Annotated in this window: 207 protein-coding genes, 2 tRNA genes and 1 riboswitch (2 of these 210 only partly in view); of the genes, 123 read left to right on the top strand and 86 right to left on the bottom strand. The window is 41.4% G+C overall.

The features are described from left to right. Positions 1–159, top strand: partial view of an alpha-ketoacid dehydrogenase subunit alpha/beta gene (locus tag BMW98_RS06945; protein WP_090257780.1) — the 3' portion only. The gene continues 1,821 nt to the left of window position 1, outside the view; 159 of the gene's 1,980 nt are visible here — the last part of the coding sequence; the start codon falls outside the window, past its left edge; it ends in the stop codon at positions 157–159. A 1-nt stretch (position 160) separates the two neighbouring features. Further along, complete coding sequence (gene ytxJ, locus BMW98_RS06940; RefSeq protein WP_090257779.1) at positions 161–541, top strand: bacillithiol system redox-active protein YtxJ; 381 nt, start codon at positions 161–163, stop codon at positions 539–541. 32 nt (positions 542–573) lie between these two features. Here the strand turns inward: ytxJ and BMW98_RS06935 are convergent, their stop codons facing one another. After that, positions 574–1,092: a YXWGXW repeat-containing protein gene (locus tag BMW98_RS06935; protein ID WP_121505237.1), complete on the bottom strand. Its 519-nt coding sequence runs from the start codon at positions 1,090–1,092 to the stop codon at positions 574–576. A gap of 233 nt (positions 1,093–1,325) precedes the next feature. Here BMW98_RS06935 and BMW98_RS06930 point away from each other — a divergent pair, with 233 nt between their 5' ends. Then, on the top strand, positions 1,326–3,029 hold the full coding sequence (locus BMW98_RS06930) for a hypothetical protein (RefSeq protein ID WP_090257777.1): 1,704 nt from the start codon (positions 1,326–1,328) through the stop codon (positions 3,027–3,029). A 5-nt stretch (positions 3,030–3,034) separates the two neighbouring features. On the opposite strand, the gene BMW98_RS06925 is transcribed toward BMW98_RS06930, so the two are convergent. After that, positions 3,035–3,769 (bottom strand): hypothetical protein, encoded by a 735-nt coding sequence (locus tag BMW98_RS06925; protein WP_090257776.1) that lies wholly within the window; start codon positions 3,767–3,769, stop codon positions 3,035–3,037. Positions 3,770–3,956: 187 nt separating this feature from the next. On the opposite strand from BMW98_RS06925, the gene rpsT reads away from it, so the two are divergent. From rpsT to BMW98_RS20645, 14 genes are all read left to right on the top strand, one after another. Continuing rightward, the gene (gene rpsT / locus BMW98_RS06920) at positions 3,957–4,208 is read left to right on the top strand and encodes a 30S ribosomal protein S20 (protein ID WP_090257775.1); all 252 of its coding nucleotides are present in this window, start codon (positions 3,957–3,959) and stop codon (positions 4,206–4,208) included. 113 nt (positions 4,209–4,321) lie between these two features. Then, positions 4,322–5,011, top strand: a complete 690-nt coding sequence (gene radC, locus BMW98_RS06915; protein ID WP_090257774.1) for a RadC family protein — start codon at positions 4,322–4,324, stop codon at positions 5,009–5,011. 82 nt (positions 5,012–5,093) lie between these two features. Beyond that, positions 5,094–5,714 (top strand): DUF1684 domain-containing protein, encoded by a 621-nt coding sequence (locus BMW98_RS06910; RefSeq protein WP_090257773.1) that lies wholly within the window; start codon positions 5,094–5,096, stop codon positions 5,712–5,714. A 139-nt stretch (positions 5,715–5,853) separates the two neighbouring features. After that, positions 5,854–8,265 (top strand): phenylalanine--tRNA ligase subunit beta, encoded by a 2,412-nt coding sequence (gene pheT, locus BMW98_RS06905; protein WP_090257772.1) that lies wholly within the window; start codon positions 5,854–5,856, stop codon positions 8,263–8,265. Further along, on the top strand, positions 8,265–8,558 hold the full coding sequence (locus BMW98_RS06900; RefSeq protein WP_245733505.1) for a hypothetical protein: 294 nt from the start codon (positions 8,265–8,267) through the stop codon (positions 8,556–8,558). Before pheT ends, BMW98_RS06900 begins: the two co-directional genes overlap by 1 nt. A 12-nt stretch (positions 8,559–8,570) precedes the next feature. After that, complete coding sequence (locus BMW98_RS06895) at positions 8,571–8,858, top strand: cell division protein ZapA (protein ID WP_090257771.1); 288 nt, start codon at positions 8,571–8,573, stop codon at positions 8,856–8,858. A gap of 54 nt (positions 8,859–8,912) precedes the next feature. Then, complete coding sequence (rny, locus tag BMW98_RS06890; protein WP_090257770.1) at positions 8,913–10,478, top strand: ribonuclease Y; 1,566 nt, start codon at positions 8,913–8,915, stop codon at positions 10,476–10,478. Positions 10,479–10,605: 127 nt separating this feature from the next. Continuing rightward, a complete protein-coding gene (locus BMW98_RS06885; protein WP_090257769.1) occupies positions 10,606–12,378 on the top strand; it encodes a LytTR family transcriptional regulator in 1,773 nt (590 codons plus the stop codon). 33 nt (positions 12,379–12,411) lie between these two features. Further along, positions 12,412–14,106, top strand: a complete 1,695-nt coding sequence (locus BMW98_RS06880) for a tetratricopeptide repeat protein (RefSeq protein WP_090257768.1) — start codon at positions 12,412–12,414, stop codon at positions 14,104–14,106. Between the two features lie 182 nt (positions 14,107–14,288). Next, positions 14,289–14,525, top strand: a complete 237-nt coding sequence (locus tag BMW98_RS06875; RefSeq protein WP_090257767.1) for a response regulator transcription factor — start codon at positions 14,289–14,291, stop codon at positions 14,523–14,525. Between the two features lie 196 nt (positions 14,526–14,721). Further along, entirely contained in the window at positions 14,722–17,457 is a 2,736-nt protein-coding gene (locus BMW98_RS06870) for a tail fiber domain-containing protein (RefSeq protein ID WP_090257766.1), read from the top strand. A gap of 5 nt (positions 17,458–17,462) precedes the next feature. Then, positions 17,463–22,277: a tandem-95 repeat protein gene (locus tag BMW98_RS06865; RefSeq protein ID WP_090257765.1), complete on the top strand. Its 4,815-nt coding sequence runs from the start codon at positions 17,463–17,465 to the stop codon at positions 22,275–22,277. Further along, a complete protein-coding gene (locus BMW98_RS06860; protein WP_090257764.1) occupies positions 22,277–22,744 on the top strand; it encodes a hypothetical protein in 468 nt (155 codons plus the stop codon). Before BMW98_RS06865 ends, BMW98_RS06860 begins: the two co-directional genes overlap by 1 nt. Before the next feature lie 136 nt (positions 22,745–22,880). Then, positions 22,881–23,009 carry a hypothetical protein gene (locus BMW98_RS20645; RefSeq protein WP_262501586.1) on the top strand — a complete coding sequence of 43 codons (129 nt, stop codon included), beginning with the start codon at positions 22,881–22,883 and terminating at the stop codon, positions 23,007–23,009. Between the two features lie 157 nt (positions 23,010–23,166). Here BMW98_RS20645 and sucD read toward each other — a convergent pair whose 3' ends face one another. Continuing rightward, on the bottom strand, positions 23,167–24,042 hold the full coding sequence (gene sucD / locus BMW98_RS06855) for a succinate--CoA ligase subunit alpha (protein ID WP_090257763.1): 876 nt from the start codon (positions 24,040–24,042) through the stop codon (positions 23,167–23,169). A gap of 530 nt (positions 24,043–24,572) precedes the next feature. Here sucD and BMW98_RS06850 point away from each other — a divergent pair. Together BMW98_RS06850 and BMW98_RS06845 are read left to right on the top strand one after the other, a co-directional pair. After that, a complete protein-coding gene (locus BMW98_RS06850) occupies positions 24,573–26,021 on the top strand; it encodes an SLC13 family permease (RefSeq protein WP_090257762.1) in 1,449 nt (482 codons plus the stop codon). A 1-nt stretch (position 26,022) separates the two neighbouring features. Then, positions 26,023–26,751: a nitroreductase family protein gene (locus tag BMW98_RS06845; RefSeq protein WP_090257761.1), complete on the top strand. Its 729-nt coding sequence runs from the start codon at positions 26,023–26,025 to the stop codon at positions 26,749–26,751. A gap of 713 nt (positions 26,752–27,464) precedes the next feature. On the opposite strand, the gene BMW98_RS06835 is transcribed toward BMW98_RS06845, so the two are convergent. Continuing rightward, complete coding sequence (locus BMW98_RS06835) at positions 27,465–27,776, bottom strand: hypothetical protein (protein WP_090257759.1); 312 nt, start codon at positions 27,774–27,776, stop codon at positions 27,465–27,467. Between the two features lie 13 nt (positions 27,777–27,789). Further along, positions 27,790–29,442 carry a M28 family metallopeptidase gene (locus BMW98_RS06830; RefSeq protein ID WP_090257758.1) on the bottom strand — a complete coding sequence of 551 codons (1,653 nt, stop codon included), beginning with the start codon at positions 29,440–29,442 and terminating at the stop codon, positions 27,790–27,792. Positions 29,443–29,526: 84 nt separating this feature from the next. Between BMW98_RS06830 and BMW98_RS06825 the strand changes: the two genes are divergently transcribed. Next, positions 29,527–30,294 carry a hypothetical protein gene (locus BMW98_RS06825; RefSeq protein ID WP_139177440.1) on the top strand — a complete coding sequence of 256 codons (768 nt, stop codon included), beginning with the start codon at positions 29,527–29,529 and terminating at the stop codon, positions 30,292–30,294. A 486-nt stretch (positions 30,295–30,780) separates the two neighbouring features. Here BMW98_RS06825 and BMW98_RS06815 read toward each other — a convergent pair whose 3' ends face one another. Further along, on the bottom strand, positions 30,781–32,040 hold the full coding sequence (locus BMW98_RS06815; protein ID WP_090257755.1) for a replication-associated recombination protein A: 1,260 nt from the start codon (positions 32,038–32,040) through the stop codon (positions 30,781–30,783). Between the two features lie 192 nt (positions 32,041–32,232). Here BMW98_RS06815 and BMW98_RS06810 point away from each other — a divergent pair, with 192 nt between their 5' ends. Next, positions 32,233–33,609 (top strand): cytochrome ubiquinol oxidase subunit I, encoded by a 1,377-nt coding sequence (locus BMW98_RS06810; protein WP_090257754.1) that lies wholly within the window; start codon positions 32,233–32,235, stop codon positions 33,607–33,609. A 2-nt stretch (positions 33,610–33,611) separates the two neighbouring features. Beyond that, positions 33,612–34,646 (top strand): cytochrome d ubiquinol oxidase subunit II, encoded by a 1,035-nt coding sequence (gene cydB / locus BMW98_RS06805; protein WP_090257753.1) that lies wholly within the window; start codon positions 33,612–33,614, stop codon positions 34,644–34,646. Between the two features lie 54 nt (positions 34,647–34,700). On the opposite strand, the gene BMW98_RS06800 is transcribed toward cydB, so the two are convergent. The 3 genes from BMW98_RS06800 to BMW98_RS06790 form a co-directional block, all read right to left on the bottom strand. Further along, complete coding sequence (locus BMW98_RS06800) at positions 34,701–35,276, bottom strand: hypothetical protein (RefSeq protein WP_222843606.1); 576 nt, start codon at positions 35,274–35,276, stop codon at positions 34,701–34,703. A gap of 222 nt (positions 35,277–35,498) precedes the next feature. Further along, a complete protein-coding gene (gene ggt, locus BMW98_RS06795; RefSeq protein ID WP_090257752.1) occupies positions 35,499–37,184 on the bottom strand; it encodes a gamma-glutamyltransferase in 1,686 nt (561 codons plus the stop codon). 5 nt (positions 37,185–37,189) lie between these two features. Next, the gene (locus BMW98_RS06790) at positions 37,190–37,876 is read right to left on the bottom strand and encodes a LiaI-LiaF-like domain-containing protein (protein WP_090257751.1); all 687 of its coding nucleotides are present in this window, start codon (positions 37,874–37,876) and stop codon (positions 37,190–37,192) included. Between the two features lie 127 nt (positions 37,877–38,003). Between BMW98_RS06790 and BMW98_RS06785 the strand changes: the two genes are divergently transcribed. The 3 genes from BMW98_RS06785 to BMW98_RS20420 all read left to right on the top strand — a co-directional run bounded on the left by BMW98_RS06785 (position 38,004) and on the right by BMW98_RS20420 (position 38,786). After that, positions 38,004–38,087: transfer RNA gene (locus tag BMW98_RS06785), tRNA-Leu, on the top strand. Positions 38,088–38,128: 41 nt separating this feature from the next. Then, positions 38,129–38,362, top strand: a complete 234-nt coding sequence (locus BMW98_RS06780; RefSeq protein ID WP_090257750.1) for a GIY-YIG nuclease family protein — start codon at positions 38,129–38,131, stop codon at positions 38,360–38,362. A 265-nt stretch (positions 38,363–38,627) separates the two neighbouring features. Further along, on the top strand, positions 38,628–38,786 hold the full coding sequence (locus BMW98_RS20420) for a hypothetical protein (protein WP_162844698.1): 159 nt from the start codon (positions 38,628–38,630) through the stop codon (positions 38,784–38,786). 91 nt (positions 38,787–38,877) lie between these two features. Here the strand turns inward: BMW98_RS20420 and BMW98_RS06775 are convergent, their stop codons facing one another. The 6 genes from BMW98_RS06775 to BMW98_RS06750 form a co-directional block, all read right to left on the bottom strand. Next, complete coding sequence (locus BMW98_RS06775; RefSeq protein ID WP_090257749.1) at positions 38,878–39,339, bottom strand: nuclear transport factor 2 family protein; 462 nt, start codon at positions 39,337–39,339, stop codon at positions 38,878–38,880. Positions 39,340–39,404: 65 nt separating this feature from the next. Then, a complete protein-coding gene (locus BMW98_RS06770; protein ID WP_090257748.1) occupies positions 39,405–40,094 on the bottom strand; it encodes a head GIN domain-containing protein in 690 nt (229 codons plus the stop codon). 101 nt (positions 40,095–40,195) lie between these two features. Continuing rightward, positions 40,196–40,879, bottom strand: a complete 684-nt coding sequence (locus BMW98_RS06765) for a Crp/Fnr family transcriptional regulator (protein WP_090257747.1) — start codon at positions 40,877–40,879, stop codon at positions 40,196–40,198. Positions 40,880–40,882: 3 nt separating this feature from the next. After that, positions 40,883–41,509 carry a LysE family translocator gene (locus tag BMW98_RS06760; protein ID WP_162844697.1) on the bottom strand — a complete coding sequence of 209 codons (627 nt, stop codon included), beginning with the start codon at positions 41,507–41,509 and terminating at the stop codon, positions 40,883–40,885. Further along, complete coding sequence (locus BMW98_RS06755; RefSeq protein WP_121505236.1) at positions 41,506–42,588, bottom strand: hypothetical protein; 1,083 nt, start codon at positions 42,586–42,588, stop codon at positions 41,506–41,508. The genes BMW98_RS06760 and BMW98_RS06755 overlap by 4 nt, the downstream gene beginning before the upstream one ends. A gap of 343 nt (positions 42,589–42,931) precedes the next feature. After that, the gene (locus BMW98_RS06750; RefSeq protein ID WP_090257745.1) at positions 42,932–44,797 is read right to left on the bottom strand and encodes a sigma 54-interacting transcriptional regulator; all 1,866 of its coding nucleotides are present in this window, start codon (positions 44,795–44,797) and stop codon (positions 42,932–42,934) included. A 140-nt stretch (positions 44,798–44,937) separates the two neighbouring features. On the opposite strand from BMW98_RS06750, the gene BMW98_RS06745 reads away from it, so the two are divergent. The 3 genes from BMW98_RS06745 (at position 44,938) to BMW98_RS06735 (ending at position 46,655) form a co-directional block, all read left to right on the top strand. Beyond that, entirely contained in the window at positions 44,938–45,387 is a 450-nt protein-coding gene (locus BMW98_RS06745) for a YHS domain-containing (seleno)protein (protein WP_090257744.1), read from the top strand. Positions 45,388–45,456: 69 nt separating this feature from the next. After that, positions 45,457–45,969 carry a hypothetical protein gene (locus BMW98_RS06740; RefSeq protein WP_090257743.1) on the top strand — a complete coding sequence of 171 codons (513 nt, stop codon included), beginning with the start codon at positions 45,457–45,459 and terminating at the stop codon, positions 45,967–45,969. Beyond that, on the top strand, positions 45,957–46,655 hold the full coding sequence (locus tag BMW98_RS06735) for an NRDE family protein (RefSeq protein WP_090257742.1): 699 nt from the start codon (positions 45,957–45,959) through the stop codon (positions 46,653–46,655). The genes BMW98_RS06740 and BMW98_RS06735 overlap by 13 nt, the downstream gene beginning before the upstream one ends. Before the next feature lie 95 nt (positions 46,656–46,750). Here BMW98_RS06735 and amaB read toward each other — a convergent pair whose 3' ends face one another. From amaB to BMW98_RS06720, 3 genes are all read right to left on the bottom strand, one after another. After that, positions 46,751–48,301, bottom strand: a complete 1,551-nt coding sequence (gene amaB / locus BMW98_RS06730) for an L-piperidine-6-carboxylate dehydrogenase (RefSeq protein ID WP_090257741.1) — start codon at positions 48,299–48,301, stop codon at positions 46,751–46,753. 120 nt (positions 48,302–48,421) lie between these two features. Continuing rightward, on the bottom strand, positions 48,422–49,864 hold the full coding sequence (locus BMW98_RS06725; protein WP_245733504.1) for a trypsin-like peptidase domain-containing protein: 1,443 nt from the start codon (positions 49,862–49,864) through the stop codon (positions 48,422–48,424). Between the two features lie 250 nt (positions 49,865–50,114). Continuing rightward, a complete protein-coding gene (locus BMW98_RS06720; RefSeq protein ID WP_090258237.1) occupies positions 50,115–50,540 on the bottom strand; it encodes an Hsp20/alpha crystallin family protein in 426 nt (141 codons plus the stop codon). Positions 50,541–50,746: 206 nt separating this feature from the next. Here BMW98_RS06720 and BMW98_RS06715 point away from each other — a divergent pair, with 206 nt between their 5' ends. From BMW98_RS06715 to BMW98_RS06705, 3 genes are all read left to right on the top strand, one after another. Further along, on the top strand, positions 50,747–51,994 hold the full coding sequence (locus BMW98_RS06715) for an NRAMP family divalent metal transporter (RefSeq protein WP_090257740.1): 1,248 nt from the start codon (positions 50,747–50,749) through the stop codon (positions 51,992–51,994). 95 nt (positions 51,995–52,089) lie between these two features. After that, positions 52,090–52,163 (top strand) — tRNA-Asn (locus BMW98_RS06710). Positions 52,164–52,243: 80 nt separating this feature from the next. After that, positions 52,244–53,077, top strand: a complete 834-nt coding sequence (locus BMW98_RS06705) for a toxin-antitoxin system YwqK family antitoxin (RefSeq protein ID WP_090257739.1) — start codon at positions 52,244–52,246, stop codon at positions 53,075–53,077. Here BMW98_RS06705 and BMW98_RS06700 read toward each other — a convergent pair. After that, positions 53,071–53,415: a YraN family protein gene (locus BMW98_RS06700; RefSeq protein ID WP_090257738.1), complete on the bottom strand. Its 345-nt coding sequence runs from the start codon at positions 53,413–53,415 to the stop codon at positions 53,071–53,073. The genes BMW98_RS06705 and BMW98_RS06700 overlap by 7 nt on opposite strands. Before the next feature lie 70 nt (positions 53,416–53,485). Between BMW98_RS06700 and pgi the strand changes: the two genes are divergently transcribed. The 11 genes from pgi (at position 53,486) to BMW98_RS06640 (ending at position 66,116) form a co-directional block, all read left to right on the top strand. Continuing rightward, positions 53,486–55,141 (top strand): glucose-6-phosphate isomerase, encoded by a 1,656-nt coding sequence (gene pgi, locus BMW98_RS06695; protein WP_090257737.1) that lies wholly within the window; start codon positions 53,486–53,488, stop codon positions 55,139–55,141. Then, entirely contained in the window at positions 55,138–56,124 is a 987-nt protein-coding gene (locus tag BMW98_RS06690) for a type I phosphomannose isomerase catalytic subunit (protein WP_090257736.1), read from the top strand. The genes pgi and BMW98_RS06690 overlap by 4 nt, the downstream gene beginning before the upstream one ends. A 236-nt stretch (positions 56,125–56,360) precedes the next feature. Then, positions 56,361–57,110, top strand: coding sequence for a lipoyl(octanoyl) transferase LipB (gene lipB / locus BMW98_RS06680; protein ID WP_090257734.1), 750 nt, complete (start codon positions 56,361–56,363; stop codon positions 57,108–57,110). Beyond that, entirely contained in the window at positions 57,082–58,197 is a 1,116-nt protein-coding gene (locus BMW98_RS06675; RefSeq protein WP_245733502.1) for a glycoside hydrolase family 113, read from the top strand. The genes lipB and BMW98_RS06675 overlap by 29 nt, the downstream gene beginning before the upstream one ends. Before the next feature lie 13 nt (positions 58,198–58,210). Beyond that, positions 58,211–58,609, top strand: coding sequence for a hypothetical protein (locus BMW98_RS06670; RefSeq protein ID WP_090257733.1), 399 nt, complete (start codon positions 58,211–58,213; stop codon positions 58,607–58,609). A gap of 33 nt (positions 58,610–58,642) precedes the next feature. Continuing rightward, entirely contained in the window at positions 58,643–59,359 is a 717-nt protein-coding gene (locus tag BMW98_RS06665) for a 3'-5' exonuclease (RefSeq protein ID WP_090257732.1), read from the top strand. Positions 59,360–59,427: 68 nt separating this feature from the next. After that, on the top strand, positions 59,428–61,599 hold the full coding sequence (gene rnr / locus BMW98_RS06660) for a ribonuclease R (RefSeq protein WP_090257731.1): 2,172 nt from the start codon (positions 59,428–59,430) through the stop codon (positions 61,597–61,599). Then, the gene (locus BMW98_RS06655; protein WP_090257730.1) at positions 61,583–62,557 is read left to right on the top strand and encodes a polyprenyl synthetase family protein; all 975 of its coding nucleotides are present in this window, start codon (positions 61,583–61,585) and stop codon (positions 62,555–62,557) included. The genes rnr and BMW98_RS06655 overlap by 17 nt, the downstream gene beginning before the upstream one ends. Beyond that, positions 62,558–63,163, top strand: coding sequence for a rhomboid family intramembrane serine protease (locus tag BMW98_RS06650; RefSeq protein WP_245733500.1), 606 nt, complete (start codon positions 62,558–62,560; stop codon positions 63,161–63,163). Between the two features lie 23 nt (positions 63,164–63,186). Then, entirely contained in the window at positions 63,187–64,581 is a 1,395-nt protein-coding gene (locus BMW98_RS06645) for a hypothetical protein (protein ID WP_090257729.1), read from the top strand. Between the two features lie 23 nt (positions 64,582–64,604). Continuing rightward, the gene (locus BMW98_RS06640; protein ID WP_090257728.1) at positions 64,605–66,116 is read left to right on the top strand and encodes a hypothetical protein; all 1,512 of its coding nucleotides are present in this window, start codon (positions 64,605–64,607) and stop codon (positions 66,114–66,116) included. A 66-nt stretch (positions 66,117–66,182) separates the two neighbouring features. On the opposite strand, the gene rpmA is transcribed toward BMW98_RS06640, so the two are convergent. Together rpmA and rplU are read right to left on the bottom strand one after the other, a co-directional pair. Then, on the bottom strand, positions 66,183–66,455 hold the full coding sequence (rpmA, locus tag BMW98_RS06635; protein ID WP_090257727.1) for a 50S ribosomal protein L27: 273 nt from the start codon (positions 66,453–66,455) through the stop codon (positions 66,183–66,185). Between the two features lie 9 nt (positions 66,456–66,464). Further along, the gene (gene rplU / locus BMW98_RS06630; RefSeq protein ID WP_090258234.1) at positions 66,465–66,776 is read right to left on the bottom strand and encodes a 50S ribosomal protein L21; all 312 of its coding nucleotides are present in this window, start codon (positions 66,774–66,776) and stop codon (positions 66,465–66,467) included. 477 nt (positions 66,777–67,253) lie between these two features. Between rplU and BMW98_RS06625 the strand changes: the two genes are divergently transcribed. The 11 genes from BMW98_RS06625 (at position 67,254) to BMW98_RS06575 (ending at position 79,884) form a co-directional block, all read left to right on the top strand. Next, positions 67,254–68,252: a ribonucleotide-diphosphate reductase subunit beta gene (locus BMW98_RS06625; RefSeq protein ID WP_090257726.1), complete on the top strand. Its 999-nt coding sequence runs from the start codon at positions 67,254–67,256 to the stop codon at positions 68,250–68,252. Between the two features lie 40 nt (positions 68,253–68,292). Continuing rightward, on the top strand, positions 68,293–70,662 hold the full coding sequence (locus tag BMW98_RS06620) for a ribonucleoside-diphosphate reductase subunit alpha (protein ID WP_090257725.1): 2,370 nt from the start codon (positions 68,293–68,295) through the stop codon (positions 70,660–70,662). A gap of 148 nt (positions 70,663–70,810) precedes the next feature. Next, positions 70,811–71,191, top strand: a complete 381-nt coding sequence (locus BMW98_RS06615; protein ID WP_162844696.1) for a MerC domain-containing protein — start codon at positions 70,811–70,813, stop codon at positions 71,189–71,191. After that, complete coding sequence (locus BMW98_RS06610; RefSeq protein ID WP_090257723.1) at positions 71,188–71,604, top strand: hypothetical protein; 417 nt, start codon at positions 71,188–71,190, stop codon at positions 71,602–71,604. The genes BMW98_RS06615 and BMW98_RS06610 overlap by 4 nt, the downstream gene beginning before the upstream one ends. Position 71,605: 1 nt before the next feature. Then, positions 71,606–71,974 (top strand): hypothetical protein, encoded by a 369-nt coding sequence (locus BMW98_RS06605; protein ID WP_090257722.1) that lies wholly within the window; start codon positions 71,606–71,608, stop codon positions 71,972–71,974. Further along, positions 71,971–73,170 carry a GTP-binding protein gene (locus tag BMW98_RS06600; RefSeq protein ID WP_090257721.1) on the top strand — a complete coding sequence of 400 codons (1,200 nt, stop codon included), beginning with the start codon at positions 71,971–71,973 and terminating at the stop codon, positions 73,168–73,170. The genes BMW98_RS06605 and BMW98_RS06600 overlap by 4 nt, the downstream gene beginning before the upstream one ends. A 1-nt stretch (position 73,171) precedes the next feature. Next, complete coding sequence (locus tag BMW98_RS06595) at positions 73,172–74,053, top strand: hypothetical protein (protein ID WP_090257720.1); 882 nt, start codon at positions 73,172–73,174, stop codon at positions 74,051–74,053. Positions 74,054–74,159: 106 nt separating this feature from the next. Then, positions 74,160–74,861: an ABC transporter ATP-binding protein gene (locus BMW98_RS06590; protein WP_090257719.1), complete on the top strand. Its 702-nt coding sequence runs from the start codon at positions 74,160–74,162 to the stop codon at positions 74,859–74,861. A gap of 3 nt (positions 74,862–74,864) precedes the next feature. Further along, complete coding sequence (locus tag BMW98_RS06585; protein WP_090257718.1) at positions 74,865–76,265, top strand: ABC transporter permease; 1,401 nt, start codon at positions 74,865–74,867, stop codon at positions 76,263–76,265. A gap of 1 nt (position 76,266) precedes the next feature. After that, positions 76,267–77,676, top strand: a complete 1,410-nt coding sequence (locus BMW98_RS06580; RefSeq protein ID WP_090257717.1) for a DUF3526 domain-containing protein — start codon at positions 76,267–76,269, stop codon at positions 77,674–77,676. Further along, positions 77,677–79,884, top strand: a complete 2,208-nt coding sequence (locus BMW98_RS06575) for a DUF5916 domain-containing protein (protein WP_090257716.1) — start codon at positions 77,677–77,679, stop codon at positions 79,882–79,884. On the opposite strand, the gene BMW98_RS06570 is transcribed toward BMW98_RS06575, so the two are convergent. Further along, the gene (locus BMW98_RS06570; protein ID WP_090257715.1) at positions 79,885–80,778 is read right to left on the bottom strand and encodes a cation diffusion facilitator family transporter; all 894 of its coding nucleotides are present in this window, start codon (positions 80,776–80,778) and stop codon (positions 79,885–79,887) included. 137 nt (positions 80,779–80,915) lie between these two features. Here BMW98_RS06570 and BMW98_RS06565 point away from each other — a divergent pair, with 137 nt between their 5' ends. The 12 genes from BMW98_RS06565 to BMW98_RS06510 all read left to right on the top strand — a co-directional run bounded on the left by BMW98_RS06565 (position 80,916) and on the right by BMW98_RS06510 (position 93,985). Then, entirely contained in the window at positions 80,916–81,380 is a 465-nt protein-coding gene (locus BMW98_RS06565; RefSeq protein ID WP_090257714.1) for a hypothetical protein, read from the top strand. 698 nt (positions 81,381–82,078) lie between these two features. Beyond that, positions 82,079–83,014 (top strand): hypothetical protein, encoded by a 936-nt coding sequence (locus tag BMW98_RS06560; protein ID WP_090257713.1) that lies wholly within the window; start codon positions 82,079–82,081, stop codon positions 83,012–83,014. Continuing rightward, positions 83,007–84,467, top strand: a complete 1,461-nt coding sequence (locus BMW98_RS06555) for a B12-binding domain-containing radical SAM protein (protein WP_090257712.1) — start codon at positions 83,007–83,009, stop codon at positions 84,465–84,467. Before BMW98_RS06560 ends, BMW98_RS06555 begins: the two co-directional genes overlap by 8 nt. Beyond that, positions 84,464–85,261: a class I SAM-dependent methyltransferase gene (locus BMW98_RS06550; protein WP_090257711.1), complete on the top strand. Its 798-nt coding sequence runs from the start codon at positions 84,464–84,466 to the stop codon at positions 85,259–85,261. Before BMW98_RS06555 ends, BMW98_RS06550 begins: the two co-directional genes overlap by 4 nt. Continuing rightward, complete coding sequence (locus BMW98_RS06545; protein WP_090257710.1) at positions 85,258–86,658, top strand: B12-binding domain-containing radical SAM protein; 1,401 nt, start codon at positions 85,258–85,260, stop codon at positions 86,656–86,658. The genes BMW98_RS06550 and BMW98_RS06545 overlap by 4 nt, the downstream gene beginning before the upstream one ends. A 14-nt stretch (positions 86,659–86,672) precedes the next feature. Beyond that, entirely contained in the window at positions 86,673–87,797 is a 1,125-nt protein-coding gene (locus BMW98_RS06540; RefSeq protein WP_090257709.1) for an SGNH/GDSL hydrolase family protein, read from the top strand. 11 nt (positions 87,798–87,808) lie between these two features. Then, entirely contained in the window at positions 87,809–88,597 is a 789-nt protein-coding gene (locus BMW98_RS06535; protein ID WP_090257708.1) for a class I SAM-dependent methyltransferase, read from the top strand. Continuing rightward, positions 88,598–89,350 (top strand): glycosyltransferase family 2 protein, encoded by a 753-nt coding sequence (locus BMW98_RS06530; RefSeq protein WP_090257707.1) that lies wholly within the window; start codon positions 88,598–88,600, stop codon positions 89,348–89,350. It begins immediately after the preceding gene. Continuing rightward, positions 89,316–90,758 (top strand): ArnT family glycosyltransferase, encoded by a 1,443-nt coding sequence (locus BMW98_RS06525; protein WP_090257706.1) that lies wholly within the window; start codon positions 89,316–89,318, stop codon positions 90,756–90,758. The genes BMW98_RS06530 and BMW98_RS06525 overlap by 35 nt, the downstream gene beginning before the upstream one ends. Positions 90,759–90,768: 10 nt before the next feature. Beyond that, on the top strand, positions 90,769–91,734 hold the full coding sequence (locus tag BMW98_RS20695) for an acyltransferase family protein (protein ID WP_090257705.1): 966 nt from the start codon (positions 90,769–90,771) through the stop codon (positions 91,732–91,734). A gap of 47 nt (positions 91,735–91,781) precedes the next feature. Beyond that, positions 91,782–92,831: a glycosyltransferase gene (locus BMW98_RS06515; protein ID WP_090257704.1), complete on the top strand. Its 1,050-nt coding sequence runs from the start codon at positions 91,782–91,784 to the stop codon at positions 92,829–92,831. Beyond that, a complete protein-coding gene (locus BMW98_RS06510; protein ID WP_090257703.1) occupies positions 92,828–93,985 on the top strand; it encodes an MATE family efflux transporter in 1,158 nt (385 codons plus the stop codon). Before BMW98_RS06515 ends, BMW98_RS06510 begins: the two co-directional genes overlap by 4 nt. On the opposite strand, the gene BMW98_RS06505 is transcribed toward BMW98_RS06510, so the two are convergent. Beyond that, positions 93,986–95,086 carry an SGNH/GDSL hydrolase family protein gene (locus tag BMW98_RS06505; RefSeq protein ID WP_090257702.1) on the bottom strand — a complete coding sequence of 367 codons (1,101 nt, stop codon included), beginning with the start codon at positions 95,084–95,086 and terminating at the stop codon, positions 93,986–93,988. Between the two features lie 153 nt (positions 95,087–95,239). Here BMW98_RS06505 and BMW98_RS06500 point away from each other — a divergent pair, with 153 nt between their 5' ends. From BMW98_RS06500 to BMW98_RS06475, 6 genes are all read left to right on the top strand, one after another. Continuing rightward, positions 95,240–96,331 carry a radical SAM protein gene (locus BMW98_RS06500; RefSeq protein WP_090257701.1) on the top strand — a complete coding sequence of 364 codons (1,092 nt, stop codon included), beginning with the start codon at positions 95,240–95,242 and terminating at the stop codon, positions 96,329–96,331. 15 nt (positions 96,332–96,346) lie between these two features. Then, the gene (locus tag BMW98_RS06495) at positions 96,347–97,498 is read left to right on the top strand and encodes an SGNH/GDSL hydrolase family protein (RefSeq protein ID WP_090257700.1); all 1,152 of its coding nucleotides are present in this window, start codon (positions 96,347–96,349) and stop codon (positions 97,496–97,498) included. Positions 97,499–97,800: 302 nt separating this feature from the next. After that, positions 97,801–99,093 carry a B12-binding domain-containing radical SAM protein gene (locus BMW98_RS06490; protein WP_338060834.1) on the top strand — a complete coding sequence of 431 codons (1,293 nt, stop codon included), beginning with the start codon at positions 97,801–97,803 and terminating at the stop codon, positions 99,091–99,093. 1 nt (position 99,094) lies between these two features. Beyond that, the gene (locus BMW98_RS06485) at positions 99,095–100,507 is read left to right on the top strand and encodes a B12-binding domain-containing radical SAM protein (RefSeq protein WP_090257698.1); all 1,413 of its coding nucleotides are present in this window, start codon (positions 99,095–99,097) and stop codon (positions 100,505–100,507) included. Beyond that, positions 100,494–101,192 carry a methyltransferase gene (locus BMW98_RS06480; RefSeq protein WP_162844695.1) on the top strand — a complete coding sequence of 233 codons (699 nt, stop codon included), beginning with the start codon at positions 100,494–100,496 and terminating at the stop codon, positions 101,190–101,192. The genes BMW98_RS06485 and BMW98_RS06480 overlap by 14 nt, the downstream gene beginning before the upstream one ends. Positions 101,193–101,250: 58 nt before the next feature. Then, complete coding sequence (locus BMW98_RS06475) at positions 101,251–101,853, top strand: class I SAM-dependent methyltransferase (RefSeq protein WP_139177438.1); 603 nt, start codon at positions 101,251–101,253, stop codon at positions 101,851–101,853. Here the strand turns inward: BMW98_RS06475 and BMW98_RS06470 are convergent. The 11 genes from BMW98_RS06470 to BMW98_RS06425 all read right to left on the bottom strand — a co-directional run bounded on the left by BMW98_RS06470 (position 101,824) and on the right by BMW98_RS06425 (position 112,782). Continuing rightward, a complete protein-coding gene (locus BMW98_RS06470) occupies positions 101,824–102,681 on the bottom strand; it encodes a 2OG-Fe(II) oxygenase (RefSeq protein ID WP_090257695.1) in 858 nt (285 codons plus the stop codon). The two genes, BMW98_RS06475 and BMW98_RS06470, sit on opposite strands and share 30 nt — an antisense overlap. After that, the gene (locus BMW98_RS06465) at positions 102,674–104,305 is read right to left on the bottom strand and encodes a glycosyltransferase family 39 protein (RefSeq protein ID WP_090257694.1); all 1,632 of its coding nucleotides are present in this window, start codon (positions 104,303–104,305) and stop codon (positions 102,674–102,676) included. The genes BMW98_RS06470 and BMW98_RS06465 overlap by 8 nt, the downstream gene beginning before the upstream one ends. A 107-nt stretch (positions 104,306–104,412) precedes the next feature. Beyond that, positions 104,413–105,531, bottom strand: coding sequence for an SGNH/GDSL hydrolase family protein (locus BMW98_RS06460; RefSeq protein WP_090257693.1), 1,119 nt, complete (start codon positions 105,529–105,531; stop codon positions 104,413–104,415). A gap of 42 nt (positions 105,532–105,573) precedes the next feature. Further along, positions 105,574–106,497 (bottom strand): GNAT family N-acetyltransferase, encoded by a 924-nt coding sequence (locus tag BMW98_RS06455; RefSeq protein ID WP_090257692.1) that lies wholly within the window; start codon positions 106,495–106,497, stop codon positions 105,574–105,576. Between the two features lie 85 nt (positions 106,498–106,582). Further along, positions 106,583–107,566 (bottom strand): polysaccharide deacetylase family protein, encoded by a 984-nt coding sequence (locus tag BMW98_RS06450; protein ID WP_090257691.1) that lies wholly within the window; start codon positions 107,564–107,566, stop codon positions 106,583–106,585. Further along, positions 107,547–108,509 (bottom strand): hypothetical protein, encoded by a 963-nt coding sequence (locus tag BMW98_RS06445; RefSeq protein ID WP_139177436.1) that lies wholly within the window; start codon positions 108,507–108,509, stop codon positions 107,547–107,549. The genes BMW98_RS06450 and BMW98_RS06445 overlap by 20 nt, the downstream gene beginning before the upstream one ends. Positions 108,510–108,561: 52 nt before the next feature. Beyond that, entirely contained in the window at positions 108,562–108,942 is a 381-nt protein-coding gene (locus BMW98_RS06440) for a hypothetical protein (protein ID WP_090257689.1), read from the bottom strand. A gap of 1 nt (position 108,943) precedes the next feature. Beyond that, on the bottom strand, positions 108,944–109,036 hold the full coding sequence (locus BMW98_RS20595; RefSeq protein ID WP_245733529.1) for a DUF5989 family protein: 93 nt from the start codon (positions 109,034–109,036) through the stop codon (positions 108,944–108,946). A gap of 31 nt (positions 109,037–109,067) precedes the next feature. Beyond that, positions 109,068–110,894 (bottom strand): carbamoyltransferase family protein, encoded by a 1,827-nt coding sequence (locus BMW98_RS06435; RefSeq protein ID WP_090257688.1) that lies wholly within the window; start codon positions 110,892–110,894, stop codon positions 109,068–109,070. A 41-nt stretch (positions 110,895–110,935) separates the two neighbouring features. After that, on the bottom strand, positions 110,936–111,685 hold the full coding sequence (locus BMW98_RS06430; protein ID WP_090257687.1) for a ZIP family metal transporter: 750 nt from the start codon (positions 111,683–111,685) through the stop codon (positions 110,936–110,938). Positions 111,686–111,756: 71 nt separating this feature from the next. Next, the gene (locus BMW98_RS06425) at positions 111,757–112,782 is read right to left on the bottom strand and encodes an FAD:protein FMN transferase (protein ID WP_090257686.1); all 1,026 of its coding nucleotides are present in this window, start codon (positions 112,780–112,782) and stop codon (positions 111,757–111,759) included. Positions 112,783–112,883: 101 nt separating this feature from the next. Between BMW98_RS06425 and ruvB the strand changes: the two genes are divergently transcribed. Then, on the top strand, positions 112,884–113,912 hold the full coding sequence (ruvB, locus tag BMW98_RS06420; RefSeq protein WP_090257685.1) for a Holliday junction branch migration DNA helicase RuvB: 1,029 nt from the start codon (positions 112,884–112,886) through the stop codon (positions 113,910–113,912). 1 nt (position 113,913) lies between these two features. Here the strand turns inward: ruvB and hemA are convergent, their stop codons facing one another. From hemA to BMW98_RS06405, 3 genes are read right to left on the bottom strand one after another with little or no spacing between them, the layout of a single operon-like run. Next, on the bottom strand, positions 113,914–115,170 hold the full coding sequence (hemA, locus tag BMW98_RS06415; RefSeq protein WP_090257684.1) for a glutamyl-tRNA reductase: 1,257 nt from the start codon (positions 115,168–115,170) through the stop codon (positions 113,914–113,916). A 57-nt stretch (positions 115,171–115,227) separates the two neighbouring features. Beyond that, entirely contained in the window at positions 115,228–116,256 is a 1,029-nt protein-coding gene (locus BMW98_RS06410; RefSeq protein WP_245733498.1) for a globin family protein, read from the bottom strand. Positions 116,257–116,278: 22 nt separating this feature from the next. After that, a complete protein-coding gene (locus BMW98_RS06405; RefSeq protein ID WP_139177434.1) occupies positions 116,279–116,713 on the bottom strand; it encodes a hypothetical protein in 435 nt (144 codons plus the stop codon). 203 nt (positions 116,714–116,916) lie between these two features. Between BMW98_RS06405 and queG the strand changes: the two genes are divergently transcribed. Further along, positions 116,917–117,852 (top strand): tRNA epoxyqueuosine(34) reductase QueG, encoded by a 936-nt coding sequence (queG, locus tag BMW98_RS06400; RefSeq protein WP_420820075.1) that lies wholly within the window; start codon positions 116,917–116,919, stop codon positions 117,850–117,852. 42 nt (positions 117,853–117,894) lie between these two features. On the opposite strand, the gene BMW98_RS06395 is transcribed toward queG, so the two are convergent. Then, the gene (locus BMW98_RS06395; protein WP_090257681.1) at positions 117,895–118,080 is read right to left on the bottom strand and encodes a hypothetical protein; all 186 of its coding nucleotides are present in this window, start codon (positions 118,078–118,080) and stop codon (positions 117,895–117,897) included. Positions 118,081–118,228: 148 nt separating this feature from the next. On the opposite strand from BMW98_RS06395, the gene BMW98_RS06390 reads away from it, so the two are divergent. The 5 genes from BMW98_RS06390 (at position 118,229) to pfkA (ending at position 123,980) form a co-directional block, all read left to right on the top strand. Continuing rightward, positions 118,229–119,689: a BatD family protein gene (locus BMW98_RS06390; protein ID WP_090257680.1), complete on the top strand. Its 1,461-nt coding sequence runs from the start codon at positions 118,229–118,231 to the stop codon at positions 119,687–119,689. Beyond that, on the top strand, positions 119,690–120,766 hold the full coding sequence (gene aroC / locus BMW98_RS06385; RefSeq protein WP_090257679.1) for a chorismate synthase: 1,077 nt from the start codon (positions 119,690–119,692) through the stop codon (positions 120,764–120,766). It abuts the gene before it with no gap. Positions 120,767–120,816: 50 nt separating this feature from the next. Next, positions 120,817–122,184, top strand: a complete 1,368-nt coding sequence (locus tag BMW98_RS06380) for a dicarboxylate/amino acid:cation symporter (RefSeq protein ID WP_245733496.1) — start codon at positions 120,817–120,819, stop codon at positions 122,182–122,184. A gap of 51 nt (positions 122,185–122,235) precedes the next feature. Next, complete coding sequence (locus BMW98_RS06375) at positions 122,236–122,805, top strand: NifU family protein (protein WP_090257677.1); 570 nt, start codon at positions 122,236–122,238, stop codon at positions 122,803–122,805. A gap of 191 nt (positions 122,806–122,996) precedes the next feature. After that, complete coding sequence (pfkA, locus tag BMW98_RS06370) at positions 122,997–123,980, top strand: 6-phosphofructokinase (RefSeq protein WP_090258232.1); 984 nt, start codon at positions 122,997–122,999, stop codon at positions 123,978–123,980. Between the two features lie 68 nt (positions 123,981–124,048). Here the strand turns inward: pfkA and fbaA are convergent, their stop codons facing one another. After that, complete coding sequence (gene fbaA / locus BMW98_RS06365) at positions 124,049–125,113, bottom strand: class II fructose-bisphosphate aldolase (protein WP_090257676.1); 1,065 nt, start codon at positions 125,111–125,113, stop codon at positions 124,049–124,051. Between the two features lie 420 nt (positions 125,114–125,533). On the opposite strand from fbaA, the gene BMW98_RS06355 reads away from it, so the two are divergent. The 4 genes from BMW98_RS06355 to BMW98_RS06340 all read left to right on the top strand — a co-directional run bounded on the left by BMW98_RS06355 (position 125,534) and on the right by BMW98_RS06340 (position 131,858). Continuing rightward, positions 125,534–126,565, top strand: coding sequence for a LacI family DNA-binding transcriptional regulator (locus BMW98_RS06355; protein WP_090257674.1), 1,032 nt, complete (start codon positions 125,534–125,536; stop codon positions 126,563–126,565). A 164-nt stretch (positions 126,566–126,729) separates the two neighbouring features. Beyond that, positions 126,730–129,135 carry a glycoside hydrolase family 31 protein gene (locus tag BMW98_RS06350; protein WP_090257673.1) on the top strand — a complete coding sequence of 802 codons (2,406 nt, stop codon included), beginning with the start codon at positions 126,730–126,732 and terminating at the stop codon, positions 129,133–129,135. After that, positions 129,132–130,502, top strand: a complete 1,371-nt coding sequence (locus BMW98_RS06345) for an alpha-amylase family glycosyl hydrolase (RefSeq protein ID WP_090257672.1) — start codon at positions 129,132–129,134, stop codon at positions 130,500–130,502. Before BMW98_RS06350 ends, BMW98_RS06345 begins: the two co-directional genes overlap by 4 nt. Before the next feature lie 6 nt (positions 130,503–130,508). After that, positions 130,509–131,858, top strand: a complete 1,350-nt coding sequence (locus tag BMW98_RS06340) for an MFS transporter (RefSeq protein WP_090257671.1) — start codon at positions 130,509–130,511, stop codon at positions 131,856–131,858. 49 nt (positions 131,859–131,907) lie between these two features. Here BMW98_RS06340 and BMW98_RS06335 read toward each other — a convergent pair whose 3' ends face one another. After that, positions 131,908–140,178, bottom strand: a complete 8,271-nt coding sequence (locus BMW98_RS06335) for a choice-of-anchor D domain-containing protein (RefSeq protein WP_090257670.1) — start codon at positions 140,176–140,178, stop codon at positions 131,908–131,910. Positions 140,179–140,299: 121 nt separating this feature from the next. Here BMW98_RS06335 and BMW98_RS06330 point away from each other — a divergent pair, with 121 nt between their 5' ends. Genes BMW98_RS06330 through BMW98_RS06320 form a run of 3 tightly spaced genes read left to right on the top strand, consistent with a single transcriptional unit; the run spans position 140,300 to position 144,074 of the window. Further along, positions 140,300–141,769, top strand: coding sequence for a M28 family peptidase (locus BMW98_RS06330; protein ID WP_090257669.1), 1,470 nt, complete (start codon positions 140,300–140,302; stop codon positions 141,767–141,769). A gap of 3 nt (positions 141,770–141,772) precedes the next feature. After that, positions 141,773–143,314, top strand: coding sequence for an N-acyl-D-amino-acid deacylase family protein (locus BMW98_RS06325; protein ID WP_090257668.1), 1,542 nt, complete (start codon positions 141,773–141,775; stop codon positions 143,312–143,314). Between the two features lie 19 nt (positions 143,315–143,333). Further along, positions 143,334–144,074 carry a sulfite exporter TauE/SafE family protein gene (locus BMW98_RS06320; protein WP_090257667.1) on the top strand — a complete coding sequence of 247 codons (741 nt, stop codon included), beginning with the start codon at positions 143,334–143,336 and terminating at the stop codon, positions 144,072–144,074. On the opposite strand, the gene BMW98_RS06315 is transcribed toward BMW98_RS06320, so the two are convergent. Beyond that, positions 144,060–144,254 carry a hypothetical protein gene (locus BMW98_RS06315; RefSeq protein WP_090257666.1) on the bottom strand — a complete coding sequence of 65 codons (195 nt, stop codon included), beginning with the start codon at positions 144,252–144,254 and terminating at the stop codon, positions 144,060–144,062. The genes BMW98_RS06320 and BMW98_RS06315 overlap by 15 nt on opposite strands. A gap of 43 nt (positions 144,255–144,297) precedes the next feature. On the opposite strand from BMW98_RS06315, the gene BMW98_RS06310 reads away from it, so the two are divergent. From BMW98_RS06310 to BMW98_RS20415, 4 genes are read left to right on the top strand one after another with little or no spacing between them, the layout of a single operon-like run. After that, positions 144,298–144,879, top strand: a complete 582-nt coding sequence (locus BMW98_RS06310) for a Crp/Fnr family transcriptional regulator (RefSeq protein ID WP_090257665.1) — start codon at positions 144,298–144,300, stop codon at positions 144,877–144,879. A gap of 55 nt (positions 144,880–144,934) precedes the next feature. Next, on the top strand, positions 144,935–145,498 hold the full coding sequence (locus BMW98_RS06305) for a DinB family protein (RefSeq protein ID WP_090257664.1): 564 nt from the start codon (positions 144,935–144,937) through the stop codon (positions 145,496–145,498). Between the two features lie 29 nt (positions 145,499–145,527). Further along, positions 145,528–145,983 carry a YybH family protein gene (locus tag BMW98_RS06300; protein WP_162844694.1) on the top strand — a complete coding sequence of 152 codons (456 nt, stop codon included), beginning with the start codon at positions 145,528–145,530 and terminating at the stop codon, positions 145,981–145,983. A 2-nt stretch (positions 145,984–145,985) separates the two neighbouring features. Then, the gene (locus BMW98_RS20415) at positions 145,986–146,159 is read left to right on the top strand and encodes a glycine zipper domain-containing protein (protein WP_162844693.1); all 174 of its coding nucleotides are present in this window, start codon (positions 145,986–145,988) and stop codon (positions 146,157–146,159) included. 49 nt (positions 146,160–146,208) lie between these two features. On the opposite strand, the gene BMW98_RS06295 is transcribed toward BMW98_RS20415, so the two are convergent. Then, positions 146,209–148,611: an ABC transporter permease gene (locus BMW98_RS06295; protein WP_090257662.1), complete on the bottom strand. Its 2,403-nt coding sequence runs from the start codon at positions 148,609–148,611 to the stop codon at positions 146,209–146,211. Positions 148,612–148,764: 153 nt separating this feature from the next. Between BMW98_RS06295 and BMW98_RS06290 the strand changes: the two genes are divergently transcribed. Continuing rightward, positions 148,765–149,616, top strand: coding sequence for an endonuclease/exonuclease/phosphatase family protein (locus BMW98_RS06290; RefSeq protein WP_090257661.1), 852 nt, complete (start codon positions 148,765–148,767; stop codon positions 149,614–149,616). On the opposite strand, the gene BMW98_RS06285 is transcribed toward BMW98_RS06290, so the two are convergent. Both BMW98_RS06285 and dusB read right to left on the bottom strand, forming a co-directional pair. After that, entirely contained in the window at positions 149,588–150,508 is a 921-nt protein-coding gene (locus BMW98_RS06285; protein WP_090257660.1) for a DMT family transporter, read from the bottom strand. The two genes, BMW98_RS06290 and BMW98_RS06285, sit on opposite strands and share 29 nt — an antisense overlap. A 52-nt stretch (positions 150,509–150,560) precedes the next feature. After that, positions 150,561–151,556: a tRNA dihydrouridine synthase DusB gene (gene dusB, locus BMW98_RS06280; RefSeq protein WP_090258231.1), complete on the bottom strand. Its 996-nt coding sequence runs from the start codon at positions 151,554–151,556 to the stop codon at positions 150,561–150,563. Positions 151,557–151,591: 35 nt separating this feature from the next. Between dusB and BMW98_RS06275 the strand changes: the two genes are divergently transcribed. The 5 genes from BMW98_RS06275 to BMW98_RS06255 all read left to right on the top strand — a co-directional run bounded on the left by BMW98_RS06275 (position 151,592) and on the right by BMW98_RS06255 (position 155,650). Next, positions 151,592–152,599, top strand: a complete 1,008-nt coding sequence (locus BMW98_RS06275) for a CPBP family intramembrane glutamic endopeptidase (RefSeq protein ID WP_090257659.1) — start codon at positions 151,592–151,594, stop codon at positions 152,597–152,599. Next, complete coding sequence (locus tag BMW98_RS06270) at positions 152,596–152,808, top strand: hypothetical protein (RefSeq protein WP_090257658.1); 213 nt, start codon at positions 152,596–152,598, stop codon at positions 152,806–152,808. Before BMW98_RS06275 ends, BMW98_RS06270 begins: the two co-directional genes overlap by 4 nt. After that, entirely contained in the window at positions 152,801–153,613 is an 813-nt protein-coding gene (locus tag BMW98_RS06265; protein ID WP_090257657.1) for a phosphatidate cytidylyltransferase, read from the top strand. The genes BMW98_RS06270 and BMW98_RS06265 overlap by 8 nt, the downstream gene beginning before the upstream one ends. A gap of 85 nt (positions 153,614–153,698) precedes the next feature. Further along, complete coding sequence (locus BMW98_RS06260; RefSeq protein ID WP_090257656.1) at positions 153,699–154,976, top strand: Glu/Leu/Phe/Val family dehydrogenase; 1,278 nt, start codon at positions 153,699–153,701, stop codon at positions 154,974–154,976. Between the two features lie 14 nt (positions 154,977–154,990). Next, positions 154,991–155,650, top strand: coding sequence for a phosphatidylserine decarboxylase family protein (locus tag BMW98_RS06255; protein ID WP_090257655.1), 660 nt, complete (start codon positions 154,991–154,993; stop codon positions 155,648–155,650). Between the two features lie 91 nt (positions 155,651–155,741). Here the strand turns inward: BMW98_RS06255 and BMW98_RS06250 are convergent, their stop codons facing one another. Beyond that, complete coding sequence (locus tag BMW98_RS06250) at positions 155,742–156,224, bottom strand: GAF domain-containing protein (protein ID WP_090258230.1); 483 nt, start codon at positions 156,222–156,224, stop codon at positions 155,742–155,744. Positions 156,225–156,274: 50 nt separating this feature from the next. After that, entirely contained in the window at positions 156,275–157,315 is a 1,041-nt protein-coding gene (gene ribD / locus BMW98_RS06245; protein ID WP_090258229.1) for a bifunctional diaminohydroxyphosphoribosylaminopyrimidine deaminase/5-amino-6-(5-phosphoribosylamino)uracil reductase RibD, read from the bottom strand. A 133-nt stretch (positions 157,316–157,448) separates the two neighbouring features. Here ribD and prmC point away from each other — a divergent pair, with 133 nt between their 5' ends. The 4 genes from prmC (at position 157,449) to BMW98_RS06225 (ending at position 162,357) form a co-directional block, all read left to right on the top strand. Further along, positions 157,449–158,300, top strand: coding sequence for a peptide chain release factor N(5)-glutamine methyltransferase (prmC, locus tag BMW98_RS06240; RefSeq protein ID WP_090257654.1), 852 nt, complete (start codon positions 157,449–157,451; stop codon positions 158,298–158,300). A 237-nt stretch (positions 158,301–158,537) separates the two neighbouring features. Next, positions 158,538–158,906, top strand: coding sequence for a BlaI/MecI/CopY family transcriptional regulator (locus tag BMW98_RS06235; RefSeq protein ID WP_090257653.1), 369 nt, complete (start codon positions 158,538–158,540; stop codon positions 158,904–158,906). Further along, positions 158,906–160,654 carry a M56 family metallopeptidase gene (locus BMW98_RS06230; protein ID WP_090257652.1) on the top strand — a complete coding sequence of 583 codons (1,749 nt, stop codon included), beginning with the start codon at positions 158,906–158,908 and terminating at the stop codon, positions 160,652–160,654. Before BMW98_RS06235 ends, BMW98_RS06230 begins: the two co-directional genes overlap by 1 nt. After that, on the top strand, positions 160,651–162,357 hold the full coding sequence (locus tag BMW98_RS06225) for a M56 family metallopeptidase (RefSeq protein ID WP_090257651.1): 1,707 nt from the start codon (positions 160,651–160,653) through the stop codon (positions 162,355–162,357). The genes BMW98_RS06230 and BMW98_RS06225 overlap by 4 nt, the downstream gene beginning before the upstream one ends. A gap of 70 nt (positions 162,358–162,427) precedes the next feature. Here the strand turns inward: BMW98_RS06225 and BMW98_RS06220 are convergent, their stop codons facing one another. The 5 genes from BMW98_RS06220 to pnuC all read right to left on the bottom strand — a co-directional run bounded on the left by BMW98_RS06220 (position 162,428) and on the right by pnuC (position 168,280). Then, positions 162,428–163,075 carry a hypothetical protein gene (locus BMW98_RS06220; protein ID WP_090257650.1) on the bottom strand — a complete coding sequence of 216 codons (648 nt, stop codon included), beginning with the start codon at positions 163,073–163,075 and terminating at the stop codon, positions 162,428–162,430. Between the two features lie 163 nt (positions 163,076–163,238). Continuing rightward, positions 163,239–164,237, bottom strand: coding sequence for an ROK family protein (locus tag BMW98_RS06215; protein ID WP_090257649.1), 999 nt, complete (start codon positions 164,235–164,237; stop codon positions 163,239–163,241). A gap of 241 nt (positions 164,238–164,478) precedes the next feature. Further along, a complete protein-coding gene (locus BMW98_RS06210) occupies positions 164,479–166,935 on the bottom strand; it encodes a TonB-dependent receptor (RefSeq protein WP_090257648.1) in 2,457 nt (818 codons plus the stop codon). A gap of 54 nt (positions 166,936–166,989) precedes the next feature. Further along, positions 166,990–167,103, bottom strand: a riboswitch (TPP riboswitch). Between the two features lie 41 nt (positions 167,104–167,144). Then, complete coding sequence (locus BMW98_RS06205) at positions 167,145–167,654, bottom strand: AAA family ATPase (RefSeq protein WP_090257647.1); 510 nt, start codon at positions 167,652–167,654, stop codon at positions 167,145–167,147. After that, the gene (pnuC, locus tag BMW98_RS06200) at positions 167,651–168,280 is read right to left on the bottom strand and encodes a nicotinamide riboside transporter PnuC (protein WP_090257646.1); all 630 of its coding nucleotides are present in this window, start codon (positions 168,278–168,280) and stop codon (positions 167,651–167,653) included. Before pnuC ends, BMW98_RS06205 begins: the two co-directional genes overlap by 4 nt. 51 nt (positions 168,281–168,331) lie before the next feature. Between pnuC and BMW98_RS06195 the strand changes: the two genes are divergently transcribed. From BMW98_RS06195 to guaB, 3 genes are all read left to right on the top strand, one after another. Further along, positions 168,332–168,859 (top strand): thioredoxin family protein, encoded by a 528-nt coding sequence (locus BMW98_RS06195; RefSeq protein WP_090257645.1) that lies wholly within the window; start codon positions 168,332–168,334, stop codon positions 168,857–168,859. Position 168,860: 1 nt separating this feature from the next. After that, complete coding sequence (locus tag BMW98_RS06190) at positions 168,861–170,021, top strand: aminotransferase class V-fold PLP-dependent enzyme (RefSeq protein WP_090257644.1); 1,161 nt, start codon at positions 168,861–168,863, stop codon at positions 170,019–170,021. Positions 170,022–170,104: 83 nt separating this feature from the next. Next, complete coding sequence (gene guaB, locus BMW98_RS06185) at positions 170,105–171,574, top strand: IMP dehydrogenase (protein WP_090257643.1); 1,470 nt, start codon at positions 170,105–170,107, stop codon at positions 171,572–171,574. Between the two features lie 100 nt (positions 171,575–171,674). On the opposite strand, the gene BMW98_RS06180 is transcribed toward guaB, so the two are convergent. The 8 genes from BMW98_RS06180 to BMW98_RS06145 form a co-directional block, all read right to left on the bottom strand. Continuing rightward, positions 171,675–172,307, bottom strand: coding sequence for an HNH endonuclease signature motif containing protein (locus BMW98_RS06180; RefSeq protein WP_090257642.1), 633 nt, complete (start codon positions 172,305–172,307; stop codon positions 171,675–171,677). A gap of 180 nt (positions 172,308–172,487) precedes the next feature. Beyond that, positions 172,488–175,499, bottom strand: coding sequence for a protein translocase subunit SecDF (gene secDF / locus BMW98_RS06175; protein WP_090257641.1), 3,012 nt, complete (start codon positions 175,497–175,499; stop codon positions 172,488–172,490). Between the two features lie 91 nt (positions 175,500–175,590). Then, positions 175,591–175,959, bottom strand: a complete 369-nt coding sequence (locus BMW98_RS06170; protein ID WP_090257640.1) for a hypothetical protein — start codon at positions 175,957–175,959, stop codon at positions 175,591–175,593. A gap of 48 nt (positions 175,960–176,007) precedes the next feature. After that, positions 176,008–176,622 (bottom strand): uridine kinase, encoded by a 615-nt coding sequence (udk, locus tag BMW98_RS06165; protein WP_090257639.1) that lies wholly within the window; start codon positions 176,620–176,622, stop codon positions 176,008–176,010. A gap of 76 nt (positions 176,623–176,698) precedes the next feature. Next, complete coding sequence (rdgB, locus tag BMW98_RS06160; RefSeq protein ID WP_090257638.1) at positions 176,699–177,277, bottom strand: RdgB/HAM1 family non-canonical purine NTP pyrophosphatase; 579 nt, start codon at positions 177,275–177,277, stop codon at positions 176,699–176,701. Between the two features lie 34 nt (positions 177,278–177,311). Further along, positions 177,312–177,803 carry an FKBP-type peptidyl-prolyl cis-trans isomerase gene (locus BMW98_RS06155; protein ID WP_090257637.1) on the bottom strand — a complete coding sequence of 164 codons (492 nt, stop codon included), beginning with the start codon at positions 177,801–177,803 and terminating at the stop codon, positions 177,312–177,314. Continuing rightward, entirely contained in the window at positions 177,804–178,700 is an 897-nt protein-coding gene (locus BMW98_RS06150; protein WP_090257636.1) for an FKBP-type peptidyl-prolyl cis-trans isomerase, read from the bottom strand. Then, positions 178,697–179,716, bottom strand: a complete 1,020-nt coding sequence (locus BMW98_RS06145; RefSeq protein WP_090257635.1) for a DHH family phosphoesterase — start codon at positions 179,714–179,716, stop codon at positions 178,697–178,699. The genes BMW98_RS06150 and BMW98_RS06145 overlap by 4 nt, the downstream gene beginning before the upstream one ends. Positions 179,717–179,910: 194 nt before the next feature. Here BMW98_RS06145 and BMW98_RS06140 point away from each other — a divergent pair, with 194 nt between their 5' ends. Next, complete coding sequence (locus BMW98_RS06140) at positions 179,911–180,330, top strand: nucleoside-diphosphate kinase (protein WP_090257634.1); 420 nt, start codon at positions 179,911–179,913, stop codon at positions 180,328–180,330. Positions 180,331–180,387: 57 nt separating this feature from the next. On the opposite strand, the gene BMW98_RS06135 is transcribed toward BMW98_RS06140, so the two are convergent. Together BMW98_RS06135 and BMW98_RS06130 are read right to left on the bottom strand one after the other, a co-directional pair. Then, positions 180,388–181,419: a lysylphosphatidylglycerol synthase transmembrane domain-containing protein gene (locus tag BMW98_RS06135; RefSeq protein WP_090257633.1), complete on the bottom strand. Its 1,032-nt coding sequence runs from the start codon at positions 181,417–181,419 to the stop codon at positions 180,388–180,390. Between the two features lies 1 nt (position 181,420). Next, entirely contained in the window at positions 181,421–182,179 is a 759-nt protein-coding gene (locus BMW98_RS06130; protein WP_090257632.1) for a segregation and condensation protein A, read from the bottom strand. 149 nt (positions 182,180–182,328) lie between these two features. On the opposite strand from BMW98_RS06130, the gene dxs reads away from it, so the two are divergent. Both dxs and BMW98_RS06120 read left to right on the top strand, forming a co-directional pair. After that, positions 182,329–184,263: a 1-deoxy-D-xylulose-5-phosphate synthase gene (dxs, locus tag BMW98_RS06125; RefSeq protein ID WP_090257631.1), complete on the top strand. Its 1,935-nt coding sequence runs from the start codon at positions 182,329–182,331 to the stop codon at positions 184,261–184,263. Continuing rightward, positions 184,250–185,020 (top strand): alpha/beta fold hydrolase, encoded by a 771-nt coding sequence (locus BMW98_RS06120; RefSeq protein ID WP_090257630.1) that lies wholly within the window; start codon positions 184,250–184,252, stop codon positions 185,018–185,020. Before dxs ends, BMW98_RS06120 begins: the two co-directional genes overlap by 14 nt. Position 185,021: 1 nt before the next feature. Here the strand turns inward: BMW98_RS06120 and trxA are convergent, their stop codons facing one another. The 5 genes from trxA to BMW98_RS06095 all read right to left on the bottom strand — a co-directional run bounded on the left by trxA (position 185,022) and on the right by BMW98_RS06095 (position 190,965). Further along, positions 185,022–185,321 carry a thioredoxin gene (trxA, locus tag BMW98_RS06115; RefSeq protein ID WP_090257629.1) on the bottom strand — a complete coding sequence of 100 codons (300 nt, stop codon included), beginning with the start codon at positions 185,319–185,321 and terminating at the stop codon, positions 185,022–185,024. A 64-nt stretch (positions 185,322–185,385) separates the two neighbouring features. Then, the gene (locus BMW98_RS06110) at positions 185,386–187,791 is read right to left on the bottom strand and encodes an ABC transporter permease (RefSeq protein ID WP_090257628.1); all 2,406 of its coding nucleotides are present in this window, start codon (positions 187,789–187,791) and stop codon (positions 185,386–185,388) included. A 451-nt stretch (positions 187,792–188,242) separates the two neighbouring features. Further along, entirely contained in the window at positions 188,243–189,685 is a 1,443-nt protein-coding gene (locus tag BMW98_RS06105; protein ID WP_090257627.1) for an aldehyde dehydrogenase, read from the bottom strand. Positions 189,686–189,688: 3 nt separating this feature from the next. After that, complete coding sequence (locus tag BMW98_RS06100) at positions 189,689–190,180, bottom strand: hypothetical protein (RefSeq protein ID WP_090257626.1); 492 nt, start codon at positions 190,178–190,180, stop codon at positions 189,689–189,691. Further along, positions 190,177–190,965: an SDR family oxidoreductase gene (locus BMW98_RS06095; protein ID WP_090257625.1), complete on the bottom strand. Its 789-nt coding sequence runs from the start codon at positions 190,963–190,965 to the stop codon at positions 190,177–190,179. Before BMW98_RS06095 ends, BMW98_RS06100 begins: the two co-directional genes overlap by 4 nt. Positions 190,966–191,052: 87 nt before the next feature. Here BMW98_RS06095 and BMW98_RS06090 point away from each other — a divergent pair, with 87 nt between their 5' ends. The 6 genes from BMW98_RS06090 to BMW98_RS06065 all read left to right on the top strand — a co-directional run bounded on the left by BMW98_RS06090 (position 191,053) and on the right by BMW98_RS06065 (position 196,182). Continuing rightward, positions 191,053–191,586: a 3-hydroxyanthranilate 3,4-dioxygenase gene (locus tag BMW98_RS06090; protein ID WP_090257624.1), complete on the top strand. Its 534-nt coding sequence runs from the start codon at positions 191,053–191,055 to the stop codon at positions 191,584–191,586. A gap of 66 nt (positions 191,587–191,652) precedes the next feature. Then, the gene (locus tag BMW98_RS06085) at positions 191,653–192,039 is read left to right on the top strand and encodes a four helix bundle protein (protein ID WP_090257623.1); all 387 of its coding nucleotides are present in this window, start codon (positions 191,653–191,655) and stop codon (positions 192,037–192,039) included. Positions 192,040–192,062: 23 nt separating this feature from the next. Then, complete coding sequence (locus tag BMW98_RS06080; RefSeq protein WP_245733495.1) at positions 192,063–193,079, top strand: amidohydrolase family protein; 1,017 nt, start codon at positions 192,063–192,065, stop codon at positions 193,077–193,079. Beyond that, positions 193,079–193,576 carry a methylated-DNA--[protein]-cysteine S-methyltransferase gene (locus tag BMW98_RS06075; protein WP_090257622.1) on the top strand — a complete coding sequence of 166 codons (498 nt, stop codon included), beginning with the start codon at positions 193,079–193,081 and terminating at the stop codon, positions 193,574–193,576. Before BMW98_RS06080 ends, BMW98_RS06075 begins: the two co-directional genes overlap by 1 nt. Then, positions 193,573–194,850, top strand: coding sequence for a kynureninase (gene kynU, locus BMW98_RS06070; RefSeq protein ID WP_090257621.1), 1,278 nt, complete (start codon positions 193,573–193,575; stop codon positions 194,848–194,850). Before BMW98_RS06075 ends, kynU begins: the two co-directional genes overlap by 4 nt. Before the next feature lie 3 nt (positions 194,851–194,853). Further along, on the top strand, positions 194,854–196,182 hold the full coding sequence (locus tag BMW98_RS06065; protein ID WP_090257620.1) for an FAD-dependent oxidoreductase: 1,329 nt from the start codon (positions 194,854–194,856) through the stop codon (positions 196,180–196,182). A gap of 181 nt (positions 196,183–196,363) precedes the next feature. On the opposite strand, the gene BMW98_RS06060 is transcribed toward BMW98_RS06065, so the two are convergent. Further along, positions 196,364–197,227 carry an AraC family transcriptional regulator gene (locus BMW98_RS06060; protein ID WP_090257619.1) on the bottom strand — a complete coding sequence of 288 codons (864 nt, stop codon included), beginning with the start codon at positions 197,225–197,227 and terminating at the stop codon, positions 196,364–196,366. A gap of 125 nt (positions 197,228–197,352) precedes the next feature. Here BMW98_RS06060 and BMW98_RS06055 point away from each other — a divergent pair, with 125 nt between their 5' ends. The 5 genes from BMW98_RS06055 to crtD all read left to right on the top strand — a co-directional run bounded on the left by BMW98_RS06055 (position 197,353) and on the right by crtD (position 203,707). Next, a complete protein-coding gene (locus tag BMW98_RS06055; protein ID WP_090257618.1) occupies positions 197,353–198,267 on the top strand; it encodes a dihydrodipicolinate synthase family protein in 915 nt (304 codons plus the stop codon). Between the two features lies 1 nt (position 198,268). Beyond that, positions 198,269–199,849: an aldehyde dehydrogenase (NADP(+)) gene (locus tag BMW98_RS06050; protein WP_090257617.1), complete on the top strand. Its 1,581-nt coding sequence runs from the start codon at positions 198,269–198,271 to the stop codon at positions 199,847–199,849. Positions 199,850–199,884: 35 nt separating this feature from the next. Next, on the top strand, positions 199,885–200,886 hold the full coding sequence (locus BMW98_RS06045) for a 4-hydroxyproline epimerase (protein ID WP_090257616.1): 1,002 nt from the start codon (positions 199,885–199,887) through the stop codon (positions 200,884–200,886). A 2-nt stretch (positions 200,887–200,888) separates the two neighbouring features. Beyond that, positions 200,889–202,142, top strand: coding sequence for an NAD(P)/FAD-dependent oxidoreductase (locus BMW98_RS06040; RefSeq protein ID WP_090257615.1), 1,254 nt, complete (start codon positions 200,889–200,891; stop codon positions 202,140–202,142). 101 nt (positions 202,143–202,243) lie between these two features. After that, positions 202,244–203,707, top strand: a complete 1,464-nt coding sequence (gene crtD / locus BMW98_RS06035) for a 1-hydroxycarotenoid 3,4-desaturase CrtD (protein ID WP_090257614.1) — start codon at positions 202,244–202,246, stop codon at positions 203,705–203,707. Here the strand turns inward: crtD and BMW98_RS06030 are convergent. The 4 genes from BMW98_RS06030 to BMW98_RS06015 all read right to left on the bottom strand — a co-directional run bounded on the left by BMW98_RS06030 (position 203,704) and on the right by BMW98_RS06015 (position 209,923). Next, a complete protein-coding gene (locus tag BMW98_RS06030; RefSeq protein WP_162844692.1) occupies positions 203,704–205,257 on the bottom strand; it encodes an MltF family protein in 1,554 nt (517 codons plus the stop codon). The genes crtD and BMW98_RS06030 overlap by 4 nt on opposite strands. 55 nt (positions 205,258–205,312) lie before the next feature. Next, a complete protein-coding gene (locus BMW98_RS06025) occupies positions 205,313–206,098 on the bottom strand; it encodes an alpha/beta fold hydrolase (RefSeq protein WP_090257612.1) in 786 nt (261 codons plus the stop codon). Positions 206,099–206,202: 104 nt separating this feature from the next. Next, positions 206,203–207,366, bottom strand: coding sequence for a hypothetical protein (locus tag BMW98_RS06020; protein ID WP_090257611.1), 1,164 nt, complete (start codon positions 207,364–207,366; stop codon positions 206,203–206,205). 19 nt (positions 207,367–207,385) lie between these two features. After that, complete coding sequence (locus BMW98_RS06015; RefSeq protein ID WP_222843604.1) at positions 207,386–209,923, bottom strand: TonB-dependent receptor; 2,538 nt, start codon at positions 209,921–209,923, stop codon at positions 207,386–207,388. A 405-nt stretch (positions 209,924–210,328) separates the two neighbouring features. On the opposite strand from BMW98_RS06015, the gene BMW98_RS06010 reads away from it, so the two are divergent. After that, entirely contained in the window at positions 210,329–212,887 is a 2,559-nt protein-coding gene (locus tag BMW98_RS06010) for a M14 family zinc carboxypeptidase (protein WP_090257609.1), read from the top strand. A gap of 262 nt (positions 212,888–213,149) precedes the next feature. Further along, positions 213,150–213,662 carry a hypothetical protein gene (locus tag BMW98_RS06005; RefSeq protein WP_090257608.1) on the top strand — a complete coding sequence of 171 codons (513 nt, stop codon included), beginning with the start codon at positions 213,150–213,152 and terminating at the stop codon, positions 213,660–213,662. On the opposite strand, the gene BMW98_RS06000 is transcribed toward BMW98_RS06005, so the two are convergent. Genes BMW98_RS06000 through BMW98_RS05985 form a run of 4 tightly spaced genes read right to left on the bottom strand, consistent with a single transcriptional unit; the run spans position 213,652 to position 216,897 of the window. Further along, positions 213,652–213,921, bottom strand: a complete 270-nt coding sequence (locus BMW98_RS06000; protein ID WP_090257607.1) for an acylphosphatase — start codon at positions 213,919–213,921, stop codon at positions 213,652–213,654. The genes BMW98_RS06005 and BMW98_RS06000 overlap by 11 nt on opposite strands. After that, positions 213,908–214,567: a deoxyribose-phosphate aldolase gene (deoC, locus tag BMW98_RS05995; RefSeq protein ID WP_090257606.1), complete on the bottom strand. Its 660-nt coding sequence runs from the start codon at positions 214,565–214,567 to the stop codon at positions 213,908–213,910. The genes BMW98_RS06000 and deoC overlap by 14 nt, the downstream gene beginning before the upstream one ends. Continuing rightward, on the bottom strand, positions 214,557–215,762 hold the full coding sequence (locus BMW98_RS05990) for an NAD(P)-dependent oxidoreductase (RefSeq protein ID WP_338060833.1): 1,206 nt from the start codon (positions 215,760–215,762) through the stop codon (positions 214,557–214,559). The genes deoC and BMW98_RS05990 overlap by 11 nt, the downstream gene beginning before the upstream one ends. Positions 215,763–215,799: 37 nt before the next feature. Further along, on the bottom strand, positions 215,800–216,897 hold the full coding sequence (locus BMW98_RS05985) for a glycerate kinase (protein ID WP_090257604.1): 1,098 nt from the start codon (positions 216,895–216,897) through the stop codon (positions 215,800–215,802). A 47-nt stretch (positions 216,898–216,944) separates the two neighbouring features. On the opposite strand from BMW98_RS05985, the gene BMW98_RS05980 reads away from it, so the two are divergent. Continuing rightward, positions 216,945–218,420, top strand: a complete 1,476-nt coding sequence (locus tag BMW98_RS05980) for a hypothetical protein (protein WP_139177430.1) — start codon at positions 216,945–216,947, stop codon at positions 218,418–218,420. A gap of 56 nt (positions 218,421–218,476) precedes the next feature. Here BMW98_RS05980 and BMW98_RS05975 read toward each other — a convergent pair whose 3' ends face one another. The 5 genes from BMW98_RS05975 to BMW98_RS05955 all read right to left on the bottom strand — a co-directional run bounded on the left by BMW98_RS05975 (position 218,477) and on the right by BMW98_RS05955 (position 222,699). Further along, positions 218,477–219,820, bottom strand: coding sequence for an MGH1-like glycoside hydrolase domain-containing protein (locus BMW98_RS05975; RefSeq protein ID WP_090257602.1), 1,344 nt, complete (start codon positions 219,818–219,820; stop codon positions 218,477–218,479). A gap of 101 nt (positions 219,821–219,921) precedes the next feature. Beyond that, a complete protein-coding gene (locus BMW98_RS05970) occupies positions 219,922–220,458 on the bottom strand; it encodes a dihydrofolate reductase family protein (protein WP_090257601.1) in 537 nt (178 codons plus the stop codon). Further along, a complete protein-coding gene (locus tag BMW98_RS05965; RefSeq protein ID WP_090257600.1) occupies positions 220,455–221,063 on the bottom strand; it encodes a GyrI-like domain-containing protein in 609 nt (202 codons plus the stop codon). The genes BMW98_RS05970 and BMW98_RS05965 overlap by 4 nt, the downstream gene beginning before the upstream one ends. Before the next feature lie 123 nt (positions 221,064–221,186). Further along, on the bottom strand, positions 221,187–221,762 hold the full coding sequence (locus tag BMW98_RS05960; RefSeq protein WP_090257599.1) for a hypothetical protein: 576 nt from the start codon (positions 221,760–221,762) through the stop codon (positions 221,187–221,189). Beyond that, positions 221,752–222,699, bottom strand: a complete 948-nt coding sequence (locus BMW98_RS05955) for a helix-turn-helix transcriptional regulator (protein WP_090257598.1) — start codon at positions 222,697–222,699, stop codon at positions 221,752–221,754. Before BMW98_RS05955 ends, BMW98_RS05960 begins: the two co-directional genes overlap by 11 nt. Here BMW98_RS05955 and BMW98_RS05950 point away from each other — a divergent pair. Further along, positions 222,699–223,316, top strand: a complete 618-nt coding sequence (locus BMW98_RS05950; protein WP_139177428.1) for a methyltransferase family protein — start codon at positions 222,699–222,701, stop codon at positions 223,314–223,316. The genes BMW98_RS05955 and BMW98_RS05950 overlap by 1 nt on opposite strands. A gap of 1 nt (position 223,317) precedes the next feature. Further along, the gene (locus BMW98_RS05945; protein ID WP_090257596.1) at positions 223,318–223,509 is read left to right on the top strand and encodes a hypothetical protein; all 192 of its coding nucleotides are present in this window, start codon (positions 223,318–223,320) and stop codon (positions 223,507–223,509) included. A 2-nt stretch (positions 223,510–223,511) separates the two neighbouring features. On the opposite strand, the gene BMW98_RS05940 is transcribed toward BMW98_RS05945, so the two are convergent. The 3 genes from BMW98_RS05940 to BMW98_RS05930 all read right to left on the bottom strand — a co-directional run bounded on the left by BMW98_RS05940 (position 223,512) and on the right by BMW98_RS05930 (position 225,706). Next, positions 223,512–223,730, bottom strand: a complete 219-nt coding sequence (locus BMW98_RS05940) for a hypothetical protein (RefSeq protein WP_090257595.1) — start codon at positions 223,728–223,730, stop codon at positions 223,512–223,514. A gap of 2 nt (positions 223,731–223,732) precedes the next feature. After that, positions 223,733–225,244 (bottom strand): glutamate--tRNA ligase, encoded by a 1,512-nt coding sequence (gene gltX / locus BMW98_RS05935; RefSeq protein ID WP_090257594.1) that lies wholly within the window; start codon positions 225,242–225,244, stop codon positions 223,733–223,735. A gap of 81 nt (positions 225,245–225,325) precedes the next feature. Continuing rightward, positions 225,326–225,706 carry a RidA family protein gene (locus BMW98_RS05930; RefSeq protein WP_090257593.1) on the bottom strand — a complete coding sequence of 127 codons (381 nt, stop codon included), beginning with the start codon at positions 225,704–225,706 and terminating at the stop codon, positions 225,326–225,328. A gap of 48 nt (positions 225,707–225,754) precedes the next feature. Between BMW98_RS05930 and BMW98_RS05925 the strand changes: the two genes are divergently transcribed. Next, positions 225,755–226,423: a 3-hydroxyacyl-CoA dehydrogenase family protein gene (locus BMW98_RS05925; RefSeq protein ID WP_090257592.1), complete on the top strand. Its 669-nt coding sequence runs from the start codon at positions 225,755–225,757 to the stop codon at positions 226,421–226,423. Here the strand turns inward: BMW98_RS05925 and glmS are convergent, their stop codons facing one another. Genes glmS through BMW98_RS05910 form a run of 3 tightly spaced genes read right to left on the bottom strand, consistent with a single transcriptional unit; the run spans position 226,424 to position 230,403 of the window. Further along, entirely contained in the window at positions 226,424–228,259 is a 1,836-nt protein-coding gene (gene glmS / locus BMW98_RS05920; protein WP_090257591.1) for a glutamine--fructose-6-phosphate transaminase (isomerizing), read from the bottom strand. A gap of 40 nt (positions 228,260–228,299) precedes the next feature. Further along, a complete protein-coding gene (locus tag BMW98_RS05915; protein WP_162844691.1) occupies positions 228,300–229,598 on the bottom strand; it encodes a DUF4270 family protein in 1,299 nt (432 codons plus the stop codon). Then, positions 229,591–230,403 (bottom strand): glycogen/starch synthase, encoded by an 813-nt coding sequence (locus tag BMW98_RS05910; protein ID WP_090257589.1) that lies wholly within the window; start codon positions 230,401–230,403, stop codon positions 229,591–229,593. Before BMW98_RS05910 ends, BMW98_RS05915 begins: the two co-directional genes overlap by 8 nt. Positions 230,404–230,540: 137 nt before the next feature. On the opposite strand from BMW98_RS05910, the gene panC reads away from it, so the two are divergent. After that, on the top strand, positions 230,541–230,686 hold the 5' end (the start) of the coding sequence (gene panC / locus BMW98_RS05905; protein ID WP_090258227.1) for a pantoate--beta-alanine ligase. It continues 703 nt past the right edge of the window; only the first 146 of its 849 coding nucleotides appear in the window; the start codon lies at positions 230,541–230,543; its stop codon lies off the right edge, out of view.

Genomic DNA, 230,686 nt, shown 5'->3' with positions numbered 1-230,686 from the left:
GCCGCTTGGATATCGGAAAATTGTTTCGAAGTGTTGGATGCCCCGGTAATGCGTGAGGCAAGTTTGGACACTCCGGTACCTTTTACAAAAACGCTGGAAGAAAACTTTCTACCTCAAAAAAGGCTTCTTGAAAAATTGAAATCACTAAGCGAATACTAGTATGTTCGGATGGAAGAAAAAGCAAGCTGAAAAAGCCGAAACAGCTTCGGTTGAATGGAAGCGACTCACAGCAATTGAGCAACTCGAAGCGCTAAAGCAAGAAAGTCATGAAAAACCAGTGCTTATTTATAAGCACAGCACTCGTTGTGGCATTTCCGGAATGACTTTGAGCCGCTTAGAGCGCAGCTGGACAGCTGACATGGGGCATATTAGCTCCTACTACCTAGACCTAATTGCATACAGAGATGTATCGAACGCTATTGTTCAGGAGTTTGGCGTGCTTCATGAGTCGCCACAAGTAATACTGCTAAAAAATGGGCGAGCGATATACGACAACTCTCACATGGGCATTTCGGCTGAAGCCATAAAACAACAGGCATAAAAAAACTCCGGCTAGCCGGAGTTTTTATTGATTCAGTACACTCGGGTCCAACAACCTTCTACCCAAATATTCGCACCGCCTAATACAGCGTAGTGAGCGGGTACCCAGCGGTGGTAGCTCCTCTGTAGCGACCAATGACCTCCAATCCACACATCTCTTCTCAACCTGCGGTCGTAGCGCCAGTGTCCGGAAACCCAAATGTGACGACCAGAAGGTCTTACCCCTCTTCGAACTACAATTCTTTTCCCTCTTCGGAAGTCGTAATCGTAGTATCTTCGAGCACTTACTGTAGTTGATCTACCGTAGTTCTTCCAACCTCTTCTTCTATCATCACGACCACGGTAAACCCTATCATTTCGGTGCCCTCTATCGTTTCTCACAGGAGTAAACTTGCCCTTCTTGCCTTTATGATCGTCTCTACGGTCTCCTCTTCTCACATCTTCCCTTCTATCCCTTCCGCGATCATCATCTCTCTTTCCTCTTTGGGCCAAAGCGTCTTGCGCCATAAAGCCAGTCAAAAGGATTCCTATAAGTAGTATACGTTTTTTCATAACCTTGTATTTAAAGCTTCCATCCAAGGTCCGGACCTATCGATTAATTGAATTCACTAGGGGTAATTCCATTACCGTGCCAAAAATGCTTCATTCACAAAACTTAGCACAAGCTTGCTCTCCATGCAATCTTTCTTCTCAGCAGAGATCTCGGCATATTTAAGAAACATAAAGGCTTAATTATCTTAAATTAGCCTCATAACACTGTGTAAATCTGCACAACAGTATTAGACATGAAAAACAAGAATAACTTTTTAACCATCACATGTTCTTTCCTTACCCTTCTTCTTTACATAGGAACTAATAACGCCTTAGCACAATCAGCCTATTCAGACTATGGCTATGCGGACAGGTATACTTTTTATGAAGAAAAATTTGACGAACCTGACGAAAGCTGGGAGACCTATTTGAGCGGAAAAAGCCAAAGTAAAATTGAATATGGCGCTTTGGTTTACACATCACTCAATGACAAGGCTCATGCAAAATACACAACGGTTGATGGCATGGATTGGAATAAAGACTGGGAGTTAGAAGTTCGTCTCAGAAGAGTCTATGGAAAAGAAACATCTTCTAGTGACATTATATGGGATAGAGAAAGTGGCAATAGTAACAATATGCATTTTGGCTTTACAGGTAATGGCAAATACAATGTATCGGAGTATGTTGATGAGTATAAAAGAATTGTTGACTTCACTTATTCTGATCATGTCAATAAAGAAGACTACAATAAACTTACTGTAAGAAAGGTACGCGCCAACTACTATTATTTCTTCAACAACCAATTCATAGGTAGCTCTGATTATAAGCAGACTAAAGGCGACTATGTCGGGTTCATGGTTCCCCCTAACTCAAAAATCGAGGTTGACTACATTCGGGTTTCCTATTTAGAGAAAAACTATAGCACTGTGAGCACTGCCGATGTAGATTATGACATTAATGGCTCCTTTCAAAAAGAAGCTGTTTATAGAGAAGACTTTGATGTTTCAAGCAGTACTTGGGAGCCCTATACGCCAGGGGAAAGAATGGGGAGAGTACACGATGGTTACCTAAACTGGATTTCGCTTAATGAAAGTGCTTATAGCATATCGCACACCTTAGACGATATGGATTGGAGCCGTGATTGGCAAATTGAAACTAGAATGATGCACCTTGATGGAAAACAAAACTCTTCGAACGATCTAACATGGAACAACAATGATGATGGGTCTTATCACTTTGGGTTTACTGCTGAAGGGAAGTATGTCCTCTCAAAACTAGAAAGCTCGGGTTACAATCCAATTGTCCCTTTTACAAGTTCTTATTTGATCAACACAGATGACTTCAACAAAATGACAATAAGGAAGATTGGTGACATCTATTACTACTTCATTAATGAAACTCTAATTTCTGCTCGCAAAGGGCATACGGTATCTAGTAATAAAATAGGCCTTATGGTGCCTCCAAACTCCACATTACAAGTAGACTACCTAGAAGTAACCTATTTAAACTCTGGAGCTAACTACAGTACTAAATCTCAAAAACAGGGCACTTCTTCACAAACACAACTAAGCAAACCAACTAGCATAAAGCAGAGGTTAGTAGGCTCTTGGTCCCTCAAAAGCAATACCGAAAACTCTAAAATCATTTTTTCAAGAAGTGGATTTGCAGAGATTATAGCTGACAACGTTTCTATAGGTGGCGCTAATACAATAGACGAAAGTACAGGGGCCGAATACAGCTTAGTTTACGAAATAGACGAAAGCCAGTCCCCCATGCATATTGATTTTATATTTATGTCTGGGGGAATGGAAATAGGTAGAATGAAAGGAATCTTTGACCTTGTCAATAACAACTCAATTAAAATCAAGGTAGCTGAATCTATTGATCAACCACGACCAGCTTCGTTAAACGAGTCAGAGACCTTTACTAGAATAAGAAGCTCAATTATTTCCCGTTAAGGCAATTACTGCTTCGTCCAAATCTCCTTAATTGGATCTCCAGCGGAACTCAAGCCACTGTGGGTCCACTTGTTTCCATTTACTTCATAATTGAATGTAAGGTCAGCCCCAACCCTATCTGGGTTTCGGGAGAAGAACTCAATATGTTCGGTGTATTTTCCATTTTCTAAGGTAACTGAGCCACCACCCGTGCCGGAAAACTGCTTGGTTTCAGGGTTGAAGGCAGCCCACTGAAAGCGGCTACCGGTTATCATTTTAATGGTTTTACGTGCACCAAGTTGCGTGGCCTGCATTTCTCCATTACGCATTCTGTCCGTAATTCTCCATGAGCCAGCCAAATCGCCCACTCCCGGGTCTACTCTGCTAAAAACAACCGTATTACCATCAAATTTCATGGTAACCTTATTGCCTTTTAATTCCGCTACCATTTCGGTCTTCTTGCCAACTTCAGCAGCACTCCATGTATTAAACTCTGTAGTATAGTTAATTCGGTTTGCGATAATCTCAATCATGCCTCCTTGAGAACCAACAAACTCCTTTTTATCAACATCAAATTCAGTATAAAAAGCATAGGGCGATTGAATAGTGAGCACCGCACGATGGGGCAATTCCGCTCCGTTTAAGGTCTCCAGTTCCCAAGCACCTTCCAGTGCATTTGCAGGTTTTTTGTTTATTATATTGAAAGAAGTTGACAAGCCAAACAGCATAAGGCTTACCAAAAGTGTAGTGATTTTTTCCATAGTGTCGAGTTTAAAACATTAATTTACAGATTATTAGTCTGATTTAGAACACATTTAAACGCCATATAAAGTACCTTTGTAAGGAAGTTTGAAGTTCTTCATCAATTTTACCGTCAAGTATTTGATAATAATTCAAATAGACCTATCTTTGCATCCCAATTAGAAAAAGCGTAGTAATTTTATATAGATGGCAAATCATAAGTCAGCATTAAAAAGAATCAGATCAAACGAGGCAAAACGTTTGAGAAACAGATATCAGCACAAGACTACTCGTACCTTTATCAAGAGATTGAGAAACACGAGTGATAAGACTGAAGCGCAAGAGCTTTTAAAGAAAGTAACCAGCATGATTGACAAGCTGGCTAAGAAAAATATTATCCACAAAAACAAGGCCTCTAACAACAAGTCTAAATTGACTAAGCTTGTTAATAGCCTTTAATATTTACGGAGCAAAATAATTGGGAAGCCAAGTCGTACGACTTGGCTTTTTTCTTGCCCTGTAAATACTAGTCGCATAAATTCATTATCTTCTCCATTCAATTACACACAATTATGGAGAAGGGATTGAAAATTCTGAGTTGGGCAGAAGAAGACCGCCCACGCGAAAAACTACTACTAAAAGGCAGAACCAATCTTTCCGATGCCGAACTAATCGCCATACTCATTGGCTCTGGCTCATCAGAACTGAGTGCGGTGGAACTCTCCAAAAAAATTCTTTCCAGCGTTGGTAACAACCTAAATGCACTTGCCAAACTAAGTGTAAAAGACCTCACTCAATTCAAAGGAATTGGCGAAGCGAAAGCCATTGCGATAGTGAGCGCCCTAGAAATAGGCAGAAGAAGAAACCAAAGCGCACCCGTTGAACGCGTTAAAATCACCGGCTCAAAAACTGCCTACGACCTTATACGCCCCGACTTGATCGATCAACCGATAGAACAATTTTGGGTATTGATGCTTGCCAGAAACAACACGGTGCTTCACAAAAGATGTGTTTCTACTGGTGGAGTATCCGGAACAGTGGCGGACCCAAAAATCATTTTCAAAAAAGCGCTCGAAGATCTTGCCAGCGGAGTAATTCTAATCCACAACCACCCTAGCGGTAACCTTAAACCCAGCCAAGCCGACATAAAGTTGACAAACAAACTGAGTGAGGCCGGCAAATTGCTCGAAATTCCTGTAATCGACCACATCATTTTTACCGAACACGGCTATTACAGCTTTGCAGACGAAGGAATGCTTTAGCTTCCCCCTATTATTTACTCCTCCGAACTTCTTTTTTCAACATCTCAAGCTTAATTTCGCCTTGGATTTCAAGGCATAAGGAATGAAGCGGAGTACAATTTTCGGAATTCTAGTAGTAGCCCTTATTGGGGTTACAATTCTCAACTTTCTAACCATTGGCGAGAGCACGGAAGATTACATAGAAAGGATTGAAACCAACCGTAAAGACAGAAACGGCCAAATGCTCTCCTCTTCCTCCCCACTTAAAGAAGAAGACAAACAAAGTTTTACCGGCCTGAACTACTACCCAGTTGACGAAAAGTACAAAGTGACTGCCAAGCTGGAAATGCTCGGAGCTCGCCAACCAATTTTTATAGAATCTACAACTGGCGAACAACTAAAATACATTCCCTTTGCCTACGCCACATTTACATTAGAAGGAAAACCTCAAAAGCTACTGCTCTACCAAGACTGGGAAGAAACCGACCCAAACAGGCTATCGCTTATGTTTGCAGACGAAACTAGTGCGGACGAAACTTACGGTGGCGGCCGCTACCTCGATGTAACCTACCGTAACACAAATTCAGTAGTTATCGATTTTAATACGGCATACAATCCCTACTGCCATTTTAACGATGAGTATAGCTGCCCTATTCCCCCACGCGAAAACCTAATGAACATTCCTGTAAGCGCTGGAGAAAAGCTATATAAAACCGAACACTAAGTTATTTCAATCAGCAAAAAGCTTATTTTTGCCGAATGCCAAATGGTAAGAACACCAATTATGGCATTTTATAATATCATGTAGCATCAACGGTACATTATTGGTGTATCGAATCGACTTTTAAGTCAACAATACAAGTATGAAAATCTCTCTTAACTGGCTAAAAGATTACATCGCAATAGATAAGTCTCCTGAAGAAATCTCGGCTCTACTTACTCAAACCGGGCTAGAGGTAGAAGGAGTTGAAGAAGTTGAATCTGTGAAAGGCGGCTTAAAGGGCCTGGTAATTGGAGAGGTTTTAACCTGCGAAAAGCACCCAAATGCCGATAAACTTTCGGTTACCACGGTAGACATTGGCACAGGCGAACCATCACCAATTGTTTGTGGGGCTCCAAATGTGGCCGCAGGACAAAAAGTTGTAGTGGCTACAGTTGGCGCTACACTCTACCCAAGCGAAGGCGAGGCTTTTACCATTAAGAAAGCAAAAATTCGTGGCGAGGCATCACAAGGAATGATTTGTGCCGAAGACGAGATTGGCTTAGGCAAATCGCACGATGGTATTTTGGTGCTAGACACCGACATGCCAAACGGTACGCCTGCAGCCGAATACTTTAACCTTACTTCCGATTTTGTTTTCGAGATTGGCCTAACACCAAACCGAGCAGATGGTGCTTCTCATTTTGGAACAGCAAGAGATTTAAAGGCTGTTTTAGGCATTGAAACCACTTTGCCTTCGGTAGAAGATTTTAAGGTTGACAACACGGATAAAACCATTAAGGTAACCGTAGAAAATACAGAGGCATGCCCTCGCTATACCTCCATTAGCATTTCTGATGTAACCGTAACCGATTCTCCGGAATGGCTACAAACTCGCTTAAAGGCCATTGGAATAAACCCTACCAACAATGTGGTTGACGTAACTAACTATGTGTTGCACAGTCTTGGTCAGCCCATGCACGCATTCGATGCAGATGTGGCCGGTAACTATGTTATAGTGAAAAACCTGCCTGAGGGCACCAAATTCACTACGCTAGACGAAAAAGAACGCAAACTGGCTGCTACCGACCTAATGATTTGCAACGAGCAAGAAGCCATGTGCATTGGTGGCGTTTTTGGCGGAATAAAGTCGGGGGTTACAGAAAAAACCAAGCATGTATTTCTAGAAGTTGCCTACTTCTCACCAGACAGCATTAGAAAATCAGCACAACAGCATCAGCTTAAAACCGATGCCTCTTTCCGTTACGAACGTGGTACCGACCCGAACATGACAGTTTATGCGCTTAAGTATGCTGCCATGCTCATTAAGCAAATCGCTGGTGGGCAAATAAGCTCAGAAATAGACGATATTTACCCTAACCCAATCGGCAACTTTGAAGTGCCTGTAATTTACAAGCACATCGACCGACTGATTGGCAAGGCAATAGGCAAGGAAAGAATTCACGAAATACTGAATGGCCTAGATATAACCATCGAAAAGGAAAACGAAGAAGGTTTTACAGCCATTGTGCCTCCTTACAGAGTTGATGTTCAGCGTGAAGCCGATGTAATTGAAGAGGTTTTAAGGATTTACGGTTACAACAACATTGCGTTAGAAGATCACTTGAGTTCAACCTTCCTTTCGGCATTTCCGAAAAAAGACAATGACTCTTTGCAGCTTGAAGTAAGCCGTGTGCTTGCCGGTAGCGGATATAATGAAATCATCACTAACTCGCTTACTAAAAAGCAATACGCAGCCGAAACTGAGTGCATTAATGAGTCGGAAGACGTTGACATTCTAAACTCGCTAAGCGAAGACCTGAATGTAATGCGTCAAACTTTGGTTTTTCATGGTTTAGAGGTGATCAGCCGAAACGTTAAGCGTAAGCAAACAGACTTAAAGCTTTACGAATTCGGTAAAACCTACCACCTAATTGACGGCAAATACAAGGAAAGAGAAAGACTAGCAATCTTTTTAACAGGCAGCACTAATAGCGAGCATTGGCAAAACAAAGGCCGTGCGGTAGCGTACCACGATTTAGCACAAACCATTAGCCAATTACTAAACAAATTCGGTATTGCGCAATATGACTCCACCGAAATTAAGGACGATATATTCAGCTATGGCCTTGAAATTTCCGTAAGAAAGAAACCATTGGTTCGCTTAGGCAAGATTTCCAAAAAAGCCGGAAGCCTTGCTGATGTGAGTCAGCCAGTGTTTTATGCCGATATCGATTGGGCATTTTTGCGCAAGATTTATCCATTAAACCCTGAGTTCGAACCACTTTCAAAATTCCCTGAAGTGAAAAGAGACTTGTCTTTGGTTATTGACAAAAAGACAAATTTTGAGGACATTAGGAAAGTAACCTTCAAACTAGAACGTCAGCTTATTACAAGAATGAACGTTTTCGATGTTTACGAAGGAGACAAAATAGAAGAAGGCAAGAAAGCATATGCCATGAGTTTTTACCTTCAAGACCAAGAAAAAACCCTAACAGACAAGGTGATTGACAAAACCATGACCCGACTGATGAAAGGTTTTGAAAGAGAACTAGGCGCCATAATAAGAAAGTAATGAGTCAAGCTTCAATTGAATCGAAACTGCAGGGTTTACAGAAAAATCTGCAAAAATTAATTACAACATATACCGCTCAAACAGCGCTTGTCGATCAATTGAAATCTGATAACCAGAACCTTAAAGCAGAAGTTGAAGAACTAAGGGCTAAAGTCACTGATTTTCAAAATCAGGACAAAATGGCTAAACTTGTAAAGAATACATCGGTAGAGAAAGAAGAATCTATCGAGCTTAAACATAGATTAAACGAGTATATAAAAGAGATAGATAGGTGTATCGCTCATTTGAGCTAACCTTTTAGATAAATGGATCTTCTCTCAATCAAAATAAAAATAGCTGACCGTGAGTACCCTATGAAGGTAAAACCTGAAGAGGAAGCACGGGTACGCAGCGCAGGCAAGTTTATTAACGATAGGCTAAAGTCTTATCGTGAGAAATTTGGTATAGACGATAAAGAAGATCTTTTGGCAATGGTAGCTTTCGACTGCATGGTGGCAAAGCTCAAAAGTGAAGAAGAAAGCACTGCAATCGATAGCACAGCCGAATCTCAAATAGACGCAATCAACAAAATGTTGAACAGCGCACTCTCGTAATCTTAATTTAAGCTCTCATATAGCGCTCCTTTCCTGCCCTAATTATAGATACCTATGGGAGACACCGTAACCATTCTAATAACGGCCATCGTAGCGTTGGGCGTTGGAATAATCATTGGCAGAATACTTTTGCAAAAGCTTAACACAAAAGCCACCCTTGAGCTAGAAGAAAAGGGAAAGCAAATTGTTAAGGAAGCAGAATTAAAGGCCGAGAACATAAAGAAAGACAAGATTTTTGAAGCCAAGGAGAAATACCTAAAGCTGAAATCTGAGTTTGAAGAAGAAGCCAACCGCAAAAAGAATCAGATTATTTCTAACGAAAATAAGCTGAAACAACGTGAGTCGAGCCTAGCTAAACAGCAAGAACAAAATAAGCGCAAAGAAGCTGAACTAGACAGCATGCGTGAAAACCTTGACGCACAATTAGACATTGTAAAGAAAAAGCGCGAAGAGCTAGACCAAAAAGTAGATGAGAAAGTAAAAGCTCTTGAAAAAGTAGCGCAGCTTTCTGCCGATGAAGCACGCGAACAGCTCATCGAAACTTTGAAAGACGAGGCCGAATCGAAGGCATCGGCATTGGTGAAAGACATTATAGACGAAGCCAAACTTTCTGGTGCCAAGGAAGCCAAAAAGATTGTTATCCAGTCTATTCAAAGAACAGCCACTGAGCATGCCATTGAAAACTGTGTGTCTATTTTCAATATTGAAAGTGACGACATTAAGGGTAAAGTAATTGGTAGAGAAGGCCGTAATATCCGTGCGCTAGAAGCGGCTACTGGAGTTGAAATTATTGTAGATGATACCCCTGAGGCAATCATCATTTCAGGATTCGATCCGGTAAGAAGGGAAATCGCCAGACTATCGCTGCACCGCTTGGTAACCGATGGCAGAATTCACCCAGCGCGTATTGAAGAGATTGTGGCTAAAACCACTAAGAATATTGAAGAAGAAATTGCTGAGATCGGTGAGCGCACCGTAATCGACCTCGGTATTCATGGCCTCCACCCTGAATTGATTAAAATGGTAGGCCGTATGAGGTTCCGTTCTTCTTATGGACAAAACCTGCTTCAACACTCGCGCGAAGTAGCCAACCTTTGTGCTACCATGGCCAGCGAACTTGGGCTAAACCCTAAGAAAGCAAAACGCGCAGGCCTATTGCACGATATTGGTAAGGTTTGGCCAGAAGAGCCAGAAATGCCACACGCCATCTTAGGTATGGAGCTTGCCAAAAAGTATAAAGAACATCCAGATGTTTGTAATGCCATTGGTGCACACCACGATGAAATTGAAATGAAGAATATGATTGCGCCATTGGTGCAAGCTTGTGACGCCATTTCGGGCGCCAGACCTGGTGCCAGACGCGAGGTGATGGAGTCTTACATTAAGCGCTTGAAGGAATTGGAAAACATGGCGCTAAGCTTTGAAGGCGTAAACAAATGTTATGCTATTCAGGCTGGTAGAGAGTTACGCGTAATGGTTGATGCAGAGTCTGTAACAGACGCAAAAGCAGGCCAACTTTCATTCGACATTTCTCAGAAAATTGAAAAAGAAATGCAGTATCCGGGACAGATAAAAGTGACCGTAATACGAGAAATGAGGGCCGTGAACTACGCCAAATAATTCATAAAAAATTAACTCACCAAAAAAGGGTATTTCTAAACGAGATACCCTTTTTTGCTTTCAATTAGAATCATTCTACTTGCAAAATTTACTCCGCCAGCATATCTTATTTCCGCGTGTGTATACTATGAGACTCAACCTTTCACTGATTATATTAATACTTTCTATTATCCCATTTCAAAGCTTTTCGCAGCGGGGAGACTTCCAAGACTTAAAGTCAGACATACTGAACGCTAAGTCAGATCAGGAAAAAATGGAACGCATCATCATTCTTGGAATGAACTATGGACGTGAGTTTCCAGACAGCCTCCACTATTATTCAGACTCTTTAATGAGCTCGGGCTTTCAAGAACCACAGCTAGCCACTGCTGGACAAACATTTTTAGAAGGTGTAGAGAACTACAACCGCGGCAACCTGCAAGAAGCCATTGAAAAGTTTGAGGTAAGCTCCGCACAGTTCAACGCACAAGAAAACACCAACCTCTTCCTCCGCAGTCAAAATTTACTCGGTATTTCTTATTTAAGAATTGGAAGTGCCGAAGAGGCGATAAACATTTTTGAAGATATTATAACCATAGCAACGCCAGAAGCCACAGAACATCAATCAGCTCTCTTAGCTGCCCACGGAAATATATCTAACGCCTACAAAAGGCTTGGCCAATATGCCCAAGCCATTTACCACATTGAAGAATCAATGCAGTATGCTGATTCTACTCGAAAGAATATGAGCCTCAACTTTTCTTACTTGAATATGGGGCAAATGCTGGTGGACCTTGAGCTTTATGAGCGAGCCCTAAATGCCTTCAGCATGGTTAACGAAAACCAAATGGCCGGCACATCTATGCTCGCAGCTTTTTATAACAATAAGGCTTTGGTAAACGAGCGAATGGATCAGAACGATTCTGCGGCACATTACTATGCCAAAACACTGGAAATGGACGACTCGCCTCAGGTACTGAACCAAAAGGTGCGTCCCGCTACATTTTTGGCCTTTTACTATGCCGATAATAGCGAGTTCGAAAAATCGGCACACTACCTAGAACTTGCCAACAATTACTGCGATGACTTTTGTCCGGAACCAGCCAAACTAAGAATTCTACAAGCCGCTATAAGACATTACCGAAAGCAAGAGCAATTTGAAAAAGCGCTAACATTTGCGGCAGAATTTGAAAGCCGCATAAATGAACTAGGAATGGTACACCTAAACATGAATGGCTTTGAAGAGATTGCCTCCCTTTATGAGCAAATGGGAGAAATGGACAAAGCACTCGAGTACCAGAAAATCCACAATGAGCTCAACTCTCGCAGCAATGAGCAAACCCGTGCCATCCGCATAAGCGAACAACAAGCTATGCTCAACCAGTTAGAAGCCGAACGAGAACTGAGTAAAGTGCAAGAAACCTCTTCTTTCTATCAAAGACTCTCGCTAAACCAGTGGATTGCCGGAGTTGTGCTGTTGGCCATTGCAGGTGCCTTTTACAAATACTACAGAAGAGAAAAAGAAGATCGCGCATTGAAGGAAGGTGAACTAAGCAAGTTGCAAGAAGAGATTAAAGACCTGCAAGCAAATACAATTGAAGAGCAAATCGTATCTGAGTTTTTAACTTTAAAAAGTAAGGCTGTTTTGCGCTTAGACCGTATTCGGTACATCAAATCAGATGGTCCTTACATTGAAGTGTTCACAGAAGAAAAATCGAGACCAGAGATTGACCGAAATACACTAAAAGGAATTTTAGCTGAACTCCCTGATAAAATATTTATCCAAGTTCACCGATCTTACATTGTAAATATCAACTTTATTCAAGCTATATATGCTTCTAAACTCGTGCTAAAGGACGGAACCGAATTAAATGTATCCAGAACCTTTAAATCGAAAGTAGAAGAAGCACTAAAACTTTAGGCCACACAAACTAAACCATTACAAAACAAAGCCATGAATAACTCCCTACGAGCTGTCATATCCATATTATTTGTAATTGTTAGCTTTTCAGGCTTTGGCCAAAGTCAGGAAATTAGCGACCTGCTAAACGCTACAAGAAGAGCCTCGGCTTACCCCGACAGCTTGGCCTACTACGGTGAAAAACTGCTGAGTTATAACGATTCGCTTGCAAAGTTCGAAGGCTACTTTGCAGTAGGCTATTCACATTACTTAAGCGGAAAGTTAAATACGGCAGGCACATATTACGACTCCGCGCTGGTTTTCGCCAACCCCGCAAAGCATGCCTCAGCATACAGCCGTATAAAAAGAAATCGAGCCATTGTATATCAACGAACCGGTAATGTAGACCAAGCCAGAAGCATTTATACCGAAATGTTGAATAATGCTAAGGAAAACAACATTCCGGTTGAAGAAGCGCTAATGCTACATCAGCTAGGCATTTTGGAACAAAGCAGCGGCAATTACGACCAGGCCGCAGCAAACTACAATTCGGCCATAGCGCTTTACAAGGAAAACAGACCTGCAGCAGCCACTAATTCTATGATTAACCTCGGCACGCTCTACGGCCGAATGGATTTAATACCAAGATCGAACAGCATGCTGAAAGAAGCAGTAGTTTCTGCCGAAACCTACGGACAAACCACACTATCGGCACGGGCTTTTAACAACATTTCCGTTAACTTCAGAAAAGTTGGACAACTAGATTCTAGCAATCATTACCTTTCTTTAGCAGAAAACATCTATACCTCACAAGGCAACAAAATCAGCTTAATTGAAAACTACCAAAACAAGACAGCCAACTTTATAGAGCTGAACCAAAAAGACAGCGCCTACCATTACCTAAACAAAGCCCTTGCATTGAATGAAGGCAATGGTGACAAATACCGTGAGTCTAGACTCGATTTTATGGTGGCGCGAGTAGAGCTAGCTTTTGGCAACGCAGAAAAAGCCATAGAATATGCCAACCTTTCTATTAGCAAAATTTTAGAACTACAAAGTGTAGACGATTTAAATGATCGGTACCAGATTTTAGCCGATGCCTACGAAAAGGCCGGTCAGGAAAAACTGGCCTTACAAATAATGCGCAAATGGAAAGCGCTAGATGATAGTCTGGAGTTTTACAAAAACGTAAAAACCCTCGAAGAGCTTACACAAGCATACGATGCCGCTCGTAATGATGAGTTGATTGAAGAAGCTGCTGGGCTTCAAAAAATGAACACCGGCCTGCTGGCCGGAATCGGAGCAGTTGTAGTGCTCAGCGTCTTTCTATTCTTTCAAATGAAGAAGAAGAGCAAAGAGGTCAGGCTTAAGAGTTCCGAGATCGCAACTCTCCAGACTCAACTGAACTTACTAAAGGATCAACTTAAACCGACTCAAGATTACATAACACTAAAAAGTAAAGCAGTTATTCCAATTGAAGAGCTTATGTACATTCAGTCGGACGGCCCTTACATTGAGCTATTCACAGAAAAGAAAGAACGCCCCGAAATTGACCGTAATTCGCTAAAGAGTATACTGGCCAGTTTGCCGCATAACCAGTTCATTCAGGTACACCGTTCTTACATTGTAAACATCAATTTTATACAGTCTATTTACGCCACCAATTTGGTGCTAAAGGACGGAACCGAACTCAACATCTCAAGAACCTTCAAGTCGGGCATCGAGTCGGTACTAAGAAATACAGCATAACTACCCTGCATTTCGTTACAAAAAACACGTCACTCATGACATTTCTTCGCTCATAGAATTCTATGGGCGATTTTTTTAGCCTGTCATTCATGTCGACCAACTTGTCGTTCATAACATCGCTCTGATTTCATCCCTTTATTTCCCTAGGTTAGAGTAACCGATTTAATTACCTCAATTCGGGTATGAAGACTTATAAAACTAGGACGACTATTAATAAAAATCTGATAGAAGACATGCTCTCTGCAAGAGAACTGGAGATACTAATGTGCATGGCATGCGGCCACTCAAGAGCCGCCATAGCAGAGCAGCTTTCTATATCGGTACTTACTTATGATGAGCACCGCAAAAACATAAGAAACAAACTGGGCCTACAGTCAAATGCAGACTGGGCCAGAGCGCTAATGCCATTTATGAAATAGATATACTCAAATAATGGTATTGAGCTAAAAAGTTAATAGAAGGAAATTTGAATAGTCAGTAAAGACACGTCAAATAGTAGTCTGATTTAGTTGAGTCTAAAACTAGAAGTTGCATACGGCAACTTCTGGTTTTGTTTACTCCCTCCCTTCTATCAAGAAAAGAACAACCAATTACTAATCTTCAAATATTCGACAAATGAAAAAACCACTACTTCTTTTATTTGTCTTGTTACTCTGTGCGGGTACGCAAGATGTGTACGCCTTGTATTATCAAGGCGAAGAACAAGGTCCTGGAAAGAAAATGAGTTTTCAGGGAACACTTTACGAAAACGGTGAGCCTGTAAATGGCAACAGAACATTCACTTTTACTATTGGCCTAGACGAAGGCGACACTTGGACAGAAACCCAAGCCGATGTTTTGGTAGTAGAAGGTCTTTATTCGGTAACACTTGGTAGTGTCAACCCATTACCAGCCGATTTATTCTTTAATGTAGAAGAAAGAACCTTAACAGTAGCTATTGGAAGCACCACCTTGGGTTCAACTACATTATACGCTCCATTTGCTGTAAACAGCGCGGGCGAGTTCATGCTTAATTCTGTCAACCCAGAAGATTCGATGGCCGTGAACGCACATATTTACGGTGCCGGCACCAATCCTTACAACATGGCTGTAAGAGGTCTTGCAAGTACAGACCTATCAAACACAGGTGTTGGTGGTATTGCAGAAGGCTCCGATATAAATGAGCAATTCCAAACTGGGGTTGTAGGTAACGCCTACAGTAACAATACAAGTGCATGGGCAACTGGTACCTGGGGTACAGGTTTTAGCTATGCTGGTGGTGTAGCCTATGGTATGCGTGGCGAAGTTTACGGTTCTGGAGCAGACTTTTCGGCTGCTGCACGTGGGCTTAATCATATGGCAACAGTTAATGGCGGTACCCGCTACGGTGGCTTCTTCGATACACGAGCCGATGCAGAAGGAGCTGTTTACCCTGGTAGAAGTGTGGGTACCCAAGGTACCGCTAGAGGTTCTGAAGAGAACATAGGAATTTTCGGTATGGCGGTTGGCCAAGGAGAAAATGTAACTAACTGGTCTGGTTGGTTCGAAGCCGCCCCGGTAACACTTCGTGCACAGCCATTACAAATTCATGGCCCTGACGGCAATTTAAAAGTGGACTTAAACTATTACGAACCAAACAATTCTGGTTCACTAGTAATTCACGGCCACAACAATACAAGAAGAACAATTTTAGGTGCGGCCAGCGAAGGCACAATCGGTTTCCTCGGTCTTTACGACTCGCTTGACGTTAACCGTGTGAACATCAGAGCTTACAATGGCAATGGTTACATGGGCTTAGCCGGTGAAAACTCTATGAATGTAGAGATGGGTGCAAAATACTGGGAAGAAGGCGGCCTTGACAAAGGTTACTTCAAAATTCAAGGCAATGGTTACGTACCAGAAGGTAGCGAAGAAGAGCAAGTGCATGACTTGATCTTTATGGACGCTTCATACAACGAACCTACTGGTTTAGAATTTGGCCGTATGGAAACCAAAAACCAAATGGGTCAGCAAATGAGTATGCTCGACATGAATGATCAAGGTGCGGGTAGATTCCAGCTTATGAGCCCTGATGGTTACACAAATACACTTATTGGTTCTAACGGTCCAAAAGCAGGACTTATCAACCTAAACGACTCACTCGGAAGAGCAACCTATAGAATGCTCTCTTACGCGCAAGGTAGCGCATACGAAGAAATGAGTGCGGGAATCGCAGAACTTGGCGAAACCAGAGTTGTTTGGCAGTTGGCCGGATATCAATCTCCATGGACAAACATGATTGGCCGAAATGATGACGGCTCATCAAAAGGCCGCGTACAGTCTGGATGGTTAGCCGGTAGCGATAACCCAGCTTTCAGAATTACTAGTGGCGACAACAGATGGTTGGTTAACCTAGAAGGTGGCGCAGAGAGCGGTGCAAGATTGGCCTTAGAAGGCCCTAATTCCAGCAACATATTTATGGGCGGAAAAGACTGGGAAAACAACGACCTACCATACTTAGCGCTAAGAGGCTATGCAGAAAATATTGATGGCGCAGGTAATCCTTACACACCAGACCTTATTTCATTGCACACTAGTCAAGATGGCAGTGGCAATAACTACGGTGAGTTCAACATAGCCAATAGCAATGATGTTCAACTGGTGAATATTGGAGCAAGAGCTTGGGAAGACAACGGCATCAACAAAGCATACATCAATCTTTCGAGCGACTTCCAAGAAGATGATGGCAATGGTGGCTTCTACAACCCTGCTCTTTTCAGTGCTAACGTAAATATTTCAGATGCTGGTGTGTATTCTGGAGACATTAACCTAACAGGTTCGGCCCCTACAGGCATTAGAATGTATGGCGCAGCAGACTTTGAAGGAGATGGCAGCAACGTGCATAGCCACATAGCATTGGACGGAACTAACGATAATCACATCTTTTTAGATGGAACAGGCAATGGCGATTTTACAGGTTCTGTAAACGCATTTGCACTTAACCAAACCTCTGATGCACGCCTTAAGAAAAACGTGGTAACACTTACTTCTGGCTTAGCCATGGTTACACAATTACGCGGTGTACGCTACAATTGGAAAGATGAGAATCGCCCTGAAACCAGAGTTGGTTTTATCGCCCAAGAAGTGGAAGAAGTGCTACCTGAATTGGTAACTACTAAAGAAGACGGATTTAAAGCCGTGAACTACGCTGAAATGACTGCAGTACTTGTTGAGGCAGTAAAAGAGCTTAACCAACAAATTGCTGATCTGAAGAAAGAAAACGGCCAGCTAAAAGCGGAGCTTTCTAAAGTAGAAGATATGGAAAGCCGTTTGGCACAAATAGAAGCCTTATTGCAAGGCACTTCAAAAACTGTGAACACTGATCAAAAATAATTAGCATGATCAGCATTAGAGGAATTTCTAAACGATTCCGGAAGCTGCTGCTTTCAACACTCATGCTGGGGCTCTGCACTATGGCAGTAGCACAGGAGATCAACAAAGACTCTGTGCGAAACCTCAGAATGACAACGGCAAGCGGTAAGTGGATTTCCGGAGGCATCAACAACAGCTTTATCTCTGTTGGGCAATTTGGTGCCAGCACAGTACTTACGGCAACCGATGGCCAAACCGAATACAAAGGTTCCATTGGTTTTGCGGTACCACTCTTTATGCAAGCAGAACCAAACAACGCTCCCGTAGCTGTTGCTTCTGAAGAACGCATATTTGTGAGTGCCAAGGACCCAATTGTTTTGGAAGGTTTCGACCCTGATGGCGATATTATTGCCTATCAGATTGTAACACAACCAGCACTTGGTGAATTGAGCCTAAGCGGCACAACCGACTTTGAGTTTAACTTCACTCCTTCGGGAAGCCTAACACCGGGCACGGCCTATCAGGACGAGCTTCAGTTTAGGGTAATTGAGGTGGATGGAGAAAAGCTGTCGTCAGAAACAGTTACGTACAAATTTCAATTCAACGTAACAGACAAGCCGCATAACATTACAGAGTTTGTTCAAACGGCTGCAAATGCTGCGGATAAATCATTGGCACTTTCTTTCAGCGATAACCAGTTCAACGCCAGCTACGATGTAAGCATTGCTTACATTAACCTGTCGGACCCAACTGCGCCATTCGTAGAAACGCTAATCGAAAGAACCTTCCAGCTAGATGAATTAACGGCCGAAGGCAACGTACTAAGCGCAAACTTTAATGTTTCAGCCGAAACATTCCCTTTCCTATTCAATGCGGAAAAAGTGTTCATTACGGCATCGGTAAGCTCGCCAACTGGATTTACTGATGATGACGCCTTTGTGATGGACAACGAGGCCACGGGTGATGAAGGCACAGGCCAAGTACGCTACCAAAATGTAAACCTATTGACTGGTAACGCTCCATTTGCCACGACTTCGGATGACGGTATGTTCTTTACCTTCGCAACCAAGCGAAGTACACAAGAGAACACCCAAACCGAACTGAACCTTTATGCGGTGGAATTGGGCGAGTTTGACCTTACAGACGCTTCAATCGAAATTACGGAAGGAGCATTGTACGGTACAACGGGTAGCCCTGCATTAGTGAAGTCTAGCGCTAGCTTAGCCCAGTGGTCGTTGCTGTATACTCCTCAAGGAGAAAAAGGCTACTTGGATTCTTTGCAGTTTAGTGTTACTAGCACCGACAGAGGCACCACTACCGAAACATATGCGGTAGTTCAGGTGGTAGATGTAAACGATGCGCCAACATTAGCCAGCATTCCGAACCAAAGACTAAGCGAAGATGGTAGCCTTACAGTTGACCTAACTTTTGCTGATGTTGATAATGAGGTAAGCGTAAGTGTAACCTCATCTAACGGAACGAATGTGCCGGCAGTAATCAACGGCAATCAATTGGTAATTACTCCGGCAGCTAACTTTAGCGGTTCGGCTAATCTTACCCTTAAACTTATAGAAGTTGGTACAACCGAGCTTTACGCCAAGCAACGCACCTTTAAGGTAACAGTAGATCCGGTTAACGATAGCCCAGTATTGGCGGCCATCAGCAGCCAAAATATTGACGAAGACAACGTATTTACATACACCTTGTCCACCACCGATATTGACGCTGCGCTTCCGGTATTCGACTATAAGGTTACGCCTAATATTCAGGGTGTAGCATCTGTAAGCGTTAGTGGTAACCTATTGACCATAACGCCACAAGCAAACTACAATGGCGTGGTAAACTTTAGTGTTGTGGCCGATGATAGACTAGGAACTAGTACATCTCTTTCTGAGTCCCAGTCATTCGACCTGACCATTAATGCCGTAAACGATGCACCTTCAGTAAGTCAAACCATCCAAACTCAAAATGTAGTTCAGGGCTTCCCTACTTACACCCTCGATTTGGCGGAATACTTTGAGGATGTGGAAACAGCCGCAGACCAATTGACTTACAGCCTCGCAGGTACAGCAAGTACGCTCTTCACACTTAGTGTGAACAACAACTTACTTTCTGTTACACCAATTGCTGGTCAAACAGGTACGGAAAACATTCAAATTGATGTAACTGATGGGGAGTTGAGCACTTCGCAAACAGTAACCTTCAACTTGGAGAACCAAGCAGCCGACATTCAGGTGGTAAATGCCTTGGCAGATGTGACACTAGATGAGGACTTTGGTCAACACACCATAGACATTAGTAATGTATTTATTGATGCTAATGATCTCAATGCAGTGTTTAGCTTTAGTACCAACGGACTGACAAGAATTGGAGCAAGTATTGTAAACAATGAGCTTGTTTTCAACTCTCCGAGCGATTTTAACGGTACTGAAGAGGTTTACCTCATTGCTACTGCAAATGGTAAAACTTCATTCCTCAATTTCAACATTCAAGTAAATGCAGTAAACGATGCGCCTACCTTGGGTAGCGCAGCTGATCAAACCATTCAAGAAGATTTCAGCATGAATGGCGTTTACCTAAGCTTCGAGGATATTGATAATTCGAGTGATCAATTGACATTCTCTGCGGTATCTTCCAATACTGATTTATTGAAAAATGAATCGATCGTAATTACGGAAGAAGCAGCGGGTATTAGTATTGCGGCTACACCAGAAGCAAATGCATCAGGTTCGGCTACCATTACAGTAACTGTTTCCGATGGAGAACTATCTGCAGCCTCTTCCTTTGTGCTGGCAGTTAACTCTATTAACGATGCACCAACAGTAATAGGTAGTAGCTTAACAGATGCCACTGAAGATGCAGCCTACAGCTTTGATGTAAGTACACTATTTACCGACATTGATGGTGACGCCCTGAGCTTTACGCTTGCTGGTGCACCTGCATGGCTAAGTGTAAATGACCAAAGTATTTCGGGCACGCCAAGTAACGATGATGTTGGAAGCGCAAGCTTTAACATTACTGCCGATGATGGTAGTGGTGGTACTGTAACACAGTCGCTAACATTAACTACAGCGAATACTAACGATGCACCAACCATACTATCTACCCTACCGGATGTTACGGCTACGGAAGATGTATTACTAAGTGTAGCGCTAGACACAGATTTGTTTGAAGATGTGGATGGCGACAATCTTACATATTCTGCAAGCTTTAACAATGCAGCATGGTTGAGCTTTGATGCGACCACAAACCGTTTCACAGGAACTCCTGACAACGATGATGTTGGAAGCATTACTGCAACAGTAACTGCGACTGACGGTAATGGTGGAAGCGTTTCGCAAGACATTACTATTAATGTTGAAAACGTAAACGATGCGCCTTCGGCAGTAAGCTTATCGGCCCTTACAATTGCAGAAGATGCCGCAATCGGAACCGTGATCGGATCTTTCAGCAGTACAGATGTAGATGCTGGCGACAGCCACACCTATACCCTTGTTGATGGAACTGGTGGAGACGATAACGCAGCATTCTCGATTAATGGAGCAACATTTAGCACTATTGAAGCACTAGATTTCGAAACACAAGCAACTTACACTGTACGTGTTAGAACGACCGATGCAGCCGGTGCTACTTACGATGAGCAGGTTACAATTACTGTAACCAATGTAAACGAAGCACCAACAGCCTTGAGCCTAAGTGCAACAAGCATTAGTGAAAACAACACGGCACTTCAGGCCGTAGGAGCATTTGCCTCTACCGATGAAGATGCTGGCGACACGTTCACTTATAGCTTGGTGGCTGGAACTGGCGATACAGATAACGATGCCTTTGAGATCAGCAACGGTGAATTGCTCGCCAAAGCAAGCTTGAACTTTGAAGAAAAAGCGAGTTATGCTGTTCGTATTAAAACCACCGATGCTGGCGGGCTTTCTTACGAATCGGAACAAACCATTACGGTTACCAATGTAAATGAAGCACCAACAGCCATTGCCATTTCGGCCAATGCACTAGCAGAAAACGCAGATGCAGGCACCGAAATTGGAGCGTTCAGTTCAACTGACGAAGATGCTGGTGATACACATACCTACACTTTAGTGGCGGGTACTGGCGACACGGACAATGCTTCATTCACAATTACGGATGGTAAGTTATTGAGTGCCGAAAGCTTTGACTTCGAGTCGAAGAGTAGCTACGCGGTACGCATTAAGTCTACCGATGCTGGTGGCGCTTCATCAGAGCAGAGCTTTACGGTGAACGTAACCAATGTGGATGAACCAAGCATTGCAGATATTGCGGATATTAACTTCGATGCAACCGAGATTGGGGAGTCTACTACGCAACAATTGAGCATAGAAAACAACGGTGATGTGGACATTGAAGTAAGTTCAATTACCGCTTCCGATGGTTTCTCGGTAGCTACGACTAGCCTAACTATTGCCGTTGGTGCTACCGAAACAATTGATGTAGTATTTACACCAACAGAAGAGCGTGCTTACAATGGTACAATCACTATTCAGTCAACTTTAGGCGAAACTGTGGTGAATTTAGTAGGTGAAGGCAATATAGTGACAGGCATAGATGATGACATCTTTGATGCGGAAGAGGTAAAGCTCTACCCTAACCCTGCCATTGACATTGTTACCATAGATTTGACCCTTGCTCCGCAAATTCAACCAACTGTAGCCATCATTGATATGACAGGCAATACAAAGTGGGTGAAAGAGGCAGTTCAAGAGCCAACTGTAAAAGTGAATGTTTCTAGCTACCCTGCAGGCACTTATTTGGTGCGCATTAGCTCAGAAAAAGGATCGGTTGTGAAAAAACTAATGGTAATTAAGTAATGAAAACGAGAATAAACGTCCACGTTGGGCAAACAATAAGGTTCATCTTTCTTTCATTAATTCTGGTAATCTCAGCTTCCTCCTGTGGTGGAGGAGGCGGGGATGACCCAACAGAACCAGAGAAAACTCCTCAAGAGATAGCGCAAGAGATCTTTGAAGGAACCTGGGGGATTGATGGTGGAGGAAGCATTAACCTAGACGGTACCGATGTATCTGATAAGTATCCTGGTTTTACTATGAACATTAACAACGGCTCATTTACAACTACCAATGCAGGAGAACTATTTCCTGCTTCTGGTACTTGGAGTTGGGTTGGTGAAACAGACAACCAGGTAACTACTGGGTCGGGTAAGCAAATAACACTTAGCACCCTGTCTTCCAGACGATTGGTTTTTACTTTCACAAAAACCAGTTCGAATGCAATGGCAGGAGCTAACGGAAATTATACGGTCACTTTAACTAAATAATTCGGTAAATACCCATTAGTGGGTATTGAATTCAGAACGAGATAGTATGACCTTTGAATCAAGTCAGTATAGTATTCTGATTTAGTTGAGTCTCTGAAACAGGGGGCGTCCTGCCCCTTGTTTACTTTAACCCGCTATGAAAAAGACAGAAACCATATCGAACGACAACGAATCTCTTAGCCGCAAAGCTTTGAATACGCTATCCAACTCTTTTGAGTTGTTAGTTTTGCTTGCCGTTATGCTATGGATAATTTTCTTTAACTAATCGGCAGTTTGAATAGCAGCCGACAATACAAGAAATCCCATACAATCAACATAAATCTTTAACCAGACCTAAATGGTCAATGGGAATTGCCAACAAAAAAAGCGGCTGCCTCAATTGAGACAGCCGCTTTTCATTTAGACCTAAGGTCCTTTATGTTTTAGCCGTTAATTACTTTGGCCATTGTTTCACCAATATCAGCCGGAGAGCTCACTACGTGAATACCACACTCAGCCATAATTCTCATTTTAGCTTCGGCAGTATCATCAGCACCACCAATAATAGCACCAGCGTGGCCCATTCTTCTGCCCGGAGGCGCTGTTTGGCCAGCAATAAAGCCAACTACAGGCTTTTTGTTACCAGTTTCTTTGATGTAGTTAGCAGCCATCGCCTCATAGTTTCCACCAATCTCACCGATCATAACGATAGCATCAGTTTCAGGATCTTCCATTAACAACTGTACAGCGTCCTTTGTAGGAGTTCCGATGATTGGGTCGCCACCAATACCGATAGCCGTAGAAATACCCAAGCCAGCTTTAGCCAATTGGTCTGCAGCCTCGTAAGTCAAAGTTCCAGACTTAGAAACCAATCCGATTCTACCTTTTTTGAAAACGAAGCCAGGCATAATACCCACTTTAGCTTCATCTGGTGTAATTACACCTGGGCAGTTAGGTCCAATTAAAGTAACATCTTTGTTTTTGATGTACTCCTTAGCATAAACCATGTCTTTTACCGGAATACCCTCTGTAATAGCAATGATCACCTCAATACCTGCATCGGCTGCTTCCATAATGGCATCTGCCGCAAATGCTGGTGGTACAAAAATGATAGAAACATTTGCTCCTGTTTGCTGAACTGCATCTTCAACGGTATTGAAAACCGGTTTGTCTAAGTGCGTCTGACCACCTTTACCAGGAGTCACACCACCTACTACATTTGTTCCATATTCAATCATTTGCCCTGCGTGGAAAGTACCTTCAGAACCGGTAAATCCCTGGACAATTACTTTCGAATCTTTGTTTACCAAAACGCTCATTGCTATCGTTTTAAATTTGAGGCAAAAATAGAACAATATATGGCTTAGCAAAAGGATTATTACAGACAAATGGTAGGGCGGCAAACCTACCTGCCTGTATATCATACAGTAAAGACATTAACCTATTTTAACTAAAAAAATTCCTAATCTTTTGAAACCAAATTAGGTTGAAAAACGTCTTATAGACAGAAGTTAATTTTAAAGAAACAGAACAGAAGGTAAAGTTTCCGAATTAAATTCTAAAAGAGAAAAAAACATAGTTAGTTAGTTTTTAGTATTTTAAGGTTGAAGATGAGAAAAGCCCCGCACGGGGCTTTTTTCTATTTATACACTTTCTGTTCAAATCTTTTCTCACATATGGCGCACCAAAAACAAAGCAGACCATTCCAACTTCTGCTTCCTGCTTCCTGCTTCCTGCTTCCTGCTTCCTGCTTCCTGCTTCCTGCTTCCTGCTAAACAAATAACCTAAGCCCGTTCTGCCAGTTCCTCATTTTTTGGTATTTTCAAAACTTTACTAAAACCTTAAACTTTTGAAGTCACCAGAATTTAATGGCGCAAAACGCTTCGGTCTACTCTTTGGCCCACTATTATTCTTTATAGTAAGTACTTGGAATCCGAGCCCAGCACTTAGTCCAGAAGCCTGGAAGGTAATAGGCATTGCGCTCTGGATGATTACTTGGTGGATTACCGAAGCAGCACCAATGGCCGTAACAGCACTACTGCCAATTGTACTTTTTCCGTTAGCTGGCATTTTCACTATAGACGAGGCTACAGCGCCCTATGCCAACAAGATTATCTTTCTGTTCATGGGTGGTTTTTTACTAGGATTGGGCATGGAACGCCACAACCTCCACAAACGCATTGCACTTAACCTGATTAAAAGAACTGGCACCAACCCAAACGGTATAATTCTAGGCTTTATGCTCACCACAGCATTCATTTCTATGTGGATAAGCAACACCGCCACCACCGTAATGATGCTGCCAATTGCTCTTTCCATTACCAACCTTCTCGATATTAATGAGCAATCAGGGAAAGCGCATAAACGCTTTGCACTGGGGCTGATGCTCTCTATTGCTTATGCAGCTAATGTAGGAGGAACAGCTACCATTATTGGCACACCTCCAAATGTGGCTTGGGTTGGATTTATGAGCGACATGATTGGCTACGAGGTTACTTTTGGCAAATACCTGCTCATCGGTCTCCCGATATGCATTATCATGCTCACAGTAGTATACTTTATGATCACACGGGTGCTTTTTCCTAGCAAACTTTCGAACCTAGCAGAATCAGCTCAGGTAATTGATGACCAATTGAAAGCGCTGGGCAAAATTTCTAAGGCGGAAAAGCGGGTAGCGATCATTTTTGTGGTTACGGCATTAACCTGGATTTTACGAGGCAGTATCAACAACTGGTTCAACACTTCACTTTTGAACGACTCGATTATTGCCATAGCAGGCGGCATACTTATGTTCATCACCCCTGTTGACATTAAAAAAGGCAAATACCTGCTTGAATGGGAGTACACCGCTCGCCTGCCTTGGGGAATACTATTACTTTTTGGCGGTGGACTAACACTTGCCAAAGCCATGGAGAAATCTGAAATAGTACAAATAGTCGGGGAAAGTATTGCCGGAGGTGGCGAAATGAATACCATTTTGTTGATTGCCGGGCTCACGGCTTTCATGCTATTTATGACAGAGGTTATGAGCAATGTAGCCTTAGTTGTAATTTTTGTTCCGGTGGTTATCGGTATTTCCCAAAGTTTAGGAATGAACCCAATGTACCTGACGGTACCAGTTACACTAGCGTCAAGCTATGCCTTTATGATGCCTATTTCTACCCCACCAAATGCCATTGTTTTTTCTAGCGGAATGATTCGCATGAAAGACATGTTAAGGGCGGGTGTGCTGTTGAATATAATTGCCATAATTTTACTGGTAATTCTATCGCAAACACTTGTTCCATTAATCTATTAACATGCGGAAAGAAGCCGAGGTATTCGATCAAATTGTTCAAGAAAGAAGGTCTGTAAGAATTTATGATCCGGAAGCGGAGTTCGACACTGATGCAGTAAAACGGAGTTTGGAAAGAGCCGTGCTGGCTCCAAACTCTAGCAACATGCAGCTATGGGAATTCTATCGAATAAAGTCAGACGAAGCCAAAAAGCAAGTCGCTTGGATGTGCATGAACCAAAAAGCCGCTAAAACTGCTCGAGAGTTGGTAGTGGTAGTGGCCCGTAGAGACCTATGGAAAAAACGCCAACAGGCTTTGGTTAAGGAAATGCAGCGTGTTTACCCCGATGCCAAATCGAAGCAGGCTAGCCGCGCCATGAACTACTATAAAAACCTGATTCCGAAATATTATTGGACGGACTGGCTAGACCTCTGGGGCATGCTGAAAAAGTGCATTTACTTTTTTGCCGGCATTAACAAGCCAATGATTAGGCATGGAAACCGAGCAGATATTCGTATTTCGGTGCACAAAAGTGCTGCGCTGGCTGCGCAAAACTTTATGATGAGCATGAAAGCCGAAGGCTACGATACCTGCCCAATGGAAGGCATGGATTCCAAACGTATTAAGCAATTCTTGAAACTACCCCGCAAAGCAGAAGTGGTAATGGTAATTGGCTGTGGTCCATCAGCGGAAGGCGGTATCTACTCCAGCCGTTTTAGAATACCGAATAGTGAAGTGATTTTTGAAGTTTAGTACGGTCTATCTCAAGGAGATATAAATGAGTAGTAAACTTTTCTCAGTACTTCTAATATATGCCAGTTATATGATTTATCATTGGGTTCTTTAAATCTTAGCGATTAATGGATAACACTATAATAGATATTATTCAATTTTTAGGAGGAGTAGTTCGCTACCTAATATTCTCCCCTTTTAACAAAAGGAAGTTCAAATCATACTTTCTGGAGGGAGATAGTAAAGAGGCTAAAAAAGAAAATAGATACAATTGGTTAGCGAGTATTTGTTTAGTGGTTGTTCTAATAGTAATCATCAAAGTCATTTGGCCATAAACGAAACACCCCTGCTGTCACCTCACCCTGCCCAGAAAAGCCGGGGTTATTTCAGAATCTCTTTGATTGCATGCCTACTCATCGGCAGACTGGTACAGTTTCCGTTTATCCCTCCTTTCTTCAAGAGTAACTTTCTAAGAAAATGCATTTAACTAAATGCATCAAAGAAATAACTCAAATGTTCTGCTCTTCAATCTAGCAGAGGCCATTCCCCCTTTTTCGAAAAGGGGGCTAGGGGGGATTAGAACAAACGGATTTCATCACTTAACAAGTCAATCCTCCCAACCTCCTTCGCCAAGGAGGAGTGGCCGTATAAACATCACTTTGCAAAATTTCATAGATGTGCCAATTGCTAGGAAACCACTTTCTTCAAGAGGAGATAGCCAGAGGGGGTGATTATTATTCTGGGTTTATAAGAATACTTGGGTTCAAAGCCTTCTCCAAGTCATCTTCCAATAAAAGAATCCCTATTGCCTCTTCAATACACTCTCTAGTCATATACTTAACAAACAAATCAGGGGGAGCAATATAGTTGTCCCTGACCTCAGCTTTATTATTTGTTAGCGACACGAAGAACTCAAACGTCCATACGTTTAGCCCATATCTTCTTCCATCACCTAAAGCAACTTCAATATTTGCGAACGCTACTTCCCTATCCCAATTCTCTGGGTCTACTTCCTCAAACTCTAACCATAACTCAAAATCAACCACCTTGCCTTAGTAATTACTTTTTCTTCAAACTCATATCCGCATCGCGCTTGGCTTTAAACTCTGAGCCTTCGCTCCACTGTGGCCAGTACGATTCATTAGCCAATCGATACCCCACTCGGAAGAGCAATGCTGCATCCTGTACAATGCCTTTTAAATCCCACTCCTCTGGCTCATAGTTATCTTGTGGTTGGTGATACTTTACCGCTAAATACTCTTGCGTTTTCTTTTCGGTAAACTCCACGCCATGCTCCATCGATTCGTAAGAACCCGAAGCGTAAAGGGCTGGAATGCCCACCTTAGCAAAACTGAAATGATCGGAACGGAAGAAATATCCCTTTCCTGGGTCAGGGTCTGGAATAATATAACGTCCCTGCTTTGTAGCCTCACGCTCGGCATATTTATCCAACTCCGATTGCCCATAACCAGTGATCGTTAGGTCTTTCATTTCGCCATAAGCCGGTAAGCCATCCATATTGATGTTCGCAACGGTTTGATTTGGTGGGAACACAGGGTTCTGTGCGTAGTAAGCCGAGCCGAGCAAACCCTGCTCCTCAGCAGTTACAAATAAAAATACCACCGAACGCTCGGGCTTGTTTTCCAGTTTTGCAAACTCTTCGGCAATGGCCATAAGGCCAACAGTGCCTGTTGCGTTGTCATGCGCTCCATTGTAAATGGAGTCTCCATCAATTGGCTCTCCCACACCAAGGTGGTCCCAATGCGCAGAATAAATAATATACTCGTCAGGTCGGGTGCTGCCTTTTACCATACCCACCACATTTCTCGACATGTCCTTTTTAATGGTATTGGTCACTCCAACCGAGGCTGTCATACCCATTGGCACAGGCTTAAAGTCAGCACTTCTGGCCATATCGGAGTAATCTTTAATACCTGCCTCTTTAAATAAAGCCACAGCAGTATTTCTGGTAATCCATCCTTGAATGGCACATTTATAAGGCGCATTTTCAGCATCTAAATTGAGCTTAGCACCAGTCCAAGAACTTTCCACCACCAGCCAAGGGTAACCAGCCGGTACGGTTTCGTGTACTATTAAAACTCCTGCTGCTCCTTGTCGCGCAGCCTCCTCATATTTGTAAGTCCAGCGGCCGTAATACGTCATTTCATCACCTTTAAATAAGGTAGAATCTCCCGAACCAAATCCTGGATCGTTTACCAAAACCACTACGGTTTTCCCTTCTACATCTAAGCCTTCATAGTCGTTCCAGCCATATTCTGGAGCCACAATACCATAACCGGCATACACCAATTCCGAATCCTTAATTTCTACTTGCTCCTCCACGCGCTCGGTGTACACCACCACATCGTTTGGAGTAGAAAAACTCATGGAACCATTCGCTCCTTTTACTACCATTTCAGGAGATTGTACTCCCGTAATTTCTACCAACGGCACATCCTGAAAGTAGCTATCGCCATTTCCGGGGGCCACTCCTACCCTTTTCAACTCCGACTCCAAGTAATGAATGGTTTTTTCTTCACCTTCGGTAAAAGGCTTTCTCCCCATAAAGTCATCTGAAGCCAACACGCTCAAATGTCGATGAATAGTGAGTGTATCCATGTTTACAGCCACATCGGCTTCCTCTGGCTGACTGCCACAAGAAAGCATTAACCCGAAAACGGATAAAAATAGAAGTGCACTAAGCTTTTTCATAATCAATGGTTCTTGCGATCAAGATATAGAAAATTCGATGTGTAAAGAATGGATTTTATAAAACTAAAATTATAGTTTTATAAAATGAGAGCCTTAGCGATTGTTCTTCTATTATTGATGGGTAACCTTAGCCCTGCACAGAGTTACTACGATATTGCCAACGAAAAAACGGGTAATATCTCTTTTACCCAAGTTGAGCTCATCGGCATGTGGACGGTAGTTAAAGTAATGGTGGGCAACCGTGAGCTTACCCCTACAGCCAAATGGTTTAAGTATGAAAGCACCGGAAAAATTACCGGAGGAAATGGCAACATCCAAAACCTGAATGGCGCTTATACTTTTGACCGCGAGAACAAAACACTGGTTCAATCTAACAAGAACGAGGTTGACTCTTATGGAGCATTCAACGTAAGCTTTTCTGATGATGGTAAATACATGGCTTGGCAACGAATGGAAGACGGCATGGAGGTGAATGTACTTTTGGAAAAGGCATCCGATAAGCCTAGTGCTCCTTGGGACTTAATTGTTGGTGGCTGGACAATGTCTAAAGCTGAACTGCTCGACCCAGAAACGAAGCAAGTGCAAAAAACCCTAGACTTAGAAAGAAACCGCTATTTCTTTATGTGGGATCGCGCTTACCGCAAATTCAATGCAGCTGGTGAGCAAGTAGAAACAGGTGTTTGGCATATTGGTGGCCACTCCAACGAAGTTTGGACCATTAACAATGCAGACAACACCAAAACCATTTGGCAAGTCGAATTCTCGAAAAAAGAAAACCATATGACTTGGACTAAAGAAGATGAGAATGGGTTATTAAAGGTATATTTCGAGAAAGTTGCCAACAATGACTGAGTTCAAAAGACTATCTAAAACAGCCATTCCGTACCGAAAGGTTATAGTTACTCTTACTGTAACAATTTCCTTATTATCACTTACCCTATATTTCCAAACTCTCGAGTTAGGCACCCTAATAGTGCCCGCATCCTTTCTTATATTAGGAGGAATTTTCAGTTTAATGATTCCTAACACTTACAAAGTCTCCTTTTCGGACAGTAGTTTAAAAGTCAACCGAGGGAATAAAGAAACCCTAATCCTATTAAGTGACCTAAAGTATATAGAACCTAGAGTTGAACTTCTCTTCAACACAGGAAAAATAACATTCTACGACATTGGATTGAATCAAAAGACTGAACATGGTGGAGTCATCTCTTTTCAAGTAAATAACCTAACGAAAAAACAAGTTTTAATTGATGAGCTAAGAGAAAGGATACTAAGTAGCTCGGTATAATTACTTTGAGATAGCCCCAACAATTACTACACACTCCCTACTTCCATCACCTAGTACCCATACTTCTCCTTCCACATGGCTTTTAGGCGTTTGCGCATATCCTCTTCGCGTGCGTTTTTTCCAGGATTGTAAAAAGCAGTTCCTTTAATTTCGTCTGGTAAAAATTCTTGCGCAGCAAAGCTTCCGGGGTAATCGTGGCTGTATTTGTAGCCTTTGCCGTAGCCCTCTTCCTTCATCAGCTTGGTTGGCGCATTACGAATTGCCATTGGCACCGGCAGGTCACCTGTTTGTCGCACTACACTTTGAGCCTGATTAATGGCCATATAAGCCGCGTTACTCTTTGGTGAACTGGCCAAATAAGTAACGGCCTGAGATAGAATAATTCGCCCTTCGGGGTAACCAATTACACTCACCGCCTGAAAAGCATTCGTGGCAATTACCAATGCTGTTGGGTTAGCGTTTCCAATGTCTTCAGAAGCCAAAATAACCAACCTGCGCGCTATGAATTTAATGTCTTCTCCCCCTTCAATCATTCGGGCCAAATAGTACACCGCTGCATTGGGGTCGCTACCGCGAATGGATTTGATAAAAGCCGAAATGACATCATAGTGCATATCGCCCGATTTATCGTAAGTAGCCACCCGCTGTTGCGCGATTTCCTTCACCTTTTCATCGGTCACCTCTACCTTTTCACCACCAAGGTTTTCCACCACCAAATCGAGCAGGTTGAGTAATTTTCGGGCATCGCCACCAGAAATATTGAAGAGCGCACCAGTCTCCTTCAATACCACCTCTTTCTGACTTAGGATTTTGTCCTTTTTGAGGGCCTGCTCAATCAGTCTGAGTAAGTCATCTTTAGAAAGTGCTTTTAAAGTGTACACCTGCGAGCGCGAGAGCAAAGCAGAATTTACCTCGAAAGAAGGGTTTTCGGTAGTAGCGCCAATCAAGGTAATATCGCCTTTTTCAACTGCCCCCAACAACGCATCTTGCTGCGACTTATTAAAACGATGAATTTCATCGATAAATAGAATGGTATTGCTTTGGAATTTCGCGCGTTGAATTACCTCACGAACTTCTTTTACTCCAGAGCTTATGGCACTCAAAGTAAAGAATGGCGCCTTCACCGAATTGGCAATAATATTGGCAATGGTGGTTTTGCCTACGCCCGGAGGTCCCCACAGAATCATAGACGGAATACTTCCTGCCCTAATGGCTCTTCTCAACACTCCATTTTCGCCCACCAAGTGCTCCTGACCGATTAGATCGTCAAGGGTTTCGGGGCGTATGCGTTCTGCTAAAGGCTTATCCATTCGGTGAAATTATGAAGCTTGTGGCGCAATGCCGAACACTTATTAAAAATTGCCAAAAAAGGACATGAAAACAGGAACAGTCGGCCGCCTTTGTGCGTTGCAACTGTAACCAATGTTACTTCGGTAAATAGCTGTCTAAACTAGATTTAGGTTGTTTTACGGAATGTAATCCTCCACCCAAAACCCTACACTATGGATGTAGAAATTCTCGCCCGCATTCAGTTCGCCTTCACAGTCGCTTTTCATTACATCTACCCTCCGCTAAGCATTGGCTTAGGCTTGGTAATGGTGTTTATGGAAGGCCAATATTTGCGCACCAAAGACAAGACTTACGAGGTACTCGCCAAATTTTGGACTAAAATATTCGCACTGACCTTTGGTATTGGTGTAGCCACGGGCATTGTAATGGAATTTGAGTTCGGTACCAATTGGGCAACATATTCACGCTTTGTAGGCGATATTTTTGGCAGCGCACTAGCGGCAGAAGGCATTTTTGCATTCGCATTAGAAAGCGGCTTTCTTGGTGTTTTACTCTTTGGCTGGAATAGGGTTAGCTCCAAAGTTCACTTTATAGCGACCGTTGGCGTTTGGTTAGGTAGTATGTTTTCGGCCATATGGATTGTGGTGGCGAACAGCTGGCAGCAAACCCCTGCGGGCTACCACATAGTTGGCGAAGGCATAGAAGCCCGAGCTGAGATAACTGATTTTTGGGCCATGGTATTTAACCCATCTAGCGTGGAAAGAATTTTGCACGTGTGGATCGGAGCCTTTCTCGCAGGAGCGTTCTTAATCATCTCGGTGCATGCCTACTATATATTGAAGAACAGGCACGTTGACCTTTCTAAAAAAGCCATTAAAATTGCGCTTACAGTTGCACTTATTTCTTCATTGGCGCAGTTGGTTACGGGACATGCTTCGGCCGAAGTAGTTGCCGAGCACCAACCTGCTAAATTGGCGGCTATGGAGGGCCACTTTGAGGCAAACGCCCCGGCAGATCTCTACATTTTTGGCTGGGTGGACCAAGAGAATAAAGAGGTAAAAGGATTGGCCATTCCGGGCGGAACCAGCTTTTTAACCCATCAGGATTTTGAAGCACCGATTAGAGGTTTAGATGATTTTCCGCAAGACGAAATCCCTACACAGGTAAATGCTGTTTTTCAGTTTTATCACATCATGATTGCTATTGGTATGTTCCTGATCGGACTCACAATTTATGCAGCATTTCTATGGTGGCGAGGCAAGTTATTCGACCATAGATGGATGCTTTGGATACTGGTTTTTTCGGTTTTGCTTCCACAAATAGCTAACCAAGTTGGGTGGTTTACAGCCGAAATGGGTCGACAACCATGGGTAGTTTATGGCCTGCTTCGTACATCAAATGCTCTTTCCGAAGTAGTCACGGCCAATCAAGTGCTATTTTCACTAATACTTTTCTTTTTGATTTACGCTTTGCTTTTCACCCTATTCATTTACCTACTAACCAAGAAGATTAAAAAAGGGCCAGACGAGTCACCACTCATGGATCAGCGGCCAAAGCAGCACGAATATTATAACGCACTAAACAGCTAAACATGGAAACATTCTTAGGTATAGATTACGCAACTTGGTGGTTCATGGTAGTAGGTGCGCTATTTAGCGGTTATGCCATTCTCGATGGTTTTGACTTAGGCGCTGGGGCTTGGCATTTATTTCTAAAAAAAGAAGAAAGCAGACGCATAGCATTAAATGCCATTGGTCCTGTTTGGGATGGTAACGAGGTATGGTTGGTAATAGGTGGCGGAGCACTTTTCGCAGGCTTTCCAATAGTTTACGCCAACATGTTTTCGGCCATGTACATCCCCTTTATGCTGTTTTTGGCCGCTCTTATTTTTCGAGCAGTGGCCATTGAATTTAGAAGTAAGGAGCCCATGCAATGGTGGCGCAAAATGTGGGATATTAGCTACAGCGTGAGCAGCATTTTGCTTGCCTTGTTATTGGGAATTGTATTGGGAAATATTTTACTGGGCATGCCGCTAAGCAAAGATTTACAATACACTGGCAGCTGGCTGAGCTTTTTGAACCCTTACGCCATAATGGTTGGTGTTACTACACTGGCTGCTTTTATGATGCACGGAGCCATTTATTTAGGGCTAAAAACTCATGGTAAGCTATTCCATCAGGTAACCCTATTTACAAAGCGCGCAATCATTTTCTTTATTGTAAGTTTTAGCTTAGTAACTATTTACACGCTAATTTATATTCCGCAGCTTACCGATAAGTTTAAGGCCAATCAGTGGATGTTTATTATTCCTACCATTGCTTTTTTGGCTATTGCGAATATTCCAAGGCTAGTATCAAAAAGAAAGTTTCTTTTCGCATTCCTATTTTCGGCACTTAGCCTAGCCATGATGCTGATTATTGTAGCCGTAGAACTATACCCGGTTATTATCTTTTCTACGGATAATCCAGAAAACCATATTACAGTTTACAATGCCGCTGCAAGTACCAAAACTTTGGGGATTATGCTCACTATGGCGGCTATTGGAGTTCCTCTAATTGCCACCTATACTTACTTTGTGTACAAAACTTTTTGGGGTAAAGTAGAACTAGACGAGCACAGTTATTAGAAAACAAAAAAGGGGCCTAAGCCCCTTTCTATACTACTAACTATTCAACAATCCTTATTGAATAGTTAAGTCAAATGTCACGCTAATATCAGTTTCGCCACCTGCGTTGGTTGGGTCTCCATCAGAAACACCTGAACCACCTTTGTTTGGCTCGTGAATCAATAACACCTGAAGTGTTCCGCTACCGACTGCGCCAGTAGTTGCCGTTCCGGCTAAACCAACTGGGTTACCGTCACCATCTTCATCGTTATAAGCATAAGTAAGTTCAGCGCCACCTGCAGTAACAAAGAATACCTGATGCTCCTCATCTTCTTCTTCAACCTCTTCGGTTATGTCTTCAGCAGGGTTTTCAGTTTCGTTCAAAAACTGAACAGTTACATTGTAGGTACCGTTTGCCATAAGTGTTGGGTTGGTAATCACTGGATTATCTCCTCCTTCACCATCTAAATCTTGGAAAATAGCTTCTACAACACCAGTTGTATTGCCTGTACCAGTAAACGTTACTTTCAAAGTTGTGATCAGTTCTTCTTCATTTACCGGCTCCGGATCGTCACTATCACAGCTAAATATGCTTACAGCCAGCATGGCTATTAGAAAATACTTTACTGCAAAAAGGTTCTTCATTTTCATCTTATAGGTTCTTTTTGTAATCGATACTGCAACATTAGTGCAAATGCAACTTTGTTGCAAGATATTTCAAACCAAATCGTCAAGAATATTGAAGAACGGTTATTTATTCGTTTGCAACGGAAGCGTTTTGGGGCTCAAAAACAGCACTTAGCTTCTCGAACGAAAGCATAAAAAAACCTGCAACTTTTCAGTAGCAGGTTTTTTTAATTCCGTTTACAGCTTTTAATACCCAGCAGCTTGCCCGTCTTTTCGAGATTCCGAAGCACCGTAATAAACCTTGTTTACATCATCCCACATAATGGCTTGATAGCCACCATAACTACCTACATTCCATGAAATTTTATGCCCCATTTTCACCAACTCACGAATCACCTCATAGTCAATTCCCGACTCCAATTGGAGCACGCCACCGTCCGTCATTGTACCACCAGTTGGTTGCGAAGAACCATTGTGCAGAATTCTTGGTGCGTCTCCTGCCTCTTGTAAATTCATGCCAAAGTCTATTAAGTTGATAACGATTTGTGCATGGCCTTGCGGCTGAGTAGCTCCTCCCATTAAACCAAAACTCACGAATGGCTTTCCATCTTTTGTAATAAAAGCAGGGATAATGGTGTGGAATGGTCGCTTATGTGGTTCGTAAACATTGGCGTGGCCTTCTTCCAAAGAGAAAAGTTCACCTCTATCTTGCAGAATGAAGCCTAGGCCAGGAGGCGTCATGCCTGAGCCCATCCCCCTATAGTTACTCTGAATTAGCGAAACCATATTTCCGTCTTTATCAGCTACGGTCATATAAATGGTGTCTCCATCTTTTAACTGACCCGCAGGGTAAGCCCTACCAGCCTGATTTGGCTTGATCAACTGCTTACGCTGTTTGGCGTATTCATCCGAAATAAGCCATTCAACAGGCGTTTTGTAAAAGTCCATATCGGCATAAAACTTCGCACGATCTTCGAATGCCAACTTTTTAGCCTCAGTAAATGTGTGAATGTACTCTTTGCTACCAAAGCCCATTGATTTTATATCATACTGCTCTAGAATTTGTAGCATTTGTAAGGCCGCAACTCCCTGACCGTTCGGTGGTAATTCCCAAACATCGTAACCGCGATAGTTCACAGAAACTGGCTCTACCCACTCTGAAGTGTGGTCAGCAAAATCCTTTTCACTCAAAAAGCCTCCTAACTGCTCGATGTAGTCAGCAACAGTTTTGGCAATATCGCCTTTGTAGAAAGCGTCTCTACCTCCTTTTGCAATCTTGTCTAGTGTATTGGCCAGGCCAGGGTTTTTGAAAACCTCCCCTTTTCTTGGTGTTCGGCCATTTGGCATGTACGTTTCTTTAAAACCAGGGAAGCGCGCCAAATTCTTTGCGCCCTGTTCCATATACCAAGCGATTAGTTCCGAAACGGGAAAGCCATTGTTGGCATAATCAATAGCTGGCTGAAGAATTTCTTGCATCTCTATTGAGCCAAACTTTCCGTGCATCTCAAACCAGCCATCTACAGCACCTGGCACCGAAACTGGCAGTGGCCCGTAAGCGGGTATTTTCTCATAGCCATTCTTTTTAAAGTATTCTAAGCTAAGACTATATGGTGAACGGCCAGAGGCATTCAAGCCGTAAAGCTGCTCAGTTTTAGCATCCCAAATAATAGCAAAAAGGTCTCCACCTACGCCATTGCCGGTTGGTTCAACCAAACCGAGGACCGCATTAGCAGCTATGGCCGCATCAATGGCATTTCCACCTTTTTTAAGTATATCGAGCGCCACTTGCGTAGCCAGCGGTTGGCTGGTTGCGGCCATTCCATGCTGGGCGATAACCTCGGAGCGGGTAGCCCATGTTTTACCTGTAATTCTATCTTGCGCGTTTAGCTGAGCAGCAATAGCCAGTATCAGCAAAGCAATTAACTTCTTCATAGTGATTAGTTTTGTATTTCGGCTCCACCAAAAATCACAAGCCCTTTAATGACAAGCCTTGGGCTGTTTTCAGCGGGTTGGTTTACAAAGTGCCGTTTATCGGAAATACCTCCAAAAATATTGGTTGCCCGCATGTCCACATGCCAATGCTGTGGCACCCTAATTTTTGAGCCACCAAACATATAGAACACGTCTATTACTACCACCTCTTGTTGCGTATTGGCTGTAGTTAAATCTATGTTTGAGCCACCAAAAACGGCAGTTAGGTTTCCTCCCTTAAAGTTTTGTGTATTGTATACTTTATCTCCTCCGCTAAATATGGCGGTATCATCAATTCGGTCGTGGTCATCGCCTGTCGTATCGTATGGCTCATCAGGGTTATTGGTATTTCTATTGAGTAAATAAATACCCACAAAAACCAAGGCCAGCGGCCAAAGATCCCAAAGGTGCACATCAACCCTGAACCAATCATCGGCTACAAAAAATAGCCCGAGTGCCAAAAGTATGCCACCAACTTTTACATTTTCTTTTGAAATAAGGAGAAAAGCTCCGAGACCGATTAGAATATTTTCCCACTGAAACAGGTAATAGCCCACCTGCCAAGGGATAAGGCGTATGTTATCGAGCGCCCAAACCGCACCTACAACTATAAAGGCAATGCCAATGAAGGCGTTCTTACTTAGGTTGTTCATATTTTTGAGTAATTGTATAAAGCTAGAAAACAGTAAGAGCTTTCCCAAAGCTGTTTTACAGTAAAGGTGCTTAATTGTTGTTTGAAAAAGTGGAATTGTTCTTTACTTTTGCCATCCCCAAAATCACGCGCACGTGGTGGAATTGGTAGACACGCCATCTTGAGGGGGTGGTGCATTAACTTGCGTGGAAGTTCGAATCTTCTCGTGCGCACAAAAAAGCTCGGTTTTACCGGGCTTTTTGTATTTTAACTCATGGTGTATGTATATGTAATAAGAAGCCAAACCCGAAATTATAACTACGTTGGCATTTCATCGGAATTAGAAGTAAGGGTTGAAAGACATAACAAAGGGCAAAACAAAACCACAAAATCCTACACCCCATTCGACCTCATTTACACTAAAGCATTCCCAAACCATGCTGATGCACGTGTTCATGAAAAATTCTTGAAATCCGGTAAGGGACGCGCCTTCATCAAAACACTCTAAGCCTGGAACTTGCCTGCCTTGGGCAGGGTTCGAATTCCGCCTGAGGCGGACAAGCTTCTCGTGCGCACAAAAAAGCTCGGTTTTACCGGGCTTTTTTGTGTTAAATCCATGTGGTTTGTGCTCGCCTCACCCCCAAGTGGTATTCTGAGAAATTTCTTAAAAATTAATTCCATTTTGTTTGGCAACTGCAATCGTTTGCATAAGTTTGTACCTGCACAGACGGTACATGTGTATTTTACGATTTTTCAATAGTAAACTATTAGAAATGGAGGAAGTAAAATCGGCACGCCTAATGAATGACGAAAGTAGACAGAAGGTTAAAACGCATTCGGGCGCCTCTTACGAAAATGGTCAATACAACCTCAGTCACCAGCGCGTTTCAGTGAAGGAGATCATTGTAGATCACTATCGAAGAGGAAAATAAAAAAAGCCCCTTCGAGGGCTTTTTTTGTTCTAGTAGTATCAAGCCGCTTATGTCTTAGACTTAGCGGCTTTTTCATTTCTTATTAACCAGCTTAACCACAATCGGTTCTTCTATTGGTATCTACTAAATGGAAAATCTTCCAGCCATCTTCCGACTTATATAGCTTAAACACATTTACCCCACAATGCGAGAAAGTGTCTCCGAGATAAAACTTAAAAGGTGTCCAAACCGAGGCCATTTCCCCATCGATCTGAATGCTTTCAAATGTTATTTGTTCATCCCACACTTTATCGTGTGGCGTTCCAACTGCTTTAAGAAAACCGCCTAAATCTGAGGTAGACACCACAACTTTTCCCTCTCGGTTTTTTGCCACCCGCTGCATAGTAACCTGTTTGGCAAAGGCGGCATGCACCATGGCACTATCGCCAGCCCGCATTCCATCAAACATCAGCATGATGGTTTCCTTTATTTCTGCCTCATCGGTTTGTGCAGTTGCATTGAAAGTCAAAAAGAAAAGCCCAAGAAGGGATCCAATTATTTTTATCCAGTTCATAATTAAAGCTTTTACCAAAACTAAAATTATTCGCCAGTAATCAACTTGTGCAAGTATGTGAATTATCAGCTTTTTCGTACACTGCCACCTGTGCTGGTTCTAATATCAGTACGGGCATTGCCTCTGTAACGCACATCGCCACCAGTATTTGCCGAACCTTTTAGCCTTTCATTGGCCGTTACTCTTACCGCTGCGCCTGTACTTGCTTTTGCATACACATCGTCCGTATCTACATCAAAAGCATCAATCTCTCCACCTGTTGAAGCACTCGCCTCAATTTCCTTAGCATTTCCGGAAAGATCAATTTGCCCAGAAGTAGTGGCGCTTAAGTCCAACACCTCCACATTAATCTCAGCTTCGACAATACCGGAAGTACTTGCTGTTATATCGAGCCTTTCCGTTTTAATAATATCTCTGAAAATTGCCTGAGCCCCGGTATTTACATTGATTTTCTCCAACTCTTCAGTATAGGTTAGTTCAATTCTAACATGCGGGCTTTTGAAGTTTGGCTGGCGCAATCTTAGCTTAAGTGCATCGCCACGTTGATCGGTGTAAACATCTTCAATATCTATCCCGCGTGCTTCAATGGTAACTGAATTTTCGGTTCCCTTTTTGGCTACGAGCTCAATTCCTTGGGCAACGTGAATTTCAGTAAAGTTGCTAAGTGATCGGGTTTCGGAGTTTTGCGCAAAGAGGGAAAGGTTAAAAAGTGCGAGTAAGCTTAATACAATTGTAATTCTATTTGAGTTTTTCATGACCTGGTTTTTATTCACAGACTGCTAAGTTATAAGCAAGGTTGCATGAAAGAAAAAAGAGCCAGCAAAAACCGACTCTTCCAATTACAATTTTTCTTTAACTAAGCCGCCAGCCTGCGCACGTCTGGAATTACAATTCTACTGCGCGAATACAGCACCTTCCCCTCTAATTTCAACTCGTTGATAAGTGTAGTAACTGTTTGGCGGCTAGAGCTTATCAGGCTAGCAATTTCTTGATGGGTAAGGTAGTTTCTTATCACCGTTCCTTCCACATCGGATTTACCTTCGCGCTGGGCCCAATCGTGCAAAAATGCCTTCAAGCGCTCCTTTACATCTTTAAAAACCAAGTTGGCATAGCGCTGCTCCATTCGCTTAAGCTTATCGCTCATTTTTTGCGAAAAAGCATACGACAAACTAGGGTGTTTCTGCATAAGCATTTCAAAATCTGGCATTTCGTACATACAGATTATCACTTCGCTCGAAAGCACCTCAGCATACTCTTGTGTAAGCCCGTAGCCTCCACCAGATAAGTTTCCAAAAAGGTCACCTGTAAGAACAATGTCCTTAATCATTTCATTGCCCATTCGGTCGATTTCACTGATTTTGCACTTGCCATTTATGAGAAAGTACATGCGTTTTTTGTCTTGGTTGGCAAAGTAAATGGTCTGCCCTTTTTTCATTCTTAAAAAGCGCGCTGTTTTACACAAATCATTCACCTGCTCTTTGGTTAGCTGAGTAAACAAATCGTAGTTTCTCAGGTACCAATATTTAATCTCTCGTTGCATTTTTCAACTATTTATTACCAACTGTATAATTGCTACTGCGATGATGACAGCACCGAGCACCTTATTATAGTTTTTGGTAATTTTAGTATAGATGAAAGCCCTGTTTTTGGAAGCTAAAACAGCCACCAAATACTGGAGTACAAATGCCCCAACTGCCGTGCCTATTGTAAAAGCCACTTGGGTTGAAAGACTAGTGAAATGATGAATATCGTTCGACTTTAGATAGGCTATTATGAATAGCCAAAACGGATAAAGTTGTGGATTGAAGAGCCCAAAAGTGGCTCCCCACCAAAGCTCATTTCCATCTTTTACCTGATAACTTCTTTTACCATCACCAGATTTTTGAAAGATTAAAACAAGACCAAAAACGAATAAAATGCCGGATGTCAAATATTTGAGGTAGTCTTGAAAAAGCCCGAACTGCTCTAGTATTCCGGCACTGCCAAAAGCCAATGCACAGTAAAGTAACTCGGGTAAACTTCCCCCAAAACCAAATCGTATTGCGGCATTTTTATGCTTGTTTAAAGCGGTGTGAATTGTGCCAAAATTAACTGGCCCTAACTGAACGGATCCACAAAAGGAAATTCCAACAGCTAACAAAAAAGCTTTAATAACTAAGAATAAACTCACTTGGCTAAAACCGTTTTGGCTTTCAATTTGGTCTCCGTATTAGCCGGTTGCCTTTTGCGCCCAAAATGGGTTTTAATCTCTCGCAAAAGCTCCATGGCCGGTGTTACTGCTACCCCACGCTTCATATTCTGACGACTGATTTCCGCCATAATATTTAAACCTCTGATAACATCGCGGTAAGCGATTAGCAAGTTGAGCTTAGGATCGTAAATATGCCCTGGTTCGGAAGTAACTCCATTAAACTCCATTATCCTGATGTTCTCGCCTTTTCGTAAGTCTTCAACAGAACTCACCCTTAGGTCGAACCTACCGTAGTAGAAATCATCGGAACCTGCAGCCACCTCGTCAAACACTTTCACCAAGTTATTGTCGATCAAATCCATACCACTCAAAAACTTGGTGCCTTTGCAGTGATTACCAATCGGTTCTAGCTCTAGCTTTTCACCTTTTGGCAACACATCTTGTAACCTCTCTCCAAATTTCAACTTTATATTGTCCCACTGCAGTTTGGCGCGCTCACTTTTAAAAACCAAAGCCTTCAAAGTGCTGCGACCATCGCCTTCAATTTGGAGAAACTCCTTTTGAACAATAGACGAAATCCCCGTCTGTCCAGTGTTAGGGTAACGATAGTATAGTACCCCCAACTCAATTGGGAAACCCACAAACTCCTGAATTATAAAATCATAATCGGCCTTACGTACATAATCGACTAGCCCTTGTTGATCATTAATTTTAGCCACATCGGCACCACGTTCACCAATATTTGGTTTCAGAATAATTGGAAAGTTAAGATTCAACTTCTCCATCATCTGTATTACCGCAGTCCAGTTTTCTCTTCGCTTAATCAATGCTGTTTTTGGCAGGAACTTCGGATTCAACTGATCCAAAATATCCATTTTCGATTCGCCAAATACACCTCCGTGCTTTATGCCCGGGTTAGCCGCTGTAAAGAATGTCAACGACCTGCACTTAATGGCCAAATAAAGCCAGTAAGGAACCAATGGCAAAAAGAAGAGCCAAAAGGGCCAGTATTCGTAGTAAAACACCTTTACCAAAAAGAGTGGTAAGCGATTTCTCATAAAGTTTAAAACATTGAATTTAATCAACGCAAAGTTGTCATCAGAGATTCAGAAAGAATATTCATACCTCAATACAATGTCGTTTTGCCGTCTGCACAACAGTCATCCATTTGACAATTGATGTGCCAATCGTGAAAATCAATTTTAAAAAACTGAAGATCAGGCAATTACAGAAATATTTACTTACTAAACATAAAACATTATCACGATATTTCATGAATTACTCGATTTATCAGGAATGAACACAAAAAACTGCTTGAACTTGACGCCAAGGATTAAAATTCACCACATTTCAGGGGCGAAAATCATGAATCACGAAATATCATGAAAAAGAATTCCATCGTTACAAACCTCTTTTTATCCCCAGTTTTTTCATCCTCGACTCAAGTGTTGTCGGCTTCATTCCAAGTATTTTGGCTGCACCTTTTTCTCCACTAACCCGCCAAGCAGTCCGCTGCAATACATCCATTATGTAGCGTTTTTCAAACTCTGCCAAAGTCACAAAATCTGAAACACTTGCCACAACATTTTTCTTTGGAATCCAATCTCCCAACTCTAGCTTACTCTCTGGCGAAAGAATTACAGCCCGCTCTATCACATTCTCCAACTCACGAATGTTTCCTGGCCAATCGTAAGCCAGCAACGCGTTCATAGCCCGCTTTGGAATGTTGGTAATTTTCTTACCCAAATTAGCCCCGAACTTTTGCACAAAATGCTTTACCAAAAGCCCAATATCCTCCTTACGTTCTCTCAACGGCAAACTATGCACAGGGAAAACATTAAGTCTATAATATAAATCGGCACGGAAAGCCCCATCGGCCACCTCTTTTTCCAGCTGCCTGTTGGTGGCAGCAATCACACGCACATTTACCGCTTTGGTTTGCGTACTCCCTAGTCGTTCAAACTCCCCTTCTTGCAATGCACGCAACAGTTTAGACTGTAGTTCTAACGGCAACTCGCCAATTTCATCCAGAAAAAGTGTCCCTTGATCAGCCAATTCAAATCGACCAATCTTTCTGCTAATAGCCCCGGTAAAGGCTCCTTTTTCGTGACCAAACAATTCACTCTCTATAAGATTTGCCGGCAGAACAGCACAATTCACCTTTACCAAAGGCCTATTACTTCTTGGGCTTATGTCGTGAATTGCACGTGCCAACAATTCCTTCCCAGTACCAGATTCACCGGTAATAAGCACCGTAGCATCGGTAACTGCCACCTGCTCAAGGTTTGCTAAAAGCGCCTTAAAAGGAATACTCTGCGTGATGATTTCATGAAAATTATGTTCACCCTGAATCTCCTGCTGCAAGTAAGTGTTTTCCGCCTCAAGCTTGTTCTTCAAATCTTCTACCTGCCACATGGCATCTAGAAGTTTTTCATTGGCCATATTTCGCTCTAGCTCCACCGCAGCCCTATCCGAAAACATTCTTATAATCTCCATTTCCTCATCGAGAAGATCTAGTGGTTTATTGTCAAAAAGACCAATTAAACCGAGGCAATCACCCTGTCGTGATAGTATCGGCACACCAAAATACCCCTCAATCCCTACCTCTTTAGGGTAGTCTGACGAAACCCCAATCAACTGATGCAGCGGGCGCTTTTCATGAATAACCTGCTTACATGGCGTACCATCCAAATGGTAAGATGTATTCTCTACAAAATCGCCATCCCTATAGTAAGCCAAAGTCTTTAACATATCTTTTTCACTAGGGTCGAGCTGTGTAATCAAACACATGTGCACCCCCAATGCCTGTGTTATGTTTTCAACCAAAGACTTAAAAAAATCTACCCCCATAGTAGAGGAAGTAGCACGAGAAACCGAAGTCAAAAGCTGCTCTTTGCGCTTTCTATGCGTAATATCAAGCACAAAACTCACATTGTAAGCCTGCCCTTCAAACTGTAAATGGTTCACAAAAATCTCTACAGGAAACCTAGTACCATCCTTTCGCCAATGAGCAGATTCTAAGTGCAGCTTCCCTTTCTTTTTAGATTCTGCCCAAAGCATTCTAAATCGCTGATCAGTAAACTCACGGTTGATCTGAAAAATAGAAAGCTGCTTGAACTCCTCTTCAGAATAGCCATAAACAGACTTAGCTGTTTCATTGGCATAGTAGATCTTCCCTTCTTCATCCATCCAAAAAACAGATGCAAGCGCCCGTGAAACAGTAAACTCCGCAAGGCCTTGAAACTTATGTCCTAACTCTGCTTTCATTCACGAAATATCGTAATTATTTAGGAATAAGTAGGATAAATCACTTTTCTAAACGAGGGAATGTCGCCCAAGCGATATTCGCAGTACCTACAAGTGAACCGCTTTACTGTTGCTTGCGTATATTTTGCCAAACGCAACTTATGAAACTCACTATCTCACTTTTAGGCTTACTGCTTGGCCTTACTGCCTTTGGCCAAATACCAACCAAGCATTACAATCTAAAAAGAGGGATTGCCATACAAGGTTACGACCCAGTGAGTTATTTCGAGAAAGGCGAAGCTAAGAAAGGACTGGAAAGCATTCAATACAAATATAACGGAGCTACCTATTTATTTGCCTCCAGCGCACACAAACAAGCTTTTGAAGCCAATCCGGCACAATACGAACCAACTTACGGAGGCTATTGCGCCTACGCCATGGCTGATGGAGACAAAGTGAAAATCGATCCTAAAACCTTCAAAGTGCTAGACGGAAAGCTATACCTCTTCTACAATTTTGGAGGAACAAATACACTTAAATTATGGAATGATGAAGAGGCGTCATTATTGCCAAAAGCAGACAAAGCGTGGAAAAAAATCATTAATCAATAAATACTTTTAACCTTACACCGTATTTTTAAATGAAGCCATTAAGGTTCATTTTTTACTAATCACTAAACTATGCAACTAAAGCATACATCCATTGACATACTGAACCAATTGATATTAGCTTCAAAATCACTTGATGACGAAGCTTTTAGAAAACCACTAGCCATACTTTCTGGCAATACAATCGGCAAGCACATTCGGCACATTATTGAGTTTTACGACCTGATGATTGTAGGCCTTGCCAGCAGCGAAGTGAATTACGATCAGCGGAGCCACGACAAGGTTATTGAAGAAAACCGTTTAATGGCCATAGAGAAATTAAACACCCTGAAACTTGAGTTTGAACAACAAAAAGAGGACAAACCCCTAACACTCTTAGCCAACTATTCTACCCAAGAAAATAAACCAACAGTAATTAAAACGAGTTTTTTCAGGGAACTACAATACAATATAGAGCATGCCATCCACCATATGGCCATTATTAAAATTGCCATTACTCACACCCTACCAGAAGTACAACTACCCGAGCATTTCGGCATAGCCTATTCTACCATAAAGTACCGCAAGGAACAATGTGCACAGTAACCTTCCTGCCTTTAACAGAAGGCTTTATCCTTACTTCCAACAGAGACGAATCACCCGAAAGACAGGCGTTTTTGCCCCAGCAAAAAAGAATTGGTAGCATTGAAGTTTGTTTCCCAAAAGATCCTTTAGCTGGCGGAACCTGGTTCGCAACAGACAACCAACGCTTTACCCTTTGCCTATTGAATGGTGGGTTTGAAAAACACAAACACGAACCGCCATATCGCCTAAGCAGAGGACAAATGGTGCTTCAGTTTTTTGAGTACTATGACCTATCCGATTTTAAAAATCAGTTTGAATTTGAAGGGATAGAGCCTTTTACATTAGTAGCGATTGATGCGCTAGCGGGAGTAGCGCTTGAAGAACTCGTTTGGGATGAAAAAGCTTTGCATGTAAGAAAGCTAAATTCAAATACGCCATACATCTGGTCCTCATCAACACTATATCCAGAGCCGGTACGCCAAGAAAGAAGAAATTGGTTTGAAAAATGGCTCCTAGACCACAAAACATTTTCTCAGCAGGAAATTATTTCCTTTCACAAATCGGGAGGAAAAGGCGATGCCTGGAATGACTTTGTCATGAACCGAGAGGGCAAAGTACAGACCATTAGCGTTACATCTGTACAGAAAAAGAGTGGAGAATTTTCACCGCTTTATCACGAAGACCTTTTAGCCAAAAAACGGCATTAAAGCATAAAAAAACCGAAAGAACCACCCTTTTTCAAACAATGGATTCTTTCGGTTAAACTGAAAAACCTTCAGGTTAATGAAGTGCCTTTCGTTATTTAAATATCGAACTTGATACCCTGCGCAAGCGGAATATCGGTAGTGTAGTTAATTGTATTGGTTTGTCTTCTCATGTACGCCTTCCAAGCATCAGAGCCAGACTCCCGACCACCGCCAGTCTCTTTTTCCCCACCGAAAGCACCACCAATTTCAGCACCAGAAGTACCAATATTTACATTGGCAATACCACAATCGGAACCAATAGCCGAAAGGAACAAGTGCGCCTCACGCATATTATTGGTCATAATAGCCGAAGAAAGCCCCTGCTTAACGCCATTTTGCTTAGCGAGTGCATTGTGAACATCGCCACTATATTTAATCAAGTAAAGAATTGGCGCGAAAGTCTCTTCTTGAACAATTTCGAACTCGTTCTCTGCCTCGATAATGCACGGCTTAACATAGCAACCGCTTTCATAACCCGCACCTTCGAGCACACCACCTTCAACCAAGATCTTACCACCTTCAGACTCGGCCTTTTTTATGGCATTTAGATAATTCTGAACTGAATCCTTATCGATTACCGGACCAACGTGGTTTTTCTCATCCAAAGGATTACCAATGCGAAGCTGCGTGTAAGCATCCGCCACTACCTTCTTCACCTCATCGTAAATATCTTCGTGTATAATTAGTCTTCGTGTAGAAGTACAACGCTGACCTGCAGTACCTACAGCACCAAACACAGCGCCAATTACAGTCATTTTAAGATCTGCATCAGGCGTAACAATAATAGCGTTGTTTCCACCCAACTCAAGAATAGACTTACCAAGGCGAGCAGCCACTGCCTGCCCAACGATTTTACCCATTCTGATTGAGCCTGTTGCCGATACCAAAGGCACTCTTTCGTCCTTTGTCATCATTTCGCCTACCTTATAATCTCCATTAACAATACAGGAAATTCCTTCAGGGAGATTGTTATCCTTCAAAACCTGTGCAATCAAATTTTGACAGGCAATTGAAGTCAGAGGTGTTTTTTCAGATGCCTTCCATACGCAAACATCGCCACAAGCCCATGCTAATGCGGTATTCCATGACCACACAGCCACAGGGAAATTGAAGGCAGAAATGATTCCTACCACACCCAGTGGATGCCACTGCTCTTGCATATGATGACCAGGTCTTTCCGACTTAATAGTAAGCCCGTGCAATTGGCGAGATAGCCCCACTGCAAAGTCGCAGATATCAATCATCTCCTGAACTTCACCAAGCCCTTCCTGATAAGACTTACCCATTTCGTAAGAAACCAACTTACCTAAGTCTTCTTTTCTTTCGCGAAGCAAGTTTCCGAATTGGCGCACCATTTCGCCACGTACCGGAGCCGGCACATCTCTCCATGTTTTGAAAGCAGCTTGAGCAGTTTCTATAACACGCTCATATTCTTCGGGAGTAGTAGTGGTTACCGCCCCAATCAACTCACCATCTACTGGTGAATAAGATTCAATCAGCGCTCCATTTCCCTCAGAATTAGAGCCTGTAGAGGTTCCGTTATTCTGGGCCTTTACCCCAAGCCTTTCTAATGCTTCTTTTATACCAAAGTCTTTTTGAATGTCCATAAATTAAGTCCTTGTTGAAATGAGCCTCATAGTTACGGGAATTTTCAGAGGTCTGCAAAAAAGAAAGAACCAATAAAAAAGCCTGCTCACGCAGGCTTCTCACAATAGTTCAAAAGGTGTTTACCAATCTATTTTATAATATTCTTTATCTCCATTCGGGTATTTCCCCATTACATAGAAGTCTCTCTTTTTGGTGTCGAGCAACTGCTGAAACTCTTCTAAATCTTCAATGTCTTCATCACCAACCTTGGTGATCACAAAACCCTCCTTAATACCAGCATCCTTCCATGCGCCTTCATCTAACTTGGATATCTGCACACCACCATCTATTCTAAGAATGCTTTTCGTTTCACTAGAGATATCAGTAAATACCGAACCTTCAATTTCATAGGTCAAATGAACCTCTTCTGGTGCACTTACCACAAAACCCTCTTTCTTCATTAGTTCTAGCGAAACATCCTTATTTCTACCATCACGCTTGAACTTTACACTAATCTTATCACCAGGCCGTTTTCTCGCCACAAATTCTTGAAGTTCACTAGTAGTCCTCACCTCTCTGTCGTCAATCCCAACAATCACATCATCTACTTTAAGTCCTGCTTTTTCCGCTGCCCCACCAGGGCTTACAGAACTAATATGAACCCCAGACAACTCGTCCGTAAACCTGCCATCTGCATCTCTAATCTGCACACCAAGCAAACCCCGCTGCACCTCTCCAAACTCCAACAAGTCGTCCATCACTTTTTTAACCAAAATAGAAGGCACCGCAAACGAATAACCGTTAAACGTACCCGTATTGGTTGCAATCGCAGTATTTATACCAATCAATTCGCCCTCCAAATTCACCAAAGCACCACCGCTATTGCCACGGTTTACTACAGCATCGGTTTGGATGAAAGACTCTATTCCATATTGGTTTTGTCTACCCGCAATCAGGTTGATGTTTCTCGCTTTGGCGCTAACAATTCCAGCCGTTACTGTATTATTTAAATCGAAAGGATTACCCACTGCCAATACCCACTCACCTATTTCCACTTGATCTGAATCACCGAATTCAACAAAAGGAAGGCTTCCGGCATCAATTTTAATAAGTGCCAAATCAGTATCAGGGTCCACCCCAACTAATTCAGCATCAACCCTCCTGTTATCGTCAAGTCGTACTTCTAACTCATCTGCGTCCTCCACAACATGATAGTTGGTAGCGATATATCCATCAGAAGAAATAAGCACTCCGGAACCAGTAGACTGCCGCATTCTGCGATCACCAAACAAGCGAGACCATGAGCGAGAACGACCTCTCACCTCAGAGCGATTAGTAATATGCACCACAGCAGGAACAATAGCCCGCGATGCTTTTACAAAATTGATTCCTTCCGGAACGATGTAATTTTTAGGGGCATCATCTATATCACCAAAACTAGTAGTCATACTAGTTGACCTCCTTTCAAGCCCGTTTTCATTAGCCGAGGACCCCGTAAACAACCCAACTCCTAACAGCACAATAAGGCCGCCAAGCAATGACGAGACCAGCACTCCCGCAAAAAACTGTCGTTTACTAATCATAGAAATCTCCTTTAACTGCTCAAATGTAACGCCTCAAATAGCGTGTGAGTTTTAATTTAAACAAAAGCTATGGGATTGTTAACCAGAATTAACAAAAGATTCAGTAAATAACAGTTTTCAACCATCAGACACAACACACTTAAAATCAACAACTAACAGACCACCAGACACAAAAAAAGGAGCTCCCGAAGGAAACTCCTCTTATCAACCAAAACAACACTTATTCTACTTCACTTCAATCTACTCTAACCTACTTCACACTAATCTTAGAGGTCAATTTTTTAGACTCATCTTTTGGCACCACCAACCTTAAAATACCATTGGTGTAGCTTGCCTCAATTTGGTCTTCTTTAATATTTTCTGGCAACTGGAAAGACTTAGCGAAAGCACCGTATTCCGTTTGAATTGAGTAGAAATTCTTTCCATCCTCTTTCTTCTCAAATTTCCTCTCGCCCTTAATGATCAACAAACCATCTTTCAAGTCAACCTCGAAATCCTTTTTGTCGAAACCAGGAACAGCCAAGTCAATTTCAAATGCCTTATCTGTTTCTGCTATATCTACCCTTGGGTTAAAAGTAGTGCTCTTTTGAGCCACGGAGTCATTAAATAAGCGATCGAAAATGCTATCCATTCTTGTAGGAAACATCCAGTCTGAGTTTTGTTTTACTAAGTTCATATCTTCTGAGTTTTTAAATTTCAAATTCATTTGCCCATGTATTAGTGAAAACCGTACCACTTCAATTTTCAAACAAAAACAAGACATTATGACTTGATATTTTTAGAGTCATCAGATTTTTAAGCCACATTGTCAGTATTGTTCGTCATTTTTTCGATATGAAGCCAACAAACGTTTGCATATTTTAGGACTTTCGACCGAATACCATGAACCAACGAAAGCAACTTTTAAAGGCCTTTGGGCCAGGGATACTTTTTGCCAGCACCTGTATTGGCGTTTCCCACTTAGTTCAATCTACCCGAGCCGGTGCCGACTACGGGTTTGAACTGGTAATATTCATTGTACTCGCCAACCTTTTTAAGTATCCGTTTTTTGAATTTGGAAGCAGATACGCAGCAGCTACAGGAAAAAACCTTTTGGAAGGCTATTTAAAAGAAGGCAAATGGGTGCTCTGGCTTTACTTTATTATCAGCCTTGTATCTATGTTTACCGTTACAGCAGCCGTAACTTTTGTAACAGCCGGCATGCTCAACAACTTACTCGGCATCGATTTTAACCCAACCTATATGTCGGGGCTTATTCTATTGTTTTGTACGGCAGTACTTATGCTAGGCAAATATCACCTGCTCGACACACTGCTTAAAATCATTGGTTCGGTACTATTAATAAGTACGCTTGTCGCCTTTTTCGGAGTATTAGGCAAAGGCCGAATCACTCCTATTGAAGGCTTTATTCCACAAGAGCTCTTCGAAAGAAACGGCATTATCTTTTTAATCGCCTTAATGGGCTGGATGCCAACAGCAGTAGACCTCTCTACATGGAACAGCATATGGGCCGTAGAAAAAATGAAAGACAATGGCGGCCAGTCGAATCTGAAAAACATTCTCTTCGATTTTAATTTTGGCTACATCATAACTGCTGTGCTTGCCCTATGCTTTCTCACATTAGGCGCGTATGTAATGTATGGCTCAGGAGAAGAGCTTTCTAGCAATAGTACTGTCTTTTCAGATCAAGTAGTGAGCCTATACACCAACGCGCTAGGAAGTTGGGCCTACCCAGTTATTGCAATAGCAGCTTTTAGCACCATGTTCAGCACTACAATAACCGTAGTTGACGGATACGGAAGGTCAATGGGAGAAACTTTAAGAATTCTATTCTTCCGACATAAGAACGCTAAAACCATGTACTATGGCACTATGGTTTTGGTTTCTGCAATGGCATTCTTGTTTATCGCTTATTTATCTTCGAACCTAAAAGACTTAGTCGACCTAGCCACTACTTTCTCATTCGTAGTTGCTCCACTAATTGCATGGATTAATTATAAGGTAATTATGTCGAAACAAATTGCGAGCGAATTCAGACCAAAACCTTGGCTAAAAACACTAGCAATCAGTGGGTTAATTTTCCTTACAGCATTCGCAATAATCTACCTCATCGTCTATTTTCTTATGTAGATAAAAAAAATTATTAAAAGGTTTTGTAATATCAATTATCAACTGCTAATATTGCACTCCCATTCGCAAGAAGAGCGAATTAAAAACATAAAAATTCCTCCTTAGCTCAGTTGGTTAGAGCATCTGACTGTTAATCAGAGGGTCCTTGGTTCGAGTCCAAGAGGAGGAGCAATAAACCAGAAAGGTCAACAAAATTGTTGACCTTTTCTTTTTAAAATACCTCACCATTTCTTTCGTTATCTTCGCGATATGTTCAAGCGGTTTATTCCACTTCTTTTCGTTTTCGCAATAGTTGCCTGCGGTGGCACATCTCAGATTTTCGAGTCTGCAAGAAAAGCCGATGAAATAGACCCTGAGAAACCAGACATCACCTACGAAAAAGAAGAAACCGACACCCTTGCCGATGTTGAGCTTAAGCAGAAAAAGAATTTCTACTATGGCGAAAAAGTAAAGAAATCATTCACCCGCCATGACAACTCAGCAGGCACTTCTTTTGAACTTTTCAATCTACTTCGCGAACCTGTACAAGTTGACAACTATGTACAACAAATTTATTACTACGACCCGAAAGCCAGGCGCGTAATAATAGTTGCAGGAAAAGGGCAGATTTTAGAAAACGTACTGCACGGCCCTTACGAACGCACAATTAACGACATTGTAGTTGATAAAGGCATGTTCATTTACGGCATGAAACACGAACGTTGGCTTCACCAAAAAACAGACTCTACCCTCTCTGCCAAACAGCACTTCCATATGGGCTGGTTCAGAGATTCGGAAATTACCTACTATGACGAAGCCACCAAAGAACGAATCAAAGAGGTAATTCCAATTCAGTACGGTAAAAAAGAAGGTACCTATTATCGGTTTTATGAAAATGGAAAAATGGCAGTAAAAGGTCAGTATGTATTTGATAGAAAAGTTGGTGTTTGGGAAGAATACTACAACTCACCAGGCACCATTACACTAAAGAAAACCATTCAGTATAGACCCGAATTTTACATGAAGAATTTTAAGGCCTTTGTAAGAAGAGAATGGGACCAATACGCACAACCGACCTACACAAGCCCAAGACTAAGTCAATAAAAGGCATCCTTTAAGTGCTCAACTTCAAATCGGCCCTTGTCAAAAACCAAGGCCAAAATATCAAAGCGTAAATCGCCCTTCCAGCTTACTTCCTCCATGTACCGCTCGGCTCCTCTAATAATTGATTGCTGTTGATTTTTAGACACAAAGTCTTCAGGCAGCCCGTACGCAGTAGAACTCCGCGTTTTTACCTCTACAAAAACCAAAAGCCCATCTTTTTCACATATCAAGTCTATTTCAGACCTACCCGCACGATAGTTTTCGACCAAAAGCTTGTACCCTGCTTTCGATAGAAAGCTTTTCGCAAATTCTTCACCTCTTTTGCCAAACGATTGCACGCAATGAAACTCTTGAAGCTTTAATTTAGGGATTAAAATAAACTAACTTCGAACGACCTAAAATATCGATATGCTAAAATCTACTAACCCTACCGAAACTAAAAGCTGGAAAGCACTCAAAGAGCACTACCAAAAAATTAGCGACAAACATATGCGCTCGCTGTTTGCTGAAGACACAAAGCGATTCGAGAAGCTTTCTACAACTTTCAACGACATTTTAGTAGACTACTCTAAAAACATCATAACAAGCGACACACTTACGCTGCTCATGAACTTGGCTGACGAATGTGGCGTAAAGCAAGCTATCGAGGCGATGTTTAACGGAGAAAAGATCAATGCTACCGAAGACCGTGCCGTGCTACATACAGCACTCCGCAATAAGTCGAACAGAGCAGTACTTGCCGATGGCGAAGATGTGATGCCATTAGTAAATGCTGCTTTAGTCAAAATCAAAACTTTTGCGGATCAAATTACCGCAGGCAAGTGGCTCGGCTACACAGGCAAGCCCATCAAAAACATTGTAAATATAGGTATTGGAGGCTCCGATCTGGGCCCAGTTATGGTTACCGAAGCACTTAAGCCATATGCCACTTTCGGCATTACACCTTATTTTGTCTCAAATGTAGATGGCACCCATTTAGCAGAGACACTAAAGAAAGTAGATGCTGAGGAAACACTATTCATGATAGCCTCGAAGACGTTTACCACGCAAGAAACCATGACCAACGCACACTCTGCTAAAGACTGGTTCTTGTCACAAGGAGCAACAGAAGCCGATGTAGCCAAGCATTTCGTAGCCCTTTCAACCAATGCAAAATCGGTTGCCGATTTTGGCATAGACACCAACAACATGTTCGAGTTCTGGGACTGGGTAGGCGGCCGTTACAGCTTGTGGTCCTCAATAGGGCTAAGCATCGCTTGTACCATTGGTTTCGATAATTTTGACGAGTTGTTAACTGGTGCTTTCGAAATGGATGAGCACTTTAGAACAGCCGCTTTTGAAGAAAATATACCGGTAATTTTAGCAGTAATAGGACTTTGGTATGGTAACTTCTTTGGTAGCGAATCGGAAGCAATTCTACCCTACGACCAATACCTCCATAGGTTTGCAGCATACTTTCAGCAGGGCAACATGGAAAGCAACGGCAAGTACGTTGGCAGAAATGGAGAAGCCGTTAATTACCAAACCGGCCCAATAGTATGGGGCGAACCAGGCACCAACGGTCAGCACGCCTTCTACCAACTAATTCACCAAGGCACTAAACTCATCCCTTGCGATTTTCTAGCACCAGCTATAAGCCAAAACAATATTGGCGATCACCATGAAAAGCTTCTTTCCAACTTTTTTGCTCAGACAGAAGCCTTATTAAATGGAAAAAGTAGAGCCGAAGTTGAAGCAGAGCTAATTGCACAAGGTAAATCAGAAGCTGAAATTGAGGCACTAGCAGCATTCAAAGTGTTTGAAGGCAACAAACCAACAAACAGCATTCTGTTTAAAAAATTAACACCAAAAGTACTCGGCAGCCTAGTTGCCATGTATGAACACAAGATCTTTGTTCAGGGAATTATCTGGAACATTTATAGTTTTGACCAATGGGGCGTTGAACTAGGAAAAGTACTGGCGAAGAAAATCCTTCCAGAGCTTTCTGGAGAGGAAAACGTAGCCACTCACGACAGCTCGACAAACGGCCTGATCAACACCTATAAAACCATGAGAAAAGGATGACAAAGAAATTTTTATACCCGCTTAAGTTCGATACAATCTTCAAAGACAAAATTTGGGGAGGACAAAAGATAAACACCATTTTGGGAAAAGATTTTTCTCCGCTTCCGAACTGTGGCGAAACATGGGAAATATCAGGTGTCCCTGGCAACCTTTCAAAGATATCTGAAGGCCCTCTGAAAGGCTGGACATTGCCAGAGTTAATTGAGGAATTCAAGGAAGAATTGGTTGGAAAAAAAGTGTTCGAACAATACGGCACCGAATTCCCACTGTTGGTCAAGTTTATTGATGCAGCACAAGACCTTTCCATACAAGTTCACCCTAATGACAAACTCGCGAAAGCAAGACACAACTCCTTGGGTAAATCCGAAATGTGGTACATCTTTCAGGCCGATGAAGACGCCAAACTCATCTCGGGTTTTAACAAAGACACCAACCAGCAAGAATACCTTGAATACTTAGAAAGCGGCCGATTAACCGAGATTTTGAATGAGGAAGAGGTTAATGCTGGTGACTGCTTTTACCTACCTGCAGGCCGAGTACACACCATCGGTAAAGGCTTGCTTCTTGCAGAGATCCAACAATCTTCAGACGTAACGTATCGCATATACGATTTCGACAGAACGGATGACCAAGGCAACAAGCGCGAGCTACATAACGAACAAGCATTAGACGCTCTCGATTACAAGCATTATTCAGAATATAAGACACCATATAAAAAGGCATTGAACGAAGCCGTTCCTCTGGTAAAATCCCAGTACTTTCAAACCAATCTTTTGGAGTTCACCACAGGCATAATTCGAGAGCATTATCGCAAAGATTCATTCGTAATTTACACCTGTGTACAAGGCGAGGCTCAAATTGAATGCATGGGGCAAACGACAAAAATTTCAATGGGAAATGCAGTTTTAATACCGCAAAAAGCACCAGAAATTCATCTTCGTACAAATTCGGGCTTCAAAATGTTGGAAACTTTTATGCCTTAGTCTATTTTTGTTTCATGGCTGGAAAGAAGAATATGAAATCCTTCGCGGCCACGTTCTTAAATACTAAAGATAATAGCGTGGTCAAGAAAGAGTTTCTTGCGCGTAATCACACTTCGGCCCTCCGAAAAGCGAACCGACAGATCACGAAATATGTTCGTGTATTATCTGTCGATCAAATAGGAGAGGATACGAGAGAAGCCTAAATTTGCGTGTGTAAGGCGGTGAATGCGTAAGACATGAATATTCATATAAATAAGTCAGTTCAGGTAATCAATCTTGGAGAGGATGATTATCAGCGTGTGTGGAATTTTCAAGAGACTATATTTAAAAAAACGGTCGATCGAAAGATTGAGAACCGTAAGTCTCCTCATCCCGACAATCAAGTTGCAACCGAGAACTATCTTATTCTATGTGAGCATCCTCATGTATATACTCTAGGGAAAAGTGGAAAGATGGAAAACCTCCTCCTCGATGAGGAAGGCTTAAAGGATCATCAAGCTACATTTTATAAAATTAACCGAGGCGGTGATATCACTTATCATGGGCCCGGACAACTAGTGGCTTATCCAATTCTGGATCTTGAGAATTTCTTCACGGATATTCACAAGTATCTCAGGTTTTTGGAGGAAAGTGTGATAATGACTTTGGCCGATTTCGGTATAAAGGCAGGCCGTATCGATGGCCTCACTGGTGTTTGGATAGACTATGAAGAAGGTGCCGAAAACCCTCGAAAAATATGTGCTATGGGCGTAAAATCAAGCCGCTGGGTAACCATGCACGGCTTGGCACTCAATGTAAACTCAGACCTTTCTTACTTCAACAACATTGTACCTTGCGGAATAGACGACAAGGCCGTAACTTCCATGAACCATGAGCTCGGAAAAACCGTAGACATGGCCACGGTTCAAAAACACTTGGTTACTCATATAGCCAATGTTTTCGAAATGGAACTTACAAATGCCAAAAAAGAGTCTTTTAATTATTAGTGCACTTGTTATTGTTGCCATTGGCGCATATTTGTCCAGCTCAAAACCGGCTGAATTTACATCTTATATAAACATTCCTATTGCTGAAAAGCACCGTGGTGTCTGCTGGGTTGGTGGCCCACAACAAATCGACAGTATAGAAATTAACCGAATTGCGAGTCTAGGAGTAAACTGGATATCGCAAACGCCATTTGGTTGGCAAAGTGGGCACGACAACCCAAGCATAAGCGGCATGCACCAAACTGGCGAAAGAGGCTGGTGGGGAGAAAGAGACGAAGGCCTGATTACCACAACCGAATTAGCTAGGGCAAAAGGCATAAAAACCATACTTAAACCACACATTTGGCTACGCGATGAAGGTGGGAAATGGCGAGGAGAAATCGCCATGAAAACCGAAGAAGACTGGCAAAAGTGGTTCAGCGATTACGAGCAATTCATCCTTCATTATGCCAAACTTGCAGAAGCCGCAAAAATGGAAATGCTCTGTATAGGTACCGAACTACACCAAACCTGCGTACAGCGAGAAGCAGACTGGAGAGCGCTGATTAAAAAAACCAGAGCTGTTTATTCTGGCCAGTTGACCTATGCAGCGAATTTTGCCGATGAATACGAAGAAGTATCCTTTTGGGACGAACTGGACTTTATTGGCATACAGGCCTACTTCCCTATTACTGACAGTCACGAGCCAAAAATTGAAGACATCAACAAATCATGGGACAATCATTTATCAACTCTAGAGAAGTTTAGCAATAAGTATAAAAAGCCAGTATTATTTACAGAGATAGGATACAAAAGCACCAAAAATGCCGGCATAACACCATGGGAATGGCCGCAGCACGTAAATATGCAGGAACGAAAAGCCTTATACTCTGAAGAAAACCAAGCTGTGCTTTACGAGTCTATGATGCAAAAGGTAATGACAGCCCCCTTTATTGCTGGCATCCATATATGGAAATGGTTCCCCAAATACGAAGAGCGCCAAGCCCGCGCCAGAGAACGCAACGAAAACTACATAGACATTGACTTTACACCTCAAGGAAAAACCGCTGAAGAAGTTATGGGCAAGTGGTTTAGAAAGTTTCAATAACTATTTTTGCGCCATGAAGAAGGACATTGAGATGCCCAAAGTGGCTGGAGTAAAAATTTGCATTGCCAAAAGCACCAACAATTTGGGAGAAAGCGACTGGGGCGTTTACCTAATCAACAACAACCTTATTGAGCTAGAAAATGTCATGATCGTATCAAAAGGCTATGAAGGTAAAGACAAAAATGCCCGCCAAACTTCTACCCTTCGCCATATGATCGAAAAAGTAGAAGCCCAAAGCGTTGCCAAAATTGAGAGCATTTCTCCCGAGGTTTTCTCCTTCTATAATGAATTCTGGGTGAGCTACTACATCATTAAAGAGCTATTCGATAAGAAGTTCGTGATAGAACCATTTCAAGAGTTCGATTTGCAAGAAATTACCGAGCTAGACCTTCAAGGCAAAATAGCACAGTAGCAACTATTCGCGCGATTGCCTATCTTAATAGGTATGAAACACGCGCAACTAGAGCAAATTCTCTTTCTTGATATTGAGACTGTAGCGGGCTTTGAGGAGTACTCTGAAATGCCTGAAGCACTTCAAAAACACTGGAACCGAAAGGCTAGCTTTTTTAAAGAAGCTGAACAAAAAACACCTGAAGAGCTCTACGGAAGAGCTGGAATCTATTCAGAGTTCGGCAAAATTGTAACCATTGCTGTTGGCTACTTTCGATTTGATGGAGATGAAAACATTCAACTCAGGATCAAGGCATTCTCAAGCGACAACGAAGTTGAACTACTGCAATCATTTGCCAAATTACTTAGCGACAGCTTCCCACCTTCCGTTAAACTTTGTGCCCACAATGGCAAGGAATTCGACTTTCCTTACATTGCCCGCAGAATGGTGATCCAAGGAATTGAACTACCCAAACCACTACAAATGAGCGGCAAAAAGCCATGGGAAATCCCACACCTCGACACACTCGAACTTTGGAAGTTTGGTGACTACAAGCACTTTACCTCACTCGATTTATTGGCCCACATATTAGGCATTCCAAGTAGCAAATCGGATATTGATGGTAGTCAGGTAAACGAGGTTTATTATAAGGAAAAGAACCTTGACCGGATAACCGAATATTGTAAGCGCGATGTAGCCGTTTTGGCTCAGGTATTTTTAAAGCTACAAGGCATGCCTTTGCTTAACAATTCTGCCATTCATATGCTTTAAATATTTGGGCATTCGCAAAAGCGTTCCTTTAATTCTTCCTAATTTTAAGCGCATGCCTAAATGAGCGTATGAGTCGAAAACGAAAGCAAAAATCTAACAAACCAGAGGTCACCAAAGGTGGCTTTAAACAAATACAACCTGTTGTCTTAGGTTTTCTCTCCGAAAACCCGGGCAGAGGCTACCAAATAAAGCAAATTTTAAAAGCTTTAGGCGTTCGCGATGCCAAATCTAAAGGCATGGTTACCGAAGTAATCTACCGACTTGAAGATACCGGAGTGGTAAAAAAACTACGCAACGGTTCTTACACACTTGAAGCAGAACAGCAAACACTTACAGGCGTAATCGACTCGGTAAATGCCCGATTTGCGTACGTTGTTCTCGATGGGGATGAAGAAACCGATGACATTTGGGTAGCCAAAGAAGACCTACTAGGCGCCATGGACGATGACCATGTAAAGGTGGTTTTGAAACCAAAAAAACACGGCAAACATCCCGAGGGAAAAGTAGTAGAAATTCTTACCAGACACCGTGATGAATTTGTGGGCCGCCTAGAAATGTCCACTCGCTATGCCTTCGTTATTCCAGACTTCAAAAAGATGTTTCACGATGTATATGTGAGACTGGAAGATTTAAACGGTGCCAAGCACAATGATAAAGTAATTGTAAAAATTACGCAGTGGCCTGAGCGCGATAAAAAGCCGGAAGGAATAGTTACTCGTGTACTTGGCAAAGCAGGCGAGCACAATGCGGAGATTCACTCAATTATTGCCGAATTTGGCTTGCCACTAGAATTTCCCGAAGGAATAGAAAAAGAAGCCGAAGCAATACCTGACAAGATTACGGCCAAAGAAATTAAGAAAAGAAAAGATTTCCGCGATATCACCACCTTTACCATCGACCCTGAAGATGCCAAGGATTTTGATGATGCGCTTTCCCTCAGAAAGCTAGACAACGGTAATTTTGAGGTGGGCGTGCACATTGCAGATGTTACCCATTATGTAGACGAAAAGTCTGAGCTGGAAGAAGAGGCAAAAGATCGCGCCACTTCGGTTTACTTAGTAGACCGAACCATTCCAATGTTACCAGAGCGCCTTTCGAATGGACTTTGTTCGCTTAGGCCAAATGAAGAAAAGCTTACGTTTTCTGCAGTTTTTGAGCTAGACCATGAGGCCAACATCAAGAAAGAATGGTTTGGGCGCACCATAATTTATTCCGATCGAAGGTTTACTTACGAGGAAGCTCAAGAAAGGCTAGAAACTGGTGAGGGCGACTTTCATGAAGAAGTAACACAGCTCGACACCCTTGCCAAAGTACTGCGTAAAAAGCGGTTTCAGCATGGCGCGGTAAACTTTGAAACTACCGAAGTTAAGTTTGTGCTTGATGACAACGGAACCCCCTTAGGAGTAACGCCAAAAGAGCGAAAAGCAGCCCATATGCTCATTGAAGAGTTTATGCTTTTAGCCAATAAAAAGGTGGCCGAATACGTCTTCAACAAAGCAAATGAAGGCAAACCACTTACCTTCGTTTACAGAACCCACGACAATCCAGACCCGGAAAAACTAGATACTTTCGCCAAGTTTGCCAATCGCTTTGGCCACAACCTTAATTTCGATAGAGGTGGCATTTCGAGCTCACTGAATACACTCATCGATAAAATTGAGGGAAGCCCAGAGCAAAACGTATTGCAGCAACTGGCCATCCGTACCATGGCAAAAGCCAAGTACACCACCAATGCGAAAGGGCACTTCGGCTTGGCCTTTGCCCACTACACGCACTTCACCTCGCCCATTAGGCGATACCCCGACATGATGGTGCACCGATTACTGCAGCACTATTTAGACAAAGGAAAATCGGTAAACGAGGAAGAGTACGAAGAGCTTTGCCTGCATTCTTCTGAAAGGGAAAAGCGGGCCGCAGATGCTGAACGTGCCTCCATCAAATACAAACAAGTAGAATTTATGTCGCTTGTTGAAGCCAAAGATTTTGACGGAATAGTAAGTGGTGTAACCGAATGGGGTATTTTTGTGGAAATCACCGAAACCAAGTGTGAAGGCATGGTGCGCATGGCCGACATGACTGATGATTTTTACGAATTTGACGAACAAAACTATCGGGTGATTGGTAAAAGAAATAAGCGTATGATCTCCCTTGGAGATAACGTGGTGGTTCGCGTAAAAGCAACAGACATAGACCGCAGAACCATCGACCTAACTTTTGTAGAGAATGACAAACGATCTTAAGCAGCTCGTTGAGCTGATTAACAAGCGACTTTCGGAGCAGCAATATGGCCAAAAGCCTCAAGAACTTTACGAACCAATTCGTTACATCATGAGCCTTGGCGGCAAGCGCCTTCGGCCGGTACTCGTATTAATGGCCTACCGCCTTTTTAAAGATGACTACGAAACCATTATCGATCAGGCTTTAGCTGTAGAGGTTTTTCACAACTTCACGCTAATGCATGACGACATAATGGACGAAGCTCCATTACGCAGAGGCAAAGCCACCGTGCACGAAAAGTGGGACCCTAACACAGCCATTCTCTCTGGCGATGTAACGCTTGTAAAAGCCTACGACATGTTACTTGATGCTCCAGGCGACCTAAGAGCAATCATCAAAAACTTTAACGAATGCGCCTTAGGTGTATGCGAAGGCCAGCAGTTCGATATGAACTTTGAACAATTGCCAACTGTAAGCGAAGCCGAATACATTGACATGATTCGGCTAAAGACAGCCATTCTGCTTGGTTTTGGGTTAAAGCTAGGTGCAATGATGGCCGGAGCCAACAAAAAAGAAGCACAGCAACTGTACGACTTTGGCGTGTTCGTAGGTATAGGCTTTCAACTAAAAGACGACTTACTAGACGTTTATGCCGACCAAGCCAAGTTTGGCAAACAGGTTGGTGGAGATATTATCTCCAACAAAAAAACATTCCTATTACTAAAAGCCTTGGAGCTAGCCAACCCTGAGCAAAAGGCAGCGCTTGAAAACTGGATTACCAAAACTGAGTTTGATCACGAGGAAAAAGTAACTGCCGTTCGAGGCATTTATGATGAGATCGGTATAAAAGCCCTTACACTTGCCAAAATGGACGAGTATTTTCAGCAAGGATTCAATGCATTAAACTCATTGGATATTCCGCAAAAAAAGAAACAGCCATTGACTGATTTAGCCAATTACTTAATAGACAGAGAACGATAAATGGAGTTTACCTACGGCCTTATGATTGCCATTGGCCTGGTAACCTATTTTGCCTGGCAAAAACCCGAGCTGCACCGCAAGCTTATGCTCAACCCGTACAATACGGTTTATAAAAGGCAGGTGTACAGGCTGTTTACTTCGGGGTTTGTGCACAACAGTAGCATACATCTTTTCCTAAACCTGTTTACGCTTTACTTCTTTGGTGGAGCAATGGAGAAAATCTTTGCTGTACATTTTGGAGTGTTGGGCTATGCCTATTTCCTTCTACTCTTTCTTACGGCCATTATCGTCTCCAACATTCCTACCACTATTAAGTACAGAAACCAGCCGCATTATAACTCACTAGGTGCCTCTGGAGGTGTATCGGCCTTAGTGCTGGCCTTCATTCTTTTCGACCCGATCCAAGAACTCTGTCTTTACATTTTTATATGCCTACCCGGTTATATTTTGGGTGCAATATTCATCGGTTACTCCATTTTTATGGGTAAGCGCGGCAAAGACAACATTAACCACGATGCCCACCTCTATGGCGCACTCTACGGCCTACTTTTTATCCTTATTTTAAAACCATCCACTTTAGAATCTTTTATAAAAATGGTATTTTAGTCTAAACCGACTGAATTAACATTTTGACAAACGCACGCAACACACTCATCTTTCTTACATTCTTTCTAGTAAATACGGCACTTGCACAGTCTATCGATAAGCACTTTGAAGGCGGTACCCAAGGCCTCAACACCATTCTAAAGAACAGTATTGATTATCCAAAACCTTCTTTGAACAACCAGATTGAAGGAGTTGCGATCATGCAATTTAATGTAGACAGCAACGGACAGGCAAGCTCAAAATTCCTGACTAAACTGGATGACAGTATTGAAAAGGACCTTGTAGAAGCAATAGACCAATTGATGCCAAGATGGAAAAATACTGGTCAAGCCTACTCATTTCACCTCTCCGTACTTTATGGCATTACGCCACAAAAGAAATTGCAGCTGAATGACCAAGTCCTCAATTATAGCCAGTCGATTGATAGATTTTCATCAGCCGGAAAAGTTGAAATAGTTCGAATAGAATCACAAAACACCCTCCTTCCCAACTTAACTGAACTAAAAGAGCGCATAGCCGATAATATTACAGCAAACGAGCTACTTAAAGCATATGAAAATCTAAATCAATTGATTAGATACACTCCATTAGACACCATTTTACTACAAACGCGTAGCTTTTTGGAAAAAGAACTCGGCAAAAGTGAATACACAAAATATGATGAAGACCTGTTAGCCGCGTTAAGCAATCAAAAATCGTTATATCAAAGCCAGGTAGATTCTTTATACGTAGGAGGAAGCTCCAGCTACTACCCAACGCTCAAAGCAAGCATCACTTACCCTAAAGAATCATCAAAGAACGACATCTACGGAGTACTTCTTTACGCAATTACAGTTGACAACAAAGCCAATGTCTCTGCCAAATTATTAACCAAACTTGATCAACATACGGAGCAAGAGGCGATCAAAGCCCTCTCTCTTGTTTCACAAAACTGGATCGCCAAACCTCAAACATACACACTTTATCAGCCAATCATATTCGCTCCCGCAGGGTTCAACACTAGCGAACAGCCCTATAGTCGTATTTTTGAAAATCCATCAGTACTATCCCCCGTACTCATTACTAAAGCCCAAACCACTTATACAAGAGTGGAAAAACAATCTTTAGGCTACAGCACTGTTCCTCCAGGACAAGGAATCCCTACTGGCAAACCTCGCCCAATGAGCCTACCACCCACTAGCAAACCAGAAAAAATAAATACAGAAAAACTCATCAAGACCTATGAAAAAGCTTTAAAAAAAGAGAAATGGGAAAAAGCTTACCAAGTATTAAATGAAGTAATTCGCTTGAACCCATTTAATAAAGAATACATCCTCAGACGAAACCAGCTTGAGTCCCAACTAGGCTTAAGCGACTACAAAGCATACGATCTAGCTTGGTTTAAAGCATTAAACCTTATTAATGCTACTACTTTATAATCTTAGGTACTAATCATTATAAAATGAACAAGCTTATATCAACATTAACACTTTGCTTAGTCAGCTATACACTAAGCGCACAAACTGAGTGGTTGGCCGAGGAAGACTTCCTCAACAAAGAATTCATCAATCAAACCTTCGAAGGAGGGAATGATGGCTATATATCTTTTTTTAAAGAGCACCTCAGTTTTCCAGAAACATCATACAAAGACCAGATTGAAGGTCTACTACTATTCAGCTTTACAGTTGATACACAACGCGAAGAAGTAGATGTCATCTTTTACACTAAACTCGACAAACACATTGAAGCACAGGTGAATCAAACAATTCAAGCCTCTCGCAACAAATGGAGTTTTGGCCGAGAGGGCAAATACACCTTCTACCAACCAATAGTTTACTCTTTGCTTCCCTATTACCCACATACACTCGAAGGCAATTTACCCGAACTGCCGGCAGCCTTACCATTAAAATACCTCCAGCTATTCGTTCTAGTTAAGTCTAAGAGAATACCAGAGGGACTCGATGTAAACGAAACTAACGAGACAACAGCCAGTGAACGTCAAAAAACCGTTTACACAAGAACAGAAGCCGCATTTCACAAGGCCTTTGATGCCGGCCGAAACGAAATTGCCTATCAACTTTTAAATAAGCTGATCAGGTATAATCCACTCAACAGAGAACTCCTACTAAAGAGAATCTCGCTCGAAAAGCAAATTGAAGTAAATGATTACCAAGCATATGACGCCAGACTGCTTGAAGACTTTGTGGACACATACACGCCCCCTAAAGGCACGGGAAACAGCTCGGCAGGGTTTAAATCGGCAGCAAGCATAAACACACTCACAGAGGGTAAGTCAGCAATTAATATTGTTTTGGACTCACTCTATAAGGGAGGCTACTCCGCCTATGCTACAGATTTTGCCACACTATTTCAATTACCTGCCATCAACTACATCGCACAGACTAATGGAGTTATGTTAATAGAAATTAAGAGCAATATTAATGGCGTGATTGATGCACAACTTTTAACACCCTTCGATTCACCAGTGGGAGAAGCCATGGAGACATTTTTAAAGTATGCATTTTTAAAATGGAAAAAGACAACAACGCCACTGCATAAAGTTCAGCCCGTGTTTTTTTCAAAAGATGAGTTCTTACATAAATCCTTAAGGGTCCTTATTCCAGATTACCATTTACTCTCTGCCCCTATTTTTCTTCAACCAACCGAAGTTACCGGTTTTATGACTGCCCCGATTTACGATAATGACATTCCAAAACTTGATAAAAACCAGCAGCAAGAATTAATGGCTTCTAGCCCTCTTTACGCAGAGTACTTAGCAGCTACACAAGATTTAAGCAAACAGCTAGAAAAGGGGAAGGACAAAAAAATACTAAAAGCCCTTAACAGGGTAATTCAGTTGAACCCATTCAATGTTGAGTTAATTAAAAAACGAGTGGAAGTTATGGGCGCTAACGCTCTCGAATCAGACCAAAAGCTAATCGACATTTTAACGCAAGCCAACAAAAAACCCTGATACTTTACAGCATCAGGGTTTCTACAATTAATATTTTCTTGCTGGTGTTGTCACCAACAAACTAACTTAAGCTTCAGCCTCGCCTTGGAAAGGAACTACTGAAACGTAAGATCTATCTTTTCTACCTTTTTTGAACTCAACTACACCGTCAGTCAAAGCAAACAAGGTGTGGTCTTTACCCATACCAACGTTTGTACCTGGGTGGTGAGAAGTTCCTCTTTGTCTAACAATGATGTTACCGGCAATGGCCGCCTGACCACCGTAAATTTTTACGCCAAGTCGTTTACTTTCCGACTCTCTACCGTTTTTCGAACTACCAACTCCTTTTTTATGTGCCATGGTTTGCTCTTATTTTGAAATTTTCTCGATCAATACTTTAGTGAACTGCTGACGGTGACCGTTCTTCACTTTGTAACCTTTTCTTCTTTTCTTTTTGAAGACGATTACTTTGTCACCTTTCACGTGTCCAATAATCTTACCAGACACTTTAGCACCTTTTACTACTGGTGCACCTACTTCTACTTTACCATCGTTGTCGATCAACATAACGTTGTCGAACTCTACGGAAGCGCCTTCTTCGCCCTCCATTAATGGAGCGTAAACGAATTGGTCTTGCGTTACTTTGAACTGCTTTCCTGCTATATCTACAATTGCGTACATTTGAATGTATTTTTCAAAAACGGACTGCAAAGATAGTACTTTGTTTGCCAAAAACAAACAGAACGCCTGCGATAAATGCAAGCAATTTTCCAAAATTAAATTTTCACTTTTTTTCGCCCCGCCATACGTTTTAAATACATCGAAGTTTCGCTAAAGATAATCACTATTATTTAATTACAAATCAGGTATTTATACGCACGTATGAAACAGCCTACATATGGACAAATCACCATGATTTGAACGTTGATTTTTCACCCGCTTTTTGTAATATTTGTTTTAGGTTACGACCCCAATAAACAACCTAACCTCTAGCTCAGTGTGTTCTCATAAGAGTATCAAGCATTTAGCTGGAAACCCTGAAATATATAGGAATTGCGTACTCTGATTTCGATCAGGCTACTCATTGTTTACTTGAAAAGTTAATCCTTTTCAGCGTGACCTTTTTTATCAACCCCAAAAACAAAAGTGAACGAACGTATGAGTAATCAAACGACAACTGATGAACCTTTATTAAAGGAGAACAAAGATCGCTTTGTATTATTCCCTATTAAGCACGATGACATATGGCAATGGTACAAGAAAGCCGAAGCAAGCTTTTGGACTGCCGAAGAAATTGACCTTCATCAAGACCTTACTGACTGGGAACAAAAACTAAACGATGATGAGCGATACTTTATTAAACACGTATTAGCTTTCTTCGCTGCCTCTGATGGTATTGTAAACGAAAATCTGGCAGAGAACTTTGTAAGTGAAGTTCAATACACTGAAGCCAAATTCTTTTATGGTTTCCAAATCATGATGGAGAACATCCATTCGGAAACTTACTCTTTATTAATAGACACATATATTAAAGACCCAGTAGAAGCCGACAAGCTTTTCCATGCCATCGAAACATTCGATGCCATTAAGAAAAAGGCCGACTGGGCATTGAAGTGGATTGAGTCTCCTTCTTTTGCTGAAAGGCTGATTGCATTTGCCGCTGTTGAAGGTATCTTCTTCTCTGGTAGCTTCTGCTCACTTTTCTGGCTAAAGAAAAGAGGTTTGATGCCAGGGCTTACTTTCTCTAACGAGTTAATCTCTCGTGACGAAGGTCTGCACTGCGACTTCGCCTGTCACCTCCACAATAATCACCTTGTTAATAAGGTACCACAAGAAAGAATCCGTGAGATTATTGTAGATGCCCTCAATATCGAAAGAGAATTCATTACAGAATCGCTTCCGGTAAGGTTAATCGGTATGAACTCAGATTTGATGACGCAATATCTTGAGTTTGTAACAGACCGCCTGTTGGTTGAGTTAGGTTGCCCGAAAGAGTACAACTCAACAAATCCATTCGACTTTATGGAAATGATTTCCCTACAAGGTAAAACCAACTTCTTTGAGAAGCGCGTAGGCGAATACCAAAAAGCCGGAGTAATGCAGGACAAGAGCGATGACAAAAGCTCTAGAACCTTGTCGTTTGATGATGACTTTTAAGATATAACCCAATTTCAAGTACCCCCAAACCCCTTTAAATATGTTAGTGTTAAAAAGAGATGGCAGACGCGAGTCTGTTAAATTCGACAAGATTACTGCTCGGATTGAAAAATTGTCCTACGGACTAGACCCCAACTTTGTAGAGCCAATTGATGTTGCCAAAAAAGTAATTGAAGGGCTTTATGATGGCGTTAGCACGCAAGACTTGGATAACCTTGCTGCGGAAATCGCTGCTACCATGACGGTAAAGCACCCTGACTATGCTCGCTTAGCAGCTAGAATCGCTATTTCTAACTTACATAAAACTACTAGCAAGTCGTTCTCTAACACCATGAAGAGACTCTACACTTATGTAGACCCTAAAACTGGTGAAAACGCGCCTTTGGTTTCGAAAGAGACTTACGGTATCGTTAAAAAGCACGCGGCTCAGCTAGACTCTACTATTATATATGACCGTGACTTTAACTACGACTACTTCGGGTTTAAAACCTTGGAGCGTTCGTACTTAATGAAGCTTGACGGTAAAATTGTTGAGCGCCCGCAACACATGCTTATGCGTGTATCTGTGGGTATTCACGGAGAAGACATTGAGAAAGTAGTTGAAACTTACAACCTACTTTCTGAAAAGTGGTTTACACATGCTACTCCTACATTGTTCAATGCAGGTACGCCAAAACCACAACTATCATCTTGTTTCCTTTTAACCATGAAGGACGACAGTATTGATGGTATTTACGACACACTTAAGCAGTGTGCTAAAATTTCACAGTCGGCCGGAGGTATCGGGCTAAGCATTCATAACGTTCGTGCTAAGGGTTCTTACATTAAAGGAACCGGTGGCGTATCGAATGGTGTGGTGCCTATGTTGAGAAACTTCGACATGACAGCCCGTTATGTAGACCAAGGTGGGGGGAAAAGAAAGGGATCGTTCGCGATATACTTGGAGCCTTGGCATGCTGACATATTCGACTTCCTTGATCTGAAGAAAAACCACGGTAAGGAAGAAATGAGAGCGCGTGATTTATTCTACGCCCTTTGGATTTCTGACTTGTTTATGAAACGTGTAGAAGCTAACGAGGAGTGGACACTATTCTGCCCGAATGAGTGCCCAGGACTTGCTGATGCTTACGGGGAAGACTTTGAAAAACTATACGAAAAGTACGAGAAAGAAGGTAAAGGCCGCAAAACGGTAAAAGCACAAGACCTTTGGTTTGAGGTATTGGAAGCACAAATTGAGACTGGTACTCCGTACATGCTCTTTAAAGATGCGGCCAACAAAAAATCGAACCAGAAGAACTTGGGTACTATTAAGTCTTCTAACCTATGTACAGAAATTATTGAGTACACCGCTCCAGACGAAGTGGCCGTATGTAACCTAGCTTCAATTGCGCTACCAATGTACGTAAACGAAGAAACTGGTACTTACGACTTCCAACGCCTGTACGATGTAACTTACGTAGCTACTAAAAACCTGAATAAGGTAATTGATGTAAACTACTACCCTGTTGAGGAAGCTAAGAACTCAAACATGCGCCACAGACCTATCGGGCTAGGCGTGCAGGGTTTGGCGGACGCCTTCATTATGATGGGCTTCCCGTTTGAGTCTGAAGAAGCGAGAAAACTGAACAGAGATATCTTTGAGACCATCTACTTTGCAGCAATGACAGCTTCTAAAGATCTTGCGCAGGTAGAAGGACCATATGAAACATTTAAAGGTTCTCCGGTTTCTAAAGGCATCTTCCAGTACGACATGTGGGGTGTAACACCAGACTCTGGTCTTTGGGATTGGGAATCGCTTAAGAAAGAAGTGAAGAAGCACGGTGTAAGAAACTCGCTATTGGTAGCGCCAATGCCTACAGCTTCTACTTCTCAAATTCTTGGAAACAACGAGTGTTTTGAGCCTTATACTTCAAACATCTACACCAGAAGAACACTTTCTGGAGAGTTTGTGGTAGTGAACAAGCACTTAATGAAAGACTTGATCAAGCTTGGCTTGTGGAACTCTGACATGAAAAATAAGCTGATTGCAGCTAAAGGTTCTGTTCAGGGTATCAAGGAAATTCCAGATAACATTAAGGAACTATATAAAACCGTTTGGGAAATCTCTCAAAAGGCCATTATCGATATGTCGGCCGACCGTGGTGCATACATCTGCCAGTCGCAGAGTTTGAACATCCACATTCAAGATCCGAACTTCGGTAAAATGACATCTATGCACTTCTATGCATGGAAAAAAGGCCTGAAAACAGGTATGTACTACCTAAGATCGAGAGCAGCTGCAGATGCTATTCAGTTTACTGTAGACAAAGCAGCAGCTTCGGCACCAACGGCACAAGAAATGGAGCAAAAAGCAGCCGACATGGCTTGCTCTTTGGATAATCCAGACGCATGCGAAGCATGCGGAAGTTAGTATGTATAGGGGTTGATTACTACTAACATGGAGCTCTGGTCGAAAGGCCAGAGCTTTTTTTATGCCTGCACCATAATAGCATCAATAATTCGTATTAATCTTAATGCAACAATGTTGCATTTACAGAAAAATGCGCTTAACATTGCACATGCTTAAAACGGTTAAGACATCCGCTTGTTTGGATAATTGGGGCATCGGCATCTCCCTCGTGTGCTCCGTGCATTGCGCTGCCATGCCCCTAATTTTACTCTCCTCGGCATTTATCAATACCCAAGCCGGATTGCTAGAAAGTATCGAGCTGCCATTATTTATCCTTGCTGCCATATTAGGAACCACCTCTATTCTTCAAACATACTTTAGAACAAGTAGAGCTTTACCACTACTTCTGCTAGCTACTGGCTTAGTACTCATAATTATGGGAGGCTATTCAGAAGGCTACTTGGAGGTAGCTTTTCGTGTTTCGGGTTCTCTCAGCCTAGTTTTTGCCCATTTCACCAATAAGAAAATTCTAAAAGCACAGGTAAAATGAGATTCTTATTCATATTCAGCTTTCTCCTGCTACCAATCTCTCAACCCGAAGGCTGGGAGATTTTCGGTAAGGTGGTATTCGAACCACAGTACTTTGAAGAATTAGACATGTATTTTGAGGTGCCGGTATTCGACAAAAACCTTATAGCCCTCGAAAACTCAGAAGTAACACTGTCGGGCTATCACATTCCTTTAGCACTCGACTCATCAGTGGTCATCTCTTCGCTCCCATTTAGCTCATGTTTTTTCTGCGGTGGTGCTGGCCCAGAAACCGTAGCGGAAATTCAGTTTTCGGAACTACCTAAAAACATATACCCAGACCAGCTTATAAAAGCCAGAGGAAAGCTGAAGCTTAACGCTACCGATGTAAACCATATGAATTTCATTTTGACTGAGGCCAAACTCATTGAATAAAATGCGCGCGTTCAACACCTTTTTAATTATTAGCCTGTTCTGTTTTTCATGTCAATCAAAACCATCCGAAGGTGAGCAACTACTTGCAGAGGCGCACGAAAAACAAACCCAATCCATAGCACTCATTGGCGAGCTAGAGCAATCACTAGAAACCACCTCTATTGAAGCACGTGACAGCCTAATACAAGTGCTTCACGAATTAGAAGAAAGCCTCTTTGAAATACCTGGCTACCACCTAGAGCTCCCCGGACACGAAGGCCATGACCATGGACATTCAAAAATTGAATTGAGCAATCAGGCCATATACGATGTGCAGGTAGACCTGCTAAAGCAACTCAACGAAATCAAAAAAATCGTAACTCATAAATGAAAAAATTACCGGTAACTGTCCTTTCTGGCTTTTTAGGCGCAGGAAAAACCACTTTGCTAAACCACGTATTGCACAATAAAGAAGGTATGCGCGTGGCTGTAATCGTAAACGATATGAGCGAAGTAAATATAGATGCCGAATTAGTAAAGCAGGGCAATACGCTTAGCCGAACCGATGAGAAGCTGGTGGAGATGAGCAATGGCTGTATTTGCTGCACGCTTAGAGAAGACTTGATTGAAGAAGTAGCAAAGTTGGCCCTAGAAGGCAAATACGACTACTTATTGATTGAAAGTACTGGTATATCCGAACCACTGCCAGTAGCCCAAACCTTTTGGTTTGAGAGTGATGAGCTAGAAGTAAACCTATCTGATGTCTGCGCACTGGATACCATGGTTACGGTTGTAGATGCTTTCAACTTCTTAAAAGACTTTGGCTCTCCTGACACTATTGCCAGTAGAGAGATGAACGATGATGAAGACAACCGTTCCATTGTAAACCTACTCACCGATCAGGTGGAGTTTGCCGATGTGATCTTAATTAACAAGGCCGATTTGGTAAGCAAAGACCAACTCAGCTTTTTGCAAAGTATAATCAAGAAACTAAACCCAAAGGCGAAAACAATACTTACCGAATTTGGCAAAGTAGCCTTAAATGAAATTTTAGCCACCAAACGCTTCGATTACGAAACTACATCCGAATCGGCTGGGTGGATACAGGAATTAGAGAACGAACACCAACCGGAAACCGAAGAATACGGCATTGGGTCTTTTGTATTCAGAAGCCCAACGCCTTTTCATCCTGGTCGTTTCTGGGAATACGTTTCAAAGCTCTGGCCAGCCAATATCATCCGTAGCAAGGGCCTCTTTTGGCTAGCCTCGCGGTCTAACGAAGCCCTATCTTGGAGCCAAGCCGGAGGTTCCCTTAGAGCAGATTCAGCAGGTGTTTGGTGGTGCTCTATGCCTTTTGAACAAAGGAGCAGATACGAGGCATTTGTGGAAAACAAAGCCCAAATAGAATCGGGGTGGAGTAAAGAATTTGGTGATAGAAAAAATGAGCTTGTAATCATTGGCCAAAACCTAAACGAGGAGAGTATTCGTAAAGAATTGACCGAATGCCTTTGCTCTGAGAGTGAGGTAAGCCAATGGCGGCAAGGTGTAAAGTTCGAAGATCAATGGCCAATACACTACGAACAGTAAAATGAAGCACAAAGGCCTCTGTTTTTTACTCATACTTTGGTTGTTTTCTTGTGCAAGTGCACAAGCACCAAGGCAAGAAAACCCTCCATTCCCTCAAACCGATAGGCTTAGCAGTGAAGAACTTAGCATGGCAAATGAGCTGCTTACTTTTGGCTTGGAACATGAGGCGGTTTACACATTGCTTGGTGACCTTAAGCCTATGAGTAGTTTGGGATACTACTTATCGTACCCTATTGCTAAAAAAGTATCTATGGCAGATGGAGACAAACACGTGGTACAGGTTGCCGTTGACTCCGTTAGCCAGGCGCTAGACGAGCTAAGTCAGTGGCATAACATCGTAAACAAACTCTCGAATGAGCAACTGGAGTTTGTGCTTATCCCCTACAAACACACTTGGAAGGAAAAACGAAACCTTCAGATTCTGGTTTGTAACAGAGCTCGCTTTAGCCAAGCATTGGAAGAAAACGAAAGCTTTTTCGGTCAGTGGGGATTTACCGCCAACTCAGGTCCGACTGTGGTATTAACAACCATTGAGTTTGAAAGTAGAAACGATCGTTACAGGGCTTACGGTTACCTCTTTGGATATCCAGAACATGCTGTCGACTTCTTTGTAGAAGCATCAATTGCCGAAGAAGAAACAGGTGAATTTGTAAAAAGAGACTTCTTTCAAATACCTGTTTCAGCAAGTGAAACCGGCCATTTCACCTATGCTATCCCAAAAGGATACATACCCACTAAAATAGATTCTTCGGTCTACAGAGAAGCAAATGCTATTCAAAAAAGCTATCAAAACCTAAAGAAGCAATACCTTTTACCTAACGGCAATCTTAATGCAATCGGCTTGCTATCAGACTATTTGAGGCAAACCAAAGCCCACCAATAAAACGGTATTTCTACCATTCTTAAAGTGACGCAATTTAATTTATGCATCATTGTTGCATTTATTGTTTAATCTCTCATACTTGCATCATTGTTGCAAACAACTAAACATGCTACACGCAGTCAACCTTACCAAATCTTACAATAACCACTTGGCGCTAGACCAACTCAACCTTAGCGTTGAACCAGGCGAAATCTACTGCCTATTGGGAGCCAACGGAGCAGGCAAGTCCACTACAATAAACCTGTTCCTAAACTTTATTGCTCCTACTAGTGGCAAAGCAGTAATCGATCAGGTTGAAGTAGCTAAAGATCCACAAGCCATAAAGAAACTTATTGCCTACATACCAGAAAATTTGGTGCTCTATAATGAGTTGAGCGGCCTAGAAAACCTCTCCTATTTCACTGGCCTTGCAGGCATGAAATATCACAGCGATCAGTTAGAAGCATTTTTAGATGAGGCTGGCTTGCAAGGTGAAGCATTCCACAAAAGGGTAAAGTCATACTCCAAAGGAATGCGACAAAAAGTTGGCGTGGCCATGGCCATAGCAAAAAAGGCCAAAGTGTTGCTTTTAGACGAACCAACATCTGGTTTAGACCCCAAGGCGAGCAACGAGTTTTCCGAACTGTTAACACGTTTAAGCAATCAAAATGTAGCCACACTTATGGCTACCCACGATTTGTTTAGAGCTAAAGAAACAGGTACCAATATTGGCATTATGAAATCTGGGCAGTTGGTTGAGCAACTTTCTACTGATGAGATCAACCACAGCGACTTGGAAAAACTGTACCTCAAACACATGAATGCCTAAGCCATGATGCTGCAAGTTGCCAAAAAGGAAATTAAAGAAATGACCCGCTCAGGTCAGTTCAAATGGATGTTGGGCACGGTACTAGTGCTAAGCTTAATAGCCGTTTTTATTAGCTACAATCAGTGGCAAGAAAAGAACTTGCAGCGCGAACAAGCGCAAGAAAGTGCGCGGGCATTATGGCTAGCGCAAGGCAGTGTTAACCCACACAATGCAGCACATTATGGCACCTATGCCTTTAAGCCCCAATTCCCCCTATCTCTTATTGACCCGGGCGTGGAAAAATTTACTGGTGTTTCAATCTTTTTAGAAGCACACAGCAGAAATGAAGCGGACATGGTAGCTGCAGCAGACCAGACTGGGCTTTCTAGATTTGGTGACCTTACTCCTGATTTTATCCTGCTATACCTAATACCACTTCTGATCATTGCATTGGGCTTTCAATCTGTCACTAAGGAAAAGGTAAACGGCACTATTCAAATCATTAAAACACAAGGTATTAGCAATACGCAATTGCTAATGGGCAAATGGCTAGGGAATTACCTGCCAATAGCCATTATTTCAACGCTATTATTTGTACTAGCAGCTCTACTCATTGCTGCTGCAGGAAATGCATTCGACTGGAGATTACTCGTAACCATGTGGGTAATCTACATGGTCTATTTCGGAATTATAAATACAATTACTATGGTTGTTTCATCCTTGGCTAGTAAGCCAGGGGTTTCATTGGTTCTATTATTAGCAACTTGGATTGTTAGCTGCCTGGCGGTCCCAAAGATCGCCAGCAGCTATACTAATGAGAAATACCCATACCCAACACGACAGGTGTTTGAAGCAGCCGTAGCCTTCGATAAAAAACAAGGCATAGATGGCCACGATCCTTGGAGCGAAGCTTCTAAAAAGTTGGAACAAGAAACGCTGAAGGCTTACAATGTGAGTAAGTTAGAGGAACTGCCTTTCAATTTTGATGCTATCCGCATGCAAAAAGGCGAAGAGCACGAAGCGGCTGTTTACTTTAAGCACAACGAAAGGCTAAAACAGATTAACCAAGAACAAACGGCCGTATACCGAAAGCTTGCTGTGCTATCCCCTTTCTTACCTACCCGTTTTATGTCCATGGCACTGGCCAGCACCGACTATGCTACGCACTGGACTTTCTCAGATATGGCAGAAAAGCATAGAGTAGCTATGCAAAAAACATTGAACGACAACTTTGCTGAAAACTCAAAGCTAGGCGAATGGGGCTACAAAGCGGACGCCTCTTTATTGCAAGAAGTTCCTGAATTTGAGTTTGAAGCCGCCAATTACAACGAGGTAATGGCATCGAACAAAAGCAACCTTTTTATCCTAACTGCTTGGCTGTTGCTCTCTTTTGGGCTAATGTTTTTCGCTTCAACCCGCATTTAGTATGATCACTCAAAATATTCAACATGAAATACGCCTGTTGAGCCGAAATTACTGGTTCGTTTCGCTAACAGCCGTACTTTTATTACTCTGTCTTTATGCTGGGCACAACGGGCTTCAACATTTTGAAAGTCGACAAGCCGATTTGAATCAAGCGCTGGCCGATCAGGAAGAAAAGATACAAAACGTTACCTCTGTGGCCGTGGCCGTTAATAATGGTGAAGAACCAAGTAATGCCTACAGGCTTTCTCCTATGAACATTGCCATGTCTACCGGAGAGCTAGCCACTATGCCGCCCAGTAGCATGAGCAAGTTGGCCATTGGGCAAAGCGACCTTTTTACACATCAAGTAAAAATCTCTTCCAGGGACGATCAAGCTACTTTGAGCTTTAATGAATTGAACAACCCAGTTCAGCTACTTTTTGGCAACTTCGACATAGCCTTTGTACTGGCCTACTTAGTTCCGCTAATCATCATTGCCTTTACATACAACCTACGCTCTCAGGAGTTGGAATCTGGCCGATTAAAGTTGCTTGCCTCCAACCCCATCAAAACAAATATTTGGTTGCTACAGCGCTTTGTTATCCGCTATTTCTCTATCCTAATCATTCTTAGCATAGCACTTTTATTGACTATACTTTGGGTTGGAATTCCCTTCAATTTCGCTTTACTCACCTTTATGCTGTTAACCTTTGCCTATGTGGCATTCTGGTTTGGGCTTTCTTTTTTGGTGAACATTATTGGCGCATCATCAGGCAAAAATGCGGTGAGCTTACTCTCACTTTGGATCGTACTAGTGCTCATTCTGCCTACAGTTATTAACCAGGCGGCCAACACTATTTACCCAATGCCCTCAAGAGTTGCCTTGCTAAACGAAATAAGGGAGACAAAGAAGTCGCTAAGCGAAAAGCAAGATCAAGTACTTGATGAATACCTAAGAAATCACCCTGAGCTGATACGCGATGAAGGCAAAAACGCTTACGGCTATTGGCAAGGTTATTTTGCCAGTCAAGAACTGATGGAAGAAGAACTTGCTCCACTAATCGAAAAATTCGACAATCAGCTGGCAAAACAACAGTCATGGGTTGACTCTTGGCGCTTTTTAAGCCCTGTAGTGTTATTTCAAGATGCCGCAACACAGCTCGCAGGCACCTCATCTAAAAACCACAAGGATTTTCAAAATGACGTGAAAGATTTTGGGCTTACTTGGCGCGCACACTTTATGCCCTATGTTTTCCAAAACAACATGTTAAAGCTAAGTGACTTAGGGGAACTACCGGCTTTCTCGTACCAACCTAAACCTGGCTATACAGCGGCCTATATCAACCTTGGCGTACTCTTACTCCTAAGTGGTTTATTTGCAATTCGTGGACTTAAGCTCGAAGGGAAAAGGCAACTTTTACAAGTAGGTTAAGTGAGAAAGACGCTCCTAATAATCCTTTTAGCAGCAGGTGCAAGAATGCTATCTGCTCAAGAAACAGATGGAAACTTTCCTCCACCAAAAAACCCGAAAGAAGTTATTGCAACAAGGGCAAAGACCAACATTAAGGTGGACGGTCAGCTAAACGAGCAAGCTTGGCAGCAAGCTATTCCCATTTCAGACTTCTTTAAAATTGAACCTAGACAAGGAGGTGCTTATACCTACAAAACAGAAGTGCGCATTCTCTTTGATGATAAGAACTTGTACATCGGAGCTTTTTGCGCAGATAGTTTAGGCCGAAAGGGTATTCGTGTACAGGACCTTAGGCGCGACTTCAACTGGGGAGAGAATGACATTTTTGGTGTGCAATTAGACCCACAAAATCTAAAGCAGTATGCAGTTTCGTTTCAAACCACGCCCTATGGCAACCAAAGAGACCTGCAAAACTTTAACGACCAAAGCACAGACAACGATTGGAACGCACTTTGGACAGTAAGAACTTCTCGTACCGATGAAGGTTATTATGCAGAATTTGCCATTCCGTTTAAATCCTTAAGATACGATGCATCAGAAAGTGGAGAGGAAACCGCCTGGGGCATAACCTTTACCAGGCTGGCTAGAAGAAACTATGAACAAACAGTCTTTCCGGCCATTCCGCAGTCTTTCAGTCCATACAGAATGACTTATGCCGCCCAGCTTAAAGGCTTAGAATTACCCAATCCAAGTGCCAACGTACGGGTTGAACCCTATGCTCTTTACCAGTATGAGAACGAAAATAATGACGGTGCAAAAAGCTCAGTAGGAGATTTTAAACTAGGCGGGGATGTTAAATGGGCTGTTAACCCAAACACTGTGGTTGATCTTACCTTTAACACAGACTTTGCACAGGCCGATGTAGACCGTGCGGTGAATAACTTGGAAAGGTTCAACATCTTTTTCCCTGAGAGGAGACAATTTTTCCTAGAGAATTCAGGCATTTGGTCTGGCAGCAATCAGTTTGCTATTCGCCCATTCTTTAGCCGTAAAATTGGCTTGGCAGGAGACTTTAATGCGGAGCCAGCACCCATTGATGTTGGTGTTCGTTTTACCCAACGAGACGAAAAACAAACATTGGCTGGGCTTTACATCCACCAAGCAGAAACAGACATTTCGCAAGCCGGAAACTTTGGCGTTTTGCGCTACACCAGAAATTACGGTAACGAGAATAACATAGGCGTTATGTTTACTCACCGCTTAGACGAAAGTTCTGATGACTTGGCCTTGGGCAAGCAGAACAATTCCACTTTTACAGTGGACGGCCTTTTTAGACCTTCTTCTATATGGACAGTTAACTATCTGGCCTCAGTTTCGAGTAATTATGAACAGGACGAGCTGGGCCTTTCGGCAAGAGTATTTGCAGGTAGATCTGCCAACAAATCATACTGGGGTTGGGTAACTGAATATATCGACAGTAAATACGACCCTGCAATGGGTTTTATTAGTCAGAGCAACGTAATTAAGCACAATCCGGGTGGCTATTGGATTGTGCGCCCTAAAAAGCTGAACTGGATCAGGAGATGGGATCCAGGCTTTTTTGTAAACTATTACCACGATGCAGACAACCCTGGAAACTTTCAACAAGCAAGCATCTATTTCTTCCCTATTTACGTGTTCTTTACCGATGGTAGTTTTGTTGAGTACGCTGTTACGCCTACATGGCAAAACATTAACTTCGACTTTGCACCACTAGGCATTGACATTGCCGAGGGGGACTACTTTTATGTGCGGCATAATGTTAATTTCCGAACCGATCAATCTAAAAAATGGTCGCTTAGTGGCAGCTATGATTGGGGTGAGTTTTACAACGGAAAGCAAGAAAAAGTTGAAGCTGGCGCACGCTTGGCACCCTCTCCTTACTTTGCCGTAAACTTTGATTATGAGTTTATCAAACTCAGAAATTTAGGAGAACAGAGTGAAGACTTAGATACGCACTTAACAACCGTAGGAGCCCGATTTGCCCTTAATCCAAGAATTCAGCTTTCTTCTTTTTATCAGCACAATACTTTTGATGACCAAGGCCGTTGGAATGTGCGCTTTAGCTGGGAATACCAACCGCTTTCTTTTGTATACCTAGTATTCAACAGTAATAACATAGACACTACCGACAGAGTGTATAAACAAGATCAGACCATTGCGAAGGTTACCTTCCTCAAGCAGTTTTAATCAACACCCATCGCAATGCTCGCCATCCAGCTCAAACTCTAGGGTAGCATGGTTAATCCCTAGCTTCTTAAGTAATGATTTAGCCTGCTTTTTTATTTCGGCCTGCTCCTCCAAAACATAGGCCTTGTTAAGCACCAAATGAGCTGAAAGCACATTGTATTCCCCATCCATGCTCCAAATATGGCAATCGTGCACCTCAATTATCTGGTCAATAGTTTTTAGCTGATCATGCACAGTTTCTACCTGCACAGATTTTGGTGTCCGCTGCAACAGTATACCCATGGCCTCCCGCAGGTTCCTCACCACATTATAAATAATAAATATGCCGATAAGGAGTGAAAGCAGAGGGTCTATCCATTGCCAATTGAAGTACATAATGAGCAAGCTACCAATAAGCACGGCCACCCAGCCTAATACATCCTCTAGCAGGTGCAGGCTGATAACTCGCTCGTTAATGGAGCTCCCTTTTTTAAGTCGAAGCACAGCAGCACCATTTACTATTACACCAAAAATTGCGAGAATCAGCATTCCTTTACTATCAACCTCTCCTGGGTTGGTTAAAGCAGGTACTGCTTCGCTAATAATAAAGACTGAGCCAACCAGCAATACCACGGCATTGATTACCGCTCCGAGTAGCGAAAAGCGCTTATAGCCATAGCTGAATTTGCTATCGCGCCCTTTTTCGGAAAGCTTTTGAAAGTACCACGAAAGGCCAATACTCAGACTATCTCCCAAATCGTGCAGGGCATCGGAAAGTATGGCCAAACTGCCCGTCATCAGTCCACCAATAATTTCGATAATGGTGAAAGATAGATTGAGGAAAAACGCCACCTTCAGGTTTTTGGTACCATGGTGGTGGTGATGCCCGTGATGATGGTGGTGATCGTGCCCCATGCCCAAAGCTAGAAAGAAAACGCACGCAACAGGGTTTCAATCATCAATGCAAAATAGCACTCACCAATTTCCGCACCTCCTTCTCATAATGTCTTTCATGCATTTCGTGACATGTGACCTTAAAAAATTGGCCTGACATGATTGAATGGATAACTTCCTTCAACCTTAACCACAACCACATGCGTAAATATGGGCTCCTTATTTTTCTAATAGGCATTTGTACCAACGCTTGGGCACAAGACTTTCTCGGCCTAAACCAAACCGACATAGAAAGTAAATTAATAGCAAAATCAATTGATTATGAAGCTGGTGTGAAAAATGGCATCCCGTTCATTTCCTACATAAAAAATGACGATTTAGCCTTCGCTTACCAGTTCGATAGCAACACAAAAAAAGCCATTGTATGCATGGTGTTTATAGAAAGTGCCAAACACCTAAAAGAGGTTGAAGCCTACTATAACAAGCACTACACAGCCTCCACAGAATTTACCGATAGCTGGAGCCACCGATTTAATGGCGCATACTCCACTGCCAAATTAAGCCGCAACCAAGGCGGTCCGGGAAAAGCATTTATTCATTGGAGTGTAATCAACATAAAATAACATTCCAACAGCTTAATATTCTTTACTATTTTAGCAACGACTTAATCAAATGCTTTATAGTGCTGACTACTTCTATTGTATTTTATAACACAAAAAATAACTATTCGATAGATTTACTTTCTTTATTAGGAGGTATTACTGGCTTCTTCAAGTATTTTTTCTCTGACTGCCCACCTAATACCGGATCCCTACCGATCCAATACAATAAGTTTAGTTACACTCACGATCCCTTACGCCTTCCTGCAATCAAGCTCATATTCGTTTCTAGATCAGATATACAATTCCACAGAAGCGCTTCTAAAAGAATTACAGGCTTTATAAATATAAATCATCGCGTTGCATTTTTACTTCTTTACTACTTAAGCCCAGAATACGCAGACAGTCATTATTTAAACCACTTCTAAACCACAGAATTTATTTATCAAACCGATTATTATTAAATATTTCAGATGGTTTTTCTCCATTGTAAATATCTAAACTTGTTGATTCGAATATTTAAAGAGTTTAAGTCCGTTCCTTTTAAAAAGGCCTATTATATAAATTGCCTTTTTGCTTTTTACTTAAAATGCGGAGTTAAGTGTTTTATGAATTCAGTTGCTGTCAAACAACGTTTTCAAATTAATCAAAAAAATGAAAGGCACTATTGGTGATATCCTATGAATAACACACAACCATATAACACCTAACGGCTTTCCCCAATGGACATATCATTATCAAATGTAGAGCTTGCTATCATTAGAACATTGGCTTATTATCAACTATTTAAGCACCCTCTACTTGAAAGTGAAATTTCAAGAAATCTAGGTGTATCTATTGATGAGAAAGCCAGTATTCGAGAGCAATTAAAACTATTGAAACAACGAGGTGCAATTTTAGAAATCAATGAACACTACCTATTGGAGGGTGATGTGACTAATGTTTTGAGAAGAAAAGAGGGTGAGACACGAGCAAAAAAAATGTTTAATGTAGCCAAACGTTATTCTTCACTTATATACCTATTCCCTTTTGTAAGAGGAGTCTTCATTTCAGGGTCTCTATCAAAAGGTTCGATTTCTGAAGATGCAGATATTGACTACTTTATTGTTACCAAAACCAATCGGCTTTGGATTACCCGAACTATGTTAGTGGCTTTTAAGCGTATCTTTTTATTAGGCTCCAAAAGACACTTTTGTGTGAATTATTTTGTGGATGAAGACAACTTAATCATACCTGATCAAAATGTTTTTACCGCAACAGAAATTAGCACGCTAATACCTATGCATGGGAACTCGGTCTGCCACAATTTTCTGAATGCCAACGCTTGGATAAAGGATGTTTTTCCAAATATGGAAACCAAACAATTCACACTAAAAAAAGACAACTTATTGAAAAGGTTCTCCAAGAACATAGTAGAGAGCTTCTTTTTATCAGTTATATCAGAACCTTTAGATAAGTTCTTCATGAAAAAAACCTATCAAAGATGGACTTCTCTATATTCATCATCCCTTTCGAAAGATGATTTTGAAGTAGCGTTTAGAACACACCGAGGAACCTCAAAGAACCATGATAAAAACTATCAGAAAAGAGTATTAGAAACAATTGATGCTAACTTTAATCAAGCACTAATCAAAATAGGGCAAAATAGTAATGCTTAAAATACTTGTTACAAATACTTATTTCTATCCACTTGACACAAAACAGTGGCACTTCAAAAAACCTTATCCTCCATTGGGCACATTACAAATTTGTGCACAACTCATAGAAAAAGGATTCGATGTCTCTTTTTTCGATAATTGCCTAAACGACAACCCCAAAGCTATAGACAAGGAAATCAAAAGGTTTTCGCCTGATTACCTACTCATTTATGACGATGGATTCAATTACCTCACTAAAATGTGTCTTACTGTAATGCGTGAAGCAGCCCTCGCAATGGCTTCAATTGCAAAGGAAAACAACGCTGGTGTTATCATTAACAGCTCGGACTCTAGTGACCGATTAGAAAAATATTTAGAAAACAACATTGATTTTGTAGTTACTGGAGAGGGAGATGCAACTTGTCTTGAGCTTATAGATAATTTAAGTACAAATTCTCCAGTTGAGAACATCGTTGGCCTTGCCTTTAAAAATAACAAAGGAGAACTTGTCAAAACCAACAACAGGCCAGTTCTTCAGGTTTTAGATGATCTTCCTATTGCAGCTTGGCATTTGGTTGATTTGAAAAAGTACAAGTCTATTTGGAAAGCCAATCATGGATATTTCAGCCTGAACATTGCTACAACTCGAGGTTGCCCTTATAAATGTAATTGGTGTGCTAAACCTATTTATGGTAATAGGTATAATTCCCGCTCCCCGGAACATGTAATTCAAGAAGTCAAGATGTTGGTTCAAGACTATGGGGTTCAACATTTCTGGATGTGTGATGATATATTTGGCTTAAAGCCCAATTGGGTTCAGCAGTTCGATAAACTCATTAAAGAAGAAGGGATCAGTTTCAAATATATGATCCAATCAAGGGTTGACTTACTTCTTAAAGAGGACAATATAGATGCACTAGTTTCATCAGGACTTGAAACAGTTTGGCTAGGTGCTGAATCTGGATCTCAGCATATTCTAGATGCTATGGACAAGGGCATTACAGTTGAACAGATTTATGAGGCAGTTCCAAAACTTCAGAATAAGGGAGTTAACGTGGCGCTCTTCCTCCAATTCGGATATTTAGGAGAAACATTCGAAGATATTAAAAAGACAATAGACATGGTGTTAGAAATAATGCCGAATGAAATCGGTATTTCGGTTTCATACCCTCTGCCTGGTACAAAGTTCTATGATAAGGTAAAAGGTGACCTTCAGGCAAAAGCTAACTGGATTGATTCAGATGACTTAGACCTTATGTTTCATAATACCTACCCCCCTGAGTTTTATAAGACTCTGCACAGATACGTGCACAATAGACATAAGCTTAAAAGAGGGGCTTTAGCGGCAAGACAACTGATTTTTCGGCCGCTTGACAAGAAACTATTGAGACAGACTTTAACAGTAGGCTATCATTTGCCGATGAGGGTTGTCAATGGAAGAAAGATTAACAAAATTGTCAGGAGGTTAGGATGATAAGCGAATTCGATAAGGCAGCAGTATCTTATGATGTTGATTTTACCGAAACTAAAATTGGTTTATTACAACGGAAATCTGTTTATAAAAATGTCGAGGCACTTCTCAGAAAGCCCACTAAAAAACTCAATATTCTAGAAGTAAACTGCGGTACGGGACAAGATGCAACATTCATGGCTAAACAGGGGCACAGGGTTTTTGCTACAGATATTTCATCGCAAATGATATCAGAAGCCACCAGAAAGGTTGCTAACCAGAAACTCGATAACCTCATTTCTCTTCAACAAGCTGATATGCTAGAACTGGAAGGCATATGTAGCACGTCTTCGTTTGACTTGATCTTTTCGAACTTCGGTGGCTTAAACTGCCTAAGCCCTTCTCAGATAACTGAAATGGGAAGCGTTTTTTCTCAGTTATTAAAACCTCAGGGAAAACTATGTTTGGTGGTTATGCCCGGCTTTTGCCTTTGGGAGTGCTCTTATTTCCTCCTAAAACTTAAGCTAAAAGAAGCATTCCGAAGAACTCGCAAATCTGTCTTTGCAAATGTATCTGGGGAATTAGTGGAGACTTGGTATTATTCGCCAAATAAATTCACATCCCTAATTGGTAACCACTTCATAAAAAGAAAGATTCTTCCCATTGGATTCTTTATTCCCCCATCTTACTTAGAAAGCTTCTTTAGAAATAAGCCTAAAACTCTGCACGCTCTGCACAAGCTTGAGCGAATTTTCTCTCAGTTCTCTTGGCTTAGTGCTTGGTCCGATCATTATTATATTGAACTCAATAAAAAATGAGCGTACTGTTAACGCATGGTTATTTTCTTGCTGAAGATGCAAAGGAGCAAGAGATTATGAGACCCTACCCTCCCTTAGGCCTCCTTTATATCTCTGCCTTTTTGTTGCAAAATGGAATCGAAAACAAAGTGCTAGACAGTACGTTTTCCTCTTTTGATAATTTCAAAGATTACATTCACGATCATCAACCTAAGGTAATTGCCATCTATACCAATTTAATGACCAAAATCAGAGTATTGGAGATGGCTAAATATGCTAAGGAAATTCTTCCCGAAACCTCTATAATCTTCGGTGGCCCTGATGTTACTTACAATACAGAAAACTATCTAAAACATGGCGCAGACTATTTAGTAATAGGAGAAGGAGAAAACTCCATGCTAGAACTAACACAGCACCTGTTAGGTGAGAAAAAGGAAGCTCCAAAACACATTGACGGAATCGCATTTATGGACGACAATGGTAGTGTGGTCAAAACTAATGCTCGCACAAAAGTGAGAGACATAGATGAGCTTCCAATACCTAATAGGTCCGCAATTGATATCCCTAAATACCTAGAGGTATGGAAAGAGCATCATGGACAAAATGCCATTAACATAAGTACGCAAAGAGGATGTCCATATACTTGTAAATGGTGTTCTACAGCGGTTTATGGTCAGAGTTATAGGAGGCGTTCTCCAAAGCTTGTTGTAGAGGAGCTAAAGCAACTAATTGAAGAGTATAAACCAGATACTTTTTGGTTTGTAGATGATGTGTTTACCGTTAGCCACAAATGGCTCAAAGAATTCTGCGAAACTCTTACTCAAGAAAATGTCAGCATCCAATTTGAATGTATTAGCAGAGCGGATAGAATGAACTCAGAAGTAATCTATTTGCTTAAAGAAGCAGGCTGCTTTAGAGTTTGGATTGGAGCAGAAAGTGGTTCTCAAAAAATTGTAGATGCAATGGATAGGCGCGTTTCCGTTCAACATGTTAGAAACATGATAGTTGAAACGCAAAAACATGGTATTCAAGCCGGAACCTTTATAATGTTAGGTTATCCAGGTGAAACCATGGAAGACATTAAAGAAACTATTCACCATCTTAAAGTTTCTAATCCTGATCACTTTACCATCACAGTGGCGTACCCAATAAAGGGGACTAGCCTATACGATGATATTAATCACCACATAATAACAGATAATGATTGGGCAACAAGCACTGATAGGGATATAGATTTTAAAAGAACCTATAGTCGCAGGTTCTATGATTTTGCGGTCAAGTATATAATCAATGAAGTTCAGATTAATAAAAGTAAAGGAAAGAAGGGTGGGGTATTCAATAAGGCGAAGCTTCGTTTAAAATCAAAGATGGCTAGTATAGGTATGTTATTGTCAAAAATAGGGCTGCTTAGTTCTTAATACAAAGTTTGCTCATGAAAAGGAAGTTAAAAAAAGCTCCTCAAAACATATTGTTAGGCCTGTTTGGGTCAGTTTTAGCACTTGTTTTATTAGAGCTTGGTCTAAGGTTACTCATTCCACATAATAAATACTACGCGCTATATCCAAACCTAAATATTCAAACAGAATTCATTGCCAATCAGTACTACTCTGGCCTTCCTTTAGAGTTTCAATATACTAGTAATGATGAAGGTTATAGGTCCAAACATAAACTAGAGGAAGGAAGATATGGAATACTTGCATTAGGAGGTAGTACTACAGAGTGTACGTATATTGGTGAAAAGGCCAATTGGACCTTTCTTTTAGAGGAAAAGTTGAATGCTCAGCTCAACACTGAGGTAACCATAGCCAATGTCGGAAGTGCCGGCATGAGTTCAAAGCATCATGTTGTTCAACTTGAAAGGCTAGAGCCCCAGCTCGGCCATGTCAATGCCGTTATTATTTTGGTAGGAATTAATGACTTTATCAAGTCTCTCTACTCCCCAGAACATTTCTCTTTAGATAAGAGAACTTTGTTGGCTAAGGCATTTGCTAAATATCCGAGATCTGAAAATGAGAAATGGTATCAAAGAACAGAACTTTGGATGCACTATAGAGACTTTAGAGTTGTTCGTGCAAAAAAAAGGCATGGTGCTATAAAGTCGTTCGTGACAACCATTTCTAAAAGAAGAAATGCGCTTAAAAACGCTAGAGTTTCTTCGGTTGGATTATCTTTAAATAATGCATTAGCAGAGTATTCCTCAAATATTCAAAGTATAGTGGACTATTGTAGAGATAGAAATATAATGCCAATATTGATTACGCAACCAACTCTATGGCATCATGGGATGTCTGAGAGGGAGTTCGAGCTGACTGCTTTAGGAGCATATATAGAAGGGGATAGTACATACTCAGCCTCGGCATATGAACAAGGGATGAATGGTTTTAATAATGTATTGAGAGAATTTGCAAATGACTCTGTTAGGGTTATTGATTTAGCGAATATTTTACCTAAGGATACTATCCACCTATATGATCATTGTCACTTTACGATGGAAGGGAGCTATGCCGTTTCAGAAATACTTTTATCAGATCTTTTATCCACATTACCAATAAAGTAGGTCAGACGGAAATGAAAGCTTCTGTAACTATTGATGATTTAATTAAAAAGGAAACCAATTCCATTAAAGGGATTGAGGAAAATCTAATCACTTTAAACGGTCGCGATTTTAGCATTTTTGAAAATGACTATATATCTCTAAGAAGAAAAGAAGGCCGAATCCTTACTAATTCAAAAGTGAGTAAACTTCCTTCTGTGCCTAAAGATGACCCACATTACTCCGAATGGAAGTTGAGAGAGAAAAGCACAAACAGGTTTTTGAGCTATCTAAAAAAGAGGAATAGCGAAGGACCTATTTTAGACCTTGGTTGTGGTAATGGTTGGTTTACTAATAAATTAAGTGAACATAAAACGGGCATTGTAATTGGAATGGATATAAACCTTTCTGAATTGAAACAAGCCTCAGCAACTTTCACAAAGAATAGTCTAACGTTTTGTTACGGGGATATTCTTGACCAACCCTATAAAAAAAACACTTTTGACATAATTACACTTAATGCTTCAGTCCAATATTTTGATGATTTTCAACAGTTGACGAATTATTTAATCAGTCTTTTAAGGGATAATGGTGAACTCCATATATTGGATAGCCCCTTTTATAATAGCAAAAATGTAGTAGCAGCAAAGAATAGAACTTTTAGATACTATTCTAGTATCGGCTTTGAATCTTTTGCTGAGAATTATCAACATAGAAAATGGAGTGAGTTAAAAGCATTTAATTACAAGTTATTGTATAGCCCAAAAGTTTGGAATCGTATAGTCCCAGATTCTCCCTTTCCTTGGATAGTAATTTATAGATAAATGATTAAGGAAAAGAAGCTTGTTGTAATTATGCCAGCATATAATGCTGAAAGCACTTTAGAAAAGGTATATAAAGAGCTTAATTTCAACATAGTTGATGATGTCATATTAACGGATGACTTTAGTAGTGACCAAACACTTAAACTGGCTTCAGAACTTGGTATTAAGCACCTTAGAAGGCATGATCAAAACTTGGGGTACGGTGCCAATCAGAAAACATGCTATCACCTAGCTAAAGAAATTGGTGCCGACATTATTATCATGGTGCATCCCGACTACCAGTATACGCCCAAGTTAGTTGAAGCTATGGCTTCAATTATTGCTAATAATATATATCCTGTTGTTTTAGGTTCAAGAATATTGGGAAAAGGAGCTATTAAAGGAGGAATGCCTATATATAAATACCTTGCCAATCGCATTTTGACCTTAATTCAGAATATTCTGATGAACCAAAAGCTATCAGAGTATCATACGGGCTTGCGGGCTTTTTCAATAGAAACTTTAAATGATATATGTTATGAGAACAACTCAGATGATTTCATTTTTGACAACGAGATGTTAGCCCAAATTCTTTACAAAGGCCACCAAATAGGTGAGGTTACCTGTCCAACAAGTTATTTCCCTGAGGCCTCTTCTATTAACTTGAGCAGAAGTATTAAGTATGGCTTTGGAGTATTACGTGTTTCTTTCCAGTACTTTCTGGGTAAATTAGGAGTTTATGTTCCAAAAATCTTTCGAGCACCTACTGCTTAAACCAAAACATTTATTTCCAGTATTGTTATTATTTGGAATTGGGCTTGCATACATAGCAAACTTCAACGGTCTTTACGGACAAGACTCTCATGAGTACTTTCGCTATAGTGCAGTTTTGTCAGATTACTTTAAGCATGAAGGACTCAATGAAAATTTTTATTGGACCGTTTTATACCCTCTATTTGGCTCTCTTTTAAATCTAATTTTTGGACAAGGCCCATTCAACCTACAACTGATTTCTATTGCATCCTATGCAGGGGCTTCGGTTTTTATGCTACAAACCTTAAAAGATAGGAATACAGAAAAAAGTATTGTCTATTATCTGCTTTTGACCTTCATATTAAGCCCAAATATATTAAAGTCTGGCTTGCAGGTTATGTCTGAGCCCTTGGCTCTACTCTTTATTGTAAGTTCATTCTACTTTTATCAACGGTTTTTAAAAGACCCGAATGAAAAGGACTTCATTCTTATCTCAGTCACGGTGTCTTTGGCATTTTTCACTAGGTATGCAGTAATACTTGTTTTACTCCCTTTAGCTATTCACTCACTTCACATCATTTTTAGACAAAAAAATTATAGAGCAATCTTCTTGGGGCTGGTGATCCTTACCATAGTTTCACTACCGGAATATTTTCTGTCACCACAAATAACAGAGAGTATTACTTCTAATTATTTCTTAGGAGAATGGTCGGTAAACAACCTCTTTTCAAAAGAATTTAGAACGATCGATGGAGAGCATACATTTCGATATCCAAATATTGTTTTTTTATCTTCAGTCATTTGGCATCCTGTTTTTTTCTTTCCTTTTTTTCCTTCCTGTTTCTTTTATAAAAAAGAAGACTTCCGCCTTTTTGAAAGAATATTATTGTTAGGTGTACTGTCCTACTGCATACTCATAGGGGGGCTGCCCTTTCAAAATTTAAGAATGCTTCTGCCTATTTACCCTGTCTTAGTAATCTGTAATTACCCAGCAACTCTTAGGCTGTTTAATTTTATTGAATCCAAGGTACAGAAGAGAATTCGGAACCTTATTCCGAAAGGTCTAGTATTACTTCAGCTGTCATTCTTTGCCTATCTTTTTATAATTTTCATCAATAGAAATTACCTAGAGAAGAGAATAGCAACACATATTAAAACCGCTGGATACAGCCGAGTTTTTTCTCACGACATCGATGTAGGCGTAAACAGCTACCTTACAAAAGATCAAAAGGTTAAAAACTTAATTACAGATCTGCATAACTTTCAAAACGATGATATTCTAATTCTTAATTTGGAGCAATATGAGAGGATATGGCATAACTCTAACGTAGAGTCTAACCTCTTGGAAGCTTTAGAAATGCACGACACCTTAAGGCTAGTTAGTCTAGAGTCAAATTGGGTTGTTTTTAAACTAAATAAGAGGCGTTAATTAATTTTCAATGTCAAGTATAGAAAGATATCAGTCTATAGACTTTTTAAAGTTAAGCTTAGCCATTATGGTTGTAGCTGTACATTGTGGCTTCTTATTTGAATTTAACGACCTATTTTTTCATTTGACTAGCAGTGGAATATTCAGAATAACTGTCCCCGCTTTTGCCGTAATTTCTGGGTATTTTATTTATGGAAAACTTGATAAGCTTAACTTTCAATTATGGACTAAAAGAATGGTTTCACTCTATTTGGTCTGGACTGTTATTTATAGCCCGTTTATACTGACTTCTACCAACCTTCTTCGTCTGATTATTGACTTACTTTTTGGGTATTTTCACCTTTGGTACTTGGCTGCTTTAATTGGAGGCGGGTTTTTACTATTTATTCTGAAAGATTTGACTGATCTAAGGTTACTACTTTTGTCTATTATTACTTTCTTAGTCGGAGTCTTTTTTCAATATGCTGCAGAGTATGATTTTTTTGGTAGCACACACCTAATAACCAAAATACTGACTTATAAGTTTTTATATAGGAATTTTCTTTTTTTTGGTTTCCCTTTCTTAACTCTAGGCTATTTAATTAGAAAAAACAGGGTGGCCTCTTCTATTAGGTTCAATTCGGCTATACTATTAGTTCTCATTCTTGCTGTCTTCTATTTAGTGGAATGCCTTATTTACTTTAAAAAGCTCTCTGGCGATTACAGTGCACATGATGTTTACTTGCTATCTTTTTTATTATGCCCTGCCATACTAATTCTGGCTATTAAAATGAATAGTAGTTTTTCGAACTTTCAAACTAAAAGACTGAATGCTTACTTCATTGGAATATATCTAGTTCACCCAATTTTCATAATGTTGTATTCTAAATCCCTGACCCTAAATTCGATATACTTATTCGGCATGGTGCTGATTTCTTCAATCATAGCCACCTACTTTCTAATTCAAATAAAAAGGAGATTTAAGTACATTCTATAACTCATATCGGTTATGTGATTTTTTACTGACTTAATAAAAGAAATACTTTGCTTAAGCTTCTAATAATAACACCTGGTTTTGCTCTGAATGAAGAAGACGATATTTGCATTCCTGCTCTTCAGATTTATTTAAAAGAGCTAACCAAGACTATCAGAAGGATTGAAGTCAATGTTATTTCATTCAATTATCCTTATGAAAGCAAAATATATCTTTGGAATGGGATTGAAGTTGTTGCTCTTGGGCTTAAACAAAACAATAAGCTACTTAGGTTTTTTCACAAGCTAATAGCATACCCCAGAATCCTGAATTTGGCAAAAGATTTTCAGCCAGACTTGATTCATAGTTTTTGGCTGAATCAATCTGCTATAATTGGAAATAGACTTAGTAAGCGCCTACGCATACCACATTTATGTACTGCAATGGGCCAAGATATTGCCTTTAGTAACACTTTAGATATACTTAAGCTCAGAAACACAGCTTATATAGCTGTAAGTGACTTCCAAAGGCGATTTAGTAAAGTTCCTATTGATGCGGTTGTGCATTGGGGAATACCCCCATCTAATCAAGAACTCACTCCATGCACAAGGGATATTGACATTTTAGGGGTAGGCTGGATAAATAAAGTAAAGAACTATGAAGCATTTATTAGAATAGTAGCTCGATTAATTCACATTAAACCTAAGACTAAAGTGGTAATTACAGGAGATGGATCGGGGAAAGAAAAATTGGAAAAGTTAATAAGATCATTAAACCTTGAAGATCAAATAACCTTTACTGGTCTTATCAAGAGAGAAGAGGTCTTGACCTACATGCGTAGAAGCAAGGTTTTGTTGCACACCTCATCTTTTGAGTCCTTTGGTCTGGTCATTGCAGAAGCTCTAAGTGAAGGTATGTTTACTTTATCTTATAACGTTGGTATAGCAGGAAAGTCTCCAGCAAGCCACGTTGCTCATAATGAAGATGAAATGCTTGACAAAGCCCAAAAGCTATTAAGCAGTCCTCTTCCAAACGCTAGTTTACCTTATCCTGTTTCTTCTACCGTAACGGAGTACGTGAAAATTTATGAAAAAATGTTAAACAGGAGTATTCTTACATGAAGATTAACCGACAAAAGCTTATGGTGATTAGCGCCATTCAAGCTCTTGTACTTTCTGGCTCAGGCCTTATTATTTCTCTTTTCGGAATCATAAAATTTGGAGCCACTTTATGGGGGGAGTATATTAAAATTCAGCTTTGGCTAACTCCAATCTTACTCCTTACTAATTGGGGGAGCAGAAACTACCTAGTTCAACAGTTCAGTATTACCCCATCTAAGGTTGGCTCTATCTTTCTAGAAAATTTAGTCAGCAGGGCTTTACTGCTTCCAGTAGCTATTCTAGTTCTTTTTAAGGTGTTTGACCTTAATGTAGTTTGGTTTACTATACCAATATTGCTGCTCCAGTATTTATATATGAGCTATGATGCCGTAACGGTATTCTCTGAAAGGCATAAAGGAAGAATTTTGGCAGAGGTCTTAGGGCTGTGTGTGTTCCTAATTGGCGGGTTATTGCTAGACGGGTTTAGTTTAAAGTATATACTTATAATTCAACTAGTAGGAGTCATATCAAAATTAACTTACCTCGGCTGGTATTTAAAGGGACTAAGTCTTTTTAAGAGCTCTGTTCAACTGTCCATTAGAAAGACGCTTACTGCCGGATTTCCCTTTATGATAATAGGGGTTAGTGGATTGATACAGTCAAAATCAGACATATATATGCTGTCCTACTTAAGTAGTTCTGAAAATGTTGCAAGCTACCAAATGTTGACAGGAGGTCTCTTTGTTATTCAAGGAACGATTGCTTTCTTGATAGACCCACTTGTTAAGATTATTTATAGAACCAAGGAAGTGGTTTTCCGAAAAGTAAGAAGGGTAATTATGATCATCGGGGCGGCAATTATATTCCCGGGACTGTTTTTATTAGCCGTAGGGCTATCATATTTATTGCCTGAGAAGTTTAATATGTACTCTTATGCTATTGCCTTTCTTTATCTTTTGCCATTTATATTTTACTACCCATTCATCCTAAGGCTTTATAAAGACAATAAACATCTATTAGTAGCATTTATAAGTGTTATAGGTGGTGCTGTAAATGCGATAGTAAGTTTTCTTCTGATCCCTTCTTACGGCCCAAACGGAGCTATTCTTGGAACTGCATTCTCACAGTTCTTGATTCTCCTATTATTACTCTATTTCACCCGCAATTCAAGGTAACTATTCTAGTGAAAAACCTTCTTTTATACTCGTAGCAGCCCATTTATGACCTAGCTCGTTCCAGTGTACATCGCAATCTTCATTATAATAGTAGGAAGACCAGTCAAATCCCACCTTCGTATCAGTATTTTCAAGTAAATCTAAATATTCAAAGTCAAGCTCACCACTTAACACCTTTAAACTATCTCTTAGTGGAACCGAGTTATTACCATTTTGGTATGCCTTAATAGTGTGCTCGCCTGGAAGGGTAAAAACATAAAGCTTTTTGTCACCTAACAAGTCTTTCATCTTTTCTATATTATACCTTATACGATCCCACTGCGCCTCAGTAAAATAAAAATAATCTGGTTCGTTTTTTTGTTGGAACTCGGGTTTACTGTATTTCCTTTGTCTATTCTTAAACCACCTTAGAAGATTGTAGGTATAGGTGAAGTTCTTAAGTAATACCTTTAACCTATCTGGGCTTTCTAAATAGTAATGAGACTGCTGAATAGAATCAAGTCCATGCTCTAAATGATAATTAGGATAGTCTCCTACCCAATAAGCTCTATACCTGTCGTAAGAATATTTTTTATGATAATTTATGTCATCATCTATTAAGTCATTAATAGGGAAAATTGCCCAAAGAACAGCATCATGATCGTACTCCATTGCCTTATTTCTATAAATCAAATACTGTTGTGTCATGCCCGCACCGCTAACAGCGAAATTCAAAAAGTCCGAACCAGTTTCTTCTTCTAAAAGGTTTGAGAATCGGTCTTCTACGTTCACACCCCAACCTTCTGCAAATGAATCTCCAAGTAGAACCACTCTCTTATTCCCATTTGAAACTACACTTCGTTCTTTATCTCTCGCGCCAATAGAGTTTGTTTCGTACCTAACGTCAAAGCAGGTTTTTTTATGTCTGAATTTATAATTGGGGTGTCTCCAAACCCCGAAGTCTTCATCAATTTCTGCCCAATATCGTCTTGAGTTTTCAAATGTATATATAGGCTCTTCAAGCTTGATCAACTCGGTTTTAGATAGGATTAAAATCCCTATTTCTAATAAGACAAATGCTAAGAAAAGCTGGATAAACAAGGTGGATATTCTTTTTTTCATTAAGAGTTGCCAGGGGATTAAGTCAGTCAAATAGAGTTAAAGGTTAATATTTTTTAGTTAAATAGATAGACAAAATTTAAGTGATGTTAAATTACAGTTGAATTGAATGGTATGATAGTTTGCCTAAATAAAGCAGAAGAGTAAAAACAAGTAATGGGGAAAATTCAGAGTATAATTAGAAGAGCAAATGCAAAAATTTCACCTAAGAAGTTGTTTTATGCCCCCAGCTGGGTAGTATTAGGCGTAAATAATATTTGCAATCTCCATTGTAAAATGTGTGATGTGGGAACCCAGAATATCAATAGTAATTTTGCCACAAATTTAGTGGGTTCACACCCTATTAATATGCCACTTGAATTGATTCAGACAATTTTTGATCAGGTGTATAAATACTATCCAAAGACTAGGATCGGATATGGGTTTACAGAGCCTCTTGTTTATCCTCATTTAATAAGTTCTCTTAACTATGCTCAGGAGTATGGTTTAGATACATCAATTACCACCAATGGACTCACTTTGGCGTCAAAAGCTGAGGAACTCATGGAATCTGGGCTCAAAAGTGTTTTTGTATCACTAGATGGCCCTGAAGATATTCACAACTATATTAGAGGGCATAAGAGTTCTTTTCAAAGAGCTTTAAAAGGGATCGAAGCAATAATAGAAAAAGGAAATGGGCCAGGTATTAGTGTTTTTTGTGTAATAACAGAATGGAACATTGGTAGGCTAAAGGAGTTCGCGGACTACTTTAAGAACTACCCACTTAAGCAGCTTGGCTTCATGCATACCAACTTTACTACACAAGCTATGGCGAATGATCACAACCTTGTTTACGGTATGACTTACCCTGCGACAGAGTCTAATACAGATGAACTAAACCTAGAGGCTATGGATCTAGATTTGTTATGGGAGGAAATCAAGTCCATAGAAAGTGATGAGTATCCATTCCCAATCACCTTTTCCCCCAAGACTATTAAAAAAGACGAGCTAACCAATTTCTATCAGTTCCCAGAAAGACTTATCGGTAAGAGATGTCATGATGCATTCAATAATCTGATGATAAAGTCGGACGGTTCTGTAATACCAGCCCATGGAAGATGTTACAATTTGAGCATAGGTAATATTTACGAAACTGAATTATCTTCCATTTGGAACTCTTCGATTGCCGGAAACTTTAGAAAGACTTTAAATGATGCTGGTGGGCTATTGCCTGCCTGTAGTAGATGTTGTAGTGCTTTTAGTAGTTAACAATTGAAAGTACTTATGAAAAAACTATTGAAGGTTTTATTAATTAACCTGATCTTCTTAATTGTAGGGCTTTTTGTCATAGAAGGTATTCTAACCTTTTACCCAATAAGAGACCCCTTTAAACAAGAAAAAATATCTACTAGATACTATTTCACCCCCACTAAGCTCCCAAAAGAACAATTCACCATTACCATAGAAGATCAACTCCCTGGTTTTAAAAATTATGATAAGCAAGTTACCGTTACAACAAATAACTTAGGCTTCAGATACCAAGAAGATTTGTATACTAATAAAAAGAGTGATGATGAGTTTAGAATTTTTGCCATAGGAGGGAGTACTACCGAGTGCTCTTTTTTAAATGATGGAGATGACTGGCCAAGCCTACTTGCAAAACAAATGAATGATGTATTTCTTGGAAAGAATATCTCGGTAATCAATACTGGTCAATCTGGTCATAACATTTCAGACCACTTACACCTAGTAATTCAGCAATTAATCCACTTAAACCCAGATCTATTTATAGTATATGCAGGAGTTAACGACTTGTATGCATCTATTACAAAAAGTACCAGCCAGAATAAGTCTACATATCCTTTAAAAGTAAGAGGTGAATTGTTATTGCTAACAGAAACTCAAATAGGCCGAAGACTTTACTATTTAGTTAAGGGGATGAATCCGAACCCTTATCACATAACAGCTGAAACAAACCAACAGAACCGAGCAGCAATTGTGAGTGAGATGGCATTCACCAACTTTCCTGAAGAATTAAATTTTGACTATTCATTAAACGGTTTAGAAGCATTGATAGGAATCTGTAAAGCTCTAAATATTAAATTAGTCTTTCTATCGCAAGCAGTTTCATGGGACGAGAAGGATACGGACCTAGACAGTTGGCAGACCAGTATTTTTGGCAATGCACGTTATCGAGAAAAGGACCTCCGTAGAGCAATGGATGAGCTGAACGCACATAATATAAGTTTATGCAACAAACACAATATACCATATATTAACATGCAGCAGGAACTCACTCCAAATTCAGATAATTTTTTTGATGATATGCACTTGAACTATCAGGGAAGCAATAATCTGTCACGGGTATTACTACAATTTTTTGAAAAGAATGATTACTTATTGAACTCTCTCAATAAACAAGCAAACCCTAACTAATAAATCATGGTTGCTCACCCCAATTATACCATGGAAATACAAGGAAGGAATAATCAAAAACTATATCGATCATAGAAGGTATGCAAAATAATAATTCGGTTTTATTGTTCAACCCTAGAAGTGCCAACAGCAAATACAGGATTCCAAACTCTATTCTTACTGTTGGAGCGTCTATTCACGGAAAATATGATTACGTATTTGTGGATGGAAATATGGAAAGTGACCCATGGAGTAGAATTCAAGAGTACCTGCAGTCTGGTAAGTTTAAATATTTTGGAGTTTCCGTAATGCCCGGACCACAATTGAAACAAGCCATACCCTATACAAAGCAAATCAAACAAGAGTACCCTGAGGTAACAACCATTTGGGGAGGATACTTTGCTTCAAATCAATTTCAAGTCTGTTTGGAAAGTGGATATATCGATGTAATTATTAACGGGCCAGGTGACGATGTTTTCCCTAGATTAATCGATGCAAAAGAGCATGAAAAACCTATTGATGATATTGAGAACCTCATTTTTAAAAATGAACATGGCGAAATAATTAAAACCAAGAAGCAAGGCTTGCTAGATCAAGACAAACTACCTCCTTTACCCTATGATCATTTGAACAAGTTTTACCCCTTGAATAGGTTTTTACCTAAGACAATACTAGGAAATGCAACCTTAGGGTATCACTCAAGTTTCGGCTGTCCTTTTACATGTTCGTTTTGTGCTGTTGTCCCTATTTATAATGCACGGTGGAAAGGACAGTCAGCTAAAAGGATATATCAAGAATATTCCAAATTACAAGAAATCAACCCCGTAGATTCAATAGAGTTTCATGACAATAACTTTTTTGTATCAAAAAAGAGAGTTATCGAGTTTGCCAAACTAATAATGAACGATAATATTAAATGGTGGGGAGAAGGACGAATTGACACCATGAATCAATACACTGATGAGGATTTAGATTTAATCAGTAGGGCAGGTTGCAAGATGATCTTTTTCGGAGCAGAAAGTGGCAGTGACGAAGTGCTTAAGCAGGTAGATAAAGGAGGAACACAAACTGCCGAACAAATCATAAGCTTTGCCAAAAGGTTAAAAAAATTCAATATTATTCCTGAATACTCCTTTGTATTGGGGTTCCCTGGTAAAGATGAAGCCACCGTTATGCGTCAAATAAATGATGATATTGAATTCATTAAAAAGGTTAAAAAGGCCAACCCTGATACGGAAATCATTATCTACATATATAGTCCTGTGCCAACAGAAGGTTCAGAACTATATAGCCAGCTTCAAAGTGCCGGTTTCGAATTCCCAAATAAGCTAGAAGATTGGTTAAAGCCAGCATGGGAAAGTTTTGATTTAAGAAAGAACCCTTTAACTCCCTGGCTTACACCAAAAATGGTTGATAAAATTAAGAACTTTGAAACTGTTTTAAATGCATTTCACCCTACAGTTTCCGATTTAAGACTTACCCCCAAAAAGAGAAAAGTCATCCGCTCCCTTTCTTATTACAGATATAAATACAGCTTTTATCACTTTCCTTATGAATTAAAGATTTTACAAAAATTTTGGCTTAAATACAGACAACCAGAGATTGAAGGATTTTAGAATGAAAAAAATCGTACTATACAACCCAGAGGCACTTTTCTTTGACATGCCATTGGCACTATTGTCAATTGCCTCAGTACTTGACCCAAGTGAGTTTGAGGTTATAATTATTGACGCTAGGATTGAAGAAAATGCACACAGCAAACTCATCGAATGTTGTGAAGATGCATTTTGTCTAGGCGTCACCGTGTTGTCAGGTTCACCACTTAAAGATGCTCTTTACGCTACTAGGTTAGTTAAATCGGTCTATCCAGAGCTTAAAACGGTATGGGGAGGGTGGCATCCTTCCTTATTCGCGAGTGAAATCTTACAAGAAGAAGACTCCGTTGACATAACTGTCTATGGCCAAGGAGAGGTTACTTTTAATGAGTTGATAAAAGCGCTGAATGACAACTCTGACTTGAAAGAAATCAATGGAATTGCCTTTAGAAGAAATGGAGATATTATTAAAACTCCAGCACGGCTAATGTCCAATATGAACGATTTACCACCCGTCAATTATGATCTTATTGACATTGAACGCTACTTCAAAGCTAAGGGAAAAAGACAGTTCGATTATATTTCTTCCACGGGCTGTTTCTTTAGGTGCTCTTTTTGTGCTGACCCGTTTGTTTTTAAGCGTAAATGGACATCAATCGAACCCAAAAGACTTGTTAGTGAACTTAAACATTGGCAGAATAAATATGGCTTTACTGATGTTAATTTTCAAGATGAAACTTTTTTTACCTACAAAAAGAGAAGCACAGAAATTGCAGAAGAGTTTATTGACAAAAAGCTCAACATTAGTTGGGCTGCCACTATGAGAGCGGATCAAGGATCTAGGCTTGATCTTGAAGACTTTAAACTACTTAAGAGGTCCGGACTTCGTAGAGTTCTAATTGGAGTTGAGTCTGGATCTCAAGAGATGATGGATTGGCTCAAAAAGGATATTAAGCTCGAGCAGGTTTTGGATTGTGCAGATAAATGTAATAGGCTAAAGATTACTGTTCAGTTTCCCTTTATTGTCGGTTTTCCAGGTGAGTCAGATAAAAGTGTCAAAGCCTCTATGGATTTTATAAAAAAGTTGAGAAAAATAAGTCCTAAATTCTATACACCTATTTTTTATTATAAGCCTTATCCTGGTACAGCTATTACAGAAGATGCTGTGAAAAGTGGTTATCAACTCCCTAATAACTTACAAGATTGGTCAGAGTTTGATTTCGTAGATGCAAAAGGAGGTCCTTGGGTAGATGAAGAAAAATACAACCTAATCGAAAGCTTTAAATTCTATTCTAGCTTAGCATGGAGGGATGAACATTGGATATCTTCCCCAATAAGAACAATGGCACGCTGGAGATGTGAAAAAGACTTCTACAAGTTGCCACTCGAAAAATATATAATAAATAGACTTAGGCGGAAAATTGAACTATCATAAACAGAGAATAAAGGCATTAAGAAAAATCGTTAAGAAATTACATCCTATTCTTTTAGTCTTTTATAAGGTTTACTCAACCTTAACTCATAGCTATTCATTTAATGGAATAAAGATTAAGGTTCCTTCAGGGGTTTTTAACCCGAAACTATCTTTTAGTACCAAGTATATGTTCGACTTTCTAAGTACTGTAAATTTAAAAAATCAAATGTTCTTAGAAATTGGAGCAGGTAGCGGTGTTATTAGTTTGTTAGCAAGCAAATTAGGCGCTAACGTAACAGCAACTGATATTAATCCAGAAGCAATTGAAGCTACTAAGGGGAACTCTGTTCTAAACAACCTTCAGATAAAGGTTTTAAGGTCAGACTTATTTGAGTCTATTGAAATATTAGCTTATGACATTATAGTTCTAAACCCACCTTACTATCCAAAAACACCGAAGAATAATTTAGAAAAGGCGTGGTATTGTGGCAATAATTTCGACTTTTTTCATCGGTTCTTCGAAAAGTTGAATATTTATATTCACATTAAAACGAAAGTTTTTATGGTGTTAAGTGAAGATTGTGACCTCTCTGAGATTAGCAGAATTGCACAATCCTACGGCTTCTACTTTCAACTCATAGACCAAAAAATTATAGCTTGGGAAATGAACTATATTTATTCTATTCAAATCGATAATGCCAACTAGTCACCCATTTCAATTAAACGAGATTACTCATTTAGTTACTCTATTAAAACCTAAAAGAGTGTTAGAAATTGGCATTGGGTTTGGAAAGTACGGAATGCTTTTAAGGGAATATTTGGAAATATGGGGTGAAGGGGATGATTATACTAAATGGACAAGAACAATAGATGGTATTGAGATTTTTGAACCTTACATACTTCCGCATCATAGAAGTATCTATGACCAAATTTTTATTGGGAATGCAATAGATATTTTGCCTGAGATTGATAACTATGACCTTATACTCTTAATTGATGTATTGGAGCATTTTGAAATGGAAGATGCTAAAAGGCTATTGGCCTTATGCAAAACGAAATCAGAGCATATAATCATTTCAAGCCCTAAAGACATTGGAACTCAAGGTGCAGGCTACAACAATGAATTTGAAGCTCATAGATCACAATGGACTTCAATATCTCTGAAACAGGAATTAGACTCTCAGTTATTATTTATTCCAAATAGGTACTCTATCATAGCTTTATATGCTCCAAAAGCAAAGCTCAAACGAATTAAAAAGGCCTTACTCACCTTTGGTATCAGTTCATTAATAAAGAAATATGCATTTTGGCTATATCAACTCATTGAGAGAGCCAACTTACCTTTTCTTCCTACGAAAAAACCCTAAAAATAAGCTTGCCATATCATCATTTAAACCAAATCTCTTTTTTACTAGCGTGTAAATTGAGACTACTTTTTTGTCAAGCCAAATCAAAATGGATTTTAAACCATCTTCCGGTCTCGATTTATAATTAGTAGGTTTAATTTTAACTTTTTGATCTGATTGGGTATAATAATATAGCGCTAGGGATAATCTTCTTTCGTCTTCAGGGCATTTTAGGGGTTCTGGAAACCCGTGATATGAATCCGCCTTGGTAGCAAAGATCGCACATCTATTAAAGATAGGCTCTATTTGTTTAACGCATTTTTTCATGTCATTAGACCAGAATTCTAAGTCACCTCCAAATTCCTTTTTCCAGTCTTGATTGAAGTAAATGAGTAAGTTTAACCGTCTCTCCCAGGTTGGGTTATGGGGGTGAACAGTAAAATCTGCGTGTATATTTAAGTACCCTCCTCTTTCACTTGAGTGCAAGCCTCCTCCTTCCAAAGTATGATCAGGTATAAGGTTCTTAATTCCAGATAATTGGGATAAATAGCTACAGAACTCATAAGAATGTAATTGATCAATCAGGTTTTTAACCGGTTTTGGTAGAAGGCTCTGGTTATTGAGGCCAGATTTACGCTCATTGTAATGGAAGTATTGAATCCATTGCCCCTCACCTGTAATCGGAAATTCATCATGAATTTTCCTTGCAACTTCTTCAGCCAAAAAGTTATCAAAACATATATGTGGAAAAGGAATATTGGAAGAAAATGTATCTCGGTCAATAGGAAGGTTTGCTTGGAGCGAGTTCAGTCTTAACTGCTCAACTTCTTCTCCTTTAATTTTACTCATTGTGGTTTCCTGATTTTTTTGTTAGAACAATTGAGTTTTCGCCCGGTAACCATCTGCTATATTCGACTTCGTTTAAAATAGTATGATTTTCTTGCGGCCTAAATGTTATCTTATACTCTGGCTCAGGCCTTAAATACCATTGAGGGTTATCATTGTCAAAAAAATACAAACATTGAAATTCAACACCAGCACCTAGGCTTATAGCTGGAATTTCATTTTCTAGAGCCAAGTAAATAACCTCCCACCTCTTTCTGTTCCAGGATAAGTAATCATGTGTGGCTGCAACTGAAAAAAACAGAAAAGTTCCAATTAGAGTAATTGAGGCCAAATACATTCTCCTTTTATGAACAGTTAGAGAATTGAACAGAAAAACACCCATTAAAGGAAAGACAATTATTAGATACCTGTCATAATAACCTGTTATCATGAAAGGCCCCATGTAACAAGCGATAATCATGAGTATAAAACCTTCATTAAACAATAACCCCTTATGCACTTGAATTAACCAATTTTTAAAGGCTATGATTATTACTCCTCCTGAAAAAAAGCCTACTAAAGTAAGAAGTGCCTTTAAAATAACGGGCGCCTTTCCTCCATAAGGAGCGTCTCTAAAATTGCCTGCAAAATCCTCCATGGTATTTGGCCCCACTCCAAAGTCGATAAAAACATTATCTATTGAAGGAATTAATTTATTCATTAATGCAAAAGATAAAGTCATCGCTAAGCTATAAGCTACAATGAATAGCCTATCTTTTCTACTAAAGAAGTTCCCTTTTAAAAAAAACAAAAGAGGGCTTAGAAACAGACCTATATATGCGGTAAATAGTAAAACATATCCTACAGTATTTCTAAGGAACCTCAAATCTGGGTTTAAAATCAATTCCTTTAAATAGTCCAACTTGGAACCATAAGTATTTGGCAATAGCCCTAGTTCATCCAGAATAGAATGAAATGAGAGGTAGGCTATAATAACACTTACCAATGGAACAATTGCTCTGATAAACGATACTCTATCCACTTTAGGGCTAAAAAGTTGAGCAAAGAACCAAGAAAATGGTATAACGATAGCCAACTGTCTTGACAGCATTGCCCAAATACATAAGACTATAGCTAAAAACAGACTTATAGTAGCCCGTTCCTTATTGTATTTTATAAAAAAGTATATACTCCAAACAACAATGGTCATAAACGGAACATCCGTCATATATGAAAACGAAAGACTCAGAAAAATAGGGTTAGCTAGAACCAAAAAAGACAATATAAAAGAGGCTCTACTATTTAACCCACAAATATTACCTAAGCGATAAACTCCTAAAATACCAACAAAGGAAATTATGAGTGTTGAGATTCTAAGAGTGGTATATGAAAACCCAAATACTTTTGTAATCACTAAGCCATGAATCACGTGGGAAAACAAAGTCATTTCACCCCAGTTTATCAATTGGAATTTACCGTCCTTTAACCAATGCTCTACTACTTTACCATAAGCCCAGTCGTCATTCAAAGGAAAATCACCCAAAGGATTGACTAGCAAAATGGCAGACACCCACAATATGAGCAAGACAACTACGTTCTTTTCAATCTTAACAAATCCTAAGACATTAATAAAGAGATACTTATTCAAAATATATTACTAGAATTTTCTACTATCTAAGATAAAATCTTTTGTTTTGAGTCCACTGTTTAGGTTGAAATAAAAGCACTTAAAAAGATAGCTGTAAATGCATCCAATCAGTTATTACTTGAAAGAATCTGTCTCTTAAATACCTGACTAAGAACATCCGCAACGAGTTGAGCTCCATTTTCATTAAAATGACAGTCATCATAAAATACTTCTGTAGATTTTGGTATTTGATCAGCCAGGTTTATACTAGGGACATTTTGTTCATTGCAAATTTTAAGTAAAGTATTATTAAACTGTTTCATCCCCTTATATAATACCTCTGTAGAATAATAATTTAAGGTGTTTGTACCATCAATTGTAGCTGTTCCTCCAGTTAATAATAGCCGTTCAAGATTATCATCTAAATTTGGTTTCCACATTGAAGGTTGCGTCACAAAAACAGGTGTCATATTATGACTCTTCACTATAGTAATAATCTTCTTTAGGTTATCACTATAGTGCCTTAAGGCAGTGTCTATTTTTGGCAATGTGTCTATTTTTGGTGCGTTTTGGCGCATTTGTTGAGCAAAGTATTGTGAATCTCCGTAGTCCACATTGGCTCGCAACTGAAGTAGGTTTTGTTTAATCTGTCTTAATATTTTGAATAAGGTCAATCTTCTAATGAGGGGTAGTTCTGAGTCTGGTATGGTTGCAAAGCTGCTAAGAATCGTAGAATATTTGCTTGGATTAATATAGTCTTCTGGGCTAGCTAAAAAGCGTCCGAAATCATTAGCTCCAACTAAAAAAATAACATATTCTGCATTGGCTAACTCTGGATACTTCAATAATTCCTGAGCTTGCAGTATGTGGTGATTTGTATCATTTCCTAGCCTTCCAAAATTCCCTACCCAATAATCATTCCCTAAACTCTTACTCAGTAAGGATGTCCATGTTTTATCTTGATTTAGAGCAAAACATGCAGTAGTGCTACCTCCTATAGCTAAGATTTTATGGTCAAATGAATTGGTTAATTCTTCTGACCTAGCCCCAAAGGAGTTATGCTTCACATATGCTACACTGTCATAAATTCCTGGAACATAATCAAGGTTAACTTTAAACTCAAACTCACCATTTGGAGGGTAGATAAAGTAGCCTTCTGGGTAGTCATAGATAAAGCTCAGTATTACTTCAAGGACACATAAAAGAATAAGTAAAATGACACCTGAAAATAAAATTCTCTTTAGCATAATAGGGGTTAACAGTTTAGAGAAACAACTTGACGCGAAACTTTAAAAGGTATCATGGTCTCCATAGTTTAACTTGAGCTTTTGATAGTCAATAGTTTGATCAAAGTCTAAAAAACCTAACGACCATGATTCATTTGCCTCAAAGATTTGGCCTAATTGTTTGTCCTGAATTGAGTTTTTAGAAACATGAAACTGTATTTCTTGAATCCCCACTCTCTTGGCCAAAGAGGATAATTCAGAAAGAGCCTTCTTTAAACTGTCGACCGAATCGGACTGAAAGGCTCCAATATGAATTTTACTTCTAAATTTTAACCATAATTCGACTCCATCAATTTCCACTAGCTCATTAAAGGAGAAGTTCTTATACTCAAAGTAATCCTTGCTGTAATGTTGAGCGAGAAATCCTTCATTGATTAAAGGATTTTTCATTTCATCCAATCTTTTATATTTTTTTAGCTGTCGGCTGATTAGAGACAAGTAGTACCTGTTTAACTTTTTGATATGGTAAATAACCCTACTTACAGGGAGGGTCGAAACTTTATAATGATACCGTACCATGCTTTCCCCTAGTTTCCATCCTAATTTTTTTGTGGCTCTCAAAGTATTATAGCTATGCATCGCATACACAAATCTCACATCACTCTTTTTCATTAACTCGTAAGAACGAAGAGCCAAGTTTGTGTGTAATCCTTTTCTATGGTAACGAGGTAAAGTAATCGAGTCACAAGCATGGACGGCTTTAATAACCCTTCCATTGATACTGAAAAGCTGTGGTAGTCCACCGTAAAATGCTATGGGGGTTTCTTCATCGTAAGCTAAATAACCAACATACTTTAGCCCGGTGTATTCAGTATTATATTTTTTTTGTAGGTACTGTAATGTCGCCTTCTTCTTGAAAACTTCATTGTAAAGAGAATGAAAGTCTGCTAAGTTATCTTCTGAAAGTCTTTGATACGTGTATGACATTCAAATGTTGGTAATAAAATAATTACATAGTTTTTGATCCATAAACAGCTACCTGACAAATCAAATCTGCAAAGGCAGAAAACGTTTAATATTTCCCTCTAATAATAGACTCTGCCTGATGTCCTAACTTGATAAAAGGATTTAAGCCGAATCTATTAAAAATCCTCTGATCATTTATATCATTTCTATGGAGATAATCCACAGCTAGTTGAAATTGGTATCCCATTTTTTCTGCTACATCAATCACATTTCTATTATAAGAGCCATCTGGATAGGCAAGCATCTCGATTTTTTTGTCAATTATCCCTTCTAAATAATGTTTAGATTTTTTTAAATCTGAAAGAACCTCCGACTCGTTAATTTCACCGTAGTTATTATGAAAATTACCATGAGAGCCAATGGTGACCAGCGGAGAGGCGGCAAGTCTCTTTAAGTCAGTATCATTCATCAGGTTCCAATACATGTCGTACTTAGGGTTCTGCCTGAAGAGATTTGATATTGCCGCCATCATCTTTTGCTTAAATTCAAAGTTTTCTGATCGACATACATTTTTTAAACTCACGTTGGTATCTACTTCAAAAAACTCCCTTTTTCCCTTTTGAAATACTCTTCCGTCAATTTCTAGTTGCTCTGGTGAAAATTGAAACCCTAAGTCAAGATGGTCTGACCATAATATGTCATACCCCTCTGACTGAATAGAGGTGACAAAAAAACTTGCTGGAATCTCATAACTTTCAAGAATAGGCAGTGCCAATTCTAAATTATTGAGATACCCATCATCAAATGTTATAGCTATTGTAAACCGATCATTTCTATAATTGTTAGTTAAGTAATCTTTTAGAGAAACAATTTGCCAATGCTTTTTGAAGAAAGCCAATTGTTTATTTAAGTCCTTCATACCAATGAACCTGGTATTATGAGCAAGACTACCGATGTGATCAACACCATGATAAATAAGAATTGCACCGCCTTTTTGATGTCTCCAATATTCTGATGACTTCGAACTAAAGTAAAGGTCTCTCCATAGCCATTTTGTTCGCCTAAATACTTTACCTAATGTTGACTCCACTTTCCTTTATCTGCGTTAAAATGAATTGGCCTAGAATATACTGTCCTTGTTGGTTTAGGTGGCTGTCATTGTTATAATACGTCTCAACTCCAGCTTCTTCAGCTTTCTTCAAGTACGGCAGAGGGTCCAAAATTTGAATTCGGTTATCTCCGGAGAAATAGGACTCAAATTCTTCCTTTAATGGATAGTCATCGGAACTCAAATATTCTTCTGAAAAAGACGCACCAATTGATTTCATACGGTCTAAGTTAACCTTACTCACTTGACTTCTGTGGGGAATAATCAAGATGTAAATATCCGTTTCTTCTGAAGCATAACTTAACAAGTGTTTTAACCTTGAGGCATATTCCAGAAAGTCTTCCTCTCTCCCGTTTTTAAGGGATATGGAATTTTCTACTAAAAATGAATCAGCTACAAAGTAAAGCTTATCTCTATAAGAGTAAAGGTCTGGCGAAAAAGGAAAGCTGTTTGCGTTCTTATATTCTTCTAATATTTTGGTAGTAGGCATAGGCACCAAGGAAATTAACCTGAAATTCAAAAAACTTAGAACCCAAATCCTCTCAGAACTCCACCAAAAAGTATTTCTTGCAAATGAAACCTCTTGCCAATTTAAAGTATGATCCCATCCAAATAAATCATTTCCTACGTAGAATTGATATACGATTACCTTGGGGTTTGACTGTTTGATATGATTTCTTCCAAAAAGAAACTGTTCTCTGATAGACGTTCCAGGAACGCTTATATTCTGATGATAATATTCTGGAAGAGAATCCCTCAGTACTGCAGGATAGCCTAGAGGGTAAGCCGTAAATGAATCACCAATTAGCATCAGTGTTTCTTTACTTTCATTTGAAGCAACAGATGGATTCAGCCCTTCAAACACATAGCCATAAAAATTAATAACATAACCTCTAAAAGAAAGCTCCAATAAAGCCAGGCTCACAACCAAGATTATCAGCCCTGATATAAGAATTTTCTTAAAGCATCGGTAACACCTACCAAAGGTCTTTAAAATCCTTTTTTTCGAAATCATACTCCCTATTCAGCCAGTTAGATGATTGGTTTTCAAGATTCTTTCGTTTTAAAACCATCCTAAGCTGAGCTAAAGGAGTTAGAATCATGATATAAACCAAAGAAAGCAAAATACTTCCCACAACTTTACCTAATATATGCCCTAACCACATCCATATATCAGCAATGATTTTGCCCCCCTTAGGATAAAGGGAGCTAACAAGACCTATTAATCCTGATGCCAATAATAAAATATGGTTACTATGAAAAGTTTGCCAACTAATCACAATATATATTACCAGTATACCAGAAATTAAACCTAAAACGACACGGTCAGCGGGTTGTTCATATTCAGGTCGCTTCATATTAAAATAATGAGTAGACAAATGGAGACAAAGCTGAACCTCCTCCAAAAACAATCAGGAAGCCAAGTAATAGGAGAACAATAATTATTGGCATTAGCCAATACTTCTTCCTCTGAAGTAAAAATCTAGTGAGATCCTTTAACATGTTCTTTTTTCACAAGAAAGTTATTTAAAACTAAATAATCCATACCTGTTTTCACAAAACAACCAAAAGCGTCAATAGGAGTACACACGATAGGCTCATCTTTAATATTAAAACTCGTATTGATAAGCATAGAACTACCTGTGCGTTCTTTAAAGGCTTTTAACAGGTTGAAAAAATTAGGGTTAGTCTCCTCATCAACCGTCTGTATTCGTGACGAAAAATCTACATGTGTTATCCCTGGGAAAGAACTCTTTTCAAAATTACTCTTTTCAAAAATGGGTCTACTCATAAAATCGCCAGGCAAGCCTTTTCTAAACTCATTCTTGATCTTGGAAACTAGTGCCATGTATGGAGATGGTACAGATAGTTCAAAATATTTCCCTAAATCCTCTTCAAGCAGTACTGGCGCAAAAGGCCTAAATGACTCACGAAATTTAATTTTCTGATTAACAATACTTTGAATATTTTCTACTTTCGGGCTAGCAATTATACTTCTCGCACCTAAAGCCCTTGCTCCAAACTCCATACCTCCCTGCATCCAACCTATTACGGCACCTCCTTCAAGCAGTTCGGCAACCTTATTGCAGAGCTCACCATGATTGTCATACTTTTTATAAATTACACTCTCGGATTTCAAGTAGCTTTCTATAAAAGAGTTTGAATAACTAGGCCCTAAGAAGGAAATTCGATTCTTTTCAAATAATTTTTTGACTCTCCCTTCTGAAGATGACAAATAAAATGCAGCAAGTGCAGCACCTGCTGCCCCACCAGAGTCCCCTACAGCAGGAGGGATAAAAATTTGGCTAAAAAGATTCTCTTCTACTAGTTTACCATTAGACACACAGTTATAAGCTACCCCTCCAGAAAGACAAAGATTATCACATCCGGTCAGTCTTTTTACCTCTCTAGCCAGTTTTAAAACAATTTCCTCAGTTACAGATTGCGCGGCAAGTGCAAAATCACAATGTACTTGCAGGAGTTTGGAGTCAGCAGGTCGCGACTTTAAACCGAATAATTCCTCCCATTTTTTTGTTAGAATCATTCTTCTACCTTCCAAAAACTTAAAGTATCCAAGACGAAGTTTTATGGAGCCATCATCGAATATCTGTACTAACTCTTGCTTAATTAGTTTTCTAAACCTGATGTAGTTCTCACTATTCATATCTCCATAAGGAGCTAAACCCATCATTTTATATTCACCATCGTTAACTTTGAAGCCTAAAAACTGTGTGAATGATGAGTATAAAAGGCCCAAAGAATGAGGGAAGTGCTGCTCTTTAACTACTTTCAGTCTGTTTGCCTCTCCTATGAAAATGGAGGTCGTCACCCATTCTCCAACCCCGTCAATTGTTAGAACTGCACTTTTGTCAAACGGAGATGTGAAATATGCCCAAGCAGCATGTGATAAATGATGCTCAGAAAAACTGATTTCTAAATGTTGAATCCCTCCTCTATCTAGCTTTGTTAAATTATCCTTCAGAAGCTTCTTAAAAAAAAGCTTCTCCTTAATCCATTCTGGAATGTGTTTAACAAATGCATGAAGACCTTTGGGAGCGATAGAATAAAAAGTCTCTAATATTCGTTCAAACTTAAGAAACGGTTTATCATAAAAAACAACCTCGTCCACCTCTGCTAAGTCCACAAATGCACTATCCAGACAATATTTAATAGAAAATGCCGGAAAAGAAGCGTCATGCTTCTTTCTTGTAAACCTTTCCTCTTGAGCGGCAGCAATTATCTCACCGTCTCTGAGTAAACACGCGGCAGAATCATGATAAAACGCACTTATCCCTAATTGATATTTCATTGGTGACAAAAATATGAAAACTACAAAGAATGATGAGAATTCTAAATAACCACCTGCGCCAAAACAGCCACACCGGCACCTATTAGCGATACCCCGAAGCGTTTCCAATTCAATTTGTGATGAGGGTCAGACTCAATAAAAATAGTAGTTGAAATCTGTAGGAAGCCACCAGCCACTATAGCAAAGAAAATAATCATTTGCTTTTCAGAAAATATCTCCTGATGACTTAAATATTCCGTAGAAATTAATCCTAAAGGAGAAGCTAAAGCAAAAACCAGGAGTAAAATGCTGGCTTTAACCTTCGACTTAACTTGAGCTACCAAAAGTGCCATTAAGGCAAATGCAGCAGGAATTTTATGCATAACAATTCCCAACAGTATTTTTGGCGAACTACCATGTTCGTAGGCAGCCTCTGGCATATGATGCACATGAATAGTGTCTGACATTATGCTCCCTTCCAAAAACGAGTGGACACTCAAGGCCAAAATCAGATAAGTGACCGAAAGCCCAGGTTGGTTTGGATGCGAATGGCCATGCTCAACTCCTACGGAATAATTCTCTAGAACTTTCTGAAGAAAGAAACCTACCAAAATCCATAGCCCCAACATAAACGGATCTTCATCCGTCATAAACAAGTCGGGAATAAGGTGAATTACCGTCATGCTGAACAGGTAAGCACCAGCAAAAATTAAAAAGTATTTAATTCTGGTTTCACTAAACTTCCATTTGCCAGAAAGTAGCAGGCCTGGAATAGCAACACTAAGAAAAAGTATAAGAGCGTTTATCAGCATTCAGTTTCTGTTTCTGCAACAGGATTGCAAATATCGGAAAGAAAATGATAAAACTACGTAAAAGGTTCCCGCTACTTCGCGTCTTTTAAAGTTTTACCTTTTAAGCCAGTAGAAATATAGGTAACCATCTCACCATTTTCATCAGCATAAATAAAATAGCCCTCCAATTCAGGGTGCGTCTCTACAAGGTTTTTGCTTCCCTCTAGCCCCATCACCATGCAGGCCGTAGCATAACCATCCGCCAACATACAGTTTGGAGCCAAAATAGTAGCGCTAAGCAAGGTTTGCATTTTAGGGTACCCCGTAACCGGGTCGATGGTGTGTGCGACCTTCTTACCGTTTACTATTCTAAAATTTCTGTAGTTGCCAGAGGTGGCCATTCCTTGGTCTTGCAGTTGAATGGCATCGAATAACCCACCAATTCGCTGTTCATTTGGCTGCTCAATACCTATAGTCCAAGTTTCTCCTTCAAGATTTTCGCCTTTAGCACGTACCTCTCCACCAATTTCAACCATATAGTTTGCTATATCCTGTTCGGCCAGCCAGTCTGCCACCACATCAATGGCTTGCCCTTTAGCTATGGCCGAAAAGCTTAACTTCATACTCGGTATAGTGGTTTCTGCCTTAGTATTGGTGAAATCAATTTTATCGAACCCAACATATTGAAGCAGGGAATCTACCTGAGTTGAATCCGGCCCAATCATTTCGCCCTCACCAAAGCCCCAAGCGTCAATAAGCGGCCCAACGGTTGGGTCGAATGCGCCTTGAGTACTCTCGTAAATCACCTTGCTTGCCTCTAACACATCGTAGAAATAAGGAAAGTTGAAGGTTACTTTTCCTGTTTTATTGAAAACAGAAACATCAGAATTGGGAATGTAGGTAGAAAGCGACTGGTTAAAGTCTTTAAGCAACGAGTCAATTTGCGGTTTAAACTGGCGTTCCTGTTTATCAATGTATTTCACATTGTAAGCAATAGTGCCCATGGTAGTACCAGTTACATGCACCTGTCGAGGCAGGTTTTGGCGGTAAGTGTAAACCGCAAAAATTGCGATCATTAAGACAATTAGATAAATCCTCGACTTCTTATTCTTGTCCATTCCATTAAATTTGGTGCAAAGATAACCGAAGCCCCAAGCTTAGCCAGAAAGAAAGTGGAGAAGAAGCAGTTGAATGTTTTATCTTGTAAAAAACAGAATTGATGAGAGAGGATTATTTAGATGCCAGTGGAGAGGAATTGAACTCAAGCGAGCGAGACATTGAAAAGGCATTAAGACCACTCTCTTTCGAAGACTTTTCTGGCCAAGATAAAGTAGTAGCCAACATTAAGATATTTGTACAGGCAGCCAAAAAGCGGGAGGAACCGCTGGACCACGTACTATTGCATGGCCCTCCAGGGCTTGGAAAAACAACCCTATCGCACATTATTGCCAACGAGCTAGAGTCTGATATTAAGATTACCTCTGGCCCGGTACTCGATAAACCCAGTGATTTAGCTGGCTTACTTACCAACTTAGAGGAAGGCGATGTACTTTTTATTGATGAAATTCATCGCCTAAACCCGATAGTTGAGGAGTACTTGTATTCGGCTATGGAAGATTACAAGATCGACATTATGCTCGATTCGGGGCCGAATGCCAGAACAGTACAAATTGGTCTGAACCCTTTTACATTGGTTGGGGCTACCACACGTTCAGGATTGCTAACTTCTCCCCTACGCGCACGCTTTGGCATCAATGCCCGGCTGGAATATTACGACTCGAAACTATTGACACGCATTGTTCAGCGTTCTTCAGACATTCTGAATACGCCAATAGACGATGAAGCTGCTTACGAAATAGCCCGCAGAAGCCGCGGAACCCCACGTATTGCCAACAATTTACTGCGCAGAACACGTGATTTTGCACAGGTAAAAGGCACTGGCACCATTACCAAAGCGATTAGCGAAATGGCGTTAGATGCACTGGATGTAGATACACATGGGCTAGACGATATGGACAATCGTATTCTGCTGACGATTATAGAAAAGTTCAAAGGTGGCCCAGTGGGTATATCGACCATTGCTACCGCTGTGGGCGAAGAAGCCGAAACAATTGAAGAGGTTTACGAGCCATTTCTAATACAAGAAGGGTTTTTGAAACGAACCGCCCGAGGCAGAGAAGCCACACATTTGGCCTATGACCATTTAAAGCTTAAGAAACCAGGGCAAACCGGAACCTTGTTTGGGTAGGCTATTCGGCTGTTTGAGGTTGGTTTTCTAGATCGAACAACTCTTTCAAAACCCCCGAAAGATTTTCGGCATTGCCTCTTTCGCAAGCAGACCTTAATTGAAGAGCCGGTAGCTTAACAATTTGATTGATCATTCCATCTGTTAAGGAATTGAAATGCTCAATCTCTGTAGCATTCATATGTTTACCTATTCGCTTCAACTCTCTTTGTCTGATCTCATTGAGCTTTTCTTTAAAATGAGAAAGCGAGTTAGTGTAAGTTTGGGCGACAGACCAGTTTGAAAACTCTTCAATAGATTCGCTAATTATGGCTTTCACAAGCGGTATAGCGCTTTCTCTTTTTTGCAAGGTATCATCAAGTTGATTGGCCAGTTGATCCACATTGTAAACTTCCGTACATGGCTTTTGCTGAACTTCCTTTTCAATACTTCCCGGCACACTTAGGTCTATAAACAGCTTTTGGTACGGTGTGCCTTTTAACATATTAGCCTTTATAATTGGCGATGGTGCACCAACTGCACTGATAACAATATCCGCCTCGTTAATTTCATTTTCTAAATCGGCAATATCGGCCACTCTAAAACCAAACTGACTTGCAGCCTCCATAGCTTTCGTTTTGGTTCTATTCATTATGGTGATGTCCATATTAGCATCAGCCAAATTCTTAATTACATCTCTGCCAATTTCACCCAAGCCAACTACTAATAGCCTAGCAGTGGTAAAATTTTCCGAAAATTTATTCGCAATAGCAGTTGCGGCCGAAGCCAAAGAAGCTTGTCCATCTCTAATAGGTGTTTCTTGCACTGCGCGTTTATTCGCATAAAAGATGGTGTGCATTAAACGATGAAGAAAAGGCCCCGCCAGCTCTAGCTCATGGCTGATTTTATACGAACGCTTGATCTGATTTATAATTTGCGCATCGCCAAGCACCCTCGATGCTAAACCGAGCGAAACAGAAAACAAGTGTTGAACTGCATCAGCCCCTTGATAGTGCTTAAATAAACCACCAAACTGCTGGCTCGAAACACCTTTGAAACTCCCCAGCACCTGCTTTATCTTTTCAACATCAGTTAATTTGCTCGTTGAAAAGTACAGTTCCATACGGTTGCATGTAGAAGCAACAAGTAGCTCCTCAAGTCCAACCAATGCCTTTGCTTGTAGCAAGAATTCATTGATCTCGTGCTCTTGAATGGATATCAGACTTCTTTCTTCAAATGAAGCATGGAAGTGCGAAATACTTAGGCAGTGGAAGTTTTTCATGTTTGGGTTGTGAATTAAAGGTGCCGGCAAGAAATACCGACACCTAATTATTTAATGTTAGCGCTGTACTACAGCTCCTCTTAAAGAATTGATCAATGCGCCAATCTCTCGAACCAGCGGCCCATTATTTTCTACTGTCACGCCATTTTGCGCTAAGCCTTGCACGGCATCTTCAATAAACGCATCCATTGCTGCATCATCTGCTGCAAGGGCCATTCTGCCATTTACTTCAGGGTCGTGTGCATCTACCATGTTCAATCCACTATAGTTTTGAGTAGTAGCGCCTGCAGCTACACTAAAAAAGTCTGTTAAGCTGGCACTCAATGCTGCAAAACCCGAAAGATCGTTACTACCTACTTCGCTAAGTAAAACCTCGAAATATGGCTGTAACCTTTCGTCACCTGCAATTACAAAAATTGTTGAATCCACAACCGCACGGAAGGTCAACCTTCCCTGTTCGATCATTTCATCCGAATTCGGGTCATCCACCATATTGGTTCCCCCTAATCGGTTGTAAAGCGTTTCAGTTCTTTGCACAATAGGGTCTCTTAACGATTCTAACAAATCACCAATTGGAGTAATAAGATTAGGGTCAGTAACTCCATTTTGAGCAGCACCTGCCACCACATCTTCTATAAAAGCATCCATCGCTGCATCGTCAGCCGCAAATGCCATTCTACTATTCACCTCAGGGTCATGGGCGTCCTCCATGTTCAAACCTGAATATGAAAAGTTTTCCGAGCCTGTAGCCTCAGCAAAAAAGTCCGTTAGCGTAGCACTCAAAGCAGCAAAACCAGAGGTATTTCCGCTTCCAACTTCAGAGAGTAACACCTCAAAATATGGAGACAACCTTTGGTCGGCAGCAATTACAAAAATTGTAGAATCGACTACAGCTCTCAAGTTAAGCCTACCTTGTTCAATGTTCGTTCCCGGGCTGTTAGGGTCGTCTACTAAGGTAGTTCCTCCTAATTGTCCGTAAAGGCTGTTATCAACAACCGGTGGCGTTTCTGGATCATCATCAGAGCAGCCAAAAGTCAAGGCACTCATCAAGAAGATCACGGGTAATATTTTCATGTTCTTTTTCATGGGTATAGATTTTTAGATTTAATTATTTGAAAGTGTTATGGACAAAAGTTGTGAAGCGATAAGTGAGTGAAGACTCGTCCAACACGGGACAGCCACTGGCTTCATCAATGGAAGGTGCCACGTACGGTTTAGCAGGAATAGCAACTAACTTAGTGAACTGATCATATACATCAGCATTCGACATACTCCCTGCCTGATAACTATACACCAAAGTACCTTGCGAACTATTCACATAAGTGTTTTTGATTCCATCTATACTTTTAATAGCCTTTAAAACTTCTTTTGATTCTGTGTCAGACAATGACTGCTCAAAATCAATTCGGCTCAACTGCCAGTTAACATGGGTATTATCAGAAGGCTTTGTTACTGCAATTATGTGAACAACCAAAACGATAAACAGCGCCAAGAGGGCTCCTAGGCTGTACATCGTAACTTTAATAATCTTTTTCTTTTTCATACAGAGCTTAATAGGTTTTGCTAGACCTACGAAGGCCATGTATCAAGTAGATTTAGAGGAAGTAGAAAGAAGATCTATTTGGAATGATTACAAATAGAAATGTATTAGTTGAATACATGAAGAAGAATTGAAGAGCAGAATAAGACTTCTTCTTCCAAATTCTTAATTACTTTGCCCCTTAAGGTAATTTAGGCATGCCCTCTATGAAAACTTTAGCCCACCATAACACCCAACTGATAAAACAAAAGGCTCAGGCACTTGGCTTTCAGTTTTGTGGTATTTCTAAAGCTGAGTTTTTAGAAGAGGAGGCTCCTCGGCTCGAAGCATGGCTGAAAAGTGGCGCTCATGGCAAAATGAGCTATATGGAAAACCACTTCGATAAGCGGCTCGACCCAACCAAACTAGTGCCGGGAGCCAAGTCGGTAGTTTCTTTGCTCTATAACTACTACCCAGAAAAGGATTTTGCCCAAGAAAACCCTGAAGCACCCAAGCTAGCTAAGTACGCCTATGGCAAAGATTACCACCATGTAATTAAAGAAAAGCTGAAAGAATTTATGTCCATACTCACCGAAGAAATTGGTGAAATTGACGGAAGAGTTTTTGTGGATTCTGCACCTGTTATGGAACGCCAATGGGCAGCAAAAAGCGGACTAGGGTGGCTTGGCAAAAACACCTTGCTAATCAATAAAGGACATGGGAGTTTTTTCTTTTTGGCAGAGCTAATTATTGACCTAGAGCTCGAACCAGACGGCCCGATTAAAGATTATTGCGGTACATGTACCCGCTGTATTGACGCCTGCCCAACCGATGCCATAACCCCATACCATTTAGAGGCGAACAAATGTATCTCCTATCTAACCATTGAGCTGAAGGACGAGCTTCCACAGGAATTTAAAGGTAAAATGGAAGGCTGGGCTTTTGGCTGTGACATCTGCCAAGATGTTTGCCCTTGGAACCGGTTCTCCAAACCACACAACGAAGCTCACTTCGAACCAAAAGACGGGCTTAAAGAACTATTTAACAATAATTGGCAAGATTTAACAGAAGCTGTTTTTAGAGAGGCTTTTCGTCACTCCGCGGTAAAACGCACCAAGTTTAGCGGCCTTAAAAGGAACCTAGAATTTGTCGGAAAAAATTAAAGCCCGTCAGGGAAACGGGCTAGATTAGTAATTTAATTTTCTTTAGGCGAGTACAAACTGCCTGTCGATCAGCGGGCCATAAAGTTGGCCATATCGCTCGTAACACCACTTTTTCAGCTCTTCGAGCTCATCGGTCACTAGCGATTTAATCGCCTTTCTTAACTCTTTTTCAAATAGCTTCCTATCGAAGCTTACCTTCGATAAAATTGTTTTGAAATATTCCAACATGTTAAGAACGTTTTAGGGTTATGAATCTATTTAAAAGAATCGGTCGTTACTTCTATACGAACGTTCCTGTAAAGAGGTTATTCTCTTTTAGAAAATGAATTTATATTTGGTTTCGTTCCCAAAAGCGTTCTGAATTTAATAAAAGTCCATGAGAAAATCCAGTCGAATTTTAGCCTTACTACTGTTAGTTCTTGGCTTTCAACAAGTAAGCTTTGGACAGGAAATATCCATAGAATTAGGTAAGAGCGAAGTAGCCTTAAACGAGCTATTCACCATTACCATTACCGTTCAAAACGAAAACATAAAGAGTTACACCAACTTTCCTGAAATACAAGGTTTTGCCAAAAGAGGAACCTCCTCTTCTAGCAAAACCAATATTATAAATGGACAAATTTCCTCCACCCAAAGCATTATTCAACGTTACTTACCTTTGGAGGAAGGCACCTACACTTTAGACCCATTTAGTATTGATGTAAACGGAACCACGGTTTCGTCTCAGGGCAAAACTGTGAAAATTGTGGCTGCAGTAGACCGCCCACAAAACTCAAGGAGAAGAAGGTTCGACCCATTTGCCGACCCGTTCGATGATTTGTTTGGCGGAAAAGGCAGTAGCGAACCTGAGTTTGTAGATGTAAAGGAAGATGCATTCTTAGCCCTTACGACCGATAAAGACGAAGTTTATGTTGGTGAAGGCTTTACCACTACTTTTGCCTTTTATGTGGCCGATGCCAATCGTGCACCACTACAATTTCATGAAGCTGGCAAACAACTGTCAACGGTTCTGAAAGAGTTAAGACCAGAAAACTGCTGGGAAGAAAACTTTAATATTGAAAACATTTATGGCGAACGCGTAAACCTTGGCGGCAAAACATACACACGCTACAAAATCTATCAAGCCACTTATTATCCATTGAATTTAGAGCCAGTGGTGTTCCCTTCTGTACCATTCGAAATGATCAAATATCGCGTGGCGCGTTCTCCTTCTTTCTTTGGCCGCGACAGACAAGAAGATTTTAAAACCTTCCACACCAAAGAAAAAACCGTGAAGGTAAGACCACTACCTGCTCACCCTTTAAAAGACATGGTGGCTGTTGGCGAGTTTGAATTGGACGAGAAGATTAACAAAATAGAAGTTGAAACGGGTGAAAGTTTCGAGTACTCATTCAACATAATTGGTGAGGGCAACATTTCGGGAATCAACGACCCGATTATTCCTGAGACCAAAGCCATGGACATTTATCCGCCAAACATTAGCCAAGATGTTAACCGAGGCGGTGGCCGTGTAACCGGTGCTAAAAACTACAACTACTTTGGTATACCAAACGAGCCTGGACAGTACGACTTAAAGGACTACTTTAGCTGGGTATACTTCGACCCTGTAAGAGAAAAGTACGACACTTTAAGCGCAACCGTAAAGCTTAATGTAACGGGAGAAAGCAAAAAGAATATCTCTATCTCTTCTACCGATTTGGGCTCTTTTTACGACAAAATAGATGCGACATCAAACGAACTTCGCCCATTAGAAGACGATAATACACCTTTGATAATCGCCAATATCTTAATATTCGCTATGTTAGCGGCTGCCGGATATTTAGTCTTTAAAAAGTAAATGGGAAGTTCTTTCGGAAAACTCTTTAGAATTCACACATACGGTGAATCACACGGGCCTGCACTAGGCGTTATTGTCGATGGTTGCCCTGCTGGGCTGGAAATTGACGAGACATTTATTCAGTCAGAATTAGACAGAAGAAAACCTGGTCAGTCAAAGATTACTACCCAGCGACAAGAGGGCGATACCTTCGAAATTCTTTCAGGTGTTTTTGAAGGAAAATCTACTGGCACACCTATCAGTATTCTCATCAGAAATCAGGATCAGCGAAGCAAAGACTACTCGCACATTGCCGACAAGTACCGCCCTTCGCATGCCGATTATACTTTTCAGGAGAAATATGGCCATAGAGACTACCGTGGTGGCGGGCGCAGTTCTGCTCGCGAAACTGCCGCACGCGTAGCTGCCGGAGCCATTGCCAAGCTCTTCTTAAAACATCATGGCGTAAGTGCTCAAGCTTATGTTTCGCAAGTAGGCGCTTTAAAGCTAGACAAGCCTTATACCGAACTGGACCTGAGTAAAACCGAAGACAACATTGTTCGCTGCCCCGATGCAACCGTGGCCGAACAAATGATTGAATTGATTGATGAAACTCGTAAAAATAGAGACACCATTGGTGGAATTGTTACTGGGGTAATCAAAGGCACACCTGTTGGTTTGGGTGAACCTGTTTTCGATAAGCTGCATGCCGAACTAGGTAAAGCCATGCTGAGCATAAATGCCGTAAAGGGCTTTGAATACGGCAGTGGTTTTGAAGGCGTAAAACTCAATGGCTCAGACCATAATGACGCCTTCTATAAAGATGGCGATAAAGTTAAAACCCGCACCAATCTTTCTGGAGGCATTCAAGGGGGCATATCAAACGGAGAAGACATTTACTTCAATGTAGCCTTCAAACCGGTAGCTACTATAATGAAAGATCAGGAAAGCGTAAATGAAGCCGGAGAGTCAATTACCGTTAGTGGAAAAGGTCGTCACGACCCATGCGTAGTACCGCGCGCAGTGCCTATCGTTGATGCAATGGCAGCTTTGGTAATTGCCGATTATTTGCTAATTAGCAGGTCAAACCGACTTTAAAATTCCAAACTAAATAAATAATGAAGAAGCTTCCTTTGCACGTCAAAATCATGCTAGGACTAGTAGCAGGTGTGATTTGGGCGTTCCTTTCAAGCTCCCTTGGCTGGAATCAGTTCACCATTACATGGATCGATCCATTTGGGCAGATTTTCATTCGCATGTTAAAGTACATTGCGGTTCCGTTGGTGCTGTTCTCCATTATTAGCGGAATCTCCGGCCTTAAAGACATGTCGAAGTTGGGCCGAATGGGAGGCAAAACTTTAAGCTTCTATTTAGTTACTACAGTAATTGCCGTAGGTGTTGGTTTGGCCTTGGTAAACTTGGTAAAGCCAGGAGCGCTTATTGATGAAGAGCAACGCATTAAAAACAGGCTTCAATATGAAAGCTGGGTAGCTGCTACCAATGGCGTTGAGATACTTGATGGCAAAAACTACATGGCCGACCCTCAATACAGCCATTTGTACGAGGCCGAAGAAATGACAGAAGCAGAGAAGAAAATGGTTGCCGAAAAGCAAGCTGCCGCTTCTCAAAACAAAGATGCAGGGCCTTTGAAGTTTATTGTGGATATGGTTCCGCAGAACATCATGCTTTCGCTGAGCAATGATAAACTTATGCTTCAGGTGATCTTCTTCGCTATATTCTTTGGTATTTGTATGGCTAGCCTGCCGCAAGAGAAAGTGGCCGGTTTATCCAACTTTGTGAATGGCGCCAACGAGGTTTTCCTGAAAATGGTAGACTTCGTAATGAAGGCCGCTCCATTCTTCGTTTTCTGTCTTTTGGCTGGTGTAATCGCTAAAATGGCAGACACTCCAGGCGAAGTATTCGAAATATTTAAAGGCCTAGCCTCTTACTCTGTAACACTGGTTGCCGGGCTTCTATTCCTAATTTTTGTTTTCTACCCACTGGTTGTGCGCGCTTTTGTTAAGAGCATGACATATAGAAAATTCTTCCAAAAAATCAGTCCTGCGCAGTTCTTAGCATTTTCAACAAGTTCTAGTGCGGCAACACTTCCTGTAACTATGGAGTGTGTAGAAGATAACTTGGGTGTTTCTAAAAACGTATCGAGTTTTGTACTGCCAATTGGTGCAACCGTAAACATGGATGGCACTAGCCTTTACCAAGCAGTTGCGGTGGTTTTCATGGCGCAGTTGCATATGGTAGACCTTTCATTCACTCAGCAAGCAACCATTGTACTTACAGCTACTTTGGCCTCAATTGGTTCGGCTGCCGTACCTAGTGCCGGCTTAGTTATGATGGTGGTTGTACTTCAGTCTGTTGGCTTGAACCCTGCGTGGATTGCTATCATTTTCCCTGTAGACAGGCCGCTTGACATGCTTCGCACCGTGGTAAATGTAACTGGTGATGCTACCGTTTCTACCTTGGTTGCAAAATCGGAAGGCGAATTGAAGGAAGACTAAGAACTAATCACCTACCTTTGTGGTTTAATATTGGCAAAAGATTAAAGCGCAATGAGAGCAGTTAATATATACATGGAGGCCAATCCTAATCCAAACTCCATGAAGTTTGTAGTGAACTTCATGTTGTTGCAGGATGGCATCAGCTTCGATTACCCCGATAAAGCTTCGGCCAAGGATTCTCCTTTGGCACAACAGTTATTCGATTTGGAAGGTGTAGAACGTGTTTTCTACATGAGCAACTTTATTACCGTAACCAAAAGCGATAGTGTTGAATGGTTAGAAATTCAAGACGCGATAAGGGCGGTAATTAAGCCTTATTTAGAAGATGAGAAACCTTTGCTTCTTGAAGAATTGGACAAAGACCCTCTTTTTGACGAGAACGATTCTGAGGTGGTTAAAAAGATCAAGGGTATTTTGGACGAGTACATTCGCCCAGCAGTTGAGCAAGACGGTGGCGCTATAGGCTTTGCAGCCTTTGAAGATGGCGTGGTAAAAGTAAGCTTACAAGGCTCTTGCAGCGGCTGCCCAGCCTCGGCAGTTACCCTAAAACAAGGCATTGAAAACCTATTGAAAAGGATGCTTCCTGAAGATGTGAAGGAAGTAGTAGCAGAAGGCGTTTAAGCTTAAAATTCAAGCTATAGCATACAGCGTCATTCATAAGCGAAGAAGAACTTTTCTCCTTTTGAATGACGCTTTTCAGTTCATTCTCTTCTTATTCTGCAAATTTTCAAACGATTGCAGGATTATACTTTCATACCACCCAAACATTCTATTTTGAAAACACTATTTTTGAGTGTTTTGAACCATCACTTATGGCTAAAGAGATTAAGAAAATAGGTGTACTTACCTCAGGAGGAGACGCTCCTGGAATGAATGCCGCTGTGCGAGCGGTTGTACGTGCCAGTATTTATTATGGCATTGAAGTTTACGGAATTTACAGAGGTTATGACGGGCTGATTAACGACAAAATGGAAGAGCTCCATGTGCGTTCGGTTTCCAACATTCTGAGCCGTGGCGGTACATTTTTACTATCAGCACGCAGCGAAGCATTTAGAACTAAAGAAGGCCGTGCTAAGGCTTACGAAAACTTTAAAGCACGAGAGCTTGATGCCCTTGTGGTAATTGGTGGTGACGGTTCTTTTACCGGAGCAGATATTTTTAGCCAAGAGTACGATGTGCCGGTAATAGGCATACCTGGAACAATTGATAACGACCTGGCCGGAACAGATTACACCATTGGTTTTGACACGGCCTGTAATACCGCCCGCGAGGCGATAGATAAAATTAGAGATACCGCTTCTTCTCACGACCGCTTATTCTTTATTGAAGTGATGGGGAGAGATGCCGGGTTTATTGCCGTAAACTCAGCCATTGGCGGTGGTGCTGTTGCCATGATCGTGCCTGAGCACAACTGGAGCATCGACCAACTAATAAAGCGCCTGAGAAAAGGTGCTGCCAACCAAAAAGCATCTAACGTAGTAATTATAGCCGAAGGCTGTAAACTGGGAAATGCCTACGATGTAGCAGCTAAAGTAAAAGAGCAACTCGACTACTTCGATATTCGAGTAACAGTTTTAGGACACTTACAGCGTGGTGGCTCCCCTACCACAATGGACCGCGTATTGGCTAGCCGCCTTGGTGTGGCAGCGGTCGAAGGTTTAAGAGATGGTCAGTCGAAAGTAATGGTGGGTGTTATCAACAATAGGATTACTTACACACCTATTGGCGAGGCCATTAAAACAGTAAAAAGACTTGATGATGATGAATTCAGAATCGCTAAGATTCTTTCAATCTAAATCAGAAACACATAACACAAAAAAAGGAGGCCTTGGCCTCCTTTTTAATTTCTATTCTCTTCTTCAGGTTAGTTTCTGCCGATAGCATTTAGCTCGTCAAACGCTCTTTCTAAACGTGTAACGATGCCTTCTTCTGCTTTACGCAACCAAACTCTTGGGTCGTAATATTTCTTGTTCGGAGAATCTTCACCTTCTGGGTTACCAATTTGTCCTTGTAGGTAGTCCTTCTTGTCGTTGTAGTACCCGTGAACACCGTCCCAACAAGCCCACTGAACATCCGTATCAATGTTCATTTTGATTGAACCATAAGAGGTAGCCTCTTTGATCTTTTCTGGCTCAGAACCAGAACCACCGTGGAATACAAAGTAAACCGGCTTGTCTTCAGTACCGTACTTCTCTTTAATATAGTCTTGAGAGTTCTTTAAGATCTCTGGTCTCAATTCTACATTACCTGGTTTGTACACACCGTGTACGTTTCCGAAAGATGCAGCAACAGTAAAGATGTCACCCGCCTGACGCAAAGCGTCCCAAGCCTGAGCAACTTCTTCTGGCTGTGTATACAAACGAGAAGAATCTACATCAGTATTATCAACACCATCTTCTTCACCACCAGTAATACCTAGTTCAATCTCGATACCCATTTCCAGTGGATCCATTTTCTTCAAGTACTCAGTACTAATTGCTATGTTTTCTTCTAAGCTTTCCTCAGAAAGATCGAGCATATGCGTACTGAACAATGGCTGTCCATTCTTTTCGTAGTAGTTTTTACCTGCTGCCAACAAACCATCGATCCATGGAAGCAACTTTTTTGCAGCGTGGTCGGTATGCAAAATTACCGGCACTCCGTAATGCTCTGCCAACAAATGCACGTGCTGCGCACCAGCAATAGCACCTTGGATAGAGGCATTGTAACCATCGTTGCTTAGTGATTTACCAGCATAAAAAGCTGCACCACTCACTGAGAATTGAACTATAACAGGTGAATTAACTTTTTTGGCGGTCTCCAACACAGAGTTTATGGTAGTTGTACCCACCACGTTAACCGCAGGTATCGCAAACTCATTTTCTTTGGCGTAGCTTAGGCAGTCTTTTAGTTCCTGGCCATAAAGCACTCCGCTTCTAAATTTTCCCATGATTATTTTTTTTGATCGATATATAGTGATTGCAAATAAAGTAATTTTTGTAGGTCTAAAGCACCCGAATATCAAGTATTTCGCCCTAAAATACTTAAGGCGCCACAAGTGCGCCATAAGTAAAGTAAACTATAATAGAAATGGAGGAAATTACCGTCAAAACCAGCAACTATTACAGAATGGAGCCTGTTATAGTTAACTGTATCTAATGACGAGTCCAAAGTAGGCATTAATAGCATAATTTTCAACGTACGCGAAAATGCGAGGTATTCAACCAAACAAATGCAAACGTTTGAAACACGCTAAATAAGCCGTTAAAGCAGAATTTAATTTTTTGAAAAAATTTTGCGTTGTATAGTTAAGTCAAAAGATATCAGCATCTTTAAACACCATATTCAATAGAATATTTTATCAGGCAGCATGAAGAAGAGCGGACAGGTAACCATAAAAGACATTGCAAAAGAGCTAAACATCTCTTGCTCAACGGTATCGCGGGCATTAAAGGACTTTCCTGGCATAAGCCCTGCTACTAAAAAGGCAGTAATAGAATTAGCCGACAAATATAACTATAGGCCAAACGCCATTGCGCTAAGCCTTAGAAACCAAAAAACCAATATTATTGGTGTTGTAATCCCTGAAACCGTTCACTTCTTTTTCTCAACAGTAATTAGTGGTATTGAAGATGCTGCAATGAAAGAAGGCTACAACGTAATGATCTGCCAGTCGAACGAGAACTATGACCGCGAAGGCGACTGCATCGATGCGCTAATGAGCGCCAGAGTAGACGGTGTTTTAGTCTGCATTTCAAGAGAGACTTCCGACTTGGCACACTTACAAAAAGTAGTGAACGATGGCACGCCTATGGTGTTTTTCGATAGACTGGTAGAAGGCATGAATGCTTCCAGCGTAATTGTAGATGACTATCAGGGCGCCTACGATGCCGTGGAGCACCTCATTCACCAAAACTGCAAAAACATTGTACACCTGTCTGGCCCAGAAAACCTGATCATTGGCAGAAAGAGAATTGAAGGCTACAGCTCAGCTTTGGAAGACAACAACATGCCGATTAGGCCAGAATACATTGTGGAGTGCCGAAACGGAACCCAAGAGGAAGCCGAAGCAGCCATGGACAAACTTATTGCCTCGGGAATGCCAATAGACGGTGTTTTTGCCAGCAATGACATGGCCGCTATAGGTGCGCTTATGGCCGCACGAAAAGCCGGAATAAAAGTACCCGAGGACATGGCTATTATTGGCTATAGCGACTGGCAGTTCTCTCGTATGGTTGAACCTGCACTTAGCAGTGTTTCGCAACCCGGATATGAGATTGGTAAAGAAGCCGCCAACCTTATGCTTCAAGAAATCAACCAAAAGGAAAAGCAGAAAAGCCAGATCAAAATTTTGGATACAGAGGTGATCGTAAGGGCCTCTTCCAACCGAAATAGTGCCTAATAGGCAGAAATCTTTGCAAACGTTTGTTTCTTCGTTTTCAATCAAAAAACAAGCTTTTTGACTGCATCCTAAGCTTTTCTATCTCATCCAAAAGCTTCAATACCTGCGCTAATTTGAGTAATATAGAATGCCCCTTTTTATAAAGGCTTCTAATTTACTTGTCGATGAACATTCGAAACGAATCTCTAGGCTCATTGAGCAGCCATCAGCAAACCACAAATGGCTTTGCCGGTTTGGCCAATAATGTCAAATTTCAATTCACTGCTTATACTGAAAACATCATTCGTGTACAGTTTAGTAAAGATGACCAGTTTGACGAAAATCCGTTCTCTGTTACATTAAAGCCGCAACAGCCAGCCGTTAAGCTTGAGGAAAACGAGCAGGAACTGCTATTGACCACCTCAGCGGTTAAGCTTGTAGTGCAGAAGCACCCAATGAGGCTCAAATTCATTGATTCGAATAATGAATTACTTAATGAAGATGATGCCGCTTTTGGCGTAAGCTGGTTAGGCCATAAAGTAACCAATTACAAAACACTTGGGACTGACGAAATCTTCCTTGGTCTAGGAGAAAAAGGTGGTGGGCTCAACCGAAGGGGCTCCTCTTTTGACAACTGGAACTCTGATGCCTTTGGCTTTGGCAACGACACCGACCCACTTTATGTATCTACTCCGTTTTATATAGGAGTAAGAGAAGGCAGGCCATACGGCATCTTCTTCGACAATACGCACAAAACACACTTTAACTTTGGCGCTTCGAACAACGACCGCTTTAGCTCATTTAGTGCTGATGCTGGCGACATGAATTACTACTTTATTCAAGGCGATACTGTGGCCGAAGTAATTCAGCATTATGCCAAACTTACCGGCACCATTCAAATGCCACCAAAGTGGAGTTTAGGCTACCAACAATGTCGCTTTAGCTACTACCCTGAGCACGAAATTCATAACGTTGCTCGCACATTTAGAGACAAGAAAATCCCGGCCGATGTAATCTACTTAGATATACATTACATGAAAGACTACATGGCCTTCACCTTTGACGATGAACGCTTCCCCGACCCAAAAGCGCTCATTACCAAGCTAGAAGAGCAAGGCTATAAAGTAGTAATTATTCTCGACCCAGGCATAGCCACCAAGCAAGGGTATAGCACCTATGACAGTGGCGTGGAGCAAGACATTTTTGTAAAATACCCCGATGGTACAAAGTACGAGGCAAGCGTTTGGCCTGGCAATAGTCACTTTACCGATTTCACTTCAAAAAAAGGAAGAGATTGGTGGGCTGATGAATTGAAATTCTACACCGATTTAGGCTTAGAAGGTTTTTGGAACGACATGAACGAACCCGCTTGCTGGGGACAAGATGTGCCCGACTTGGTAGAATTTGATTACGAAGGTCAACAGGTTTCTCACCTTAAGGCAAGGAATGTTTACGGGTTCCAGATGGTGCGTGCTACTTACGAAGGCGCCCGTAAGCAAATAGGCAACAAGCGGCCATTCGCACTAACTAGAGCAGGTTTTTGCGGTGTTCAGCGTTATTCTGCGGTATGGACAGGCGACAATGTAGCTGGCGATGACCACATGCTTTTAGGCGTTCGTCTAGTGAACAGCCTTGGCATGACGGGCATTCCTGTTGGCGGTTATGATGTTGGTGGTTTTGTAGGTGAATGCTCACCGCAACTATTTTCTAGATGGTTAGCTGTAGCCGCCTTTGCACCGTTCTTTAGGGTACACAGCATGGTAAATAGCCGCGATTCGGAACCTTGGGCCTATGGGGAAGAGGTAGAAGAAATTTCGCGTAATTATATAAACCTGCGCTACAAACTGATGCCTTATCTGTACAGCACCTTCTACACGGCACATAAAACAGGGTTACCGATCAATAGATCGTTAGCTGTGGCCTATTACAACGACCGCAACATCTATGGAGGCAATGCACAAAACGCATTTACGCTTGGCGATTGGCTGCTAGTTTGCCCAACCGTGAGCACACAAGAATATGCCGAGATTTACCTACCAAAAGGCAAATGGTACAACTTTTTTACCGATGAGGTTTTTGAGGGAGGGAAACACCATATAGTACATACTAGCATGGAAGATTTGCCTGTTTTTGCCAAAGCAGGCGCCATTGTACCTATGCAAAATGTAACTCAAAACACCCAGCAGGCACACGATGGCGAATTGAAACTTCACGTTTATGCCGGTGAAGAAAATACAGAACAAGTATTCTATGAAGATGACGGTAGTACTTTCGATTTTGAAAAAGGCCAATTCAATGAACGCTTAATTCAACAAAACGGGGCAGAAAAAACCTTAACGATAGGCGCGAGCCAAGGTGAATTCAATACCACTTTCCGTTCGGTAAAAATTTACCTGCATGGCTTCAACGCTACCGAATTCAGTATTAATGGGGCTTCAGCAGATATTCAACGCGAAAACATAAGATTGATCGACCCAATTACGGAATTCGATCCGCTACCGCAGAGAGCAAAAAAGGATTATCTTATTCACTCAATTGCTACCTTAAGTACGGAATTAACTAATAGTGAGATAAAGATTACCTGGAAATGAGAAGTACTTTGAAATCCGTTTTAAGCCTTCTGTTAACTGCTGGGCTTTTGGCTGCTTGTACAGCCGAAAAAAAGGAGGAAAAGAAAGAAGTAACCGTAATTCCTTCGAATGTTAAACACCCCGAATGGAGTAAGGATGCGGTGATTTATGAAGCTAATATTCGCCAGCACACCAGCGAAGGCACTTTTGCGGCTTTTGCGGAAGATATTCCGAGACTCGCAAAAATGGGTATTGACATTCTATGGCTCATGCCTATTCACCCTATTGGCGAAAAAAATAGAAAAGGAACACTCGGTAGTTACTATGCAGTAAAGGACTACAAAGCCATAAACCCTGAATTTGGCACTGAAGAAGACCTAACAAACCTGATTAAAGTAGCTCATGAAAACGACTTGAAAGTAATTATCGATTGGGTGGCCAACCATACGGCATGGGACCATGTTTGGACGGAAACAAACCCTGATTTTTACACACTTACAGAAGACGGGAGTTTTCAGCCCCCGGTAGCCGATTGGGAGGACGTAATTGACCTTAATTACGACAACCAAGAAATGCGTACCGAAATGAAAGACGCCCTGAAGTACTGGGTATCTAAATTTGATATTGATGGCTACCGCTGCGATGTGGCCGAAATGGTGCCAATGGACTTTTGGAACGAAGTTAGAAGCGAGTTAAACCAAATAAAGCCTGTATTTATGTTGGCTGAAGGAGAAGATCCTGAGCTTCACAAAGATGCCTTCGACATGACCTACTCTTGGGAATTGATGCACCTAATGAGAAAAGTAGCTGCTGGTGAAGAATTGCCTGCCGCTATTAAGGCTATGTACGAAAAAGACTTTGCTCGTTATCCGCAGGGTTATTACAAAATGAACATTATTACCAACCACGATGAAAACTCGTGGAATGGCACGGCCGATGAATTCTTTGGGCCAGCGCAAGAAGCCTGGTTTGTATTTACCGCCACTACCTACGGCATGCCACTGGTCTATTCTGGGCAAGAGGCCAATAATAAAAAGCGCTTAGAATTCTTTGAAAAAGATCCGATTGAATGGCCCAAATACAATGAATTCGCTACGCTCTACAATACAATGTTCAGCCTAAAAGCACAAAACCAAGCCCTTTGGAATGGTGAGTTTGGCGGAACGCTTGAATGGATTAGTACAGAAGTAGACGATAAAGTGCTTGCCTTTAAAAGAGTGAAAGACCACAGAACAGTCCTTGTACTTATCAACCTTTCTGGGGAACCTGTTTCATTCAACATAGATAAAAGTTACGAAGCCATGATCCGAGTTTTTGGAGGTGGCGTAGTAAATGTTTCTCAAGAGCAAGAGCTCGCACCTTACCGTTATAAGATTTTTACCAAATAACCGCCTATGTCAAAGAGACCTCGCCTTAGTTTTCTCCAGATCTGGAACATGAGTTTCGGGTTTTTGGGTATTCAAATGGGCTTTGCCCTGCAGAATGCCAACGCCAGCCGAATACTTCAAATATTTGGTGCTGATGTGGAGCATTTATCGCTTTTCTGGATAGTAGCGCCACTTACCGGCATGATTGTTCAGCCTATAATTGGGCACTACAGCGACCGAACCTGGACCAAAATTGGCCGAAGAAGACCATACTTTTTAACCGGAGCCATACTGGCAGCTATTGGGCTTATTTTAATGCCTCGAGCTGACCTGTTCATTGCTTTTCTGCCAGCCCTTTGGGTAGGTGCCGGTTTTCTTATGATTATGGATGCCAGCTTTAATATAGCAATGGAACCATTCCGTGCTTTGGTGGCAGACAAACTTCCATCGGATCAAAGAACTCTTGGTTTCAGCGTACAAACTATTCTTATTGGTATCGGTGCAGTTATAGGCTCATGGCTTCCGTGGGCAATTACTAATTGGTTCAATGTGCCCAATACCGCTGCCGAGGGACAAGTTCCACCAAGTTTGGTTTGGAGTTTTATCTGCGGGGCCATTGTACTGATAATTACAATTCTAATCACCGTTTTCACAACCAAGGAGTACACTCCTGAAGAAACTGCAGCCTTTGAAGAAGAAGATGGTGTGGTGTCTGAACCCGAATCATCAAAAGGGTTTCTTCAGATATTTGACGACATACGAGCCATGCCTGCAACAATGAAGCAACTGGGCTTGGTACAGTTCTTCTCATGGTTTGCGCTATACGGCATGTGGGTATTTTCTACCCCGGCCATTGCTCATCACATTTGGGGCTTGCCTACTAGCGACAATAGCTCTCAAGAGTTTCAGAATGCGGGTGATTGGGTTGGAATTATTTTCGGAGTATACAATTTGGTTTCGGCTATTTACGCATTCTTCCTACCAGCAATTGCTAAAAAAGTAGGCAGAAAACAAACACACGCTATATCCCTTGTGATTGGAGGAATTGGTCTTATCTCCATGTATTTCGCTCCAGATAAATACTGGTTAATTGGGTCGATGGTTTGCGTGGGTATTGCTTGGGCAAGTATTCTGGCCATGCCATACGCTATTTTAGCAGGTTCTATACCAGCCAAAAAAATGGGTATTTACATGGGGCTTTTCAATTTCTTCATTGTGTTTCCTCAAATAACCAATGCTTTTGTGGGTGGCTCAATTATTAAAAACTTTTTTGGCGGCAACCCAATGCTCTCAATCGTTCTTTCCGGAGTGTTTATGATTTTTGCTGCACTTTCGCTCAAAGTTGTAAAAGACGAAGACGACACGATAACCACTTAAAACGAATTCCGAATCCTTAATAAAAAAGCAGCTTTAGGGCTGCTTTTTTCTATCTAGCTATTATCACCTTCTTGGATACAGTTCCATTCTCTAGAACCGCACGTACCAGATATACTCCTTCAGTATAGTTACTTAAGTCTAACTCATTCAATAAGCTAGGTCTTCCCCATACTTGAAGTAACCTCCCTTCTATACTTCTCAACTCTATCAATTTAACATTAGGCAACACTAAATTGTCAACTTCCATGAATACCACATTGGCAGAAGGAGTTGGGTATACATTGAACATATCTTGCAACTCACTAATCTCAATATCAAAACCTGTAACAATCTCTCCTTCTCCACTTAAACTAATCAGTCGAGTGCCTCCACTATATACAATTTCAAGGCTCCCCTCATACAGGATGGCTTCCATAGGTGTAAATGTAACAACTAACCCCAAGGATTCTCCGGGAATAAGAGTGCCCACACTCCAATCTACTTCGAACCCACTAGATGCTATGATGGATTCAATAAGTAGGTCTGCACTCCCAGTATTCTCTATACTTAAAGTCTTTTGGACTTGACTCCCTTCCTCAACTATACCAAAATCTAAAGTTTCCGGAGTTTCACCCAAAACAGCCTCTGGAACGTCTAATATGTTTAGGGTCATTTGCTCTTCATGAAACAAACCCACCTCATCGGTTACTCTAAGTCTAATGCGATATTCATTCTTCGTCTCAAAATCAAATACAGTTTGTGCCAGAAGATTCTCTCCATCGACCTCAAAGAGACTGTTGTCAGCATCTCCTTCACCCTCTACAAGGGTATAAAAATAGGTGTCATCATAATCTGGATCTTCAGAGATGATTTTTGCAAAAACATCCCCAATTTTATTATTCTCGCTCAAAGAATAGGATTCTAAGACTAGAGATGAAGGCTTCTCATTAACATCTAATACGCTTAAGGTCATTTGCTCTTCATGAAACAAACCCACCTCATCGGTTACTCTAAGTCTAATGCGATATTCATTCTTCGTCTCAAAATCGAATACAGTTTGTACCAGAAGATTCTCTCCATCGACCTCAAAGAGACTGTTATCAGCATCTCCTTCACCCTCTACAAGGGTATAAAAATAGGTGTCATCATAATCTGGATCTTCAGAGATGATTTTTGAAAAAACATCCCCAATTTTATTATTCTCGCTCAAAGAATAGGATTCTAAGACTAGAGATAAAGGCTTCTCATTAACATCTAATACGCTTAAGGTCATTTGCTCTTCATGAAACAAGCCCGCCTCATCGGTTACTCTAAGTCTAATGCGATATTCATTCTTCGTCTCAAAATCGAATACAGTTTGTGCCAGAAGATTCTCTCCATCGACCTCAAAGAGACTGTTATCAGCATCTCCTTCACCCTCTACAAGGGTATAAAAATAGGTGTCATCATAATCTGGATCTTCAGAGATGATTTTTGCAAAAACATCCCCAATTTTATTATTCTCGCTCAAAGAATAGGATTCTAAGACTAGAGATAAAGGCTTCTCATTAACATCAGTAATAGAAAGAACAAACTCCTTTTCATAAAATGCACCATCAAGATCTTGGCTTTTTATTCTAACTACTAATTCATCAGTCGTTTCAAAATCAAAAACGGAATTAGCCAAAAGCTCACCCTCTTTTAGAGTTACAAGTTCAGAACCTTCCATGATTGTGTAAGTATGACTACCTCCATCAACATCATCTGTAGTCAGCACTCCAATGACCGTGTTTATTGGTGAGTTCTCAGCTATACCAAGGTTTGAAAGGTTAATATTTGTCGGAGAATCATTTACAGATTCTATGAATAACTTAAACTCGACAGATGCACTTTCATTACCCGATTCGGCAATAATAATTAAATCATCCTCTCCATAGATGTCTTCTTTAGAACTAAAAGTGAGTTTACCCCCTTGGATAGTAACATTAACATTAGTCGCCCCCAAAACAGAATAATTCATACTCTCCAATGAGGTTATGAAAACTTCATCCAATTGAATTTGGAACGCTTCAAAGTCTTCTTTTTTGAAAATGTCAGAAACCGGTTGCACTTGAATGTTTTCCGACTGTATTACTCTTACAACCTCAATATTAAACTCTTGCACAGTTGAGGCCCCTGCATGATCTGTGGCTTTCAAAACAACTCGATGTACTCCAAGCTGCCCCACAGGGTTACCCACTAGCTTTTTATTAGCTGTTATTTTTCGAATTCTGGAGTTTTCTCTAACATAAACATCTCCATTATAGGACATTATTTCTCGAGGATAATTAAACAATGCTTCAATACCATTTCCATCCTTAAATCCACTAAAAAAGTAATTCTTTGAGCCTGCAATAGTTTGAACAACTTGATCTTCCAAATCAATGGTTCTAATAACACTAGGTTGGCTAGAGGAAATGTATAGTTTTCTATCCCTATCGTTAAAAGTAATATCATATGGGCTTCTAAAAACTGCAGAGTCTAATGCACCATCTCTATCATCTAAGACTTCACCACGATACAACTCTTTGTTACCAGCAACAATAGTAATATTCCCTTCGGAGTCGTACTTTTTTATATTGTCATATTCTCCATCTACAATGTAAATATTACTCTTACTGTCCACATCTAGACCTATAATTTTTCCAAGTCCTACTTCTAAACCAGGCCCTTCTAAATTAGAAGAGAAGTTAACCTTACCTGCTAGCGTTGACACCTCTCCATTTGACTTAACAAGCCTTAGCAAATTATAGTCACCGATCAAAATACTATCAGAATTAACGACTTTAATCTCAGTTATCCACTGAAACCTAGCATCTGCTCCTACCCCATCAGCATTCCCATATTCTTGCGATCCGGCAAGCGTAGTTACATTCCCATCAACATCAATTTTCCTAAGCGCTTTTTGATTTTGGTCCACAACATAAATATTACCCAATTCATCAACATCAATACCAGTAACCGTTCTGAAACCAGCTTCCTCAATTGGCCCATCTGTAAAACCTCCAGTAATACTTAAAAAATAGCTAGTATCAAGTGAAGCAACTGAAATGCCGTATGAATTAATTGAGTAAACTGTGCCGTCAGCACCTATAGCTGTCATTCTTGGGTTGTTCAGGTCACTGACTATCTCAGCCTCGTTATTTCCAAAATCTCTATCCCCTGTTATAAGCAAGTCTTGATTTTCAATAGGACCTAAATAAGTTGAAACAGTGTATACAGTATCATCTACCATATCTATCCACTCTGGCAAACTTATAGACTCTAGAGTTACTCCATCTCGCTCTACATCAGAAACATGTATGGGGGCACTATAATTTACTGTGTCTACAATTTGAGCATTAGTTTGAATTTCGAACTCTGGGGCTTCATTTTTTATAATATAGTTCTCCTTATAGTAGACTTTACCATCATAACTGACATCTGATCGACTTACAATACTTCCATCAGATTTAAGGTCAATCGATAATTCCCCCTCTCCAAATGTCCTTACATTCACTACAAAGTGACTACTAAACCGTGATTCAAACCCTTCTATTCTAGCAGAGTCACCGGTAAAATTTATTAAGATATCATCAACATTATTTATTCTAACATCTGTATTAAACAGAACAGAGAACTGAACATAGCTTCTGCGCTGCACCTCCGGTTTACTGTTATATCTTGAAATGGAAGTAATACTTGGTGCTGAACCAGAATAATCACTAATGCCAAACATCCAATCACGCTTTTCTCGCAAGCCTTTAAAATATTGACCTAAACCATCATGAAATGAAGAATCTGGGATTAGGATATAGTAAGCAACTCCGAGGTTTAGACTCTCTCTGAATTCCATCCTATTCTCATCAAAAGAAATTTTATCAGAGTTAACATCGATCTCTTTATAAATACTATCATCCTCGAAACGCCTAATCTGAATTTTTCCCTCATTAGGAATAACCAATTTGTTCCAATAGACACTGAATAGCGTGTTAGAGTTTGCGTTTGAAAAAGTTGAAGGGTTTAGCTGATGTATTTCAGGAGGGTCTGATGGGAATATTCGCACACTATAGTTTTTTTCTCCCTTATATCCCATTGGGTCAACAACCTCTAATTTAAAATACAAATAAGCCTGATTATCTACTATACCCTCAACGAGGTCTTTAGTAAGCAGAACTTTTCTAAGAGTATTATTATTTCTGTCTGCAACATAAAGAGCATTCTCGTAGTAAGCTAACCCTTCAGGCCTATGAAACTTTGCATTATCCCCATCACCATTAACATCACCTATTTCTCCTCCCGAAACTGATACAACCTCACTATCGATTAATTCGAAAACAGCATTTGAAGCACCATGAGTAAAGAAAACTCTATGCCCAACATTGGCTATTCCATAAGGGACAATACTCTCCGAAATTTCTCCTCCCGCGACTGTATTTACTGAATCACCTTCTATCTGTCGTAAAGCTTCATTCCCTATCTCACCAAAATAAATAGTACCTGTTGAATTGTTAAAAGAGATCGTGTTTGGTCGATTCAATAGGACTGAGGTAAGTTCTCCATCTTTATAACCGGCACTACCATTTCCTACCAATGTACTCACAACTCCATCAGTATTGATCTTCCTTATTGCATGATTTCCCTGATCAGCAACATATAAATTCCCCAAAGTATCAATTGTAATACCAGACGGGCCATTAAACCTAGCTTCATCTAGAGAACCATTGGCAAAGCCTGACTCACTCTTCTTACCCGCGTAAATTGATACCTCTCCAGAATAAGAAATTTTACTAATGATATTCCATTCAGAGTCAGCAATATAAATATTGCCGTACTTATCAATGGCTAAATCCTCTGGAGTGCCTTTTAAAGAGGAGTAGTCTACAAGAGAAGTCTTAACCTTGTTAGTAGAAATTTTTGATATTTGACCATTTGCTGCATTAATAACGAAGGCATTTCCAATAGTATCGAAAGCAATTGCTTTTGGTTGGTCAAACAAAGAATTGTCTTGACCATCCATATCAGCATAAACTTCAGTATCGGTAACATAACGAGATGTTAATGTAAGACCCTCCGGCCAGTTCTCCCCCTCGTACACCTCTAGGTCATGTCCATTTCGATCATAAGGATAAACCTGAAACTCAAATTTTTCACCAGCATTTACTTCAAACTGACTTACCCCATTAAATCTTGGAGCATCGTTGTAGAAATAGAATCTTTCATCACTATTATCTACACTCACATTCCCTAGAGCGTTCCCCACAGAATCCTTTATCTCATTATCTTCTTGAATAGATAGGTTAATGTTACCTCTACCACCGTTAATTATTATAGAAATTTTAGCAGCTGCGCTATCAGTTTCATAAAGCACATTCCCTATATCAGCCGAAACAGTTCCGTCCAGATTTAGCTCAAAAGCATCTCGATTAACACCGCTTACCTTCTCTGAAAAGCCTACCTCAAAAACAATCTCCTTGGTAAATCCAGCCCCCTGATTAGGCGAGGTTCTATTGAAGTAATCAATTTCTGGAAGTGTCACATCTTGCACAGATACGCTTATGTTTTGGCTATCCGAAAAACCAGCATTATCTTCAACATTAATAGTTATATCAAAATCACCACTTCTATTGATCGCATTTCCATATAACTCAAAGTCGTAAGTAAGCTTTTTTATTGTATTGTCATCAATTACGTATAACTCACCATTGGGGCCTAAAGCTAGACTTTTTAAATATTCAAATGGATTAGCATCTCTTTCGAAGAGGGTTTTTACATAACCTGACGCACTTACATACCTTAGTACTCCAGCTTCAATAAAAAACATCTCCCCAGCTTCACTTATCTCAATCTCATTTATCCCATAGAAACGCGCTTCAGCTAAATCACCGTCTTTTGATAAATACGCATTAACTGTTCCTCCAATAGTTGTCACCTCTCCTTCGAAACTGACTTTTCTTAAACTTTCGCTTTCTGCAACCACCAAAAAGCCTTCTGGACTTATATCAAGAGCCTGAGGATAAAAAAACTCTGCTTCAGCTCCCCCTCCATCTTTATGCCCTAAAGCTGAACCTGCAAGTGTAGTAACTACCCCATTAACATCAACTTTTCTAATTAGGTAATCGTCTATTAAGTAAAGACTTCCGTCCTCTGCAACAGTTATATCTACTATGTTATTGAAACTAGCTACTCCATTTGTCCCATCTACAATACCTTTTGCCTTACCACCAGCCAATAATTGCTTATCTCCGAATGGACTCACTTTGAAAATTGCTGGCTTATCACCATCTAAAAAACTTGCAGCTATTATATTACCACTATTGTCGAGCGCAGAAATTTCCCCATTAACACTATGATATAAAGGGATTTGAGAAACAATACTTTTGTGTGAAATTTTATTGAAATATGTAGTCCTAATTACATAAAGGTTTCTGTTCTCATCAACCAAAATAGTACTTGGCCTATAAAATTCTGCCGTATCTAAATGTCCACCCTTTGTACCAGGAACACCGCTACCAAGTTGCTCTATTTGCCAGTTAGACTTGAGAATATGTAACCAATCCGGTAACCCCGTAGAGGCAGAAAAATCTAATGTAGCCAAATTTTCATCTACCACTGTAATTGGGTAAGAGTAAATAGTATCATTGATAATGCTAGCATCCTCAACTGATGATGTTATAACCGGAGCTAGGTTATCTGTCTTAAACAATGGCTCTGTATTCAACACCGACTCTTCCTGAATGAGTAGGTTATTGTTAAAATCCGAAATATCATTATTCTCCTTTAACCCTAGAGTAAACTCCCCCGTGCCTACTAAACCATCAACTCTTATATTGAATATAGAGTCGTTGCTTACCTGAACTAGCGGTGCTATCTCATAATTAGTAAGGTCGCCAGTAATGGTAAAGTCTGATGGGTCAATATTTTTTACCTTTTCTGAAAAAACGATTCTGCTGGTAAAGTAATCACCGAACACAGTATCCATATCATTGAACACTTCAAACTCAAGTACTTTGGGTTGATTTTCATCAACAACCTCCACCTCAAACTCATGTAAAGAACTATTTCCAAACTCATCTGTTGCCCGAATACCTACCGGGTATATGCCAGCCTTCGCTCTTGGGTTGCCTGTAAGCTTATGCTTTAATTCCAACTCATGGATTACACCTTCAAAAGGCACATAAATATGATCGTTGTGAAAGTAAAGAGTCCCTCCCCCCGTAATGTTGAAATCCCCTCCTACATCATACCCTTCTCCTGCCAGAGTAGTTACTTTACCCTCAGGACTCACTTTTCTTACAAACCGATTATCGAGTACATATATATTGTTATCCGAATCAATAGTGATTCCCCATGGATATACAAATGATGCCTCAGAGCCTAAACCATCCACTATCTCCCGTGAATTAGAATCACCTCCTGCTAAAGTTGTCACATAACCATCAGGTGTTATTTTTCTAATACTACCAACTCCAAATTCGAGTAAATAGATATTATCGTTATTATCAACACCAAGCTTATATGGGTAATTAAATTTGGCTACATCTCCTGAGCCATCTGTGTTCCCTCCAATATAAGTGCACCACGTTGGCACACCATTTACACCACAATGCTTAATGGAATTCCCAGCAATAGTTACAACCAAACTATCAGGAGTAATCTTTCTTACATAGTATGTATTCATGTCAGAAAAAATCAGGTTGCCTTGGCTGTCATACGCTAAGCCCATTGGGCCTCCGATTTTAGCCTCTGAAAAACCACCATCTTGGTGCCCATACTCACCCTTAAAAAATGTTCTTACTACGCCTTCTCTAGAAACATTTCTAATCGCATTGTTACGTTCATCTGCAACCATCAATGTACTATCTGGAGCAAAAACAATAGCACCTAGCGACTCAAACTTCGCATTTATACCAGTACCATTCTGATACCCTCTCTCAGCTCCTCCCGCTATGGTCTCTATACTCCCATCAACTTTTAAAACCCTAACTGTAGAGCCTTCAGTAAAATATATATTCCCCTCATTGTCTAAAGCAGTACTGGTCATCCGATAAAATGTAGCACTAGAAGCGTCTCCATCTCTTATTTCATCTACATAAGGATTCCCTCTTGTTGACCTAACAGATGCCGTTTTCAAAAACTGAAGCCATTCAGGCAGTTCCATAGTTTGCACAGCAAAGTCATCACCATCTGGATCATTTACCTCTATCAAGTATTTGTAGTAAGAAGTATCCTTCACCACTGTCACAGGAGAGCTTGTGAAAATGGGTGGATTTGAGTTTTGAGACTTTAGATTTGAAGAACCTAAAACCAAAATTATGAAAGCAGCAAGCAAACGTGTGGGCATTGTAAAATCAATCTAAGAAGCAAAAAATTGAAGTCTCAAAACTAAGCACATAAGTCTTTTTCTTTCTACCAATAATCACAAAATATTATTTCTTAAGCCAGATTGGTTTTACTTTTCCAAAATGAAGAGATACAAACTGTACCTACCTATGCTGGCCCTAACGATTTTTGCCTGCCAGCCAAAAGAAAAGTCGCTTAACGAAGTTTTCCAATCAATAAATGAAGAAGTAAAAGCCAACTCAAAGGCCTATGAGACCCTAGGCGAAGCCACCTCCACAATTGGCCACCGCTTAACTGGTTCTGAAAATGGGGCAAAGGCTGAGGAGTATACCTTCGACTTATTAAAGTCTTATGGTTTTGACGATGTGAAGTACTTTCCTTTTGAAGTTGAAACTTGGATGCGGGGTGATGTCGAGGTGAAAATTGGTAATCTGAACAAAAGCGGCATGGAAACTTACTCTGCTGTTAGCTTGGCCCACTCGCCTGTTTCTTCCGACATCGATTTAGAAATTGTTGACATGGGCAATGGCTTGGAAGCAGACTATGCCGCAAAACCAGGCGCTGTTGAAGGCAAAATTGCCTTGGTTTACATTGGCGTTCTTCCGGGCTCACCAGAAGGCACATCTAACCTACACCGTTCTGAAAAAACTGCCTTAGCCACCGAAAATGGCGCTAAAGGAATCATCATCATTAATCAGGTAGACGGTGGTGTGCTGTTAACCGGTACAGCCTCAGTTACTGGCGGACTAATTGATATTCCGGCCGTGTGTATTGGTAAAGAAGATGGTATGGCCTTGAAAGAAACGCTTAGTAAAAAACGCATGCGTGCTGATATACAAATGACGAACACAGCCAACAAAATCAAAGCACGCGATGTAATTGCAACCATCAAAGGATCAGAATTCCCTGATGAAAAAATCATTGTTGGCGGCCACTTAGACTCTTGGGATTTGGCAACAGGTGCTATCGATAATGGAATAGGCTCATTTGCAGTGTTAGATATGGCCAGAACCTTCAAGGCATTGGACCTTAAACCGAAAAGGACCATCGAATTCATCATGTTTATGGGCGAAGAACAAGGCCTTTTGGGTTCTCGCGCTTACGTGAATGCTGCGGTTGAAGATGGTAGTATTGAAAGCATTAAGTACGTAATGAACCAAGACATGAGCGGAAACCCGGTTGGCTATAATGCCTCTGGCAGACCAGAAGCTGTGGCTTTCTTCGACAATATTGGAAAAGAAATTATGGCGGTAGATTCTACCACATTTAAAAACAACAACCGCAATGGTGCCGGGTTGCACAGTGATCATCAGCCATTTATGCTACAAGGAATTCCTTACACCGCACCTTCATCTAATTTGGAGCGTCACATTTATGGTTGCTACCATTCTGATTGTGACGATTTCGAATTAGTGAACAAAGAACATATGGAAAACAATGTACGGTTCAGCTCAATGATGCTTTATGCTTTGGCCGATGCGGATACACTTCCGGCTCAAAAGCTTAACGATGCTGAAACCAAGGCTTTCTTGGAGGGTAACGGACTAAAGCTAAAGCTACAAATTGGTGGCGACTGGCGTTGGGACGACTAAGGAATGAAGCATTTCCTACTCATATTAAGTGCTCTTGCTTTGGTTGCATGCCAAAGCAAGAGTCGCTTTGAACAACTCTTATCGCGAACCGACCAATTTGATATTGCCATAATTAACGGCACAGTCTACGATGGACTCGGTCAAGCGGGCTATCAAGCCGACTTGCTAATTAAAGACAGTGTCATTGCCTTTATTGGCGACATTGATACTGCTAAAATTCGCTACTCAAAACTCTTAGATGCCAAAGGAAAAGTAGTAAGCCCGGGTTTTATCGATTTACACGTTCATGGAAACCCACTTTCCACTGCATCATTCCAAAACTTTCCGGCAATGGGCGTTACAACCATTGTGTTGGGGCAAGACGGTTCACACCCTGGCTCCAGTGGTTTGCCGGCCTACATAAACTCCATGGAAACAGCCGAGTTAGAAATGAACGTGGCTCTTTTTGCGGGACACGGCTCACTTAGGCGCGAAGCTGAAATAGCCAATGAAGGGACACCATCGGCTGACCAATTGAACAAAATGAACACGCTTTTACAAGCAGCGTTCGGAGCCGGAGCCTTTGGCCTTAGCACAGGCTTAGAGTATGTACCGGGCATGTATGCACAAAAAGATGAACTGACTGGCTTAGCCAAAACCGTTTCAGCTAACAATGGCGTACTTATGAGCCATGTAAGAAACGAAGATGACGACAAGGTGGAAGCCTCATTGCAAGAGCTTTTCGATTTAGGAGAGTTTTGTGACGTGCACATTTCGCACATAAAGGTGGTTTATGGTAAAGGAGAAGCCCGTGGTGAAGAGATACTCGAATTAATTGACAAGCAGAAACAAGCGGGCACAAACATTACTGCAGATGTTTACCCATACACGGCAAGCTACACGGGTATTGGCATTTTATTCCCATCGTGGTGCAAAACCAACGACCAATTTCAACAAGTGCTTAAAACCAGAAAAAAAGAACTTGAGACCTACTTAGAAGCCCGTGTAATAAAAAGAAACGGCCCTGAAGCCACACTTTTCGGTTCTGGTAAATATGCAGGAAAAACACTAGCCCAAATTGCCAAGGAAGAACAGCGCACCTATGTGGATGTACTGATGGACATTGGACCACAAGGAGCATCTGGCGCCTACTTTATTATGGATGAAGCACTACAAGATGTCTTTATCACCAGCCCTGATATCTCTATTGCTTCCGATGGTTCTCCAACCATGCTGCACCCTAGGGGGCATAGTACACAAGCTAGAATTATAGAAAAGTATGTAATAGCACAAAAATCACTAAGCTTGGAAGAAGCCATTTACAAAATGAGCGGGCTACCAGCAAAAACCATCGGTTTAACCAACCGAGGAGTTTTAAAAGAAGGCAACAAAGCAGATGTGTTGATTTTTAACCCCGACAACATTCATGAAACAGCAACTTATTCCAACCCTCATCAATTAGCTAAGGGTTTTGATGAAGTGATTATAAATGGGAAGTTGGTGCGAGAAAATGGAGAAAGTAGCCACATTAATTCTGGCAAGCTTTTGAAGAAAAAGCGTAACTAGCAGCCGCAAAGCACGCTGAATGGACAAAATCATTATCCTCTTTTTGATCGGCCTAGTAGCCGGAGTAATCAACACACTTGCTGGCGGTGGTTCTTTACTCACTTTACCTGCATTAATCTTCTTTGGTTTGCCACCCAACGTAGCCAACGCCACCAACCGTATTGGTGTATTTTTCAACGGACTGCTTTCATGGCGTGGTTATCACTCCAAAGGCATAAAAACAGAGAAATACGACCTTTGGCTCAGTGTCACTTCATTTATTGGCGCCATTCTTGGCTCTTACATTGCGGTAGATATTAAAGGAGACACCTTTAATAAAATACTGGCCGCGGTAATTGTGTTTATTGTCGCCTATATGGTTTTTGGCAAAAAGGTAAAAACTGGCGATGCTGTTATTACCACCAAAAAATCTAGACTCATTGGACTGGTTACCTTCTTCTTTATAGGTGTTTATGGCGGCTTTATTCAAGCTGGGGTTGGTTACCTCATTATCGCGTCACTTTCTTTTATTCATCATTTCGGCATGGTCAAGATCAATCTGATCAAGTCATTAACAGTACTAATTTACACGCTTTCTGCGCTTGGCGTATTTATTTACACCGGATTAATCAATTGGGAATTAGGCCTAGCTTTAGCAGCCGGAAATGGTGCTGGTGGCTGGCTCACTAGCCGATGGAGCACCAAAGTAAACGAAAAGTACATCCGCTACTTTGTTATGTTCACAGCTTTGGCATTTGCTGTAAAGCTATTCTTCTTTTGATTCTAACTTCTTTAAAACATAGCCTTTAGGCTGCTTTTTAACTGGATTGTACTTGTGCATACGCTTTATCTGCTTGAGCAACCACAAAATTCGCTCCTCAGGCGTTCTTTCAAAGCCTTGTTCAAGCACATAGCGCTCGGCCTCTTCATGATTCTTATGGATTAGCAGCTTTTTAGCCATACCTAAAGCTATCAAAAATGATTCCTATTTAATAATTTGAAGCATGGAAGAAGCGCTGATCGGTTTAAGAAAAAGCTTTGAAAAGTTTATCCCTCTGAGCGATAAAGAGTGGAATAGTATTCACACCGAATGGAAGCCCTTTCAATACGAAAAAGGACTGATTATAACCCAAACTGGCGAAGTTGAAAAATACTTCTATTATGTTCATGATGGACTTATGCGTGGCTATTTCGAAAAACAAGGCACCGAATACAACATGGGCTTTACATACAATGGCGACTACAGTGGTGTGTATGATTCATTTGTTTTTCAAAAGCCAGCCGATTGGTATTTGGAAACACTTGAAGAAACCTCTGGCCTTAGAATAAGCTACCATCAGCTAGAAGTGCTGTATCAACAAGTCCCCATATTGAAAGAATGGACCTTTAAATTCAACCAGCAGGTAATGTTTGGCCTGGGCGTTTTTATTCGCAGCCTACTGGCCGATTCGGCCGAAGAAAAATTTGAACGGCTCATGACTCAAAGCCCGCACATTATTCAGATCGTTCCTCAAAAACACTTGGCCTCTTATTTAGGCATGACTCCCGAAACATTTTCTCGCATGAGACGGAAATGGGCGACTTAACTTGATCTACATCAAGACAAAACTTAGATCGCGACACTTATTTTGAAATAAAAAAATGAAACTCAAAGCAACAACACATATCCAAAACTCCATTAAGCAATGTGAAACCGCTTTGACTGAGGTGGAGCAACTCATTGCAGGTCTCGATAATGATACTTTAAACACTCAGGAAGCAGCCGGAAAATGGAGTATACTCCAGTGCCTAAAGCATTTAAGCATAGCCAATAAAATCTATGTTGAGAATATTAAAAAGGCCTACCAGAAATACCCACAGCAACCTGATGAAACCTTCTCTTCCCATTGGAAAGGCGATTACTTTACGAAAATGATTTCACCCAAAGAAAATGGAGTTGTCAAAAACAACATGAAAACTATGAAGTCGATGAATCCCGAAGAGGCTCTTCCAGTACAAGAAACAATCGATGAGTTTTTCAGCACTCATAGAGAGCTGGCTGATCTAATTAAAAAGTCAGAAAACTATAGCTTAAATAAGGTGAAAGTGCCTACTGCACTTGGCCCACTGGTTAAACTCAGGCTAGGAGATGCGTTCCGTTTTCTGCTAGGCCATCTAGATAGGCACGTTCTTCAACTCAAAAGAATCAAGAAAGCAGTAGCCTAAAGCCAGAAGTATTCGTTAGATTCAAAATGATGAAACGAATACTTTTTTTAGTCCTGACTACTTCTATAATTTTTTCCTGTCAATCTACCCTTCAGAATACTGAGCAAGAAAGAGAAGCCATTCTGGCCGCATCCAAAGCATTTTCTCAAGCTTATATTGATGGAAACCTGCAAGAGCAAATGTCTTATTACACTGACGATATTGTGATCATGTCAGGAGGTCGAGAAATGATTATCGGGAAAGAAAAAGTCACCAACTACTGGACACTGCCAGCCACCGTGAAGGTACTTGAGCATGCCTCTACACCCGTTGAACTGGAAATTATTGGAGATATAGCCAAAGATTATGGTTATTATGAAGGTAAATCACTGCGCAACGGAACTGACACCATTTCTTTCAGGGGCCAATACCTGATAACCTGGAGAAAAGAAGCTGATGGCCAATGGAGAATGTCTGCCGATATGTGGAGTACGCTGAATCAATAAGAATGAGTGAAGAAAAAGAAGATAAAGGTCGCCCCAAAGGTTTAGGAATTGCAACCGGAATAGCCATTGGCGCAGGCATAGGCATTGCTATGGATAATTTGGCCATTGGTATTGCAGTTGGCGTAGCCATGGGAGCTGGTTTTGAGGCCACTAACAATATGAGAAACAAAAAATAAGCCTTCCCAACTTTAAGTCAGGAAGGCTTTGTAAATGAAGTTCTTTTAATTAATCGTCTCTCAATCTACCAGCAGGGTTAGCAAAAGCAGCCTTAAAGGTTTGCATGCTAATGGTGATAAAGGCGATAAGTAGCGCTACGCCACCGGCCACAATAAACGGCACCACACCCAAACCAATTCGATAAGCATAGCTACCCAACCAGTCGCTCATCAAGTACCACCCAATTGGCGCGGCTATTAGCAGCGAAATAGCCACTAATACCAAAAACTCTTTACTCAATGTGTTCACAATCTGATTCACCGAAGCGCCCAACACTTTTCTAATGCTTATTTCTTTACCTCGCTGTGCTACGGTAAACGATGCCAAGCCAAACAGCCCTAGGCAGGCCAAGAAAATCGCCAAACCAGAAAAGATGGTAAACAACTCACTGCGCTGTGTTTCCGACTGATACAAGTTGTTAAACCTATCATTTAAAAAGTTGTATTGAATAGGCGAATTTGGAGAGAAAGCAGCATAAGCCTCCTCAATTTGGGCTACCGTATTCGTTAGATTCTGCCCCTCAATTTTTATAGAAAGAAAGCGAAGTCTGTTTCTGTTGTTTGCCAAAACAACTGGCACAATTTCACTTTGCAGCGACTCAAAGTGAAAATCCTTCACCACACCAACAACCTGACCTGTAACACCGCCATAAGTCATTTTTTTGCCAATTGCCTCGTTGCCATCGGCCCAGCCAATAATTCGTACAGCCTCTTCATTGAGCATAAAGTTGGCTGAATCGCGCAGATAGTCTTTGTCAAAATTTCTACCAGCAACAAGCTCCATTTGGTAGTTCGGCACAAAGCCATAATCAACCTGCAACTGCTTAATCACCACTTGTGTTGGTTGCATCTCACCATTCACTTCAGCCTGTGCCCCTTGCGAGTCTAGTAGCTGACCAGAAGGAATCCTGCTTGAACCACCAGCTGATTTTACTCCGGCAATGTTGCTCAGCTCGTTCTTGAATGTTTCGTAGTTCGCGCTAATCTCATTGCTAACGTTCAGAATCATCATCTGCTCCTTATCGTAGCCCAAATTCTTGTTTTGCATATAGCTCAGTTGCTGATAAACAACCACCGTAGAAACAATTAGAATTATAGAAATAGAGAACTGCACTACCACAAGTGCTTTTCTTAACAAACCAGACTTTCCAGTGGTTGATCCTTTGCTGCTGCGCATAACCTCTAGTGGTCTAAAGGCCGAAAGGTAAAAAGCAGGGTAACTTCCTGCCAAAACGCCAACCAGCAAAGCACCGCCAAAAACCATGGCAACCAAAGCAAAGTTGTCTATCAGGTTGAATACTAAATTCAATTCTGTAAACTCTCTAAAGAATGGTAAAATCAGGTTTGTAAATCCAATTGAGAGCAATACCGCAAACAGCGTAAGTACAATTGACTCAGTAAGGAACTGGCTCATCAAGCTGCCTTTTCCAGCACCAAAAACTTTTCGCATCCCCACTTCTTTAGCCCTGCGCGCTGAACGTGCCGTTGCCAAGTTCATATAGTTAATGCAGGCAATCAAAAGAATGAGTACGGCTATTGAAGTAAAAATGTACACATAGGTAATATCAGAGTTCTCCCCCAGTTCATCCGAAAGGTTAGATGTAAGGTGAATATCAGTAAGCTTTTGAACATGCAACTCCGTCCAAGAAGGTGCGTTCTCTCCCAGTTGAATCACTAAAAAATCGTCCATCCGATCGAGTATACCATCAATACTACCCGTTTCGGTTAGCGTAAAAAGTGTAGTGAAATTGTTGGATCCCCAAGCTTGCAACAGATTCTCTCTTCCGCCATAGAACTGCTCAATGGCAGAAAAATCGCCCATCATATTCAGCTCAAAGCTTGAGTTGTCTGGTAAATCCTTATAAACACCCTGCACTAAAAGGTCGGCCTGATCGAAAATGCGTATGCTCTTGCCCATTGGGTCTTCATTGCCAAAGTACTTTTTGGCCAAACTTTCAGAAAGCACTACCGAACCAGGTTTGGTCAATGCGGCCTTTAAGTCGCCTTGAATAGTTTCGAAAGTGAGAATATCAACGATTTCCGGATCGGCAAAAGCCAAATCGGTTTCATTAAACAGCTCATCGCCATACTCCACTGTACCCGCAGTAGAGATAAAGCGACCTATCTGAGCAATGTCACCTTCGTAATAATCTTTTAAATAATGTGCAAAAGGTGGTGCTAAGCGCGATAAATGCAAAGAGGTAGTTCCATCATTGCTCTTAAACTCACGCGTAAATCGGTATATCTTATCCGCATCCTTGTGGAATTTATCATAACTCAGCTCCTCACTTATATAAAGCCCAATAAGCAAACAGCAAGTAAGCCCAACGGACAAGCCAAGAATATTGATAAAAGAAAACCCTTTGTGTTTGAGTAAGTTGCGAAGTGCAACTTTAAAATAGTTTTTAAACATAGTTGTGTTGTTTGAGATGATTTTGACCTTGTACTTTTGATGTACACATCAAAAGACATCCTGAATTTAACATTGTTGCACCGTATATCAAACCCCTAGAATCACTCGAATACATTTATTTGTATTTTAAATGCTTTTTTATGAGATTTAAATGTGAAAAAAATACTTTTATCACTTCTCATAATTCTCTCGTTTTCCGCTGATTATCAAGCATCTGCCCAAGAAGAGTTTAAGGTAGTAACACTTAACATTCGCTACGGAACGCCTGCCGACCATGAAAACGCATGGAAAAACAGGCGCAAAAGACTACTGGCTGTTTTCAAAAGCTATAGCGATCAAATCATCGCAACACAAGAGGCGCTACCACTCCAGATCAAAGACATTCTTCAGAATAATTCAGAATTGGAGGTGGTTTACAGGTCTCGAACAAAGGCTCAGGATGATGGGCCAGCAAATGCCATTTTCTATAGCAAACGAAACTGGGAGCTCGTAACACACGAAACCTTTTGGCTATCTAACACTCCTGAAGAACCTGCTAGCAAAAGCTGGGGCAACTCATTACCCAGAACAGCCAGCATTGTGGTATTGGAGCACAAATCTTCCGGTAAGCAGATAAAACTTCTCAATGTGCTACTGGATCACCGATCGGAAGAAAGCCGTGAGAAAAGTGTTGAGCTGATACTTAGAAAGTTAATGACTGAGGTAGAGCCAATGCCCACTTTGGTTGTTGGCGATTTGAATGTAAGGCCAACTGATGCCATTGTCTCTCGCATGGAAGAGTTTTTTACCGATACATTTGAAGGAGATATTCTGTTGGCTTGTACCTACCACAACTATCAGGGTGGTAGTCACTGCCCGCGCTACGACTACATTTTCTTTCAAGAAAATGCTGGAATCAAAAAAACTGGCTACAAAATCGACAAGTGGGAATCGAAAGGGCTTTATCCGCAAGACCACTATCCTGTGGTAGCAACTTTTAGGCTTGAGAATTCTGAGGAGAATTAGTTTTAGCCTCCATTTTCTTCTTTCTGTTAGTAATAAACACTCCAACTAGTATGGACGCAATCCCAATCATCTGCCCAAGAATTAGGGTTTCACCATCTAATATCCCCCAGGTAAGTGCCACAATAGGAATAAGGTAAGTAACCGTACTAGAAAAAATTGGCGTGGTAATTTGCACTAGTTTGTTAAAGAGAATAAGCGCCAAAGCCGTACCCATAACACCAAGTAAAGACACATAACCCAAGGCTCGCCATGCGCCCTCTGCAGTTGCTAATTTAGTTTCGAAATCGGTGGCGGTAAGCAAGTAAATACCTGCAAATGGCCCAACCAACAGAATACTTACACTGGTAATCACTACAGGGTTTAAGTCTGCCAAATAACGTTTAATCACATTGAGGTTGGTTCCATAACACAAAGTGGCGAGTACTATAAAGAATGCGTAATAATTAAACTCACTAATGTCACCTCCGCTGCCAGCCGTAAGCAGTACTACGGTGCCCACAAAAGCCAGAATTAACCCAATGTAATTGTGTTTGGTAAATTTCTGCTGAAAGAAAAGCCCACCAATAATGAGGGTAAAAATAGGTGTCAAACCATTGAGCACTCCAGTAATTCCACTGTCCAGTCTTGTTTGGCCTATTGCAAAAAGAAATGCAGGGAAAAATGTCCCCACCAAGCCAATTAAAAAGAGCAGCTTTATGTGCCTTGGACTCAGTTTTCTTAAGCGAGGAATACTCACAGGTACCAAAAAAAGGCAAGCCGCCAAAATACGAACAGCGCCTACCTCGCCAGGGCCAAAAACCTCTAACCCACGTTTTATAAGAATAAAGCTACTACCCCAAATAAGGGCTAAAATGGCCAATATACCCCAGGCTAAAACATTCGTATTTTTCATGCTCCAATTAAGAAGCCCAAATGTAGAATAATTAGGGAATTAGACGAAACAATTATGCCATCATAAAGGTATCTTCAAACTTGTGCCCGATCTCATCAAGCAGGTCGAATAGGAACTGCGGATCTTCCGATTCAACAAGTTGTGTTCTATAAGGCTTAAAGTTTGGAATACCGCGGAAATAATTGGTGTAGTGCCTACGCATTTCATAAATGCCTTGACGCTCGCTTTTCCATTCCAAAGAGAACTGAAGGTGCCTTTTGGCGACATCAACACGCTCGGCCATTGTTGGTGGCGGTAAAGTTTCGCCAGTAGCCATATAGTGTTTTATCTCCTTAAATATCCAAGGGTAACCGATCGATGCACGACCAATCATAATACCGTCAACACCATATTCATTTTTGTATTCCAGCGCCTTTTGTGGCGAGTCGATATCACCGTTGCCAAAAATTGGAATGTGAATATCAGGATGGTTTTTCACTTCAGCGATTTTCGTCCAATCGGCTACGCCTTTGTACATCTGCTTACGCGTTCTGCCATGAATGGTCAATGCCTTAATGCCCACATCTTGCAGGCGCTTGGCTACTTCCACAATTCTAATAGTGCTATCGTCCCAACCCAAGCGGGTCTTTACAGTAACCGGTAAGCTCACTTGCTTTACAATCTCCTCGGTCATTTTCTGCATTTTAGGAATATCTAGCAGAATTCCCGCTCCGGCTCCTTTGCAGGCCACTTTCTTAACTGGGCAACCATAGTTAATATCTATCAGCTCTGGCTGTGCACCTTCGGCAATGGCTGCAGCCTCACGCATCGACTCAATTTTATCTCCAAAAATCTGGATACCAATCGGGCGCTCGTAGTCGTAAATATCGAGCTTTTGCACACTCTTGGCGGCATTGCGTATAAGCCCCTCCGAAGAGATAAACTCGGTATACATTAAATCCGCGCCATTTTCTTTGCAAACCGCTCTAAATGGTGGATCACTCACATCTTCCATCGGTGCCAACAACAATGGAAACTCGCCTACTTCTATGTTTTCTATCTTTACCAAAGCCAATTCGAAAATTCGCGTAAATTTACGCCATTATGTCGAGAAATGATAACGGGACGGATATAGTAAGCTCAGAATTAGGTGATAACATCGCTGCTAATGAGCAAACCATAGCCGTAAAAAAGGTGAAAGAAATTCCAGCCGGAAACAACCTCATGATAGTCATTGGACTTGTGTTGGTTGGTTTCTTTGTTGGGCAACTACTGGCCTCAATAGTAATGTTGGGCATGGCCATTGCCAATGGGCTTTCAATAGAGTCTTTACTAAACGACCCAAACAGTCTATACGATGCCGTAAGCATGGAAGCCGCCTTGGTGAGTCAAATGCTCTACACACTGTTCTTTACCTTTGTAACTCCGTGGTTCTACTTAAGAGTAGTGGCCAAAAAGCCTATAAAAAGCCTTTCTACCGAACATAAAGTAAACCCACTGTTATTGCTCATTGTAGTAGGCGCCACTTTCGCATTTATGTTTGTAAATGCCTACATCATAGAATGGAACATGGGCTGGACATTCCCAGAATTCATGTCTGGGTTTGAGCAATGGGCCAGACAAATGGAAGACGATTTGGCAGCTGCTACCGAGCGCTTTACCACCTTCGACTCTTTCGGTCAATTTTTACTTGGCTTTTTTGCCATAGCCATTTTACCTGGTGTTGGCGAAGAGTTGCTATTTAGAGGTGTACTTCAAAACGGGCTCCAACGAGTGGTTAAAAACCAACATGTTGCCATTTGGGTAGCCGCCTTTATTTTCAGTGCTATTCACATGCAAATATTCGGCTTGGTACCAAGAATGGTGCTTGGAGCAATATTCGGCTACCTCTATGTTTGGTCGGGCAATATTTGGTACCCTATTATTGGCCACATTGCCAACAATGGTATTGGCGTAATTGTAGCCTACTTGTTTTCATTGGGATTAATAGACTCTGATATGGAAGACCCTGAAAGCATGCCAATAACACTTAGCCTAATTGGTTTAATATTTTTTGCGGCACTCATGTTCCTGTTTAGGAATCACTATCTTAAGCAAAAAAAACATACGTGAGTAGCTGGCAAACCGTCTATAAATCGGATAGTGAACTTCAAGTTCAAATTGTAAAAGATGTGCTCGAAAACGCTGGCTACAATGCCGTGGTAATCAACTTAAAAGATCACGCCTACAAAATAGGAATGCTCGAAGTGCGCGTGTCTCCAGACGCTGTTATTCCGGCCATCAAACTGATAAACGAAGAAATAAAATTTGGGCATGAATAACTTGTTAGCCCGCATAATTACAGCTGTAATTGGCGTTTCCATTCTAATTGCTGCCATTGTTTACAATTACTGGACATTCGCACTGGTGTTTTTCGCCATTATGTTCCTTAGCCTATTAGAGTTTTTTCAACTTACCCGAAAATCGGGCAAGCGACCTTTTACCGCATGGGGACTGGTGGTTGGTACGCTGTTGTTCGCTCTTATATTTTTACAAGCGAAAACAGGCGTAGAACGACACTACTTTTTGCTACTTCCGGCTACAATTTCTTTTCTTTTCATATTGGCCTTGTTCCGAAAGAAGAAGGACCTAATTGTAACGAATATTTCATTTTCAGTATTCGGCACTATTTACGTGTCGTTGCCACTGAGCTTAATGAGCAGCATTGCCTTTATTCATGGCGAATACCACCACGGATTGGTGCTTGGCATTCTCTTTTCGCAATGGGCTGCCGATACCGGAGCTTATTTTGCTGGCAAAGCCTTGGGCAAACACAAGCTATACGAGTCCATTTCGCCCAATAAAACTTGGGAAGGCACTATTGGCGGCTTTTTGCTATCCCTTGTTGTAGCCTATGTTTTCAGCCTTTACTTTCCTTCGCTTAGCACAGTAGAATGGCTAGGGCTTGGCGCCATCATTTCGATTTTTGGCACCATGGGCGATTTAGTAGAGTCGTTTTTCAAAAGAGCTTTGGCAATTAAGGACAGCGGCACCATCCTACCAGGGCATGGTGGCTTCCTCGATCGCTTCGATGGCCTGCTATTATCGCTACCGTTCGCCACACTTTACATTTATCTTGTCATTTAGTGGCAAATAAGCCGCAAAGTCTTGCCCTATATCGTAGGAAATTTCCTTAATTTTGACCCGATCTTAAAAACAACGATTTTTCCCTATGGGTTACATTGAACCGGCTCCGATTAAGGACAAGGCAAATCCTTTCGAGTCAATGATGTCCAGATTCAATATCGCAGCCGAAGCGCTGGGACTGGACGAAGAAGTGTACAACGTTTTAAAATCTCCCTCAAAACAAGTTTCTGTTTCGCTCCCTATCACCATGGATGATGGGTCGATCAAAGTTTTTGAAGGCCACCGAGTAATTCACTCGAACATCTTGGGACCATCAAAAGGTGGTGTGCGCTATGCTATGGACGTGCACCTAGATGAGGTAAAGGCGCTTGCAGCCTGGATGACATGGAAATGTGCGGTAGTTGATATTCCTTATGGCGGTGCTAAAGGTGGTATTAAATGTAACCCACGCGAAATGTCGGCAGGTGAAATTGAGCGTTTAACCAGAGCTTATACACAAGCAATGAGTGGTGTCTTTGGTCCGGATAGAGATATTCCGGCTCCAGACATGGGTACAGGCCCAAGAGAAATGGCCTGGTTAATGGATGAGTATTCTCGCTCTATGGGTACTACGGTAAATGCTGTAGTAACCGGTAAACCATTGGTACTTGGTGGCTCTTTAGGTAGAGTTGAAGCTACAGGCCGTGGTGTAATGGTTTCTGCTTTAGCAGCTATGGAAAAGCTAAAGATTAACCCTTACCATGCAACAGTGGCTGTACAAGGTTTTGGTAACGTGGGTTCTTACGCTGCATTGCTTTTGGCTGAAAGAGGCTGTACAGTAACTTCTGTAAGCGACATTTCTGGTGCGTACTACAATGCAAACGGTATCGACATTAACAAAGCGATTGGCTACCGTAACAACAACAATGGAACGCTAGAAGGTTTTGACGGTGCAGAGCTACTTGACGATCCGACTGATCTACTTACACTAGAAGTTGACGTACTAGTGCCTGCAGCAATTGAGGATGTAATCCACCTAGGCAATGTTAATGACATTAAAGCGAAGCTAATTGTAGAAGGTGCTAATGGCCCTACATCTGCCGAAGCCGATAAGATTATTAACGAAAAAGGCATTATGGTAGCACCAGACATTTTGGCGAATGCCGGTGGTGTAACTGTATCGTACTTTGAGTGGGTACAAAACCGCCTTGGCTACAAATGGACAAGAGAGCGTGTAAACCGCAGATCGGACAGAATTATGAAAGATGCGTTTGAGAAAGTTTACTCTGCTTCTCAGAAATACAGCGTGCCAATGCGAATAGCTGCTTATATTGTGGCGATTGACAAAGTTGCGGAAACGTACAAGTTCCGTGGCGGATTCTAATTAATGATTATACAATGACAATACATAAAGAAGGAAGGGTACTACTCTTAGTGCTCTTCCTTATCTTTTTTGGGCTGAACTTTGGTTTGAACTACCTAGCGGTAGGTCAGCCATGGCAAGCAATAGTGCTGGCAATTTCAGCTATTATATTCTTTTTCTTCCTTCAGTTTTTCCGTAACCCTACGAGAAAAATTGAGATCAATGAAAAACAGGTTATTGCGCCTGCCGATGGTAAAGTAGTGGTAATTGAAAAAACCACCGAAGACGAATACTTTAAAGGAGCAGAGCGTATTCAGGTTTCTATTTTTATGTCGCCAATTAATGTGCACGTAAACAGAAATCCTGTAACCGGACTTATCAAGTACTTCCGCTACCACAAGGGCAAATACTTGGTGGCTTGGCACCCAAAGTCGAGCACAGAGAACGAAAGGACCACCATTGTTTACGAATTGCACAAAGGGGTTGAAATCCTCATCAGACAAATTGCTGGTGCAGCGGCTCGTAGAATTTGCTGGTACATTAAAGAAGAGCAAAGCGTAATTCAGGGTAAAGAATTCGGCTTTATTAAGTTTGGATCTCGTGTGGATTTGTTCTTACCGCTTGATGCCAAAATAACGGTAGAGAATGGCCAAATAACCAAAGGCGGCCAAACAGTGATTGCTGAGTTGGGGTAATGGTTAACTGTTATTCGTTAACCAGTTATTAGTAGCTGTTCTTAGAGTTTGTCTTTGTTAATATAACGAAACAGTGATTTCTATTTAGGGACTAAAGCAAACCCTCCACAACTCTCATTAGCTGTTCCAAGTATTGCTGATCGGTTGCGTCAAAATCGTTGAGTTTATCTGAATCTACATCTAAGATCAATGCCACTTCCCCATCTTTCATGGCAGGCAACACAATCTCCGATTTAGAATCAGAACTACATGCAATGTGACCAGGAAACTCATCTACATTCTCTACAAGAACTGTTTCGGCCTTTTCCCAGCTCGTACCACAAACACCTTTGCCTTTTCTAATTCGAGTACAGGCAATTGGCCCTTGGAATGGTCCAAGTACTAGCTCATCATCTTTCACCAAATAGAAGCCCACCCAGAAGAAATCCATACCGTACTTTAAGGCCGCAGCTATGTTGGCAAGGTTAGCTGTCAAGTCTGACTCTCCAGTTACCAATGCCTCAATCTGAGGGATTAGCGATTGATATTTCTCTTCTTTTGAAGCGGTATTAGAAACGATAAGTTCTTCGGCCATAATTCTAAAATTTTGAAGTGCAAAGTTAACCGTCAATACGGAAAATCAGTTCAGTCAACCGTTGAGTTTTCGGCAGGAGCAAACAAAGCGTTGTTTCTAAGCACAGCGAGTTTATCGCTTAATACATCTTCTGTATAAAGCGCTCTTCCATTTATCTTTGGTGCACTTATTCCGGCTCCAAAGGCAATTCCCGCAGTAAACACCCTAGCCTCATCCCAAAGGCCAGCTTCAATAAAAAGGTTGAGCACACCGCTTCCTCCTTCAATTATTACCGACTGAATTTTCCTCTTATGAAGGTCATCAAGCAGATCTTCCAAAAAGCCTTCAGGGTTTAGTTTTACAAATTCTAGATTAGAGCTTTGTTCAGATTTCACATGGTTATAAACTACCGTTGGAATACTACCATCGAAAAGGTTCAAGATAGGGTCGACACGCAGGTTTCTATCTATTAAAACCCTTAACGGATCTTTGCCGGACCAACCTCTTACATTCAATCGTGGGTTGTCGTATGTAGCAGTATTAGCACCAACGAGAATAGCATCTTCTTCGGCACGCCACTGGTGCACCAAACTACGCGACATTGGGTTGCTGATCCACTTAGAGTCGAAGTTTTCCCTAGCCACAAAGCCATCGCTAGTTTGCGCCCACTTTAGTATAATGTAAGGTCGCTGCCTTCCCATCACGGTAAAAAAACGGATATTTTGATGGATTGCGGACTCAGCAAAAAGCCCAACAACAACTTCAATCCCTGCGGCTTTCAGTTTCTCCACTCCTTTTCCACCAACAAGCGGATTGCTATCTACGGCAGCTATAACCACTCGTTTCACCTTTTTACTCACTAGCAAATCAGCGCAAGGTGGTGTTTTGCCATGGTGTGCACATGGTTCAAGTGTAACATAGCAAGTCGATTCGGGCAATAGGCTTTCATCCTCCACGGAATTTATGGCGTTTACTTCAGCATGTGCCTCGCCATACTTTCGGTGCCAGCCTTCGCCTATGATTTTATCATCATGCACTATTACGCAGCCCACCATTGGGTTCGGGCTTACTGTACCTCGACCAAGCTCAGCTAATTCCAATGCACGCTGCATAAATTTTGCATCTGGATATGACATGGGCGGATAAACAACCCAGTTATTAGGACTGGTATTTTTCAATTGCTCTAATGACATCTTAGTTTCTGCTAAACTCGATAGTAGACTGAAAATCTCCTTAATTTGCATTATGGCTGAAGCACCTGCAAAAGACTTACATCGGCAAGTTATCAATCAATTGTTAAACTTGTATGAGGAGCGCGAAGTGAATGCACTCGCTAAGCATTATTTGCACGATCGCTTTCATGCCGATGCCATGAAATTGGCAATGAACAGCCCTATTCACTATGATGAAAACCTGCTAAAACATGATTTGAGATTGTTGAGAGCAGGCACTCCTTTACAGCACGTTGTTGGCTTTGCCGAATTCTACGGCCGCAGATTTAAGTCTACTCCTGCCGCCCTTATTCCTCGCCCTGAAACGGAAGAACTCGTGAATTGGATATTGGAAGATAACCACCAGGTAAATCATCAAATCAAACTGCTCGACATAGGAACAGGAACAGGCTGCATTCCCATTTCGCTGGCGCTTGAAGCAGAAAACATTAGCGCTGAAGGGATTGATATTGCTGAAGACGCCATTGATTTAGCCAGCCTAAATGCCCGGCAACTAGAGGCGAAAGTTGATTTCAATAGGTTGGATATACTGAATGAAAAGCTACCTGAAAGCACTTACGACATTATTGTAAGCAACCCACCTTATATTCCAGAGAAGGATAAGGAGAACATGCATGCGAATGTGCTTAAGCACGATCCGGCTTTGGCGCTTTTTGTATCTGATAACGATCCGCTGCTTTTTTATCGAATAATTACTGAACAAGCTACCAAAGCCTTAAAGCCCAAAGGAAAACTGTATTTCGAGATACACGAACAATTTGGCGAGGATGTTTTGGCACTACTAAAATCTAACGGTTTTACTGATTGTGAGCTAAGAAAAGACCTTCAGGGTAAAGACCGAATGGTAAAAGGAACTAAGGCTTAGCTACTTGCTGAAAGTAAAAAGCTTTCAACAGAAACACCTTAAATAAGCAGCGCTACTCCCCCTTTTTCGAAAAGGGGGCTAGGGGGATTTGCGTTGTCAAACAGCATTCCAGAGTTCAGTCATCTGCTAGAAAACTACTGCATCAGTGCTCTTCTCAAATCACCACCTTCAGAAAACTTATCTACTATTTTTATAATAGAATTACTATTTATATAGTTATTCTACTATATTTATAGTATGAAGGAATTAACAAAGGCAGAGGAAAGGGTAATGCAAATCCTTTGGAAGCTCGAAAAAGCTTTTACCAGAGAGGTTGTAAATGAGTTTAAAAAAGACCCGCCAAGCTACACAACAGTGGCCACTGTGCTTACTGTACTGGAACAAAAAGGCTTTGTGAAACAAGAAATGATAGGCAATGCGAAGCGCTATGCCCCTGCCATATCTAAAACCGCCTACAGCGAGTTTACCATGAACAATGTGCTGGGTAAATACTTTGAAGGTTCGTTAAGCCGCTTGGTTTCCTTCTTTACCGAACGCAAAGACCTAGACATTGATGAACTAGAAGAGATCATTAAGATTATTGAAGATAAAAAGGAGGAGAAGTAATGGATTTAATATTCAATTGGAGCTTAAAAGCCAGCCTACTCTTAACACTGCTATTTGGTGTTTATTATTTTCTTTTCAACAGCAATTCCAACCACCAACTGAAACGCGGAATTCTGTTGCTGATACTAGGTATGGCTGTGTCATTCCCACTTATTCAACTCAGCACTTCTTCTACACTAATCACCCAAGCCATATCAGAGCAATCCGGTTTTATATCTAACACGCAGCTATCAAAAACACCAATAACATATCAGCCAATTGAGGATACCTATAGCGAAAACGCCAAATACACAACTCAGCAAATACTTCTACTTGTTTATTCGGCTGGAATAATCATTTCATTCCTGCTTCTACTTGTTGAAGCACTTAGGCTCTATAGTTGGTCGAAAACAGGAACAAAAATTCTGATATACGAAACTGAAGTCACCCTCCACCCAAAGGTCAAATCTCCATTTTCGTTTTGGGGCAAAATATTCCTCCCCTCAACACAAACGTATGACAACACTACACTACAAGCCATAGTTGCGCATGAAATCGCCCATGTTAAACAACGACATTCTTTTGACAGCAGCCTCACTGCAATAGCTCAATGCGTGCTTTGGTACAACCCGGTTATTTATCTGTTGCACCGCCAAATAAAACTGAACCACGAGCTTATAGCCGATAGCAAAACCATTGCGCAAGTTGGTCAAGCTTCCTACGCTAAGTCTCTGTTGAACATTTGCATGGATGGCTACACCAGCCCATTAACGCATGCTTTCTCACAAAAAACATCACTTACTAAAAGATTAAAAGCCATGAAAAACACGCCATCAAAAAAATACAAGACTGCAATAGCATTGGGTAGCATCTGCATTTTTAGTCTTTTACTTTTCTCACAAACAAGCCTACAGCAAGTAGAAGAAAACCTCCACTTACCGACCAAGTTTACTTCGGTAAATTATGACCTTGGTGAGGATGGCATGTTTAGTACCGAAAAGGTTACTGACTATGCGGATGAGCAACCCGATACCTGGGTCAGTAATCCTTTCACTCATGTTCTAATCCCCATAACCCTTCCTGAAAAGTACAAGCGCATGATCCTAGAATCGCAGAAAGCCACTGGTGCATTTAACGGAGCCTATTCTAGACTTGTACTAAATGAAGAACCGAAAATATTAGAGGAAAAGTTTTTTCATCTAAAAAATGAAGACTACTACAAAACAGACTTAATGATAAGGCTTAGTAAGAAAGAACGCCTGGAAATACTGGACAAAGCCAACGAGTACATTGAAAAGTATGTACAGCCTATTTACCCAAACTATCAAACAATAAATGAACTCGAATTCCTAAAACTTGAGTATCTAATGTTAATATCACCAGGCGGGGAATCAATCCCTCCGATTCGTAAGCTTTACACCATAGAAGAACTGGATGTTCAACCTAGCCCTAATGGTGGGCTAAAAAGATTTATTGAATCTGTGGGTACCAACCTTGGTGAGGTTGACCTAACCGCCATGGAAAGCCTACCGAACGAAATAAAATTTGAAGCCACAATAGTAAGTTCAGGTATTTTCACTAGCCTGAAGTTGGTTTCTGAAATTGAGGACGATTCCCCTCAAGCCGATCAGGCATATGCAATTCTTGGCCAGCTCAATAAGAATATTATTGAGTTCTCTAAAGCTTATGGTTGGAGACCAGGTGAGGCTGATGGCAAAAAAGTAGCCACTGCCATGCCAATTGTAATCCCTAAAAACATTTTAAAATGAACACGCTAATTGAAACTTCTCAACAATTACTCAACTGGAGTATACAAGCTGGAGTAACCTTGCTTTTGCTTTTTGCTTGTTATTATCTGCTTTTTAGGAATAATACCGCCCTGAAACTGAGAAGGAGCTTACTACTCTCATTAGTTGGTCTTTCTTTGCTGGCACCTTTTATTGAGTTACCTAAAAACGACATTGCCCCACAGGTATATGTACCAAAATTCGAGTTTACACGCACAACACCTAACCAACCAAAAGCACAGGTCAATATTGTAGAAACAAACCAAACCAGTCCTGTACAAAAGGTAACTGTGACGGCCACTTCCTACTCTACAATGGACTATATCGCTATGGCCTTTGCGATTGGTGCCGGTATTTCGGCCTTTATATTTATGCTCCAACTTATTCGCATCTATTGGTTGGTTCGCAACGGCACAACGGAATGGCAAAAAGGGACTAAGCTAGTAAAGCACTCCCTTATACAATCTCCCTTCTCGTTCCTTAACTGGATTTTTGTTCCTACAGAAAAATATGACAATGACACCTGGAAAATCTTGATGGCCCATGAACACGCACACCTTCAACAAAAACACAGCTTAGATATACTCTTTACCCGTACCATTGCAACGCTTACATGGTACAATCCTGCAGTTTACCTTGTCATTCAGGAGCTTAGGCAGTTGCATGAATCACTAGCCGATGAGCAGGTTTTAAAGGCTACTTCAGTAAGAGACTACTCTAAAACGCTCTTGGCATTTAGCTTCGACACTAGTCCAAAACTAGCACAAGCATTCTCATTAAAAACATCCATTAAAAAGCGCTTAACACACATGCAACAAACAAAAACAAACTGGAAGAAAACGGTTACTTCATCCGCATTACTCATAATAATTTGTATTACGCTAGTAGGCGCTCAATCACAGACAGTGATTAACGAACAAGCAAAGAAAGAGAAGTATTCTAATACTCAAATGGATCTCTATTTCAACCTACTCGTAAGCGATCAGATTAGTATTAGGCACGAACAGATTTTTGAAAAATTGCAAAGAACCCACCCTAATGAAGACATTCTTATTAGGTATGAATCAAGTCCACAAAATTTAGACTATCAAAGCAACTTTAGTCATTTAGTTAAGCCATTATATTTTGGTGAGCTTTCCCAAGAAGATAAGGATCAAGTCTTTGACTATGCCATGCTCGACACCAGAAGAGTTAACTCAGTCAGCTTTTCGCTAGCAAACACGAGCAAAAGGTTCAGCTTGGCAGAGATAAAGGATGACATAAAAGACTATATGGACAAAACCACCTTGTTTGTGGTATTCTATCATACCGTAGAATTTGACGAAACCATATATAGCTACAATCAAGTAGACACACCACCTGCACCAGCTGGTGGATTAGAGGCCTTTCAGCAAGCAATAGCACTTGACAACCCCTTGCCTAAAGGCCTTAGCTCAAAAAAGCTACCTGAATACATTGAATTCTCTGCCATAGTTGATGCGCACTCTTTAGGCAACCTGCTTTTAGTAACCGAATTAGAAGGTACTGAGGATGAAACACTGCCATACTATAGGTACATAGGCAAACTTTTGACCGATATAAACGAAAAAAGTCGCAGGTTTTACAAATGGAAACTTGGTGTAAAAGATGGCAAAGAAGTAAAAACAAGAATTAGAATTTCCATCCCCACAAAATACATTCAGTAATCTTTCGTAGTCTCTAGCGCAAGCGGGTTAAACCTGCAATTGTGTGTTTACAAAGCCCGCTTGTCGGGCTTTACTTATACACATCCGTTTGCACTTCTTCTATTAGCCAAAACGGCTTTTCGTTAGACTGCACCCGCACCTTACCAGAAACTTCGGCTCTTAACTCGAACGGCTCCAAGTACGGCTCATTTTCCATTTCGGTATAAAAGCCCTCCGATTTGAAAAAGGTACCAGGCACAATGGGATGAATACCAAAAACCTGTCCCGTACTTACCCACTTCTGAAATAGTCCCCGTCTTACATACACCCACTTCTGGTTGTTATAGAAAAGCACCACGTCAAGCTCGGTGCTCAGTTCTTTTACCATATCTAAAATTCGGGTGCTGAAAATATCGGCCAACACATTAACAGCTGGATACTGATTGTCGAGCAAATAAACAAAGCCTGCATTCAATAGGTCGTTCGACTCAAAAGCGAGCAACTTTACTGGCGATTGTAGCTTTAAACGTGGTTTTAACGCCTCCACTTGCTCAAACCGGGCAATCACAACATCTATTTTAATTCCCCAATGTAGCACCTCCTCCAAAGCGTTGGTGGTTACCACCACTGTTGGGCTCCACTCCAAAAGCAGTTCAACAAACTCTAGACTTAGGGTTTTAGGGTCATCAATTAGCAAGGCCGGCTCTTGCTCATCGCGCACAATGTGGTGTGAAGACATAAATTTAGCTTATCGTTCGGCACAAAGTTACAAGCAGCATGCTTTTAACCATAGAGTTTATCTAAATCAAGGCCTCATTCTAAGTGAGACCTTGAATATAATAAGCAACAAAAAAAGGCCATAAATCACTTTATGGCCTTCCGAATACTTTCAATACTTAATATTACATCACCCTCGACTGCTGAGGAACGCGAATGATATCGCTTTGTGCAATTTCGCTCCATACCAAAGCACTAGCACCTAGTACCGCAGCATTTTTATCCATCAACTCCGAAAGTTTAATCTGAATCTTTCCTTTGTAACCAGGATACAAATAATCGTTAAAAGCCTTTTTGGTCGCTTCAATCAAAATATCACCTGCTTTGGCCAATCCGCCAAAAAGGAAGATGGTTTCAGGGCTGGTTACAGCGGCAGCATCGGCCAATTTAAGCCCAAGAATGTCAGAGGTATATTCGTATGCTTCCAAGGCAATTGGATCTCCCTGAAGCGCCATTTCGGTAATTTTCTTTGACGAAAGCGACTCGTAAGTGTAGTTTCTGAGTGGCGTATCTACATTATTTGTAGCCAAAAGCTTAAACACCGTTCGCTTAATACCTGATGCCGAAGCGTAGGTTTCTAAACAACCGCGTTTACCACAATTACACTCACGGCCGTCAGGGTAAACGTTGGTGTGGCCAAGCTCGCCTGCCAACCCATCATGACCATAAATTAGCTTGCCACGGGTTACAAAACCAGAGCCTAAGCCAGTACCCAAGGTCACAACAATAAAGTCATTCATGTCTTTGGCACCACCAAAAACCTTTTCGCCAATAGCAGCCGCATTGGCATCGTTGGTCATAATCATTGGCAGGTCAAAGTGCTTCTGAAACAAATCGATAAAAGGAATAATACCCTTCCAGTGCAGATTTGGCGCATGCTCAATGGTACCGTTATAATAGTTGCCATTTGGCGCACCTATGCCAACACCAATAATATCGATTGGTTCTAATATCTTATCTAGGTTTTCTTTGATGGCCGTACTTAAAGCCTCTAAAAACTGATCTATTTCTTTGTGGGTATAGGTAGGAATTGAGCCTTCCATTAGGATGTTCCCCTCAATATCACTCAATCCAAACTTGGTGAACGTTCCACCAATATCAATCCCAAGAGCTGTTTGTCTCATAATTATTAAGTATTCAGCGTATTCTTCCCGAAAGCATGTGCTAGATGCACAATTTTTCCCAAAGAATCATTCAACAATATCCGCAATAACCCGCTATGCTAACTTAGGTAGAAAGTTTTTTTAGGTAATCGTTTGCATAAGATCCCCGGGGTATTTGTGCCAAAAACAAAAACGGCCGAATACATCCAAATTCGACCGTTTTTAGAATTTTAGCAGCTATCAATAACCGTAAAACTTACAATTAAAAAGCTAGCGACAGCGACAACAGGAAGTTGGTACCTGCCTGCGGATAGAGGTAGTTTTCTCTTACCTCATAACTCGCTCCCGCAAAATAGCCAAAGGTATAGCCGTTCGACTCGTACATGGTGTTGAACACGTTATTCACCAACAGATTCAGGTTTACTTGCTTAAAACCTTTCATGTCGAAACCATAGTTTATACGAATATCATTCACAAAGAAGGCGTCAATCTTACGGCCTTCGTTAGATGTGTTATCTAGGTATTGATCGCCCACGTACTTCGACATAAAGGAAAGCTCTAGGCCATCAGTCGGACGGTAGCTCAACTGGCTACCCGCAATTAAGCTAGGCGAAAAGCTAATATCTGTATCTTCAAATTCAGTACGTACTTCATTGTACTCGTCAAAAGCAGGGCCGTAATCAAAAATCAATTCTTCAAAGGCCTTGATCTTATTGCGGCTCAAAGTTCCGTTTACATTCCAGTAGAGCTTTTTGGCCAACTTGATATTCGCGGCCACCTCTACTCCCATTCGGTAACTATCTGGCACGTTTGTTCTAATAGAACCTCCCACATCGTTAACATCGCCCGTAAGCACCAGTTGGTTTTTGTAGTCCATTAGGTAATAGTTTACCTCCAGTCCCACGTTTTCGGTTACTTTACGGAAACCAACCTCTAAGTTGTTCAATGTTTCGTGCTTTGGTTCTGTGCCTGGCGCTGCATCTATAATGTCAGACCTGTTCGGTTCTTTATTACCAATGGCGAAAGACGCATAAACCGATGTGTTTTGTGCCAACTCATAAATGGCACCAAACTTAGGGTTGAAGAAAGTGTACTGATTATCGAAGTCAATCACACGTTGATCATTATCAACCCCTAACCCTCGGTAGTCTATGGCGCGTATCTGCACATCACCATAAACGTTCAATTTATCTGTAGCCTGTAGGTTCACTTTCAAATAGGTATTAAAATCAGATTTGTCCGATTGGCTTTCGTAATAGCGATGTCTTATATCGCCATTGCTTGCATATTCTGCCCAAATAACTTCACCGTAGTGCAGGCCATCATACTCATTGTAAGCACCACCCAATGTAGCTTCAATGTTGCTTTTGCTATAATGTAGGTCGTAAGTAACACCATAAAAATCATTGTCCAACCATCTTCTTCTTATCAAATCGGTTGAAGTAATGGTTTCACTCCCAATCTGAACATCATTAAGACCGTAATCGGCCAAATCATCATCATTTCGGAATTCCTCATAATAACCGGCCCCTTTGGTGTAGTGCAAACCAGCATGTAGATTCCAATTGGCACTAAAGTTCTGATTCAGGTGCAACTGATAATGATCCTGACCATAATTATCAGTTTGATTATCGTACAGGTAGTAATTGAAAGTTCTTCCGCTGTTCAACAGATTATCGGCTTGTTCTTGCGTGTAACCGTTGTTGGCAATCACTTCTTGCATACCAGCCTCATCGTTTTCCAACCTAGCCTGCGGTGTTCCCCACCAGCTCTGGTACGTTTTCTCTTCGCCACTAAATGTTATGAATTTGATGCTCGTGTTGTTATTCAAATACTCACCTGATAAATAATACGATTGTAGGTCTGAAGACGCTCTATCGATATAACCATCTGACATGATTTTTGACAATCTACCTTCAAAAGCAAAATGGTCATTCAACAAACCAGTGTTGAATGTTGCATTATAGCGCTGAGTATTGAATGAACCGTAACTAACACCTACTTTGGCGCTTGGTTCGCGGCTTACACCATTGGTAAGGATGTTTAACGATGCTCCGAAAGCTCCTGCACCATTGGTAGATGTACCTACTCCACGCTGAATCTGAATATCGGAAGTTGACGAAGCAAAATCTGGCATATTCACCCAGAAAGTACCTTGAGATTCTGAGTCATTCACCGGAATACCGTTAATGGTTACGTTAATGCGGGTTGGGTCGCTACCACGCACGCGAATGCCCGTGTAGCCAACACCTGCTCCGGCATCTGAAGTAACCACCACAGATGGCGTAAAGTTGAGCAAGAAAGGCATGTCTTGCCCCAGATTTTGCTTCTCTATTTCCTCTTTGCTTACGTTGGTGTAGGTGGTTGGTGTGTTTTCTGATGCACGTGTACCGGTAACCACAACATCACCTAAGCTACGTTCACTAGGATTTAGGTTAAAGTTGAAGGTTTCATTCCCATCAACCTTTACTACCTGCTCCTTTGTTATGTAGCCTATCATTGAAATTACAATGGTGTAATCTCCGGCAGGTACATTGCTAATACTGTACTCACCTTGTGTGTTGGTTGAATTTCCTCTATTCAACTCTTTAAGCACTACGCTAGCGCCATAAGCCACCGAATTATCGGAAGCATCTCTCACAGTACCTTTTACCACATACTGTGCCTTTGCCGCTAATGCTATTGGTAGCATCAGGGCAATCCAAACTAATTTTTTCATTAAAAATTTGTACTAAATGGTTCAACATTGGCGGCTAGGGGAGCCTACCTAACTTGTTAGACCACCATATATCCCTGCGACAGCATTACCTGCATCAGGTTCAATGGGTATAATCTCAGCCCGAATTTCATCCCGATTACTCGGAAAAGGGCACCCCTTATTTTGTGAGCGCAAATTTATACTGCTCAGCTTTTAGAGCAAAATATTCTTTACAGTAAGTTGTTGATTGTGCTAATGGCTTCTTTCATTCGTTTGGAATGATCTCCCTGCAAAACCACATACGGAACACCAGACTTCTTCAATTCCTTTTCATAAATATCAAATAGTTCCGGTCGTTCGTTTCGGTTCTCCCTTTGGGGATCGTCTTGGTAGGGCACATCAAAAAAAGTAAGGAAATAAAGGTCTACAAACTGCATGTCGAGCTGCTGCAAAATGTAGGGGTCACAACTGCCGTACTTAAATTCGCTCCAAACTTTTATTACGTACAAATCGGTGTCTTGTACCAAAAGCTTGTTCGCATTTTTGCGCCCTTCCTTTTGCTTCTTTAGCTGACCGCTCGCTATTTCCAGCAAATCGCTTTGCGTATACGGCCTACCAATACTGTCCAGGTATTCACGTGCATACTCCTCTACCCAAACTGTTTCGTAATGTGCTGCTAAAGACTTGGCCAAAGTGGTTTTCCCTGTACTCTCTGGCCCTATAATCGAAACTGTTATCATTTACCCATTGACTTTTTCCATGCCAAATACCCTGCTATCGCCATTCCGATGTACAACAGATAGAGCACACCGTAGAAATATAGTCCCTTATAAAAATAGACTCCCGTGGCTATTATGTCTACCGCAAACCAGTAATACCAATTGTCGATCTTCTTACGCGTAGTAAGCCACATACCAGTAACGCTCAAAATAGAGGTTGTGCTATCCCAATAAGGCAATGATGGTGGCTCTACACCTTCGAAAATATTGGGTAAAGCCATTAAGAATTGTGCGAATAAGAAAATACCTAGGGCGGTAAGTCCAAAAGTGATTAGTGCCGGCTTAAGTTTAGAATGCGTTACAGGCACCTCCTCCGCTTTGTTATCCCTACCTTTTATCCAGTAATACCAGCCATAAATATTCAGCACCAAAAAGAATACATGCAGTAAAAGGTCGCCATACAAACGCGCCTCCCAAAACACCACAAAAGAAACGAGCACATAAATAATTCCGAATGGCCAGGTGAGAATATTTTCCTTTATTAGGAATAAAACGGCCAAAATTCCGGTTATTAAACCTATAAGCTCCCACAGGTTAATAGAGGAACTATAACTGACAATTTGCTGCCAGATGTCGTTGAGGTGCATGGCGCCAAATATAGGATTAATTGATATATTTAAAATAAGCAAACCATAAAGATGGACACGTTTAAGGCTATTATTATACTAACTATGTTATTGGTACTTTTTCCGGTGCTTACCAGCGCTCAGGAAAAAACTGTAAACAACGAAACGGAAAGCGTTTCTCCCCATGTAAACAAAATTCTAAATGGCCCGATAAATCGTGAAGGTTTGGAAAAAATGCCTTACAAAACATGGTTTATACCAAACTTCAAAACCTATTTGATTGATGAGAACAGCCTAAAAAACATTAAGAAGAAAAAGCTTAAGAACTTAAAAATACTTGCCTTTATGGGCACCTGGTGCCACGATAGCAACCGAGAAATACCTCGCTTAATGCGCGTTTGCGAATACTTAGAAATTGAAGACCAGCTAGAATTATATGCCGTTGATGTAGACAAGTCGAGCATATACGGAAGAGAAAAAGGCTTCGACATTAAGAAAACGCCAACAATCATTTTCTTACAAAATGGTGAAGAAATTGGTCGTATTCTTGAAGAACCAGAAACCTCTTTCGAACAATATTTAGAAGAACTTTTAAAGTAAAATGCTGGAGAATCAAAAGCACCTGTTCAACTTACCTGAAGACATTACTTACCTAAATTGCAGTTACATGTCGCCCATGCTTAAAAGTGTGGCGCAGGTAGGTACAGCCGCTATTTACGGTAAAGACGACCCGTCCACTACTAAGCCCGAACACTTTTTTGAAAGCACAAATGGACTAAGAAAAGCCTTTGCCCAGCTAATAAACGCCACCTCAGCATCTTGTGCTGTAATTCCCTCTGTTTCTTATGGCCTCGCCAATGTGGCCAAAAACCTAAAAGCAGGCAAAGGAGACAATATTGTAGTAGCCGATGAGCAGTTCCCCAGCAACATATACGCTTGGAAAACGCTAGAAGAAGAAAGAGGCATTACGGTAAAATACATTAAGCCCCCCAAAGAAGCGGAAGGACGAGGGGCTAGATGGAACGCAGCTATTCTTGAGGCAATCGACAGTAATACTAAGCTAATTGCCACAGGCCATGTGCATTGGGCCGATGGCACAAAATTCGATCTGAAAGCTTTTAGAAAAAGGGCAGACGAGGTTGGTGCTATTCTAGTGATTGATGGCACGCAATCGGTAGGTGCCCTACCCTTTGATGTGCAGGAAATAAAACCCGATGCGCTGATTTGTGCAGGCTACAAGTGGCTAATGGGGCCTTATGCCTGCGGAGTAGCTTATTATGGTGAATACTTTGCCAATGGAAGCCCAATTGAAAACAATTGGATGAACCGCCTCCATAGCGAAGACTTTTCTAACCTGGTGAACTATCAAGATGCCTACCAGCCAGGCGCTATGCGCTACGATGTTGGCGAAAGTGCCAATTTTATTCTCACCCCAATGCTTACCCGCGCGATTCAGCAGGTGAATGATTGGGGGCCACAAAATATTCAAGATTATTGTGAGACTTTGGCAGCCCCGTTTATTGAAGAACTGAAAGCGCTAGGCTGCGAAATTGAGGATCCTGAGTATAGAGGAAGACACCTATTCGGAGTTCGGTTGCCAGCTCATATCGCGATGGATGCGCTGCAACAACGCTTTAAAGAAGAACGCATCTTTGTTTCCGTAAGAGGCAACTCCATTCGCATAGCACCCCATTTATACAACAGTGCAGCCGATTTAGCCCATATTCTGGAAACCTTTAAAGTGGCAGAAAAAGCAGTGTAGAAAATTAATTTCACTTCACTGTTTTTTGAATGCTGCAATCTCCGTACTTTTGTCCGGCAAATAAAACCTAGTATTTATTTGCCATGGCGTTAGACACAGAAAAATTCCTTTTCGAAGCACTGACATACGATGATGTCCTTCTGCTTCCTGGTTACTCCGAAGTTTTACCTCGAAATACCAAAACCCAAACCCAACTTACTAAGAACATTACGCTCAACATTCCATTGGTTTCGGCCGCTATGGATACTGTAACTGAGCACAAGTTAGCCATTGCTATGGCGCTTGAAGGTGGTCTTGGTTTCATTCACAAAAACATGACTGTAGAACAGCAAGCCCTTCAGGTAAGAAAGGTGAAGCGTTCGCAAAGCGGAATGATCCTAGACCCAATTACACTGCATGTTGAAAGTTCTGCCCGCGATGCAGAATTGATCATGCGTGAAAATAAGATTGGGGGTATTCCGGTGGTTGATGGCAACAAAAACCTTATTGGTATAGTAACCAACCGCGACATGCGTTTCATTAAAAACATGGACACGCCTGTTACAGAAATCATGACTAAAGAAAACCTTATTACCGGCAAAATGGGCATTAGCCTAGATGATGCCGAGGGTGTTCTTAAAGAGTACAAAATTGAAAAACTCCCTATAGTTGATGAAAATGGTAAACTGACCGGACTTATCACCTATAAGGATATTCTAAAAAACAGAAACCGCCCTAATGCATGTAAAGACGAGTTCGGAAGACTACGTGTTGGTGCTGCTGTTGGTGTTACTCCAGACATTGAAGAGCGTATTGAAGCGCTTAAAAACGCAGGTGTTGACGTGGTGAGTATCGATACTGCTCACGGCCACTCTAAGGGCGTTATCGACACTGCAAAACGCATTAAAAAGCTTTACCCAGAACTAGACGTAATTGTAGGTAATATCGCCACTGCTGAAGCTGCTAAAGCTTTGGTAGAAGCTGGTGCAGATGCCATTAAAGTAGGTGTGGGCCCTGGTAGTATTTGTACTACCCGTGTAATTGCCGGTGTGGGTATGCCACAACTTTCGGCTGTTTACGAATCGGTAAAGGCCATTAAGGGATCGGGCGTACCAGTAATTGCCGATGGTGGTATCCGCTACTCTGGCGATGTTGTAAAAGCCATTGCCGCAGGTGCTAGTACCGTAATGATCGGTTCTTTGCTTGCTGGAACCGAAGAAGCTCCTGGCGAAGTGATTCTTTACGAGGGAAGAAAATTCAAATCTTACCGTGGAATGGGTTCTGTAGAAGCCATGGAAGACGGTTCTAAAGACCGTTACTTCCAAGATGCTGAGGATGACATTAAAAAGCTTGTACCGGAAGGTATTGTAGGCCGCGTGCCTTACAAAGGTTTGGTGCAAGAGGTGCTTTACCAGATCACTGGTGGTTTACAGGCCGGCATGGGCTACTGCGGTGCTGCAACCATAGAAGAAATGCAGCAAGCTAAGTTTGTAAAAATAACCGGTGCTGGTGTGCGCGAAAGCCACCCACACGATGTACACATTACAAGAGAAGCACCTAATTACAGCAGATAATTAGACGAACGTCATAGCAAAATAAAGCCCATGCACTTGCATGGGCTTTTGTTTTCTTAAATATTAATATGACACACCTTACACGACTAATCAAAAAAACCTAAGTCTTATCTAAAGCTAATAATTTCTCTTCTGGGCTTAATTTTTCAAATAATTCGCCCTCCGTGAATTGTGACCTCCAGTCAATAAAAGAGGCTACTTTAGTTGCCATAGAAAACTTTCCACCTACCGCAATGGAATTCTCCTCCATATAATTATAGAACTCAATGCATGATCTAAACAAAATAAAATTGACAATGCTAAACTCTAGGTTAAAATTTTGGAACTCCACCTTTATCTCCTCTAACCTCCTAAGAGGATAACTCCGTCTACTATTAAACCACCTAAAAAACAACTCTTCATTTCGGGTATCTGGATTATCTTCGTGACATGTTCTGCAAAGTAACACCAAGTTTGCTTCACAATTACATCCTCCTAAAGCACTAGGCACTATATGACTCCTCTCTAAGTAACACTCAACATCCCAGACCTTGAATCTATCCTGCTTTGACAACCCTAATTCATGAAAATCATATTTTGATGCTTGCATTCCGCAAGCCCAACAAACAGGTTCACCCCAATCAACATACAGGATGACGTCATGATTAATCATGGACCAATACTGGGCAATAGCAGACTTTTTCGGTACAGATTTCTTCTTAATACATGGAGTACCATCTATATGATCAACCATAGAATAAAAGAATTAATAATCCAATTCAATATAAGGAGTTTTAATCAAGACCTCAATTGGAGTGAGACCTTGAGTTCCTAAGACCGTTCCCAGCGAAGCAGCATTCACAAAAAAGGCCACCTTTTTCAAGGCAGCCTTTATCTATTTTCTGACGTCTAAAATCTAACGTCTCCTTTCTAATTATCCTTGCTGAGCAGTTGCTTCAGCCTTCGCAGAAGCTTTAGCTCTTGCAGATGCTTGCTCTTTATCGGCTGCAGCGCTCAACGTTTTCTTAGTTAAGTCAACTACAGTTGGAGTAGCAATAAAGATTGACGAGTAAGTACCCACCAAAATACCGATCAACAATGCGAAAGAGAAGCCTCTCAATACTTCGCCACCGAAGATGAACAAGATCAATACTACAATTAAAGTAGTCATTGAAGTGATCAAAGTACGGCTAATTGTAGAGTTGATTGACATGTTGAAAGTACCAATCAAATCTTTAGACCCTTTAAGCTGTAAGTTCTCACGAATACGGTCGAACACAACTACGGTATCGTTTATTGAGTAACCAATAACGGTTAGCAATGCAGCAATGAACACTTGGTCAACCTCGAAGCTGATGCCCAACATACCTGCAATTGCAAAGGCAGAAAGTACTATGAATGCATCGTGAACCAACGCCACAATTGCACCAAGCGAGAATTGCCATCTGCGGAAACGAATTAAGATGTAAAGGAAGATCGCCAAAATCGAAAGACCGAATGCTTCGAAAGACGACTTCTTGATATCATCGGCAATGGTTGCACCTACTTTAGAAGAACCTGAGATTGTAAACTGACCTTCTCCCAATTCAACTGTTCCATCAATAAAAGTTTTACCAGTTGCCTGAGTCAAACCGCTTACCAATGCGGTTCTCACTTCAGCATCTGCCTCTTGAGACTCTTGCTCTACTAGGTAAGAAGTTGTAATCTTCAATACATTACTAGCATCGTAAGTTTTTACTTCAACACCATCTTCGCTAAATGCGCCAGATGAAAGTGCTGTCTTAATTTCAGAAGCCACCATTGGCTCATCGAACTGCACAACGTAAGAACGACCACCTTTGAAATCTACACCTAAACGAAGGCCACTTGTTGCCAAGGCAATAGCACCCGCTACAATAATCACAGTAGAAATCATGTAAGCCATTCTACGCTTACCAAGGAAATCGATGTTCAAGCTGCTCAACTTACCTTTAGCCAAAGGAGTTTCGAACGAAAGCTTGCTCTCATTGCCTTTCTTGGTCATCCAAGTAACAATTACTCTGGTAATGAATACAGCAGAGAAGAATGAACAGATAATACCAATCATTAACGTTACGGCAAATCCTTTAACCGGACCTTGACCCAAGAAGTAAAGAATAGCACCTGTTAAGAAGGTAGTTACGTTAGCATCTATAATAGAGCTATAAGCCTTTTTATAACCAGAGTTGATCGCTTGAAGCAACGGAATGCCTTCACGCATTTCCTCTCTAATTCTTTCAAAAATCAGTACGTTCGCATCAATCGACATACCGATTGTAAGTACAATACCAGCAATACCCGGTAGTGTAAGTGCCGCACCAAGGTTAGCCAAAATCCCCAAGATGAAGAAGATGTTGAACACCAACGCAACGTTAGCAACCAAACCACCTTTAGCGTAGTACGCTATCATGAAAAGTACTACAATTACCAAACCAGCAACAATTGAAGTAATACCTTGACGCTGCGCTTCTTTACCCAAAGTAGGGCCTACTACCGCCTCTTCAACAATTCTTGTTGGGGCTGGCAATGAACCCGCCTTTAAAATGTTAGCTAAATCTTCTGCCTCCTCTTGAGTAAAGTTTCCAGAAATTTGCGAACTACCGTTAGGAATCTCTCCATTTACATTAGGAGCAGTATATACGTAGTTATCAAGAACAATTGCAATACTTCTATTAATGTTCTGACCAGTAAGGTTTTTCCATTTTTTTGCACCCACAGCATTCATTTGCATGCTTACGGCCGGTCTTGCTCTTGCGTCAATGCTTTGTCTGGCATCAGTAATTACCTCACCAGTAAGTGGTGCACCACCTCTTGCAACTTTAATTGGGTACAACTGTAAAAGCTCTGTTCCTTCAGCTACTTTAATATCCCATTTGAAGCTTAATGTATTTGGGATCAAACTTGCGATTCTTTCATTCTTCAAAATGCGGTTGATCTTAGCAGTATCGGCCAAGTTGTAATAGAAACCTTGGAAAGGCCCCATTTGCTGAAGGGAGAAGAAGCTTGAAACACCATTGTTCAAGGCAGTGCTATCCGCACCAGTAGTATCTGTTTGAGCTAGTTGTTGCTCCAACGGGTTGTCTGAATCTGTCGCAGCAGCATCCAATTGTGTACCCTTCAAAGATTGAGCTTCTTGCTTTTCAACAGTCAACAACTCACTGTTTATCGCGCTTAGCGTTCCACCAATCTCGTTTGTTTGGTAAACTTCCCAGAACTCTAGCTTAGCAACACCAGAAAGTAGTTTTCTTACACGCTCAGGGTTATCAACACCTGGCAATTCAATCTGGATTCTACCAGTTCCTTGTAGTCTCTGAATATTTGGTTGAGAAGTACCGAAACGGTCAACTCTGGTTCTCAAAATCTGGAATGCTCTATCAATGGCCTGATCAACTTCACTGTTAATCATTTCCATTACTTCAGCATTGCTAGACTCAAAGCTAATACGGTCTCTGTTAGCAGCATTCGCAAAAATTCTGCTCAATTGGCCATTAGGGCTTACTTCATTGTAAGCCTCTTGGAACAACTGAGTGAATGGCGCTTGGCTACCCACCTGACGCTCTCTTGCAAGCTCTAAAGCGCTAAGGAACTCAGGATTTTGGCTGTTAGCCGAAAGTCCTTTGATGATCTCAACAGGAGAAACCTCTAAGGTTACGTGCATACCACCTTGCAAGTCAAGTCCAAGGTTCAGCTCAATTTCCTTAATATCCTTATAGGTGAACTCTGCACCCATAATGTTCAATACCGGCTCCATCCAAATAGAGTCCAGGTAAGCCTGTTTTTTCTGCTGATCGATTACACCAGCTTCGTCTTTCGCGTATTCAATGGCATCGGCCTGAATACCCCTCGAGTAGAAGGTAATTGACAAGTAGTACAGACACAATGCCGTTACCACCAATGTCAGGAAGATAATGGTATTCTTATTTTTCATGGTTTAAATGGTTCTGGCCCAGCAAGCGGGCTAAGTATTTTGGAATAAATAGTTTTGAAATTTGGGTGTGTGTTTGGCAGAAAAGCGCTGATTATGGCGCGTTTGGAGAAATTATCTGCCGAAAAAGGGTCTTAAAATAAGGAGAGTCTTTCGGAAAAACATCGGAATACACCGGCTGATCCGCTTCTACCTTTTGCTCTACTTTGCAAATAAAAACCGGCTCAAATGGCTCGATTTTAATATTAGAAACCGGCAACAACACATCGCTCACCAATTCATAAACAGTCTCCTGATTATCTTGTGGCTCGTCCGCATCGGCTTCTGTTTGCTCTAGTTCAGCACATATCTGACCACAGTGGTAATCGATAAGCTCTTGAGTAACCACAAAAACGGCCACCAAGATGCCTAGTACAAAGAAGACACCCTTCTTAACATTCGATATGTTCTGTCCTAACTGCATAAAGCGGGTCAAATGTACTAAATCAAAGCTGAAAAAGCATAGCTTGTTTTATATTTTGGAATTAATGAATGCTTTTAACACATCTAGCGCCTGCTCAAAGTTGGTATTATTAGGAATTACCAAGTCTGCCGCCTCTTTATAAGGGTAAATATACTTTTGGTAAGAAGGCATAATGTGGTTCTCGTACTTATACAAAACATCGTTCGCATCATAACCACGCTCTTCCCTATCTCTTTTCAGTCTTCTTTTGAGCTTAATATGCTCCTTGGCGTCAATAAAAACCTTCAGATCAATTAGCTCGCGAATTTTCTGGTAGTGGAAGATAAAAATTCCTTCAACCAAAATTACCGGAGCCGCCTTGCGCACAATTAGCTTAGGTTTTTTCTCTGGATTATTAAAGGTATACTCTTCCTTTTCAATGGCTTTACCCGCGCTAAGCGTTTTTAGATCCGCAGCAAAGTGCTCGTAATCAATAGACTCAGGGCGATCGAAGTTGTACTCTCCGTTTTTATCGACCAACTGATGCTCTCGTGGCCTATAGTAATCGTCTTGCGATAGGCAGGTAACATCTCGGCCATCAAATTCTTTGATAATCGAACTCAAAAAGAGCGATTTTCCGGAACCTGTACCCCCGGTTATTCCAATGATATACGGTTTCTCCATTGCTGTATTAGAATTGCAGAACTATAAATAGTTCACTTTGCGAAAAACGTCACAAAAATAAGAAGCTAATTGATTTTCAGAGGTATGAATTAAGAAATTGCGCCAATTTTTCCACTGCACGCTTTCTGTGGCTTATTTCATTCTTTTGTTCGGCAGTCATTTGGGCAAATGTCACGTCTGCTCCTTCAGGAAAGAAAATAGGGTCGTAACCAAAGCCATCCTCACCATATTGCTCCATGGCAATAGTACCCGGTACAACACCCTCGAACTGTAGTTCTTTGGCACCATCAACATAAGTGATTACCGCCCTGAACTGCGCCCCTCTTGAGGTAAAGCCCTCCATTTCATCGAGCACCTTTGCCATATTCTTTTGGGCGTCTCTATCTCCCGCATAGTGGGCAGAATGCACTCCTGGACGACCATTCAGTGCAACTATTTCCAAACCAGAGTCATCAGAAAAAACTGGGATCTGAAGCTTTTCGAAAAGATATGCAGCCTTTTCTTGAGAGTTCTCTTCTAACGTTTCGTGGGTTTCTGGCAACTCACCATCAAAACCAGCCTCTTTCAAAGATACAATTTCAAAGCGATTACCAATTATTTCGCGCACCTCTTCAAGCTTATGGGCATTGTTCGTAGCAAAGCAAATCTTCTTCATGATTGAAAGAAAAAAGTGCCCGAAGGCACAAGTTTTAATTTTGTAAGCGAATGTCTACTACTTCCACATCGAATATCAGTACGCTATTGGGCGGAATTGAACCACTGCCGTTTTGGCCATAGCACAAGCCAGAAGGAGCCCAAAAAGTTGCCTTTGTACCCTTTTTCAAACCTTCAAAAGCAATATCCCAAGCGGGTATTACCTGATCTCCTCTTTGAAGCACAAAAGACAGTGGGCTACCTCCATCTGACGAATCGAACTCTGTTCCATCCAGCAAATAGCCCGTATAGTGCGCAATTACTGAGTCTCCAAATTTGGCGCCTTCTCCGGTGCCTTCCTCTGTAACTACAATTCTAATCTCACTTGGCATTAAAGTATCTGCATCAATACCGTTTTCTGACAAAGACTGCTCAATAAGGGCAATGTCGGTTTGAAGCTGAGCTTCGGCATCAAATATTTCATCTTGCAAACAGCCTGTAATTGCTACAAAGGCCAATGCAACTAACCCAACTACTACTCTTTTCATCTATTTAATATCTACAACTTCAATTTCGAACATTAGCGTACTGTTTGCAGGAATCTGAGGACCTCTTGGTCTAGCTCCATAACCATACTGAGAAGGCACAAACAACTTACCTCTTGCACCTTTGCTAAACTTAGGCACACCTATTTGCCAGCCAGGAATTACTCCAGGTCTACCAATCACAAAGCCGTAAGGCACATAGCCACCTCTTCTTCGAGGGTTATGGATATTGTTCTCCTTTGCAATTTCTTCAAAGCTTGTGTCAATAAGCTCACCAGTTTGCATTACAGTAACGGCATAATTCACAAATACAGAATCGCCTTCCTGAGGGTACTCACCGTTTCCTTCTTCCGAAATTATGTAATAAACTCCCTCCTCAGTGTGCTCGGCTTCTAAATTATTGTTAACGAGGTGCTCGTTGATGTATTTAACCTCTTTTTCCTTCTGGTTCAAGATCATGTTTTCGAGCATAGTCGACTCGTTATTAACCTCCATCACTCGAAGGTTCCAAGTAATCTTTTGTGTAGTATCAGATCCCTCTGGCAACATGCCTCCAGAAAGGCTAGCATACTCCTGCAATGACATTTGAATTTGAACGCTATCTCCTTCACCACACATATTCAAGGCCTCCATTAAATCTGGAGAAATACCTGTTCTTAGCATAAAACCACCCGGGTTGGTCTTATTTGAATCGAAAAGCAAAGAATCTTCTCCTAAATAATGCTTCATTTCTACCAACAGCGCATCTCCTACTTCAGGAGTTTTCCCACCTTTTGCCTCAATAGCTCTGAACTTGTACCCTGATGGCAATTCAGTATAGGCTGGTGTAGAGTCGCACGAATTGAATATTACAAAGGCGATTAAAAGTGCTACAAATGGTTTTAAGAAAGCTACTTTCATATTACTTCTGCTTCTAGTTGTTGTTTATAATCTTTCAATACTTTTTTAAAGAGTACCACCGCCTCATCAAGTGGCATTTCTACACGACCACCGGCAGCATTTCTGTGGCCACCACCGTTAAAGAATTTGGCCGCAATTTCGTTGGCAGGAAACTTACCGATAGATCTAAATGAAATCTTCACTCCTTCAGGACTCTCCTTAAAAAGAGCGCCTAAAGTAATGCCTTCAATTGACAAGGCATAATTCACAAGGCCTTCGGTGTCCCCAGTTTTAGAATGATATTGTTGTAGTTCCTTTTCGCTAATAGCAAAATAGGCCGTTCTATAATCATCAATAATCTCGAGCTTTTGGCTAAGTGCATAGCCCAAGAAGCGCAACCTGTTCAAAGAACTTTTATCGTAAATATTCTTGGCTACTTTACTGTTATCAGCCCCAAGCGAAATCAGCTTGGCTACTACTTCGTGTACATTTTGTGTAGTATTTGGGTGGCGAAACCCACCGGTATCGGTCATGATGCCAGCATACAAGCATTCAGCAATATCCGAATCAATCAGCTCTTCATCGCCTAGCGCCACTATTAATTCATAGCAAAGCTCACAAGTAGCGGCCGCACCGGTATTCCACAGCCTAAAATCGGCAAAATCTTCTGGATCAAGGTGGTGATCAACGTTTACTTTGAATGCCTTGGATTCGCGAACCATTTCGCCTAGTTGATTAATTCGGCTGAGCACCGAAAAATCGAGCGTAATGATAATATCTGCTTGCTCCATTACCTCAGCACATTGCTGAGCCGTCTCCTCACTGTAAACCAGCACATCATTATTGCCTTTCATCCAATGTAAAAAATCGGGATACTCGGATGGCGTGATTACCTGAACGTGATGTCCTTTTTTGATAAGATAGTTGGCCATTCCCAACGAAGAGCCCAAAGCATCGGCATCAGGTTTATGATGCGTAGTAATGGCAATTCGCTTAGGTTCTGAAAGCTGCGCTTTGAATAAATCTAGTTGCTGCATGAAATAGTCACCCCTAGGTGCCTGAATTAATGCGCAAAGGTGTCAAGAAAATGCTTACGAAGCAACGAGTTGCAAGCCAATTATGGTTAACAGCCAAAAGCTAAAAGATTCATATTCAGGCAACACGATATTAAAATTATCTTCTATTTTTGCGACCGCAAATCGGAAGACAAAGATTTTAATATTAATACGACATGGCGACAAACAGAACATTTACAATGATTAAGCCAGACGCAGTAGCGGATGGCAACATCGGAGCGATTTTGAAAATGATTGAGGAAGCTGGCTTCAAAATCATTGCAATGAAGTACACAAAACTTACTGCTGACCTAGCTGGTAAATTCTACGAAGTACACAAAGAAAGACCATTCTACGGTGAATTGGTTGAGTACATGTCTTCAGGACCAATTGTAGCTGCTATTTTGGAAAAAGACAACGCAGTTGCTGATTTCAGAACTTTGATTGGTGCTACCAACCCAGCTGAAGCTGCTGAAGGTACTATCAGAAAACTGTATGCTAAATCAATTGGCGAAAACGCAGTTCACGGATCGGACTCAGACGAGAATGCAGCTATCGAAGGTAGCTTCTACTTCTCTGAAACCGAAAGATTCTAAGGTTTAAATACCGACTATAAACGCTTAAGGCTGCCTTGAAAAAGGTAGCCTTTTTTATTACCGAGACTTTTTCATCCACAAAGGCAATACCACTACGCCTATTAATAAATAGGGGTAATAAGTAATAAATCGCCACACCATGCTTGCGGCAAAACTAAACTGTCCTAGCAGCGCTCCATAAAATGCCGGAAACACAAACTCTGCCGTACCGGCATTGCCTGGCGCAGGCGATACCAAGAGCGTAACCCACATCGTTAACTGCTTGCCCCAAACCTCGATATGTTCTGTAAAACTGAGTGACTGAAACCCCTCAGCCACAAAATTGAAAACGGCATATTTCACCCCCCAGACCACATAGGTAAGCACCAGCAGCTTAAACCAATATCCCATTTTTTGGCCTCTTAATATTTTTGAGGCAAGTAATAACTCATGCCCTTGGGTTAAAATCTGCTCTTTATATTTCGATACCCACTTGAATCTGGTTAACGACACCAAAATTTTGTTGATGAACTTTGGCATAATTACAATTGAGAAAAGCATAAAAGCCGTGTAGCCAACAATCATTAGATAACTGAGCCAAAACAGGTAACTGACTTTAGTATCCGGTTGGTTTGGGAACAGCGGGATTTCAGGAATAATCCCGTCACCCGCCACAAAAAGCGCAATTGGTGTAGCCGTCAAAAAGAAAAGGTTATCGAGCGAAGCAGCCAAAAAAGCATAGGAAAGTGCCTTGCCAAAAGATGCCGTTTGCCTAAACAGAATAAAGACCAACACCGGTGTAACACCCAATAATGGCGGAGCAACCGCAACGGCAAACTCCCATAATAATACCACATAAAAAGCACCTTTCAAGTCAATAGCACCATGGCTCATAAACCTGAACCGCAGCATATTAGAGAAGTCCTTTAACCCCAACATTAGCAAGGCGCCAAGCAGCGCTGCAAAAGAAATAGATGTGATGTACGAAAAACTCTCGGCTGTTATATTTTCATCTTGGTAAACCAACCAAGCAATTAGCCCGACTGCTAAAAAAAGGGGGATTAAGACACTCTGCGGGCGTAAGGTTTTTAGTGCCTTTTGCTGCTCCATGCTACTGACCTACTAGCTGTTCTTCCTCCTCAATCTTTTCAATCCAGAAGTTGTTAAAACCCTCACCCAAGTGCATGGTAATTTTCTTCATTTGTAAAAGATCCAGAATAGAAAGGAAATTAAAAATTACGGCAATCTTATTCGGTTCCATCGCTATTAGCTTTTCGAATGAAAGCTTTGGCGAATCGACCAACTTGGCCATTATAAAATCGCGTTGAACAGAAATAGAGTATGGGTATTGAACCACCTCGTGCGTTGGCTTTTTCTGTTCATATTCATAGCGAGAAAGTACACTTTGGTATACACGAAGCAATTTGTAAAGATCTACATTTTGCAGTTCGGCCTCCACATTATTGCCTTCAGCCAGCTTCTTCAATTCCTTTACAACGTTGCCACGAGCCTCTTTTTGCGAACGTGCATTTTCCATGTTTGCCAACTCTTCCACCACCGATTTATACTTTTTGTATTCCAGCAAGTGGCGCACTAATTCTTCTCTCGGGTCAACCTCATTGCCTTCATCATCGAGCGTTGGGCGTGGCAACAGCATTTTGGCTTTTATGCGCATAAGCGTGGCAGCCACAAGAATAAACTCGCTCGCTACCTCCACATTCATTTGCTCTAAATGATGCATGTAGTCCAAAAAATCCTTTGTGATTTGATGAATGGGGATATCGTGAATATCGAGTTCGTCTCGCTGAATGAAGAACAGCAGCAGATCAAAAGGGCCTTCAAAAAGAGGAAGTTTAATCTCGAAACTCACAGATACAAATGGTTTTCAGTCAAATATATAGAGATTGGACAAAAGGGGCAGGTGGTGCCAAAATAATTTTTAATTTTGTGCGCTATATAAAGTCGAAGCGCAAACATTTGCATAAATAGTTTGTTGCTTAGGCATTAGTTTGAAAACACATGTTAATACAACCTGGACCACTTCTCGCAAAAATCGATTCTCCTGAGGATCTAAAAAAACTCGATCAAACCCAACTGGTACAGGTTTGTGACGAATTGCGCCAATTCATTGTAGATAATGTTTCGGTATATGGTGGTCACTTTGGTGCTTCTTTGGGCGTAGTTGAGCTTACAGTTGCCCTTCATTATGTTTTCAACACTCCAGTAGACCAGCTGATTTGGGACGTGGGCCACCAAGCCTATGGCCACAAAATCCTAACTGGCCGAAGAGATAACTTCCACACCAACAGGCTTTACAACGGGCTTTCAGGTTTCCCAAAAAGGAAAGAAAGTCAATTCGATACTTTTGGTGTTGGCCACTCTTCGACTTCCATTTCTGGTGCACTAGGTATGGCCATTGCCAACCAGTACAAACAAGACGACAGACAACACATTGCAGTGATTGGCGATGGTGCCATGACAGGCGGTTTGGCCTTTGAAGCCATGAACCACGCAGGAGCTACAAACGCGAATTTGCTAATTGTGCTCAACGACAACTGCATGTCAATCGACCCAAATGTTGGTGCGCTAAAAGATTATTTAACAGACGTAACCACATCGCACACTTACAACAAAGTAAAAGACGATGTGTGGAAAATATTAAGCAAGTTTTCGAAGTTCGGAAAGAGTGCGCAAGAGGTAATCTCTAAAGTAGAGCACTCAATGAAAGCTTTGTTATTAAAGCAAAGCAACCTCTTTGAATCTCTAAACTTACGCTATTTCGGACCGGTTGATGGTCATGATGTTCACCACTTAACAAGTGTGATGAACGACCTGAAGAAAATTCCAGGGCCAAAAATTCTTCACTGTGTTACCGTAAAAGGCAAAGGCTACAAACCTGCCGAAGAGGGCAACGCTACTAAGTGGCATGCTCCAGGCAAATTCGACAAGGTAACTGGTGAGGTTTTCAAAAAAGTAAGCGAAAAGCCAGAGCCGCCAAAGTACCAAGATGTATTCGGCCACACTTTGGTTGAACTTGCAGAAAAGAACGAGAAAGTAATGGGCATTACACCTGCTATGCCTTCTGGTTCTTCGATGAATATTATGATGAAGGCCATGCCTGATCGTGCCTTTGATGTAGGTATTGCCGAACAACATGCGGTAACCTTCTCGGCCGGTTTAGCCACCCAGGGCATGGTTCCATTCTGCAACATTTACAGTACATTCATGCAACGTGCCTACGACCAAGTAATTCACGATGTATGTATTCAGGATTTGGCCGTAAACTTCTGCCTCGACCGTGCTGGTTTTGCTGGAGCTGATGGCCCTACCCATCATGGTGCGTACGATATTGCCTATATGCGCTGTATCCCAAACATGGTTATTGCCGCCCCTATGAATGAGGCTGAATTGCGCAATATGATGTACACTGCACAACTTCCTAGAGAAGGCAAAGCATTCACCATTCGTTATCCGAGAGGCCAGGGCGTTATGCCTGAATGGCGTACCGAAATGAAGAAAATGACCATTGGTACGGGTAGAAAAATTTCGGATGGAGAAGATGTGGCCATTCTTACCATTGGTCATATTGGCAACTATGTGTTCGAGGTAAAAGAACAACTTGAGAAAGAAGGACTGAACCCTGCTCATTACGACATGCGTTTTGTAAAACCGCTTGATGAGGAGCTACTGCACGACATTTTTAGAAACTACAACAAGGTAGTTACTGTGGAAGACGGCTGTTTGGTTGGCGGCTTCGGTACTGCAATTTTGGAGTTCATGGCAGAAAATGGCTACGCAGCAAAAATCACACGCCTCGGAATTCCTGATAGGATTGTGGAGCACGGCACACAGCTAGAGCTTCAAGCTGAATGTAATTTCGACCCGAATGGAATTGCTAATGCCGTTCGCGCGTTGCTTGGAGTAAAAGCCAAAGCAACTCATGCCAGCAATTAATTTCACGGTAAGAGGAAGCGGTTTCTCTTTAGTTTTTATTCACGGTTTTTGCGAAGACCACTCCGTATGGAATCATCTTCAGGAAACACTTTCTAAAAGCTACAAGGTTTACTGTATCGATTTACCGGGGTTTGGAGAATCTCCGCTACCCAAGCTCCCATTTAGCTTAGTAGATATTAGTGAACAAGTATTTACTTGGGCACAGACGCAAGACATTAATCAAGCTGCTATAATTGGCCATTCTTTAGGTGGTTATGTTGCGTTGGAAATTGCAAAATCACACCCAGAGTTTGTCAAGTCCCTTGGGCTGATTAACTCTACAGCCTTTGCCGATGATGAAGAAGGAAAAGCTAAAAGAGATAAGGCTTTAGACTTTCTAGAAAAGTTCTCCATGGAGAAATTCATAGCGCCTTTTACACCCTCATTATTCAATTTAAAGCGAAAAGAGGATCACAAAGAAGCAATAGCAAAGGCTACAGCTTTGGCTATGAAAACAACCAAGGAGGCTGCAAAAGCTTATACCCTGGCCATGCGAAATCGCCCCGACAATTTTGAGCTTTGGAAAAACCTAAATTGCCCAACGCTATATATTGGCGGCTTGGTAGACCATCGAATTCCTGTAGAAAAAGCCGAGGCTCATATAGAAGAACGAACAGATGTTGATGGCTACTTAATGCGAGAAGTTGGTCATATGGCCATGTTGGAGGAGCCGACTGAAACCATTCAAATCATCAAAGATTTTCTAAGTAAGCTTTAAATTACTGCACACCTTCAATGGCAGCGGTAAGCTCTCTTTTACTCATAGCCCCACCCTTTTGCCATTTAATTTCTCCACCTTTAAAAAGTATAAAGTGCGGAATACCCCGTACACCAAAACGTTGCGCTACTGGCTGGTTTCTATCCACATCAATCTTGATGATTTTAACCTTATCGCCCAACTCACCTGCAATCTCCTTTAGCACAGGAGCCATCATTTGGCAGGGGCCGCACCAGTCTGCATAAAAATCAACTAACACTGGAGTATCTTGTGAAACCAACTCTTCAAACTTTCCTTTCATGGCAATAAATGTTCAGCCTTAAAACTGCACAATAAATGGAAATGTTCCGTGCTAGCCCTCATGTTTACTCATACCTCAGCGACTTCACCGGGTTAGCTCGCGCTGCCGATGAAGTTTGAACACTCACCGTCAGCAATGCTACAATAGTGACTAAAACTGCCGGCAAAGCAAAAATGTACCAACTCATAGCTATTCTAAAGGCAAAACCAGCCAACCACATATCCATAGCATAATAAGCCAACGGAATGGCAATTATAATGGCCACCAATATTGGCTTCATAAAATCAGTGCTTAGTATGCGCAGAATGTTCGGAACGGTAGCTCCTAGCACTTTCCTTATCCCAATCTCTTTTGTCCTCTTAGCCACCATAAATGATGCTAATCCAAACAGCCCCATACAAGCCACGAAAATCGCCAAGCCTGAGAAGATGGTGAAAACTGTTCCAAAACGTTGATCGGCTTTGTACTGCTCATTAAAGGCATCGTCTAAAAAGAAGTACTCAAATGGATTGCCTGGAAAAAATTGCATCCATTTTTCCTGTGCTAAGTTCACCACAGCCTGGGTATTTGCACCATTAAATTTTACAGAGTAAAAGTTGCTCGCGTTTGGAATCAGGCGATAGATCACGTGGTCATAATCTTCCTTCAACGATTCATGGTGGTAATCTTCCAACACACCAATTACCGTATAAACATCGCCCCAAAAACTAACACGTTTACCAAGCCCATCTTCAGGATTATCGAAACCGAGTTGCTTCAAAGCCTTTTCGGTAAAAAGGATATTGGCTTCTTCATTACCAAAATTCTTAGAGAAGCTTCGTCCGGCCACAACTTCTAAACCGTAGGCTTCCACAAAGTCGTACCCAACACCAAGCACGCGGTACTGTTTGCCGTCAGTTTCTGGTGCTGACTCCAAACGAATACCTCCGGCATTCCAACCGACAGCACGGCCAGGAACACCCGTACTAACCACCACGTTTTCTACATTCGCATCGGCCTTCATTACATCTGTAAATGCCGACAATTTCTCTTGATAAGTAGAATCTCGGACACTAGGACCGTTTAGCACAAGAGTTTGATCTATATTCACACCCAACTGCTGATTTCGCATAAATGAAATCTGCTCGTAAACCGTATATGTGCCAATTATAAGGGCAATTGAAGCTATAAATTGAAAAATAACGAGTCCCCTTCTTAATAAACCACCTTTACTACTAGTGACAAAATTACCCTTTAGCGTTTGCACAGGTTTGAACGAAGACAACACAAAAGCAGGGTACAAACCAGACAACAAGGTACCAAGAACAAAAAGCGAGATAAGCCCTAACCAAAAACCCTGTTGTGTAAAGAGTTCGAAACTTGTTGGCTGCTCAGCTAACTTGGCAAAAGCTGGGAGCACCAACAAAACCAAAGCAAAAGCCAATGCCACAGCAAATAAGTTTACCAAAATAGATTCGGTGAGAAACTGACGAATAAGCTGCCCTTTTTGCGAACCAAGCACTTTTCGAAGCCCCACTTCTTTGGCGCGTTCCATCGACTTTGCAGTTGCCAAATTGATGTAGTTTACCCATGCAATAACGATTATAAAAAACGAAATGAACAGCAGAGCAAAAACGGCATCGCCATCACCGTTTACTTCTGCCTCCAACATATAATTAGAATATAAATGAATGTCGGAAAGGGCCTGAAGCTCAAAATCCATCCAGCTTTCCCCTTCTCTCATTTCATCTCCCCAGCGGTCGGCAACAAACTCGTTCACCTGCTTTTCAAAGGCCACTGGATCAACTCCTTCTTCCAACATTATATAGTTGAAATAGCCATCCCAATACCACACCATATTCATTTCTTCTTCACGCCCCTGGGCCGCTGTAGGCCACGAAACAAGTATGTCGAACTTAAAATGTGTATTTGCTGGTAAGTCTTGAAAAACAGCCCCAATCTTCACAGGTCTATTTTTGTTAAAATAAAGCGTTTCGCCAACAACCTCTACCTTGCCAAAATACTTTTTGGCTGCAGTTTCGGACACTACGATCGTGTAAAGGCTGTTCAGTGATTCTTTCGCTTCCCCATGTAGTATTTTCAGATCCATTAACTCAATTACCCCAGGGCTAGAGAAGTACATTTTCTCCTCCTTAAACTCAATATCCTCACGCGACATCACGCCACTTGTGCCAGACAACCGAGCGTACTCTACTACTTGCGGCAAGTTTTCGTGAAGTATTGGACCAATGGAAACTACTCCCGCAGCCCACTCAGTGCTCAGCTCACCTTTATCGTAGCGGTTGGTTTTTAAGCGATACACACGCTCAGCGTTTTTATTAAAATCTTCGTAACTGAGCTCGTAATTGACATATTGAAGAATGAGCAAACTGGCCGCAATGCCCAAAGCAAGCCCAGCAATATTGATAAAAGAGAATACGCGATTTTTGAGTAGCGAACGAAGAGCTACTTTCAGATAGTTTTTGACCATGACGATTTTGACTTTAAGGTTAATTGTTTAGACCCGCTAAACTGGAATTGGTTACAGTAAAACGACAGTGAAGTCGAATCATTACACAATAGACTTGTTGGTTTCCAACAAGTTGCTTGTACCATCAGGGTAAATTGAGATAAAATAGAATGGGGATAAAATAAAAGAGTCACTCCCGTTGGAGCGACTCCCTTTCACCTAAACACCTGGGTAACTAACTACTCATAGTGAATCTTACGATTCCTACACCCAGACTTATCTTTATTTCGCGATTGCGAACTTGAAATCTTTTGTGAGAGAGACACTTAGCGCCCTCATGTAAAATCAAATTTAATAGGATTTTTTATTAAATAAAATTTAACATACCAATATTTCTTAAATATTAAATCTGTCTACACCAAATCTACCCCACAAACATCTTAAATACATTTTTATGCTGTTTGCAACAATGCTAAAGTTTTATACACACATTCTTTTTCTCTGTAAAAAAGTCTAAAGCGGCCCATCCGCCCTCTCTTCCGACCCCACTATTTTTCACCCCTCCAAAAGGGGTTCTGAGGTCTCTAAATAGCCAAGTATTTACCCAAACTATCCCTGCTTGAATTTGCTTAGCCACGCGATTTGCACGGTTTAAATCTGTAGTCCAAATGGTGGAAGAAAGCCCATATTGGGAAGTGTTAGCCATTATTAGCACTTCCTCTTCCGAATCGAAAGGAGTTAGCGTTACCACTGGACCAAAAATTTCTTCCTGATTTGTGCGGCAATCGTAGCTCAATCCTTCAATAATGGTCGGCTGAATGTAATACCCTGACTGAAAATCACCTTCTAAGACTACCCTCTCACCCCCAAAAAGAATGGTTCCGCCTTCCTCCTTAGCCAACTCAATGTAGCTTAACACTTTGTTCATATGAGGCTCAGAAACCACCGCACCTACCTTAGTATCTTCAGCTTCGGGAGGCCCAACTTTCAGGGACTTCACTTTCTCAATAAACGCAGTTTTGAATTTGTCATAGATGGCACGTTCGATGAAAATACGAGAGCCACAAAGGCAAATTTGTCCTTGGTTAGCAAAACTAGAGTGAACAGTTGTAGCCAAGGCCTTATCAAAATCGCAATCAGCAAAAATGATGTTCGGGTTCTTTCCACCTAACTCTAGCGACAGTTTTTTGAACATTGGCGCAGCAGTAGCTGCAATTTGCTTACCTGTCGCTGTGCCACCTGTAAACGATATTGCCTTAATCTTTGGATGCTCACTCATCGCCTGCCCTACTTTTGGTCCAAGGCCATGAACAATGTTGAGCACTCCTTTTGGCAATCCAGCCTCTATGCACAATTCCGAAAGCAAATAGGCTGTCATCGGGGTAACTTCCGATGGCTTAGCCACAACAGTATTGCCCGCAGCAATGGCAGGAGCGATCTTCCAAGTAAAAAGGTAAAGCGGCAAATTCCATGGGGAAATACAACCCACAACGCCTAATGGCGAACGCAAAGTCATGTTAATCGCTTCTTCATCAGTTTGATGAAAATCGCTCGATTCGTGCAGTATTGCCGTAGCAAAGAACCTAAAGTTGGCAGAGGCACGTGGAATATCTACCCGCTTGGCCAATTTTAAGGGTTTTCCATTGTCCTTCGATTCTGCAGCAGCCAAGCGATCAAGATTTTGATCTATGAGCTCCGCTACCTTTAGCATTAGTCGCGAACGCTCTTCTCTTGGCGTTTTGCTCCAAGCCGGAAAAGCAGCCTCAGCAGCCTCTACAGCCGACTGCACATCGGTAGCATCAGAATCGGGAATAGTGCCGTAAATCTTGCCTTTTGCAGGCTCAATGTTTTCTAAAGTGGCACCCGACTTGGCAGGCATTAGTTCTCCACCAATATAGTTCTGAATCACTTCCATTTTTTATTCGTTTAAGCCTTTAATTCTATTCACAATGGGCAATTCTTCTAAGAACTCTATTTCGACTGTATCGCCCAAAACAAAGCGCTTCTCTTGATCACCCTCCAAATAAGTTCTATAAACTTCCCCGTCATATATAAATTTAGCTTGAACACCTCTTTTTCTTCCATATTTCACGAGACCGAAATGAACTCGAAAAATAACTCCCTCAACCGTAACCGACTCTCTTTCTAACCTCTTAAACTCATTGTTTTCTGAAATAATCAAGTATGGAAAGGCGAGGAAGGCAGACATAACACATACGATCCTCCTTATCCAGGTCTTTAAAACATACTTCTTAAGAATGTTCGAAAGCATTAGAGGTAGAACAGCAAATGGAAGTAAAAAAAGAATTATTCTCAGAACTCCCTTACTAAAAAGCAAAGAATCGGGAATTGCAAAAAGCAGAAGAGCCCATACCACTATATAAGTGACCAGAAGCTTGTTAAACTTCATAAACACCCAGTTCTACCACCATCAACTGGCACATTAATACCATTGATATAGCCTGCTGCCGGAGAAGCCAAGAAAGCCGCTGCTGCAGCCACTTCGTCTGCAGAGGCAAAACGGTTGGCAGGAATCTCCTTTTTCATTTCGTCTTCTACTTCTTCAGCTGTTTTACCAAGCTTTTTGGCCTTGTTTTCAATAATTGAAGACAAACGCTGAGTAGCAGTAGCACCCGGCAATACGTTGTTCACCGTAATACCAAAGGCACCCAACTCATTCGCCAAAGTTTTAGACCAATTACCAACAGCTCCGCGAATGGTATTTGAAACACCCAAACCCGGAATTGGCATTTTTACAGAAGTAGAAATGATATTGATAATCCGGCCATAAGCTGCTTCCTTCATGGCAGGCACACAAGCCTGAGCCAAAATTTGGTTACAGATTAAATGCTGATTGAAAGCAATTCGGAATTCTTCCAAATCAGCATCAATCGCCTGACCGCCTGGAGGGCCTCCAGTATTATTTATCAGAATGTGATATTGATTTCCAGCATCTATTTGGCTCGATATCTTCTCTTTCAACTCATTCGGCTTGGAGAAATCGGCCACCAATATCTGGTGCTTTTGCCCTGAAGTATGAAAAAGCGAAGCTTTCACTTCTTCTAGTTTCTCTCCATTTCTCGCGCATAGGGTAACACTGGCGCCCAAATTGGCCAATTCTTCGGCAATGGCTTTGCCAATACCCTGCGTACTGCCGCAAACAAGTGCGTTTTTTCCTTTAAGGTTTAAATCCATAAGTTTTGGGGTTCAGGTAAAGTTAAAAAAATCGATGTAGGGGTATGCCGAATTTCTGTAAATTCGAGCAAACCAAATGCAAATGTAATGGCAATACGTAGACCTTTCAATTTGACCCAGTGGATAGAAGAAAACCGTGATTTACTTAAACCTCCGGTTGGCAATAAAAACTTATACCCAGAAGGTACCGACTACATAGTGATGATTGTGGCGGGACCAAACGCACGAAAGGACTACCATTATAATGAAACGGAAGAGCTGTTTTACCAGCTTGAGGGCAACATTACGGTGCGTATTCAAGAAGACGGTAAGGCGGTAGACATTCCACTTGGCCCGGGTGATATGTACTTGCACCCACCAAAAGTGCCCCACTCTCCTATTCGTTCAGAGGGTTCACTTGGTTTGGTGATTGAACGCGTAAGAAAACCTGAGCATACTGATGGGCTGATGTGGTTCTGCGACAACTGCAACCACAAACTTCACGACACTTACTTTCCGCTCATCAATATTGAGAAAGACTTTTTACCAAGGTTCAAAGCATTCTACAACTCAGAAGGCCTTCGCACATGCAAAAATTGTGGCCATGTAATGGAAACGGATCCACGTTTTGTGGAACAGTAAACTGGTAACTGGGTAATTAGTAAATTGGTGAAAAGTGAATTTTCACCTTAAACGGGCAACACACCAATGAAATTAGAGGAATTGAATATTTACAAAAGTGCGGATGAGATTTCAGATACAATTTGGAGTATAGTTGAAACGTGGGACTATTATAAGAAAGATACTTTAGGGAAGCAGTTAGTAAGAGCAGCTGATTCAATAAGCGCAAACATTGCAGAGGGTTATGGTAGATTCTTCTTTAAAGAAAATCGAAACTTTTGCTCTTATTCAAGAGGCTCTTTGTTAGAAACTAAGAATTGGTTGGGTAAAGCATTTAGAAGAAAAATGATTAGCAATGAAACTTACAACTCCTTAATCGCTGATTTAGACTCCCTGCATAAATCACTTAATGGCTACATAAAATATATCAAACAACAAGCTTCTGATAAGAAGCCTAGTAAACCAATTTCCTAATTCCCCAATTCACGAGTTCCCCTATGACTAGAATAAAGATCGACATGCATACCCACATCATTCCGGAGTACCTGCCCAAATGGACAGATAAATTCGGATATGGGGATTTTATACACTTGCATCATCACAAAGAGGGCGCGGCAATGATGATGAAGGGCTCCAAATTTTTTAGGGAGATATTGGAAAACTGCTGGGATCCTAAAGTACGCATTGAAGAATATGCTCAGCACGGCACACAGGTACAGGTAATTTCTACGATCCCTGTTATGTTTTCGTACGATGCCAAACCCTACGATGCGCTTGAAATTTCACAGTTTTTGAATGACCACATCGCGCAAATTTGTGCCGATTACCCAAAGAACTACATCGGTTTGGCCACCATTCCAATGCAAGATGAAGAACTGGCCATTCAGGAATTAGAGCGCTGCAAAAAGGAACTGAACCTACCCGGCATTCAAATTGGCTCAAACATTAACGATAAAAATCTGAGCTCACCACGCTTCTTCCCAATTTTTGAAGCGTGTCAAGAATTAGGTATGTCAATCATGATTCACCCTTGGAATATGATGGGCTTTCATAGCATGGAACGCTATTGGCTGCCTTGGTTGGTAGGAATGCCAGCCGAAACCTCAAGGGCTGCTTGCTCACTTATTTTTGGAGGAGTGCTAGAAAGACTGCCAGAGTTAAGGATTAATTTCTCGCACGCAGGAGGTTCATTTCTGCCTACTTTAGGTCGAATTGAACACGGCTTTAATTGCCGACCAGATTTGGTAGCGATTGACAACCCTATTAACCCGCGTGATTACATTAGTAAATTTTGGGTGGATTCAATTACCCACGACCCGCATTTAATGAACTATATTCTAGAAATGCAGGGTTCTAAGAAAGTGACCCTAGGCTCCGATTATCCGTTCCCTTTAGGCGACCTGGAAATTGGGGCTTACATAGAAGAAATGGGGCTTTCTGATGAGGTTGTAGACGATATATTCTGCAATGCGACATTAGAGTGGCTCAACCTGGACAAAAAACAATTTGAGTAGTGGAAAACACGGCCATCACTTTTCTGGACACCCCCATTGGTAAGCTCAAAATTGTGGGCGATCAAGAAGCAATTAAACTTGTAGCTTTTACTGATGAAGAAGAACGATCGACCGATGGCATAGTGCCGAATGTGGTACGCACCTGTAAATTTCAATTGAAAGAATATTTCGAAGGAACAAGGAAGGTATTCGAAGTTCCACTTGCCCCTGAAGGCACCGATTTCCAGAAAGAGGTTTGGACCAAGTTGGATGAAATTCCTTTCGGAAAAACCACTACATACGCACTACAAGCCAGAAAATTAGGAGACCTAAAGAAGATTAGGGCCGTAGGAACCGCCAACGGTAAAAACCCTATCGCCATCATTATTCCGTGCCACCGGGTTATCGGAACAGACGGCAGCCTAACAGGCTACGCTGGCGGACTTCACAGAAAAGAATGGCTCCTGAAACACGAGCACTCATTACCCGGTTTCAATCAACTGAACCTATTTGGATGAATTACGAGAATACACTTGCCTTTGCACAAGCACAAGACGCTGCAGACCCGCTAAAACAGTGGAGAAACGAGTTTCATATTCCTAAAATCAACGGAAAAGCAGCCTATTATTTCACAGGAAACTCACTGGGCTTACAGCCAAAACGCACGCGCGAGTTAGTAGAAGAAGAAATGCAAAAGTGGCAAGACTACGGTGTTGAAGGCCACTTTGTACCAAAGGAGAGACCATGGGTTAGCTACCATGAAACAGTGAAGCATTCCTTAGCAAGACTTGTTGGTGCCAAGCCAATTGAGGTGGTGAGTATGAATAACCTCACCGTTAACCTCCACCTGCTGATGGTCTCTTTTTACAGGCCAACTAAACAGCGGTACAAAATTATTTGCGAGGCCGGAGCTTTCCCGTCTGACCAATACATGTTTGAGAGTCAGTTGAAGCACCATGGCTTAGCACCGGAAGAGGCACTGATAGAACTATCACCAAGAGCGGGGGAAAACACGCTTCGAACCAACGATATTATTGCCGCTATTCAAGAACATGCGAACGAACTAGCATTAGTCCTTTTTGGTGGCGTACAATACTACACCGGGCAGATTTTCGACATGCAAGCCATTACTACTGCCGGCCACCAAGCTGGTGCTTATGTTGGCTTCGACTTGGCGCATGGCATTGGCAATGTACCGCTGCACCTCCATAACTGGGATGTTGATTTCGCCACTTGGTGCTCTTACAAATATTTAAACTCAGGCCCTGGCAATGTATCGGGAATTTTCGTGCACGAACGCCACGCACACAACTTCGATATACCACGTTTTGCTGGTTGGTGGGGGCACGATGAAGGCGAACGCTTTCAAATGAAAAAAGGCTTTAAACCAATGCCTGGAGCAGACGGCTGGCAACTCAGCAATGTAAATGTATTAGCTACTGCCGCACACCTCGCTTCATTGCAAATATTCGATCAAGTAGGCATGGAAGCACTCAGGTTGAAGAGCGAAAAACTTACTGGCTACATGGAGTTCATTGTTAATGAACTTAGCGGTGACAAGGGCATTTTCGAGATCATTACGCCTAAGGAATCGAAAGACCGAGGCTGCCAACTCTCCATATTCTTTCACGAAAAAGGCAAAGCCCGTTTCGACTATCTGGTTGAAAATGGGGTGATTGGCGATTGGCGCGAACCAAATGTAATAAGAGTTGCACCTGTTCCTCTCTATAATTCGTTTGAAGATGTGTACCACTTCGGAAGGCTGATGAAAGAAGCCTTGGAAAAAATTTAACCTATGGGAAAGAAACACATTATGGTATTAGGAGCTGGTTTGGTAGGCTCCTTATTGTCAACAATGCTGGCCAAAAAAGGCTTTAAAGTGTCACTTTACGAACGCAGGCCCGACATGCGCAAAACGCAACTTGATGGTGGCCGATCGATCAACTTAGCGTTGAGTAAACGTGGGTTGAAAGCTTTGGAACAAATTGGCATTGACCATAAGGTGAAGAAAATGTGCATACCCATGCATGGCCGCATGATTCACGATCGGGCCGGCAATTTGCAAATGCAGCCCTACGGAATGAATGGCGAATTCATCAACTCAATTTCGCGGGCCGGACTGAACGAATTGCTGATGAATGAAGCCGAAAGAAATGGTGTAAAAATCTACTTCGACCATAAATGTACCGATGTAGACTTTGATAAACCGGAAGCCAAATTCGAAAACGAGCAAGGAGAAGTCACAGTCGGTGCAGACTTTATTTTTGGTGCCGATGGTGCATTCTCAGCATTGAGAAATGCTTATTTGAAAACACCTCTTTTTAATTATTCTCAACAATATATCACGGCAGGCTACAAAGAGCTGGTAATTCCTGCAACACCAGATGGCGACTTTGCCATAGCATCGAATGCACTGCACATTTGGCCACGAGGCAGCTACATGCTTATCGCTTTGCCAAATTTAGATAAGAGCTTTACAGTTACGCTTTTCTTCCCAATGAAGGGCCAAACTTCTTTTGAAACACTGAGCCATAAGGAAGCTGTCCAAGAGTTTTTTGAGAAGGAATTTGCTGATGCCACTGAGCTAATGCCCACCTTAGTTGATGACTTTTTTGGCAACCCAACCTCGGGTTTGGTTACCGTAAGGTGCAATCCGTGGGTAAAAGGCAAAACAGCTTTGATTGGCGATGCGGCACATGCTATTGTGCCCTTCTACGGTCAGGGAATGAATGCCGGATTTGAAGACTGTTTCGTTTTGGGTCAGTTGCTCGACAAGCACGAAGACCTAAACCGCGATCTGTTGAAGGAATACGAAGCTTTGAGAATTCCGGATGCCGAAGCAATAGCCGACTTAGCGCTTTACAACTTTATAGAAATGCGCGATAAAGTGGCCGATCCGCAGTTTATCCTGCAGAAGAAAATTGAAAAACGACTGAACGAATTGTACCCGAAAAAATGGTTACCACTTTACCCAATGGTAACCTTTAGCGACTTACGCTATTCAGAGGCACATGCCATTGGCAAAAAACAGCAAGCCATTATGGATGAAGTGCTAAAGCAACCGAGTGTTGCTAACAATTGGGAACAGCTGGACTTTGAGGCCTTAGTTGAAAAGTTGGGCTAACTGACTCCCCCCTTGTTGGTGCTGTCACCAACAAGCTGACTATTAAAGAATTAGAACCTAAACTACCACAACCGGTGTCCGCACCGGTTGGCTTTCCTGACTGTCTTGGTTAGGACACCAAGACTGGAGGAGAAGCTTGAAGTCTCAAGCATTCAAGGCCTCACTTTGAGTGAGACCTTGACTAGCCCTTTGCAGCGGCAATAAACGCCTTAGGCGTTTGGGTCATTACTGCTTTAAATTTTCGGTTAAAGTGCGATAGATTATTAAAACCCACCTCGTAAGCCACCGCTGCTACTGTTCGGTCGGCCTGAAGCAGTAAGCTACAAGCCCGATTCACCCGGTATTCATTCAAAAACTCCACATAGGTCTTGCGCGTGTGCTGCTTAAAATAGCGACAGAAAGCAGCCTTATTCATATGCGTTAGTTCAGCGAGTTCTTCCAAAGCAATTGGTCGCTGATAATTCGTCATCGTAAACTGAAAGATATCGTCCAATCGCTGGCCTTCAAGCTCCTTTAAATTACGATTTGGCAAAGCTGAAAGCGGCTTCCATAACTTCGACCTACTCAGCCTATCAAGCACCGTCATAAAAAGATTGAAGCGCTCCACTCCCCTCTTTTTAAAAATAGCCTCGAACAGATCACTGATCTCAGATGTAAGTTTTCCTGTAGCTACTCCACCTTGTTCTGCTTGTGCCAAAAAAGCATTCACCTTGCGAAATTCAGGCAATTGCGTAAACGCTGTACCCATTCCTTCCCAATCGAAAAAGATAGACCTGGAAAGTGCTGCACCAGATTCATTTTTAGCATAGAATTGCTCATCGCAACGAAACACATGCGGCACATTCGACCCCATTAGAAAGACATCACCCGGAGCAAATCGCCCCACAAAATCGCCATAGATTAACGTCCCTTCACCCTTTTCAATTACTGTCAACTGCCTTTCAGGATGCTGATGCAGCTTATCGTAAAAGTATGGCTCATCATCAATCTGCAGATGAATAGCACTTTGCTCAGCTTTTGGAATTCTAAAGGGTAAAACTCTCACAGATGTAATTTATACTCACTTAATCAATCATCATACATAAGCATGCAAATATAGTATCATTACTCGTAAAGAATCGGCTAGAAGAAAGTGTTTCGCCCCGCTACCTTGCCAAAAATTTTAAAAGCATGAAAGTTAACTGGGAAGGTATTTTTCCTGCCGTAACTACCAAGTTCACGGCAGACGATGAGTTAGATCTACAAATGTTCGAAACCAACATTAAGGCACAACTAGAAGCTGGTGTTGACGGTATCATTTTAGGTGGCACTTTGGGTGAGGCCAGCTCATTGATGGATGACGAAAAAGACACTTTGGTAAAGAAAACGGTAGAGATCGTTGATGGCAAAGTACCAGTAGTAATGAACATTGCGGAGCAAACCACCAAAGGCGCAATTTTGGCTGCCGAAAAAGCCAAAGCCAATGGCGCCAGTGGCTTAATGATGCTTCCTCCAATGCGTTACAAAGCCGATGACCGCGAAACTGTGGAATACTACAAGGCCGTAGCGAACAGCACCGACCTCCCAATAATGGTTTACAACAACCCGGTTGACTATAAAATCGAAGTTACTCTTGACATGTTTGCAGAACTAGCCGGGTGCGAGAACATTCAAGCGGTAAAAGAATCTACGCGTGATATTTCGAACGTAACGCGCATGCGTAATCGCTTTGGCGACCGATTCAGCATTTTGAGCGGTGTAGATACGCTTGCACTCGAAAGCTTGGTGATGGGTGCCGATGGTTGGGTAGCCGGACTTGTTTGTGCCTTCCCTAAAGAAACCGTAGCCATTTACAGACTACAAAAAGCAGGAAGAATTGAAGAGGCTCGCGAAATCTACCGTTGGTTCTTACCTTTATTAGAGCTCGACATCAATGCGCACTTGGTACAGAACATCAAGCTGGCAGAAGTAGCCACTGGCATTGGTACGGAAAACGTTCGTGCACCGCGCCTACCACTTGTTGGCGAGGAAAGAGCCCATGTTTTAGGGCTTATTGAAGAAGGTTTGAAAACCAGACCAACACTACCAGACTACCTAAATCTATAATATGATTACAGGAAAGAACTTTATTGGCAATACGCCAAGTGCAAAAGGCACAGACCATTTAACGGCAATTAACCCAGCAACTGGCGAAGTACTTGAAGGCGCATTTGCCATTGCTACCCAAGAAGAAATAGCAGAGGCTACCGCCTTGGCTCAATCGGCAGCGACTAGCTTTAGCCAAGTTTCAGCGAAGGAAAGAGCGGCCTTCCTTAACGCCATTGCAGACGAAATCATGGCTTTGGGCGATGAATTGATTCAGCGCGCCATGGCCGAATCTGCCCTACCCGAGGGGCGTATAACAGGCGAAAGAGGAAGAACCTGTAATCAGTTAAAAGCTTTTGCCTTACTTCTGGAAGAGGGCTCCTTTGTAAACGCCACAATTGATACTGCCATTCCGGACAGACAACCTTTGCCAAAAGTTGACTTGCGTAAAATGGATATTCCATTGGGGCCAGTAGCCGTTTTTGGCGCTAGCAATTTTCCATTGGCGTTCTCAACCGCAGGTGGGGATACAGCTTCGGCTTTGGCAGCAGGCTGCCCAGTAATAGTAAAAGGCCATGAGTCGCATTTGGGCACAAACGAGCTCGTTTCTTCTGCCATTTTGAAAGCCGCTGAGAAAACATGCATGCCAAATGGCGTATTCTCTATGGTAAATGGAAGCGTAGAAGTTGGTCAGGCTTTAGTCACCAACCCCAGCATTCAAGCAGTAGGCTTTACTGGCTCTTACCGAGGTGGAAAAGCCATTTTCGATGCGGCAGCCAAGCGCGAACAGCCTATTCCAGTTTATGCTGAAATGGGAAGTACCAACCCTGTTTTACTACTAGAAGAAAAATTAAATACTTCAGCCGAAGCTTTGGCTGAGCAATTGGCCGGTTCAGTTACTTTGGGCGTTGGCCAGTTCTGCACCAACCCTGGGCTAATCATTGGTATTGAATCCGATGTCTTAAACACCTTCTCACAAGCTTTGGGCAAAGCTCTGGCAGCTGCGGCACCAGCCACCATGCTCAATAAGGGCATAGCTGATGTTTATGAAGCAACTAGCTCGGCACTAGCGAACGAATTGGGTGTTACCACATTAGCCGCCAAACAAACTACACCTGGCAATCAGGCCAGTCCGTTGGCGATGGAAGTTAGCGGAGACACCTTTTTGGCCAACCCTAAATTGCACCAAGAGGTATTCGGTCCATTTACACTTTTGGTAAAATGTAGCTCTTCAACCCAAATGGCTGAAGTTGTAGCCAAGTTAGAAGGCCAATTAACAGGAACCGTGATGGCCACAGAAAATGACCTTGCCTCAAATGGCGATATCATTCAGGCATTGCAAAACAAGGTGGGCAGAATCCTTTTTAATGGAGTACCGACAGGTGTTGAAGTTTGCCCTTCAATGCATCATGGTGGACCTTTTCCATCGACCACAAACCCGAAATACACTTCGGTTGGTGCCGATGCAATACACAGGTTTATGCGCCCAATTTGCTACCAAAGCTGGCCACGGGCGGCATTGCCAGACGCATTGAAAAATGATAACCCACTGGGCATTTGGAGAACGGTTGATGGTGACTTTACCAACAAGCCCATATCCTAAGTTTAAAAATTTAACCATAGTTAATTGAGATAGCATTGAGCAAGCGTTTTTTCTGTATCGATGGGCACACCTGCGGTAGCCCGGTACGCTTGGTAGCTTCCGGAGGTCCCTTGTTGCAAGGCAACTCCATGAGCGAAAAACGGCAGCATTTTTTGAAAGAATACGATTGGATTCGTACCGGACTGATGTTTGAGCCGCGAGGTCACGACATGATGTCCGGTAGTATTCTTTACCCTCCGCACGATGCAGCCAACGACATTGGCGTACTGTTTATTGAAACCAGCGGATGTTTACCAATGTGCGGGCACGGTACCATTGGCACGGTTACTTTTATGCTGGAAGAAGGCCTCGTTCAACCCAAAGAACCTGGCAAGCTAAGGCTAGAAGTACCTGCAGGCATAGTGCTGATCGAATACCAGCAAAAAAGCAAAAAAGTGACTTCGGTTAAGCTCACCAATATTCCTTCCTATTTAGCTGAAGAAAATATCGAGGTGGAATGCCCTACTCTGGGCATGCTGAAAGTAGATGTGTCCTATGGCGGAAACTATTACGCTATTGTAGATCCGCAGGAAAACTTTGACGACATGGCCTATTATTCTGCCGATCAATTGATTCAATGGAGCCGAATAATTCGCGAACGGATTAACGCCAAACACAAATTTCAGCACCCAGAAAACGACACCATTGCTGGCTTAAGTCACGTGCTTTGGACGGGCAAACCCACCAACGCTACATCAACCGCCAGAAATGCAGTTTTTTATGGAGAAAAGGCCATCGACAGATCACCATGTGGCACAGGCACTTCTGCACGCATGGCACAATGGGCAGCCAAAGGTTTGTTGAATGAAGGCGACACATTCGTTCACGAAAGTATAATCGGTAGTCAGTTTGTTGGACGTGTAGAAAAAAAGGTGAAATTAGGAGCTTACGATGCCATTATTCCGAGCATTGAGGGTTGGGCGAAAATCACAGGTTACAACAACATTTTGATTGACGAAGCAGACGATCCTTACGCTCATGGCTTTCAGGTAATTTAAAAATGAGCAATAAAAGCGTAGTAATTGTAGGTGCAGGAATTGTTGGGTTCAGCACCGCCTATTACCTCAACAAACAAGGCATTGAGGTAACCATTTTGGACCAAACCGATGGCAATAATAATTGCTCGTTTGGCAATGCCGGCTATGTATCGCCAAGCCACCTAATCCCACTTGCCTCACCCGGAATTATCAGCCAAGGCATTAAGTGGATGCTAAACAGCAAAAGTCCATTTTATATAAAGCCAAAACTCGATTTGGACCTGATGAAATGGGGTATGCTCTTTAAAAAAGCATCTACAGACAAAAGAGTGAAAGAGGCGATTCCTGTGCTTTATGAATTGACCTACCAGAGCCAGAAATTGTACGAAGAATTACTGGCAGAGGAACAGATTGACGCGGGTTACCACAAACCTGGCCTGCTTATGATTTGCCAGAAACAGAACACACTCCATCATGAAGAGGAGTTGGTAAAACTGGCTCAGTCATTCGGCTTAGAAGCTGAAACCCTAACCCGTGAAGAAACAGAAAAGCTAGAGCCTAATGTAAATTACAACATGGCCGGCTCAGTATATTTTGGTTGCGATGCCTGGATGACACCAAATGTATTTATGAAGAAGTTTGAGGCCCTGCTGGTGGAAAGAGGCGTAAACATTCAATACAACACCACACTGAAGGACATCAAGCTTTCGAATGGTAAAGTAAGTGAGTTCATCACCAATACTGGCGCTTACCAAGCCGATGAATTTGTGATAGCAGCAGGCTCGTGGTCACCTTTGCTAATGAAGAAACTAAAACTCAGCATGCCGCTGCAAGCCGGTAAAGGCTATAGTTTTATGATCAAGGAGCCAATTAAAATGCCTAAACTTCCTTCTATTTTGGTAGAAGGCAGAATTGCCACAACGCCCATGTTACACGGCTGGCGTATTGCAGGCACCATGGAAATGTCGGGTATAAATCACCAAATCAATCAGAACAGGGTAGCCGGGATTATTGAAGCGGTAAAGCAGGCCATCCCTGACTACGAATCATTCGACTTTTCTGAAATAGAACCTTGGGCAGGATTACGCCCTTGCACTCCCGATGGACTACCATATATAGGCAGAGTAAGTGGCTTGAGTAACCTGCAAGTGGGCACCGGACACGCCATGCTAGGCTGGACATTAGGCCCCATTACCGGTAAGCTACTTACTGAGCAAATTGTGGGTGAACAAGCCAGCGTTTCGTCACCACTTTTGGCCGTAGAGCGATACAACTAGCAGAACAGCCCAACAATTATGTAAAGGGTTTGTTTTAGTAGGGTCTACTTCACATATTGAAATTGACTCACCAACAACAACCTAATACTCATTACTGATTCATGGGCAAAACCGTTATTGTAATTGGTGCCGGCATAGCCGGTATTGCCAGCGCTATTCGCTTAGCCAAACAAGGACATACAGTATCCGTTTTTGAAGCCAACAGCTACCCAGGCGGCAAGCTCACGGAACTAAAGCTTGGTGGCTACCGCTTCGATGCAGGTCCCTCCCTTTTCACATTACCACAAGCCGTTGAATCACTCTTTGAGCTAGCCGGAGAAGATCCAGCGGATCATTTTGAGTATGTTAAACTGGAGAAAACATGCAACTACTTCTACCCTTCGGGTGAAAGTCTAACAGCATGGTCCGATAACCAAAGGTTTGCAGAGGAACTTGCCAATAAATTGGGTGAGCCGAAAGAGTACACACTAAATGCGCTGAAGCAGAGTGCATTTCTGTACAACAATCTCGCCCCATTATTTATGGAAAAATCGCTGCACAAAGCAAGTACTTGGCTGGGTAGCAAAGCCTTTTCAGCATACACTAAGTTGCACAAGTTCAACTTTAACAAAACGATGAACGAGGCGAACAACGCACGCTTCAAAAATGAAAAAACCGCCCAGTTGTTCAATCGCTACGCTACTTACAATGGTTCGGATCCATACCAAACACCCGCAACGCTCAATATCATCCCCCATTTAGAATTTGGGCTAGGCGCTTACTTTCCTAAAAAAGGCATGCATGACATCACCATGAGCCTCTATCAACTTGCTGAAAGGTTGGGTGTTCACTTTTACTTTAATTCTCCAGCAAAAACCATTGTTACACACAATGGCATCGCAAAAGGTATTAATACAGGCATGGGCTTTCACAAGGCCGACCGTGTGGTTTGTAACATGGATATGGTTGCGGCTTATAAAAAACTACTCAAAGGAGAATCGCAGCCCAAAAAGTTACTGAATCAACCAAAGAGTAGTTCAGCACTCATTTTTTATTGGGGCATAAAAAAGCAGTTCCCTCAATTAGACCTCCACAACATATTTTTCTCTGCCGACTATAAAGCAGAGTTCGACCACATATTTAAAAAGAAGACAGTATTTGATGATCCAACGGTTTACATCAATATTACTTCTACGCATAAAGCTGATGATGCTCCTGAAGGCTGTCAAAATTGGTTCACTATGATAAATGTACCCCATAATGAAGGCCAAGATTGGGATGGACTTATTAAGGAGGCACGGGCAAACATTTTAACTAAGCTTTCAAAAATATTGGGAGAGGATATTGAACCCTTGATTGAAGTGGAAGATTTACTCGACCCAAGGTTGATAGAACAAAGAACCAGCTCATTTGGTGGAGCACTCTACGGTAATAGCTCAAACAATAAATTTGCTGCGTTTTTAAGGCACCCAAATTTTTCTAAGCGTATAAAGCACCTCTATTTCTGTGGCGGTAGCGTTCACCCAGGCGGTGGCATTCCACTAGCACTGGCCTCAGCAAAAATTATGACAGACAACTTCCGTTAGAATACACTCGCTTCCACTTCAAGCGTATCGCCTTTGAAGAAGGCAGCGTAGTCTTCGTAAATCTCCAGAATATCCTTTACATAGTTGGTTGGCTCAACACCCCGGCAGTAACCATATTTCACAACAGGATCTTGATAGTACTTAGGTTGAGATTTCTTCAATAAGTATTCAGCAACATCGTCCCACTTGCGCGGATTTGCGCCATACTTTTCGGCTAGCCTTTGTGCATCACGAACATGCCCTTGGCCAGTGTTGTAAGATGCCAGTACAAATTTTATCAGCTCTGTCTCATCAGCAATCTCATCTTTCCAGTAATCCTCCAAAAACTTGATGTGTTCTACCCCCCCTCTAATGCTCTCTTCAGGGTTAAAGGGTTTATCGATGTTGTATTCTTCCTGAGTAACTTTGGTGAGCTGCATCAGCCCTTCGGCACCAGCCCATGACTTTGTTTTTGGGTCGAACTTAGACTCTTGATTTATCTGGGCTGCTAATAGCCTCCAATCCCAATCAATTCTTTCAGCCTGAAGCTTTATGATGTCATCATAAGGGGAAATTCTACCGTTTTCCGAAAGGGAAGAATAGTCACTTCTGGCCCGGCTTCTTTGTGTTTTAGTGTAAGTAAAATAGCGATCGTAAATGGTTCGATAATCCGGTGTTCGCTTAAGTGCTTTCAGCCAATCGTCAATGGCCGTTTTTAGCTCAGGGGAGCCCTTGCGTACCGCCCAAGCTATTCGCTGGGGAAAACTTATGGCTGTCTCTATATACAGGTCTGGATAGTAAGACTCGTTGAGCATGGCCACATCTTCATCGGCCACGGTATATTGAATCTCTCCCTCCAATACTTGTCTAATGAGTTGCTCTGTGGCAATGTCGCCTTCCATCTCGTTTACATAAATCTCGTCTCCAATTTCTTGAGACAAATTGTAAAGTCGATTGGCAAATGATGAGCCCCTTCTAACCACCACTTCTTTACCAGCCAAAGCAATGGGATCGGTAATCATTTCGCGCTCAATTTCATGCAGCTTCATATCCCGCCAATTCTGTGGCTTGCGCTGAACTAAAACCTGACGCACCTCGGTATGTGGCTCGGTAAAATCAACCATCTCCTTTCGGTCGATAGTAACCGTAAGATGATAGGCCATTATATCGGCAACACCCGCGTTTAGCATATCGAATGCCTGCTCAAGATTAGGTGTTACTATAATCTTTAATTCTATATCATGCTCTTCAGCAAAAGCTTTGAGCAGCTCATATTCATAGCCCATTCTTCGGCCACGATAAATGAAATAACTGGTGGAGCTATTGTCTACCACGGCATGGAGCACACCACGTTTTTTTATTGCTTTTAAATCGAGTTTTACCGGAGGGCCGTTTCTTCTACCTCTAATTTTATCTTCTAAAGAAATCTCGTTGTTCGCCAAAAGTAACTCAGGATCGTCTTCGTTATTTTCAGTTGAGGAGCCACCACATGCGGTCGCTAAACAAAAAAGAAAGGCTATTAAAAGTATCCATGAACTCTCTGCCCAATAGCTAATTTTACGTGAACCCATAATATTTCTTTCCCATAATATAATGAATTCTGACAATAATGATTCTATCAAGCTTTTAATGACTATGCTGCTTGATAAAGCCCAAGGCAGCTGCATTAAAAACCTCAGGCTGCTCTACATTACAAACATGCCCGCAGTTTGATATTATTTGCAGAGATGAATTTTGATGTCCATCTACAAGTTTCAACACTTGAGGAAGGAACATATAATCCTCATCGCCCATCAGGTAAAGTGTTGGTAAATGCGTGTCGTTCTCGTTAAAATATGAGAGTACAGGGTTCAGTTTGTACGTTAGCTTAAACCAGCGAATAAACTCTGACTGACATAGTTTTTTGGCCTGATTAACAAACAATATTCTCGACTCAGCATTTCGCCTGCGTGGCATAATAATCCATGCAAAGAGCTTATAAAGCCACATATAAGGGATAAAGCGCTTGGTAGCATTGCCCACAGCCACTAGTAGTTTAGAGCGAACATTTAGGCGTGTTACTGCTCCACCCATTACCAAAGACTGCACACGTTCGGGAGCTAACTCACATATGGTTCGCATTAGAATTGTCCCCAAAGAAATACCAACAAAGTGTGTCTTTTGAATACTAAGATGATCCAGTACTTCGAGCACATCAATAGAGATGTTTTCGAAATTGTATTCATTGGTAAAGTACCTCTCGAAAACCTCTTGGGACTTCCCATGACCTCTAAGATCTATCAGCAACACATTGAATTCTGCCTTAAAGGCTTTGATTTGCTTGTACCAAATAGACGAACTACCGCCCGCGCCATGAATAAACGTTACCCATTCTTTAGAAGTACTATGCTTATAAGCCTTATAATACAGCATCTTTCTTTCAACTGATTTTAAAGAAATAAGTTCTGCAATTATTCAAAGGGCATAAAAAAAGCCTGCACAAGGCAGGCTTTAAATCTATAGGTTTAGGTTTAGAATTACTCTGCAGAATTCAATACCCACTCACCGCCTTCGTAAATCAAAGACCAGTCTTCAGTAGCAGTAGCACCGTTGTAAACAACAACTGTTACAACGTACTTCTGTCCTTCTTCGTTAATGAAGTCACCATTAGCAAGTACATAAGCAATTGCTTCTAGCATAGTGTCATCATCCCATGAAGTACCGCCACCTGTTCTGTTAAAGTTACCGTAAGTACCAAGGTTATCTCCCCAAGGAGTACCAGCGTACTCAGCAGCTACTGTAGCATAATCAGCACTGCTAAAATCGTAACGAATTGTGTTATCAGGCACCCAATCAGAACCATCGTGACCAAAGCTTAGAGTCTCCTCAGTGATTTGGAAACCATCGCCATAAAGTACCCAAGTACCGTTAGATAGAGTGAAGTGAGCAACATCATCTTGAACACCATCATCGTAGTAAACGTAGCCGATAAGTACAGCATCACCTTCTTCAGCAAAAGGAAGCATTTGTGGCAAGTAAGCAGGAATCTTCGCTTCAGCTTCGTCAGTGTTGCTAAAGTTAGAGAATGGCTCTTGGAAGAAATCCTGATAAGCATCGCTAGGAATCATGTAAGTGTACATCCAACCATAAGGGCCAGTTAATACAACTCTGCTTTCCACATCACGCTCAGTATAACCACCATTGTAGTAATCGTGAGTTACGTCTACGTAAGCACCTCTAGAGGCATTAGGAAACTTGTAAGCAGCATACTTAGGTAGGTCAGCCTCCAAGTTATCGAAGTTACCGTAACGGTACCCTAAGTCATCATACTCCTGATCTGATACAGTTACATCTCCTAAATCATCAGAAAGGTAAGGAGAGCTACCATTGTAATAATGGTAAGTAACTTTTGCAGAAGAACCTTTACCCAAGTGAGGGAATCTAGCATCCAAAATGTAAGGGATAAATTCTCTAGGCTCATCTGGGTGGTCAAAGTTGCCGTACTGAGCAGGACCAGATCCACCTGGCACATCCTCTAACAGCTCGTAATCATCATCAGTCAATGTTAGCTCCATTTCAGCAGAAATGGTGTTATCATTAATTGCAGGAATCTCGTCATAAACCTCGTCAAGAGGGTCGCAGGCTACAAACACCGTTGCCAATGCAACAGCCATAATAGATTTATATGCAGTAAATTTCATCTTAAGTGTCGTTTTCAAATTAGAAATTCAATCTGATACCGCCAGTCCAAGTTCTACCTTGGGCATACCAAACTACAGCTGTAGCAGCATCGTGGTTTGCACCATCGTTAGCATCAGCAATGTACTCTGTATCGAACACGTTGTTCACGTTACCGAACAAGCTAGCGTCAAAGTCACCAATCTTGAAGTCATACTTCAATCTTAGGTCGAAAGTAGTCCACTCAGGAACTTTCCATGCCTGAGGAGCCGCTGCGCTACCTACATCACCTCTTCTACTAAGTGGGTCGAAAGATGCGTAAAGGTTAGCGTAGTAGTTAAAGTCTACAGAAATTTTGAACTCAGGAAGTAATCTGTACTCACCAGTTAATGCTGCAGTAGTTTGAGCAGCGTCACCTACTTTAAGACCAGCAATTTTTAGGTCGAACTCTTCAATTAGGTTTTGATCTTGATCGAACACTTGTACATTTTCCAAGTCGTTCTCCCACTGCCAGTCACCCATAGAGATCATACCTCTAAAGTTAAGCGCACCTGAAGCTCTGTAGTTGAACTCAACCTCAGCACCTTGGTGAACAGCGTTTACACCTGTAAGGTTAGCAGTAAAGTCTTCTCCATTTGCACCTTGAAGTGATCTCAAGAAAGCTCTGTCTATCCACTGCGTTCTGTAAACGTTCACGTTTACGTTGAAGTTTGTAGTTCTGTAACCGTAACCTAACTCAACAGAGAATATCTTTTCGTTCACAGCATCTTCGTTTACATCGTTACTGAAGTTTACGAAGGCGTTATCGAAGATTGGTGCCTTCTCGAAGTAACCAATGTTAGCGAAAATGTTCTGACGATCGTTCAAGTTATAGTTAGCTCCACCTTTGGTTTGGAAACCGATGAAGTTCAAAGTCTCAGACTCTTGTTGGTCTGGAGTATAAGTGAAGTAATCAATTCTTTTGTAACCTGTGTTAGAAATAGCACCACTAAAGAATGCAGAAAGATCATCCTTAGAATACTCTAACTGACCAAAAGCACCTGTCCAGTTTACAACACCATCGTTGTAGTAACCATACTTATCACCAGTTCTAACAGCATTGTTAGGGTTATTAACATCACTGTTATCAATGTAGTACTCAGCACCTAACAAGTCAGTGATTTCTTGGAAGTGAATACCTTTGTAGTATCTCAAGTCAGCACCTACTAACATTGTAAGGTTGTCGTTCAACTCGTTAGAGTAAGTAGAAAGCACACCGTACCATTTGTGGTCATTTCTTGAAGCTCTCAAAGCTACAGAAGCGCTACCATCTACGTTTTCTTCGTTCATTGCTACCAATGCATCAAAATCAATTGGGCTGTATTGACCAGCAATTCTTGGAGCGTTGAAGTTGTTGAAACCTAAGTTTCCACCTCCACCACCAGTACCGATTGAAGCGTATGCTGCAGTAGAAAGTTCAGACTTCTCGTTGATAGTCCAGTAGTGGTTCAAAGAGAACTGAGGCTTGTGGTAGAAGTTATCTTCTACAGACTTAATCTCTCCTTGGTAAATACCGTAATCGTAGTTAAACGTTAGTGGGTTAGGAGCATTTTGCCAGTTCTCAATAGTAGTTCTATTTTGTCTCTGACCGTGCTTTTGAGGAGCACCAAATCCTGTCAATGAAAGGATGTGGCTATCGTTGATTTGCTTAGTTACGTTAAAGAAGTAGTTGTAACCTTCAAACCAAGTTCCGTCTACATAACCGTCACCAGTAGTTTTTGCACCTGCCAAAGAAACAGCCCATCCAGTTTCAGAAAGACCAGTTGACAAAGCAAAAGAAGTTTTTTGGAAACCATTGTTACCGAAAGAGTAACCAATGTTACCACCTTTTTCAGCATCAGTAGTTTTAGTCAAAATGTTGATAGTACCACCAATAGAAGGTACCGCAACTTTAGAAGCACCAAGACCTCTTTGAACCTGCATTTGACTAGTAACATCTGTTAAACCAGCCCAGTTTGACCAGTAAACTCTACCGTTCTCCATATCGTTAACAGGTACACCGTTAATCAATACAGCAACGTTTTCTGAATTAAAACCTCTTAGGTTAATTCTAGAGTCACCGAATCCACCACCAGCTTTAGTAGCGTAAACACCTGGAGTAGACTTAAGCAACTCAGGGAATTCCTGGTTACTTGCTCTTTCCGTAATCTCAAGCGCCTTAATGCTTGAAGTTGCCACAGGAGTCTTACGATCTACAGCAACAGAAGCAACAACTTCAATTTGATCCAAACCGATTGAAGTTGGCTCTAGTGTTAATTCACCTAGGTCAACCTCGCCAGTTACGTTTCTTTCAATTTCAATAGTAGCGTAACCCAAGTAAGTAATTCTAATGGTTACGTCTCCTGAAAGACCATCAACTTTGAAGTTACCATCAAAGTCGGAAATAGCTCCTTTGGTTGTTCCTACAACCAGTACAGAAGCACCGAAAACACCTTCTCCGTTTTCTCCGTCAATTAGCCTACCTTTTACACTGCCTGACTGGGCATAAGAAAAAGTAGCAGAAAACAGAACAGTCAATAAGACTAGTACTTGTTTCATCATAAAAGAGTTTTTAAAGTAAATTAGATTTAGATTCACTGTTAGTTTTAGAGTAATTCTAGTTCAAAAGTACTGTGAATTAGGGTCGTCACTGCTTGACAAATGTTATGCTTTCGCTACGAATGTGAATTCATATTAACTTCAACTTAACATATGCCTTTTGATTTTTGAAAAACTTGCTTTCACATTTTTTAACAAACACCAATTCACTACAATTGAGACAGTTAGACCATTTCTCTAAAGCACATCAGTTAGTTTTTAAATAATTAAGGAGGAAAAACCACACTCGGCTCCTCCTCCCGTTTCACCGAAACAAAAGTAAAAAAGACTTGACTCTTCATCAATAAAACACATCTTTTTAAAAGTTGAACTTATCTGTATATTGGATTTTTTAAGAGAAAAGCCCCTATGGAAAGAATGAGAAGCCTCTTTTTGCTGATTTTTTTGGCAATAAGTTTCCAAGCAACAGCACAATTAGACCTTTCGTATTATTTACCTCAAAATGTTAGCTATAACCCTTCTATACCCACCCCCAAAGAGGTGATTGGCCATGAAGTGGGCGAGTGGCACATTACCCACGACAAGCTGGTTTATTACATGAAGGCTTTAGCGGCCGCCTCCGACAGAATGAGCATTCAGGAGATTGGCACAACCCACGAAGGTCGTCAGCAAGTGATTGTTACCGTTTCGCACCCGAATAACCTAGCTAACATAGACAAGCTGCGCAGCGACCACGTTTGGCTTACTTATCCAAACGAGGCCGATAAGTTTGATGTGGAGAAAATGCCAGTTGTGATATACATGGGGCACAGTATTCACGGCAATGAGCCAAGCGGGGCAAACGCTTCTTTACTTACCGCATACTATTTAGCTGCTGCACAGGGGCCTGCAATTGACAATGCATTAAGAAACTCAGTAATCCTTTTGGATCCTGCTTATAACCCTGATGGCCTTACTAGGTTCTCAACTTGGGCAAACATGCACAAAGGCAAAGTGGTTAATACCGACCCTAGCGATAGAGAATACAGCGAGGTTTGGCCTGGCGGTAGAACTAACCACTATTGGTTCGATCTTAACAGAGATTGGCTACCGGTACAGCAGCCAGAATCGAGAAACCGCATTACTCAGTACCATTTGTGGAAGCCAAACATTTTAACCGATCACCACGAAATGGGCACCAACTCCACATTTTTCTTTCAGCCTGGAGTACCCGAGCGCACCCACCCAATTACCCCAAAAGAAAACCAAGAGCTAACCGCTAAGATTGGTGAATTTCATGCTGCTGCACTCGACAGTATCGGTTCACTTTACTTCACAGCAGAAGGTTACGATGACTTCTACTACGGCAAGGGTTCCACTTTTCCTGACATTAATGGAGGTGTAGGTATTCTATTTGAGCAAGCAAGTAGCCGAGGACATGCGCAAGAAAGTGCCAATGGCGTACTACGCTTTCCTTTTACCATAAAAAATCAATTCAATACTGCACTTTCAACCTGGCGTGCGGCAATAAGCATGCGCGTAGAACTGCTAGAATATCAACGAGATTTCTACAAAAAAGCGCTTAAAGCTGCAGACGATGATGCCACCAAGGCCTACATCTTTAAAGCAGAAAAAGATCCGGCAAGAGCTTACCATTTGGCCGATATTCTTAACGAACAAGAAATTGACTTCTATAAACCTTCAAGAAAACTGAGCTTTAATGAAGAAGAGTATTTACCAGAAAACAGCTACATCGTTCCGTTAAAACAGCGCAACTATCGCATTATTAAAGGCATGTTTGAAAAGCGAACAGAGTTTCAAGACAGCCTGTTTTACGATATTTCTGGTTGGACTTACCCACTGGCTTTCAATTTAGAGTACCATGAAATGTCGAGCAGAGACTACAGCAGAAGCCAGCTTGGGGACAAAATTGAAGACCTACGCTTTCCCCAAGGACAAGTATATGGCGGCCAGAGCAACTACGCTTATGTGTTTGAATGGCACGGCTATTATGCCCCAAGAGCTGCCTACAAATTGCTTGAAAGCGGCATAAGAATTAAGGTGGCTACCAGCAAGTTTACTGGTCCTGGCGACAGGGAATTTGACCGTGGAACCATACTAGTGCCAGTAGCTAACCAATCGCTTACAGAAAGGGAATTGTTTCAGCAAATGCTAGAAATTTCTCAGACAGACGCACTGAACATCTATGCGCTTAATTCTGGCCTTACTGCTGGAGTTACCCTGGGTAGTAACTCGTTTGAAGCACTGAAGAAGCCTGAAATTGCCTTAATTGTTGAAGGTGGCAGCAGCTACGATGCTGGAGAAGTTTGGCACCTGTTGGACACCCGAATGAAAATGCCGGTAACGAAGCTACCTTACGACCGACTAGGACGTAATGACATTGACCGTTACAACACAATTATTATCTCGGGAGGTTTAAACTTATCTAAAGGGCAACTAGAAAACCTTAAAAGCTGGGTGCAAAAAGGCAATACCTTAATCGGTACAACCTCAGCAGTATCTTGGATGGCAAGAAATGGGCTATCGCCATTAAAAATGATAGAAATGGAAAGTTTAGACGCTGCCGAAGTTCCATACGACATGATCTCAAACCACCAGCGTGCCCAGTATATTCCAGGCGGTGTTTATATGTCGAAATTGGAGTTGAGTCACCCTATGGCTTTCGGTTACTACCGAGAAGAACTGCCAACCTTTAGAAGAGGAAATGTAATGGTACTACCAGCTGATGAAATGTATGCTAACCCTGGATTGTATACTGAGAAACCACTTTTGAGTGGCTGGATCAACAAACCAAACTTAGATACGCTTGCCAACTCTTCTACCATTAGGGTAAATGCCTTGGGTGGCGGAAAAGTAGTTTCGTTAGTAGACAACCCGAACTTCAGAGCATTTTGGTTCGGTACCAATAAGCTAATGATGAACGCGATCTTCTTCGGCCCGATCATTAATCGTTCGGCAGCTAAATAACACTAGCACAAACCAACTGGTGAGGATATTAGTTGTGTCGGGTAATTAGTTTTCGGCAGCGACCTTTTAGACCTTAAACCGAGTCAATACTTGTCGGCTTCAGTGTATTCATCGAAACTCACTTTGAGATTTTTTTCTTTAGTGTTATCAGCATGGAAAGTATTCTTCAAATGAGGAGGAATAATTTTGGCAAGGAGAAAGCAAAGCACTTTTAACTTTCTCCCTTTTTCTTTTTTGGTTATTTTTGAAAAAACTATCCCAAGTGAGTAATCGACTTTTTCTACTCGACAAGAACTACGTTTTAAAGCAGGTGCAGGAAGATATGCGGGTTGAGCTTCAAACAAAGCTTGTCGACCTCATTAAGGAACATTACTACATCCAATTCAACCCGCTTCGCTTACAAGACAACCAGACCTTAGCCATTGAGGCTTATCAGGCGCAAAATGTATCGCACTTTGATGAGTTGTACGATACACTTGCCGGCTTCTATCGCTATGAGATTGGACATAACCAATTGGAGCTTTTGTTTGACGGTAGAAGCCACCACGAGAAGTACGAAGAAGATTGGAAAGCCGCATTTGAAGCTTACATTGCTGGTCTTTCTACCCGCAAAAACTTTATTATCGCTGGCTTAGAACTTACAGTGTTTTTCCGTGCTGAAAACAGAGTGGAACTAGCCCAGAATAGAATTCAGCTGTGCTGTTACGACCATTTTGGATTGAAAATCTACAAGCATAAGGGGATTCAGAAGTACAAGGCAGCAGCTAGCGCCTAATTTCAAAGTCAGGAAATTCCTCGACCTCAACTTCGGTTTTTAGTAGTTTATCTACACGCGCCATCTCTGGGCCTTCATTACACCAAGCTTCAAATTGCTCAAGTTGCTCTTTGTTGCCCACAGCCTCAATCAGGACAGAACCATCAGGCTCATTTCTACACCAGCCCTTTAAGCCTAACCGATCAGCTGCTTGCTTAGTGCTGGCACGAAAGAAAACACCCTGAACCACACCATAAACCTGAATTTTAACGGCTTTCATTCCACTCCTTCATTATTGCTACCCCAGCCGAAGCGCCAATCCTATCTGCTCCAGCATCAATCATGGCTCGTGCATCGGCCAAAGTTCTAATGCCGCCAGAAGCCTTTACGCCAACATTTGAAGGCGCATGCTCCCGCATAAGCTTTATGTGATTAACCTTGGCTCCTTCTGGCGCAAAACCGGTAGAAGTTTTCACAAAATCGGTACCCGCGTCTACGGCCATTTTTGTGGCTTGAATGATTTCTTCTTCGCTGAGATAGGCTGTTTCCAAAATCACCTTCATCATCGCACCTTCATCATGAATTCGCTTAGCGCACTTAGCCAATTCAATTTTAGCCCACGGCATTCCAGCCTTAAAAGCCGAAATATTCATTACCACATCGAGTTCGTTAGCACCATCATTCAAGGCTTTTTCAACTTCAGCAATTTTTGCTTCTGTCATTTGGTAGCCCAAAGGAAAACCGATAACAGTGACCAACTGAATAGGCGCATCACCAATTTCTCTTGCAGCCTTTTTAACCCAAAAAGGAGGTACACAAACACCTACAAAATCATACGCTTTTGCCTCAACTACCAAGGCATCAATATCCTTATCGGTTAAAGTAGGCTTAAGGTTAGTATGTTCTATGTATCGGTTAATGTCCATTTACAAAGTCTTGTAAATATTTATATGGAGGCGTTAAAACACCATCCACAGTAATTGTAGCCCTTTCAATTATTGCCCCTTTGTCTTCGCCAATTAGGTTAGGGAAAATTCGGGCCACGAACTCCTTCCCAAAGTCTTCAGAAGCATTTCTTGGTAATTCACAAGGCAGGTTGTCAACTGCCATCACAGTGATGTTTCCTTCATCGCTAAAGGCCGGCTCTACCCTATCGTTGCTCGGATTGTAATCGTAAACTGGGTCGTCAATAGTACTTGGTTGCTTGGTTGAAGGAATTGACCCTTCAATATCGCAGGTAATATCAGCGATCACTTTGATCTTAAAATCATTCTTTTCCGCATCTTCACGCGTGAATAGCACCGGTGCTGCCGGATCCCAAAACGCTCCTGCAATTAGTATATCGGCTTTTCTGGCATAAGGCAAAAAGGTAGACTCGTAATTCACAGGGTCGCTGTAAAACTCATCTCTATCAAAACCTCCACCATTTATACGCTGATTATAATCGCGGGTATTCAGCTGTGTAAATACCGGCTCATTAAAGTTTTCACTCAAAAACTCAGCAGGGCTCACTCTTCTAATTCCCATACCAAAGAGTACCTCCATGGCTCCTTTTGAAACACGCCCCCCTCCAGTAAGGGCAATTTTAACAGGAGGAAGTTTAACCTTAGCGTACTCCTTGGCCATATCTTCCATATCGAAGCAAGTATGGGCAGGGCGCAAATGGAAAAGATTATAGCGTTTGCCAAAAGTGAGTATGCCATTATAAGCGCCCACAATACCGGCATAACGGCCAAAGGCAATCAGTCGTTTGCCATCTGTATCGGTAAGGCATTCCCAATCAACCAGCCTGATTTTCTTTTGAATTATTGTCTTGAGTAACTCACGGTTATACTCCTGTTTTTTTATGGTATGGGAGAAAAAGAAGTGTGTTTTTCCATCGGCCAACATGCTCATGGGCACTTCCTTCACGCCAATAATCACATCACAATCAGACACATCGTCTACCAAAGTAGCACCAACTTTTTCGTATTCAGAATCTTCGAAACAGCGGATATCGCTACGTTGGCACCTAACCGTAACATCAGGGTAGCTATTAATGATTTCGCCCACCTGAGCTGGCGTTACCGGTACTCTTCTGTCGATTGGCACCTTTCCTTCCTTGATTATACCGAGTGTCATTTTTGTCATGCGGTAAAAATAAGGAAAAGCTGAGCATCTAAAAGTTTAAGTCGTGGAGTAATTCTGTGGTAAGCTCAGAAACGTACCTGGCAGCATTTTTCATGGCATCATCAACAGATTCAGCTTTACTCATTACCTGATAAATATGCTGTAATCCGAGTGCATTGCCCTCTTCAATATCCCTAGCCACTCCACATATAACAGCCACTGGTTTATTCAACTCATCGGCTTGCTGTTTTACACCAGCAATTACTTTTCCCGATAGGGTTTGTGCATCTAATTGCCCCTCACCTGTAATTACCAAGTCGGCTTTTTGCAAATGCTGAGAAAAGCTGGTCAGCTCCATCACCGTTTCAATTCCCGATTTGAGTACTGCATTTAAGAATGAAATTGCACCGTAACCCAAGCCCCCTGCAGCTCCGGCTCCGGGGTTCTGTTCACGGCCATTGCCAATAACCTTTGCTAGGTTTTGAAGCCCCTCATCTAGCTGCCTCACCATTGCATCATTAGCACCTTTCTGAGGGCCATATACGGCTGCAGCTCCCTGCTCACCAATTAATGGATTTTGTACATCGCAAAGCACCGTGAATTTCACTTCCTTAATCCTAGGGTGGATATTCGATTTATCGCAAGACCGAATTTCGGATAAAGCTGCACCATTTGGCACTTCTTCTCCCAAACCAAAATTATAACCCAAGGCTTGTGCCATACCTATGCCTCCATCGTTCGTGGCACTTCCTCCAATCATCAGGTACACTTCGTGCACACCATTATCCAATGCATGGGTTATCATCTCTCCGGTACCAAAAGTAGAAGTGAGTAAAGGGTTTCTCTCCTCGTGCCTCAACAACAATAAACCCGAAGCATTCGCCATCTCTATAAAAGCGACCTTTTCATTTCTTAAATAATAGGTATCAATCGAACGCATTAGTGGATCATTCACTGTAACCGTCACTTTTTCAAGCCCTAAAACTGCTTTGAGAATATCCAATGTTCCTTCTCCACCATCGGCCAAGGGCTGTGTGGTAAAAGTAACCTCTGAGTTATACTTTTTAATACCAGCCTCAATAGCCGCACAAACCTGATTTGACGTTAATGAACCTTTGAATTTGTCGGGAGAAATAAGGATATGCATCGATAAAATGCTTAATTAAGTTTCAATATCACACAAACTAACCAATTGTGCTCAAAAAAGGGTTTTTAAGAAATAATTATCGGTTCGAGAAAACGGAAGTCGCTGTTCTCATAGCTTATTGGTTTACCTTTTCAATTGCCTTGTACCTCATTCTCGCATACTTGACTGAAGGAATGCCATTAGTAATGAAGGACCTTTACTTCAGCAAAAAGATAACCCCAATAAAAGGTTTTAATTTCTTTATAGCCGCCACCTCTGTTTGTACTGGGCTTTCGTTTTCTATTCAGTTATTTCTCAGGCAACAACTCACAAGAAAAGCTGGCTCAAAACGCTCTTTAATTACCAAGACCATTAGTACTCAAGTTGCATTCACATCATGGCTTAACCTCGCGGTTATTTCAAGGTTTTTATCGGTAGTAGCCATATTCTTCTTTGCAATCAATTTTGAGTTTGAAAAAATAGATGATTTTGGATTAGTACTCTTTCTTATGTACGCCACTCCAGCGGTATTCTTCCTTAATACCTGGCTTCATTTTTATAAACTATTTGGCAAATTCTATTTTAGAAACTTAGGGCTTTCACTAGCCATTAGCGGCCTTTTCATTGTAGTTCTAATAAGTATAAAACCAATCTCTCATAATCGGCTCAATAAGTTCATTCAAAAAGTATCCATTATAGAAAACTATGACTTCAAGCTACCGACAATTGAATCCGGTTACTACTTCAGAAACAGGTACTCCAAAAAGTATATTATTGCTCAAGGTTCGGATACATTCTTTACAATTTTCAATGCTCGTTATGGAAAGCCCCAAAAGCTAGATTGGGACAATTTTAAAGAAGAAATAAAGAACACTACCCATCCGAGAATATTTAATCTTTTAGTAGATCAAGATTTAAAGTTGAAAGACTTTAATATTATACGATCTACCATTTGGGCAATTAGTGATGCATACGTAATAAATATTCATGCAAATTCAGTAGAGAATGATCACTATAACAAACTTAATTCCTACATGGGCACATCTTATTATCGCCCTTTTGACTGTAAAGAAGCAGATGAATTTATTAGTAATCTAAGAAACAAAGGAGTTAACCCTAAAAGGGTGATATGGCCAAAAAACCACCCCTGCTATTTCATTGCTGATGTTATGCATAAGAATAGAATAATAATCACGGCAGACCGTAAAAAGATTTGGCTCAACAATCAAGTAGTTACGCCCTATCAACTACAAGAAGTTATCTATAACTATAAATCCAAAAACAAGCAGAACTCTTACATTTTCCTTAAAATCTCTGATGATGTTTCTTTAGAAAGATATCTCCAGATAAACGACCTAATAACTCAACCGACCATTTGGCTCAGAGAACAGCTTTCAGAAAAGCCTTATGATTACTTTGACTACCAACATCGTCACAACATAATGTACCCAGTTGAAGGTGAATACCCATTTAATATTATTGAATTAACCGGTATTGGATTGAACCTTTATGAATACCTGACTAAATCCAATTCGGAAGACTAACGAGAATAAGAGTAAATTCCCAAAACAAACTAAAGAACATATAATCAGGAAGTCTATCAATCATTAATAAAGTCCAAGACTACGGCCGCTGTCCAAGAAAAATCTGCTCCTCCATATCCATGTGTCTGCTGGTCAGCAACTGCCCTGCGCGGGTCGTAATATTCGTGGAAACCCAACTTATTCACTAAATCCAAGAAATCATACTTTACCCGGTTGGCCGTGCCGTGGAAACCATAACGGTTCAACCCTTGATACAACAGCCAATTCATTTGTGGCCAAACAGGGCCTTTCCAATACTTTTTAGGGTTGAATATCCAGTGATCCGGATCGAAGCTAGGCATTACCCTAAAGCCATCTTCACGGTCGGCCATTTCTTCAATGTAGTTCCGAAGCTTTCGAGCCCTTGATGACGAAGGAATATCCGCATATAGCGCGGTAAAAGCACCAATTTCCTTCATTCTGATATGCTTTTCATTACGCAGATCGTACGGTGTATACATACCTAGTTCTTCTACCCACAGTTTTTCTTCGAAGGTCTTCTTGCTTTGCTCATTCCAATCTTCAATTGGCCCAGCATCTAAATCTAGCTCATCTGCAAGATTAATTAGCGCCTCGTTAGAGCGGATTAACATGGCATTGAAAAGGGTGTCTTGAATAACGAATGGCGACTCTTTAGCAATGGCATTCCCATCGTAGTTATGCCTTCTCCCCAGCTCCATTAGATAAACGTAAATGTCATAATCCTTGTCTGATGGGCGCTCAGAAGGGTCTGCCTTTAGGTTATCATAACGCTTATATTTTGGAATATCACCCGGCTTTATCGGTATGGTTTTCACCAAATCGTCCCACAGCGGTGAATTATCCCTGCCAGATGCCCACGGGTGAAAAATGAAGGCTAAGCCCTCTTTATTTGGGTCTCTATGTTCATAGTAATATTTGTGCAATTTGAGCACCTTGGGGTAGAAGGCCTTGATAAACGCCTTCACCTCCTTTGAATTTGGGTACTGATTAAACAGGCGTTCCATAATAAAGCCATGCACTGGCGGCTGGGTAATCCCAGAAGTTTCTACCAGTTTAGAAGCTTCAGGCACCTTGCTCGACTGCCAATAAGATGGCCCAGGAAAGTAACCTTCTCGCTTTTTGCTATGAAAAACAATGTGCGGCAACATGCCATTTTCCCACTGCCCTTCAAACAAGCTTTCAAGCTCTTTAATTGCTCTGGGAATATCGAAATGGGCAAACCCCATTGCTACAAAGCCAGAATCCCAGTTCCATTGGTATGGGTAGAGTTTGGAGCTCGGCACCGTATAGCGGCCTTCCCAAGTGTTGTGATTTAGTATTCTTTGTGCTTCTTTGATGAGGGCTTCATCCTTAATAGTGGGGCGAAATTGTATATCCATAATCAGGGTTAAAGCCGTATAAATTAGCGATGAACTTGCTAAACAAAAAATGTGATTTGCCCTAAAATCACAAACCCAAAACACAACTACGCACTAATATCCTAGGTTTTATTCACCGTATACCGCAACTCAACCACTCCAGAACTATAGGTTTTGGTGCTTTTAAGGGTGAGAAAATTCCTTAGTTCTTCGTCAGCAAAAATGGGAATTCCCTCACCTAGCACATAAGGCATTATGTGTACAATAATTTCGTCCAGCAAACCAGCCTTTAGGCATATAGCATTAACCTGACCTCCACCAATTAGCCAAATATCCTTACTCGACTGCGCTTTCAAATCTGCAATTTGTGCAGGAATATCTCCCGACATGAATGTCACATTTTCATCGGTCGTCAAGCTTTTGTCTCTCGTAACTACATAGTTGGTTTGCTCGGTATAGGGGAAAGGCATATCGATATTCAAAACCACTTTGTAGGTTTCATTCCCCATAATTGTAGTGCCGATGTTTCTAATGAAATCGGAATAACCGTAGTCCGTTTGCTCAGGGTTTGGCACTTCATCAAGCCATGAAAAATCACCGTTTTTAGCGGCAATTTTTCCGTCTAGGCTAATGGCGATATAACTAATCAGTTTGCTCATTTTACTGCGTATCTTAAAATCGTTTTCAATTTACCTGTCTCGGTCTTTCTCGGGTCATTCAAATAAATCTCGTGATGTTTGCCCGCTATTTCAAATCCCTCTCTTTGAATAAACTGATGCAGCGTATTGAGCGATGCCTCTTCCTCTTCATAAGACCCTATATGAAGAATTTGCGCTGAAAGGCCCTCGTGAATTTCTTCGAAAACAATATCAAATTGACTATTCCATTTACCCTCGAACTTTAGCTTTGCCACCACCTGCTCGAACTCACTTTTACAAACAAAGTCGGGCATGCGAAGGAGTATTTTCCAATGCCACTCTTCCCGTGGCGTTTCATCATAAGGCAAGTCGCCCTCTACCCACCAAAAGGCTTCCATTTTAGGTACTACAAAATCTAACTCCTGAGTTTTGCACAGAAACTTAATACCATAAGCCAGTGGATACATAGCCTCTATCACCCCTAAAAAGTAGGCGTTTTCTGGTGCACACTGGCCTTGGCAAGTGAGGTAATGATAAGGTTCGAAGTTGACAAGCTGCGGTTTTTGCGTGGCCTTGTAATACTCGGGGTATGCTTTGGCCAAATCGAGTTTTGCGATGGTTAACATGTGTTGATTTTTGATTGACACATGCAAGTAAAAAGCGGTGGGTGACAACCCTATGTCAGGAGGGTTTGGGGGAGGGGCTCAGCGAGACGCGAAGACCAGAAAAGGAAGCTGAAATAAAAAATCCTACTTAGAATCAGCTCTTTTAAAAATCCGATACCTCCTTAGGTATATATCAAATTCAATCCTTTCCTTCCTAACTATCCCCACATAATCTCGTTGAAAGTACGTCACACCAATGTCCCATTTCGGTAAATCGATAGAATCATTTTCTGTCAAGGTTAAAGGAACCGGCTTTGTATACAGCTTTTCCTCATTAATTGAGATTGAAAACCTCAACGAATCACCATCTAAAATCAAATCCTGCATTGCAGAAACATAAAACCCTGGATAATACCCTTCACGAGCGTCATCAAAATCATCAGTAGTTCCATAGTACCACCCAACTAGTTCATCACCATCTCCCTCAATTACCATATAGTGGTGCTCTTGCAATTCTTCGCTAGCATGGACGTCTTCAAACATCCATAACCCAGTAAGCTGAATTGGCTTCTCAACTAGCTCAACTTGTGTTTCTAAATACTCTTCAATACGTTCTTCTGCAACCTCGGCCTGCTTCTTTACAGAAGACTGACAACCAAATAGTAAAACGACTAATACAAGACTAGTGTCTAGACCAAATAATTGCTTCTTAATCTTCATAACTCCTCCTCAACTCTTCCACTCTTTCCTTCATTAAGTCTTTAAGCTTTGGGGGAGATACTATCTTGACCATACTACCTAATGAGCACAGCCAATGAGAAAAGTACGTTAAGTGTGGCACTAAAAAAGTCATTTCTCTGGTTGCTCCTTTGTCTACCTCACTCACAAAACCCTGATAGTACTTCTGGTTTACAATATATCTGGCAGCCTCTCCTTTTATCTCAATTATGGCCTCTTCCAGCTCGCCTCCCCAGGTAAGCTGCTTAATAAATTGTTCGTATGGCGATTGTGGCGTAAATCGTTCTTCTAACATTTCCAACTTCACCAGTCTATCGACACGAAAATCGCGGGGTTCTTTGCGCAAACGACAATAAGCCAACAAATGCCAACTTTGCCCGTAATGCACCAAACCCATTGGCTCTACCTGTCGCTCGGTCATGTTGCCGTTATAGTTGGAGTAGTACTTAAACTGCAGCACCTTACTTTCCACCAGCGACTTCTGTATGGTAGCTATAAAATTATTCGGAAACTTCTCATCAACCTGAATGGGCGGATGGTTAACTAGAATTTGCTCTTCCAGTTTCTCCAAGTCTTCCTGCTGATTGCTTTTCAATACAGACTTAATCTTCAGCATGGCTTCCGAAAAATGCTTTTTGATGGACTGATCCGTCTGGCCTTCAATAAGCTTTGCACCAAGCACCAAGGCATTGGCCTCCTCTTGAGTAAACATAACCGGAGGCAAATGGTAGCCATCCATAATAAAGTAGCCCACTCCAGCCTCAGCGCCAATAGGGATTCCGGCTTCTTCCAGTGCCCGAACATCACGATAAACCGTACGCAGACTAATCTCAAAGCGGTCGGCAATTTCTTGTGCCTTTACCACCTTTTTGCTCTGGAGCTGTACCAAAATTGCCGTAAGTCTATCAATCCGATTCATTGATTAAACATAAAAAATATCCGTATCATTGCGCCATGTGGTGGGAGCATCTTTTTCTATTTCTAGCTTGGGCAATTCATTATGCACTCCATAGTGCTTTTGCCGCTACCTGGGCCAAAAGCAAACTCGGTTTAGGCCAGAAAAACTACAGGCTGTTATATTCAGTTTTGGCCACCTTAGGACTTTTTGCGGTGCTTATATATGGCGCCACCATTTATAGTGTGTTGCTTTTTCCGCCTTCTCCAACTTCAACCTATATAGGCCTTATGCTTTCGGCAGCTGGCATTTTTATTATTAAAAGAGCCTTTAGAAAATATAGTTTCAGAGCTTTTTTGGGTTTGAAAAAGGAAGAAGCTGGTGAATTGGTAACCGATGGTATTCAAGCCAAAGTGAGGCACCCGCTGTATAGTGGCACTGTTTTGTTGGTGCTAGGGTACTTAATTTTCAACCCGCAACTTTCCAATGCCATTACCTTTGTATCGCTGCTAATTTACTTGCCTATTGGCATTCGGCTAGAAGAAAGAAAGTTGATTGATCAATTTGGAGATACTTACCGCGAATATCAGCAGAATGTGCCTAGCTTAGTGCCAAGAATTTTTAAGCGAAAACAAGTCTGATTTGCATAAACTTACCGGATACATCGCCTTTACAGGATTGGCCATTGTGTTACTGTCCATACTATCTCGATTTGTAGATTTAGTACCTGTGCGGTACAGAACCACCGCTTTAATTGTGGGTTTTACCCTAATGTTTTTGGGAACGCTTTGGCGTGTGGTAACAGAAATGAATGCTAAAGAAAAAGAGGAGTAAAACTACTCCTCCTCGTCTGTATTTCCTTTTATTTCGTCAAGATCGTCTCGATCGCGCAGCTTTTTATCATCAACATTCTTGTTCAAAAAGTCGTTGATTTTATCGATAGAAAGCGAGTTATGAATCTCTCCGAACGAATCGACATTCAGCTCTAAACCATCAAGCTCTTTGGCTACTTTTGGCTTCTGTGGAGCTGTATCTTTCTTTTTACGCTTCGCCATAATTAGTCGTTTTTAATTGAAGAAATGGCCAAGTCAATTCTTGCAGCCACTTCCGTTGGACCTAATATCGAAATTATTTCCATTAAATCAGGCCCTCCGCCTTGTCCGGTCAATGCCAAACGCAAGGCCGGCATTACTCTACCAAGTGGTGTTTCGTCTTTCGCCAAGTAGTCGGTCAAAACCGTTTTGGCCTCATCACTTGTAACTGAATCGTGCTTAGAAAGTTCAGCAGCGTAGCCCTGAAGTTTCTCAATCGCCAAGTCGTTCCACTTTTTCTTTACTGTTTTAGCATCGTATTCCGTTGGCCTTTCAAAGTAGAAACTCCCAGCTTCTACCATTTCTTTCACAAAAGTCACCCGATCCTTCAACGAGTCCACAATTCTAGTTGCCAAGGCCTTGTCGGCCTTGTCGCCAACCAAGTTGATGAACTCCTCAGCCAAAACTTCGCTAGACTTTGAGCGCAAATATTGCTGATTGAACCATTTCGCTTTCTCAATATCGAACCTTGCACCAGACTTATTGATTTTCTCCAAAGTGAAAATCTCCACCAACTCTTCAAGAGAGAAAAACTCGTTTTCGCCACCTGGGTTCCAGCCCAAAAGTGCTAAGAAGTTAATGAATGCGTCAGGCAAATAACCAGCCTCTTTAAAACCAACTGAAAGCTCGCCAGTCTGCGGGTCTGTCCAGTTCAAAGGGAAAATCGGGAATCCCAATTTATCGGCAGCACGCTTGCTCAATTTGCCGTTACCATCAGGTTTTAGCAATAGCGGCAAGTGCGCAAATTCTGGTGCTTCCCAACCCAAATACTCATAAAGCAACACATGCAATGGCGCAGACGGCAACCACTCTTCTCCACGAATTACGTGGGTGATTTCCATTAGGTGGTCGTCTACAATATTCGCCATGTGGTAGGTTGGCATACCATCGGACTTCATTAAGATCTTATCGTCCAAAGTAGCGGTATTTACTACCACCCAACCGCGCACAATATCCTTAAATCGAACGTCTTCATTTTTCGGCAACTTAATACGCACCACATAAGGAGTACCCGCATCAATCAACTCTTTCACTTCTTCTTCAGAAAGGGTCAATGAGTTTTTCATTTGCATACGGGTAACCGCATTATACTGAGGATTTGCCACACGGGCTTCCTTCAAGCGGTCACGCATTTCGTCCAGCTCCTCCGGAGTATCGAAAGCAATATAAGCTTTGCCTTCAGCCAAAAGCTGATCGGTATATTGTTTATAAATGTCCTTTCTCTCCGACTGTTTGTACGGTCCAAAGTTACCTCCCTCGGCTACACCTTCATCGGGGCTAATACCTGCCCATGCCAACGACTGGCGGATATAGTCTTCGGCACCTTCAACAAAGCGCGACTGATCGGTATCCTCAATTCTGAGGATAAATGTTCCGTTGTTCTTTTTAGCAAAAAGATAGTTGTAAAGGGCTGTTCTAACTCCTCCGATATGTAGCGCCCCAGTTGGGCTTGGTGCAAACCTTACACGTACACTCATGACATCTAAATTTGGCCGCAAATATAAGCAGACTTAGCAGGATGTTGAATTATTCATCCTTAATGTGATGAATAATTCAAACTATTGAACCGCGATGCAAGAAATCTCTACATTCACATCTTTAGGTAATCGGGCAACCTCAACACATTCACGAGCAGGCGGTTCGCTTTTAAAGTACATAGCGTAAGCATCGTTCACAGTTGTAAACTGGCCAAGGTCTTTCAAAAAAATAGAGCATTTTACTACGTTGGCGAAAGTCATTCCTGCCGCTGAAAGTATTGCCTCAATATTCTTCATTACCTGATGAGTTTCTTCGGTAATATTCTCGTTGATCATTTCTCCTGTTAACTGATCAAATGGAATTTGACCTGAAATGTAAAGGGTATTACCTGCTTTTACAGCTTGGCTGTACGGCCCAATTGGCGCTGGCGCCTGATCACTAATTATGATTGACTTACTCATAGCGTATATTTTCTAAGAATATATAGTTTTGTGACAAATTAGTGATTTATGAGACTTCTAGTGGTTGGAAATAATAGAGAATTTCAAGAGTTCGAAGAGAAATTTGGCGGGGCACATGAGCTTACCCATCACACAAACCACTACAGCGTAGAAAATGCCGAGTCGTTCGATGCTATTTTCGACTTTTTGATCAGCGAAGAGCCAGAGACATTCGGCTTTTACGAAGACTTTGAAGGCCTGAACCTTTTTGTGAATGCTCCTAAAATCACACTTGCCGAGCTTGCCTTCTTCAATGACACCAGTGCCATAAGCCTCTTTGGCTTCAATGGTCTTCCTACATTTTTGAATCGCGAAGTTTTAGAGGTTTCCTTGCTCAAAGAAGACACTATTGATTTACTAAAATCCCTCTGCAATTCCTTAGGAACAGATTTTCAGTTGGTCGATGACCGCGTAGGCATGGTTACGCCACGCATCATTTTTATGATTATCAATGAAGCTTTCTACACCGTTCAAGAAGGCACTGCAAGCAAAGAAGATATTGACCAAGGCATGAAGCTGGGAACAAACTATCCGTTCGGACCATTTGAATGGGCTGAAAAAATCGGAATCGATAATATTTATGAGATGCTCGAAGCCCTGTATGAGGACACAAAAGAAGAGCGGTACAAAATCTGTCCCGCTCTTAAAAAGTCTTATCTGAAATTAAATCAGCAGTAGTTACTCTACTGTTACCGATTTAGCCAAGTTTCTAGGCTGATCTACATTACAACCTCTCATTACGGCAATGTGGTAAGAAAGTAGCTGTAGTGGAATTACCGAAATAAGCGGCATTAGCGATTCGTGTGCTGCTGGTACTTCAACCGTATAATCGGCCATACCTGCAATATCGGTGTCGCCTTCAGTCACAATCGCAATCACCTTACCTTTTCGTGCTTTTACTTCCTGAATGTTCGAAACGATTTTTTCGTAAGAACTGTCCTTAGTGGCAATAAATACCACAGGCATGTTTTCGTCAATCAAGGCGATTGGGCCGTGCTTCATCTCAGCAGCAGGATAACCCTCCGCGTGGATGTAAGAAATTTCCTTCAACTTCAAAGCACCTTCTAGCGCTACTGGGAAGTTATATCCTCTACCCAAGTACAAGAAGTTAGCAGCATCTTTAAACTTCTCAGAGATGATCTCTATTTGTGCGTTCAGATCAAGACACTTAGCCACTTTATCTGGCACAGCCTCAAGCTCTACTAAAAGCTTTCTGTATTCACTTTCGGTTAATGAGCCTTTCTTATGGGCAAGCATAAGTGCCATCATAGTCAAAACAGAAATCTGAGCAGTAAAGGCTTTTGTACTCGCTACACCAATTTCTGGTCCAGCATGAGTATATGAACCAGCATGTGACGTACGTGGAATCGAAGCACCAACAACATTACAAACCCCAAGAATGGTTGCCCCTTTAGACTTGGCTAGCTCAATAGCTGCTAAAGTATCGGCTGTTTCACCCGATTGTGAAATGGCAATAACCACATCTTTCTCCCCAACAATTGGATTTCTGTAACGGAACTCTGAAGCATACTCTACTTCTACAGGAATTCTACAGTACTCTTCAAATATATATTCTGCTACCAAACCTGCGTGCCATGATGTACCACAGGCAACAATCAAAATTCGGTCTGCATTGGATATCTTATTCACATAGTCGTTGATACCACCTAAGTGCAAATGGCCTTCTTTAGCGTTCAAACGGCCTCTTAAGCAATCACCAATGGATTTAGGCTGCTCGAAAATCTCCTTAAGCATAAAGTGGTCGTAACCAGCCTTTTCAATTGCCTCAAGCTCTATATCAACAGTTTGAACGTAAGGCTTCATTTCTACATCCTCTACGTTCTTAATAGTAAGTTTACCGTCTTTGATAATAGCTATTTCGCGATCATCCAAGTAAACTACCTCATTAGTATATTCAATGATTGGGGTGGCATCGGAGGCCAAGAAAAACTCTTCTTTACCCAAACCAACTACAAGAGGGCTGCCTTTTCGCGCAGCAATCATAAGGTTCGGGTCTTCTAAAGAAATGATAGCAATAGCGTAGGCCCCAATTACCTTATTTAAGGCAAGGCGAACAGCTTCAGCTAAGTCAACTTTGGTATTAAGAAAGATGTCCTCAATAAAATTGATAAACACTTCTGTATCTGTCTCACTTTGGAAAGTGTACCCCTTTTTCTCCAAGTCAGTCTTAAGCGCAGCATAGTTCTCAATAATTCCATTGTGAATCATTGCAAACTTGCCAGAATTGCTCACGTGTGGGTGGGCATTTACATCGTTTGGTTCACCGTGGGTAGCCCATCTGGTGTGACCAATACCTACATTAGCGGAAACATCCTTGTCCTGAACATATTCTTTAAGTGCAGAAACTTTCCCCTGTTTTTTATAAACATTAAGGTCACCGTTAAGTAGTGCAACACCAGCACTATCATAACCTCTATACTCTAACCTTTGTAAACCTTTTATAATTATTGGAAATGCCTCTTTCTTTCCGATATATCCTACAATACCACACATAGACTAAAACTTTGCTGAAAAGTAAAAAGAATGCGAGAAGCTACCTCGACAATTCTGAGAAAAATATCTTTAAATTGATATCATCTGGGTTAATCTGAAATGAATTCACAGATTGGTTGATGTCGGTTGGGAACAAAAACACATGATTCCTTCTGAACACGTCTTGATAATAAGACTGTACGAATGTAGTAATCGAATTAGAGTAGGTTTTTGTCTCCTCATCGTAAGCCAAAGTTACCGGAAAAGCACTCGACAAAACATTAGTTCCATCTCTCTGAATTCCTCTAAAATTACTACCGTCCCTAACCGGAATATTCTGATCATCAGTAAAATACATATAGAGCGCTGCTGGCGGATCAACATCTTCTGGCAGATCCAATATAGGGCCTACCGTAAACTCTACTAAGTTGATTACTGCATTGTCCTTGGATTCGGAAAAGTCGTTTAACCCACTAATATCGAGCTTAGTAATAACTGCACCACCCGAGTGTACTAATGAATAAGCGGGAGAAGCGTACTCAGTAGCAGGCTGCTGAATTGCGCTGTAATCTGTGGCACTTCTATCAACAGTTAGGTTGAAGAAATTCGGCTTCCCCTCACCAGTAATAGCAAATTCCTTGTTGTCAGTTAAGCCGCTACCATCAGCGGCTGGTTGGCTGTAATAAAACCTAATCTCTAGGTCTTGCCCCGACACAATTGAAAAAATATTCGATTGATTGCCTTCCACAACAAAGCCTAACCCCGGCATAAACCTGTTAAAAGTCGAGTCGTTTTCAAACTCATCCTCTTCATTCAGAAACCCAGAAAAAACATAATCAGCCCACGCTTGATCTAAAACCAGCTCGTAGGTAGAATCCAAGTCAACGATATTCAAATCGGCCGATGCAATTAGCTCATTGCTAAGAGGCAATGTACTAGAAGTTACGTATGTAGTATCAGGAAAACTCTTTTGAATTTTATAGGCCTTAATTGAAGCAAAAGAATTGACTTCAGACTCGTCATAAAGGTAATTGAAGTTAATACTGAACTTTACCGAGTCAAGTGTTGCGGCAGCGTCTGGCCTATCGGTCACATCTGCCTCAAAGGTAAGCGCAGAAAATGCCGTAGCCGACATTTGCCCTGCAGGAGAATTCACAGCACCTGTTAATAGCCTACCGGTACCTCTCGAATTAATGGAATCAATCAATACCTGAGAAACAGGTATTGGAATATCCTCAGTAAAGAATTCTAAAGGTGCTACATCTTCGGTACCCAGCCCAAACGGACCTGAATCCTCACAAGAATTAAAAACAATGAGGCCTGCTACTAAGAAGGCCCCAAAAATTCTAATCTTACCCAACAAGTTCATTATATAGATCGTAATAAGAGTCTAAGAAGTTATCGTCTTTTTCTATGGTATTTACCGTTCTATTCTTCTCTATCTCACCCAACAATTGATTCAGACTCTCATTAACATCTTCTTCGGCACTAATTACCGCATCAGCATACTCAGCTCCTGTCTTAATAAAACCAGCAAAATCTGCTGTCTTTAAGCTTTCTAGCATGCTATCGTCAATGTCCATCATCTTCACCTTATCCAAAAGGTTGTTATCAAACTGATGAGCAAATACATTGTTATAAATTGTAAATACCGATTTCGTATTTTGGAAGATCGGATCGTTCTTATACGTTGTTTTCAAATACAACGGAATCAAACTAGTCACCCAATCGTTACAGTGCACAATGTCTGGCGCCCAACCAAGCTTCTTCACTGTCTCTAACACACCTTTACAGAAGAATATCGCTCTTTCGTCATTATCTTCATAAAAGTTGTCCTCCTTATCGTGGAACACCGATTTTCTATGGAAATAGTCTTCGTTGTCGATAAAGTAAACCTGAAGCTTAGCGTTAGGAATTGAAGCCACCTTAATTACCAAAGGCTTTTCCTCATCCCCTACTGCAATGTTAATCCCAGAAAGCCTAACTACTTCATGTAGCCTGTTTTTTCTTTCGTTGATCAACCCGAAACGAGGAACCAAAATTCTAATCTCCATTCCACGCTCTTGCATGGCCTGAGGAAGTTTTCTTACAAAATCAGACACGGCCGATGTTTGTAGGAAAGGTTGAATTTCGCTCGCTACGTACAGAATTCTTAATTTTGACATATTTATTGGAATTTAATGAAACCTCTACTCTTGAAAAGAAGCACAAAAGTACAGGATTTTCATCAAAAATCCTTCAATTTTACCGAAAAAGGCTATTGGTAGCACAGCCACTGGCGTTAAACTTAGTTAAATCAACTATGCTGATTTTCAATACCATTGATAAAATCCGTGACCACTTAAAGCATACTACTCAGACCGGAAAGACCGTGGCACTTGTACCCACCATGGGCGCATTGCACAATGGCCATATGCGCTTGGTAAAAGAAGCCGTAAAACAGGCTGA

This window comes from Roseivirga pacifica (assembly GCF_900111145.1).
Classification (GTDB): domain Bacteria; phylum Bacteroidota; class Bacteroidia; order Cytophagales; family Cyclobacteriaceae; genus Roseivirga; species Roseivirga pacifica.
The sequence above is the reverse complement of the archived record's forward strand: the minus strand, read 5'-3'. Positions and strand labels throughout refer to the sequence as shown.

What these genes read in the sequence shown, in the direction of transcription:
- ytxJ (WP_090257779.1), top strand. Translation starts at nt 161, where the DNA reads ATGTTCGGATGGAAGAAAAAGCAAGCTGAAAAAGCCGAAACAGCTTCG.
- BMW98_RS06935 (WP_121505237.1), bottom strand. Translation starts at nt 1,092, where the DNA reads ATGAAAAAACGTATACTACTTATAGGAATCCTTTTGACTGGCTTTATG.
- BMW98_RS06930 (WP_090257777.1), top strand. Translation starts at nt 1,326, where the DNA reads ATGAAAAACAAGAATAACTTTTTAACCATCACATGTTCTTTCCTTACC.
- BMW98_RS06925 (WP_090257776.1), bottom strand. Translation starts at nt 3,769, where the DNA reads ATGGAAAAAATCACTACACTTTTGGTAAGCCTTATGCTGTTTGGCTTG.
- rpsT (WP_090257775.1), top strand. Translation starts at nt 3,957, where the DNA reads ATGGCAAATCATAAGTCAGCATTAAAAAGAATCAGATCAAACGAGGCA.
- radC (WP_090257774.1), top strand. Translation starts at nt 4,322, where the DNA reads ATGGAGAAGGGATTGAAAATTCTGAGTTGGGCAGAAGAAGACCGCCCA.
- BMW98_RS06910 (WP_090257773.1), top strand. Translation starts at nt 5,094, where the DNA reads ATGAAGCGGAGTACAATTTTCGGAATTCTAGTAGTAGCCCTTATTGGG.
- pheT (WP_090257772.1), top strand. Translation starts at nt 5,854, where the DNA reads ATGAAAATCTCTCTTAACTGGCTAAAAGATTACATCGCAATAGATAAG.
- BMW98_RS06900 (WP_245733505.1), top strand. Translation starts at nt 8,265, where the DNA reads ATGAGTCAAGCTTCAATTGAATCGAAACTGCAGGGTTTACAGAAAAAT.
- BMW98_RS06895 (WP_090257771.1), top strand. Translation starts at nt 8,571, where the DNA reads ATGGATCTTCTCTCAATCAAAATAAAAATAGCTGACCGTGAGTACCCT.
- rny (WP_090257770.1), top strand. Translation starts at nt 8,913, where the DNA reads ATGGGAGACACCGTAACCATTCTAATAACGGCCATCGTAGCGTTGGGC.
- BMW98_RS06885 (WP_090257769.1), top strand. Translation starts at nt 10,606, where the DNA reads ATGAGACTCAACCTTTCACTGATTATATTAATACTTTCTATTATCCCA.
- BMW98_RS06880 (WP_090257768.1), top strand. Translation starts at nt 12,412, where the DNA reads ATGAATAACTCCCTACGAGCTGTCATATCCATATTATTTGTAATTGTT.
- BMW98_RS06875 (WP_090257767.1), top strand. Translation starts at nt 14,289, where the DNA reads ATGAAGACTTATAAAACTAGGACGACTATTAATAAAAATCTGATAGAA.
- BMW98_RS06870 (WP_090257766.1), top strand. Translation starts at nt 14,722, where the DNA reads ATGAAAAAACCACTACTTCTTTTATTTGTCTTGTTACTCTGTGCGGGT.
- BMW98_RS06865 (WP_090257765.1), top strand. Translation starts at nt 17,463, where the DNA reads ATGATCAGCATTAGAGGAATTTCTAAACGATTCCGGAAGCTGCTGCTT.
- BMW98_RS06860 (WP_090257764.1), top strand. Translation starts at nt 22,277, where the DNA reads ATGAAAACGAGAATAAACGTCCACGTTGGGCAAACAATAAGGTTCATC.
- BMW98_RS20645 (WP_262501586.1), top strand. Translation starts at nt 22,881, where the DNA reads ATGAAAAAGACAGAAACCATATCGAACGACAACGAATCTCTTAGCCGC.
- sucD (WP_090257763.1), bottom strand. Translation starts at nt 24,042, where the DNA reads ATGAGCGTTTTGGTAAACAAAGATTCGAAAGTAATTGTCCAGGGATTT.
- BMW98_RS06845 (WP_090257761.1), top strand. Translation starts at nt 26,023, where the DNA reads ATGCGGAAAGAAGCCGAGGTATTCGATCAAATTGTTCAAGAAAGAAGG.
- BMW98_RS06830 (WP_090257758.1), bottom strand. Translation starts at nt 29,442, where the DNA reads ATGAAAAAGCTTAGTGCACTTCTATTTTTATCCGTTTTCGGGTTAATG.
- BMW98_RS06825 (WP_139177440.1), top strand. Translation starts at nt 29,527, where the DNA reads ATGAGAGCCTTAGCGATTGTTCTTCTATTATTGATGGGTAACCTTAGC.
- BMW98_RS06815 (WP_090257755.1), bottom strand. Translation starts at nt 32,040, where the DNA reads ATGGATAAGCCTTTAGCAGAACGCATACGCCCCGAAACCCTTGACGAT.
- BMW98_RS06810 (WP_090257754.1), top strand. Translation starts at nt 32,233, where the DNA reads ATGGATGTAGAAATTCTCGCCCGCATTCAGTTCGCCTTCACAGTCGCT.
- cydB (WP_090257753.1), top strand. Translation starts at nt 33,612, where the DNA reads ATGGAAACATTCTTAGGTATAGATTACGCAACTTGGTGGTTCATGGTA.
- BMW98_RS06800 (WP_222843606.1), bottom strand. Translation starts at nt 35,276, where the DNA reads ATGAAAATGAAGAACCTTTTTGCAGTAAAGTATTTTCTAATAGCCATG.
- ggt (WP_090257752.1), bottom strand. Translation starts at nt 37,184, where the DNA reads ATGAAGAAGTTAATTGCTTTGCTGATACTGGCTATTGCTGCTCAGCTA.
- BMW98_RS06790 (WP_090257751.1), bottom strand. Translation starts at nt 37,876, where the DNA reads ATGAACAACCTAAGTAAGAACGCCTTCATTGGCATTGCCTTTATAGTT.
- BMW98_RS06780 (WP_090257750.1), top strand. Translation starts at nt 38,129, where the DNA reads ATGGTGTATGTATATGTAATAAGAAGCCAAACCCGAAATTATAACTAC.
- BMW98_RS20420 (WP_162844698.1), top strand. Translation starts at nt 38,628, where the DNA reads ATGGAGGAAGTAAAATCGGCACGCCTAATGAATGACGAAAGTAGACAG.
- BMW98_RS06775 (WP_090257749.1), bottom strand. Translation starts at nt 39,339, where the DNA reads ATGAACTGGATAAAAATAATTGGATCCCTTCTTGGGCTTTTCTTTTTG.
- BMW98_RS06770 (WP_090257748.1), bottom strand. Translation starts at nt 40,094, where the DNA reads ATGAAAAACTCAAATAGAATTACAATTGTATTAAGCTTACTCGCACTT.
- BMW98_RS06765 (WP_090257747.1), bottom strand. Translation starts at nt 40,879, where the DNA reads ATGCAACGAGAGATTAAATATTGGTACCTGAGAAACTACGATTTGTTT.
- BMW98_RS06755 (WP_121505236.1), bottom strand. Translation starts at nt 42,588, where the DNA reads ATGAGAAATCGCTTACCACTCTTTTTGGTAAAGGTGTTTTACTACGAA.
- BMW98_RS06750 (WP_090257745.1), bottom strand. Translation starts at nt 44,797, where the DNA reads ATGAAAGCAGAGTTAGGACATAAGTTTCAAGGCCTTGCGGAGTTTACT.
- BMW98_RS06745 (WP_090257744.1), top strand. Translation starts at nt 44,938, where the DNA reads ATGAAACTCACTATCTCACTTTTAGGCTTACTGCTTGGCCTTACTGCC.
- BMW98_RS06740 (WP_090257743.1), top strand. Translation starts at nt 45,457, where the DNA reads ATGCAACTAAAGCATACATCCATTGACATACTGAACCAATTGATATTA.
- BMW98_RS06735 (WP_090257742.1), top strand. Translation starts at nt 45,957, where the DNA reads ATGTGCACAGTAACCTTCCTGCCTTTAACAGAAGGCTTTATCCTTACT.
- amaB (WP_090257741.1), bottom strand. Translation starts at nt 48,301, where the DNA reads ATGGACATTCAAAAAGACTTTGGTATAAAAGAAGCATTAGAAAGGCTT.
- BMW98_RS06725 (WP_245733504.1), bottom strand. Translation starts at nt 49,864, where the DNA reads ATGATTAGTAAACGACAGTTTTTTGCGGGAGTGCTGGTCTCGTCATTG.
- BMW98_RS06720 (WP_090258237.1), bottom strand. Translation starts at nt 50,540, where the DNA reads ATGAACTTAGTAAAACAAAACTCAGACTGGATGTTTCCTACAAGAATG.
- BMW98_RS06715 (WP_090257740.1), top strand. Translation starts at nt 50,747, where the DNA reads ATGAACCAACGAAAGCAACTTTTAAAGGCCTTTGGGCCAGGGATACTT.
- BMW98_RS06705 (WP_090257739.1), top strand. Translation starts at nt 52,244, where the DNA reads ATGTTCAAGCGGTTTATTCCACTTCTTTTCGTTTTCGCAATAGTTGCC.
- pgi (WP_090257737.1), top strand. Translation starts at nt 53,486, where the DNA reads ATGCTAAAATCTACTAACCCTACCGAAACTAAAAGCTGGAAAGCACTC.
- BMW98_RS06690 (WP_090257736.1), top strand. Translation starts at nt 55,138, where the DNA reads ATGACAAAGAAATTTTTATACCCGCTTAAGTTCGATACAATCTTCAAA.
- lipB (WP_090257734.1), top strand. Translation starts at nt 56,361, where the DNA reads ATGAATATTCATATAAATAAGTCAGTTCAGGTAATCAATCTTGGAGAG.
- BMW98_RS06675 (WP_245733502.1), top strand. Translation starts at nt 57,082, where the DNA reads ATGCCAAAAAAGAGTCTTTTAATTATTAGTGCACTTGTTATTGTTGCC.
- BMW98_RS06670 (WP_090257733.1), top strand. Translation starts at nt 58,211, where the DNA reads ATGAAGAAGGACATTGAGATGCCCAAAGTGGCTGGAGTAAAAATTTGC.
- BMW98_RS06665 (WP_090257732.1), top strand. Translation starts at nt 58,643, where the DNA reads ATGAAACACGCGCAACTAGAGCAAATTCTCTTTCTTGATATTGAGACT.
- rnr (WP_090257731.1), top strand. Translation starts at nt 59,428, where the DNA reads ATGAGTCGAAAACGAAAGCAAAAATCTAACAAACCAGAGGTCACCAAA.
- BMW98_RS06655 (WP_090257730.1), top strand. Translation starts at nt 61,583, where the DNA reads ATGACAAACGATCTTAAGCAGCTCGTTGAGCTGATTAACAAGCGACTT.
- BMW98_RS06650 (WP_245733500.1), top strand. Translation starts at nt 62,558, where the DNA reads ATGGAGTTTACCTACGGCCTTATGATTGCCATTGGCCTGGTAACCTAT.
- BMW98_RS06640 (WP_090257728.1), top strand. Translation starts at nt 64,605, where the DNA reads ATGAACAAGCTTATATCAACATTAACACTTTGCTTAGTCAGCTATACA.
- rpmA (WP_090257727.1), bottom strand. Translation starts at nt 66,455, where the DNA reads ATGGCACATAAAAAAGGAGTTGGTAGTTCGAAAAACGGTAGAGAGTCG.
- rplU (WP_090258234.1), bottom strand. Translation starts at nt 66,776, where the DNA reads ATGTACGCAATTGTAGATATAGCAGGAAAGCAGTTCAAAGTAACGCAA.
- BMW98_RS06625 (WP_090257726.1), top strand. Translation starts at nt 67,254, where the DNA reads ATGAGTAATCAAACGACAACTGATGAACCTTTATTAAAGGAGAACAAA.
- BMW98_RS06620 (WP_090257725.1), top strand. Translation starts at nt 68,293, where the DNA reads ATGTTAGTGTTAAAAAGAGATGGCAGACGCGAGTCTGTTAAATTCGAC.
- BMW98_RS06615 (WP_162844696.1), top strand. Translation starts at nt 70,811, where the DNA reads ATGCTTAAAACGGTTAAGACATCCGCTTGTTTGGATAATTGGGGCATC.
- BMW98_RS06610 (WP_090257723.1), top strand. Translation starts at nt 71,188, where the DNA reads ATGAGATTCTTATTCATATTCAGCTTTCTCCTGCTACCAATCTCTCAA.
- BMW98_RS06605 (WP_090257722.1), top strand. Translation starts at nt 71,606, where the DNA reads ATGCGCGCGTTCAACACCTTTTTAATTATTAGCCTGTTCTGTTTTTCA.
- BMW98_RS06600 (WP_090257721.1), top strand. Translation starts at nt 71,971, where the DNA reads ATGAAAAAATTACCGGTAACTGTCCTTTCTGGCTTTTTAGGCGCAGGA.
- BMW98_RS06595 (WP_090257720.1), top strand. Translation starts at nt 73,172, where the DNA reads ATGAAGCACAAAGGCCTCTGTTTTTTACTCATACTTTGGTTGTTTTCT.
- BMW98_RS06590 (WP_090257719.1), top strand. Translation starts at nt 74,160, where the DNA reads ATGCTACACGCAGTCAACCTTACCAAATCTTACAATAACCACTTGGCG.
- BMW98_RS06585 (WP_090257718.1), top strand. Translation starts at nt 74,865, where the DNA reads ATGATGCTGCAAGTTGCCAAAAAGGAAATTAAAGAAATGACCCGCTCA.
- BMW98_RS06580 (WP_090257717.1), top strand. Translation starts at nt 76,267, where the DNA reads ATGATCACTCAAAATATTCAACATGAAATACGCCTGTTGAGCCGAAAT.
- BMW98_RS06570 (WP_090257715.1), bottom strand. Translation starts at nt 80,778, where the DNA reads ATGGGGCACGATCACCACCATCATCACGGGCATCACCACCACCATGGT.
- BMW98_RS06565 (WP_090257714.1), top strand. Translation starts at nt 80,916, where the DNA reads ATGATTGAATGGATAACTTCCTTCAACCTTAACCACAACCACATGCGT.
- BMW98_RS06560 (WP_090257713.1), top strand. Translation starts at nt 82,079, where the DNA reads ATGGACATATCATTATCAAATGTAGAGCTTGCTATCATTAGAACATTG.
- BMW98_RS06555 (WP_090257712.1), top strand. Translation starts at nt 83,007, where the DNA reads ATGCTTAAAATACTTGTTACAAATACTTATTTCTATCCACTTGACACA.
- BMW98_RS06550 (WP_090257711.1), top strand. Translation starts at nt 84,464, where the DNA reads ATGATAAGCGAATTCGATAAGGCAGCAGTATCTTATGATGTTGATTTT.
- BMW98_RS06545 (WP_090257710.1), top strand. Translation starts at nt 85,258, where the DNA reads ATGAGCGTACTGTTAACGCATGGTTATTTTCTTGCTGAAGATGCAAAG.
- BMW98_RS06540 (WP_090257709.1), top strand. Translation starts at nt 86,673, where the DNA reads ATGAAAAGGAAGTTAAAAAAAGCTCCTCAAAACATATTGTTAGGCCTG.
- BMW98_RS06535 (WP_090257708.1), top strand. Translation starts at nt 87,809, where the DNA reads ATGAAAGCTTCTGTAACTATTGATGATTTAATTAAAAAGGAAACCAAT.
- BMW98_RS06530 (WP_090257707.1), top strand. Translation starts at nt 88,598, where the DNA reads ATGATTAAGGAAAAGAAGCTTGTTGTAATTATGCCAGCATATAATGCT.
- BMW98_RS06525 (WP_090257706.1), top strand. Translation starts at nt 89,316, where the DNA reads ATGTTCCAAAAATCTTTCGAGCACCTACTGCTTAAACCAAAACATTTA.
- BMW98_RS20695 (WP_090257705.1), top strand. Translation starts at nt 90,769, where the DNA reads ATGTCAAGTATAGAAAGATATCAGTCTATAGACTTTTTAAAGTTAAGC.
- BMW98_RS06510 (WP_090257703.1), top strand. Translation starts at nt 92,828, where the DNA reads ATGAAGATTAACCGACAAAAGCTTATGGTGATTAGCGCCATTCAAGCT.
- BMW98_RS06505 (WP_090257702.1), bottom strand. Translation starts at nt 95,086, where the DNA reads ATGAAAAAAAGAATATCCACCTTGTTTATCCAGCTTTTCTTAGCATTT.
- BMW98_RS06500 (WP_090257701.1), top strand. Translation starts at nt 95,240, where the DNA reads ATGGGGAAAATTCAGAGTATAATTAGAAGAGCAAATGCAAAAATTTCA.
- BMW98_RS06495 (WP_090257700.1), top strand. Translation starts at nt 96,347, where the DNA reads ATGAAAAAACTATTGAAGGTTTTATTAATTAACCTGATCTTCTTAATT.
- BMW98_RS06485 (WP_090257698.1), top strand. Translation starts at nt 99,095, where the DNA reads ATGAAAAAAATCGTACTATACAACCCAGAGGCACTTTTCTTTGACATG.
- BMW98_RS06470 (WP_090257695.1), bottom strand. Translation starts at nt 102,681, where the DNA reads ATGAGTAAAATTAAAGGAGAAGAAGTTGAGCAGTTAAGACTGAACTCG.
- BMW98_RS06460 (WP_090257693.1), bottom strand. Translation starts at nt 105,531, where the DNA reads ATGCTAAAGAGAATTTTATTTTCAGGTGTCATTTTACTTATTCTTTTA.
- BMW98_RS06455 (WP_090257692.1), bottom strand. Translation starts at nt 106,497, where the DNA reads ATGTCATACACGTATCAAAGACTTTCAGAAGATAACTTAGCAGACTTT.
- BMW98_RS06440 (WP_090257689.1), bottom strand. Translation starts at nt 108,942, where the DNA reads ATGAAGCGACCTGAATATGAACAACCCGCTGACCGTGTCGTTTTAGGT.
- BMW98_RS20595 (WP_245733529.1), bottom strand. Translation starts at nt 109,036, where the DNA reads ATGCCAATAATTATTGTTCTCCTATTACTTGGCTTCCTGATTGTTTTT.
- BMW98_RS06435 (WP_090257688.1), bottom strand. Translation starts at nt 110,894, where the DNA reads ATGAAATATCAATTAGGGATAAGTGCGTTTTATCATGATTCTGCCGCG.
- BMW98_RS06430 (WP_090257687.1), bottom strand. Translation starts at nt 111,685, where the DNA reads ATGCTGATAAACGCTCTTATACTTTTTCTTAGTGTTGCTATTCCAGGC.
- BMW98_RS06425 (WP_090257686.1), bottom strand. Translation starts at nt 112,782, where the DNA reads ATGGACAAGAATAAGAAGTCGAGGATTTATCTAATTGTCTTAATGATC.
- ruvB (WP_090257685.1), top strand. Translation starts at nt 112,884, where the DNA reads ATGAGAGAGGATTATTTAGATGCCAGTGGAGAGGAATTGAACTCAAGC.
- hemA (WP_090257684.1), bottom strand. Translation starts at nt 115,170, where the DNA reads ATGAAAAACTTCCACTGCCTAAGTATTTCGCACTTCCATGCTTCATTT.
- BMW98_RS06410 (WP_245733498.1), bottom strand. Translation starts at nt 116,256, where the DNA reads ATGAAAAAGAACATGAAAATATTACCCGTGATCTTCTTGATGAGTGCC.
- BMW98_RS06405 (WP_139177434.1), bottom strand. Translation starts at nt 116,713, where the DNA reads ATGAAAAAGAAAAAGATTATTAAAGTTACGATGTACAGCCTAGGAGCC.
- queG (WP_420820075.1), top strand. Translation starts at nt 116,917, where the DNA reads ATGAAAACTTTAGCCCACCATAACACCCAACTGATAAAACAAAAGGCT.
- BMW98_RS06395 (WP_090257681.1), bottom strand. Translation starts at nt 118,080, where the DNA reads ATGTTGGAATATTTCAAAACAATTTTATCGAAGGTAAGCTTCGATAGG.
- BMW98_RS06390 (WP_090257680.1), top strand. Translation starts at nt 118,229, where the DNA reads ATGAGAAAATCCAGTCGAATTTTAGCCTTACTACTGTTAGTTCTTGGC.
- aroC (WP_090257679.1), top strand. Translation starts at nt 119,690, where the DNA reads ATGGGAAGTTCTTTCGGAAAACTCTTTAGAATTCACACATACGGTGAA.
- BMW98_RS06380 (WP_245733496.1), top strand. Translation starts at nt 120,817, where the DNA reads ATGCTAGGACTAGTAGCAGGTGTGATTTGGGCGTTCCTTTCAAGCTCC.
- BMW98_RS06375 (WP_090257677.1), top strand. Translation starts at nt 122,236, where the DNA reads ATGAGAGCAGTTAATATATACATGGAGGCCAATCCTAATCCAAACTCC.
- pfkA (WP_090258232.1), top strand. Translation starts at nt 122,997, where the DNA reads ATGGCTAAAGAGATTAAGAAAATAGGTGTACTTACCTCAGGAGGAGAC.
- fbaA (WP_090257676.1), bottom strand. Translation starts at nt 125,113, where the DNA reads ATGGGAAAATTTAGAAGCGGAGTGCTTTATGGCCAGGAACTAAAAGAC.
- BMW98_RS06355 (WP_090257674.1), top strand. Translation starts at nt 125,534, where the DNA reads ATGAAGAAGAGCGGACAGGTAACCATAAAAGACATTGCAAAAGAGCTA.
- BMW98_RS06350 (WP_090257673.1), top strand. Translation starts at nt 126,730, where the DNA reads ATGAACATTCGAAACGAATCTCTAGGCTCATTGAGCAGCCATCAGCAA.
- BMW98_RS06345 (WP_090257672.1), top strand. Translation starts at nt 129,132, where the DNA reads ATGAGAAGTACTTTGAAATCCGTTTTAAGCCTTCTGTTAACTGCTGGG.
- BMW98_RS06340 (WP_090257671.1), top strand. Translation starts at nt 130,509, where the DNA reads ATGTCAAAGAGACCTCGCCTTAGTTTTCTCCAGATCTGGAACATGAGT.
- BMW98_RS06335 (WP_090257670.1), bottom strand. Translation starts at nt 140,178, where the DNA reads ATGCCCACACGTTTGCTTGCTGCTTTCATAATTTTGGTTTTAGGTTCT.
- BMW98_RS06330 (WP_090257669.1), top strand. Translation starts at nt 140,300, where the DNA reads ATGAAGAGATACAAACTGTACCTACCTATGCTGGCCCTAACGATTTTT.
- BMW98_RS06325 (WP_090257668.1), top strand. Translation starts at nt 141,773, where the DNA reads ATGAAGCATTTCCTACTCATATTAAGTGCTCTTGCTTTGGTTGCATGC.
- BMW98_RS06320 (WP_090257667.1), top strand. Translation starts at nt 143,334, where the DNA reads ATGGACAAAATCATTATCCTCTTTTTGATCGGCCTAGTAGCCGGAGTA.
- BMW98_RS06315 (WP_090257666.1), bottom strand. Translation starts at nt 144,254, where the DNA reads ATGGCTAAAAAGCTGCTAATCCATAAGAATCATGAAGAGGCCGAGCGC.
- BMW98_RS06310 (WP_090257665.1), top strand. Translation starts at nt 144,298, where the DNA reads ATGGAAGAAGCGCTGATCGGTTTAAGAAAAAGCTTTGAAAAGTTTATC.
- BMW98_RS06305 (WP_090257664.1), top strand. Translation starts at nt 144,935, where the DNA reads ATGAAACTCAAAGCAACAACACATATCCAAAACTCCATTAAGCAATGT.
- BMW98_RS06300 (WP_162844694.1), top strand. Translation starts at nt 145,528, where the DNA reads ATGAAACGAATACTTTTTTTAGTCCTGACTACTTCTATAATTTTTTCC.
- BMW98_RS20415 (WP_162844693.1), top strand. Translation starts at nt 145,986, where the DNA reads ATGAGTGAAGAAAAAGAAGATAAAGGTCGCCCCAAAGGTTTAGGAATT.
- BMW98_RS06295 (WP_090257662.1), bottom strand. Translation starts at nt 148,611, where the DNA reads ATGTTTAAAAACTATTTTAAAGTTGCACTTCGCAACTTACTCAAACAC.
- BMW98_RS06285 (WP_090257660.1), bottom strand. Translation starts at nt 150,508, where the DNA reads ATGAAAAATACGAATGTTTTAGCCTGGGGTATATTGGCCATTTTAGCC.
- BMW98_RS06275 (WP_090257659.1), top strand. Translation starts at nt 151,592, where the DNA reads ATGTCGAGAAATGATAACGGGACGGATATAGTAAGCTCAGAATTAGGT.
- BMW98_RS06265 (WP_090257657.1), top strand. Translation starts at nt 152,801, where the DNA reads ATGAATAACTTGTTAGCCCGCATAATTACAGCTGTAATTGGCGTTTCC.
- BMW98_RS06260 (WP_090257656.1), top strand. Translation starts at nt 153,699, where the DNA reads ATGGGTTACATTGAACCGGCTCCGATTAAGGACAAGGCAAATCCTTTC.
- BMW98_RS06255 (WP_090257655.1), top strand. Translation starts at nt 154,991, where the DNA reads ATGACAATACATAAAGAAGGAAGGGTACTACTCTTAGTGCTCTTCCTT.
- BMW98_RS06250 (WP_090258230.1), bottom strand. Translation starts at nt 156,224, where the DNA reads ATGGCCGAAGAACTTATCGTTTCTAATACCGCTTCAAAAGAAGAGAAA.
- ribD (WP_090258229.1), bottom strand. Translation starts at nt 157,315, where the DNA reads ATGCAGCGTGCATTGGAATTAGCTGAGCTTGGTCGAGGTACAGTAAGC.
- prmC (WP_090257654.1), top strand. Translation starts at nt 157,449, where the DNA reads ATGGCTGAAGCACCTGCAAAAGACTTACATCGGCAAGTTATCAATCAA.
- BMW98_RS06235 (WP_090257653.1), top strand. Translation starts at nt 158,538, where the DNA reads ATGAAGGAATTAACAAAGGCAGAGGAAAGGGTAATGCAAATCCTTTGG.
- BMW98_RS06230 (WP_090257652.1), top strand. Translation starts at nt 158,906, where the DNA reads ATGGATTTAATATTCAATTGGAGCTTAAAAGCCAGCCTACTCTTAACA.
- BMW98_RS06225 (WP_090257651.1), top strand. Translation starts at nt 160,651, where the DNA reads ATGAACACGCTAATTGAAACTTCTCAACAATTACTCAACTGGAGTATA.
- BMW98_RS06220 (WP_090257650.1), bottom strand. Translation starts at nt 163,075, where the DNA reads ATGTCTTCACACCACATTGTGCGCGATGAGCAAGAGCCGGCCTTGCTA.
- BMW98_RS06215 (WP_090257649.1), bottom strand. Translation starts at nt 164,237, where the DNA reads ATGAGACAAACAGCTCTTGGGATTGATATTGGTGGAACGTTCACCAAG.
- BMW98_RS06210 (WP_090257648.1), bottom strand. Translation starts at nt 166,935, where the DNA reads ATGAAAAAATTAGTTTGGATTGCCCTGATGCTACCAATAGCATTAGCG.
- BMW98_RS06205 (WP_090257647.1), bottom strand. Translation starts at nt 167,654, where the DNA reads ATGATAACAGTTTCGATTATAGGGCCAGAGAGTACAGGGAAAACCACT.
- pnuC (WP_090257646.1), bottom strand. Translation starts at nt 168,280, where the DNA reads ATGCACCTCAACGACATCTGGCAGCAAATTGTCAGTTATAGTTCCTCT.
- BMW98_RS06195 (WP_090257645.1), top strand. Translation starts at nt 168,332, where the DNA reads ATGGACACGTTTAAGGCTATTATTATACTAACTATGTTATTGGTACTT.
- BMW98_RS06190 (WP_090257644.1), top strand. Translation starts at nt 168,861, where the DNA reads ATGCTGGAGAATCAAAAGCACCTGTTCAACTTACCTGAAGACATTACT.
- guaB (WP_090257643.1), top strand. Translation starts at nt 170,105, where the DNA reads ATGGCGTTAGACACAGAAAAATTCCTTTTCGAAGCACTGACATACGAT.
- BMW98_RS06180 (WP_090257642.1), bottom strand. Translation starts at nt 172,307, where the DNA reads ATGGTTGATCATATAGATGGTACTCCATGTATTAAGAAGAAATCTGTA.
- secDF (WP_090257641.1), bottom strand. Translation starts at nt 175,499, where the DNA reads ATGAAAAATAAGAATACCATTATCTTCCTGACATTGGTGGTAACGGCA.
- BMW98_RS06170 (WP_090257640.1), bottom strand. Translation starts at nt 175,959, where the DNA reads ATGCAGTTAGGACAGAACATATCGAATGTTAAGAAGGGTGTCTTCTTT.
- udk (WP_090257639.1), bottom strand. Translation starts at nt 176,622, where the DNA reads ATGGAGAAACCGTATATCATTGGAATAACCGGGGGTACAGGTTCCGGA.
- rdgB (WP_090257638.1), bottom strand. Translation starts at nt 177,277, where the DNA reads ATGAAGAAGATTTGCTTTGCTACGAACAATGCCCATAAGCTTGAAGAG.
- BMW98_RS06155 (WP_090257637.1), bottom strand. Translation starts at nt 177,803, where the DNA reads ATGAAAAGAGTAGTAGTTGGGTTAGTTGCATTGGCCTTTGTAGCAATT.
- BMW98_RS06150 (WP_090257636.1), bottom strand. Translation starts at nt 178,700, where the DNA reads ATGAAAGTAGCTTTCTTAAAACCATTTGTAGCACTTTTAATCGCCTTT.
- BMW98_RS06145 (WP_090257635.1), bottom strand. Translation starts at nt 179,716, where the DNA reads ATGCAGCAACTAGATTTATTCAAAGCGCAGCTTTCAGAACCTAAGCGA.
- BMW98_RS06140 (WP_090257634.1), top strand. Translation starts at nt 179,911, where the DNA reads ATGGCGACAAACAGAACATTTACAATGATTAAGCCAGACGCAGTAGCG.
- BMW98_RS06135 (WP_090257633.1), bottom strand. Translation starts at nt 181,419, where the DNA reads ATGGAGCAGCAAAAGGCACTAAAAACCTTACGCCCGCAGAGTGTCTTA.
- dxs (WP_090257631.1), top strand. Translation starts at nt 182,329, where the DNA reads ATGTTAATACAACCTGGACCACTTCTCGCAAAAATCGATTCTCCTGAG.
- BMW98_RS06120 (WP_090257630.1), top strand. Translation starts at nt 184,250, where the DNA reads ATGCCAGCAATTAATTTCACGGTAAGAGGAAGCGGTTTCTCTTTAGTT.
- trxA (WP_090257629.1), bottom strand. Translation starts at nt 185,321, where the DNA reads ATGAAAGGAAAGTTTGAAGAGTTGGTTTCACAAGATACTCCAGTGTTA.
- BMW98_RS06110 (WP_090257628.1), bottom strand. Translation starts at nt 187,791, where the DNA reads ATGGTCAAAAACTATCTGAAAGTAGCTCTTCGTTCGCTACTCAAAAAT.
- BMW98_RS06105 (WP_090257627.1), bottom strand. Translation starts at nt 189,685, where the DNA reads ATGGAAGTGATTCAGAACTATATTGGTGGAGAACTAATGCCTGCCAAG.
- BMW98_RS06100 (WP_090257626.1), bottom strand. Translation starts at nt 190,180, where the DNA reads ATGAAGTTTAACAAGCTTCTGGTCACTTATATAGTGGTATGGGCTCTT.
- BMW98_RS06095 (WP_090257625.1), bottom strand. Translation starts at nt 190,965, where the DNA reads ATGGATTTAAACCTTAAAGGAAAAAACGCACTTGTTTGCGGCAGTACG.
- BMW98_RS06090 (WP_090257624.1), top strand. Translation starts at nt 191,053, where the DNA reads ATGGCAATACGTAGACCTTTCAATTTGACCCAGTGGATAGAAGAAAAC.
- BMW98_RS06085 (WP_090257623.1), top strand. Translation starts at nt 191,653, where the DNA reads ATGAAATTAGAGGAATTGAATATTTACAAAAGTGCGGATGAGATTTCA.
- BMW98_RS06080 (WP_245733495.1), top strand. Translation starts at nt 192,063, where the DNA reads ATGACTAGAATAAAGATCGACATGCATACCCACATCATTCCGGAGTAC.
- kynU (WP_090257621.1), top strand. Translation starts at nt 193,573, where the DNA reads ATGAATTACGAGAATACACTTGCCTTTGCACAAGCACAAGACGCTGCA.
- BMW98_RS06065 (WP_090257620.1), top strand. Translation starts at nt 194,854, where the DNA reads ATGGGAAAGAAACACATTATGGTATTAGGAGCTGGTTTGGTAGGCTCC.
- BMW98_RS06055 (WP_090257618.1), top strand. Translation starts at nt 197,353, where the DNA reads ATGAAAGTTAACTGGGAAGGTATTTTTCCTGCCGTAACTACCAAGTTC.
- BMW98_RS06050 (WP_090257617.1), top strand. Translation starts at nt 198,269, where the DNA reads ATGATTACAGGAAAGAACTTTATTGGCAATACGCCAAGTGCAAAAGGC.
- BMW98_RS06040 (WP_090257615.1), top strand. Translation starts at nt 200,889, where the DNA reads ATGAGCAATAAAAGCGTAGTAATTGTAGGTGCAGGAATTGTTGGGTTC.
- crtD (WP_090257614.1), top strand. Translation starts at nt 202,244, where the DNA reads ATGGGCAAAACCGTTATTGTAATTGGTGCCGGCATAGCCGGTATTGCC.
- BMW98_RS06030 (WP_162844692.1), bottom strand. Translation starts at nt 205,257, where the DNA reads ATGGGTTCACGTAAAATTAGCTATTGGGCAGAGAGTTCATGGATACTT.
- BMW98_RS06025 (WP_090257612.1), bottom strand. Translation starts at nt 206,098, where the DNA reads ATGCTGTATTATAAGGCTTATAAGCATAGTACTTCTAAAGAATGGGTA.
- BMW98_RS06020 (WP_090257611.1), bottom strand. Translation starts at nt 207,366, where the DNA reads ATGAAATTTACTGCATATAAATCTATTATGGCTGTTGCATTGGCAACG.
- BMW98_RS06015 (WP_222843604.1), bottom strand. Translation starts at nt 209,923, where the DNA reads ATGATGAAACAAGTACTAGTCTTATTGACTGTTCTGTTTTCTGCTACT.
- BMW98_RS06010 (WP_090257609.1), top strand. Translation starts at nt 210,329, where the DNA reads ATGGAAAGAATGAGAAGCCTCTTTTTGCTGATTTTTTTGGCAATAAGT.
- BMW98_RS06000 (WP_090257607.1), bottom strand. Translation starts at nt 213,921, where the DNA reads ATGAAAGCCGTTAAAATTCAGGTTTATGGTGTGGTTCAGGGTGTTTTC.
- deoC (WP_090257606.1), bottom strand. Translation starts at nt 214,567, where the DNA reads ATGGACATTAACCGATACATAGAACATACTAACCTTAAGCCTACTTTA.
- BMW98_RS05990 (WP_338060833.1), bottom strand. Translation starts at nt 215,762, where the DNA reads ATGACACTCGGTATAATCAAGGAAGGAAAGGTGCCAATCGACAGAAGA.
- BMW98_RS05985 (WP_090257604.1), bottom strand. Translation starts at nt 216,897, where the DNA reads ATGCATATCCTTATTTCTCCCGACAAATTCAAAGGTTCATTAACGTCA.
- BMW98_RS05975 (WP_090257602.1), bottom strand. Translation starts at nt 219,820, where the DNA reads ATGGATATACAATTTCGCCCCACTATTAAGGATGAAGCCCTCATCAAA.
- BMW98_RS05970 (WP_090257601.1), bottom strand. Translation starts at nt 220,458, where the DNA reads ATGAGCAAACTGATTAGTTATATCGCCATTAGCCTAGACGGAAAAATT.
- BMW98_RS05965 (WP_090257600.1), bottom strand. Translation starts at nt 221,063, where the DNA reads ATGTTAACCATCGCAAAACTCGATTTGGCCAAAGCATACCCCGAGTAT.
- BMW98_RS05960 (WP_090257599.1), bottom strand. Translation starts at nt 221,762, where the DNA reads ATGAAGATTAAGAAGCAATTATTTGGTCTAGACACTAGTCTTGTATTA.
- BMW98_RS05955 (WP_090257598.1), bottom strand. Translation starts at nt 222,699, where the DNA reads ATGAATCGGATTGATAGACTTACGGCAATTTTGGTACAGCTCCAGAGC.
- BMW98_RS05940 (WP_090257595.1), bottom strand. Translation starts at nt 223,730, where the DNA reads ATGGCGAAGCGTAAAAAGAAAGATACAGCTCCACAGAAGCCAAAAGTA.
- gltX (WP_090257594.1), bottom strand. Translation starts at nt 225,244, where the DNA reads ATGAGTGTACGTGTAAGGTTTGCACCAAGCCCAACTGGGGCGCTACAT.
- BMW98_RS05930 (WP_090257593.1), bottom strand. Translation starts at nt 225,706, where the DNA reads ATGAGTAAGTCAATCATAATTAGTGATCAGGCGCCAGCGCCAATTGGG.
- BMW98_RS05925 (WP_090257592.1), top strand. Translation starts at nt 225,755, where the DNA reads ATGAGACTTCTAGTGGTTGGAAATAATAGAGAATTTCAAGAGTTCGAA.
- glmS (WP_090257591.1), bottom strand. Translation starts at nt 228,259, where the DNA reads ATGTGTGGTATTGTAGGATATATCGGAAAGAAAGAGGCATTTCCAATA.
- BMW98_RS05910 (WP_090257589.1), bottom strand. Translation starts at nt 230,403, where the DNA reads ATGTCAAAATTAAGAATTCTGTACGTAGCGAGCGAAATTCAACCTTTC.